A 228,599-nucleotide genomic window follows, 5' to 3' on the forward strand; every position below is an offset into this window, starting at 1 on the left:
CGGGGCCGCCCTCGTCGGTGTGGGCCGCGGTCAGCCCAGGTCGCCGGCAGCCGCCAGCTCCGCGAGCCGGACCAGCGTGCGCACCGCCGAACCCGTGCCGCCCTTCGGGGTGTAGCCGAACGGGGCCTGCTCGTTGAAGGCCGGTCCCGCGATGTCGAGGTGGGCCCAGGTGATGCCCTCGCCGACGAACTCCCTCAGGAACAGGCCGGCGACCAGGCCGCCGCCCATCCGCTCGCCCATGTTCGCGATGTCGGCCGTGGGGGAGTCCATGCCCTTGCGCAGGTGCTCCGGCAGCGGCATCGGCCAGGAGTCCTCGCCGACCTCCTCGGCCGCCTCGTGGACCGCGGTGCGGAACGCGTCGTCGTTCGCCATGATCCCGAAGGTGCGGCTGCCGAGCGCCAGCATCATCGCGCCGGTCAGGGTGGCGACGTCCACGATCGCGTCCGGGTTCTCCTCCGAGGCCGCCCACAGCGCGTCCGCGAGGACCAGCCGGCCCTCGGCGTCCGTGTTGAGGACCTCGACGGTCTTGCCGCTGTACATGCGCAGCACGTCACCGGGGCGGGTCGCGGAGCCCGACGGCATGTTCTCGGCGAGGGCGAGCCAGCCGGTGACGTTCACCTCGAGGCCGAGGCGGGCGGCGGCCACCACCGCGGCGAACACCGCCGCCGCGCCGGACATGTCGCACTTCATGGTCTCGTTGTGGCCTGCCGGCTTCAGCGAGATGCCGCCCGAGTCATAGGTGATGCCCTTGCCGACGAAGGCCAGGTGCTTGCTCGCCTTGGAGTGCGTGTACGACAGCTTCACCAGGCGCGGGGCGGAGGCGGAGCCCGCGCCGACACCGAGGATGCCGCCGTAGCCGCCCTTGGCCAGCGCCTTCTCGTCGAGCACCTGCACCTTGATGCCGTGCTCCTTGGCCGCGGTCTGCGCGAGGGCCGCGAAGGCCGCCGGGTTCAGGTCGTTCGGCGGGGTGTTGATCAAGTCGCGGGCGCGGTTGAGCTCCTCGGTGACCGCGACGGCGCGCTCCACGGCCGCCTTGAACGCCTTGTCGCGGGGCTTGCCGCCGAGCAGGGCGATCTCGGCGAGCGGGGCCTTGCCGTTCTTGGCGTTCCGGCCGTTCTTGCCGTTCTCCTTGTAGGTGTCGAAGGAGTACGCGCCGAGCAGCGCCCCCTCGCCGATGACGCCGGCGTCGGCGGCGTCCGTGATCGGCAGCGCGAAGGCGGCCTTCTTGGAGCCGACGAGCGCGCGGGCCGCGGATCCGGCGGCGCGGCGCAGCGCCTCGGCGGTGAACGCCTCGTCCTTGTCCGGCTCGGCACCGAGGCCCACCGCCACCACGACGGGGGCCTTGAAGCCGGAGGGCGCGGGCAGCTTCGTCACCTCGCCCTCGGCACCCGAGGCGCCCAGGGTCTGCAGGATGGCGGCGAGCCTGCCGTCGTACGCCTGGTCCACGGCCTCGGCGCCCGGTGCGACGACCGGGCCCTCAGCGCCCTTCGCGACACCGACCACGATCGCGTCGGCGCGCAGGCCGGCCGCGGCGGCGGTGCTGAGAGTGAGAGCAGTCACGGTGGTGAAATCTCGCTTCCGATTGAGTTTCAGGTGGCCGAACGGATGGGGTCGGCCGGCCCGGGAACCGACCCTAGGCCCTGCCCCGTATCCGGTTTTCACCTGGGCAGGGAAACATCCGGCACGAGCCTACGCGCGGTGGCCGGTTTCTGTGGTGCCCGGCGTCGGCGATCAGCACCGGGGACGGCCGCGACTCCCCGAAGTCCGCCCAGCGGAGCGTCCGGTACGACCTGAGGCGTGGCGGCGGCCCGCTTCAGCCCAGTGACAGCACGACGAGTGCCGCCGTCGCGGCGGTCTCGGCGAGCCCGCCGAAGACATCACCGGTGACCCCGCCGAAGCGGCGCACGCAGTGCCGCAGCAGCAGTTCGGCGACGGCGACCGCGACGACGACCGCGAGGGCCGTACGGGCCGGGTCGTAGGACCCGAGGAGCGCGCCCGAGGCCGCCGCGGTCACGGCGACGGCGCCGGCCACCGCCAGCGCACCGCCCGCCGGCACCACGCCCGCGACCGCCGCCCCGAGCCCCTCGGGCCGGGCGGCCGGTATGCCGTCGCGCGCGGCCAGGGTGAGGGCCAGCCGGGCCGCCGTCGCGGAGACGACCGCCGCGAGGACCCCCCTCTCCAAGGATTGGCCGTAGGCCTGCGCGAGCGCCGCCACCTGCGCCAGCAGCACGAGGACCAGCGTGATCACACCGAACGGCCCGATGTCGGACTGCTTCATGATCCGCAAGGCGTCCTCGGCGGGCTTGCCGCTTCCGAGCCCGTCGGCCGTGTCGGCCAGCCCGTCCAGATGCAGCCCCCGGGTGAGCACGGCGGGCACGGCCGCGGAACCGACGGCGGCGAGCAGGGCGCCCGCACCCAGCACGTCCAGCACGGCCCCGGCCGACCCGGCGATCCCCCCGACGACGACCCCGGCGAGGGGTGCGCACAACATGCCTCCGCGCGCGGCGTCCCGGTCCCACCGGGTGACCTTGACGGGAAGCACGGTGAGGGTGCCGAAGGCGAAACGGAGGCCATGCGCGGGCGGGATCCTGGACACGGCGGCAGCGTAGCTGGCCGAGCTGACCCCCCCGGGCCCTCACCCCCGGGTATCACGCAACCACGCCGTGTCCAGGGATCGTTGACGCAGCTCCGAAACCCCGCACACCAGCACCACCGCCCCGATCGCCGCGATGTGCTCCTTGCCCGCGAGGTTGTCCTTCACGACCAGCTCCACGACCATCGCCGCGATCACCACGCTCCCCGTGACGCGCGCGCCGTACCGCCAGCACAGGAACACGGCAAGCCCGATCACCGCCGCCGACGGCCCGGTGTCGACGACCTGCGCGTCCGTCGCGGGCAGCCCCAGCGGATGGTGTGCGCCCAGGCCGATGCCCACGCGCGCGTACAGGGTGCCGGCCAGCGTGGCCGCGTAGGCGATGACGAGGGTCCGCCACCAGCCCAGGCAGATCTCCGCGATCCCGAAGACGAACAGCACCTGCAGCAACGCCCCCCACACCGGCAGGTCGAGAGCCGGTACGAAGAGGGAGAGCGGGGTGCGCAACAGGGCCAGCCACAGCGGCTCCTCGGCCCGTACCGATCCGATGTTCTGTACGAACTGAAAGCCCCACGACTGGTTCTGCACGAACTGCAGGACCGACGTGAGGCACACGGCCGCGAGCGTCATCGGCAGCGCCCGCCAGGTACGCCGGACGAGCGCCAGATGCACGGTGACGTACGGCGGTCCCCACTCGGCGCGAACCAGGCGGGCGAGGGCGCTCATCCAGCGGTCCGTCCGGCGCGCGCCACGTCCCCGGCGCTCGTCATGCTCCCGGCGCTCGTCATTTCCCCCGTGCTCCTCACCTGTGTGACTGGAGGTGCTTGCGGTGCAGCCACTTCGGCAGTCCCGGTGCCGCGGGGCCTGGCGCCGGATTCCCTGCCCTGGAATCCGGCGCCAGGCCCCCCAGAAACCCCTCGGCCCGCGCCGACGCGATGCCGATGCGCAGCAGGTCCGCGCTCTTCTCGAAGAGCAGGAACCTGGGTTCCCAGATCGGCCGGTACTTCGCGTTGGCCCGGTACAGCGACTCGATCTGCCACCAGCGCGAGAAGAAGCTGAGCAGCGAACGCCACAGCCTGAGCACCGGTCCGGCGCCGAGCCGTGCACCACGTTCGAAGACGGAGCGGAACATCGCGAAGTTGAGCGAGACCTGCGTGACCTCGATCTCCCCGGCGCGGCGCAGCAGTTCGATGACCATGAACTCCATGAGGCCGTTGTCGGAGTCCCGGTCGCGCCGCATCAGGTCCAGCGACAGGCCGTGCGGTCCCCACGGCACGAAGGACAGCAGCGCCCGCAGCCGTTCCTCGCCGTCCCTGCACTCCAGCATCACGCACTGCCCGTCCTCCGGGTCGCCGAGCCTGCCCAGCGCCATGCTGAAGCCCCGTTCGGTGGCCCCGTCGCGCCAGTCGTCGGCCTTGCGCAGCAGGAACGCCATCTCGTCGGCCGGGATGTCCGCATGGCGCCGGACACGGACCGTGTACCCGGCGCGTCGGACCCGGTTGCAGGCCTGGCGGACGGTGCGCATGGCCCGCCCTTCGAGGGTGAACTCCCCGACGTCCACGATGGCTTCGTCGCCGAGTTCCAGGGCGTCCAGCCCGTGCCGCGCGTAGACGGTCCCGGCCTCCTCGCTCGCGCCCATCACGGCCGGGATCCAGCCGTGCGCGCGGGCCTCGGCGAGCCACGGCTCGATGGCGCCCGGCCAGGCCTCCGGGTCGCCGAGCGGGTCGCCGGAGGCGAGCGAGACGCCGCCGAGGACGCGGTAGGCGACGGCCGCCTTGCCGGTGGGCGACCAGATGACGCTCTTCTCGCGGCGCAGGGCGAAGTAGCCGAGGGAGTCGCGCTCGCCGTGCCGTTCGAGCAGCGCCCGCAGACGTTTCTCGTCGTCCTCGGTGATCGGGTCGACGGCGCGCCGGGAGCGGAAGGCGGCGTACAGGACGGCGAGGACGAGCAGCGTGCTGAACACGTTGATGGTGACGTTGACCCAGTTGGGGGTGGCGATCCCCGGGTAGTGGGAGTCGTCGACGGTGACCGAGACCAGGCGCAGGGTGCCGTAGCGCCAGCGCTCCGGGAAGGTCGAACGGTGGGCGTCCGGCGCGGTGTTGGTGACGGTGACCAGGACCGCGGCGAGCAGCGAGGAGAGGAGCAGACCACCGGCGGCGACGGCGGCGGCGAGCCGCGGGTTGGACCGGTCGCCCTTGGCGTAGAACTCGCGCCGCCCGACGAGCAGCGCGCCGACGAAGGCCGCGGTGAGGACCAGGGAGATCCAGTTCTGGGCGTACTGCCGGATCTCCGGGAAGGTCATGGCGAACGCGAACAGCAGCAGGAACGGGCCGCTGAGCGCCAGGTTGAGGATCCACGCGGCCCGCTTGCGGCGCCGCATGGTGACGGCGAGGAACATCGTGAACACGCCCGAGGCGAAGCCCGCGGTCAGCAGGTACGGCGTGAACAGGTTCTCCTGGTTGTGCCGTCGCACGTCCTGCCCGAAGGAGACCCAGACGGCGGAGAGGAAGTTGACGAACGTGACGGCGCGCAGGTACCAGACGGCGAACGCGGCGGCCCGCCGGGAGGCCCGCCCCCCGCCCCCCGGCCGAACCGAGCGTTCCCGTTCCACGCTAAATCGGGCATCTCCCATGAAGGGCGATGATATGGGGCACTTGGGGGTGTGCGGGGGAGCGGTTCAAGGCAGAAATCGGCCAGTTCACTCCTTGTCCTGGGCCTCCCCGGGCTTCTCCGGGAGCTCCGCCGCCAGCGCGGCGGCGGCCTGCACCAGGGGCAGCGCCAGCAGGGCCCCGGCTCCCTCACCGACCGTCACACCGTGGTCGAGCAGCGGTTCGAGGGCCATCCGGTCCAGAGCCTTGGCCTGCGCCGGCTCCCCGCTGTTCTGGCCCGCCAGCCACCAGTCCGGCGCGCGGAACGCGATCCGCTGCGCGACCAGCGCGCACGCCGCCGACACCACCCCGTCCAGGATCACCGGCGTCTTGCGCACCGCGCACTGGAGCAGGAAGCCGGTCATCGCGGCCAGATCGGCACCGCCCACCGCCGCCAGCAGCTGCAACTGGTCCCCGAGCACCGGCCGGGCCCGCCGCAGCGCGTCCCGGATCGCCGCACACTTGCGCATCCACGCCAGGTCGTCGATCGCCAGGCCCCCGCGCCCGGTCACCACGGAGGCGTCGGTCCCGCACAGCGCGGCGATCAGCACCGCCGCCGGCGTCGTCCCGCCGACGCTCACATCGCCGAGGACGACCAAGTCCGTCCCGGCGTCCGCCTCCTCGTCCGCCACCGCGACCCCCGCGCGGAACGCCGCCTCCGCCTCCTGAAGCGTCAGCGCGTCCTCCACGTCGATGCGTCCGCTGCCGCGCCGCACCCGGTGCCGTACGACGTCCTGCGGAAGCCCCTCGGGGTCGCAGTCCAGCGCCATGTCCACCACCCGCACGGGCACATCCAGCTGCCGGGCCAGGATCGACGCCGGGCTGGCGCCCTCCAGGACCGCCCGCACCAACTGGTCGGCGCCGCCCGCCGGCCGTGCCGACACGCCGAGCGAGGCGACCCCGTGGTCGCCCGCGAACAGCACCGCGCGCGGCCGCTCGATCGGCCGCACCGGCACGGCGGACTGCGCCGCCGCCAGCCACTCACCCAGGTCGTCCAGTCGCCCCAGCGTCCCGGGCGGCACGATCTGACGCTCCCGGCGCGCCTCCGCGTCGCGGCGCACCCCGCCGTCCGGGCGCTCGATCAGATCGGTGAAGTCGTCGAGATTAAGCGAGCTCATTCGCCGAACAGTACCGGCAGAGATCGAACGCCAGGGCGCCACCCGCGGTGAGAGCGTGCCGTGAAGACCGTCCCTTCGGCCGTCATCCGCGGAGCGTCAGCGCCTGCCCGGCCACCACCAGCAGCACATGCTCGCACTCCGCCGCGAACGCCGCGTTCAGACGGCCGAGTTCGTCGCGGTAGCGGCGGCCGGACGCGGTCGCCGGGACGATGCCGGAGCCCACCTCGTTGGAGACGGCGACGACCGTCCGCCGGGTCTCACGGACCGCCGCCGCCAGTTCCTCCACCCGGGCCCGCAGCGCCCGTTCGCCGCCGGTCGCCCACTCGGCGTCGTCCCACGCGTTCACCGCGTCCATCGCGTCCGTCAGCCACAGCGACAGACAGTCGATCAGCAGCGGCGGCCCGTCCTCCTTCAGGAGCGGTACGAGGTCGCAGGTCTCGGCGGTGCGCCAGGAGCCGGGCCGCCGCTCACGGTGCGCGGCCACCCGCGCCGCCCACTCCGTGTCCCCGCCCCGTGTCCCGCCCGTCGCCACGTACAGCACGTCGGGAAACGCCTCCAGGCGCCGCTCCGCCTCCACCGACTTGCCGGACCGCGCCCCGCCCAGCACGAGGGTGCGCCGCGGCACGTCCGGTACGTCCCCATGGGCTCCGACGGTCAGCACGGTGCCGTCCGGCACCGCCCGCGCACCCGCCGCCGCGAGCCGCCGCGCCGGCTCCGCGCCCGGCGGGACGTCATGGTCCAGATGGGCGGCGACGACATCCGTGGTCGCCCCGAGCGCCCCCACCGCCCGCAGTTTCGCCAGCGCGTCCGGCCGCCCCACGACATCGGCGACCACCATGTCGTACGGCTCCGCCGGCCCCACGAGCCCCGCGGGCGCCGCGCCCGGCGGCAGATACAGCAGCCGCATCCCGTCCGGGCCGGTCACCGCGTACCCCGTGCCCGGCGCGTCCATCGCGAGCGCCCGCACCCGGTGCCCGGTCAGCAGCGCCAACTCCCGTCCGTCCGGCACCCGCCCGGGCTGCGGCAGCCCCGCCGGGACCTCCACCGGGGGACCGTCGTGCGGATGCGTGAGCAGCACCTGCCGTACACCCGCCAGCGACCGCCCGGCACGCGCGGCCGCGAACGCCGCGCCCGGCGTCAGGTCGAGCAGCAGCGCCCCGTCCACGAGCAGGGAGGTCGCCGCCCGCGCCTCGGGCCCCAGCGCCCGCGCGCAGGCGGCGCAGGGACAGTCGGGACGGGGGAGTCCGAGCGGGGCACCGGTACCGAGCAGAGTGAGTTCCACGGACCCGATTTTCCCGGGTCGTCGCACGTCTTGCGCGTCCGGCTACCCTCGGATCACGAGCCGGACCAAGATCCGGCCCCTGGTTCGCAGGTGCTCACATCGTGGAGGCGTACATGGTGGCATGGACGTGGCGGTTCGAGACGGCCGACGGGACGGAGGTCCAGCCCGCGGTCGCGCCCGAGGAGTTCACCACGCAGGGGGACGCCGAGTCCTGGATCGGGGAGCACTGGAAGGAACTGCTCGCCGGAGGCGCCGACCAGGTGCGGCTGTTCGAGGACGGCACGGAGATCTACGGGCCCATGAGCCTGCACGCCGACGACTAGGGTCGTGCGTCTGGACCAGGCCAGGCTCCGCGAGCCCGGCCTGATCCAAACGAAAGGCCCTGGGCCTGGAGTTTCCCGGAACGCCGGCACCGGGCGGGGGCCGCTCAGCCCTCGCCCGTCCCGCACCGCCCTCACTGCTCGCCCAGGGTGACGTCCACCGTCTTCCGGCGGCCGTCCCGCAGGAACGTCACCGTCGTCCGCTGGCCCGGCTTGTCACCGGCGAGCGCCTCCGCGAGGGACGTCACCGTGGTGATGCGCGTGTCACCGAGCCCGGTGATGATGTCGCCGGCCCTGATCCCCGCCCTGTCGGCCGCGCCCCCGCTCTTGACGTCGACCACCGCGGCCCCGGCCGGCTGGTAGCTGTCGTTCACCACCGTGCGGGCCGAGATGTCGAGGGCCGCGCGTCCCGAGTCGGTGACGTGCCCGGTCCTGATGATCTGGTCGGCGACCGTCTTCACCAGGGACGCCGGGATCGCGAAGCCGATGCCGGGTGCCGCGCCGCCCCCGAGCTCCGGGTCGACCGCGGCGAGCGTGGGGATGCCGATGACCTGGCTGTCGAGGTTGACCAGCGCGCCCCCGCTGTTGCCCGGGTTGATCGCCGCCGAGGTCTGCACCATGTTCGCGATGGTGGCGCCGGTACCCCCGTCGCGGCCCTCGCTGACGGTCCGTCCGGTCGCCGACACGATCCCCTGCGTCACGCTCGAGGCGAGCCCGAGCGGTGAGCCCATGGCGAGCACGATCTGCCCCACCTCGACCTTGGCCGAGTCCCCGAAGGCGGCCGCCCTGAGCCCGCGCGGCACCCTCTCCAGCCGGATGACGGCGAGGTCCTGCTCCGGGTACGAGGAGACGAGCCGGGCGGTCAGGGGCCGCTCGCTGTTGGCGATGGTCACCTCGAACGCCCTGTCGCTTCCGATCACATGGGCGTTGGTGACGATGTGCCCCTTGCCGTCGTAGACCACGCCGGACCCCAGGGCGCTGCCCGTCCTGATCTGCACGACGGACGGCAGGACGTCCTTGACGACCCGCTGGTACTCGCTCTGCAGGTCGTCCGCCGCCGTGGCCGGGGCAGCCCGCGTGCTCGCCGGGTCCTCCGTCCGGGCCGAGGACCCGGAGCCGCCGGTGCAGCCGCCGAGCAGGAGCAGACAACAGACGAGGAGCGGGGCGCACAGCCGGTACGGGACACGGCGGGTACGGGAAGCGTCCATGTCCCGAGTGTCGTCAAGGGCCGACGGCCCTGCCCCCGGTGCTCACCCGAACGAGATCCTCCGGGCGGCTCTCAGCCGCGCACGCCGCACAGATGCAGCAACGCCGCCACCCCGCGGTACGGGTCCGTCCGTCCGGCCCGCTCCTCCACCGCCAGCAGCGTCTCGGGATCGGCGGGAACCGCCGCGTCGTCCGCCGCCGTGTCGGTGAAGACCCGCACCCCGTACCAGGCGCGCAGCGGTGCGCCGATCCCCGCCAGCGTCGCGGTCAACGCCTCCAGCCGGTCCGCGCGCACCTCCAGGCCGAGCCGGTTGGTGTAGGACACGGTGCCGAACGCGGCCAGCGCGGCCGCCCAGTCACCGGACAGGCCCGGCCGCATCGCCAGCGCGTCCCCGTTCCGCACCAGCAGGGAGAGCAGTCCACCGGGCGCCAGCATGCGGGCCATCCCCGCCAGCAGGGGGTCCGGCTCCTCGACGTACATCAGCACCCCGTGGCACAGCACCACGTCGAAGCTGCCGGGCAGGAAGTGCACACCCGTGTCCCGGCCGTCGCCCTCGATGATCCGCATCCGCTCCCGGATGCCCTCCGGCTCACCGGACAGGGCCTCGCGGGCGACGGCGATCATCTTCTCGTCGCGCTCGAGCCCGGTCACCTGGTGCCCCGCCCGGGCCAGGCGCAACGCCTGCGTCCCCTGGCCCATGCCCACGTCGAGCACCCGCAGCCGCTGCCCGACGGGGAACCGCCCGGCTATCTGCTCGTCCAGCTGCCGGGCCACCAGCTCCTGGCGTACGACATCACGCAGCCCGCCCAGCTTGCTCAGCCAGGCGTCCGCCGCACCCCCCGAGAAAGACGTCGTGCTCAGGGCCGCTCTCCGCGCTTGACCTGCGGCTTCGGCAGCCGAAGCCGACGCATCTGCAGGGAGCGCATCAGGGCGTAGGCGACCGCGCCCCGCTTGTTCTGGCCGGGGAAGCGCTCGGTGAGCCGCTTGCGCAGCCGGAACGCGGAGATGATGGAGTCGATCACGATCGCCACGATCACCACGAGCCACAGCAGCAGCGCGATCGACTGCAGCGCACCCACCCGCACCACGCTGAGCACGAGGATGACCACGGCCATGGGCAGGAAGAACTCCGCGACGTTGAGCCGGGAGTCGACGTGGTCGCGCGCGAACTTGCGGACCGGGCCCTTGTCCCGTGCCGGCAGGTACCGCTCGTCTCCGCCGGCCAGCGCCTGACGCTGCTTCTCCAGCGCGACGCGCCGCTCCTCGCGCTGCCGCTTGGCGGCATCCTTGCGCGACATCGAGGTGTTGGCGACGCTGCGCCGCTGGGACTGGGCCTCACTGCGCTTGGGCGTGGGCCTGCCCTTCGGGGCCTGCGGGTCACGGGGCTGCTTGGAGTCGGTCACCGGCGCCTTGTCGGCGATCGGGGCCTTCTCTTCCTTGGCACGGCTACGGAACACAAAACCCAAGGGTACGGGGTGCCCCCGCATGGACCCCAGCCCCGTGGGGAACGATCCGGCAACACCGCTCGTCTCCAGGGGGACAGAGCGGCCGTAAAAGGAAGACCGCCGACGTTCTTCCACAAGTTGGCTGAGGGAATCCCGGCGTCTCCCCGTACGTAAGCCCGGGGGACACCTACTCCCTACGCCGGAGCGGGACCGTACGCAGTCGTCCTTGGGGATGACCGCATCCGTTCCCGAACAGTGCGGTAATGGATGCAGGGCCCGTACTGTGGGTTCTGTCGCAGGACTGTGAGCCGGAGTCGGTCAGAAGGGGGCGCGCGAAGCCCATGAGCGGTGTCATGAAGCGTATGGGGATGATCTTCCGCGCGAAGGCGAACAAGGCCCTTGACCGGGCCGAGGACCCGCGCGAGACCCTCGATTACTCGTACCAGAAGCAGCTGGAGCTGCTGCAGAAGGTGCGCCGCGGCGTGGCGGACGTGGCCACCTCGCGCAAGCGCCTGGAGCTCCAGCTCAACCAGCTCCAGCAGCAGTCGTCGAAGCTGGAGGACCAGGGCCGCAAGGCGCTCGCGCTGGGCCGCGAGGACCTGGCCCGCGAGGCGCTGTCCCGGCGGGCGGCGCTCCAGCAGCAGGTGACGGACCTGGAGACCCAGCACCAGACCCTGCAGGGCGAGGAGGAGAAGCTCACGCTGGCGGCCCAGCGGCTGCAGGCGAAGGTGGACGCCTTCCGTACGAAGAAGGAGACCATCAAGGCGACGTACACGGCGGCCCAGGCACAGACCCGGATCGGCGAGGCGTTCTCCGGCATCTCCGAGGAGATGGGCGACGTCGGCCTCGCCATCCAGCGCGCCGAGGACAAGACGGCCCAGCTCCAGGCCCGCGCCGGCGCGATCGACGAGCTGCTGGCCTCCGGCGCCCTGGACGACCCCTCGGGCATGGCCAAGGACGACATCCAGGCCGAGCTGGACCGGCTCTCCGGCGGTACGGACGTGGAGCTGGAGCTGCAGCGCATGAAGGCGGAGCTGGCGGGAGGCTCGTCCGACCAGCGGCAGGCGCTCGAGGGCGGCACCGGGCAGGGCCAGGGCCAGTCCCAGCCGCAGGACACCCCACGCTTCGACAAGCAGTAGCCGGTCTCGCGCCCGAGGAGGCGACATGATCGTACGGATCATGGGTGAGGGGCAGGTACGCCTGGACGACGCCCACGTCACCGAGCTGAACAAGCTGGACGACGAGTTGCTCGCGGAGATGGAGCACGGCGACGAGGCCGGCTTCCGCCGCACCCTGACGGCACTGCTCGAGGAGGTCCGCCGCCTGGGCGCTCCGCTTCCGGACGACTCCTTGGAACCGTCGGAGCTGATCCTGCCGTCGCCGGAGGCGAGTCTGGAGGAGGTCAGGGAGATGCTGAACGGGGACGGGCTGATCCCGGGCTGACGGTTCTGTCCGGCCCCGGTCAGCGAAATCCAGCCCGTCCGGCCGAAGCAGCGGTCCAGGAGCCCCTGGCGGACGTGCTGGGCAGACCCGGCCTTGGTTCCGCCCGCCGCGGGCGCCCCGTACCGTGAAAGCCGTGAGCACCCTGGAACGCACCCGGTGCCAGATCCGCGCCCATCCCCTCGCTCTGGACGCCGTGCTGGCCCTCGGTGTCCTCGTCGTCATGCTGGCCACCTCCTTCGCCGACCCCCACGGCGAAGGTGCCACCTGGGGCGCCCACACCCCCGACGCCCTCAGCCTCGTCCTCATGGTGCTCGGCGCGGCAGCGCTGGTCCTCCGCAGGCGGCGCCCCATGGCCGTCCTCACCGTCACCGTCGCCCTGTCCCTCGTGGAGCTGGTCACCGCCGACCCGCGCGCCCCCGTCGCGATGTCCGCCGTGGTCGCCCTCTACACCGTCGCCTCCACCACCGACCGCCCCACCACCTGGCGCGTCGGCCTGCTGACCATGACCGTCCTCACCGCCGCCGCCATGCTCACCGGCCCCCTGCCGTGGTACGCCCAGGAGAACCTCGGCCTCTTCGCCTGGACCGGTATGGCCGCGGCCGCCGGCGACGCCGTGCGCAGCCGCCGCGCCTTCGTCCAGGCCATCAAGGAGCGCGCCGAACGTGCGGAGCGCACCCGCGAGGAGGAGGCCCGCCGCCGCGTCGCCGAGGAGCGGCTGCGCATCGCCCGCGACCTGCACGACGTCGTCGCCCACCACATCGCCCTGGTCAACGTGCAGGCCGGGGTCGCCGCCCACGTCATGGACAAGCGGCCCGACCAGGCCAAGGAAGCCCTCGCCCACGTCCGCGACGCCAGCCGCTCCGCACTCAACGAGCTCCGCGCCACCGTCGGCCTGCTCCGCCAGTCCGGCGACCCCGAGGCCCCCACAGAACCCGCCCCCGGCCTCGCCCGCCTCGACGAGCTCGCCGACACCTTCCGCAGCGCAGGGCTCCCCGTGGAGGTCGCCCGCGCCGACGACGGCACGGCCCTGCCCGCCGCCGTGGACCTGGCGGCGTACCGCGTCATCCAGGAGGCCCTCACCAATGTGCGCAAGCACGCGGGGCCCACCGCCAAGGCCGAGGTCAGCGTCGTCCGCGTAGGCCCGGACGTGGAGATCACCGTCCTCGACGACGGCCCCGGCGAGGACACCGCACCCGGCGACGACGACGGCCACGGCGGCCACGGCCTGCTCGGCATGCGGGAGCGCGTCACCGCCGTCGGCGGCTCCCTCACCACGGGTCCCCGCTACGGAGGCGGCTTCCGGGTCCATGCCATCCTGCCGGTCGAGAAGCCCACGACGACCGCAGCAGGGGAGACCGTGTGACCGCCGCCCAGGGAGCGCCCGTATGACCATCCGTGTCCTGCTCGCCGACGACCAGGCGCTGCTCCGAAGCGCCTTTCGCGTGCTCGTCGACTCCGAGCCGGACATGGAGGTGGTGGGCGAGGCGTCCGACGGCGCGGAGGCGGTACGGCTCGCCAAGGAGCGGGGCCCCGACGTCGTCCTCATGGACATCCGCATGCCCGGCACGGACGGCCTCGCCGCCACCCGCCTGATCAGCGCCGATCCTGCCCTCGCCCATGTCCGGGTGGTCATCCTGACGACCTTCGAGGTCGATGACTACGTCGTGCAGTCGCTGCGCGCCGGCGCGTCCGGCTTCCTCGGCAAGGGCTCCGAGCCCGAGGACCTGCTGAACGCCATCCGCGTCGCGCACGACGGCGAGGCACTGCTGTCGCCCGCCGCCACCAAGGGACTCATCGCCCGGTTCCTCGCCCAGGGCGACGACGACGGCCGCGACCCGGCCCACTCCGACCGGCTCGGCACCCTCACCGGCCGGGAGCGCGAGGTGCTCGTCCAGGTCGCCGGCGGTCACTCCAACGACGAGATCGCCGAGCGCCTGGAGGTCAGCCCACTGACGGTGAAGACACACGTCAACCGCGCCATGGCGAAGCTGGGCGCCCGCGACCGGGCACAACTGGTGGTCATCGCCTACGAGTCGGGACTGGTGCGTCCGCGGGTGGAGTGAGCGGCCTGCGGGCGATGCGCCCACCGGTACATCCACGGGTGGAGTGCCCTCCAACTCGCCGTACTGCGGCCGCAGTAGCGCTCCGGTCGGGAAATGGACCCTGGGCTGACAGATCGGTGTCGGCGGATGGCTGAGGGTGTAGGGGCGGGCGCTCATCCGCTCGCACACCTTCCGCTCAGCCACAGAGAGAGACGCCGACCCATGTCCTGGCTGTCACGCTTCAGCCTCGCGCAACGGGCTCTGATCGGTCTCGTGTCGATCGTCGCGCTCGTCTTCGGGGCGATCGCCATACCGCAGCTCAAGCAGCAACTCCTGCCCACCATCAACCTGCCCGTGGTCTCCGTCCTGGCCCCGTACCGGGGCGCGTCGCCCGACGTGGTCGAGAAGCAGGTCGTGGAGCCCCTCGAGAACACCCTGAAGGCCGTCTCCGGCATCAAGGGCGTCACCTCCACGGCGAGCGAGGGCAACGCCGTCATCACGGCGTCCTTCGACTACGGCAACGACACCAAGCAGCTCGTCGCCGATGTGCAGCAGGCCGTCAACCGGGCCCGCGCCCAGCTCCCGGAGTCGGTGGACCCGCAGGTCATCGCCGGTTCGACGGACGACCTGCCGGCCGTCGTCCTCGCCATCACCTCGGACAAGGACCAGCAGGCCCTGGCCGACCAGCTCGACCGGACGGTCGTACCCGCACTGAAGAACATCGGTGGTGTCGGCCAGGTCACCGTGGCGGGCGTACGCGACCTGCAGGTCACCGTCACACCCGACGACACGAAGCTCGCCCGGGCCGGGCTGACCACGGCCGCGCTCGGCCAGGCCCTGCAGGCGGGCGGTGCGACGGTGCCGGCGGGCTCCTTCGACGAGAACGGCAGCAACCGCACCGTCCAGGTCGGTGGCGCCTTGACCTCGCTGCGGCAGATCGAGGACCTGATGGTCCCGGGACAGCCCGGCAAGCAGCCCGTACGCCTCGGTGACGTGGCCACGGTCAGGCAACAGGAGGCCCAGGCCGACTCCATCACCCGTACGGACGGCAGGCCCAGCCTCGCCGTGAACGTCACCATGGACCACGACGGCAGCGCGGTCTCCATCTCGAACGCGGTCAAGGACAAGCTGCCCGACCTGCGCAGGCAACTCGGCTCCGGCGCGAAGATCACCGTGGTCAGCGACCAGGGACCGGCCGTGTCCAAGTCCATCCACGGGCTGACCACCGAGGGCGCGCTCGGCCTGCTCTTCGCGGTCCTCGTGATCCTGGTGTTCCTCACCTCGGTCCGCTCCACCCTGGTCACCGCGGTGTCGATCCCGCTCTCGGTGGTCCTCGCCCTGATCGTGCTGTGGTCGCGCGACCTGTCGCTGAACATGCTCACGCTCGGTGCGCTGACCATCGCGATCGGCCGGGTCGTCGACGACTCGATCGTGGTCCTGGAGAACATCAAGCGGCACCTCGGCTACGGCGAGGAACGCCGCACGGCCATCCTGAACGCGGTACGCGAGGTCGCGGGCGCGGTGACGTCCTCGACGCTCACGACGGTCGCGGTCTTCCTGCCGATCGGCCTGGTCGGCGGAATGGTGGGCGAGCTGTTCGGCCCGTTCTCGCTGACCGTGACGGCGGCCCTGCTGGCCTCGCTGCTGGTGTCGCTGACGGTCGTGCCGGTGCTGTCGTACTGGTTCCTGCACGCGCCGAAGAACCGGCCCGAGGACGCGGCCGAGGCGCGCCGCGCGGCGGAGGAGAAGGAGGCGCGGAGCCGACTGCAGCGCTTCTACGTCCCCGTGCTGCGGTTCGCGACCCGGCGCCGCCTCACCAGTGTGGCGATCGCGGTGGTCGTCCTGGTCGGCACGTTCGGCATGGCGCCACTGCTCAAGACGAACTTCTTCGACCAGGGCGACCAGGAGGTCCTCACCGTCAAGCAGAAGCTGAAGCCGGGCACGAGCCTGGCCGCGACGGACGCCTCGGCCAAGAAGGTCGAGAAGATGCTCGCCGGGGTGAAGGGCGTCAAGGACTACCAGGTCACCGTCGGCTCCTCCGGTTTCATGGCCGCGTTCGGCGGCGGCACCGACACCAACCAGGCGTCGTACTCCGTGATGCTGGACGGCACCGCGAAGTACGAGGACGTGCAAAGCCGCATCGAGGACGGTCTGGCAAAGCTCTCCGGGATCGGTACGACCACGGTGTCGGCCGGGGACGGCTTCGGCAACCAGAACCTGAGCGTGGTGGTGAAGGCGTCCGACGCGGACGTGCTGCACAGGGCGTCGGAGCAGGTCCGCGCCGAGGTCGCGAAGCTGAAGGACGTCACGGACGTGACCAGCGACCTCTCCGAGAGCGTGCCGCGCGTCTCGGTGAAGGCGAACGCGCGTGCGGCGGCGGCCGGTTTCAACGACCAGACGCTGGGGGCGGCGGTCACCGAGGCCGTGCAGGGCTCCACCACTGGCAAGGCGGTCCTGGACGACGCCGAGCGGGACATCGTGATCAGGGCTGCGAAGCCGGCGCAGACGCTGGATCAGCTGAAGAACCTGCGCCTCGGCCCGGTGAAGCTGGGCGACATCGCCACGGTGAAGCTGGTGGACGGCCCGGTGTCGATGACCCGGATCGACGGTCAGCGAGCGGCGACGATCACGGCGCGGCCGACCGGTGACAACACGGGCGCGGTCAGCTCGGCGCTCCAGTCGAAGATCAACGCCCTGAAGCTCCCGGCAGGCGCGACGGCGGAGATCGGCGGGGTCTCGCAGGACCAGAGCGACGCGTTCAAGAACCTGGGCCTCGCGATGCTGGCGGCGATCGCGATCGTCTTCATGCTCCTGGTGGCGACCTTCCGCTCGCTCGCCCAGCCGCTGATCCTGCTGGTCTCCATCCCGTTCGCGGCGACGGGCGCGATCGGCCTGCTGGTCGCCACCGGCACCCCGATGGGGGTTCCGGCGATGATCGGCATGCTGATGCTGATCGGCATCGTGGTGACGAACGCGATCGTGCTGATCGATCTGATCAACCAGTACCGGAAGCAGGGGTACGGCGTGGTCGAGGCGGTCGTCGAGGGTGGCCGCCACCGCCTGCGCCCGATCCTGATGACGGCCCTGGCGACGATCTTCGCCCTGCTCCCGATGGCGCTGGGCGTCACAGGGGAGGGCGGCTTCATCGCCCAGCCGCTGGCGGTGGTGGTGATCGGCGGCCTGGTCACGTCCACGCTGCTGACCCTGCTTCTGGTCCCGACCCTGTACGCGATGCTGGAACTCCGCAAGGAGCGACGGGCGAAGAAGCGCGCGGCGAAGCGGAGGCCGCCCGTTCAGGCGGAAGCCGACGCCGAGTCCGGCGAGCCGGAGCCCGCGCAGGTCTGACGGCCGTACGTACGACGAAGGGGCGCCCCGTGAGCCACGGGGCGCCCCTTCGCGCTTGGACCTCGGACCTTACGCCTTCAGCGAGTTGACGAAAGCGTCCCAGGCAGTGGCTGGGACGACGATGACCGGGCCGTGGGGGTTCTTGCTGTCGCGTACGGGGACGACGCAGGGGAAGTCCTCGGTGAGGTCGACGCATTCGCCCCCATTGGTGTTGCTGTAGCTGCTCCGGCGCCACCGGGCGGAGTTCAGCTCGGGGGTGTGTCGCATGGCTCGTAGTCCTGCATCGCGTCTCGGATCAACTCCGCCGAGGCCGCCGGTGAAAGGGCTCTGGCCCGGAGCACTTCGTAGCGCCGACGCCATTTCTTCGCCGAGTCCTGGTCCTCCTGCGCCGACCGCCGCAGGTCGCCGCTGAGAAAGCCTCTACCATCCGGTTGATCACTCGAACCGGGGAGGGGACATGGCCGAGGGCCGGGAAACGGACGCGGTTGCCGAGAGGCCGGTGGAGCTGGCCTACCGGCCGACCGTCGGCGAATTGGCGTCCGCGCTGCGCGCACGCGCGAGGAGCACCGGCGCGGGACGCTTCCAGCGCTTGGTGCTGGTCTGGACGGTGGCGGTCACGACCGTCGGCGCCCTGATATCGGCGGCCGGCTCCGGCCACCGGAACACACCGTGGCCGCTGTATGCGGGGGTGGTGGTCCTCGTCGCCTTCAGGACTGCGGTGCCGTGGTTGCAGGCGCGACGCTTCCACCGGCTCGCCGAACGGCAAGGGGACATCCGCGGGGCGGTCGACGACACCGGGATCCGGCTCACCACCGCGCACAGCTCGGCCAGCCACGACTGGCACCTCTACTCGCGCTATGTCGAGACGCCGGAGCTGTTCGTGCTTCTCAGCGCCGACAAGTCCGCCGTCGGCTTCGCCGTCCTGCCCAAGCGGGCCGTGGCGGACGCGGAGGAGGTGGACCGGCTGCGGGCGGTCCTCGACCGGCGGCTCGTGCGCGCGGACGACGCCGAGGCGCCCGGAACCCCGCGAAGCCGGGGCCGGGCCGTCGGCCGCGGGGTCGGCTCCGTCGGACTGTTGCTGCTGGGGCTGCTGCTGTTCTTCTTCGCCTTCGCTGCCGTCCAACGCGTCGCGCACCCGGACAGCTTTCCCGGGATCCAGAACAACACCGCCCCGATATCGGCCGTCATGCTCGGGCTGGGGACGCTTGCGGTCGCCGGGTCTTGGTGGCTCGTACGGCGGATGGCCGTCATGCGGATCGTGACCGCCGTGCTCGCCGTCCTTGTCCTGCTGGCCGGCGGCGCCGCCCTGTATCGCGTTGGGCCGATGCTCCACTGCTGGGGCTCGGACCGCATCGCCCGCCAGCCCGAGGGCGCCTACGTCTGCTACGACTTCTAGCGGTGGGCGAGAGCTCGTCGCTGCGGCCGCGTCCAGGAACGCGGCCACAACGGTGGAGGCGCCGCTCACGCTGAGCGGCGCCTCCACCCGCGTACAGACGAAACCGCTACGGCAGCGCCAGCATCCGCTCCAGCGCCAGCTTCGCGAACGCCTCCGTCTCCTTGTCCACCTCGATGCGGTTGACCAGGTTGCCCTCGGCCAGGGACTCAAGGGCCCACACCAGGTGCGGCAGGTCGATGCGGTTCATCGTGGAGCAGAAGCACACCGTGCGGTCGAGGAAGACGATCTCCTTGCCCTCCGGCGCGAAACGGTTCGCCAGGCGGCGGACCAGGTTCAGCTCCGTGCCGATGGCCCACTTGGAGCCCGCCGGGGCCGCTTCCAGCATCTTGATGATGTACTCGGTCGAACCCACGTGGTCCGCCGCCGCGACCACCTCGTGCCTGCACTCGGGGTGCACCAGCACGTTCACACCCGGGATCCGCTCCCGCACGTCGTTCACCGAGTCCAGGCTGAAGCGACCGTGCACCGAGCAGTGGCCGCGCCAGAGGATCATCTTCGCGGCGCGCAGCTCGTCGGCGGTCAGGCCGCCGTTCGGGCGGTGCGGGTTGTAGACGACGCAGTCCTCGAGGGACATGCCCATGTCGCGGACGGCGGTGTTGCGGCCCAGGTGCTGGTCCGGCAGGAACAGGACCTTCTCACCCTGCTGGAACGCCCACTCGAGCGCACGCCGGGCGTTCGACGACGTGCAGATCGTGCCGCCGTGCTTGCCCGTGAACGCCTTGATGTCCGCGGACGAGTTCATGTACGACACCGGTACGACCTGCTCGGCGATCCCCGCCTCGGTCAGCACGTCCCAGCACTCGGCGACCTGCTCGGCCGTCGCCATGTCGGCCATGGAGCAGCCGGCCGCGAGGTCGGGCAGGACCACCTTCTGGTGGTCGGACGTCAGGATGTCCGCCGACTCCGCCATGAAGTGCACACCGCAGAAGACGATGTACTCGGCCTCCGGCCGCGCCGCGGCGTCCCGGGCCAGCTTGAAGGAGTCGCCCGTGACGTCCGCGAACTGGATGACCTCGTCGCGCTGGTAGTGGTGCCCGAGCACGAACACCTTGTCGCCCAGCTTCTCCTTGGCCGTGCGGGCGCGCTCGACCAGGTCCGGGTCGGACGGGGAGGGAAGCTCGCCGGGACACTCGACGCCCCGTTCGCTCTTCGGGTCGGCCTCACGGCCGAGGAGCAGGAGGGCGAGGGGCGTCGGCTGTACGTCGAGCTCCTGGGTCTGGGCGGTGGTCACGGCACGCACCCTTTCTGTTCTGCGGCTCGCCGACCCTGGGAGGGGCCGGCGGGACATGCTGGACACGCCTTTTCGTCGAATTGACGCTATCTATCATAACCGCTTCATGTCACTTTGACGATGGCGATAGCGTCGATGTGACGTGAATCCCGGCCTCCCCCCGGGCCGTCCCTCCACAGGCCGGTATGCGTGTTCCGGCGTGTATGCGAGCATGAGGAAGAAGCGAGACGCGAAAAGACGGGCGCGGGCCCGGAATGAATCCGCGGCCACGCCGGTTGCACTCGTCGGCAAGCAGTCTCCGTACAACCCGGGAGAGATGTAGATGTCCGTACAGGACGAGACCACCACCGTCACCGACGGCATCATCCTGACCGACGCCGCCGCGGCCAAGGTCAAGGCCCTGCTCGACCAGGAAGGCCGTGACGACCTGGCGCTGCGCGTCGCGGTTCAGCCCGGCGGCTGCTCCGGCCTGCGCTACCAGCTCTTCTTCGACGAGCGCTCGCTCGACGGCGACGTGGAGAAGGACTTCGGCGGGGTGAAGGTCGTCACCGACCGCATGAGCGCCCCGTACCTGGGCGGCGCGACCATCGACTTCGTCGACACCATCGAGAAGCAGGGCTTCACCATCGACAACCCGAACGCTACGGGCTCCTGCGCCTGCGGCGACTCCTTCAGCTGAGCAGCGCCCACCAGCAGGCGTGTGAAGGCGGCGTCCCCCACCCCCCGGGGGCGCCGCCTTCGTCCGTCCGTGGAGCCTGCTACTGCGGTCCGTTCGTGGAGCCCGCTACTGCGGTCCGTTCGTGGAGCCTCCTACCGCGGTCCGTCCCTGGAGCCTCCTACCGCGCGAGGGGAGGCCCCGCGCCGTCGGCGGGCACCGTCCCCTCCGGGATCGGCGTGCCGTCCGAACCGACCACCTGGCGGCCGCCCAGCGGCGCCTTCAGATGCAGCGTCTCGTGGTAGATCTTGGCGATCATGATGCACATCTTGCCCCGCCAGGGCGTCTCGGTCACGGTCACCGTCACCTTGTCCGAGCCCTCGCTCACGGACGCCGCGTAGTCGGCGCACACCCCGCCCTCGTAGGCGATGGTGAGGTCCCGGCCGTCGGCGGTGTAGCCCATCACCTTCACGTCATGCTTCGTGGGCGCCGGGGACGGCGTGGCGCCCGGCGCGCTCGTGCCAGGGGACGGCGTCCGGCTCGGCTGCCCCGGCGGCTGCGGAGTGGTCAGATACTGCGGGTCGATCGCCGGATACGTCACCGTGAGGCCGTCCCCGTTTCGGTCCCCGCCTCCCGTCGGCCGTACCTCGAACAGCCATGACGGCACCAGCACCGCCTGGCCGTTCACGGAGTGCCGGGCCAGCCCGAACACCGCGCCGTCCACCGTCGCCGACGCCCGCTTCGGCGCAGCGGTGGACGCCCCGCACGGCTTCTCGTCCCGCTCCTGGACCGGTACGGGACTGGCGCAGCCGCCGATGCCCTTGCGGCCGTACGACGGCGCGCCGTTCATCAGCTCCAGCGTCCGCTTCGCGTCGAGCACGGGATACGCCGCTCCCTTGACCGGCGCCTTCAGGTTGCCGCTGCCGCCCACCACGCGGCCGTCGACGGCCACCTGGATACCGGTCGACCAACCGTGCGTGGGCAGCCCGCCGATCTTCGGATCGGCGTTCACCACCCGAAGGGAGCCGAGGACCTGGTGCGCGTCCAGCTTGGCGTCGTCCTGGCCGAGCGCCTTCAGCACCGGAGCGGCGGCCCGCTTCGCCACGGCCTCGCTCACCGCGGAGGAGGAGCCCTCGGCGGAGCCCGGTGCGGAGGGGCACACCTTCGTGCCCTGGCACAGGTTGTCGGACCCGGGCCCGTACCGGCTGAACGTCCACATCCCCGGCGCCTGCCCGGCCACCCGCAGCAGCGGCTGTGCCCCGTCCTTGCCGCCGCCCACCGTCCAGGAGTCGCCGGCCCGCTGCGGCGTGCCGCTCACGTCCAGCGCCTTGGCGAGCCGGGCCACCTCGTCCCGCGTCACCTCGCCCTTCGCCCAGTACACGGGCGCCGACCCGGGGCCGCCGGGGAGCTTGCCCGCCGCGCGGTACGTCGTGCCGTACGGGTTCGGCTCGCCCACCGCGATGCCCGGCGAGCCGACCCCGCCGCGGCCGTCGAGGGCCAGCGCCGGGGGAGCGCCGTCACCGCCCGGTGCGGAGGAGCCGCCCGCCCCGCCGGACAGGCTCGTGGCCAGATACGCCCCGCCGCCCCCCACCAGCAGGACCGCGGCCGCGACCGAGGCGACCACCACCGGGGAACGCCGTCGCGGCACGGTGCCGCCCCCCTCCTCGGGGACGTCCGCCGTCTCGCTCACGTCGTCGGGTCGCTCGGTGTTCACCGCATCGCTCCTTCGGCTCCACGCTGTCCCAGGAGACCCCGCCGTGCCGGAAAGCGGCACGAAAGGTCGTATCCCGTCTCCCTCTTACGGGGGACGGCGATGGGACGCGGCGGGGGAGCGCACGGTTCCCTCGCGGGTGCGCCGGTCGGCCGGACGAGGCCGGGCGCGGGATCAGTCCCCGTAGTCGGACATCGCGTCCAGGAGGCGGGCGGAAGCGGGCGGCACGCTGACCCCGTGGATCAGGGACGGTGGGACCGGCACCGGAGCGGCCTTCGCGGGTGCGGCCCAGTGCGGGACCATGCGGGCACAGTCGCCGCGCAGCGACGCCAGGTCTCCTTCCGGTTCCGTGCCGAACGGGGCGGTGCCGAGGACCTCGAGCTTCGTCATGCCCGCACCGTAGGCAGGCCCGAGCCCACCGGGAAAGATCTACCATCGGGTAGTTTTGCCTGCTTCAGAGGGCCCGGTGGACCGGGTAGCGTGAACTGTCCATCCCCTCCGCCCCAGGAGCGTGTCCTAGCCGTGCGTATCGCAGTCACCGGCTCCATCGCCACCGACCACCTCATGACCTTCCCCGGCCGCTTCGCCGACCAGTTCGTCGCGGACCAGCTGCACACGGTCTCCCTCTCCTTCCTGGTCGACCGCCTCGACGTACGCCGCGGCGGGGTGGGCGCGAACATCGCCTTCGGTATGGGGCAGCTCGGCACCGGGCCGATCCTGGTCGGCGCGGCCGGCTCCGACTTCGACGAGTACCGCGCCTGGCTGGACCGACACGGAGTGGACACGGACTCCGTGCGGATCTCGGAGACCCAGCACACCGCCCGCTTCGTGTGCACCACCGACGCCGACCACAACCAGATCGGCTCCTTCTACACCGGCGCGATGAGCGAGGCCCGGCTCATCGAGCTCAAGACGGTCGCCGACAGGGTGGGCGGCCTCGACCTGGTCCTCATCGGCGCCGACGACCCCGAGGCGATGCTGCGCCACACGGAGGAGTGCCGCTCCCGGTCCATCCCGTTCGCCGCGGACTTCTCGCAGCAGATCGCCCGAATGGACGGCGACGAGATCCGGATACTGCTGGACGGGGCGACCTACCTCTTCTCCAACGAGTACGAGAAGGGGCTCATCGAGACGAAGACGGGCTGGTCGGACGCCGAGATCCTGGGCCGGGTGGGCCACCGGGTGACCACGCTCGGCTCCCGCGGCGTGCGGATCGAGCGCGTCGGTGAGGACCCGATCGAGGTCGGCGTCCCCGAGGAGACGGCGAAGGTGGACCCGACCGGGGTCGGCGACGCCTTCCGGGCCGGGTTCCTCTCGGGGCTGGTGTGGGGGGTCACGCTGGAGCGGGCGGCCCAGGTGGGCTGCATGCTGGCGACCCTGGTCATCGAGACGCTCGGCACGCAGGAGTACCAGCTGCGGCGCGCGCACTTCATGGAACGCTTCACCAAGGCGTACGGGGACGAGGCCGCCGCGGAGGTCCAGGAACACCTGGCCTGAGGCCGCAGCGCGAAGCTAGGAGAGCCGGCGGACCACGTACGCCGAACCCCGTTCCGCCGGCTCCTCTCCCACGTACTCCTGTCCCCGCATCTCGCACCACGCCGGGATGTCGAGGCGCGCAGCCTCGTCGTCCGCCAGGACGCGGACCGTGCCGCCGACCGGGACGTCCCCGAAGACCTTCGCCAGCTCGATCACCGGGATCGGGCAGCGCTTGCCGAGGGCGTCGACGACCAGGGCGTCCTCCGGCCCGGCGGTCCGCGGGGAGGGCGCCCCCAGCTTCTCCCGGACCCCCGCGACCGCCTCCGGCAGCACCGCGAGGAACCGTTCGACGTCCTCCGCCGGCGTCCCCGGCGGCAGCGACACGCGCACGTTGCCCTCGCTCAGCACCCCCATCGCCCTGAGCACATGGCTCGGCGTCAGCGTGCTGCTCGTACAGGACGAGCCGGACGAGACGGAGAAGCCCGCGCGGTCCAGCTCGTGCAGCAGCGTCTCCCCGTCGACATAGAGACAGGAGAAGGTGACGATCCCCGGCAGCCGGCGCACCGGATCGCCCACCACCTCCACATCGGGGACCAGCTCCGGCACCCGCGCCCGGATCCGCTCCGTCAGCTCCCGCAGCCGCAGGGCCTCCTCGGCCGCCCGCGCCCGTACCGCCCGCAGCGACGCCGCGGCCGCCACGATCGCCGGGATGTTCTCGAACCCGGCCGCCCGCCCCGACTCCCGCTCGTCCGAGGGCCCTTGGGATGCGAACCGCACTCCCTTGCGCACCGCGAGAAGCCCGACACCCGATGGTCCGCCCCATTTGTGCGCACTGGCCGTCAGGACCGACCAGTCACCCTCCACCGGCCCCCAGCCCAGCGACTGCGCCGCGTCCACCAGCAACGGCACCCCGGCCGCCCGGCACACCTCGGCGACCCCGGCCACCGGCTGCACCGTGCCCACCTCGTGGTTGGCCGACTGCAGGCAGGCCAGCGCGGTCTCCGGACGCAACGCCTCCGCGTACTGCTCGGGGGTGACGGCGCCCGCGCGCGAGACCGGCACCTGCGTCACCGTCCCGCCCGACGCCTCCAACACCTCCGCCGAATGAAGCACCGAGGAGTGTTCGACCGCTGACACGATCAGGTGGCGTCCGACCCGGCGGCGGCCCGCCAGCACCCCCTCGATCCCCGCGTGCACCGCCCGTGTCCCGGAGGAGGTGAAGACCAGCTCGTCCGGACGGCAGCCCACCGCGTCGGCGGCCGTCTCCCGCGCCGCGTCCAACAGCAGTCGCGCCCGCCGTCCCTCGCGGTACAGCCGCGCGGGATCGGCCCACCCCTCATCGAGCGAGGCCAGCAGAGCCTGCCGGGCAACGGGATGAAGAGGAGCACCGGAAGCAGCGTCGAAGTAACCCACAGGGCAACGCTAAACGCCCTGGAGGGGCGCGGGGAACTGCGCGATCAACCGCATACACCCCCACTCGCCGCACAAGCCGTACCTCCGGGCTATTAGGCGCCCCGGCGCAACCCGCGGCGCGTACGGCACCCTCCCCGCGAACCGCCGGATGGCGTCGAGTAGGGTTTGGTCCGCATAAACATCCAAACCCCTGCCCGACGCAGGGCGGCGACCGACCAGCGAGAAGGCCGCAGCCAACCGCGCGGGCGAGACTCTCGGGAAGGCGCTACGTGAGTCCCAACGGCTCCGACCGCTCGCCGCGGCGCCCGATGCGGCGGAAGCTGCTGCAGGCACTGACCGCGGGCCTGGTCCTGGCGACCGCAACCGGTTGCACATACAAGGACTTCCCCCGCCTTGGTATGCCCACCCCGACCACGGAAGAGGCTCCGAGGATCCTCTCCCTGTGGCAGGGGTCCTGGGCGGCCGCGCTCGCCGTCGGCGTGCTGGTGTGGGGCTTGATCCTGTGGAGCGCGATGTTCCACCGTCGCAGCCGCACCAAGGTCGAGGTTCCCCAGCAGACCCGGTACAACATGCCGATCGAGGCGTTGTACACGGTCGTCCCGCTCATCATCGTCTCGGTGCTCTTCTACTTCACCGCCCGCGACGAGTCGAAGCTCCTCAGCCTCTCCAAGAAGCCCGACGTCACCGTGAACGTCATCGGCTACCAGTGGAGCTGGGGCTTCAACTACATCACCCCCGTGGACGGGGTGACGGGCGACGCGAAGACCGACAAGAACCTGGTCGCGATTCCGGACCGGTTCAAGAACGACTTCCCGGCGAACGCCGGCGGTGTCTACGACTTCGGCACGCCCGCCACGCGGAACCCGCAGACGGGCAACCCCGGTCCCACCCTGTGGCTCCCCAAGGGCAAGACCGTCCGCTTCATCCTCACCTCGCGTGACGTCATCCACTCCTTCTGGGTGCTGCCGTTCCTGATGAAGCAGGACGTCATCCCGGGCCACACCAACGCCTTCGAGGTGACCCCCAACGCGGAGGGCACCTTCCGCGGCAAGTGCGCCGAGCTCTGCGGCGTGGACCACTCCCGGATGCTGTTCAACGTGAAGGTCGTCTCGCCCGCAGCGTACGAGCAGCACCTCAAGGACCTCGCGAAGAAGGGGCAGACCGGTTACATTCCCGCCGGCATCGCGCAGACGAGCCACGAGAAGAACCGGGAGACGAACAACCTGTGAGCATCCTCAACGAACCCCAGGGTGCCGCGGCAGCTGAGTCGTACGAGAACGAGCTGCCGGTACGGCGCAGGCGACCCGGTAACGTCGTCGTCAAGTGGCTGACGACCACCGACCACAAGACGATCGGCACGCTGTATCTGACGACGTCGTTCGCGTTCTTCCTGATCGGCGGCGTGATGGCGCTGCTCATGCGCGCCGAGCTGGCCCGTCCGGGCCTGCAGATCATGTCGAACGAGCAGTTCAACCAGGCGTTCACGATGCACGGCACGATCATGCTGCTGATGTTCGCGACGCCGCTGTTCGCCGGCTTCGCGAACTGGATCATGCCGCTTCAGATCGGCGCGCCCGACGTGGCGTTCCCTCGGCTGAACATGTTCGCCTACTGGCTCTACCTGTTCGGCTCGCTCATCGCGGTCGGCGGCTTCCTCACCCCGCAGGGCGCGGCCGACTTCGGCTGGTTCGCCTACAGCCCGCTGTCGGACGCGGTCCGCTCGCCGGGCGTCGGCGCCGACATGTGGATCATGGGTCTGGCCTTCTCCGGCTTCGGCACGATCCTCGGCTCGGTCAACTTCATCACCACGATCATCTGCATGCGCGCCCCCGGCATGACGATGTTCCGCATGCCGATCTTCGTGTGGAACGTGCTGCTGACCGGTGTGCTCGTGCTGCTGGCCTTCCCGGTCCTGGCGGCCGCGCTGTTCGCCCTGGAGGCGGACCGCAAGTTCGGCGCCCATGTCTTCGACGCGGCCAACGGCGGCGCACTGCTGTGGCAACACCTCTTCTGGTTCTTCGGCCATCCAGAGGTGTACATCATCGCGCTACCGTTCTTCGGCATCATCTCCGAGGTCATCCCGGTCTTCAGCCGTAAGCCGATGTTCGGCTACATGGGCCTCATCGGCGCCACCATCGCCATCGCCGGTCTGTCCGTGACGGTGTGGGCGCACCACATGTACGTCACCGGTGGCGTGCTGCTTCCGTTCTTCTCCTTCATGACGTTCCTCATCGCCGTCCCGACCGGCGTGAAGTTCTTCAACTGGATCGGAACGATGTGGAAGGGCTCGCTGTCCTTCGAGACACCGATGCTCTGGGCGACCGGCTTCCTGATCACCTTCACCTTCGGTGGTCTGACCGGCGTCATCCTGGCCTCGCCGCCGATGGACTTCCACATCTCCGACTCGTACTTCGTGGTGGCGCACTTCCACTACGTGGTCTTCGGCACCGTCGTCTTCGCGATGTTCTCCGGCTTCCACTTCTGGTGGCCGAAGTTCACCGGCAAGATGCTCGACGAGCGCCTCGGCAAGATCACGTTCTGGACGCTGTTCATCGGCTTCCACGGCACGTTCCTGGTGCAGCACTGGCTGGGCGCCGAGGGCATGCCGCGTCGTTACGCGGACTACCTCGCCGCCGACGGCTTCACCGCCCTGAACACGATCTCGACGATCTCCTCGTTCCTGCTCGGCCTGTCGATCCTGCCGTTCCTCTACAACGTCTGGAAGACGGCCAAGTACGGCAAGCCGGTCGGCGTCGACGACCCGTGGGGCTACGGCCGCTCGCTGGAGTGGGCGACCTCCTGCCCGCCGCCGCGGCACAACTTCCTCACGCTGCCGCGGATCCGCTCCGAATCGCCCGCCTTCGACCTGCACCACCCGGAGATCGCCGCGCTCGAGCAGCTCGAGTACGCGGGTGCCGGCAGCAAGGGCGTCGCTGGTGGCAAGGAGGCCGGCAAGTGAAGATCCAGGGCAAGATGTTCCTGTGGCTGTCCGTCTTCATCCTCGTCATGGCCGTCATCTACGGCCTGTGGTCGAAGGAGCCGGCCGGCACCACCGCGCTCTTCCTGGCCTTCGGTCTGAGCGTGATGATCGGCTACTACCTGGCCTTCACGGCCCGGCGGGTCGATGCGGGAGCGCAGGACGACAAGGAGGCCGACGTCGCCGACGACGCCGGTGAGATCGGCTTCTTCAGCCCGCACAGCTGGCAGCCGCTCGCCCTCGGCATCGGTGGAGCGTTCGCCTTCCTGGCGATCGCGATCGGCTGGTGGCTGCTGTACTTCTCGGCCCCGCTGATCCTGGTCGGCCTGTGGGGCTGGGTCTTCGAGTACTACCGCGGCGAGAACCGCACCCAGTAACACGCGCCGAGCGCGACGGGAGCCCGGACACACCGCCTGGAGTGTCCGGGCTCCCTCTTTTGCCGCGTCTCACGTCCCCCACACGGATTGCCCGGCGCGCCATGCTTGACGGACGTTCCTAGCGTGAGGGCATGAGCCACACAGCGTTCTTGAGGAACGGCACGGTCGTCGGCTGCACCCTGCTGGTGATCGCCCTCGGTGCGGGTCTCGTCGCCTGCGGCGGGGACGGGGACCCGGCGGCGAAGCCGTACGACGCGGCGGACGACATCGCCTTCGACGCCCCGGTCGGCGACGGCAAGAAGGTCGACCCGGACAAACCACTGGAGATCACCGCCTCGGGTTCGGACGCGCGCATCACGGACGTCACCGCCACCGACTCCCGAGGACGTTACGTCGCCGGTGAGCTCTCCGCCGACGGCAGCCGCTGGCACAGCACTTCACCGCTGGCCGCGGGCACCCACTACACCGTGAAGGTCAGCACGGAGGACGAGGACGGCAACCCGGGCCGCAAGACCCTGGAGTTCGACACCGGCACCCCGAAGACCAGGAAGGTACTGAACGTCACCTTCGGCCCTGACTCCGGGACCTACGGCGTCGGCCAGCCCGTCACGGCCACCCTCAGCGAGCCCGTCAAGGACAGGGCGCAGCGGGCCCTCGTCGAGCGTGCCCTCAGGGTGGACTCGGTGCCCGCCGTGGAGGGCTCCTGGTACTGGGTGGACGACAAGACGCTGCACTACCGTCCCAAGGACTACTGGCCCGTCCACGCCACCATCACGGCCTACAGCAACCTCGCCGGGGTGAAGATCGCCGAACGCCTCTGGGGCGGTGACACCAAGCCCGTGAAGCTGACCACGGGGGACAGCGTCATCGCGGTCACGGACTCCGCGTCACACCGGCTGACGGTCTACAAGAACGGCCAGGCGATCAAGCAGATCCCCGTCACCACCGGCAAGCCCGGCTACGAGACCCGCAACGGCGTCAAGGTGATCCTGAACAAGAGCTACGTCGTACGGATGCGCGGAACCACCATCGGCATCTCGGCGGGCTCCAGCGACTCCTACGACCTGAACGTCTACTGGGCGGCCCGGGTCACCTGGAGCGGCGAGTACGTGCACGCCGCACCCTGGTCCGTGGGCTCCCAGGGGTACGCCAACGTCAGCCACGGATGCACGGGCATGAGCAACTCGTACGCCCAGTGGTTCTACAACACGGTCCGGCAGGGAGACATCGTCCAGGTCGTCAACTCGGGCGGCAAACAGATGGAACCGTTCGGCAACGGCTTCGGCGACTGGAATGTGGACTGGAAGAAGTGGCAGAAGGGCAGCGCCCTGAGCCCGGACACGTCCAACCCGGCGATGACGGCGCGGCTGAGCCCGGAGAGCGTCTGAGCGCCCCGCAAGGGGCGCGGGGCTGCGACGTGTGCGGCTCCGCCGCGATGGGGGTCCCCCTGTCCGAGCGAAGCCGAGAACTCGGGGGAGCGGGCAACCACAACGCGTCCCCGGTCGCCGTACGGGCCAGGAACCCGAGCTCAGGCGCTCGTAAGGGCCCTGCGCCGCAACAGCTCAGCCAAAGCAGAGGCGAACTCGACCGGCTCGACCGGCAGCGCCACAGCCGCATCCGCGCGGCTCCAGGTCGCAAGCCACGCGTCCTGAGGCCGAGCGATCAGCACCAGCACCGGCGGGCAATGGAAGATCTCGTCCTTGATCTGCCGGCACACGCCCATGCCGCCCATCGGCACGGCCTCGCCGTCCAGCACGCACACATCGATGCCGCCCTTGTCCAGCTCCCTGAGCACGGCCTCCGGCGTGGCGCACTCGACGAACTCCACCTCCGGAACGTCCGGAGCCGGCCTGCGGCCGGAGGCCAGCCGCACCTGGGCGCGGGTGTTGGAGTCGTCGCTGTAGACCAGCACCGTGGCGGTCGGCTGCATGCTTCCCTCCGGGACGTCGTCGTCGTACGGAACGGACCATCGGTGCGGATGCTACCCCCTGCGACACCGGGTAGACACCGGCGTGCACCCCCCTTCGGTGCGCCATCCGGGCACTACAGACGGGACGGACACTCCGAACGGCACCCCCCGGAGTGAGGGCGAGATAAGCGACCGACATAATGTCGGTCGTGGCGACAGCAACGACAGTAGAAACCGGGCACGCGCACCCGTCGGTCAACCGGCCGAACCTCACCAGCGTCGGAACCATCATCTGGCTGAGTTCCGAGCTGATGTTCTTCGCGGCCCTCTTCGCGATGTACTTCACCCTGCGATCGGTGACCGGGCCGGCTCACTGGAAGGAGATGGCGAGCCATCTCAACTTCCCGTTCTCGGCGACGAACACCACGATCCTGGTGCTCTCCTCCCTGACCTGCCAGCTCGGCGTGTTCGCCGCCGAGCGCGGGGACGTGAAGAAGCTCCGGGGCTGGTTCATCGTCACCTTCATCATGGGTGCGATCTTCGTCGGCGGTCAGATCTTCGAGTACACCGAGCTGGTCAAGAAGGACGGCCTCTCGCTGTCCTCGGACCCGTACGGCTCGGTGTTCTACCTGACCACCGGCTTCCACGGCCTGCACGTGACGGGTGGTCTCATCGCCTTCCTCCTGGTCCTCGGCCGCACCTACGCGGCGCGCAGGTTCACCCATGAGCAGGCGACCGCCGCCATCGTCGTGTCCTACTACTGGCACTTCGTCGATGTCGTCTGGATCGGCCTCTTCGCCACGATCTACATGATCCGGTAGTCGGCCGCCGCGCGGCGGACGGTCCCCCGACCGGGGGAGCCGATCGCCCCCGACGACCCGATCCACCTCCAGAAGCATCGACGCAGAAGATCCTGACACCGGGGTAATCCGTGAAAAAGCTCTCCGCACGACGACGCCATCCGCTGGCGGCTGTCGTCGTCCTACTCCTCGCGCTGGCGGCCACCGGGGGGCTGTACGCAGCGTTCGCGCCCGCGACCCAGGCGCAGGCCGATACGACCGCCCAGTCCCTCGCCATCGACGAGGGCAAGAAGCTCTACCAGGTGGGCTGCGCCAGCTGCCACGGCACCAACGGTCAGGGCAGTTCCGACGGTCCGAGCCTGGTGGGCGTGGGTGCCGCGGCCGTCGACTTCCAGGTCGGCACCGGGCGTATGCCCGCCGCCACCTCGCAGGGCGCCCAGGTGCCGCGGAAGAAGCCGATCTACAACCAGACCCAGATCGACCAGCTCGCGGCGTACATCTCGTCCCTCGGCGCCGGCCCGGCGATCCCGACGAAGAACGACTACAGCCCGGAAGGCGCCGACATCGCCAAGGGCGGTGAGCTCTTCCGTACGAACTGCGCGCAGTGCCACAACTTCACCGGTGAGGGCGGCGCGCTGACGCACGGCAAGTTCGCCCCGAGCCTCGAGGGTGTCGACCCCAAGCACATCTACGAGGCCATGCAGACCGGCCCGCAGAACATGCCGTCCTTCCCGGACACCACGCTGTCGCAGCAGAACAAGAAGGACATCATCGCGTACCTGAACGCGGTCAACGGCGACCAGACCGAGAACCCCGGCGGTCTCAAGCTGGGCGGTCTCGGCCCGGTCTCCGAGGGCCTGTTCGCCTGGATCTTCGGCCTCGGCGCGCTGATCGTCGTCGCCGTCTGGGTCGCCGCTCGGACCGCAAAGGCCAAGAAGTCATGAGTAGCCACGACATTCCAGAAGAGAACCTGCCCGCTGAGCAGGACACCGAGTCCGGTGCGGTAGCCGTCGCGGACGAGGAGAACCCGTTCGCCGACCCGGGGCTGCCGCCCCACGAGCACCGCATCCAGGACATCGACGAGCGGGCCGCCAAGCGCTCCGAGCGCACGGTCGCCCTGCTGTTCACCGTGTCGATGCTGGCCACCCTCGGCTTCATCGCCTCGTACGTCGGGATCCCGAACGACAAGTCGATCTACGTCTTCCCGATCGGGCACATCAGCGCGATGAACTTCGCGCTGGGCCTGACGCTCGGCGTGGCGCTGTTCACGATCGGCGCGGGCGCGGTCCACTGGGCCCGCACCCTGATGTCCGACGTGGAGATCGCCGACGAGCGTCACCCGGTCGAGGCGTCCCCCGAGGTCAAGGCCAAGGTCATGGCCGACTTCCGGCAGGGCGCCAAGGAGTCGGTGATCGGCCGCCGCAAGCTGATCCGCACCACGATGCTCGGCGCGCTGGCCATGTTCCCGCTCTCCGGCCTCTTCCTGCTGCGCGACCTGGGCCCGCTGCCCGGGACGAAGCTGCGCCACACCATGTGGTCCAAGGGCAAGCTCCTCGTCAACATGAACACGAACCAGCCGCTGCGTCCCTCGGACGTCCAGGTCGGTTCGCTCACCTTCGCCAAGCCCGAGGGCCTGGAGGAGACCAGCGAGGACTTCCAGGTGGAGATCGCCAAGGCGGCGCTGATGATCGTCCGGCTGCAGCCGGAGAACATCAAGGACAAGAAGGAACTCGAGTGGTCCCACGAGGGCATCGTGGCCTACTCGAAGATCTGCACCCACGTGGGTTGTCCGATCTCCCTGTACGAGCAGCAGACGCACCACGTCCTCTGCCCGTGCCACCAGTCCACCTTCGACCTCTCCGACGGTGCCCGGGTCATCTTCGGCCCGGCCGGTCACGCCCTGCCGCAGCTGCGCATCGGCGTCAACGCGGACGGTTACCTCGAAGCGCTCGGCGACTTCGAGGAGCCCGTCGGTCCTGCCTTCTGGGAGCGCGGATGAGCACTACATCGAGCAACGGGTCCGCGTCGCGCGGACGGGCACCGGCCGGCGAGCGCGTCGCCGACTGGGCCGACGGACGCCTGGGCATCTACACCCTGGCGAAGTCCAACATGCGGAAGATCTTCCCCGACCACTGGTCGTTCATGTTGGGCGAGGTCTGCCTCTACAGCTTCCTCATCATCATCCTCACGGGTGTCTACCTGACCCTGTTCTTCCACCCCTCGATGAACGAGGTGGTGTACCACGGCAGTTACGTGCCGCTTCAGGGTCAGCTGATGAGCGAGGCGTTCAACTCGACGCTGCACATCAGCTTCGACGTCCGCGGCGGTCTGCTGGTCCGTCAGATCCACCACTGGGCGGCGCTGATCTTCCTCGCCGGCATGTTCGTGCACATGATGCGCGTCTTCTTCACCGGCGCGTTCCGCAAGCCGCGTGAGATCAACTGGGTGTTCGGCTTCCTGCTGTTCGTCCTCGGCATGTTCACCGGCTTCACCGGTTACTCGCTCCCGGACGACCTGCTCTCCGGCACCGGTGTCCGCTTCATGGAGGGCGCGATCCTGTCCGTGCCGATCGTCGGCACGTACCTGTCGTTCTTCCTCTTCGGCGGCCAGTTCCCGGGCGGCGACTTCGTGGCCCGGTTCTACTCGATCCACATCCTGCTGCTGCCGGGCATCATGCTCGGCCTGGTGGTGGGCCACCTGATCCTGGTCGTCTACCACAAGCACACGCAGTTCGCGGGCCCCGGCAAGACGAACACCAACGTCGTCGGCATGCCGCTGATGCCGGTGTACATGGCCAAGGCCGGAGGCTTCTTCTTCCTGGTCTTCGGCGTCATCGCGGCCATCGCGGCGATCGCCACCATCAACCCGATCTGGGCCATCGGCCCCTACCGTCCGGACCAGGTGTCCACGGGCGCCCAGCCCGACTGGTACATGGGCTTCTCCGAGGGCCTGATCCGCACGATGCCGGGCTGGGAGATCAACTTCGCGGGCCACACGCTCGTCCTGGGCGTGTTCGTCCCGCTGGTGATCTTCCCGCTGGTCCTGGTCGCGATCGCGGTCTACCCGTTCATCGAGTCCTGGGTCACCGGCGACAAGCGCGAGCACCACATCCTGGACCGCCCGCGCAACGCTCCGACGCGCACCGCGTTCGGTGCCGCCTGGATCTCGTGGTACTTCGTACTGCTGGTCGGTGGTGGCAACGACCTGTGGGCCACCCACTTCCACCTGTCGATCAACGCGATCACCTGGTTCGTCCGCGTCGCCTTCTTCGTGGTGCCGGTCCTCGTGTTCATCGTCACCAAGCGGATCTGCCTCGGCCTGCAGCGCCGGGACCGCGACAAGGTGCTGCACGGCCGCGAGTCGGGCATCATCAAGCGGCTGCCGCACGGTGAGTTCATCGAGGTCCACGAGCCGCTCAGCCAGGAGCAGCTGCACACGCTCACGGCGCACGAGCAGTACAAGCCGGCCGAACTCGGCCCGACGGTCGACGAGAACGGCGTCGAGCGGAAGATCAAGGGCTCCGCGAAGCTGCGCGCCAAGCTCAGCAACGCGTACTACGGGGAGAACAACCAGATCCCCAAGCCCACGGTCGAGGAGTACAAGGAGATCACGAGCGGCCACGGCCACCACTGATCGCTGCACGCCACGCCACGGTGGAGGGCCCCGTCCGGTGTTCGGACGGGGCCCTTCGCCATGCTCCCGGCTGGATAGGGTGGACCTGTTCGAGACTCGCGTCCCGTAGTCCGGGACACCGACCCAGGAGCGGCTTATGAGCGCTGTGCACCCCGCTGGAGGCGACACCGCGGCGGGCCGTTCCTGGCCCCAGGTGCTGAACGGGCTCCTCGAGGGCCGCGACCAGAGCGCGGACGACACGGCCTGGGCGATGGACCGCATCATGCGCGGCGAGGCGACGGACGCGCAGATCGCCGGGTTCGTGGTGGCGCTGCGGGCCAAGGGCGAGACCGTCGAGGAGATCACCGGTGTGGTCCGGGCGATGTACGAGCACGCCAACGTGATCGAGGTGTCGGGCCGCACGGTCGACATCGTCGGCACGGGCGGCGACGGCGCGAAGACGGTGAACATCTCCACGATGTCGGCGCTGGTGGTGGCCGGCACGGGGGCCAAGGTCGTCAAGCACGGAAACCGCGCGGCCTCGTCGGCGTCGGGCTCGTCGGACGTCCTGGAGAAGCTGGGCGTCAACCTCGACCTCACGCCCCAGCGGGTGGCGCAGGTCGCGGAGGAGGCGGGCATCACCTTCTGTTTCGCGGTGAAGTTCCACCCCGCGCTGCGCCATGTCGCCGCCGCGCGCGGTCAGCTGGGTATCCGGACCGTCTTCAACGCCCTCGGCCCGCTGACCAACCCGGCGAAGGTGAAGGCCCAGGCGGTCGGCGTCGCAGACCCGCGACTGGCGCCGATGATCGCGGGGGTGCTCGCCGAGCGCGGCAACTCCTCCCTGGTGTTCCGCGGCGACGACGGCCTCGACGAGCTGACGACGACTGCCACGTCCCACGTCTGGATCGTCCGCGACGGCAAGGTCACCGAGGAGACCTTCGACCCGCGCGACGCCGGTATCGAACTGGTCCCGGTGGAGGCCCTGCGCGGCGGCGACCCGTCCCACAACGCCGAGGTCGCCCGCCGCCTCCTCGACGGGGAGACGGGCCCGGTACGGGACGCCGTCCTGCTGAACTCGGCAGCGGCCCTGGTGGCGCTGGAGCCGGGTGACGGCCCGCTGGCGGACCAGCTCCGCACCGGCATGGCCAAGGCCGCCGAGTCGATCGACTCGGGAGCGGCCAAGCGCGCCCTGGAGCGGTGGGTGGCCGCCAGCAACGCCTGACTCCTGGCAGGCCCGCGGAAAAGGCCAGGTCAGGCTGGCTGGAGTACAGTGAGACAAAGGCAGCTCCTCCCCCCGCGGGCCGCAAGGAGGCTGGGCATGATCCATTCAGCCGATATCCGCGAGTGGCGCAACCGGGACGTGATCGACGCCAAGGGCCGCAAGATCGGGTCCCTGGAGGCGGTGTACGTCGACACCACCACCGACACGCCCGCCATGGCCACCGTCCGCACCGGGATGGTGACCCGGCAGAGGCTCGTCTTCGTCCCCATCGACGAGGCGACGGTGGGACCCGGATACGTCCAGGTGGCCCACTCCAAGGGGCAGGTACGCAAGGCGCCGTCCATCGGCGTGGACGACGTGCTGCCGATCGAGCGGGAAGAAGAGATCTTCAAACACTACGACAGGGCCTATGAGCCCGGCGCCGACCGCGGACGCCGCCTCGCGCGCCGCTGATCCCCGGGCCGAAGGAAGTGGTCACCATGGCGGTCTTCCTGTTCCTGATCCTCGCGGCGGTCGCCCTCGGCATCATCGGCGCGGTCGCGAAGGGGCTGTTCTACCTCCTGATCATCGGCATAGTGGTGTTCCTGGCCAGTCTCGTCCTGTTCGGCATGCGCTGGGGGCGGCACTCGAAGCACCACCTGGTTCGGTGACGCACCGGGACGGGTCCGCCCGTCCCGGTATACGGACAGAAGTTGCGAGCAGCTGATCACTTGCCGTAACTTCCACATCAGGTCATGAGCGACAGTCATTCGGCCCCGGCCGACTGTCCGGCAACCCTCCGTCCGTGGCGGGGTGCCCCGGGTGAAGACCAGGTCGCAGGCAGCGAGGTCTGCGGCAAGCGCGGACCCCTCGTTCCTTCCAGGGGTCCTGGTCGTTCGAGGGAGCCTTCCGTGAGCAAGCGAATGCGCTAGGGCCGCAGAGCCCCGCCTCCGCACACCCTTTTCTCCTTTCACCTTCTCCGTGCCGTGGATACCGTTGCGCCCTTGCGCGCCTCCGGCACCGGTGAGTCTCGCCTGCCCTACGGGAGTACACCCATGTCCGTCTCCACCCTTGCCGCCGACCAGTCCGTCTGTGCCCCGCTGCCCGTTCTGGGCCGTGATGTCACCGTCCCGCTCGTCACCGGCGGCGACGTCACCTACGCCGCGCTCGACTACGCGGCCAGCGCCCCCGCGCTGCAGCGCGTCTGGGACGACGTGGCGGCGTACGCCCCTTACTACGGCAGCGTCCACCGCGGCGCCGGCTACCTCTCCCAGCTGTCCACCGACCTGTTCGAGAACGCCCGCCGCACGGTCGCCGACTTCCTCGACTGCCGCGACACCGACCAGGTGGTCTTCACCCGCTCCACCACCGACTCGCTCAACCTCCTCGCAGCCGCCCTCCCGGCCGACTGCCAGGTCTTCGTCTTCGAGACCGAGCACCACGCCTCCCTGCTGCCGTGGCGGGACGCCCGGGTCACCTACCTCGACGCCCCGAGCAGCCCCCGGCAGGCCGTCGAGACCCTGGAGCGCGCCCTCGCCGACCGCGAACCCCACGGCCCGGCCCTGGTCTGCGTCACCGGCGCCTCCAACGTCACCGGCGAGCTGTGGCCGGTGCGCGAGCTGGCGGCGGCAGCCCACGCGCACGGCGCCCGCATCGTCCTGGACGCCGCCCAGCTCGCCCCGCACCACCCGGTGTCCGTCAAGGACCTCGACGTGGACTGGGTCGCTTTCTCCGGCCACAAGCTCTACGCCCCCTTCGGCTCCGGCGTCCTGGCCGGCCGCGCCGACTGGCTGCGCCAGGCCGAGCCGTACCTCGCGGGCGGCGGCGCCAGCCGCAAGGTCACACGCAGGACGGACGGGGGAGTGGACGTGGAGTGGCACGACACGGCGGCCCGCCACGAGGCCGGCTCCCCGAACGTGATCGGCGCCTACGCCATCGCCTCCGCCTGCAAGGCCCTCACCGAGGCCGGCTTCGACACCCTGGTCGCCCGGGAGCAGCACCTGATCCGCAAGGTCAGGGAGGGCCTCGCCGACGTTCGCGAGGTCAGGGTCCTCTCCCTCTTCGGCGACGACTCCCCCCGCGTCGGCGTGATCTCCTTCGTCGTCGAGGGCTGGAACAGCTCCCACTTCGCCGCCGCTCTCTCCGCCGAGTACGGCATCGGCGTCCGCGACGGCCTGTTCTGCGCCCACCCGCTGATCCGCACCCTGCTCGGCAGCGACCCCCAGACCCAGGGCGAGTGCGGCGCCCCCGAGGCGGCGCCCGGAGAGAAGTCCCTCAACGCGATCCGGGTGAGCTTCGGCGCCGGCACCCCCGACGAGCATGTGGAGCGCTTCGTCAACGCGGTGAAGGAACTGGTGAGCGACGGCGCGCGGTGGCAGTACCGCACGGAGAACGGCCGCTGCGTCCCGGCGGTCTGAACTGGCAGGGCCGGTGAGGCGGTGTTCAGCGGATCGGGCGGATCAGGAGTCCAGCCCGATCGCGAACGCCGCCTCCAGGTCGTGCTGGGAGTACGTACGGAACGCCACGTGGGTGTCCGTCGCCTCCACCCCCGGGATCTTGCTGATCCGCCCGGGGATGACGTCCGCCAGTTCCTCGTGCTCCTTCACCCGCACCATGGCGATCAGGTCGTACGTCCCCGTGACGGAGAAGACCTCGCTGACGGAATCCAGCGAGGCGATGCTCTCCGCGATCTCGGGGATCCGGTCCACGCTGGTCTTGATGAGCACGATCGCGGTGATCACGGCTGCTGTTCTCCCTCGGGGGCCTCGGCTGGTGGCTTCACCCTACTCGTAGGCGTGTAGCGCACCCACGCGTAGAGGAACCCCAGCGAGAACCCCACCAGGTGGGCCAGGTAGGCCACCCCGGGCCCCTGCGCGGCCCGGCCCGCCGCCATCCACTGCAGGGACGCCCAGAACGGCAGCACCACCCAGGCCGGGAACCTCAGCGGCAGGAAGAACAGGAACGGGAAGAGACTGGTCACCCGCGCCTTGGGGAAGAGGAACAGGAACGCACCCAGGACCGCGGAGATCGCCCCGGACGCTCCGACCAGCGTCTGCGCCGACGCGGCGTTGGCCGCCGCGTACCCCAGCAGCGCCAGACAGCCGCAGCCCAGGTAGAACAGGGCGAACTCCACATGCCCCATCCGCTCCTCGGCCATGGCCCCGAAGACGTAGAGGAAGAGCATGTTGCCCAGCAGATGCACCCAGCTGCCGTGCACGAACAGCGCGGTCGCGGGCGTCAGCGCCGCCCGCGGGGCCCCGCTGAACAGCTCCGCCGGCACCACGCCCCAGCGGGCGAAGTAGGCCCGCTGAGCGGCGAGCAGCGCGTCCCCGGTCCCGTAGGCCGGACTCAGCCCCGCGGCCGGTCCGACGACGAAGAGCGCACAGCACAGGACGATCAGCCCGTACGTCACCGGCGCCGACTGTCCGCGCAGCGCTCCCACGGCCGACCTGGTCCAGGTGCTGATCATGGTACAGAGCATGGCGTAACCGGACCGATCCGCACAGAGTGCCTCGCCGCCGTGGAACGGGCGGGCGGCGGGTACTCGCCAGGCCGTAGGGTTACGAGCCACACGCTCCAGGGAAACTGGCGCATCACGGAGACTGGAAGAAGGAAGAGCACCCACGATGACGGTTCCCCTGCCGACGGAGACGACCCGCTGGCGCTGCACCCTCTGTGGCAACCTCACCCGTTTCGACGTGACCCGCTCGTCGAAGGTCGTCGAGTACGTGCACCTCGATCTGGCCGGGGAGCCGAAGGTCGAGGAGCGCGAGGTGGTCAGTGAGACCATCGAGTCGGTCCGTTGCCGCTGGTGCAACGCGGCCGACCAGGTGGAACTCGTGGACAGGCCGGGCGCCGGCTCCTGAGGGAGGCGGCCCCGCAGGGCGTATGGGGTGAAGGATGGCTGAGACCAAAGGCGGGGAGCCGGTCGACGGCACCGCTGAGGTGCTCGACCGTCCGCTGCCCGACGGCGTGCGCCGCCGGGTCGTGCAGATCGTGTCCGACGGTTTCGGCGGGCTGACCCTCGCCGAACTGCCCGCACAGCTGCGGCAGTACGCCCGGTTCACCCCGACCCGCCGGGCCAAGTTCGCCGGCAACGCCATGGCGGCGGCCGTGGAGACCGACGCGCTGTTCCGGCAGCGCATCGCCGAGAAGCTCAGAGAGGCCCAGCCGGAGCTCGCCGGCGCCCTGGACTCCGGCTCCCCGCCCCCGGCCGCGGACCCGCTCGACGTGGCGGCCGCGGCCTATGTGCTGCGCCCGGCGGGCTGGGTGAAGCTGGTGACCGCCGCCGGCGAGGAGGCCCAGCGCGTCGACGCCGAGCGCGCCGACGAGGAGAGCCGGGCCGAGCTGGAGCGGCTGCGCGCGGAGCTGGCGGCCGCGCGCGAGCACACCCGCACCGAGACCGAGCGGTTGCGGACGGAGCTGGACGCGGCCCGCAAGGAAGCCGACTCGCTTCACCGCAAACTGCGAGCCGCCCTCAGCGACGTCAGACGCGGCGAGGCCGCCCTGCGCAAGGCCCAGGGCGAGATCGAGGCGGTGCGCGCCGAAGGGCAGGTCCAGCTCTCCGCCGCCGAGAGCGAGACCCGGCGGCTCAAGGCGCGTCTGAGCGAGGCGGAGGCCACCGTGGAGGCCACTCGCAGGGCGGCGCGCGAGGGGCGCAGCGTCGAGGACATGCGGGTACGGCTGTTGCTCGACACCCTGCTCGACGCGGCCCAGGGGCTGCGCCGTGAACTGGCGCTGCCACCGGTCTCCGTGCGGCCGGCGGAGACCGTGGACGCGGTCGAACCGGGACGAATGACCCCGAAGGACATCGCCGCCCGTGCGCTGTCCGAGAACGATCCCGCGATCCTCGACCAGTTGCTCGCACTGCCCCAGGTGCACCTGGTCGTCGACGGTTACAACGTCACCAAGACCGGCTATCCGCAGATGCCGCTGGAGAAGCAGCGCCTGAGGCTCCTCGGCCAGCTCTCCCAACTCGCCGCGCAGACCGGCGCCGAGGTCACCTGTGTCTTCGACGGGGCGGAACTGGCCGCACCGGTGCTGCTCGCTCCGCCGCGCGGGGTGCGGGTGCTGTTCTCCAAACCGGGCGTCACGGCCGACGAGTTGATCCGCCAGCTGGTACGCGCCGAGCCGCCGGGCCGGCCCGTCATCGTCGTCTCCACGGACCGCGAGGTGGCCGACGGGGTCGCGCGGGCGGGAGCGCGCCCGGTCGCTTCGGCGGTGCTGCTGAAGCGTCTCTCGCGCGGCTGAAATCAGGCCTTAGATCACCTACGTCGCCAACCGCAACGTACAGGCTCAATGCCCGAATTGACGGAACCGTCACGCGACTTAGCGTCAGGGCTGCCTCACTTCCTGTGCGTCATGTGCAAAGAATGCCTTGCGTGACAGGATTTTTTGCTGTGAGGATTTGAATTCATCACGACGAGGTCACTAGGGTCTGGCCTCGAACCTCCGAGCGGGTGATCACTCAGAAGAAGGAGCCTGCTTCCAGTGGCGTCCCACCGTCGACCCAAGCAACCGAGCCGTGCACGTGTGACCGTGCTGACCACAGCGGCCGCCGCCGCTGTCGCGTTCAGCGCGAACGCCGCCAACGCGGCGCCCAGTGCCAAGCCGAGCGTGGACGAGGTCAAGTCCAAGGTCGACAAGCTCTACCAGGACGCGGAGAAGGCCACCGAGCAGTACAACGGGGCCAAGGAGAAGCAGGAGAAGCTCCAGCAGGAGATATCCACCCTCCAGGACAAGGTCGCCCGGGGCCAGGACGAGCTCAACAAGCTGCGCGACGGCATCGGCACCATGGCCAGCGCCCAGTACCGCACCGGCAGCATCGACCCCTCCCTCCAGCTCTTCCTCTCCTCGAACCCGGACGACTACCTCGACAAGGCGTCCACCCTCGACCAGTTGAGCAGCCAGCAGGTCGAGGCGCTGAAGAAGATCCAGGAGAAACAGCGCGAGCTGGCTCAGGAGCGTCAGGAAGCCACCGACAAGCTCAAGGACCTCGCCGCCACCCGCACCGAACTGGGCAAGAAGAAGCAGGAAGTCCAGGGCAAGCTGGCCGCGGCGCAGAAGCTCCTCAACAGCCTCACCGCCCAGCAGCGGGCCGCCCTCCAGGCCGACCAGGACCGCGCCAGCCGGGCCAGCGAGCGCACCGCGCTCAGTGTGTCCGTCGGCGTCGGCTCCGGCCGGGCCGGTGCCGCCTTCTCCGCCGCCCAGAGCCAGATCGGCAAGCCGTACGTCTACGGCGCCACGGGCCCCAACGCCTACGACTGCTCGGGTCTGACCTCCTGGGCGTACGCGCAGGCCGGCGTCTCCATCCCGCGTACCTCGCAGGAGCAGGCGAACATAGGCACCCGCATCTACTCGGTCAACGACCTCCAGGTCGGCGACCTGGTCTTCTTCTTCAACGACATCCACCATGTGGGTCTCTACGCGGGCAACGGCCAGATCCTGCACGCACCGCGCACCGGCACCGTCGTCCGCTACGAGTCGATGTCCACGATCGGCGGGCCGTTCATGTTCGGCGTCCGGGTCTGATTGCCGGTTCCCAACCGGCCCGGTTACCCAGTTCCTCGAACCGCACGACACCACACCGCCCGAACGAGCGAATTCCAGCGACTCCTGCTGACTCCACGCCCCGCCGATGACCTGCGTCAGCGGCGGGGCGTCGCTCTGTCGGCCGCTCGAGGTCTTTGGACCCCCGGTGATCACCCCGCTACTGTCTGCCGCGTTTCCCCCGCCGTCCGGCGGGGGGTTCGTCAGCGGAAGGAGAGCGACCGGTCGTGGGGTCCCATCGCCGCCTTGCACCGTCCGGCATGCGCCAGGGCGCCAGTGCCGCGGAGTCCAACCGAGCCCTGAAGAGGGCAGCCGCCGTACTGTCCGCCGCAGCGGCGGCCGCGGCGACACTGGGCGCCGTACCGGCGAACGCCGCGCCACGCGACACCCGGGCCACCGTGGACCGGCTGTACCGGGAGGCGGAGCAGGCCACCGAGGCCTACAACAAGGCCGGGGAACGCGCCGACGCGCTGCGCCGGGACGTCGGCCGGGCACAGGACAGCGTCGCCCGGCAGCAGGACCGCGTCAACAGCATGCGGGACGCGCTCGGTGCGCTCGCCGGGGTCCAGTACCGCTCCGGCGGACTCGCCTCCTCCCTCGCGCTGCTGCTGTCGGACGACCCCGGCGAGTACCTCGACAAGGCGGCCGTGCTGGACCGGATGGGCGCCCGCCAGGCCGGTCAGCTCAAGGAACTCCAGGCAGCGCTGCGCCGGTTGGCCCGGGAACGCGCGGTCGTGGCCGGTGAGCTCGCCCAGTTGGAGAAGAGCCGTGAGGCGGTCGCGCAGCACAAGAAGGCCGTGGAGCGGAAACTCGTCGCGGCACAGCGGCTGCTGAACTCCCTGCCGTCCGAGGAGCGCACCGCCTACCAGCGGGCCTCCCGCTCCGCCGGCGAGATGCCCGGCCTCGCCCCCGCCGCGGCGCCCGACTCCCGCGCGGCGGCGGCCGTCGCCGCTGCCCGCTCGGCGCTCGGCCGCCCGTATGTGTGGGGCGCCAACGGGCCGGGCGGCTTCGACTGTTCGGGCCTCATGCAGTGGGCGTACGCGCGGGCGGGCGTCGGACTGCCGCGCACCTCGCAGGAGCAGCGCTACGCCGGCCGCCAGGTGCCGCTGTCCCAGGCCCAGCCCGGAGACCTGGTCGTCTACCGCTCCGACGCCAGCCATGTGGCGATGTACGTCGGCAACGGCCAGGTCATCCACGCACCCCACCCGGGTGCGGCGGTGCGCTACGACCCGGTCGGCATGATGCCGATCGCCTCGGTCACCAGGCCCTGAAGGCACCGGTCCGCGGCCGAAACCGGCGCGCGAGCGGCGCACGGGCGCCGCGTACGATCGGACGGTGGCTGATCGTGGGCGTGCGTCGGGGATCGTGGCCTGCTGTGTCCTGCTGCTGGCGGGGCTCGTCGGCTGCGGCGGCGCCGTCCCCGCCGGGAACGGGACGGCCGCCGTGCGGCAGCTGCTCGACCGGCGGGCGACGGCTGTCCTGGACGGCGACCGCTCGGCGTTCCTCGCGACCCAGACCCGCACCGCAGGCGCCGCCGGGTTCGACAACCTGCGCGCCGTGCCGCTGGCCGCCTGGTCGTACCGGCTCACCGCCGTTCACCTGACCGGTGACCGCGCCACCGCCGACGCCGAACTGCGCTACCGCGTCAGGGGATACGACCGGGCGCCGGTCACCGCCGCCCGGTCACTGCGGCTGGCCCGCACCGGCGGACGCTGGTACGTCAGCTCCGACGAGCCCGCGCGGAAGGCCGCCCGGCAACTGTGGGACCAGGGGGCCGTCGAGGCGGTCCGCGGCGCGCACAGCCTCGTCCTCGGCGTCGGGCAACCCCGGCAGGCGCTGCGGGAGTACGCGCGCCTCGCGGACCGGGCGGTGCCCGCCGTCACCGAGGCGTGGGGGACCGGCTGGCCGGGCCGGGTCGTGGTGCTCGTACCGAAGTCGCTGGAGGGCATGGCGGCGCTGCTCGGCGCGCCGGCGTCCGGGTACCGGGGGATAGCCGCGGTCACCACCGGCGAGGTCGGCGGGAGCGGGGCGGCGCCCGCGGACCGGATCACCGTCAACCCGGACGCCTACGCCGTCCTCGGCGACCTCGGCAAACAGGTCGTCCTCACCCACGAGACCACTCATGTCGCCACCCGCCGCCACACCACGGCGGCCACACCCCTGTGGCTCTCCGAGGGGTACGCCGACTGGGTCGGCTACCGCCGCACCGGCCGGACCCCCGCCCAGGTGGCACCCGAACTCCAGCGCGCCGTCGGGCTCGGCACCGCCCCGACCACGCTGCCGCGGGACTCCGACTTCGCCTTCTCCGGGGACGCGGGCAAACTGGCGCAGGCCTACGAAAGCGGCTGGATGGCCTGCCGGATGATCGCCGACCGCTGGGGCGAGGCCCGGCTGAACGACTTCTACCGGGCGGTCGGCGACCACGGGAAGCGTGAGGGATCTCTCGAGACGGCCCTCACAAGGGTGCTCGGCACGACCCAGGAGAAGTTCACGCAGCAGTGGCGGGCGTATCTGAGGTCCCAACTCCACTGAGGCCGGGGTCGGTCCGGTCCGGCAGCGAGCAGGGGACGTCGCTCAGGAGCGCGTCAGCGTCTCCTGGGTGCGGGCGGTCTGAGGCGGCACGGTCGCGGTCGGGTGGGAGACCGTGGTGCGCCACAGGGCCCTGGCCGCGGTCAGCGCGGCGAGCAGCAGCAGGCCGTTGCGCGCGGCGAGGAGGGTGACGCCCAGCCGGTCGCTCGCCACCACGTTCGCGAAGTACACCGGGAACTCCAGGACCGTGGCGAGGCAGGCGGCCAGGACCAGCCCGGTGGGCAGGAGCATCCGGCTGCCGGGGAAGCACAGGCAGACGGCCGCGAGCCCGACCAGCCAGACCATGTACTGCGGGCTGATCACCCGGCTGGTGAGCGTGAACAGCAGCACCGCCACGAAGGCCGCGTCCGCGAGCGTGTGCGGCGGCAGGCGGCGCGCGCTCACCCGCCACAGCAGCAGCCAGCCGAACGCGATCACGGTCAGGAAGAGGGCCGCCGCGCTGACCCAGTCGACGTAGGGGCCGAGGAACTCCACCGAGCCGTAGTTGAGCATCACCCGGCCCTCCCAGCCGTGGTGCCGGACCACGTGGAACACCAGCGAGCCCAGCGATTCCACTTCGGTGCCGCGGTCGCGCTGGGCGGTCAGGAAGGAGAAGGCGCCGGGCGTCGCCACGGTGAACAGCAGGGCGAGAGCGCCCGCCGTCGCCACCGCCGAGACCCAGGCCCGGCGCCTGCCGGCGCCCACCAGCAGCAGCGCCGGCCACACCTTCAGCAGCGCGCCGAACGCCGCGAGCGCTCCCATCACCCGCGGGCGGCGCATCCCGGCCAGCAGCGCGGCGACCGCCACGGCCGTCACCATCAGGTCGTAGCGGGCGTACACCGTCGGGCCGAGCAGCGGAACCCCGACCACCCACACCCAGGCGCCGCGCACGGACTTGCCGCCCCTAAGGCCCGCGTACAGCAGAAGACCGAAACCCGCCAGGTCGGCGACGCAGGCGAGCACGAAGAACGCCTGCGTGTACTGCAGGAAGGGCAGCAGCGCGGGGGACAGGATCGCGAGCGCCGCGGCGGGCGGATACTGCCAGGTGACGTCGCCCTGGGGGAACCTGCCGGTGCGCAGGGTCTCGTACCAGCCCTGGTAGATCACCGAGACGTCGCTGGTGACGTCCGGTCCGGGGAAGACCCAGACCTTGAAGACGAAGAGCAGCAGGACGAGTCTGGTCAGCAACCAGGTGGCGAGCAGCAGCCAGATTGGAATGCGCCGTGCGCCCGCCATGTACACCTTCAGTTCCCTGTCCTCACGCGTCGGGTACCGCTGTGGCCGAGGGGCCATGATCTCGCGTCGAGCCGGGCGGGGGGCGCCAAACGCGGCCGTACGGCGCTGTGAGTACGGTCGCACAACCGGTTCGGTACTGTCGACGACGATGGACAAGACCCTCATCGTGACCAACGATTTTCCGCCGCGGCCCGGCGGTATCCAGGCGTTCCTGCACAACATGGCGCTCCGCCTGGACCCCGACCGGCTGGTGGTCTACGCCTCCACCTGGAAGCGCGGCCGGGAGGGCGCCGAGGCGACGGCCGCCTTCGACGCCGAGCAGCCCTTCACCGTCGTACGGGACCGGACGACGATGCTGCTGCCGACGCCGGCCGCGACCCGGCGGGCCGTGGGGCTGCTGCGGGAGCACGGCTGCACCTCGGTGTGGTTCGGGGCGGCGGCGCCGCTCGGCCTGATGGCCCCGGCGCTGCGGCGCGCCGGGGCTCGGCGGCTGGTCGCCACCACGCACGGCCACGAGGCGGGCTGGGCCCAACTGCCCGCCGCACGCACGCTGTTGCGTCGCATCGGTGAGTCCACGGACACGATCACCTACCTCGGCGAGTACACGCGCTCCCGCATCGCCACCGCGCTCACCCCTCAGGCGGCGGGGCGGATGGTGCAGCTGCCGCCGGGCGTCGACGAGAAGACCTTCCACCCCGGCTCGGGCGGCGACGAGGTCCGCGCCCGCCTGGGCCTCACGGACCGCCCGGTGGTGGTCTGCGTCTCCCGCCTGGTCCCGCGCAAGGGCCAGGACACCCTGATCCGGGCGCTGCCGCACATCCTCGCCAAGGAGCCGGAGACGGTCCTGCTGATCGTCGGGGGCGGGCCCTACGAGAGGGACCTGCGCAGGCTCGCCCAGGACACCGGGGTCGCCGACGCGGTCCTCTTCACCGGCGCCGTGCCCTGGTCCCAACTGCCCGCGCACTACGGGGCGGGCGACGTCTTTGCCATGCCGTGCCGCACCCGCAGGGGCGGCCTGGACGTGGAGGGCCTCGGCATCGTCTACCTGGAGGCCTCCGCGACGGGCCTGCCGGTGGTGGCCGGCGACTCGGGCGGCGCCCCGGACGCGGTCCTGGACGGCGAGACGGGATGGGTGGTGCGGGGCGGCTCGGAGGAGGAGACGGCGGACCGCATCACCACCCTCCTGGGAGACCCGGAGCTGCGACGCAGGATGGGGGAGCGGGGCAGGCGGTGGGTCGAGGAGCGGTGGCGCTGGGACTTGCTGGCGGAGAGGCTCCGGGAACTTCTGTAAGAGGGCTGGGCGCGCCCCTTCAGGGGCGCGGGGCTGTATCGATATGCGGCTCCGCCGCGTGGGCGCGATCAGCCACAATCCACCCGCAGTCGCCGGGCAGGAACACGGGGCACCCCGGATGGCGGCAAAAACCGACAAACCCCTAGCCGGAAGGCAAGCCTCCGCCGATGCTGCGCCCATGACACCAAACCTGACGCGTCGTCAGATACTGGGCTTCGCAGCCCTGCAGACGGCAGCCACCCTAGGGTTCACCCGCATCAACCTGAAGTCGGCCCAAGCCGCAGAGCCCGACGCCGTCGAATCCTCCCCGGCCATAGTCGTCGGCTCCGGTTACGGCGGCGCCGTAGCCGCCCTCCGCCTCGGCCAGGCCGGCATCCGCACCCTCGTCCTCGAGATGGGCCGCCTGTGGAACACCCCCGGCCCCGACGGCACGGTGTTCTGTTCCACCAGCGCCCCGGACCGCAGGTCCATGTGGTTCCGCACCCGCACCGAGGCCCCGCTCGACACCTTCCTCTGGCTGGACGTCGTCAACCGGGACATCAGCCCCTACCCCGGCGTCCTCGACCGTGTGCACTTCGACGCCATGTCCGTGTACGTGGGCCGCGGCGTCGGCGGCGGCTCCCTCGTCAACGGCGGCATGGCGGTCACACCCGTCCAGTCGTACTTCAGCGAGCAGTTCCCCACCGTCGACGCCGCCGAGATGTACGGCACCTACTTCCCGCGCGCCCGCGCCATGCTCGGGGTCAACACGATCGACCCCGCCTGGTTCGAGTCGACCGAGTGGTACCGGTTCGCCCGCACCTCCCGGAAGGCCGCCGCGAACGCCGGCCTGAGGACCACCTTCGTGCCCAACGTCTACGACTTCACCTACATGCGGCGCGAGGCGGACGGCACCGCCACCAGGTCCGCACTGGCCGGCGAGGTCATCTACGGCAACAACCACGGCAAACGCAGCCTCGACAGGACCTACCTCGCCTCCGCGCTCGGCACCGGCAATGTGACCATCAACACCCTGGAGCGGGTCAGGGAGATCCGAAGAGCCGCCGACGGCACCTTCGTACTGACCGCCGACCGGATCGACGTGACCGGCGCGGTCGTCGAGACCAAGCAGTACGGGTGCACGTACCTCTTCCTCGCGGCCGGCAGCATCGGCACCACCGAACTCCTGGTCCGCGCACGGGAGACGGGCACCCTGCCCGCGCTCGACGCGAGCGTCGGCACCGGCTGGGGCCCCAACGGCAACGTGATGCTCGGCCGCGCCAACCACGTCTGGGACACGGTCGGTGCCGACGAGTCCACCATCCCCGTGCTGGGCATCGACGACTGGGCCAACGCCGACAATCCCGTTTTCGCCGAGATTGCCCCGCTGCCGACGGGGCTTGAGCACTGGGTCAGCCTCTATCTGGCGATCACCAAGAACCCCCAGCGGGCCGCGTTCTCCTACGACCCCTCGACCGACGGCGTGAAACTCGGCTGGACCGCCGCGCAGAGCGCCGTCTCGGTGAGCATGGCCAAGAAGCTCTTCGACCGGATCAACACCGCCAACTCGACCATCTACCGGTACGACCTCTTCGGCTCCGGCAGCAAGGTCTTCGCCGACGACTTCACCTACCACCCGCTCGGCGGCTGCGTCCTCGGCAGGGCGACGGACGACCACGGCCGGGTGAAGGGCTGCTCCAGGCTGTACGTCACCGACGGCTCCCTGGTGCCCGGCAACCTCGGCGTGAACCCGTTCCTCACCATCACCGCGCTCGCGGAACGCACCATGGCGCGGGTCCTCGCCGAGGACACCGCGCCATGACGTGAGATGCGGGAGAGGGCCTGACTACTTCCGGTACAGGGCCTCGATCTCCTCCGCGTAGTCCCTCGCCACCACGTTCCGCTTGAGCTTCAGGGACGGCGTGAGGTGGCCCGACTCCTCGGTGAACTGGGAGGGGAGAATGCGGAACTTCCGCACCGATTCCGCCTTCGACACCGCGGCGTTGCCGTCGTCGACCGCGTCCTGGACCGCGGCGAGCAGATCCGGGTCGTCACACAGCGACGCCGCGGTGGAACCCGCCGGCTTGCCGTGCTCGGCCGCCCAGCGGCCCAGGAACTCCTCGTCGATCGTGATCAGCGCACCCACGAACGGACGCCCGTCGCCCACCACCATGCACTCCGCGACCAGCGCGTGCGCCCGGATACGGTCCTCGATCACGGCCGGGGCCACGTTCTTGCCGCCCGCGGTGACGATGATCTCCTTCTTGCGGCCGGTGATCCTGAGGTAGCCGTCCTCGTCGAGGGTGCCGATGTCACCGGTGTGGAACCAGCCGTCGGCCAGCGCCTCCGCGGTCGCGGCCTCGTTGTTCCAGTAGCCCTTGAACAGGTGCTCGCCGTGCAGCAGCACCTCGCCGTCGTCCGCGATACGGATCACGGAACCCGGCAGCGGCTGGCCGACCGTACCGATCTTCTGCCGGTCCCACGGGTTGAACGCCGTCGCCGCACAGGACTCGGTCAGGCCGTAGCCCTCCAGGACCGTGAAGCCGATGCCGCGGAAGAAGTGGCCGAGGCGCTCGCCCAACGGGGCGCCGCCCGAGATGGCGTACTCGCCGCGGCCGCCCAGCACCGCGCGCAGCTTGCTGTAGACGAGCTTGTCGAACGCCTTGTGCTTGATCTTCAGGCCGAGGGACGGACCGGACGGCGAGTCCAGCGCCTTGCTGTAGGCGATCGCCGCGTCCGCCGCCTTGTCGAAGATCTTCCCCTTGCCGTCCGCCTGCGCCTTGGCGCGCGCCGAGTTGTAGACCTTCTCGAACACGCGCGGCACGCCGAGGACCAGCGTCGGCCGGAACGCGGCCAGTTCGTCCGTGAGGTTCTTGATGTCCGGGACACAGCCCAGCTTGATCGGCGCCATCATCGGCGCGATCTGCACCAGACGCCCGAAGACGTGCGCGAGCGGCAGGAAGAGCAGCACCGAGCACTCGCCGGTACGGAACAGGGGGCGCAGCCGCTCCACGACGTTCCCGCACTCGGCGAAGAAGTTGCGGTGGGTCAGTACACAGCCCTTGGGGCGCCCGGTGGTGCCGCTGGTGTAGACGATCGTCGCCGGATCGTCGGCCTTGGCGAGGGAGCTGCGCTCCTCGACCGCCGTGTCGCTGACGTCCCGGCCGACACGGCCCAGCTCCTCCACGGCCCCGGCCTCGATCTGCCAGACGTGCTTGAGCGCGGGCAGCTTCTCGCGCACCGTGTCGACGGCCGCGGCGTGCGCGTCCTGCTCCACGATGCAGGCGGTCGCACCCGAGTCGCTGAGGATCCACTGCACCTGCTCCGGCGAGCTGGTCTCGTACACCGGCACGGTGACCCCGCCCGCGCTCCAGATCGCGAAGTCCAGCAGCGTCCATTCGTAGCGGGTCCGCGACATGAGGCCCACCCGGTCGCCCGGCTGCACTCCGGAGGCGATCAGGCCCTTCGCCGCGGCCTGCACCTCGGCGAGGAAGGCGGCGGCGGTGACGTCCTGCCAGGCGCCCGCCACCTTGCGGGCGATGACGGCGACGTCCGGATGTTGCGCGGCGTTTCTGCGGACGATGTCGGTCAGGTTTCCGTCCGCAGGGACCTCGTACAAAGCCGGAAGGCTGAACTCGCGCAAGACTGCTGCTCCTCACAGGGCGCCGACGCCACGACTCTGTGTGCTGCGACGGTGTGGTCCAAGGCTCGGTCAGGTGCTCAGGATTCCTCCGGGATTCACTGGTTGAAACCCTGAGCACGACTGGACTGCCCGGACGTTACCCGCCGGTATGGCTTCTCCGACAGGGGGTCCCGACGAGATGTTCCGTGCGTCACACGTGTTGGCGTTCCTCGGCGCACAGTAGTCGAACCCTTGACTTACCGGCCAGTAACCGCAGGTCCTGCCGCCACTGTTCACGTTTGCCCCACAGCCTTACGCTTGATCGTCATGGCACCCACATCGGGCGGTAACACCAGGACGCGTGTCCACGTGGTCAGCGACGTGCACGGCAACGTGCGCGACCTGGCCAAAGCCGGCGAGGGTGCGGACGCCCTGATCTGTCTGGGCGACCTGATCCTCTTCCTCGACTACGCCGACCACTCACGCGGGATATTCGCCGACCTGTTCGGCACGGAGAACGCCCACCGGCTGGTGGAACTGCGCACCGCCCGCCGCTACGAGGAGGCGCGCGCGTTCGGCGCCGGGCTGTGGGCCGGGGTGGGCATGGACCGCGCCGCCGCGATCGAGAAGGCGGTGCGCCGCCAGTACGCCGAGCTGTTCGCCGCGTTCCCCACCCCCACGTACGCCACCTACGGCAATGTCGACCTGCCGCCCCTGTGGCCGGAGTACGCGGGGGACGGCACCCGGGTGCTGGACGGCGAGCGCGTGGAGATCGGCGGCTGGACCTTCGGCTTCGTCGGCGGCGGCCTGCGCACCCCCATGCGCACCCCGTACGAGATCAGCGACGAGGAGTACGCGGCCAAGATCGAGGCGGTGGGGGAGGTGGACGTGCTGTGCACCCACATCCCGCCGGAGGTCCCCGAGCTGGTCTACGACACGGTGGCGCGCCGCTTCGAGCGCGGCAGCCGGGCCCTGCTCGACGCCATCCGCCGCACCCGGCCGCGGTACTCCCTGTTCGGACACGTCCACCAGCCGCTGATGCGCCGGATGCGGATCGGGGCGACGGAGTGCGTGAACGTGGGGCACTTCGCGGGGACCGGGAGGCCCTGGGTACTTCAGTGGTGAGCGGCCCGCGGGGCGGCGCCCGGGCTCTGGGACGGCCCCGCCGGCCCAAGCCCCGGTCGGGTGGTAGCGGCGCCGCGCGTGCGCGGTAGCCTTCACGCTGCACACACGTGCGCACGGCGCACCACCCTCCCTCACCGGACCGCATCTGGAGGAGCCACGGCGATGGCGGAACACACCAGCTCGAGCATCACGATCGAGGCGGCTCCGGCCGACGTCATGCGGGTGATCGCCGACTTCGCGCGCTACCCGGACTGGACGGGCGAGGTGAAGGAGGCGGAGGTCCTCTCCACCGACGAGCAGGGCCGCGCCGAGCAGGTGCGCCTCGTCATGGACGCCGGTGCCATCAAGGACGACCAGACGCTCGCGTACACCTGGACGGGCGACAGCGAGGTCTCCTGGACCCTCGTCAAGTCGCAGATGCTGCGCTCCCTGGACGGCTCGTACCTGCTCAAGCCGGCCGGTGCGGGCGCCACCGAGGTGACCTACCGGCTGACCGTCGACGTCAAGATCCCGATGCTCGGCATGATCAAGCGCAAGGCGGAGAAGGTCATCACCGACCGCGCGCTGGCCGGGCTGAAGAAGCGGGTGGAGTCGGGGGAGAAGTGACGGTCTTCGGGCCGCGGGCGAGGTGACGTGCGGCCGGGGGACAGGTGACGGCCACGGCACGCGCCGGGTGCTGTCGCGTCGCGGCGGTGCCTCTCCGTTACCGTTCACGGTCATGCGCACCATCCTGATCACCGGCCCGGGCGGCTCCGGCCGGACCACCGTCGCCGCGGCCACCGCGCTGAACGCCGCCCGCCGGGGCAGCCGCACCCTCGTGCTCAGCGCCGACCGCACCGACACCCTCGGTGCCGTGCTCGGCGTCCCCACCGGCGCCCGCCCCGTCGAGGCCGCACCCGGCCTCACCGCCTGGCGCCCGGACGCCGCCGCCCGCTTCCGCGACGGCCTCGTGGCCTTCCAGGAGCGCGCGGCCACCGCGCTCGACCTCCTCGGCGCCGCCCCGCTGGACGCGGAGGAGGTCACCCCCCTGCCCGGCGCCGAGGAACTCGCCCTGCTGCGCGCCCTGCGCGACGCCGCGCTCTCCGAGTCCTACGACCTCCTCGTCGTCGACCTGCCGCCCGTTCCGCAGGCGCTCGTCCTCCTCGCCCTACCCGAGGAGCTCCGCCGCTATCTGCGCCGGCTGCTCCCACCTGAGCGGCAGGCCGCGCGCGCCCTGCGCCCCGTCCTCGGCCGGCTCGCGGGTGTGCCGATGCCCGCCGAGTGGCTGTACGAGACCAGCGCCCGCTGGGACGTCGAACTGGCCGCCGTCGAGGCGGTCCTCGCCGACCGCGCCACCAGCGTGTGGCTGGTCGCCGAACCGGGCCCGGCCGCCGCCGACGCGGTCCGTGCCGCCGGCACCGGCCTGGCCCTGCGGACCCTGCGCCCCGAGACCCTGGTCGCCAACCGCGTCCTGCCCGACGGAGGCCACGACGCCTGGCTCGCGCAGCTCGCCGCCCAGCAGCGCAAGACCCTTCAGGAGTGGCAGGGCGCGTACGCCGTGCACGGCGTCCCGCACCTCGGCCACGACCCGCGCGGCGCCGACGACCTCGCCGCGCTCGCGCTCCCGGACGTCAATCCGGCGCCCTCCCCGGCCGAGTGGCCCGTCGAGGACCGGCTCGCCGAGGACGGAGTGCTCGTGTGGCACATTCCGCTGCCCGGCGCGATACGCGAGGAACTGGACCTCGTCCGGCGCGGCGACGAGATCGCGGTGACCGCGGGGCCGTTCCGCCGCATCGTTCCCCTTCCGTCGGCGCTGCGCCGCTGCACCGTGGCGGGGGCGGCGCTGCGTGAGGGCGAGCTGCGCATCCGCTTCGCACCGGACCCGGAGCTGTGGCCGCGCACCTCGTAGGGGCGGTGAGCGGCCCCGGCCTCCTCTGATGAAGCACGTACCCCCGTTCGGGTAACGTCGGTAGTACGAACCGCAGTCAGGAGTCCGCCATGAGCGAAGAGCGCCCCTACCCCGACGCCGCTCAGGAGGAGGCCGAGGAAGTGCGGGTGACCGACGCCGACGCCTGGGCGACAGCTTGCGCCGAGGACCTCGCCGCGGAGAAGGCCCGCCGCCGGGCCCGGTACGGCCCGCCGCCCGGCTCGGCCGCCGAGGAGCTGAAGAAGCTCGTCGACGCCGTCGCGGACAAGCTGTCCGGGCTGCAGGCGCCGCTGCTCGGCGCGGCGGCCTCGGGTACGGCCCAGCAGATGGTCCGCCAGGTCGTGGAGCAGGCCAAGGCGGCGGTGGAGCCGGTCATCGAGCGCAACCCCGACGTGTTCGACCACCTCGCGGCAGCCGGCTCGGAGCTGCTCGCGGCCTACCGCTCCGCGGTCGAGGCCCAGGAGCGGCGCTGGACCAACCGCACGACCGGCGACGTGGACCCCCGCCGACAGGACGGGGACGAGGGCCCCGGCGAGCACATCGACCTCGACTAGGCGGGCGGGGAGAGCCGTCGGAGGCCGGAGAGGCCGGGGTCGGGGAGGGCGCAGGGAGCCGTCCGACACCGACACCCTCACGGCCCCTCGGGTACGGTGGGCCGTAGCGGGGCTCGACCGAAACTGAGGGATTCATGGGACTCACCATCGGCGTCGACATCGGCGGCACGAAGATCGCGGCCGGTGTGGTCGACGAGGAAGGCAACATCCTCTCGACCCACAAGGTGCCGACTCCGGGCACGCCCGAGGCCATCGTGGACGCCATTGCCGCTGCCGTCGAGGGCGCCCGTGCCGGACACGAGATCGTCGGCGTGGGGATCGGTGCTGCCGGATACGTCAACCGTCAGCGCTCGACGGTCTACTTCGCGCCGAACATCGACTGGCGCCAGGAGCCGCTGAAGGAGAAGGTCGAGGCCCGCGTGGGCCTCCCGGTGGTCGTCGAGAACGACGCGAACGCGGCCGCGTGGGGCGAGTACAAGTTCGGCGCCGGCAAGGGCCACCGCAACGTCATCTGCATCACGCTCGGCACCGGCCTCGGTGGCGGCATCATCATCGGCAACAAGCTGCGCCGCGGGCACTTCGGCGTCGCCGCCGAGTTCGGCCACATCCGGATGGTCCCGGACGGGCTGCTGTGCGGTTGCGGCTCGCAGGGCTGCTGGGAGCAGTACGCGTCGGGCCGCGCGCTGGTCCGTTACGCCAAGCAGCGCGCGAACGCGACGCCCGAGAACGCGGAGGTGCTGCTGTCGCTGGGCGACGGCACCCCGGACGGCATCGAGGGCAAGCACATCTCGATGGCCGCGCGCCAGGGCGACCCGGTGGCGGTGGACTCCTACCGCGAACTGGCCCGCTGGGCCGGCGCGGGCCTCGCCGACCTGGCCTCGCTCTTCGACCCCTCGGCGTTCATCGTCGGCGGCGGCCTCTCCGACGAGGGCGAACTGGTCCTGGACCCGATCCGCAAGTCCTACAAGCGCTGGCTGGTGGGCGGCAACTGGCGCCCGGTCGCCGACGTGATCGCGGCCCAGCTGGGCAACAAGGCGGGCCTGGTGGGCGCGGCCGACCTGGCCCGCGAACCGGACCCGATCATGTGACGCCAGCCCGTTCCGCGTACGGCGGCGCCCGCCGCGCCCCCAGGGGCCCGGCGGGCGCCGCCGTTTCCGCGGGACCCGGCGGGGTGTCCCGGGGTGAAGGGCGGAGCCCCCTGGACGGGACGGGTAGGGGGAGGGGAGGCGAGCAACCCCTGCGGGGCCGCAGCCGGGCGCGGCGTATCTTGATCCGCATGGCGACCTCCGACCCGCTGCTCCCCGACTCCCGAACCGAAGCCGACGGATCCGCCGTCCTCCGGGTGCTGAGCTACAACATCCGGTCGATGCGCGACGACACGGACGCGCTCGCGCGCGTCATCCGCGCCTGCGCCCCCGACCTCGTGCTCGTCCAGGAGGCGCCCCGTTTCTTCCGGTGGCGCAAGAAGCTCGCCCGGCTCGCGGCGGCCTCCGGTCTCGTGATCCTCTCGGGCGGCGCCACCGCCGCCGGGCCGGCCCTGCTCTGCTCGCTGCGGGCCACCGTCGAGCGCACCGAGGACGTCCTGCTGCCCCTCACCCCCGGCCTGCACCGCCGCGGCTTCGCCACGGCGGTCGTGCGGTTCGGCGGCGCCCGGCTCGGCGTCATCGGCTGCCATCTGAGCCTGCAGGACGACGAGCGCTACGAACAGGGCGGCATGCTCCTCGACCGCCTCGCCGCGATGGGCGTCGAGCACGCGATCGCGGGCGGCGATCTCAACGAGACCCCCGACGGGCCCACCTTCAAGCGCCTCGCCGCCGACCTTCAGGACGCCTGGGTCACCGCTCCTTGGGGCGGCGAGCACACCTGGACCCGCTCCGGCCCCCCACGCCGTATCGACGCCGTCTTCGCCACCCGCGGCATCGAGGTCCTCGGCTGCGGGGTCCCCCTCGGCCACCCCGGCGTGAGGGAGCGGGACCTCACCGCGGCCACGGACCACCTTCCGGTGCTCGCCGCCCTCAGGGTCCCCGCCGCGTAGGGATCGGACCGCCTCGTCAGACCACTGCGCCGCGACCCGGTTCGTCGTCCCCGTCGTCGTCCGTCCTCATGCGGGCGACGAGGGTCGCGAAGCCGCCCAGGAAGCCGCCGACGCCGAGCGTGACGAGCCACCAGCTCATCTCCCAGCCCAGCACCACCGCCAGCAGAAGCAGCACCGGGCCACCGATCACCGCGAGCCACGCGAACTTCGCCGTCGTGTCCGCCGCGGGCAGCGGCGGCGGCTCCGGCGGCACGAAGTGGCCCTCGTCGTCCTCGTCGAAGTCGTCCTCGGACGGCTCCGGCGGCGCGTAGTCCCGAGGGCCGACCCCGGGGGCGAAGGACACCGAGCTGCCCAGCGGCTTCACCGGTCCGTCCTTCTTCTCGTCGTCCTTGAACGTGACGCTGTTCGGCTCCCAGTCGGGCAGCGCCAGGTCCTCGACCGGCTTGAACGGCTTCGAACCCGGCGGGTCCGCCGGCTCCTCGCCGTAGCCCGCGACGATCGCCGCCCACGCGGCCTCCTCGTCGAAGGGCACACCCCTCTCGTCCGGCTCGCGGTCCTCGCGGTCGGAGTCGTGCTCAGCCACCTGCGGCCGTCCCTTCCTTGCCGACACTGGGCGCGAGCCGGCCGATGAACGCGTGGCTCTCCTCGAAGATCCGGTCCGCGTCGTGGTCCAACGTCGCCACGTGGTAGCTCTGTTCCAGCAGGATCTCCCGCACGTCCGTGGAGGAGACCCGGCTCAGGATCCGGGCCGAGTCGGCCGGCGGCACCACGTGGTCCTGCGGGCTGTGCAGGAGCAGCAGCGGCTGGGTGACCTGCGGCAGCTCGCCGTCGACGACCCGGAAGAAGTTCCGCAACGAGTGCGCCGCGTGCAGCGGCACCCGGTCGTACCCGAGCTCCACGCTGCCCGGCTTGGCGATGTCGCTGGCGATCCCCTTCGTCGTCCGCACGAGGTGGCGGGCGACCGGCAGGGCGTACGCGGACAGGCCGTGCACCTTGTTCGCCGGGTTGACCACGATGACGCCGCTGACCGCGTCCCCGTGCTTGGCGGCCAGCCGGAGGGCCAGGGCACCCCCCATGGACAGGCCGGCCACGAACACCTGCGCGCAGCTCCGGAGCAGGGCGCGCAGCTCGCGGTCGACCTCCCCGTACCAGTCCTGCCAGCCGGTGAGCTGCATGTCCTCCCAGCGTGTGCCGTGCCCGGGCAGCAGCGGCAGCGAGACGGTGAGGCCGCGCTCGGCCAGATGCTCCGCCCAGGGGCGCAGCGACTGCGGGGAACCGGTGAAGCCGTGGCAGAGGAGGACGCCGATCTCCCCGCCCTGGTGGCGGTACGGCTCGGCTCCGGGGAGGACCGGCACGTCGGTCTCCTGTTCATGAAAAGGGGCTGGGCACGTCGATTGCAGGTACTTCACCGTACGCGACGGCACTGACACCGACCAGGGTCGTCGGATCCTTTGTCGGCGGGCCGCGTTAAGGTCTGATCTACAGACACAGGAGGCACTCGGTTGTTGTACGGCGCGATGAAGGTATCCATCGGGGGGCCGCTGAAGCTCGCCTTCAGGCCGTGGGTGGAAGGCCTGGAGAACGTTCCCGCCGAGGGCCCCGCGATCCTGGCGAGCAATCACCTGTCCTTCTCGGACTCGTTCTTCCTGCCCGCGGTGCTCGACCGCAAGGTGACCTTCATCGCGAAGGCCGAGTACTTCACCACGCCCGGTGTGAAGGGCCGGCTGACCGCCGCCTTCTTCAAGGGCGTCGGCCAGCTTCCCGTGGACCGCTCGGGAGCACGCGGCGCGGGCGAGGCCGCCATCAAGAGCGGCATCGAAGTGCTGGAGCGCGGCGAGCTGTTCGGCATCTACCCGGAGGGCACCCGCTCGCCCGACGGCCGTCTCTACCGGGGCAAGCCCGGCGGCCTCGCGCGCGTGGCGCTCGCGACCGGGGCGCCCGTCATCCCGGTCGCCATGATCGACACGGAGAAGATCCAGCCGCCGGGGAAGGTCGTCCCCAAGCTGATGCGGCCGGGGATCCGGATCGGCAGGCCGCTGGACTTCAGCCGCTACCAGGGCATGGAGCACGACCGGTTCGTGCTGCGCGCGGTCACCGACGAGGTCATGTACGAGATCATGAAGCTCTCAGGCCAGGAGTACGTCGACATCTACGCGACCGCCGCCAAGCGGCAGATCGCGGAGGCGGCCAAGGCGGAGAAGCAGGCACAGAAGGAAGCGCAGAAGGACGCGGGGAAGGGACCGGCGGGCTCGTAGGACACGGCCCGTACGGCTGGGGTGGCGGGGAACGGCCGAAGAAGAGGGGGGACATGGCCAAGCGCGAGCGTGTCATCAGGATGTCCGTCGAGCAGCCGCTGTGGCGTGCCCTGGCCGGATACCGGGTCCTGACGATGCTGTACGCGATCGGGTTCTTCGCGACCGCCTACGACACCTTCGCCCGGCCCTGGCCGGCGATCGCGTACTACGTCGTGCTGAGCGTGTGGACCCTGGCCACGCTCCCCCGGGTCGCGAACGCGGCGAGCTGTACCAGGTGGTTCCTGGCCGTCGACCTCGCGATCGCGCTCACCGGCATCCTCCTCACGCCCGTCGCCGACTCGCACGAGCGGATCGCCTCCGGCGGCCCGACCCTGCCCTCGATATGGACCGCCGGGTCGGTCCTGGCGTACGCGCTCAAGGGCGGCTGGCGCTGGGCGGCCTTCGCCTCGACACCGGTCGCCGTGGCGAACCTGATCGAGCGCGGCTCCCCGGCCCGGGACACCGTGCACAACGTGGTCCTCGTCTGGGTCGCCTCCATCGCGATCGGCTACGTCGTCGAGGTCGCCCGCGCCTCCGAGCGCACCCTCGCCCGCGCGCTGGAGATCGAGGCCGCGACCCGGGAGCGGGAGCGTCTGGCCCGGGACATCCACGACAGCGTGCTCCAGGTGCTCGCCATGGTGCAGCGGCGCGGCGCCGCGCTCGGCGGTGAGGCCGCCGAGCTCGGCCGGCTGGCCGGGGAGCAGGAGGTGGCGCTGCGCACCCTGGTCTCCGGGGGTCTGGTGCCGCCGTCGCGGGTGTCGGAGGACACGGCGCTCGGCGCGGTCGTCCGCGCGGTCGACGAACCGGACGCCGAGGAGGGCCCGGTCGATCTGCGCACCCTGCTCGCCCGGTACGCGGGCGCCCGGGTGACGCTGTCCGAACCGGGCTGCCCCGTGCCGCTCGCCCCGGCCGTGGCACGGGAGCTGGCCGCCGCCGTCGGTGCCGCCCTGGACAATGTCCACCGGCACGCGGGGGAGGGCGCCCGCGCCTGGATCCTGGTCGAGGACGAGCCGGAGGGGATCGCGGTGACCGTGCGGGACGACGGGCCGGGCATCCCGGAGGGGCGCCTCGCCCGGGCCGAGCAGGAGGGACGCCTCGGAGTGGCCCAGTCGATCCGCGGCCGTCTGCGCGACATCGGCGGCACGGCCGAGTGGATCTCGGTCCCGGGTCAGGGCACGGAAGTGGAACTGAAGCTACCGAAGGCCGTGGGGGACGGGCAGGACCTCAGGGACGTACGGGGGAAGGCGGAGCAGCGGTGACGGAGAGCGGCACGACGACGGACGAGCGGGGGCGGGGGCCGGTCAGGGTCATGGTGGTCGACGATCACCCCATGTGGCGGGACGCCGTCGCCCGTGACCTCGCCGAGTCCGGGTTCGAGGTCGTCGCCACCGCGGGGGACGGCGAGCAGGCCGTGCGCCGGGCCCGGGCCGCCTCGCCGGACGTGCTCGTCCTGGACCTCAACCTGCCGGCCAAGCCCGGCGTCCAGGTCTGCAAGGAACTCGTCGGCGCCAACCCGGCGCTGCGCGTGCTGGTGCTGTCGGCCAGCGGCGAGCACGCGGACGTGCTGGAGGCGGTGAAGTCGGGCGCGACCGGCTACCTGCTGAAGTCGGCGTCCACTCAGGAGCTCATCGACGCGGTGCGCCGCACGGCGGTCGGCGACCCGGTGTTCACCCCCGGCCTGGCGGGGCTCGTCCTCGGTGAGTACCGCCGCCTCGCCTCCGAACCGGCCCCCGCCGCCGGCGCCGACGAGCCGAAGGCACCGCGGCTGACCGACCGTGAGACCGAGGTGCTGCGTCTGGTCGCCAAGGGCCTGAGCTACAAGCAGATCGCCGAACGCCTGGTGATCTCGCACCGCACCGTGCAGAACCACGTCCAGAACACTCTGGGCAAGCTCCAGCTGCACAACCGGGTGGAGCTGGTGCGGTACGCGATCGAGCGCGGACTCGACGGCGAGTAGGCCGGAACGGACCCGCCCGGTCAACCTCTGGACGGATATCCCGCTTTCGAGTGGACTGACGGTGATCAACTGGCGGACAATTCACCGGAATTGACCTTCCCGCCCATGCCGAAGTGACCTGGGTCACTATTACCGTGACCCGCACCAGGCCAACCGCGGCGAAGGGACATTTCCATGCGGGTCGGAGTACTGACCGGAGGCGGCGACTGCCCCGGGCTCAACGCCGTCATCCGGGGCATCGTGCGCAAGGGCGTGCAGGAGTACGGCTACGACTTCGTCGGCTTCCGGGACGGCTGGCGGGGTCCCCTCGAAGGCGACACCGTACGGCTCGACATCCCCGCCGTGCGCGGCATCCTGCCCCGCGGCGGCACCATCCTCGGCTCCTCGCGCACCAACCCCCTCAAGCAGGAGAACGGCATCCGCCGCATCAAGGACAACCTCGCCAAGGAGGAGGTCGACGCGCTCGTCGCGATCGGCGGCGAGGACACCCTCGGGGTCGCGGCGCGCCTGTCCGACGAGTACGGCGTCCACGTCGTCGGCGTGCCCAAGACCATCGACAACGACCTTTCCGCCACGGACTACACCTTCGGCTTCGACACCGCCGTCAACATCGCGACGGAGGCGATCGACCGCCTGCACACCACGGCCGAGTCCCATATGCGGGTGCTGGTGGTGGAGGTGATGGGCCGTCACGCGGGCTGGATCGCCCTGCACTCCGGGCTCGCCGGCGGCGCCAACGCCATCCTCATCCCCGAGCAGCGCTTCGACGTCGACCAGGTGTGCGCCTGGGTGACGTCCCGGTTCAAGGCGTCGTACGCGCCGATCGTGGTCGTGGCCGAGGGAGCGATGCCGAAGGACGGCGACATGGTGCTCAAGGACGGGTCGCTGGACTCGTTCGGGCACGTCCGTCTCTCCGGCGTCGGTGAGTGGCTGGCGAAGGAGATCGAGAGGCGCACCGGCAAGGAGGCCCGGACGACCGTGCTCGGGCACGTCCAGCGCGGCGGCACGCCCAGCGCCTTCGACCGCTGGCTCGCCACCCGCTTCGGCCTGCACGCCATCGACTGCGTCCGCGACGGCGACTTCGGGAAGATGGTCGCCCTGCGCGGCACGGACATCGTCCGCGTCCCCCTGTCCGAGGCCACCGCCAAGCTGAAGACGGTCGACCTGGAGCTGTACCAGGAGGTCGGCGTCTTCTTCGGCTGACGCCGCCGCACCTCGAGGAACCCGGCCGGGGCGGTCCCACCCCGGCCGCGCCCTCCCCGCCCGCCACAGTGCCTATCGCCTCCCTACAGCGCCGGCCGCCGCTCCGCGAACGGCCTCGTGCCCGCGGCGGCCAGCCCGTCCAGCAGCTCCCGTACGACGCCGGCGCCGCCCACCGACAGCACCGACTCCGGGTGGAACTGCACCCCGGCGAACCCGGGCCCGCGCAGAGCGTGGACCTCCCCGGTCGCGCTGCGGCTGACCTCGACGCCGTGTGCCACCAGCTCGGCCGCCGCGTCGTCGTCGCAGCGCGCCACGAAGCTGTTGTAGAAGCCGACGGTCTCCCGCCGCCCGAACAGGTCGATCTCCGTCTGGGCGCCCTGGTACGGAACCTCCTTGCGGACGATCTCGAGGCCCAGCTCGGCCGCGATCAGCTCATGGCCCAGGCAGACGCCCAGCACCCCGTGCCGGTGGCCCCGGATGACCTGGGCCGTCAGCTCCCGCAGGAACCGCATCTTGGGATCGGCCAGGTCCGAGGGGTCGCCCGGCCCCGGCCCGAGCACCACGGGACCGGAGTGTGCGAGCACCGCCTCCCGCAGCCCCGGCTCGTCGTACCGCCGTACGGTCACCTCCAGACCCGTCGAGCGCAGGACGTGCCCGAGCATCGCGGTGAACGTGTCCTCGCCGTCCACCACGAACGCGTGACCTGTCAGCTCCGAGGAACGCTGCTGCATCCGCAGCCAGAACGGCGCGAGCTTCTCCCGCCGCGCGTCCAGCGCCGCCCGCACTCGCGGGTCCTCCGCCAGGTTCGGCCGTACGTGGTCCTCGCGCGGCCGCCCGGGCCGTACCCCCAGCGCCGCCAGCACCCCGGCCGCCTTGGCGTGGGTCTCCGCGACCTCGCTCGCCGGGTCGGATCCGCGCACGAGCGTGGCCCCGACGGGCACCCGCAGCCGTCCGTCGGCGGCGATGTCGGCGGTGCGGATCAGAATGGGGGAGTCGAGGGTCTGCGCGCCTCCGGCGTCCCGGCCGAGCAGCGCCAGCGCGCCCGCGTAGTAGCCCCGGCCCCCGACCTCGTGCCGCTCGATCACCCGGCAGGCGTTCTGCACCGGCGACCCGGTGACGGTCGCCGCGAACATCGTCTCCTTCAGCACCTCGCGCACGTCCAGCGTGGACTTCCCCCGCAGCTCGTACTCGGTGTGCGCGAGGTGGGCCATCTCCTTCAGGCGCGGCCCGACGACGACCCCGCCCATGTCGCCGACCGTGCACATCATCTTCAGTTCCTCGTCGACGACCATCGACAGCTCCTCGATCTCCTTGCCGTCGGCGAGGAAGCGGAGCAGGTCCTCGGGGGTGGGGCCGTCGGCGGGATAGCGGTAGGTGCCGCTGATCGGGTTCATCACGACGGTCCCCCCGGACATCCGCACATGCACCTCGGGGCTGGCCCCCACCAGGGTCCGGTCACCGGTGTGCACGACGAAGGTCCAGTACGCGCCGCGCTCCCCGACCAGCAGCCGCCGGAACAGCGCGAGCGCGTCGGCCCGCCCGAAGTCCGGGATCCGCCCCTGGTACGTCCGCCGGATCACGAAGTTGGCGCCCTCGCCCTGCCCGATCTCCTCCTCCAGTACCCGCCCGACGATCCCGGCATACTCCTCGTCGGCGACGTCGAAGCCGCCGTCCTCGACCCGGACGTCGTGCCGGGGCAGCTCCGCCAGCGCCTGGTCCAGGGGGATCTCGTACGACTCCTCGGGCGTGAGCGCCAGCAGCGGTGTGCCGTCGTCGCGGACGTCGAAGCCGCGCTCGCGGATCTGGCGGTAGGGGACGAGCGCGAGGGCCTCCCCGGGCAGGTCGGCCAGGCGCTCGAAACGGCCGACCGGGCCGGTCAGCACCTCGACGGTGTCGTGGTCGCGCCCCGGGGTGCGGCGGCGCAGCAGGGCGAACGGGCGGGGGTCGTCCAGCAGGTCGAGCAGGTTCATGGGCGGTGTCCTTCTCGGTGAGGTGAGAGGGAGCGGCCCGGTCGCGAAAACGCCGAAGGCCGCCCCTCGGGCGGCCTTCGCGAAGTCGTGCGTACGCGCAGTCAGTGGGCCGCCGGACGAGCGGTCCACCACCAGTTCTGGTTCTGGGTCGAGTGCGCGAACATGTCCCGCACCCTACACGACCCCCCGCCCGGGGCGGGACGGGCCGTCTCATCAGTCGAGCGCATCGATAAGCGGTGGACACGACCCCGTAATGTTTAGGGGGTGACCGTGAACGCTAAGACCAGCCCTGGCGCTGGCAACACCTGGCGAGACCTGCCCGCGGCGCAGCAGCCCGAGTACCCCGACCCCGAGGCTCTGCGCAAGGTGATCGCGGACCTCGCGTCGTATCCGCCGCTCGTCTTCGCGGGCGAGTGCGACCAGCTGCGCGCCCGGATGGGAGCCGTCGCCAGGGGCGAGGCGTTCCTGCTCCAGGGCGGCGACTGCGCCGAGGCCTTCGACGCGGTGTCCGCCGATCACATCCGCAACAAGCTCAAGACGCTGCTCCAGATGGGCGCCGTGCTCACGTACGCCGCCTCGGTGCCGGTGGTGAAGGTCGGCCGTATCGCCGGCCAGTACTCCAAGCCGCGCTCCAAGCCCACCGAGACCCGCGACGGGGTGACGCTGCCGGTGTACCGGGGCGACTCCGTCAACGGCTTCGAGTTCACCGAGGAGTCGCGGATCCCGGACCCGGAGCGCCTGAAGCGCATGTACCACGCCTCGGCGTCCACGCTGAACCTGGTGCGTGCCTTCACCACCGGCGGCTACGCCGACCTGCGCCAGGTGCACGCCTGGAACCAGGACTTCGTGAAGTCCTCGCCCTCCGGTCAGCGCTACGAGCAGCTGGCGCGCGAGATCGACAACGCGCTGAACTTCATGCACGCCTGCGGGGCCGACCCGGAGGAGTTCAAGACCGTCGAGTTCTACTCCTCGCACGAGGCGCTGCTGCTCGACTACGAGTCGGCGCTCACCCGCACCGACTCCCGCACCGGGCAGCTGTACGACGTCTCGGCGCACATGGTGTGGATCGGTGAGCGCACCAGGCAGATGGACGGCGCGCACATCGAGTTCGCCTCGAAGATCCGCAACCCGATCGGCATCAAGCTCGGCCCGACGACGACGGCCGAGGAGGCGCTGCGGTACATCGACCGCCTCGACCCGGACCGTGAGCCCGGCCGGCTGACCTTCATCGTCCGCATGGGCGCGGACAAGATCCGCGACCGGCTCCCCGAGCTGGTGGAGAAGGTCACGGCGTCCGGCGCGGTGGTGGCCTGGGTGACCGACCCGATGCACGGCAACACCTTCGAGGCGGCCTCCGGGCACAAGACCCGCCGCTTCGACGACGTGCTCGACGAGGTCAAGGGCTTCTTCGAGGTCCACAAGGGGCTCGGTACGCACCCGGGTGGCATCCACGTGGAGCTGACCGGCGACGATGTCACCGAGTGCGTGGGCGGCGGCGACGAGATCTTCGTCGACGACCTGCACCAGCGCTACGAGACGGCGTGCGACCCGCGGCTCAACCGCAGCCAGTCGCTGGACCTGGCCTTCCTCGTCGCGGAGATGTACCGGGACCAGTAGCCTGCGGGCGCTGACCGACACGAGTGGGGCGCGGATCACACGATCCGCGCCCCACCCTGCTGTTGCGCCTCCGACAGGGCAGGTAAGGTTAGGTTTGCCTTATCGATCTCGGCGGGAGGTGTACCGCGTGTATGTCTGCAGTTGCTTCGGCATCACCGAGCAGCAGGTGAGGCAGCATGCGGAGGGCGGCGCCTGCACTCCGCGGCAGATCGCCTCCGCCTGCAAGGCGGGCACGGACTGCGGTTCCTGCGTGCGCAGGATCCAGGCGCTCCTGGGACGCGGCGGGTGCCCCCGGCCCGAGATCGCCGAACCGGTGCTTTCCCGTCTGGAGGAAGCCGCCTAGCGCCGCCGGCCTGATCCAGACGAAAAGCCCTCGCTAGCTCTCCGGCTGTTCGATGACCTGCGAGATGTACAGTGCGTCGCCCAGCTTCTCCAGCAGGTCCAGCTGGGTGTCCAGGTAGTCGATGTGGTGCTCCTCGTCCGCCAGGATCGACTCGAAGATGTTCGCGGAGGTGATGTCGCCCTTCTCCCGCATCACCCTGATCCCCCGCCTGAGCCGGTCGATCGCCTCCACCTCGATCTGCCGGTCCGCCTCGAACATCTCCCTGACGGTCTGCCCCACCCGCACATGGAAGAGCCGCTGGTAGTTCGGCAGGCCCTCGAGGAAGAGGATGCGGTCGGTGAGCACCTCCGCGTGCTTCATCTCGTCGAACGACTCCCGCCGCGTGTACCTGGCGAGCTTGTACCACCCGAGGTTCTCCTGCATCTTCGCGTGCAGGAAGTACTGGTTGATCGCGGTCAGCTCACCGGTGAGCTGCTCGTTGAGGAATTCGACGACCTCTGGATCGCCCTGCATGGCGGGATCCTTCCGGGCGGGGGACGGGCGGGATGCGCCGCATCATGGCACTGGCACCGAAGAGCGTCCAGTAAGTTCACACTTAGTGTGAGATGCCCGAATTGAACCCGGGCTGGTCATGTGCACCCTCCGCGGTCTGTCAGGATGGAGTCATGGGTCATCCGGTGGAGCGCGAATCTGGAGAAACGGCACGGTCACAGCTTCCGCCGGGACAGCGACTGCAGCGGGGCTGGCCGGTCACGCACTACGGTCCCGTGCCCAAGTTCCGCCCCGAGCGCTGGGAGTTCCGGGTCTTCGGCGCCACCGCGGACGGCGGGAAGCACTGCTGGAACCACGAGGAGTTCACGTCACTGCCGTACGCGACCGTCGTGGCCGATCTGCACTGCGTGACGAAGTTCAGCATGGTCGGCGCCGAATGGGGCGGCATCCCGGCGCGTACGATCCTGGAGATGGCCCCGCCCGCGCCCACGGTCACCCACGTCATGGTGTGGGCGGAGTACGGGTTCAGCTCCAATCTGCGCCTGTCCGACTTCGCCTCCGACAGCACGATCTTCGCCACGCACAAGGACGGCGAGCTGCTCACCGCGGAACACGGCTTCCCGCTGCGCCTGATCGTGCCGCACCTGTACGCCTGGAAGGGTCCCAAGTGGGTCCGCGGCGTCGAGTACATGACCACCGACCGGCGCGGCTTCTGGGAGGAGCGCGGGTACCACAACATAGGTGACCCGTGGAAGGAGCAGCGCTACTCCTACCAGGAGGAGCCCGGGGACGGCCCGGAACTCTGAGGTCCAGGGCCGCTACGGGTCAGCTGTGCTACCGGTCAGCTGTGCTGCGGATCGGCTGTGCTGCGGATCGGCTGTGCTACGGATCAGCCGTCGCGCAGCTTCTTCAGCCGTTCCACGTCCGCCGCGTGCCCTTCCTTGCGGCCGGGCGTCTCGATGATCAGCGGCACGCCATCGGTGGCCGGGTGCGTCATCAGCGCGCGGAACGGGGCCTCGCCGATGTGGCCGGCGCCTATGTTCGCGTGACGGTCCCGGTGGGCGCCGACCGCCTCCTGGGAGTCGTTCGCGTGGATCAGCTTCAGCCGGCCCTCGCCGACGGTGTCCACCAGCAGGTCCAGCGTCCGATGCGCCCCCTCCGGCCCGGTCAGGTCGTGCCCGGCCGCGAAGACGTGGCAGGTATCCAGGCAGACACCGAGCTTGGGGTGGGCGTCCAGGGCCTCGAAGTACGGCCCGAAATCCCAGGTGCGCGAGCACAGTGAAGCGCCCTGGCCCGCGGTCGACTCCAGCAGCAGCCACGGGTCGTCGTCGTGCGTCAGCTCGTCCAGCAGCGGCAGCATGCGCTCCCGTACCTGCTTCAGCGCCACCGATCGGTCCCGGCCGCCGGTAGCGCTGCCGGTGTGCACGACCACGCCCCGCGCCCCGATCCGACGGCCCCGCCGCAGCGAGTGCCTCAGCGACTCAACAGACCTGTCCACGGTCGCCTCGGTGTGCGAGCCGAAGTTGATCAGGTACGGAGCGTGGACGTACACCGGGATCGACTCGGCGGCGCACACGGCCCGGAACTCCTCGTCCTGACGCGGACTGCCGGCGGGAGTCGCCCAGCCGCGCGGGTTGGCCACGAAGACCTGTACCGTCTCGGCCCCGATGTCACGGGCGTAGGCCAGCCCGACGGAGTTCAGCCCACCGGCCACCGGGACGTGACTGCCGATCGGGTTGCGGGAGGGACCGAAGGTGCCGCGGGCGCCACGGGACTGCTCAGTGCTCACGCCCCAAGGGTGTCATGTCGTCCCGGGCGCCCGGTCTTCGGCCGGCGGGCGGCTAGCGGATCTTGATCGTGATCGTCGACCCCTTCGGCGCCTTGTCCCCGCCCTTGACCGACTGGCTCTTGACCGTGTCCCCGAACAGGCCCAGCAGACCCCGGTCCTCCTCGACCTGGAAACCCGCCGTCTCGAGCGCCTTCTTGGCGTCGTCGACGTTCTGTCCCGTCACGTCCGGCACCTGGACCATCTCGGGGCCCTTGGAGAGCGTCAGCGTCACGGTGTCGCCCTGACCGGCCTGCCGCCCCGCGTCCGGCGACTGCTGGGCGACCTTTCCGGCGTCGTACTCCGAGGTGACCTGCGTGTCCGCGATCCTCACCCGCAGGCCCGCGTCCTGGAGCTGTGACGTGGCGTCGTCGATGGAGGCGCCCCTGACGTCGGGCACGTCCACCGGGCTGCCCTTGCTGACGGTGAGCGCGATCGCCGAACCGCCGTGCCGCTCGGTCCCCGCACCCGGGTCCGTGCCGATCACGGAGCCCTTGGGCACGTCCGCGCTGAACGCCTGGGTGACCATGCCCGGCACCAGGCCGTCCTTCTTCAGCCGGGCCTGCGCCTGGTCCAGCGGGTAGCCCTTCAGATCGGGCACCTGCACCGTCTCGGGACCGTCCGAGAGGGTCAGCGTCACCGCGTCGTGGGAGCGGATCCGCGCGCCCACCGCCGGATCGGTACTGATCACCGTGCCGCGCTTCACCGTGTCGCTGTAGGCGTGTCTGACCTGCCTGACCTCGAGACCGGCCGCCTTCAGCCGGGCCCGGGCGTCGGCCTCCGTCTTCGCCAGGAGCGGCGGGACCTTGGTGAACTGGCCCGAGTTGATGTACCAGACCCCCGTGCCGACACCGAACACCACCAGCACGGCGACGATCAGCGCGAGCAGCCCCCGCCGGGGCCGCGGCGAGCGCCGAGGCGGCTCGGGCGGCGGGGTCTGAAGCCGGCTCGTCCGGTTGAGGACGGCCTCACGGTCCTCGCCCACGGGGTGGGCCGGCAGCAGGCGGGGGATCACGCTCGTGCGGTCCTCGGCGTTGTCGTGATCCGCGGCGATGGCCCCCGGCGGCACGGCGTCCAGCTGCTCGTCGGTCAGCGCGCCACGGGCCTGAAGCACCTGACCCAGCAGAGCCACCGCGTCCGCCGGGCGCAGCTCCGGGTTGCGCGCGGTCGCCGACGCGACCAGGTCGTCGAGTTCGACGGACAGCCCGGGCACGGCAGCCGAGGGCGGGGGAACGTCCTCGTTCAGGTGCCGGTAGAGCACCTGGGCGGGCGAGTCGCCGTGGTGCGGCTTGGCGCCGGTCAGCATCTCGTGGAGGACGACCCCGCACGCGTACACGTCGACCCGCGGGTCGGCCGCGCCGTGCTCGATCTGCTCCGGGGCAAGGTAGGAGACGGTGCCGAGGACGGCGCCCGTGGTGTTGGTGACGGTGTCGACGGACCGGACGAGACCGAAATCGGCCACCTTGACCCGGCCGTCGTCGCCTATGAGGACGTTCTCCGGCTTCATGTCCCGGTGCACGAACCCGGCGCGGTGCGCGGCCCCCAGGGCGGCCAGCACCGGCTCCAGGATGTCCAGGGCCGCGCGGGGCTGCAGCGCCCCGCGCTCGCGCAGCACGTCGCGCAGGGTGCAGCCGGCGACGTACTCCATGGCGAGGTAGACGTACGACCCGTCGGCACCCTGATCGAAAGCCTGAACGACGTTCGGATGATCGAGACGGGCGACCGACTTCGCCTCGCGTATGAAGCGCTCGACGAACGAGCCGTCCGCCGCGAGCGTCGGGTGCATCACCTTCAGCGCGAGCACACGGTCCAGGCGGGTGTCCAGGGCCCGGTAGACCGTGGCCATCCCGCCGACCGCGATCCGTGCGTCGACGCGATAGCGGCCGTCGAGCACCTGCCCGACGAGAGGGTCCTGAAGGGTCGTATCCACGCTGGTGAGTCTACGAGGGCGCACTGTCACCCACCGTCCGCTGCGGGGATACCGGGGCCCTACTGCAGCCGACCTGTGACGCGGCCTCCTCCGGTCCGCTCAGAAGGCCGGCAGCTCCGGGTCCAGCCGCGCGACGCCCTCCATCGGCGACGACGCCTCCGCGAAGTGCCGGCGCGGGATACGGCCCGCCCGGCGGGCGAGCCGGCCGGCCTCCACCGCGTGCCGCATGGCCTCCGCCATCAGGACCGGCTCCTGCGCCCGGGTCACCGCCGAGGCGAGCATCACACCCGCGCACCCCAGCTCCATCGCCAGCGCCACGTCCGACGCCGTGCCCGCGCCCGCGTCCAGGATGACCGGCACGCGCGCGTGCTCCACGATCAGCTGGAAGTTGTGGGGGTTGCGGATGCCGAGCCCGGATCCGATCGGGGAGCCGAGCGGCATGATCGCGGCGCAGCCGACGTCCTCCAGCTTGCGGGCGAGAACGGGGTCGTCGTTCGTGTACGGCAGCACGGTGAAGCCGTCGTCCACCAGCGTCTCGGCCGCCTCCAGCAGTTCGACCGGGTCCGGCAGCAGGGTCCGCTCGTCGGCGATGACCTCCAGCTTGACCAGATCCGTGCCGAGGGCCTCGCGCGCGAGGCGGGCGGTGAGCACGGCCTCGCCCGCGGTGAAGCAGCCCGCGGTGTTCGGCAGCACCCGGATGCCCAGCTTGTCGAGCACGGACAGGACCGAGCCGTGCACCGAGGCGTCGACGCGCCGCATCGCGACCGTCGTCAGCTCCGTGCCGGACGCCACCAGCGCCCGCTCCAGCACATCCAGGCTCGGGGCACCCCCCGTGCCCATGATCAGCCGGGACGAGTAGGTGGTCCCACCGAGGACGAAGGGATCGTCAGCCATGGGTCAGCCTCCTTGGACGGCGGTGAGGACCTCGACGCGGTCTCCCTCGCTGAGGGACGTCGACGCCCACTGCGCGCGCGGGACGACGGTTTCGTTGACGGCGGCGGCCACGCCCGAGGGGGCGGCGGTCAGGCTCCGCACCACCGCGTCGAGCGCGACACCGGGGGTGACCTCGCGGGTCTCCCCGTTGACCGAGATGTTCATACGGGCTGCTCCGTGAGTGCGGCGGCGGTGAAACGCCGGGGCGTGAAGGGGCGGGCCTCCTCGGGAAGCTCACCGGTGGTCAGCACGTGCGCCATGACGTCACCGGTGACCGGGGTGAGCAGGACACCGTTGCGGTAGTGGCCGGTGGCCAGCAGCAGGCCGTCCAGCCCGGTGGGGCCGAGCAGCGGCGCGTTGTCCGGCGAGCCCGGGCGCAGACCCGCCCGCGTCTCGGTGAGCGGCAGCTCGGTGATCCCGGGCACCAGCTCGTGCGCGTCCCGCAGCAGCTCGTACACCCCGCCCGCGGTGACCGTGGTGTCCCAGCCAAGCTCCTCGCTGGTCGCGCCGACCACCAGCTCGCCGTTCTCACGCGGCACGAGGTAGATCGCGCCACCGCGGACGACGGCGCGCACCGTACGGCTCAGGAACGGCGCGTACCGCGCGGGCACGGTCAGCCGCAGCACCTGACCCTTCACGGGGCGTACGGGCGGCAGGACGTCGTCCGGGACGCCCGCGAGCCGCCCGCTGAGGCTGCCCGCGGCGAGGACGACCTGCCCGGCGGCGAGCTCGGTGCCGTCGGCGGTCCGTACCCCGCAGGCCCGCTCCCGCACCACCGTGAGCCGCTCGGCCCACACCCGGTGGAAGACCACCCCGGCGCGTTCACAGGCCGTCACCAGGGCCGCGGCGAGGCGGCGGGGGTCGATCTGGTGGTCGCCGTCGACCCTGAGCCCCCCGCGCACGCCCGGCGCGAGCATCGGCTCCAGACGGCGGCACTCCCGCCCGCTCAGCCACTCCGACTCCAGCCCCGAGCGCTGCTGCAGGGCGTGCAGTTCGCGCAGCTCGGCGCGGTCGTCGGCGTCGAGCGCCACGGCGAGCGTGCCGCAGCGGCGGTAGCCCAGGTCCCGGCCGGTGGCCTCGGTCAGTTCTGCGGCGAAGTCCGGGTAGCGGCGCGCGGAGGCGAGATTCAGGGCGAGCAGCGTCTGCTCGCCGTGGTGCAGCTCGGTGACGGCGGCCAGCATCCCGGCGGCCACCTGCGCGGCTCCGCCGCCCGGCTCCGGATCCACCACGGCGGTGGCGAACCCCCGCTGCGCCGCCCGCCAGGCGGTCACCAGACCGATGATCCCGCCCCCGATGACGAGGACGTCCGACACGGTCGACGGATCGCTCGATGTCGACGGTTCGTCCGGTGTACGCGACATGGGCGTCCAGCCCCTCCCTTCGCCGGCATGACCCGGATCAGGTTCGTACGGTCGGAGGCCGTCCCAGCCTCCCTCTCAGCCCGGTGCGCCCGGGCTCCCGCGAGTGCTTACGGTGGCAACCCTAGCCCGTGCCGTTCGGCTCGGTAAGACAGCCTCCCGCCCGGCCCGGGGGCTGTGCAGGACGTCACTCAGCACGCCCCCTGACTGACAATTCGTCAGTTGTCTATGGTGATCAGGTGAGCGAGCAGACGCAGGCACGGGGTGGTACGGCGCGGCGCGTCGTCGTCGTGGGCGCGGGCATGGCCGGGGTGCAGACCGCGGTCGCCCTGCGGGAACAGGGCTTCACCGGCGGCGTGACGCTGATCGGCGCGGAGCCGCACCAGCCGTACGACAGGCCGCCGCTGTCCAAGGCCGTGCTGCTCGGCAAGGCCGAGGGCTCCGCCTTCGACGTCGACTTCGAGGCGCTGGACATTGGGCTCGAACTGGGTCGCGAAGCGACCGGCCTGCGCCCCGGGGACCACGAGCTGGACACCGAGCGGGGCCCCGTCCCGTACGACGTCCTGGTCATCGCGACCGGGGCGGAGCCGATCCGGCTGCCGGGCGCGGAGGGCGTCCCCGGGGTGCATCTGCTGCGCACCCTGGACGACGCCGAGCGGCTGCGGCCGGTGCTCGCCCGTCAGCACGACATCGTGGTCGTCGGCGCCGGCTGGATCGGCGCCGAGTTCGCCACCGCCGCGCGCGAGGCGGGCTGCGCGGTGACCGTGGTGGAGGCCGCGGACCGGCCGCTCGCGGGGGCGCTGCCCGCGGAGGTGGCGGTGCCGATGACGGCCTGGTACGCGGACAGCGGTGCCGAGCTGCGCACACAAGCGCGCGTGGACCGCATCGAGCCGGGCGCGGTCGTGCTGGACGACGGCTCCCGGGTGCCGGCCGGGGCGGTGGTGGTGGGCATCGGAGCCCGGCCCGCCACCGCCTGGCTCGCCGGGTCCGGGATCGAGCTGGGCGTGCACGGCGAGGTGCTGGCCGACGACCATCTGCGCACCTCGGTGCCGGACGTGTACGCGGTCGGTGACTGCGCGTCCTTCCCGTCGGGCCGCTACGAGGAGCGCCTGCTCGTCCACCACTGGGACAACGCCCTCCAGGGTCCGCGCACGGTGGCCGCGAACATCATCGGCCAGACACCGGTGGCGTACGACCCGGTGCCGTATTTCTGGTCGGAGCAGTTCGGCCGGTTCGTCCAGTACGTGGGCCACCACGCGTCCGCCGACACGACGGTGTGGCGCGGCGATCCCGAGGGCGCGGCCTGGACGGTCTGCTGGCTGCGCGAGGGCCGCCTGGTGGCCCTGCTGGCCGTGGGCCGCCCCCGGGACCTGGCGCAGGGCCGCCGCCTGATCGAGTCGGGCACCCCCATGGACCCCGCACTGCTGTCGGACCCGTCCCGCCCGCTCAAGGAGGCCACGGCGTAGGGCGCAACCACCCTCTCCGCCTAACCCCGCCGGAGGCGCTCCGCTTCCGACTGTCAGTGCGGGATGGCACGCTTGATCCCGTGACCGAGATTGACGCAAAGATCGATGCTCTCGTCCCCGCCTGGCTCACCCTGCCCGACATCGCCGAAGCCCTCGGCGTGGAGGTGACCCGCGTGCGGCAGCTGGTCAAGGAGGGCCAGCTCATCGCCGTCCGCCGAGGCGAGAACAAGGCGCTGCACGTCCCCGCCGCCTTCATCGACGGGGACAAGGTGGTCAAGGGCCTGTCAGGCACCCTGACCCTGCTGCGGGACGACGGCTTCACGGTCGAAGAGATGATCGAGTGGCTCTTCACCCCCGACCCGACTCTGCCCGGCACCCCCGCGCAGGCTCTCAGCGAGAATCGCGGCACGGAGGTGAAGCGCCGCGCACAGGCGCTCGCCGTCTGATCGATCCGGCCTGATCGGACCGGACCCGACCGGAGCTGACCCGATCGGACCTGTTCCGGTCCGATCAGGCCGACACACAAGAAAAACCGTCCGAGGTACGGGCCGCGGGCCAGGGACACGCCCCGCCCCGGCCGACCGCGCCCCGCCGCGGCCCGTACGCCACCGACAACGGGGGGAACACCACCGTGCCCGACACCACCCGCACCGCCCGGCTCGCCGACGCCCGCGTCTATCTGTGCACGGACGCACGCAAGCGCCAGGGCGACCTCGCCGAGTTCCTCGACGCGGTCCTCGCCGGCGGCGTCGACATCGTGCAGCTGCGCGAGAAGGGCATGGAGGCCGCCGAGGAGCTGGAGCACCTCCAGGTCTTCGCCGAGGCCTGTGCCCGCCACGGCAAGCTCCTCGCGGTGAACGACCGCGCGGACGTCGCCCACGCCGCCCGCTCCGACGTCCTGCACCTCGGCCAGGGCGACCTCCCCGTCCCCGCGGCCCGCGCCGTCCTCGGCGACGACATCCTCATAGGCCGCTCCACCCACTCCGAGGCGGAGGCCGAGGCCGCCGCCGTCCAGGAGGGTGTGGACTACTTCTGCACCGGCCCCTGCTGGCCCACCCCCACCAAACCCGGCCGCCCCGCCCCGGGCCTCGGCCTGGTCCGTCACACCGCCGCGCTCGGCACCGGCCGCCCCTGGTTCGCCATCGGCGGCATCGACCTCGGCAACCTGGATCAGGTCCTCGAGGCCGGCGCCCGCCGCGTGGTGGTCGTCCGCGCGATCACGGAGGCGGACGACCCGGGCGCGGCGGCGGCCGAGTTCGCCAAGCGGCTGCGCGCCGCGTAGGAGCGCCCGGAGGCCGGTACTGCCCCGCGGTGTCCGATGGGTGGACAACAAGTCGACAATTCGGGCAAATCCCAGGCGTCCGGTTGGGGGACCGCCGAGCCCTGGCTAACCTGCGACTATGGCCCTCGGAACCGCATCCACGAGGACAGATCGCGCACGGACCGTGCGCGACATCCTCGCCACCGGCAAGACGACGTACTCCTTCGAGTTCTCGGCGCCGAAGACCCCCAAGGGCCAGCGGAACCTGTGGAGCGCGCTCCGAAGGGTCGAGGCGGTCGCCCCCGACTTCGTCTCCGTCACGTACGGCGCCGGCGGTTCCACCCGTGCGGGCACGGTCAAGGAGACCGAGCAGATCGTCGCCGACACGACGCTCACCCCGGTCGCCCACCTCACCGCGGTCAACCACTCCGTCGCCGAGCTGCGCAACATCATCGGCCAGTACGCCGACGCCGGGATCCGCAACATGCTCGCGGTGCGCGGCGACCCGCCCGGCGACCCCATGGGCGAGTGGGTGCCGCACCCCAGGGGCGTGACCTACGCGGCCGAACTCGTCCGGCTCATCAAGGAGTCGGGCGACTTCTGCGTGGGCGTCGCCGCCTTCCCGGAGATGCACCCGCGCTCCAGCGACTGGGACACCGACGTCGCACGCTTCGTCGACAAGTGCCGGGCCGGCGCCGACTACGCGATCACGCAGATGTTCTTCCAGCCGGAGTCGTACCTGCGCCTGCGCGACCGGGTCGTCGCGGCCGGCTGCGACACCCCCGTCATCCCCGAGGTCATGCCCGTGACCAGCGTGCGGATGCTGGAGCGGCTGCCCCAGCTCAGCAACGCCGCCCTCCCCGACGGTCTGAAAGAGCGGATCCTCGCGGCGAAGGACGATCCGGCGGCGGTACGCTCGATCGGCATCGACTTCGCCACGGAGTTCTGCGCGAGGCTGCTGGCCGAGGGGGTCCCCGGACTGCACTTCATTACACTCAACAACTCCACGGCGACGCTGGAGATCTACGAGAACCTGGGCCTGCACCACCCGCAGCGGGCCTAGACCGCCGCACCCGTATACGACACACTGCGTAGCGGCCACTGGGAGAGGGGCGTACATGGGCTGGACGGTCCTCTACATCGCGTTCGGCATCGTCGCGCTGTGGCTGCTCGGTGAGGTGCTGCTGCAGTACAAGGCACGCCTGCGCTGGCGGCTGCTCGCGTTCGCCGGATTCCTCGGCGTCGTGTTCGGCGTGCTCATCCAATCCGTCGTGGTCATCGGCCTGGGCGCCGCCGCCTTCGCGGTCGGGCAGACCTACGTCACCCTGTCGTTCCGCCGCGGGTTCGCGGCCGGCTGGGCCGTCGGCAACCGCCCGCGCGAGGGCGCGGGCACCGGAAGCAAGCGCCGCCGGGCAGAGAAGGCCCGTCAGGAGGAGGCGGCGGAGGACACCGACGTCGAGCCGACGGCCGCGACGACGACGATGCCCGCCGGAACGTACCGCCAGGACGACGCGTACGACGACCACGACGACGTCTTCTCCCGCCCGGGGACCACCCCGCCCGCGCAGACCGCGGCCGAGGCCACCGCCGTGTACGAGCCGCAGCCCCTGCCCGAGGACACCGGGTCCTACGGTGTCTACACGGATGCCACCTACACCCCCGTCGACCAGCCCCAGGAGCAGCAGGCCTACGCCTACGACGGCTACTCCGGATACGGCCAGCAGCAGCACTACGGCTACGAGGGCGGCCAGCAGCAGTACGGCGGATACTCCGACCCGTACCAGGGCACGGGGACCTACGGCGGCGGCTCGTACGACACCACGTACGGCGGCCAGCAGCAGTACGGACAGCAGGCCTACGGCCAGGACCAGTACGCCACCGGCACCTACGGCGAGACCCCGCCCGGCGGTGTCTGGGTGCCCCAGCAGCGCACCACTGATGACGCGCTCGGCGGTGAACTCCCGCCCGAGCAGCCGTACCCCTACCAGGACAACGGCACCGCGCACGGCAACGGCTACGACGAGCGCTACCGCTTCTAGAGCCGCTCGCTGCGCCTACCGGGAGCCCTGGAAGTCCGGTCCCTCCACGATGAGCCCGGCCACCAGGGCGCCCGACATGCCGGCGTGGGGGAGCCCCCCGCCGGGGTGGGACCAGCCACCGACCCGGTAAAGACCGGGCAGCCGAGTGGTGTTCGCCGGGTGCAGGAAACGCCCCCGGCCTGCGGCGAGCGCGGGCGCGGGCACGGCCCCGGAGGGGGCACCCGTCTCCTCCTCGACATGTCCGGGTGCGCGCACCTCGTGCCACAGCAGCCGCTCCCGCAGACCGGGTATCGCCTGCTCGGCGGCTTCGAGCAGCAGATCCGTGTACCGCCTCACCGTGCCCTCGTCCTCCCAGGGGGCCTCCGAGGACACCACGGCGGACGCCACCACCGATTCGTGCTCGCTGTCGGGCGTGAGTGCGGGGTCGTCGGGGCGCAGAACGGTCACCGTGGGCGGCGGGGGCACGTCGCCGCCCGGTGAGGCCAGGAAGTCCCACTCCGCCTCGGGGGCCGCCGGATGGACCACCGTGCGGTGCACGGCGCCGGGCTCCCGGCCGCCGCGCAGGGCGAGCAGCAGGGTGAACCGGGAGGGTGGGGCCGCGCCGGGGTCGGCCCGTACGTCACCCTCGTCGTTCAGCGGGCGGTCCGTCAGGGCCCGCAGCCGCGCAGGGTGGACGTCCGCCAGAACATGGTCGGCGTCGGCCACCGTCCTGTCCGCCAGCTCCACCCCCGCGGCCCGGCCGTCCCTCTCCACGATCCGGGTGACCTCGGCGCCGAAGACGAACTCCACCCGCCGCTTGCGGCACCGCTCGTACACCGCGCGCGCCAACTCCCGCATGCCGCCGCGCACATACCAGGTGCCGAAGGCGTGCTCCATGTACGGCAGCACGGCCGCGCTCGCCGGAGCGGTCCAGGGGGAGAGGCCGTGCGCGAGCGCGTGACTCAGCAGTAGGGCCTCAAGCCTGTCGTCGCGCAGCTCCCAGGAGGCGATCTCGGTCAGCGTCCCGGCCCGCCGCGTGCGCAGCAGCCGCTTGTGCGGCACCGCCGGATACGGCTCCTTCTCCGCCAGCACCTGCCAGTTGGGCCACAGCGGCTCCTCGAGGAGCGGCCGGCGCGTGCGGTCCCAGGCCTCGCGCGCCCGCACCAGGAAGTCGCCCCAGCGCTCGCCCGCGCCCGCACCCAGCGCCGCGTCCAGCGCGGACACCACACCCGCGCGCGAGGCGTTGGGCAACGCCACCTCGGTGCCGTCCGCGAAGACGTGCCGTGACGAGGGGTCCACCTGGACCAGATCGACGCAGTCCTCCAGCGGCTCCTTGCCGGTCTTGACGAACAGATCGCGGTACACGGCGGGCAGCGTCAGCACTCCCGGGCCCGTGTCGAAGCGGAACCCGTCCCGCTCGAACCGGCGCACCGCACCGCCGTACGTGTCCGTACGCTCGTACACCACCACCCGGTGGCCCGCGACGGCCAGCCGGGCGGCGGCCGCCATCGCGCCCATCCCGGCGCCGATCACCGCAATCCGTGCCATGCCTGCGACCTTATCGGCCGCCGCCGACAATCCGGCCGCGGGCCTGTGACCGGCGCTTTCCGCCACATTCGCGCCCTGGGGCTGAGCGCTCAGGTCTGAGTATCCGTACCTAGCCGGAGAGATGAGTATCTGCGCGGATGGGGTCCGACCCGCGCGGACGAGACAGTGGAGGCACGGAAAGGGGCACGGCTCCGGCACCGCCGACACGGGGCGGCGGAACGGTGCCCGCCCTCGACCGCTCCTTCCGCCGCCACTCCTGCGGCGGAAGCGAGGCAGGGGGAGACCCGGGGGGAGGACCGAACGGGGGTCACGGGGGCACGACGGAGCGCCGGTTCGATGCGGCCCGCCAAGGGCGCGGCCACACGGACCGGCGCTTTCGTCCGCCGGGCGCCACCGGCCGTCCAGGCGCCCTACCAGTCGTCGACGCGCCCTACCGGCCGCCGCTCACGCGCCCCTGGATCAGCCGCGACAGCGCCGCGTGGACGTCGTCCAGGGAGCGCTCCGGCTGGAACGACTGCCAGTCCAGCGCCGCCACCAGCACCATGCCGACCAGCGCCGCCGCCGTCAGCGGGACGTCGATCTCGTCGCTGAACTCGCCGCTCTCCACACCCGCGCGCAGCACGTCCTCGATGGCCGCGACGACCTGCTGCCGGACCACCATGAGCGTGGACTGCCAGGCCCGGTTGGTGCGCCACAGCTCGGCCACATACAGCTGGGTGAAGGACGGGTAGCGGGCGATGAAGGCCAGCCCGGCGCGGATCATGGCGTCCAGGGCGTCCACCTTGGTACCGCCCGCCAGGTCGCTCTGCTCGGCCGCGTCCCTGAGGGAGGCGGTGAGCAGCCCCACACCGTGCCGCAGCAACTCCTCGAAGAGGACCGACTTGCTCGCGAAGTTGTAGTAGACCGTGCCCTTCGCGACCCCGGCCCGCTCGGCGATCTCGTCGACGGTGGTAGCGGAGAAACCCTGCTCCGCGATCAGGGTGACGGCCGCCTCGTAGAGCTTCTGCCGGGTCGCCTCACGGCGGCTCGAGCCGCCGGACGTAGCGGCGCTGCTGCGTTCCATGGCCCTGATTCTCACAGGAACGGCCCGGTGGGATGGCCCGGACCTCACAGGTTCAGCTCCGGGTGCAGCCGGTCGAGCGTCCACACCTGCCTGCGCCGGGCCGACAGGGCGGTCAGCGCGAGGCCGCCCGCAGTGAACGCCGCGAGCACGGCGCACGACTGCCACACCGGACCGAGGCCGCCGCCCGTGATGAGCCTGCGCAGCGCTTCGACGACGTAACTCATCGGCAGGAAGGGGTGGATCGCGTTGAAGAAGCCCGGAGAGGTCTGCACGGGGTAGGTACCGCCCGCGGACGTCAGCTGGAGCATCAGCAGGGCGAGGACGAGGATCCGGCCCGCCGCCCCGAAGCGCGCGTTCAGCCACTGGACGAGCGCCGCGAAGCACGCCGCCACCAGGAACAGGAACCCGATCGTCCCCGCCGCCCGCGCCATCTGAAGGCCGATCGCCCAGTGCAGCACGGCCATCAGGGCGGCCGTCTGCAGCACGCCCACGGCGGCCACCGGCAGCCAGCCCGCCAGCGCGATCCGCCAGGCGGAGGCGCCCGCCGCGAGCGCGCGCCGGTTCATCGGCGGGATCAGCATGTACGCCACCATCGCGCCCACCCACAGGGACAACGGGATGAAGTACGGGGCGAAACCGGTGCCGTAGTTGGGCGCGTGATGCAGGTCCCGGGAGGCCAGCTGCACCGGGTCCGCCATGACCTGGGTGCGCCGGTCGCGGTCCTGCTTGTCGTAGTCGGGGATCTTCCCCGCGCCGTCGTGCAGTCCGCCGGCGAGCTTTCCGGAGCCGTCGGCGAGCTTGTACATGCCGCCGTTCAGGTCGATCGCGCCGCTCTCCAGCTTGCCGATGCCCGAGTCCAGGTCGGCCGCCCCGGCCCGGGCGGTGCCCAGGCCGGTGTGCAGGGTCCGGGCGCCCTTGGCGACTTCGGCGGCGCCCTTGTTGAGCGCGTCCACCTTGGAGACCGCGTCGTCGAGATCGTCGGACAGGTGCGGTGCCGCCTCGGCCAGCGCCCGGGCCTGCCGCTGCAGGGTCTTCAGGTCCTGCCGCATGGCGGTCATGTCGCCGTGGTAGTCCCGCACCACGGTGTTCACGTCCTTGGTGAGCCGCGCCGCGTCCGCTGCGGCGTCCTTCGCCTTCTTCAGGTCCGTGCAGGCGGGGTCGGGCAGGACCTGGCTCACACAGCGCCTCTCGTACACCGCGTCCAGCGTCTCGGACGCTTCACGCGTGCCCTTCTCGGCGGCGGGGGCCGTGGTGACGAAGGCGTCGAGGTGGTCGCTGATGACGCCCGCCGAGTCGGCCACCAGGGTCGCGGTGTCGGCGATCTGCCGTCCGTCCTTCTTCAGGAAGGGCCGCACCTGGTCGGCCGAGCCGTGCACCCGGTCGGCGAGCGCCCGGGTGCCGTCCGCGACCTGCTGGGCGCCGTCCTGGAGGGCGCCCGCCCCCAGGTCGAGCCTGGTGAGGCCGCTCGACAGCTTTCCGCTGCCGCTCTTGGCCTCCTTCAAGCCGTCGGCCAGGTCCTCGGAGCCCTTCTCCGCCTTGCCGATCCCGCCCGTGAGCTGGTCGGCGCCGTCGGCGGCTTTCACGGTGGCCCCGTGGATGTCCGAGAACGAGATGAAGATCCGGTCGAGGAACGACCGCGACGTCTTGGTGGAGGCCGCCGCGCGCACCTCGGCGAACACCGTCTTGGAGATCTGACCGACGATGTAGTTGTTGGCGTCGTTCGTCCGCACCTGAAGGACGCCCGTCTCGGGGGAACTTCCGGAGCTGGAGGCGATCTTGGCGCTGAAGTCGGACGGCATGGTCAGCGACAGGTAGTAGGTGCCGTCCTCGACGCCCTTCCTGGCTTCGGCGGCGCTGACCCGGTGCCACTCGAAGGTGTCGCTCTTGAGCAGCCCCTTGACGAGGTCGTCGCCCGCGGCGAGCCTGCGGCCGGCGACGGTCGTGCCCCTGTCGTCGTCGACGAGCGCCACGGGGATGCGGTCCAGCCGCCCGTAGGGGTCCCAGAACGACCACAGGTACAGGGCGCCGTACAGCAGCGGCAGCAGCAGGAGCGCGACCAGCGCCGCACGCGGCAGCTTTCCCCTGCCGAACCGCCTGAGCTCAAGCGCGGCCAGTTTCGGCGAGCGCATCCGCCGTCTCCTTGTCGTCGTCGCCGTCTTCGGTCGGCTCGTCGGGGGTGGTCTCCTCGCGCGCGTGCCGCGCGCCGGGTGCCGTCGACACCACGACGGCGTCCTCGGGGGCCTCGGTGCACACCGCGAGGACGGTCGTCCCTTCCTCGGTCAGCGACCTCAACAGGTCCCAGGCTTCGGCTTGTTCGGCGGGGGACAGCTTCAGGTCGGCGTCGTCGACGGCGAGCAGGCGGGGCCGGCCGATCAGGGCGAGTGCCACGGACAGCCGCAGGGCCTCCAGTCGCTCCAGGTCGCGTACGGCGGTCCGGCGGCCCTTGGGCAGTTGTTCCGGGTCGAGTCCGGCGGCGGCGAGGGCGGTGTCGATCCGCCGTGCCGCCTCGGCCGCCCTCCCGCAAGCTCTCGACTTCGCTCGAGCAGGGGGCGCCCCCATGCTCCTGGGCCGCAGCAGCGCCCGCAGGGAGTCCCTGAACCTGCTTTCCAGCAGGGCACGTTCGCGCAGGTGCTCGCCGACGGTCAGGGCCGGGTCGAGGTCGGTGACACCGGGCACGTGCGCGAGCGCGCTGATCCGGCGCACGGCGGACATCTCCTTGGGCAGCCGGTGCCCGCCGACCGTGGCCCGTCCCTCGCTCGGCCTCATCCGCCCGGTGAGCGCGAGCAGCAGACAGGTGCGGCCGGAGCCCGAGGGGCCCTCGACGGCGATGAGTGAGCCGGGCTCCGCCTCGAGGCCGACGCCCCGGAAGGCCCAGCCGCGCGGTCCCTTCAGACCGAAGCCGGCGGCACTGACGGCGACCCCGGCCGCCGTCTCTTGCATGTCCATGTCCCCCCTCGTTCCCCTGGGCCGGGCACCCAGTCCCGGGGTCCCGTCACAGGACCCCGGGTTTTTGAACTGACTGGTCAGTGCAAAAACTACTCCGAACCTATGAGCGAAGCAAAAGAGCAGGTCAGAACGGATTGTCAGTGCCATACCCCACGATGGGCACATACGGCAGCCCGTATCAGGGCGTGCCGTCACACAGACGACAGGAGGTTCGTCATGGCCAGTCACCACGCAGCCGCCGCACGCCGGCGCCGCGCCACCGGCCCTGCCCCCTCACTGACCGGCCCGGCGAGCGACGTGCACCCCGTGCTGCGCCGGGCCACGGCCCCGCCCGCCGCCCTCGACCTGCTGGCCCAGGCCCGCGCCGCACTGGAGGAGGCCACCCTCCTCGAAACGCCGAACGAGCGGTACGCGACGGCCCATCTGGCGGCTCTGCGCACCGCCGCCGCCGTGCTCGCCGCGCGCGGGCGCCCGGAGCCGACCGCACGACGCCGCGCGAAGATCCGCAGCGCCTGGGAAGTGCTCCCCGAGATCGCGCCCGAACTCACCGAGTGGAGCGCGCTGTTCGCCTCCGGCGCCGCTCGTCGCGCCCGCGCCGAGGCCGGCATCCGGGGTGCGGCCGGCACCCGGGACGCGGACGACCTGATACGGGACGTGGCGATGTTCCTGCGCCTGGTCGAGCGGATGCTGGTGCTCCAGCCGGTGCTTCCGCAGCCGCGACAGGATGCGGAGCGGGAGATGCCGGACGCGGGGTGAGGATCCGCGCGGGATGAGGGGTCCGGGGCGGGGGCCGGAGGCAATAGGGTGGAGACGCCTGAAGTCTTTCGCCCTGGTAACGGGGGCCGGAAGGCCGTCCGATCGCTCCGCCGAACACCAGGCGGCGCCGCGCCGAGGAGTCAACTGCCGTGTCGGACCCCACTCGCCCCCGCGCGTCTCTCCGTACCGCCGTGGTCTGGGAGGTCCTCAAGGACGCCCTCGACCGCCGGGTCAAGGCCACGGGGCGGGACGTGCTGGACGTCCTCGACACCGGTGGCGGCAGCGGCAACTTCGCCGTACCCGTCGCCCGACTCGGCCACCGCGTCACCGTCGTCGACCCCAGCCCGAACGCGCTGTTCGCGCTGGAGCGCCGGGCCGCCGAGGCCGGTGTCGCCGACCGGGTGCAGGGCGTGCAGGGCGACGCGCACGGCCTGTTCGACGTGGTCGAGCGCGGCGGCTACGACGTGGTGCTGTGCCACGGCGTCCTGGAGTACGTCGACGACCCCGCCGAGGGCGTTCGCAACGCCGTCGCGGCCCTGCGCCCCGACGGTGTCCTCAGCCTGCTCGCCGCGGGCCTCGGCGGTGCCGTGCTCGCTCGGGCCCTCGCCGGGCACTTCAAGGAGGCCAGGCAGGCGCTTCAGGACCCGAACGGCCGCTGGGGCGAGGGCGACCCCGTACCGCACCGTTTCACCACCGAGCAGCTCACCGCGCTCGTCGAGGACGCGGGCCTGAGCGTGGGCGCGGTGCACGGCGTGCGGGTCTTCGCGGACCTGGTGCCCGGGGTGCTGGTGGACACCGAGCCGGGCGCGCTGGAGGCGCTGCTCAAGCTGGAGGCCGCGGCGGCCGAGTCCCCGGCGTACCACTCCGTGGCTACACAGCTGCATGTGCTGGGCGAGACCAAGGGGGCCGCCGAGTCCTGAGCGGCCTGTCGTGGCGCCCCGCTGATCAGCGGCTTGGCAGCGGATGGAGTACGCCACAGGCCACCCGATCGGGTGGTCCGCGCCGTATGATCGAGGGAGACCGACCGGCATGACGGGTCGGCCGCTGGGGAATGAAGATCTCAGTGAGCCGGGACGGGCGTGGCGGATTCCGGTTGGCCAATTGGCGTAGAGGGGCGGGTTTCAAGGGGGCGATTCCCTGCCTATCCTGAAGGGGACCCCCGGTCGCCCCGGCGACTGCACGATGAGGAGGACTCCGTGCCGCTCTCGGAGCACGAGCAGCGCATGCTCGAGCAGATGGAGCGAGCGCTGTACGCCGAAGATCCCAAGTTCGCGTCGGCGCTTGAGGGAAGCGGGCTGCGTACGTACACCCGGCGGCGGGTCTACCAGGCGGTCGCGGGCTTCCTCGTGGGTATCGCGCTCCTCATGGCCGGAATGGTCGCGAAGCAGATCTGGATCAGCGTGGTGGGATTCCTCGTCATGCTGGGCTGTGCGGTGCTCGTGGTGACCGGATGGCGCAAGGTTCCCAAGCCGGGTGAACAGGGGGCGCCGGGCATCCGCCGGCAGGTGCGCCAGCGACGCTCCATGATGGACCGCATCGAACAACGCTGGCAGCGCCGACGGGACGAACAAGGCCAGTAGCCGCAGACGTGACGCAACAGGGGCGACCGGAAGGTCGCCCCTGTTGCTGTACCCGTCCCCGTCCCTGGCCGGTCGCGCAGCCCGTGCCGCCCGCCCCCCCGCACGGGCGGGACGACGGGCGGGGCAGGGCTTGTCGGCGGCGAGCCGGTAGCGCCCGCAGGCGTGAGACGTCGGCCGGGCCGGGGCGCGCGCAGCGCGCAGTGTCCGGTGCCGCCCGCCCCGTCGCCAGGGGCGGGCGGCACCCCGCGTCAGCCCCCTCGCTGGTCCGACGGGCGGCGTGTCAGGGCCGTCCAGCGGGTCGCCCAGCGCGTCCTCAGGTCGGCCCAGCGGTCCGCCGCCGCCCATACCGCGCGCATCGCCGAGGGCGGGGCCACTATCGCGCGGAGGCGGGTGCGGCGGCCGGCCGTGGCGCGCAGGGACGCTCGCAGCTTGCGCACGTCGTCCACCAGGCCCGACTCGGAGCGCGGCTCCGGTGCGTACAGCACCTGCTCCACCGCGCCCGCCACCCGGTGGACGGCCCCCGCCGTCTCGGGGTCCAGCCGGCCGAGCCGCACGATCCGCTCAGCCGCCTTCCGCGGGGTCAGCGCGTCGTCCGGCGCGATCCCGTAGTCCCACGCCGTGTCCGTGAGCTCACGCCAGACGGCCAGGGTGTGGCCCACGGCCACCTCGGTCGCCCGCCCCGGGGCGGTCTCACCGGCCGGCACCGTCATCCCCATCTCGTCCGCATACCGCTCACCGCCGCGATCCCCGCGGCGGACGCGGGCCAGCGGCAGCGCGGACGGAGCGTGCTGCGCGGACGCCAGCCGCACCGACCGGCTCCTGAGCCGCCACAGCATCGGCGTCAGCGGCACCGCCCCCAGCACCACACCCAGCAGCGCCCAGAACAGCACCCGGTACCACGGCGGCCCGTCGTCCCCGGAGCCCGCAGCGACCTGCGCGGACTGGCTCGGGCACCCCTCGAGCTTCCGCAGGGTCGCCGAGCAGCTCTCGCTCGCCGACGGCGCGGTGGACTGCGCCGCCGACGACGACAGCGACGGCCGCGGCACCACCGGAATCTCCCCGCTCGGCGTGTTCGACTGCGTGTACGACGGGGTCGAGCCCCGGTTCGGGGTCGGCTCGAAACGGGTCCAGCCCACCCCCTCGAAGTACAGCTCCGGCCACGCGTGCGCGTCCCGCAGCCCCACCGACAGTGAACCGTCCGCCTGCGGCGACCCCGAGGTGAAGCCGACCGCGACCCGCGCCGGTATCCCCAGCGTCCGCGCCATCGCGGCCATCGCGAAGGAGAAGTGCACGCAGAAGCCCTGCTTGTCCTTCAGGAACCGGGCGATCGCGTTCGGTCCGGTGCCGACCTGCACCTGCGTGTTGTAGGTGAAGCCGCCGTCGACCGCGAAGTAGTCCTGGAGCTTGACCGCCTCCTCGTAGTGGTTCGACGACCCGGCCGTCACCCGGCGGGCCGTCTGCGCCACCACGGCGGGCAACGAGGACGGCACCTTCGTGAACTCGCGCTTCAGCGACGCCGGCGGCTCGGGCGCCTCGGCCAGCTGCTCCGCCGTCGGCTGCACGACCAGACTCTTGACGTCGTACTGCACGCCTCGCGTGTTCTGCCCGTGGTCGCCGACGAGCGTGCGGCCCACCGGCTCGTACCGCCAGCTGCCCTTGATCTTCACGCTCGTCGCCGGGTACGGCATCGGCAGCCAGTCCTGTGCGTACCAGTCCGCCGCCGAGATCCGCGTCTCGATCTCGGTCCGCCGCACGCTGCCCGCGAGTCCGGTCGGCGTCGGGAAGGAGTCCGGCACGGAGGTGATGTGCCGCTGCGCGGGCTTCCAGGTGGTGCCGTCGAAATCGTCCAGGGCGACGATCCTCAGGTACATGTCCTGGGTGTCGTCCGTGTTGGTGCGGTACGCCATGACCTGGCGGTCCTGGTCCACGTTCAGGCTGTCGCGCAGCGACACCAGCGGGTTGACCGCGGAGATCGTGTTGCCGTCGCCGAGCCCCGCGCCCACCCCGGCCCCGGTGCCGTCCAGCAGCCCGCCCCGCAGCGAGGGCAGGGCCAGCGGCACCACCAGGGCGATGCCGAGCGCGACGGCGCCGATGCGGCGCCCGGTGCGCACCGGAGCCACCGCGCCCCCGGAGTCCCCGCCCCCCGCGCGCGGGGCGCCTGTGAAGACCCGCCCCCACTGGGACAGCCGGTCCCGGCCCTCGGCCAGCAGCAGCATCAGATAGCCGCCCGCGGCCACCAGGAACCACACCCAGTCGGCTCCGCCGTGCGACAGGGCCGTCGCCACCGCGTACAGCGCGAGCAGTGGCAGTCCGGCCGGGGCCGCCGCGCGGAACGTCACCGCCAGCGCGTCCACCAGGAGCCCGATCAGCAGCACCCCGCCGACCATCATCAGCCGGATCCCGGGCGTCAGCGGCGCCGGGCTCGTGTACCGGCCGACGTCGTCCCTGCCCGACTGCAGCAGCTCGCCGAAGTGGTGGAAGGCTTCGGGGCCGGGCACGAACCCGGCGAGGGCCTGCTGCCGGGCGAAGACCAGCGTGAGCAGCAGCAGGGCCACCACCACCTGGCAGGCGAGGGTCAGCGGACGCGCCAGCGGCACCCGCCGGGTCGCCGCGCCCACCCCGGTCACCACCGCCACCAGCACCGCCGCCTGGAACAGCCAGGTCGCCGGACTCACCAGCGGCAGCAGGGCGCCGGACGTCATCAGCGTCGCCGCCGCGGCACAGAGCGCCAGACGCGCCCGCCCGCTCATGACCGTCCCTCCGTGCCGCTCAGGGCGCCCACGTCCGTGCGCTGCCGGTCCGCCTCGCGCCACAGCTCCGTCAGGGACACGCCCCGGGGCACGGGCACGGCGGTCCAGCCCGCCTCGCGCAGCAGCCGCAACCGCTCCCCGCTCCGGTCCCCCGGGCCCGGCACATCGGTCGGTTCGTGCCCCCAGGTGTCACTGTCCAGCACGAACGCGAGCGCGCCGCCGCTGCGCCCGCTCATCTTGGCGGCCATCGCGGTCTGCTCCTCGTCGAGATCGCCGAAGAACGCCACCAGCAGCCCCTCGTTCCCCCCGCGCAGCACGTCGTAGGCACGCGACAGACCCGCGCCGTCCGAGTGGTCGATCACGGCGAGTGTGTCCATCATCAGTCCGGCCGCGTCCGCGGACTCCTGGCTCGCGCCCGCGAACCCGTCCGCGCCCTCACCGGGCACCGAACTGCCCGTGTCCGTCAACAGCCGCACGGAGAAGCCCCGTTCGAGCATGTGCACCAGCGCGGACGCCGCGCCCGTCACCGCCCACTCGAAGGCCGAGTCCGGGCCCGCGCCCTGGAAGGCGATCGCCCGGGTGTCGAGCAGCACCGTGCACCGGGCCCGCTGCGGCTGCTCCTCCCGGCGCACCATCAGCTCGCCGTAGCGCGCGGTGGAGCGCCAGTGCACCCGGCGCAGGTCGTCGCCGTACCGGTACCCGCGCGGAATCACGTCGTCCTCGCCGGCCAGCGCCAGCGAGCGCTGCCGCCCGTCGCCGTACCCCTGCGCCTCGCCCGCGAACCTGACCGGCGGCAGCGGCTCCACGCGCGGGATGACCGTCAGGGTGTCGTACGTCGAGAAGGAGCGGGTCAGCTCGCACATCCCGAAGGGGTCGGTGAGCCGCAGCTGGAGCGGGCCCAGCGGATACCGGCCGCGCAGGTCCGAGCGCACGCGGTAGGACACCTCGCGGCGGCCGCCCGCCTCCACCCGGTCCAGGACGAACCTGGGGCGCGGCCCGAGGACGTAGGGCACCCGGTCCTGGAGCATCAGCAGCCCGGTGGGCAGCCGTGAGACGTTGTCCATCCGCAGATGGACCCGCGCCTCGGACCCCGCGGGCACCCGCGAGGGGGACAGACGACGGCTGCCCGCGACCCGGTAACGCGTGCGGTACAGCACGGAGGCGCACGCCAGGGGCAGTACCGCGAGCAGGATGCCCACCCGCAGCAGCTCGCCCTGGCCGAGGACGTAGGCGCAGATCGCGGCGGCCACACCCGCGGCCAGGAAGGACCGGCCGCGCGTGGTCAGCCCCGCGAGCGCGGTGCGCAGCCCGCCCCCGTCCTCCTCGCCGGTGCGCGCCGTCCCCCCGTGGGTCATCAGAGCCTCCGGGGCGGCTGCTGGCCGAAGCCGCGACCGGTGGTGAAGCCGGACTGCTGCTGGGGCCCGGCGGGCACGGGGGTGCTCTGCAGGATCTCCTGCACGACCTGCTCCGCCGTACGGCGGTTGAGCTGGGCCTGGGCGGTGGGCAGCAGCCGGTGGGCGAGGACCGCCACGGCGAGCGCCTGCACGTCGTCCGGCAGCGCGTACTCCCGGCCGGCCAGGGCGGCAGAGGCCTTCGCCGCGCGCAGCAGATGCAGCGTGGCGCGCGGCGAGGCGCCGAGTCTGAGGTCGGGGTGCGTGCGGGTGGCGGCGACCAGGTCCACCGCGTAGCGCCGGACCGTCTCGGCGACGTGGACACCGCGGACGGCCTCCACCAGCTTCACGATCTCGTGCGCGTGCGCCACCGGCTGGAGGTCGTCCAGCGGGTTGACGCCGCCGTGGATGTCCAGCATCTGCAGTTCGGCCTCGGGGCTGGGGTAGCCGATGGAGACACGGGCCATGAAGCGGTCGCGCTGGGCCTCGGGCAGCGGATAGGTGCCCTCCATCTCCACCGGGTTCTGGGTGGCGACCACCATGAAGGGGCTGGGCAGTTCGTACGTCTGGCCGTCGATGGTGACCTGCCGCTCCTCCATCGACTCCAGGAGCGCGGACTGGGTCTTGGGCGAGGCGCGGTTGATCTCGTCGCCGATCACGATCTGGGCGAAGATGGCGCCCGGCTTGAACTCGAAGTCCCGGCGCTGCTGGTCCCAGATGGACACGCCCGTGATGTCCGAGGGCAGCAGGTCGGGCGTGAACTGGATGCGCCGCACCGAGCAGTCGATGGACCGGGCCAGTGCCTTGGCGAGCATGGTCTTGCCCACGCCGGGGACGTCCTCGATCAGAAGATGCCCCTCGGCGAGCAGCACGGTCAGCGAAAGCCGTACGACCTCGGGCTTGCCCTCGATCACGCCTTCCACCGATCTGCGGACGCGCTCCACAGTGGCGGTCAGATCAGTGAGGCTCGCTCGATCGTCATAGGTCGTCACCCGGCCCTCCTCGGCCCGTTCTTTCTCCGGGCCGACGCTCTGCTGTGCGGACCGGCCCACCCCGAAACACGAACACCACGCGTGAGAAGCTCCGCGTGACGCCACAACCCGCAATCTTGCCGCCGTTACCGATTCGTGTCACTCGCCTGTGGATAACTGGCCGCGATATGTCGGCCTTACGGGCTTTTTGGCGCACCAGGGCCGGGATCCTTGTCCGAATCGACTTTTCCCGATGGCCTGCTGACGGCGGGTGGAGAACGGGGCGGGGGCCCGGAACGTGCCGTTATGCCGGATCGATCTCCCGCAGCCGGCCCGTCTTCACGTCGAACACGAAACCGCGCACGTCGTCCGTGTGCACCAGGAACGGCGAGGTGCGCACGCGCTGCATCGACTGCCGCACGTCCTGGTCGACGTCGCGGAACGCCTCGACCGCCCAGGAAGGCCGCTGGCCGACCTCCATCTCCAGCTCGTGCCGGAACTCCTCGGTCAGCGACTCCAGGCCGCAGCCCGTGTGGTGGATGAGCACGATGCTGCGGGTGCCGAGCGCCCGCTGGCTGATGGTGAGGGAGCGGATCACGTCGTCGGTGACCACGCCGCCCGCGTTGCGGATGGTGTGACAGTCGCCCAGCTTCAGGCCGAGCGCGGCATGCAGGTCGAGGCGTGCGTCCATGCAGGCCACGACGGCGACGCCGAGCACGGGACGGGCGTCCATCCCGGGATCGGTGAACGCCGTGGCGTAGCGCTGGTTGGCCTCGACGAGGCGATCGGTGACGGGGCCTGCTATGGCGCCTTCGGGACCGGCGGGTACGGATGCGGAAGTCGTCATACCCATGACGTTACTGGTCATCGGCGATCTCGGCCCCTTGTGGGCAGGGACAAAAAACGCCACTGCGGCGTGTTGTGAGCCAACCCACACCCGATGGGAAACTTCCATCGGATGGGTGAATCCTTTCGAATCCTCCCGCCGTGGCGGGCCGGTGGCGCCACACGCAGGCCCGTTGATTGACCGCGAGACAGGGTGGACTAAAGTGACGCGAAGCGGGAGGCGAGACGCTCTCCCCGCCACTGTTCACCCCGGAGGAGTCGGCGGACGCCGACGACTCCCCGCGTGCGCGGCGCGTACGTACGGCTCGGCCTCCTCCCGCTCCCGGTCGGCTGACGCTTCCGGCGCCGGCAGGCCGCCTTGTGAGCGGGCGGGGACCTGGCGGTGCGATGCGGGCCGCGCCGGATCTGAGAGGCCCCCTTGTCCCAGAGTCGACACGTGCCCGTCATGCTCCGGCAGTGCCTGGACATGCTGGCCCCGGCCCTCGCCGAGCCGGGGGCCGTCGTCGTCGACTGCACCCTCGGGCTCGGCGGCCACAGCGAGGCGCTGCTGACGCGGTTCCCCGCGGCCCGGCTCATCGGGCTGGACCGGGACAAGGAGGCGCTGCGCCTGTCCGGGGAGCGCCTCGCCCCCTTCGGCGACCGCGCCACGCTGGTGCACGCGGTCTACGACGAACTGCCCGACGTGCTCGCCCGGCTGGGCCTCCCGCGCGTCCAGGGCGTGCTCTTCGACCTCGGCGTCTCCTCCATGCAGCTCGACGAGGCCGAGCGCGGTTTCGCCTACGCCCAGGACGCCCCGCTCGACATGCGCATGGACCAGACGACGGGCATCAGCGCCGCCGAGGTCCTCAACACCTACCCGGCCGGCGACCTGGTGCGGATCCTGCGGACGTACGGCGAGGAGAAGCAGGCCAAGCGGATCGTGTCCGCGATCGTGCGCGAGCGCGAGAAGGAGCCGTTCAGCAACAGCGCGCGGCTCGTGGAGCTGATCCGCGACGCGCTCCCGCAGGCGGCCAAGCGGACCGGCGGCAACCCGGCCAAGCGCACCTTCCAGGCGCTGCGCATCGAGGTCAACGGCGAGCTCTCCGTCCTGGAACGGGCGATCCCCGCGGCCGTCAAGGCACTGTCCGTCGGCGGCCGGATCGCCGTCCTCTCCTACCACTCGCTCGAGGACCGTCTGGTCAAGCAGGTGTTCGCGGCGGGTGCGGCGAGCACCGCGCCGCCCGGGCTGCCGGTCGTCCCCGAGCGCTACCAGCCCCGGCTCAAGCTCCTCACCCGCGGTGCCGAACTTCCCACCGAGGAAGAGATCGCCGAGAACCGCCGGGCGGCTCCGGCACGTCTGCGTGGTGCCGAGCGCGTCCGTGAGGACGTCGAGTGAGCCAGGGCACCGAGTGAGCCGTACGACAACCGAGTGAGGCGCACGAAAGGGGTGGGCGAGTGAGCAGGAGACGCGAGGAGGGTGTGGAAGCGCGGCGGGAGGGCGTGTGAGCGGCAAACCCGAACTCAGGGGCCGGGCAGCCCGGCTAGCCCGGCTGATCCCCGCCGGCGGCAGCCGGGCCGCCCGTACACCCTTCGTGCTGCTCGTCGTCCTGCTGCTCGGCGGCGGCCTCATCGCGCTCCTCATGCTGAACTCCGCGCTCAGCGAGGGCGCGTTCAAGCTCGACGACCTGCAACGGCAGACCAAGAGCCTCACCGACGAGGAACAGGCCCTCCAACGGGACGTGGACGCCTACTCCGCGCCCGACGCGCTCCAGCGCCGGGCCCGCGAACTCGGCATGGTCCCCGGCGGCGACCCCGCCTTCCTGAACCCCGACGGCACCGTCAAGGGCGTCCCCAGGCCCTCCGGTCAGCAGGCCCCGGCGAGCACCGCCGCCGCCGTGCGCCCGCCCGAGGCGCTCAGCACCGCCCCCAGCCCGGCGGCACCGCCGTCACCGTCCCCTTCCACGCATCCGGCGGCCGCCCGCACGGCCGCGTCCCCGACCCCGGCCGCCCGCACGGCCGCGTCCCCGACCCCGCCCGCAGCTCCCTCCCCGACCCCCGGCAGGTGACGGAAGTGTCCGACAGGGAACCGCCGCGCCGTCGCGTGCCCGGCCCCGCCCGGCCCGTGCGTCCCGACGCCCGGCGCCGCCCGGCCCCCGGCGCCCGTCCGGCACGCCGCCCGGCCCCGGGCCGCCGCCCCGCCCCGCGCACCATCCGGCTCGGCAGCCCCCGCCCCCGGCTGCGCCTGATCGGCCTCGCGCTCACCCTGGTGATGTCCGCCTTCGTCGTACGGCTGCTCCAGGTGCAGGCCGTGGACGCGAGCACGTACACCGCCAAGGCCGACCAGAACCGCTACGTCGGCCGTACCCTGGCCGCCGTCCGCGGCGAGATCACCGACCGCAACGGCGTCGAGCTGGCGAGCAGCGTGGACGCGTACGACATCACGGCCGACCCGACGCTCTTCACGCCGAAGGTCACCAAGGTCGCGGACGCCCCCGAGCAGGCCGCCGCTCTGCTCGCCCCGATCATCGGCCAGGACACCGCCGAGATCGCCAGGAAGCTCAGGACTCCGGACACCCAGTACGTGCTGCTCGCCCACCGCCAGACCCCTCAGGTGTGGAACCAGATCAAGGATCTGAGGAACACCCTCGCGGCCAAGGCGAGGACGGACCCGAACACGGCCAACGTCCTCGCCGGAGTCCTCGCCGAGCCCACCAACAAGCGCGTCTACCCCAACGGCGACCTCGCCGCCGGGGTACTCGGCTGGGTCAGCGCCGAGGGCAAGGGCGCCGGAGGCATCGAGCAACAGCTGAACCAGGAGCTGGCAGGCAAGGACGGCAAGATCCGCTACGCCCAGTCCGGCGGTCGTCTGGTGCCGACCGCGGGCTCCGCCGAGACACCCGCCGTGGCCGGTTCGGACGTCGAGCTGACCATCGACCGGGACATCCAGTGGGCCGCCCAGAGCGCCATCACCGACCAGGTGAAGAAGTCCAAGGCCGATCGCGGGTACGTCGTGGTGCAGGACACCCGGACCGGTCAGATCCTGGCCCTCGCCAACTCGCCCGGCTTCGACCCCAACGACCTCGCGCACGCCAACTCGGCCGCCCTCGGCAACGCCGCCCTGCAGGACGCGTACGAGCCCGGCTCCACCGCCAAGGTCATGACCATGGCGGCCGTGCTGCAGGAGAACGCCGCGACCCCCCTGACCCACGTCACCGTGCCCAACCGGCTGCACCGCGGCGACCGGCTCTTCGCGGACGACGTCGACCACACGACCTGGTACCTGACCCTCAACGGCGTCCTCGCCAAGTCCAGCAACATCGGCACCATCCTGGCGGCCGGCCAGCTCGGCAGAACGCAGGCGCAGGCCAACGAGGTCCTGTACTCCTACCTGCGCAAATTCGGCATCGGCCGCCCCACCGGACTCGACTTCCCGGGTGAGACCGCGGGCATCCTCGCGCCGCCCGGCAAGTGGTCGACCTCCCAGCAGTACACGATTCCTTTCGGCCAGGGCGTGTCGATCAACGCGGTGCAGGCCGCGTCCGTCTACTCGACCATCGCCAACGGCGGCGTGCGCGTCGAGCCCACCCTGGTGCGCGGTACGAAGGGCCCGGACGGCCGCTTCACCCCGGCCCCCCAGCCCGAGAAGACCAGGGTCGTCAGCGACAAGACGGCGAAGACGCTGGCCCAGATGCTGGAGGCCGTCGTGGACGACGGGCAGGGAACCGGCAACAAGGCGCGCATCCCCGGCTACCGCGTCGCGGGCAAGACGGGTACGGCCAACCGTGTGGATCCGGCCACCGGCAGGTACCGCGGCTACACGTCCTCCTTTGCCGGGTTCGCCCCTGCGGACAACCCGCGCATCACCGTCTACTGCGCGATCCAGAACGCCACGAAGGGCAGCTACTTCGGCGGCGACATCTGCGGCCCCGTCTTCAAGCAGGTGATGGAGTTCGCCCTGAAGACCCTGCAAGTCCCGCCGACCGGAACCGCCCCGGCGAACCTGCCCATCACGTTCACGCCATGATCAGCTCCACGAAGCACTACGGGAAAGACCGACCAGGAACCAGCTCGTGACAACGAACACCCCCGACCCCGGGAACCACACCCTGCCCTCGCCCTCGCCCTCGCGCCTCCCACCACCGCCCTCGTCGGACCGTGCTTCGCGCGGGCTCCCCTTTCGCCCCCCGGGGGGTGCGCCCGGTACGCTCACCGCCGTGCCACACGCTGATCAGTCCCCCACCACTCAGAAGGGCGCTTCCGTGACGTATCCGGGACCGCCCAGGCCGCAGCACGTCTCCGCCACACCCCTCGCGGAGCTCGCCGGCCAGCTGGGTGTCACCGCCCCGGAGGGCGCCGCCGAGGTCACGGGCATCACCCACGACTCACGCGCCGTCCGCCCCGGCGACCTGTACGCCGCCCTGCCCGGCGCCCGGGCGCACGGCGCCGACTTCGTCACCCAGGCCGCCGGACTCGGCGCGGTCGCCGTGCTGACCGACCCGACGGGCGCCGAGCGTGCCGCCGTGACCGGCCTGCCGGTCCTGGTGGTCGACGACCCCCGCGCACGGATGGGGGAGCTGGCGGCCACGATCTACGGCCACCCCGGCCGTGACCTGCTCCAGATCGGCATCACCGGCACCTCCGGCAAGACCACCACCGCCTACCTCGTCGAGGGCGGCCTGAAGACGGTCCGCTCCACGAACGAGGGGGGCCGGCGCGACGCGCCGTCGGCTGAGGGCGATGGTGGGCGACGGGTCGGGCTCATCGGCACGGTCGAGATGCGCGTCGGCGAGACCCGCATCAAGTCCGAGCGCACCACCCCCGAGGCCACCGACCTGCAGGCCCTGTTCGCGGTCATGCGCGAGCGGGGGGTCGAGGCCGTCGCCATGGAGGTATCCAGCCACGCGCTGGTACTCGGTCGCGTCGACGGCTGCGTGTTCGACGTCGCCGTCTTCACCAACCTCAGCCCGGAACACATGGAGTTCCACTCCGACATGGAGGACTACTACCGGGCGAAGGCGCAGCTGTTCACCCAGAAACGCAGCAGGCTGGGCGTGGTCAACGTCGACGACGAGTACGGCCGCAGGCTCGCCAAGGAGGCCGGCGTCCCGGTCGTCACCTACTCCGCCGAGGGTCACCCCGACGCCGACTGGCGCGCAGAGGACGTCCACATCGGCCCGCTGGACTCCACGTTCACCGTGATCGGCCCCAAGGAGCAGCGGATCGCCGCCCGGTCTCCGCTGCCGGGCCCGTTCAACGTGGCGAACACCCTCGCAGCGATCGTCGCCCTCGCCGAGGCCGGGCTCGACCCGCAGACCGCCGCCGACGGCGTCGCCGCCGTGCCGGGCGTCCCCGGGCGACTGGAGCGCGTGGACGCCGGCCAGCCCTACCTCGCGGTCGTGGACTACGCCCACAAGACCGACGCCGTCGAATCGGTGCTGCGCGCCCTGCGCAAGGTCACCGAAGGCAGGCTGCACGTCGTCATCGGCTGCGGCGGCGACCGTGACACCACCAAGCGCGCCCCCATGGGCGCCGCCGCGGCCCGGCTCGCCGACACCGCCGTACTGACCTCCGACAACCCGCGCTCCGAGGACCCCCTCGCGATCCTCGCCACCATGCTCCAGGGCGCCGCGTCCGTGCCCGCGCACGAGCGCGGCGAGGTCCAGGTCTTCGAGGACCGGGCCGCCGCCATCGAAGCGGCCGTCGCCCGCGCGCGGCCCGGGGACACCGTGCTCGTCGCGGGCAAGGGCCACGAACAGGGCCAGGACATCGCCGGAGTGGTCCGTCCCTTCGACGACCGCCAGGTGCTTCGCGAAGCTATCCAGAAGACCCAGGGATGAACTTGTGATCGCCCTCTCCCTCGCCGAGATCGCAGAAGTCGTCGGCGGGCAGACGCATGACATACCGGACCCGTCCGTCCAGGTCACCGGGCCGGTCGTCCGGGACTCCCGCGAGGTGGGGCCCGGTTGCCTCTTCGTCGCCTTCGTCGGCGAACGCGTGGACGGCCACGACTTCGCGCGGGCGGCCGTCGAGGCGGGTGCCGCCGCCGTTCTGGCGTCGCGCCCCGTCGGCGTGCCCGCGATCGTCGTGGAGGACGTCCAGGCCGCCCTCGGCGCCCTCGCGCGTCACGTCGTCTCACGGCTGGGGGCGACCCTCGTGGCCCTCACCGGCTCCGCCGGCAAGACCAGCACCAAGGACCTCATCGCCCAGGTGCTGCAGCGCAAGGCGCCGACCGTGTTCACACCCGGCTCGCTCAACAACGAGATCGGGCTGCCGCTGACCGCCCTCAGCGCCACCGAGGACACCAGGTTCCTCGTCCTGGAGATGGGCGCCCGCGGCATCGGCCACATCCGATACCTCACCGAGCTGACCCCGCCGAAGGTCGGTGTCGTGCTCAACGTCGGCTCCGCCCACATCGGCGAGTTCGGCGGCCGCGAACAGATCGCACAGGCGAAGGGCGAACTCGTCGAGAGCCTGCCCTCCTCGGACGCCGGCGGCATCGCGGTCCTCAACGCCGACGACCCGTACGTGCGTGCCATGACCTCCCGTACGAAGGCGAAGGTGATCCTTTTCGGAGAGTCCGACGAAGCGGACGTACGCGCCGAGAACGTGAGACTCACGGACAGCGGACAGCCCGCCTTCAGGCTTCACACACCCTCCGGTGCATCCGATGTGACCATGCGCCTGTACGGTGAGCACCACGTGTCGAACGCGCTCGCCGCGGCCGCCGTCGCCCATGAGCTGGGCATGTCCGCAGAAGAGATCGCCGTCGCGCTCTCCGAGGCGGGCTCCCTCTCCCGCTGGCGGATGGAGGTCACCGAGCGCCCTGACGGCGTGACCATCGTCAACGACGCCTACAACGCCAACCCCGAGTCCATGAAGGCCGCCCTGCGCGCGCTGGCCGCCATGGGCCGGGGACGGCGGACCTGGGCGGTGCTCGGCAAGATGGCCGAGCTCGGGGACGAGGCGCTCGCCGAGCACGACGCGGTCGGACGGCTCGCCGTCCGGCTCAACGTCAGCAAGCTCGTCGCGGTCGGGGACAGGGAAGCGTCCTGGCTGCAACTGGGCGCATATAACGAGGGTTCGTGGGGTGAGGAGTCGGTGCACGTGTCCGACGCACAGGCGGCGATCGACCTGTTGCGCAGCGAGTTGCGCCCGGGAGACGTCGTACTCGTGAAGGCGTCCCGGTCGGTCGGGCTCGAGAGCGTGGCGCAGGCGCTGCTCGAGACCGGTGCCGAGGGTGAGGTTGCCGCCCGATGATGAAGCAGATCCTGTTCGCAGGAGTCATTGGCCTCTTCCTGACGCTGGTCGGCACGCCGCTGCTGATCAAGCTGCTGGCCCGCAAGGGCTACGGGCAGTACATCCGCGACGACGGACCGCGCGAGCACGCCAGCAAGCGCGGTACGCCGACCATGGGCGGTATCGCCTTCATCCTGTCGACGATCGCCGCGTACTTCCTGTCCAAGGTGATCACCGGCTACTCGCCCAACTACTCCGGGCTGCTGGTGCTCGCGCTGATGGCGGGCATGGGCCTGGTCGGCTTCCTCGACGACTACATCAAGATCGTCAAGCGTCGGTCGCTCGGTCTGCGCGCCAAGGCCAAGATGGCCGGACAGCTGATCGTCGGCATCGCCTTCGCGGTGCTGGCGCTGCAGTTCGCCGACAGCCACGGCAACACCCCGGCCTCCACCAAGCTGTCCTTCGTGCAGGACTTCGGCTGGACCATCGGCCCGGTGCTGTTCGTCATCTGGGCGCTGTTCATGATCCTCGCGATGTCGAACGGCGTGAACCTCACCGACGGTCTCGACGGCCTGGCCACCGGCGCCTCCGTGCTCGTGTTCGGCGCGTACACGTTCATCGGCGTCTGGCAGTTCCAGGAGTCCTGCGCCAACGCCATGACGCTGACCAACCCGTCGGCCTGCTACCAGGTGCGCGACCCCCTCGACCTCGCCATCGTCGCCTCGGCGCTGATGGGCTCCTGCCTGGGCTTCCTGTGGTGGAACACCTCACCGGCCAAGATCTTCATGGGCGACACCGGGTCGCTCGCGCTGGGCGGCGCGCTCGCCGGCCTCGCCATCTGCTCCCGCACCGAGCTGCTGCTCGCGCTGCTGGGCGGTCTGTTCGTCCTGATCACCATGTCCGTCGTGATCCAGGTGGGCTCCTTCCGCCTCACCGGCAAGCGGGTCTTCCGGATGGCGCCGCTCCAGCACCACTTCGAGCTCAAGGGCTGGTCAGAGGTCCTGGTGGTGGTCAGGTTCTGGATCATCCAGGGTATTTGCGTGGTCGTCGGACTGGGCATCTTCTATGCAGGATGGGCAGCGGAAAAGTGACCGACTGGCAGGGCAAGCACGTCACCGTCGCCGGGCTCGGCGTCTCGGGCGTCCCGGCGGCCAAGGTGCTGCACGGGCTCGGCGCGGTCGTGACCGTCGTCAACGACGGCGACGACGAGCGGGCCCGGGTGCAGGCCGCAGAGCTGGAGGCGCTCGGGATCACCGTGCGCCTCGGTGATGGCGCGACCCTGCCCGAGGGCACCGAGCTGATCGTCACCGCGCCCGGCTGGAAGCCGGACAAGCCGCTGTTCGCCGCGGCCACGAAGGCGGGGGTGCCGGTCTGGGGCGACGTCGAGCTCGCCTGGCAGCTGCGCGGCCCCGACGCCGCGCCCTGGCTCGCGGTCACCGGCACCAACGGCAAGACCACGACCGTGCAGATGCTCGCCTCCATCCTGGAGGCGGCGGGCCTGCGCACGGCCGCCGTCGGCAACATCGGGGTCTCGCTGCTCGACGTCGTCCTCGGCGAGGAGAAGTACGACGTCCTGGCGGTGGAATTGTCGAGCTATCAGCTCCACTGGGCCCCGTCGCTGCGCGCCCACTCCGCCGCCGTACTGAACCTGGCGCCCGATCACCTCGACTGGCACGGCTCGATGGAGGCCTACGCCAAGGACAAGGGCCGTATCTACGAGGGCAATCGGGTCGCCTGCGTCTACAACGTCGCCGACAAGGCCACCGAGGACCTGGTGCGCGACGCGGACGTCGAGGAGGGTTGCCGGGCCGTCGGCTTCACGCTGGGCACACCCGCGCCGTCCCAACTCGGCGTCGTCGACGGCATTCTGGTGGACCGCGCCTTCGTCGAGGACCGGCAGAAGAACGCGCAGGAGCTGGCGGAGGTCTCCGACGTCAACCCGCCCGCCCCGCACAACATCGCCAACGCCCTTGCGGCGGCGGCCCTCGCGCGCGCCTTCGGGGTGCCGGCCGGGGCCGTACGGGACGGACTGCGCGCCTTCCGGCCGGACGCGCACCGCATCGCGCACGTGGCGGACGTGGACGGCGTCGCGTACGTCGACGACTCCAAGGCCACCAACACGCATGCCGCTGGGGCCTCGTTGGCGGCCTATGAGTCGATCGTGTGGATCGCGGGCGGGCTCGCCAAGGGAGCGACCTTCGACGAACTGGTCGCGGGCGCGGCCAAGCGGCTTCGGGGTGTGGTGCTCATCGGTGCGGACCGGGCGCTGATCCGTGAAGCCTTCGCGCGACACGCGCCGGAAGTACCGGTGGTGGACCTCGAACGGACCGACACTGGGGCGATGCGGGCGGCTGTGGCCGAGGCGCGGAAGCTGGCGCATACGGGTGACACCGTGTTGCTGGCCCCTGCTTGTGCCTCGATGGACATGTTCGCCAACTACAACAAGCGTGGGGATGCGTTCGCGGAGGCCGTTCGCGAACTCGGTGAGGGCGCGGGCGCCTGACGCCGGGTCTCGGCCACCGCCGGTGGCCTGGGGACCCTTGGAGGGACGCGTGAGTGGAATGTGGCTGGTGATTCGACGGCGGCGGCCCGCCGGTGTCACAGCGACGATGAGGTGACCGGTGGCAGCCAGTAGCCGTACCGCGCCGCGCGCGCCCAAGCGCCCCCCCACCGCCCCGCCGCCGCGCGACAACGCACTCACCCGGCTCGTCGCGCGGGCCCGGCGGGCGTGGGACAGGCCGCTCACCGCGTACTACCTGATCCTCGGCAGCAGTCTGCTGATCACGGTGCTGGGTCTGGTCATGGTCTACTCGGCCTCCCAGATCACCGCGCTGCAGATGTCGCTGCCCGGGTCGTACTTCTTCCGCAAGCAGTTCCTCGCGGCCGCGATCGGGGCCCTGCTGATGCTCGTCGCCTCACGGATGCCCGTGAAGCTGCACCGGGCGCTGGCGTACCCCATCCTGGCCGGTGCCCTCTTCCTGCTCGTCCTGGTACAGGTGCCGGGGGTGGGCATGGCGGTCAACGGGAACCAGAACTGGATCTCGCTGGGCGGCTCCTTCCAGATCCAGCCCAGCGAGTTCGGCAAGCTCGCGCTCGTGCTGTGGGGCGCCGACCTGATCGCGCGCAAGCAGGACAAGCGGCTGCTCACGCAGTGGAAGCACATGCTGGTGCCGCTCGTTCCGATGGCGTTCCTGCTGCTCGGGCTGATCATGCTGGGCGGCGACATGGGTACGACGATCATCCTGACCGCGATCCTGTTCGGACTGCTGTGGCTGGCCGGGGCGCCCACGCGGCTGTTCGCCGGCGTGCTGGGCGTCGCCGTGGTGCTCGGCGCCCTCGCCATCGAGAGCAGCCCGCACCGCCTGAACCGCCTGGCCTGCATCGGCGCGACCGACCTGGGTCCGAACGACATCTGCTGGCAGGGCGTGCACGGCCTCTATGCCCTCGCCTCCGGCGGAATTTTCGGTTCCGGGCTCGGTGCAAGTGTGGAGAAATGGGGGCAACTCCCCGAGGCGCACACTGACTTCATCTTCGCCGTCACCGGTGAGGAACTCGGCCTCGCGGGCACGCTGTCGGTACTGGCCCTCTTCGCGGCTCTAGGCTATGCGGGTATCCGCGTGGCCGGACGCACGGAGGATCCCTTCGTGAGGTATGCCGCGGGAGGCGTGACCACCTGGATCATGGCCCAGGCCGTGATCAACATGGGTGCGGTGCTCGGCCTGCTGCCGATCGCCGGCGTCCCGCTCCCGCTGTTCTCCTACGGGGGATCCGCCCTGCTGCCGACCATGTTCGCCATCGGGCTGCTGATCGCCTTCGCGCGCGACGAGCCCGCTGCGCGGGCGGCGCTTGCGATGCGGCAACCCCGCTTTGGTAGAAAGCGGGCGGGAGGCACCAGGATGGATCGGGGGCCTCGGAGATGGAACACGATGCGACGGCGTGCCTCGGCGGCGCGTTCGTCCGGAGAGCGGTGAATTTCGGTGCATGTCGTACTCGCCGGTGGGGGGACCGCCGGCCACATCGAGCCCGCGCTCGCCCTCGCGGACGCCCTGCGCAGGCAGGATCCGACCGTGGGGATCACGGCCCTGGGCACGGAGCGCGGGCTGGAGACCAGGCTCGTCCCCGAGCGGGGCTATGAACTCGCGCTGATCCCCGCCGTCCCCCTGCCGCGCAAGCCGACCCCCGAGCTGATCACGGTCCCCGGGCGGCTGCGGGGCACGATCAAGGCTGCGGAGCAGATCATCGAGCGCACCAAGGCGGACGCCGTCGTCGGCTTCGGCGGCTATGTCGCGCTGCCCGGTTATCTGGCCGCCAAGCGACTCGGCGTGCCGATCATCATCCACGAGGCCAACGCACGCCCCGGCCTCGCCAACAAGATCGGCTCGCGGTACGCCGCCCAGGTCGCCGTCTCCACGCCGGACAGCAAGCTGCGCGGCGCCCGCTACATCGGCATCCCGCTGCGCCGCTCGATCGCCACCCTGGACCGCGCCGCCGTACGGCCCGAGGCCCGCGCCGCGTTCGGTCTCGACCCGAACCTGCCGACGCTGCTGGTCTCCGGCGGCTCCCAGGGCGCCCGCCGGCTCAACGAGGTCGTCCAGCAGGTCGCCCCGTACCTCCAGCAGTCCGGCATCCAGATCCTGCACGCGGTCGGCCCGAAGAACGAACTGCCGCAGGTGCACCAGATGCCGGGGATGCCGCCCTACATCCCGGTAAGTTATCTGGACCGGATGGACCTCGCGTACGCGGCGGCCGACATGATGCTCTGCCGCGCGGGCGCGATGACCGTCGCCGAACTCTCCGCCGTCGGGCTGCCGGCCGCGTACGTTCCGCTGCCCATCGGCAACGGCGAACAGCGGCTGAACGCCCAGCCGGTGGTCAAGGCCGGCGGCGGACTGCTGGTCGACGACGCGGAACTCACGCCCGAGTGGGTCCAGCAGAACGTCCTGCCGGTGCTCGCCGACCCGCACCGGCTGTACCAGATGTCCCGTGCCGCCAGCGAGTTCGGCCGCCGTGACGCCGACGAGCTGCTGGTCGGCATGGTGTACGAGGCGATCGCTTCGCGCCACCAGTGACAGCTTGAGGGAAGGCAGGAACCGTGGCCGGACCGACGACCGCCGAGCGCGGCGAGCGGAAGCAGGTTCGGCCCGGCTCGCCCCGGCCGCCCCGTCCCGGGCGGCTGCGCACCCTTCGTATGCTCATCATCCTATCGCTGGCGGCGGTGTTGGCGGCCGGCGGCTCGCTCTGGCTGCTGTACGGCTCCCCGTGGCTGCGCGTGGAGCACGTGTCCGTTTCCGGAACCGGGGTGCTGACCACGGCGCAGGTGCGCGAGGCGGCCGGAGCAAGGATCGGAACGCCGCTGATTTCCGTCGACACCGAGGCGATCGAGGCGCGTGTGCGCCGGAAACTGCCTCGAATTGACACGATTGACGCCGTCCGCTCCTGGCCCCACGGAATCGGGCTGAAAGTGACTGAACGTACTCCCGTTCTGGTCATCAAAAACGGCGGAAAGTTCGTAGAAGTGGACAGGGAGGGTGTACGGTTCGCCACGGTTTCGCAGGCCCCGAACGGCATCCCGGCTCTGGAATTGACCGTGTCCAAGTCGGCCGGCTGGCGCCGGTTCGGCACCGACCGGATGGTCCGCGAGGCCGCCCGCGTGGCCCGGGACGTACCGGCCGGCGTCAAGCGGGACATCCGGACCGTCAGAGTCCGTTCCTATGACGCCATCTCGCTGGAGTTGAGTGGCGGGCGGACCGTGCTGTGGGGCAGCAGCGAGGGGGGCCGCGCGAAGGCCGCCGCGCTCACCGCGCTGATGAAAGCCGCGTCCGGCGCGCGGCACTTCGATGTCAGCGTCCCCACCGCCCCCGCGTCATCGGGGAGTTGACGCACATCCGCGCAGGCCAGCACCCTGGTTGGGCACTGCTACGGCTGATCACATAGGGTGAAAAGAAAAGCGGGAGGTTCGGCGTGTTCGTTGAACGGGCGCCACTTGTCGACTTAGTGTCCTGTTCGGAAGAGTCCAAGGAACAGACACACTGGTAACCCTAAACTTCAGGGTTAGGGTTCGGGTCGGCGTTCGGACCGTCCCATTCGGCATCCGCCGTCGGGCCGCGGGTCACCCGCGGGGCGACGGCAACGTAATTCGAGGCGAGAGGCCTTCGACGTGGCAGCACCGCAGAACTACCTCGCAGTCATCAAGGTCATCGGTGTCGGCGGCGGTGGTGTCAATGCCATCAACCGGATGATCGAGGTCGGTCTCAAGGGCGTCGAGTTCATCGCCATCAACACCGATGCGCAAGCTCTGTTGATGAGCGACGCCGACGTCAAGCTGGACGTCGGCCGGGAACTCACGCGCGGACTCGGCGCCGGGGCCAACCCGGAGGTCGGCCGCAAGGCCGCCGAGGACCACCGCGAGGAGATCGAGGAGGTCCTCAAGGGGGCCGACATGGTCTTCGTGACGGCCGGTGAAGGCGGCGGCACCGGCACCGGCGGCGCGCCCGTCGTGGCCAACATCGCGCGCTCGCTCGGCGCACTCACCATCGGCGTGGTCACGCGCCCGTTCACCTTCGAGGGACGGCGCCGCGCGAACCAGGCGGAGGACGGCATCGCGGCCCTCCGCGAAGAGGTCGACACCCTCATCGTCATCCCGAACGACCGGCTGCTGTCCATCTCGGACCGCCAGGTCTCGGTCCTCGACGCCTTCAAGTCGGCCGACCAGGTCCTGCTCTCCGGTGTCCAGGGCATCACCGACCTCATCACCACGCCCGGCCTGATCAACCTCGACTTCGCCGACGTCAAGTCCGTGATGTCCGAGGCCGGTTCCGCCCTCATGGGCATCGGCTCGGCCCGCGGCGACGACCGCGCGGTGGCCGCGGCCGAGATGGCGATCTCCTCGCCGCTCCTCGAGGCGTCCATCGACGGCGCCCGGGGTGTGCTGCTGTCCATCTCCGGCGGCTCCGACCTCGGCCTGTTCGAGATCAACGAGGCCGCCCAGCTGGTGAGCGAGGCCGCCCACCCCGAGGCCAACATCATCTTCGGTGCGGTGATCGACGACGCCCTCGGCGACGAGGTCCGGGTCACCGTGATCGCCGCCGGCTTCGACGGCGGCCAGCCCCCGGCCAAGCGGGAGAACGTCCTCGGCTCGTCCTCGCTCAAGCGCGACGAGCCGGTCCGCCCCGCCGAGAGCCGCCCGTCCTTCGGCTCGCTCGGCAGCGTCACGCCGAAGGAGGCTCCGGAGCCCGCCCCGGAGCCGGTTGCCGACCTCCCGGTGCCCCCGCCGTCGGTGCCGCCGTCGCGGACCTACTCGGACAGCGCGGCCGAGGAGCTGGACGTTCCGGACTTCCTCAAGTGATAGGACAGCGCGACACCCTGAGCGGCGCGCACTTCGCCTTCACCGACCGGTGGGGCGGGGTGAGCGCCGCTCCGTACGAGGAGCTCAACCTCGGCGGCGCGGTCGGCGACGACCCCGAGGCCGTACGCACCAACCGGGAGCTGGCCGCGAAGTCGCTCGGCCTCGATCCGGCCCGGGTGGTGTGGATGAACCAGGTGCACGGTGCCGAAGTGGCCGTGGTGGACGCCCCCTGGGGTGAAAATCCGGTACCCGAGGTGGACGCGATCGTCACCGCCCGGCGCGGTCTCGCCCTCGCGGTGCTCACCGCCGACTGCACCCCCGTCCTGCTCGCCGACCCGACCGCAGGCATCGTGGCCGCCGCCCACGCCGGCCGGCCCGGCATGGTCGCCGGAGTCGTCCCCGCCGCCGTCCGCGCGATGATGGAACTGGGCGCCGACCCGTCCAGGATCGTCGCCCGTACGGGACCCGCGGTCTGCGGCCGGTGCTACGAGGTGCCGGAGGCGATGCGCGCCGAGGTGTCCGCCGTCGAACCGGTGGCGCACGCCGAGACGAGCTGGGGCACTCCCGCGGTCGACGTGACCGCCGGCGTGCACGCGCAGCTCGACCGGCTCGGGGTGCGCGACCGGGCGCAGTCGCCGGTGTGCACGCTGGAGTCGCACGATCACTTCTCGTACCGCCGTGACCGTACGACCGGGCGGCTCGCGGGTTATGTCTGGCTGGACTGATGGGGCATGACGGACCGTAAGGATCACATCGCCACGAACCTCGCGAAGGTGGAGGATCGGATCGCCGCCGCGTGCGCGGCCGCCGGGCGCAAGCGCGAGGAGGTGACCCTGATCGTGGTCACCAAGACCTATCCCGCCTCCGATGTGCGGATTCTGTCGGAACTCGGTGTGCGGCACGTCGCCGAGAACCGCGATCAGGACGCGGCACCGAAGGCGGCGGCTTGCTCGGATCTGCCGCTTTCATGGCATTTTGTCGGTCAGTTGCAGACCAACAAGGTGCGATCCGTGGTCGGTTACGCGGATCTTGTGCAGTCCGTCGATCGTTCCAAGCTGGTGACGGCACTGTCCAAGGAGGCCGTACGGGCCGGGCGCGAGGTGGGCTGTCTCATCCAGGTCGCGCTCGACGCGGGGGCGAGCGGCCGAGGGGAACGCGGAGGTGTGGCGCCCGAAGGAATCGAAGAGTTGGGCGACCTCGTCGCGAACGCGCCGGGGCTGCGGCTGGACGGCCTGATGACGGTCGCCCCGCTCACCGGCGAGTACGCGGGGCGTCAACGGGCGGCGTTCGAGCGGCTCATGGATTTGTCGACCGACCTGCGCAGGGCCCATCCGGCTGCCACCATGGTCTCGGCAGGAATGAGTGCGGACCTCGAGGAGGCCGTTGCGGCCGGGGCGACACATGTGCGCGTCGGCACTGCGGTACTCGGAGTCCGCCCCAGGCTCGGGTAACGTCGCCAAGAAGTCGGACCACAGCAGAAAATATGGTCATTACCGCTGATAGGCGGGCGTAACGACCTCGTGGATCGCGGGCACTTGGCAGTCGTCAGCCGATCCACCACAGAGCGGAGGACTCAGAGCATGGCCGGCGCGATGCGCAAGATGGCGGTCTACCTCGGCCTCGTGGAGGACGATGGGTACGACGGCCGGGGTTTCGACCCCGATGACGACTTCGAGCCCGAGCTCGATCCGGAGCCGGAGCGGGACCGCAGGCGGCACGAACCGACTCACCAGGCGCACCAGGCACTTCATCCCCAAAGGGACGAATCGGTACGCGTGGTGCAGCCGCCGGCGCCACGCGATCCCGTGTCCCCTTCCGCTTCGCTACCCGCGGAATCCGGGCGTCCGGCCCGCATCGCGCCCGTGGCATCCATCACACAAGAACGCCAGAGCCTGGAGAAGAACGCGCCGGTGATCATGCCCAAGGTCGTGTCCGAACGAGAGCCGTACCGGATCACCACGCTTCACCCCCGGACCTACAACGAGGCCCGTACCATCGGGGAACACTTCCGTGAGGGCACTCCTGTGATCATGAATCTGACTGAGATGGATGACACAGATGCGAAGCGACTTGTCGACTTTGCGGCCGGTTTGGTGTTTGGTCTTCACGGCAGCATCGAGCGGGTGACGCAGAAGGTGTTCCTGTTGTCGCCTGCTAACGTCGATGTCACGGCGGAGGACAAGGCCCGCATCGCAGAGGGCGGGTTCTTCAACCAGAGCTGAGACGCACGACCGGAAAGACGGCACGGGAGCAGGGGAGAGGGAAGCGCGGACCATGGGCGTGTTCCTACAGGTTGTCTACATCGCGCTGATGTGCTTCCTCGTCGTGCTGATTTTCCGGTTGGTCATGGACTACGTCTTCCAGTTCGCCCGCTCATGGCAACCCGGCAAGGCGATGGTGGTCGTTCTGGAGGCCACCTACACTGTCACCGATCCACCGCTGAAGCTTCTGCGGCGGTTCATCCCGCCGCTGCGTCTCGGGGGCGTGGCGCTCGACCTGTCCTTCTTCGTACTGATGATCATCGTCTACATCCTTATCTCGATCGTGGGCAGCTTCGCGAGGTGAATGTGGACGATACGGTCTTGCCGACTGCCGATGACTACGTTGAGGTGAAGACATGCCGCTGACCCCCGAGGACGTTCGGAACAAGCAGTTCACGACCGTCCGCCTCCGAGAAGGCTATGACGAGGACGAGGTCGATGCCTTCCTCGACGAGGTCGAAGCCGAACTGACCCGCCTGCTCCGGGAGAACGAGGACCTGCGCGCCAAGCTGGCCGCCGCCACTCGTGCCGCCGCGCAGAACCAGCAGAACATGCGCAAGCCCCCGGAGGGCCAGGACCAGCAGCACCAGCAGCACCAGCAGCAGGGCATGCGCGGTCCCGGGGCGCCCGTTCCCGCCGGGATATCGGGCCCGCCGCAGCAGCAGATGGGCGGCCCCATGGGTGGCCCGCCCCAGCTGCCGAGCGGTGCCCCGCAGCTGCCGGCCGGCCCCGGCGGCGGTCAGGGTGGTCCCCAGGGACCGGGTCCGATGGGCCAGGGTCCGATGGGTCAGGGGCCGATGGGTGGCCAGCCCCCGATGCAGCAGCAGATGGGTGGCCCCATGGGCGGTCCGATGGGCGGCCCCATGGGTGGTCCGGGCATGCCCGGCCAGGGTCCCGGTGGCGACAGCGCCGCGCGTGTTCTCTCGCTGGCCCAGCAGACCGCCGACCAGGCGATCGCCGAGGCCCGCGCCGAGGCCAACAAGATCGTCGGTGAGGCCCGCAGCCGCGCCGAGGGTCTGGAGCGCGACGCCCGTGCCAAGGCGGACGCCCTGGAGCGGGACGCGCAGGAGAAGCACCGCGTCGCGATGGGCTCCCTGGAGTCCGCTCGCGCCACGCTGGAGCGCAAGGTCGAGGACCTGCGGGGCTTCGAGCGCGAGTACCGCACCCGCCTGAAGTCGTACCTGGAGTCGCAGCTGCGTCAGCTGGAGACCCAGGCCGACGACTCGCTGGCCCCGCCGCGCACCCCGGCCACGGCCTCCCTGCCGTCGCCGTCGGCGCCGTCGATGGCCCCGGCCGGTGCGAGCGCCCCGTCGTACGGCGGCAACCAGACGATGGGTGGTGGCCCGGCTCCCTCTGCTCCGTCCTACGGCGGCCAGCAGCAGATGTCCCCGGCGATGACCCAGCCGATGGCGCCGGTCCGCCCGCAGGGCCCGTCGCCGATGGGCCAGGCGCCCTCGCCGATGCGCGGGTTCCTCATCGACGAGGACGACAACTGAGGGTCGTGAAGACGCCGTAGGCGTCGGCAGCGTTCAGGGCGGGGCCCCGGATCTCGATCCGGGGCCCCGCCCTTTCGTGTGGCATCTCTTTCGTGCGAAGTCCCTGGCGCCCGTGTTCGGACCGGAGAGCGCCTGTGCGTATGGACACAACGCCGAAGGCCCGGGCCCACCAAGATTCTTGGCGGACCCGGGCCTTGGTGTGGGCCTTACGCCTTGCGCAGGCGGAAGGTCAGGGACAGACCCTCGTCGGTGAACGGCTCACCGTAGGTCTCGTCCGCCTCGCCCTGGGCGAAGTCCGTGGCGAGGACTTCCTCGGCGATCAACCCCGAGTGCTCGGTCAGGGCCGCGATGACCGCCGGGTCCGTCGCGGTCCAGCGCAGCGCGATGCGGTCGGCGACGTCCAGGCCGCTGTTCTTGCGGGCCTCCTGGATCAGCCGGATCGCGTCACGGGCGAGGCCCGCCTGCCGCAGCTCCTCGGTGATCTCCAGGTCGAGGGCGACCGTCGCGCCCGAGTCGGACGCCACCGACCAGCCCTCGCGCGGGGTCTCCGTGATGATCACTTCGTCCGGGGCGAGGATGACGGTCTCGCCGTCGACCTCCACTGACGCCGTGCCCGCGCGCAGCGCCAGGGACAGCGCCGCCGCGTCGGCGTTCGCGATGGCCTTGGCCACGTCCTGGACACGCTTGCCGAAACGCTTGCCGAGCGCCCGGAAGTTCGCCTTCGCCGTGGTGTCGACCAGGGAGCCGCCGACATCGGAGAGGGACGCCAGGGACGAGACGTTCAGCTCCTCCGTGATCTGCGCGTGCAGCTCCTTGTCCAGGGACTCGAAGCCGGCCGCCGCGACGAGCGCACGCGACAGCGGCTGGCGCGTCTTGACGCCCGACTCCGCGCGCGTGGCACGGCCCAGCTCCACGAGACGGCGCACCAGGACCATCTGCTGCGACAGCTCCGGGTCGATCGCCGACAGATCCGCCTCCGGCCAGGACGCCAGGTGCACCGACTCCGGGGCGCCCGGGGTCACCGGCACGATCAGGTCCTGCCACACCCGCTCGGTGATGAACGGGGTGATCGGCGCCATCAGCTTCGTCACCGTCTCCAGGACCTCGTGCAGCGTGCGCAGCGCGGCCTTGTCGCCCTGCCAGAAGCGGCGGCGGGAGCGGCGGACGTACCAGTTGGAGAGGTCGTCGACGAACGCGGACAGCAGCTTGCCGGCGCGCTGGGTGTCGTACGCATCGAGCGCCTGCGTCACCTGGTCGGTGAGCGCGTGCAGCTCCGAGAGCAGCCAGCGGTCAAGGACCGGGCGGTCGGCCGGGGCCGGGTCGGCCTCGCTCGGCGCCCAGTTCGAGGTGCGGGCGTACAGGGCCTGGAAGGCGACCGTGTTCCAGTAGGTGAGGAGCGTCTTGCGGACGACCTCCTGGATCGTGCCGTGGCCCACGCGGCGCGCCGCCCACGGGGAGCCGCCGGCCGCCATGAACCAGCGCACCGCGTCCGCGCCGTGCTGGTCCATGAGCGGGATGGGCTGCAGGGTGTTGCCCAGGTGCTTGGACATCTTGCGGCCGTCCTCCGCGAGGATGTGGCCCAGGCAGACGACGTTCTCGTACGACGACTTGTCGAACACCAGGGTGCCGACCGCCATCAGCGTGTAGAACCAGCCGCGGGTCTGGTCGATGGCCTCGGAGATGAACTGCGCCGGGTAGCGGGACTCGAACAGCTCCTTGTTCTTGTACGGGTAGCCCCACTGCGCGAACGGCATCGAGCCCGAGTCGTACCAGGCGTCGATGACCTCGGGCACGCGCGTGGCCGTCTTCCCGCAGCCGTCCAGCGGACAGGCGAAGGTGACCTCGTCGATGAACGGGCGGTGCGGGTCCAGCTCCGACTGGTCGGCACCCGTCAGCGAGGTCAGCTCGGCGCGGGAGCCGACGCAGGTGAGGTGACCGTCCTCGCAGTGCCAGATCGGCAGCGGGGTGCCCCAGTAGCGGTTGCGGGACAGCGCCCAGTCGATGTTGTTGTTCAGCCAGTCGCCGTACCGGCCGTTCTTGACGGTCTCCGGGAACCAGTTGGTCTTCTCGTTCTCCTCGAGGAGGCGGTCCTTGATCGCCGTGGTGCGGATGTACCAGGACGGCTGCGCGTAGTAGAGGAGCGCGGTGTGGCAGCGCCAGCAGTGCGGATAGCTGTGCTCGTACGGGATGTGCTTGAAGAGGAGACCGCGCTGCTGCAGGTCCTCGGTGAGCCGTTCGTCCGCCTTCTTGAAGAAGACGCCGCCGACCAGCGGGACGTCCTCCTCGAAGGTGCCGTCGGGGCGCACCGGGTTGACCACGGGCAGGCCGTACGCGCGGCACACCTTGAGGTCGTCCTCACCGAAGGCGGGGGACTGGTGGACCAGACCCGTACCGTCCTCGGTCGTGACGTACTCGGCGTTCACCACGTAGTGGGCCGGGGCGGGGAACTCGACCAGCTCGAAGGGTCGTTGGTACGTCCAGCGCTCCATCTCCGCGCCGGTGAAGGTCTGGCCCGTGGTCTCCCAGCCCTCGCCGAGCGCCTTGCCGACGAGCGGCTCGGCGACGACGAGCTTCTCCGCGCCGTTCGTCGCGACGACGTAGGTGACCTCGGGGTGGGCGGCGACCGCGGTGTTGGAGACCAGCGTCCAGGGGGTCGTCGTCCACACCAGGAGAGCGGCCTCGCCGGCCAGCGGACCGGAGGTGAGCGGGAAACGGACATAGACCGACGGGTCCACGACCGTCTCGTAGCCCTGCGCCAGCTCGTGGTCCGACAGGCCCGTGCCGCAGCGCGGGCACCAGGGGGCGACGCGGTGGTCCTGGACCAGGAGCCCCTTGTCGAAGATCTGCTTGAGCGACCACCAGACGGATTCGATGTAGGCCGGGTCCATCGTGCGGTAGGCACCGTCGAGGTCCGTCCAGTAACCCATGCGGGTCGTCAGCTCGGCGAAGGCGTCGGTGTGGCGGGTCACGGACTCGCGGCACTTGGCGTTGAACTCGGCGATGCCGTACGCCTCGATGTCCTTCTTGCCGCTGAAGCCGAGCTCCTTCTCGACCTCCAGCTCCACCGGGAGGCCGTGGCAGTCCCAGCCGGCCTTGCGGGCCACGTGGTAGCCGCGCATGGTGCGGAAGCGGGGGAAGACGTCCTTGAAGACGCGCGCCTCGATGTGGTGGGCGCCCGGCATGCCGTTGGCGGTGGGCGGACCCTCGTAGAACACCCATTCGGGGCGGCCCTCGGACTGCTCCAGGCTCTTGGCAAAGATCTTCTGCTCGCGCCAGAAGTCGAGCACCGCGTGCTCGAGCGCGGGCAGGTCGACCTGGGCGGGCACCTGGCGGTACTGCGTCATCGATCTTCCTCCGGCGGACGTGCTGCTTCCGTCGGAGGGACGAGAGCCGGGAATTCCGAGAATTCTCCGTACGCCGTGTGCGGCGCGCTCCCGCGGTACCACCCTCCTTGGCTCCCCGGTGCGCCGTACGCGCCGGTGAGCCCCCTCATTGGGGTCGCGAAGCCGGTTCTACTGACCCCTGCGCTCTCGCTGGGGCGTTCTTCCGGCGGCTCCGGGGTGATCTTCACGTCGCGCTCGCCCCCGGGCTCACACCGTCCCCGGGTCGCTCTGGGCTGCCTACGCCGCTACTCGTCCCCATCCACGCTTTTCGCTCCGCCCAGTGTACGGCGCCGCACGGACAGCGGCCGACCGTATTTCCCGCTCCGGCGGCCGGGGGCGCGACGGGCCCGCGGGTGACCCGAATGGCGAGACGCCGGCCTGCCGGATTCGGGGAGCGGGGGCCCGGCGGATTACCGGGCGGAGAGCTGGGCACAACGGATGCAGGCTCGCCGCAGGGCACGCGCGTGGCGGGCGATTCGCGGGCGTGCCCCGTTGCCGCGGGACAGAAGTCGATTTATCGTCCCAGAACGATTTGCGCGCAAGATCACAATATGTGAAGGGGCCGCGGCCATGGTGGTGAAGAAGACCGCCGTACAGCAGTCGGCGTCCGGCAGAACCACGGGTGCGGCTGCCTCCGGCGGTGTGGCGGCCAGGAACGTGGACGGAAAGAAGACCACCCATACGGCGGGGGCGAGGCGGAGGGTGGGGACGGCCGGCCGGCTCGGCCAGGCCCCGACAGGGGCCGGGGCCGGGAAAGGTGCGCACAGCGCCGGGGTGACGGGGGCGCAGGGAAGGAGCACGGCGGCGCCCAAGGGCGCTGGAGCGGGAACCGCCGCCCCCGGTGGGGAGACCGACCTCGTGAGCGCCTCGGAGGGGCCGGGCGCGATGAGGGCGGCGGTTGCCAGGACGGGCGAGCGGACCCGTGGGGGCACGGCCTCCGGCAAGGCGCCGGCCGGGCAGGCCGGCGCCCGCCGGAAGGAGTCGAAGGCGGCACCCTCGAAGAAGGCGGCCAGGAAGGAAGGCGACCCCGAGCGGCCGGCGGCTGAGAAGGCGGCGCCGGGCAAGGCGACGGCGACCGGCACCGCCGCCGGGAAGACGGCGGCGAAGAAGAGCGCCGCCGCGAAGAAGACGGTGGCGAAGAAGGCCGCCACGAAGAAGACCGCAGGGAAAAGGGCGGTGGTGAAGGAGGCCGTCGGGAAGAAGACGGTGACGAAGAAGACCACCACCCGGACGGCACCGGCCAGGAAGACCGCCGCCAAGAAGGCGGCGGCCGAGAAGGCGACGGCGGCCCAGAAGGCGGCGGCCGAGAAGGCCGTACCGAAGAAGGCGGCGGCCAAGAAGTCCGTCACCGAGAAGTCCGTCACCAAGAAGGCGGCGGCCAAGAAAACGGCAACCAAGGGTGTCGCTGCCAGGAAGGCGGCAGCACCCGGCACTGTTCCCGAGAAGGCGGCGGCGAAGAAGGCGGCGCCCGGCAAGGAGGCTCCGGTGACCAGCACCGTCGCGAAGAAGGCGGCAGCCAAGAAGGCCGCTGCCAAGAAGGCGGCGGCCGAGAAGGCCGTCACTCCCAAGACGGCGGCCAAGAAGGCCGCCACCCCCAGGACGGCGGCCGGGAAGGCCGCCGCCGAGAAGGCGGCCCCCTCCGAAGCCGCTGCCGACAAGAGCGCCGCGAAGGACGGCACGACGAAAAGCACCCCCACGAAGAGTGCGGCCAAGAAGAGCACGGCCAAGAAGGCGGGCGAGGTCCAGGCCGCGAAGCAGACGGGAGCCACGACGGTGGTTGCGAAGAAGACTCCTGGGACGGCCACGGCGGACACGGGCCCCACCGCGGTCCCCAAAGCGAGGATCGCCGCGGCCGAGCCCGGGGAACTGGCGGTGCGCCCCGGAGAGGACCCGTGGACCCCCGAGGAGGTGGCCGAGGCACGCGCCGAGCTGGAGTCCGAGGCCATTCGGCTGCGCGGCGAGATCGACGCCTCCGAACAGGCGCTGGTCGGCCTGATGCGCGACTCCGGGGACGGCGCGGGCGACGACCAGGCGGACACCGGCACCAAGAACATCACCCGTGAGCACGAGATGGCGCTCGCCCACAACGCCCGGGAGATGCTCGAACAGACGGAACACGCCCTGGAACGCCTCGACTCCGGCACCTACGGCCTGTGCGAGAGCTGCGGCAACCCCATCGGAAAAGCCCGTATGCAGGCCTTTCCGCGTGCCACCCTGTGCGTGGAATGCAAGCAGAAGCGGGAACGCCGCCCGTGAGCCCCGCCTGAACACGTGATCCGGCGCGGTGGTGTCGTAGTCTCGTCCAGTCAGGGCACCTAGGTTGAGGGATTCACGTGGCAGAGGCGGAGCGCATCATCGGTACGCCGGACATCCCAGACGCGACCGGGCCGGAGCAGTCCGACGGGCGGGCCCCGGCCGAGGGTGCCGGAACCCAGGAGCCGGGTTCCGGCGCCGCCGAGCGCCCCAGGGGCAGGCGCCGGATCGCGGTCCTGTTCGCGGTCGCCGCCTTCGCGTACGCCCTGGACCTGGTCAGCAAGCTGATCGTGGTCGCGAAGCTGGAGCACCACGAGCCGATCGAGATCATCGGGGACTGGCTGAAGTTCGAGGCGATCCGCAACCCGGGTGCGGCCTTCGGCTTCGGTGAGGCCTTCACGGTGATCTTCACGGTGATCGCGGCGGCGGTGATCGTGGTGATCGCCCGGCTCGCCCGCAAGCTCTACAGCCTGCCCTGGGCGATCGCCCTCGGCCTGCTGCTCGGCGGCGCGCTCGGCAACCTCACCGACCGGATCTTCCGCTCGCCGGGCGTGTTCGAGGGCGCGGTCGTCGACTTCATCGCGCCCAAGCACTTCGCCGTCTTCAACCTGGCCGACTCGGCGATCGTCTGCGGCGGCATCCTCATCGTGCTGCTGTCCTTCCGCGGGCTCGACCCGGACGGCACCGTCCACAAGGACTGAGATGGCGGGGCTGTGGACAGGGGCCGAGGCCGCTGTCCACAGGCTCCTCTCGGGGCCGGGGCACCCGTCCGGCATACTCGACGGGTGAGCACCCTTCCCGAGATCCGTACCCTGCCCGTGCCCGACGGCCTGGAGGGCGAGCGCGTCGACGCCGCCATCTCCCGCATGTTCGGCTTCTCCCGCACCAAAGCCGCGGAGCTGGCCGCGGCGGGCAAGGTGCAGGTCGACGGCGCGGTGGTCGGCAAGTCGGAGCGGGTGCGCGGCGGCGCCTGGCTCGAGGTCCAGATGCCGCAGGCGCCCGCGCCGGTGCAGGTGGTCGCCGAGCCGGTCGAGGGCATGGAGATCGTGCACGACGACGAGGACGTGGTCGTGATCGTCAAGCCGATCGGCGTCGCCGCGCACCCCAGCCCCGGCTGGACCGGACCGACCGTGATCGGCGGCCTGGCGGCGGCCGGCTACCGGATCTCCACCTCCGGCGCCGCCGAGCGCCAGGGCATCGTCCACCGCCTCGACGTGGGCACGTCCGGCCTGATGGTGGTGGCCAAGTCGGAGCGCGCCTACACGTCGCTCAAACGCCAGTTCAAGGAGCGCACGGTCGACAAGCGCTACCACACGCTCGTCCAGGGCCACCCCGACCCGACCAGCGGCACCATCGACGCGCCCATCGGCCGCCACCCCACCCATGACTACAAGTGGGCGGTGACAGCCGACGGCAAGCCCTCGGTCACGCACTACGACCTGCTTGAGGCGTTCCGCTCGGCTTCCCTGCTCGACGTCAAGCTGGAGACGGGGCGTACCCACCAGATCCGCGTCCACATGGCCGCCCACCGGCACCCGTGCGTCGGCGACCTGACGTATGGCGCGGACCCGACGCTCGCCAAGCGGCTCGGCCTGACCCGCCAGTGGCTGCACGCCGTGCGCCTCGGCTTCGAGCACCCGGGGGACGGGCAGTGGGCGGAGTTCGAGAGCGCCTACCCCGCCGACCTGCAGAAGGCGCTGGACAAGGTGCGCGAGGAGAGCTGGGCATGAGCGCCGGGAACGCCGGGTACGTCGTGCGGATCGCCGACGACCCCGCCGACCGTGAGGCGTGCTTCGAGGTCCGCAAGGAGGTCTTCGTCGCCGAGCAGGGCGTGCCCGAGGACATCGAGTACGACGCCTACGACGCCGGTGCCGTGCACGTCCTGGCCGTACGGGAGGACGGCGTCCCGCTCGGTGCGGGCCGGCTGCTGTACGGGGAGGCGGCCGCCGCCAAGAACGGCGGCGACACGTCGGTGGGCTCGCTCGGACGGCTCGCGGTGACACGGGAGGCACGCGGGCTGGGTGTCGGCGCGGCGCTGGTCCGGGCCATCGAGGACGCGGCACGCGCGCGTGGTCTGACGGCGGTGGAACTGCATGCGCAGACCCAGGCGCTGGGCTTCTACGAGCGGCTGGGGTACACGGCGTACGGGCCGGAGTTCCCCGACGCGGGGATACCGCACCGATCGATGCGGCGCTCACTGTAGTGAAGTGGGAAAGACGGGTGAGAAGGGTGGCATGGCAGGCTTGAGACCTGCTGTGTGACGTCGAACTTCCCGGAGCGCTCACCGTGGACCAACTGGCCCTGTTCCTGCTGCTGTTGCTCGGGGCCGTGGTGAGCGTCCCGGTCGGGGACCGGCTCCGGCTGCCGGCGCCGGTGCTGATGACCCTGCTCGGGATCGTGCTCGCCCTGCTCGACTTCGTGCCCAACGTCAACATCCCGCCCGGGCTGATCCTGCCCGCGCTGCTGCCGCCGCTGCTGTACGCGGCGGTGCGCCGGACCTCGTGGCGGCAGTTCACCGCCAACAAGCGGCCCATCTTCCTGCTGGCCGTCGCGCTGGTGTTCGTCACCACCGTGTGCGTTGCCGCGGTCGCCCACGAGGTCGTGCCGGGGCTGCCGGTCGCCGCGGCGGTGGCGCTCGGCGCCCTGGTCGCGCCGCCCGACCCGGTCGCGGCGACCGCCGTGGCGGGACAACTCGGGCTGCCCCGCCGTCTGGTGTCGATCCTGGAGGGCGAGGGCCTGTTCAACGACGTCACGGCGATCGTGCTGTACCACGTCGCGATCGCCGCCGCCGTCAGCGGAACGTTCTCGCTGCCGCACGCCCTGCTCGAACTGGCGCTCTCCGCGGTCGTCGCCCTCGCCGTCGGGCTCGCCCTCGGCTGGGCCGCCAACAAGCTGCTCGACCTGCTCGGCGACGCCACCCTGCAGATCGGCCTGACCCTCCTCGTGCCGTACGCCTCGTACGTGCTGGCCGAGGAGCTGCACGGCTCCGGCGTGCTGTCCGTGCTGATCACCGCGCTGTTCCTGGCCGAGTACGCCGCCGATCCGGACGACGTGATGATGAGGCTCGCCGGGCACACGTTCTGGGACGTGGTGGACACCCTGGTCACCGGGATCGCCTTCGGGCTCATCGGGCTGGAACTGCACCACGCGATCCGGACCGCGTCCGGGCGGTGGGGAGAGATGCTCGGCTGGGCCGCCGCGATCGTGGCCGTCGTGGTGTTCGTCCGCCTCGCTTGGCTGCTGCCCGCCACCTGGCTGACCAAGCGGCTGCACGCCAAGCGGGACTACGACGAGGAGATCCCGGTGTCCTGGCGGGAGACCGTCGTCATGTGGTGGTCGGGGATGCGGGGCGTGGCGTCGGTGGCGCTGGCCCTGGCCATTCCGCTGACCATGGACGACGGATCGCCCTTCCCCGGCCGCGACGAGATCGTCTTCATCGCCTTCGGGGTGATCATCGCCACGCTCGTGCTCCAGGGGCTCACGCTGCCGTGGCTGGTGCGGAGGCTGAACGTGCGGGCCGACACGGAGCGCGAAAAGGAGTTCGAGCACGCGCTGGCGGTCCGGGCGGCCAAGGCGGCGAAGCGCAGGCTGAAGGAGATCGAGCAGGTCGAGGAGCTGCCGGACGAACTGTCCGAGCAACTGTTGCGGCGGGCCTTCGACATCGGCGCCCGCATCAGCCCCGACCTCGGGGACGAGGAGCGGCGCGAGGCGCACGAGCAGCGGGCCCGGCGCGTCAAGCGGGTGCGCAGGATCCACGGGGAGATGCTGAGCGCGGCACGCCACGAGGTGCTGGCGGCACGCAGCGAACCGGGTGCCGACCCGGAGATCGTCGACCGGGTGCTGCGTCACCTGGACGTCCGCAGTCTGCGCTGACATCCGCCGCCGGGCCGCCCCGCGACCCGCCCGGAAGCGCAATCGCCTCACCGGAAGCCGCTTTTGTACGATCGGATCATGACGCGCAACGTGGTGATCAGTGGCGGTGGCACGGGGATCGGCCTTGCGGCGGCGCGGGCCTTCGCGGCGGACGGGGACCGGGTGCTGCTGCTCGGACGCCGGGCAGAGGTGCTGGAGAAGGCCGACGTGCCCGGGGCGCTCACCTACGCGGCCGACCTGAGCGACCCGCACGCCGTGCGCGGGGCGGCCCGGTTCGTGGCCGACGAGCTGGGCACCGTGGACGTCCTCGTCAACAGCGCGGGCGGCAGCGGCCTCCTGGAACCCAAGGCCGACATCGAAGATCCGCTCGAAACCGTCGCGCACACCTGGACCGTCAACTTCCGGCTGAACGTGCTGACCGCGGCCCTGCTCACCGAGGCACTGCGGGACCGGCTCGCCTCCCCCGGCGGCCGGGTGCTGTTCCTCAGCTCCATCGCCGCCTACCGCGGCTCCGGCAGCGGTGCCTACGCCGCCGCCAAGGCCGCCCTGCACCCGTACGCCTTCGATCTGGCCCGGGAGCTCGGGCCGCGCGGCATCACGGTGAACGTGGTCGCGCCCGGCTATGTCGAGGACACCGAGTTCTTCGGCGAAGCGATGGACCCGGCTCGGCGCGAGCGGCTCATCGCGGAGACCTCCATCGGCCGTGCCGCCACGCCCGGCGACGTGGCCGCCACCCTGCACTGGCTGGCGTCCCCCGGCGCCCGTCACATCACCGCGCAGGTGATCCAGGTCAACGGCGGTGCGGAACGCGGCCGCTGACCCGGGAGGGGATCAGCCCCGGCCCACCCGCTGCTGGTCGTACGCCTTGTGGAACTGTCCGTCGTGCGAGGAGCGACCGTCCCAGCCGGGCGGAGGCACCGCGCCCGCCGTGTTGACCCGCGGCAGCGCGTAGGGATGCTCCTCGGCCAGCCAGCGGATGAGCTCCTCGCGCACCGTGACCCGGGCCGTCCATATGTCGTCCGCGTCCTTCGCGGTCACCAGCGCCCGCACCTGCATGGTGTTGGGCGTCGAGTCGGTGACCTGGAGGCCGTAGGCGCGGCCGTCCCACGCCGGGCAGTGGCGCAGGATGTCGCGCAGCTTGTCGCGCATCGCGTCCACGGGCGCGGTGTGGTCGACGTGGAAGTAGACGATGCCGGTCATCTGGGCGCTGCCGCGCGACCAGTTCTCGAAGGGCTTGGAGGTGAAGTACGACACCGGCATGGTGATCCGCCGCTCGTCCCAGGTGCGCACGGTCAGGAACGTCAGGGTGATCTCCTCGACCGTGCCCCACTCGCCGTCCACGACCACCGTGTCGCCGAGCCGCACCATGTCGCCGAACGCGATCTGCAGCCCGGCGAAGAGGTTGGACAGCGTGGACTGCGCGGCGACACCGGCGACGATGCCGAGGATGCCGGCCGAGGCCAGCAGCGAGGCGCCGGCCGTGCGCATCGCCGGGAACGTCAGCAGCATCGCGCTGGCCGCCACCACCCCGACGGTCGCATACACCACCCGCATGATCAGCGTGACCTGGGTGCGCACGCGCCGGACCCGGGCCGGGTCGTGGTGGGCGCGGGCGTAGCGGCTGTACGTCGTCTCGACCACGGCCCCCGCGATACGGATCACCAGCCAGGCCGCGGAACCGATCAGCACCAGGGTGAGCGTCCGGCCGATGCCGACCTGATGCGCCTGGAGCACTTTCGCCTGGTCGTAGGAGCCTCTCAGCAGGGCCGCGCACAGCACCAGCTGGTAGGGGATGCGGCCGCGGCGCAGCAGACCCCACAGGGGCGTCTCGGGGTGTCCGGCGTTCGCCTTGCGCAGCAGGACGTCCGTGCCCCACCCGATGAGCAGGGTGAGTCCGACCGTGCCGCCGACGACGATCACCGGGCGCAGTACGTTCTCCATCCTTGGAACGTAACCAGTGGGACCCGACGTGAACCTGTGGCCAAGAACACCCGCTGCCGCGCAGCGCACGGCGTTGTCCGTCCCGGCTGGCACCATGGGCTCATGAACATCATGCTCTTCCACTCGACGTACGGGCTGCGGCCGGCCGTGCGGGCCGCAGCCGACCGGCTCCGCGCCGCCGGGCACGAGGTGTGGACCCCCGACCTGTTCGACGGCCGTACCTTCGAGACGGTCGAGGAGGGCATGGCCTTCAAGGACGAGATCGGGAAGGAAGAGCTGCTCAAGCGGGCCGTCCTGGCCGCCGCGCCCTACTCGGAGCGAGAGCTCGTGTACTCGGGGTTCTCGCTCGGCGCGTCCATCGCCCAGACCCTGGCGCTCGGCGACCACAAGGCGCGCGGACTCCTGCTGCTGCACGGCACCTCGGACATCGCGCCGAGCGCCTCGGTGGACGCCCTTCCGGTCCAGCTGCACGTCGCGGAGCCGGACCCGTTCGAGACGGACGACTGGCTCAGCGCCTGGTACTTGCAGATGGGCAGAGCGGGCGCGGACGTGGAGATCTACCGGTACGCGGGCGCGGGGCACCTGTACACGGACCCGGACCTGCCGGACTACGACGAGGAGGCGGCCGAGGCCACCTGGCGGGTGGCGCTCGGCTTCCTCGACAGCCTGTAGCGGGTGCGCGGCGGCCTACACCGGGTCGTACGTCCGCTCGACCTTCTGTGTGCCGCTGCGCGTGCGGTACGACCGCTCCCAGGACGAGGTGGCGCTCGCGTTCGTACGGTCCGACAGGACGTAGTAGTCCATCTGCGCGCGCTCGGCGGTGATGTCCAGCACGCCGTAGCCGTGGCGGTCGGTGTCCACCCAGTGGACGTGCCGGTTGGCCGCACGGATGACCGGTGCGGCCACCGCCGAGACGGTGCCCTCGGGGACCTTGACGATGTCGTCGAGGTTGTCGGAGGTGACCGAGGTGACCACGAACTCGGTGGCGGCGGAGGCGGACAGCGGGTAGGTGCCCGCGTCGACGGGGACGTCGTTGGCCCACGCCATGTGGATGTCGCCGGTCAGGAACACGGTGTTCCGGATGGCGTTGGCCCGCAGATGCGCGAGCAGTTCACGACGGTCGTCGGTGTAGCCGTCCCACTGGTCGGTGTTGACGGCGAGGCCCTCCTGCGGCAGCCCCAGCAGCTTGGCCAGCGGCTTGAGCAGGTCCGCGGAGAGCGAGCCGATGACGAACGGCGCGATCATCACCGAGTTGCCGACCAGCCGCCAGGTGGTGTCGGACGCCTTCAAGCCCGCCTTGAGCCAGTCGAGTTGGGCGCGGCCCGTGATCGTGCGGTCCGGGTCGTCGACGGAACCGCTGCCCGTGGACGCCTGCTGCGAGCGGAAGGAGCGCAGGTCCAGCAGGGAGAGGTCGGCCAGCTTGCCGAAGCGCAGCCGGCGGTAGGTCGTGCCCTCGACGGCAGGGCGGACCGGCATCCACTCGAAGTACGCCTGCTTCGCCGCGGCCTTCCGCGCCGTCCAGGTGCCCTCGGCGCCCTCGGTGTGGTTGACGGCGCCGCCCGACCAGGCGTTGTCGGCGAACTCGTGGTCGTCCCAGATGGCGATGACCGGTGCCTTGGCGTGCAGGGCCTGCAGGTCGGGATCCGTCTTGTACTTCGCGTGCCGGATCCGGTAGTCGGCGAGCGTGAGGATCTCGTTCGCCGGGGCGTGCGGGCGCACGACCGTGCCGCGGGCCGCGTACTCGCCGGTCTTGTACTCGTAGACGTAGTCGCCCAGGTGCAGCCACGCGTCCAGGTCGCTCCGGGCGGCGAGATGCCGGTAGGCCGCGAAGTAGCCGGCCTCCCAGTTGGCGCAGGAGACCACACCGAAGCGCAAGCCTGACACGGCGGCGTCGGCGGCGGGCGCCGTGCGGGTGCGGGCGACGGGGGAGTCGGTGGCGCCCGCGGAGAAGCGGAACCAGTAGTCGGTGGCCGGCTCCAGCCCCCGGACGTCGGCCTTGACGGTGTGGTCCGAGGCGGCGGTCGCGGTGACGGATCCCTTGGCGACGATCGCCGTGAACGCCTTGTCCTTGGCGAGCACCCAGCTCACCTCGGTGTCGGGCCCGAGCCCGGATCCGGGCGTCCCCTCCGCGGTGGGTGTCACCCGGGTCCACAGCAGGACGCCGTCGGGCAGTGGGTCACCGGAGGCCACGCCGTGCAGGAAGGCCGGTGTGTCGGCGGCGGCCCGGGCGGGAAGGGCGGCGGCGAGCGGGGCGCCCAGAACGGCCGTCGCCGCCGCGGCCTTGACGACCGTACGGCGGCGGGGGGAAAGGGAGTTGGCGCTCTCGAATGATCTGTGTCGACTGGTCACGGCCGAGCAGACTACTGACCGGTACGCGCAAAGGGCGGGCGAACACGTAAAGTTCGCCCGCCCTTTGTCCGCCTGACCGCTCAGGCCCGCCCGGGGGACCGGTCAGGACTTGAGCGCGTTGTCGATCGCCGTGTTGAACTCGGCCACCGTCATCGGCGCGTTCTTGCCGTCGGACCCGGTGAGCGTCTTGCCGTCCATCTTCAGGGTCGGCGTGCCCTGCACCCCGCTCTTGTTGAAGACGTCGGACATGTCCAGCGCCCACTTGTCGTAGGTGCCGTCCTTCACGGCCTTCTGGAACGCCGCGTTGTCCTTCAGAGCGGGGACGGTGTTCGCGACCTTGATCAGGTAGCTGTCGTCCTTGAACTTGTCCTCGGTCTCCTCCGGGTGCCACTTCGCCGAGTACAGCGCGGTCTTGTACTCGAGGAACGCCTCGGGGCTGACGTTCAGCGCGGCGCCCATGGCGCTCAGGGCGTTCTTGGAGCCCTCGCCCTGGGTGTTGGTGTCGATGAACGAGGCACCGACGTACTGGATCTTGAACTTGCCCTCGTCGAGGTCCTGCTTGACGGTCGAGCCGACCATCTGCTCGAACTGCGCGCAGATCGGGCAGCGCGGGTCCTCGTACATGACCAGGGTCTTCTTGGCGTTGCTCTTGCCGATCACGACGGTGGTGCCGTTCGTGCCGGAGGTGTTGGCCGGCGCGACGAGCTTCTCGCTCTTCGCGGCCTCCCAGTGGCTGGGCTTGTTGTTCTGCACGACGGCGTAGCCGACGCCGCCGGCGACGGCCAGCACGGCGACGACCGAACCGGCGACGATCAGCTGCCGCTTGACCTTGTCGCGCTTTGCCTGCCGCTCGCGCTCGATGCGCAGCCGCTCACGGGCCGCCGTCTTCGCCGCCTGGCTGTTCCGCTTGCTCATGGGTGATCTCCTCGGGGACGCGCATCGTCGTGCGCGGGGTACGCGGGGTGAGAGTGGGGACTGGAGTGCTCGGGGTGTCGCTCAGACCAGGGCGACCGAGCACGGCGGTCCACGCCGTCCCAGGGAGTGCACGAAGAGGCGGGTGCGCAGGGCGGTGATCCGGGGCGCCGGGCGCGGCACCCGGCGGGCCGGAGCGAGCCGTACCGTCACCGCGGCGACCGCGAGCAGCAGCGGCCGGAACGTGGTCGCGGCCACCGCGCCGAGCAGCTGGGCCAGCGCCCGCTCGCCGCGGCGCAGCCAGGCGGCGGCCAGCAGCCCCACGCTCACATGGGCGGCGAGCAGCAGCCAGGCGGTCTCCGGGTCGGCGTGCGCCAGGAGCGCCGCGATCCGGTCGCTGCCGGTGCCGGTGACCCGGCTGAGGGGGGTGCCCACGCTGCCGCCGCTGCACAGCAGGTCCAGGCCCACCGAGCGCAGCGGGCCGGTGACCGGGCCGCCCGCCCTGCCGTAGCAGGCGTGCTGACCGGTGGTGAACACCGTGTCCGCGGTCAGCTCCAGCGGGACCAGCAGGGCGGCGATCTTCCCGAAGCGGCGCTCACGGCCCGCCAGCGCGTACGCGACGACGAAGACGGCGGCGGCTATGGCGGCCACCGTCCCCATCGGCAGGGGGACCTCGGACAGCAGCACGTGCGACGCGGTGCTGAGTGTCACGACCAGTGCCGTGAACAGCGCCGCGCGTACGGCTCTGAGGTGGGTCCCGGATATGTCCATAGCAGAGGAGAGTGTGTCACGTGCTCCCGTAAGGGAACACTAAAGGACTCCCGTATCCGGCCCTTCCGTCACAGACCTGGAATCCGGCCGTTGCGGAACAGGTCCACGAAGATCTGGTGGTCCGCACGCGCGCGTGCCCCGTAGGTGTGGGCGAAGTCCACCAGCAGTTCCCCGAAGCCGTCCTCGTCGGCGGCGATCGCCGCGTCGATGGCCCGCTCGGTGGAGAAGGGCACCAGGGACTCGCCGGACTGGTCGTCCGCCGCCGCGTGCATGGCGGCCGTGGCGCGGCCCAGGTCGGCGACGACCGAGGCGATCTCCTCCGGGTCGTCGATGTCGCCCCAGTCCAGGTCGACCGCGTACGGCGACACCTCGGCGACCAGCTGGCCCGCGCCGTCCAGCTCGGTCCAGCCCAGCCACGGGTCGGCGTGCGCCTGAAGCGCGCGCTGGGAGATCACCGTGCGGTGGCCCTCGTGCTGGAAGTACTCGCGGATCACGGGGTCCGTGATGTGCCGGGAGACGGCCGGGGTCTGGGCCTGCTTGATGTAGATCACGACGTCGTTCTCCAGGGCGTCGCTGTGGCCCTCGAGGAGGATGTTGTACGAGGGCAGGCCGGCCGACCCGATGCCGATGCCGCGCCGCCCGACGACGTCCTTGACCCGGTAGGAGTCCGGGCGGGCCAGGGACGTCTCCGGCAGCGTCTCCAGGTAGCCGTCGAAGGCCGCGAGCACCTTGTAGCGGGTGGCGGCGTCCAGCTCGATGGAGCCGCCGCCCGGCGCGAAGCGGCGCTCGAAGTCGCGGATCTCGGTCATCGAGTCCAGCAGCCCGAAGCGGGTGAGCGAGCGGGCGTCGCGCAGCGCGTCCAGCAGCGGGCCCTGGGCGGTGTCCAGGGTGAAGGGCGGCACCTCGTCGCTCTTGGCGCCGGTGGACAGGGCGTGGACGCGCTCACGGTAGGCCGCGGCGTAGATGCGGACCAGCTCGGTGATCTGGTCGTCGCTGAGCGCCTTCGCGTACCCGATCAGCGCCATGGAGGCGGCGAAGCGCTTCAGGTCCCAGGTGAAGGGGCCGACGTACGCCTCGTCGAAGTCGTTCACGTTGAAGATCAGGCGGCCCGTGGAGTCCATGTAGGTGCCGAAGTTCTCGGCGTGCAGGTCGCCGTGGATCCACACCCGCGAGGTGCGGTCGTCCAGGTACGGGCCGCCGCGCCTGTCCGCGTCCAGGTCGTGGTAGAAGAGGCACGCCGTGCCCCGGTAGAACGCGAACGCGGAGGCCGCCATCTTGCGGAACTTCACGCGGAACGCGGCCGGGTCGGCGGCGAGCAGCTCGCCGAAGGCGGTGTCGAATACGGCGAGGATCTCCTCACCGCGTTGCTCGGCGCTGAGCTGCGGAACCGACATCGCTGGGTGCCTCCTGATACGGGTGGTGCGTGACGTCTGGGGGTGATCTTCGCAGGTGTTCCCTCACGCCAACGTCCGGCGGTGTGGGGGAGTGCCCACGTTTTCTCCGCATGAAGGTACGCGCCGGACGCCTCCGGGTGTCAGTGCCGAGGCATAGACTTCGACGCTGTCCCCCAGACTGTCCGAAGCCGCGGGGCTGCTGTCGACGTAAGTTCTCCTTGGAGGCCACAACCGTGTCAAAGCCGCCGTTCACGCACCTGCACGTCCACACCCAGTACTCGCTGCTGGACGGTGCCGCGCGGCTGAAGGACATGTTCAACGCGTGCAACGAGATGGGCATGACCCACATCGCCATGTCCGACCACGGCAACCTGCACGGGGCGTACGACTTCTTCCACTCCGCGAAGAAGGCCGGGATCACCCCGATCATCGGGATCGAGGCGTATGTCGCCCCGGAGTCCCGGCGCAACAAGCGCAAGATCCAGTGGGGCCAGCCGCACCAGAAGAGGGACGACGTCTCGGGTTCGGGCGGTTACACCCACAAGACGATGTGGGCGGTGAACAGCACCGGTCTGCACAACCTCTTCCGGCTCTCCTCCGACGCCTACGCCGAGGGCTGGCTGCAGAAGTGGCCCCGCATGGACAAGGAGACCATCGCCCAGTGGTCCGAGGGGATCGTCGCCTCCACCGGATGCCCCTCCGGCGAGGTGCAGACCCGACTGCGCCTCGGCCACTTCGACGAGGCCCTGAAGGCGGCCGCCGAGTACCAGGACATCTTCGGGAAGGACAAGTACTTCCTGGAGCTGATGGACCACGGCATCGAGATCGAGCGCCGGGTCCGTGACGGCCTGCTCGACATCGGCCGGAAGCTCGGCATCCCGCCGCTGGTCACCAACGACTCGCACTACACGTACGCGCACGAGGCGTCCGCCCACGACGCCCTGCTGTGCATCCAGACCGGCAAGAACCTCTCCGACCCGGACCGCTTCAAGTTCGACGGCACGGGCTACTACCTGAAGTCCACGGAGGAGATGTACGCCATCGACTCCTCGGACGCCTGGCAGGAGGGCTGTGAGAACACCCGGCTGATCGCGGAGATGGTCGACACCGAGGGCATGTTCGTCAAGCGCGACCTCATGCCCAAGTTCGACATCCCCGAGGGGTACACCGAGGTCACCTGGTTCCAGGAGGAGGTCCGCCGCGGCATGGAGCGCCGCTTCCCGGGCGGCATCCCCGAGGACCGCATGAAGCAGGCCGAGTACGAGATGGACGTCATCATCCAGATGGGGTTCCCGGGCTACTTCCTCGTGGTCGCCGACTTCATCATGTGGGCCAAGAAGAACGGCATCGCGGTGGGCCCCGGCCGTGGCTCGGCCGCAGGCTCGATCGTCGCCTACGCCCTCGGCATCACCGACCTCGACCCGATCCCGCACGGCCTGATCTTCGAGCGGTTCCTCAACCCCGAGCGCATCTCGATGCCCGACGTCGACATCGACTTCGACGAGCGTCGGCGCGTCGAGGTGATCCGGTACGTGACGGAGAAGTACGGCGCCGACAAGGTCGCCATGATCGGCACCTACGGCACCATCAAGGCCAAGAACGCGATCAAGGACTCCGCGCGCGTCCTCGGCTACCCGTACGCGATGGGCGACCGCATCACCAAGGCCATGCCCGCCGACGTCCTCGGCAAGGGCATCCCGTTGTCCGGCATCACCGACCCGAGCCACCCCCGCTACTCGGAGGCGGGCGAGGTCCGGTCGATGTACGAGAACGAGCCCGACGTGAAGAAGGTCATCGACACCGCGCGCGGCGTGGAGGGCCTGGTGCGGCAGATGGGCGTGCACGCGGCCGGCGTGATCATGTCCAGCGAGACCATCACCGAGCACGTCCCGGTCTGGGTGAGGCACACCGACGGCGTGACCATCACCCAGTGGGACTACCCGAGCTGTGAGTCGCTCGGCCTGCTGAAGATGGACTTCCTGGGCCTGCGCAACCTCACGATCATGGACGACGCCGTCAAGATGGTGAAGGCGAACAAGGGGATCGACATCGATCTCCTCAGCCTCCCGCTCGACGACCCCAAGACCTTCGAGCTGCTCCAGCGCGGCGACACCCTCGGCGTCTTCCAGTTCGACGGCGGCCCCATGCGCTCGCTGCTGCGGCTGATGAAGCCCGACAACTTCGAAGACATCTCCGCCGTGTCGGCCCTGTACCGGCCGGGCCCGATGGGCATGAACTCCCACACGAACTACGCGCTGCGCAAGAACGGGCAGCAGGAGATCACGCCGATCCACCCCGAGCTGGAGGAGCCGCTCAAGGAGGTCCTGGACGTCACCTACGGCCTGATCGTCTACCAGGAGCAGGTGCAGAAGGCCGCCCAGATCATCGCCGGCTACTCGCTCGGCGAGGCCGACATCCTCCGCCGCGTGATGGGCAAGAAGAAGCCGGAGGAGCTGGAGAAGAACTTCGTCATCTTCCAGTCGGGCGCCCGCAAGAACGGCTACAGCGACGAGGCGATCCAGGCGCTGTGGGACGTGCTGGTCCCGTTCGCCGGCTACGCGTTCAACAAGGCCCACTCGGCCGCGTACGGCCTGGTCTCGTACTGGACCGCGTATCTGAAGGCCAACCACCCCGCCGAGTACATGGCCGCGCTCCTCACCTCGGTGAAGGACGACAAGGACAAGTCGGCCGTCTACCTGAACGAGTGCCGTCGCATGGGCATCCGGGTGCTTCCGCCGAACGTCAACGAGTCCGAGTCGAACTTCGCCGCGCAGGGCGACGACGTGATCCTCTTCGGCCTCTCCGCCGTGCGCAACGTCGGTTCGAACGTCGTCGAGTCGATCATCCGCTGCCGCAAGGCCAAGGGGAAGTACGCGTCCTTCCCGGACTACCTGGACAAGGTCGAGGCGGTCGTCTGCAACAAGCGGACGACGGAATCGCTCATCAAGGCCGGCGCCTTCGACTCCCTCGGTCACACCCGCAAGGGCCTGATGGCGCAGTACGAACCGATGATCGACAACGTGGTCGCGGTCAAGCGCAAGGAGGCCGAGGGACAGTTCGACCTCTTCGGCGGCATGGAGGAGGAGAGCAGCGAGCCCGGCTTCGGTCTCGACGTCACCTTCACCGACGAGGAGTGGGACAAGACCTATCTGCTCGCGCAGGAGCGGGAGATGCTCGGTCTGTACGTCTCCGACCACCCGCTCTTCGGCCTGGAGCACGTGCTGTCCGACAAGGCCGACGCGGGCATCGCCCAGCTCACCGGCGGCGAGCACGCGGACGGCGCGGTCGTCACCATCGGCGGCATCATCTCCGGTCTGCAGCGCAAGATGACCAAGCAGGGCAACGCGTGGGCGATCGCCACGGTCGAGGACCTCGCGGGCTCCATCGAGTGCATGTTCTTCCCGGCGACCTACCAACTGGTGTCCACCCAACTCGTCGAGGACGCCGTGGTGTTCGTCAAGGGCCGCCTCGACAAGCGGGAGGACGTGCCCCGGCTGGTCGCGATGGAACTGATGGTTCCGGACCTGTCCAACGCGGGCACCAACGCCCCCGTGGTCCTCACCATCCCGGCCACGCGGGTCACCCCGCCGATGGTGAGCCGCCTCGGCGAGATCCTCAGCCAGCACAAGGGCGACAGCGAGGTGCGGATCAAGCTCCAGGGGCCGCGCAAGACGACGGTCCTGCGCCTGGACCGCCATCGGGTCAAGCCGGACCCCGCCCTCTACGGCGACCTGAAGGTCCTTCTCGGCCCCTCCTGCCTGGCGGGCTGATCGCCCGGAGTGGCTCAGAGACAAGGGGCGCACCCGAGAACGGGTGCGCCCCTTTTTTCTGCGTCGGCCCTCGCGCGCGGGCCTCGGCATCAGCCCTCGTGCAGGCGTCAGTTGTGGCCGAAGTTCTTCTGCTTCTTACGGGTAACATCCGCCGGGCTGCCCGGGGTCTGCGCCATCGGAGACGTGTGCGCCTCCGCCGAGGGCCGCTGGGAGTGCTCCTGCGCCTGCTCGGCCTTCGGGGAGCGGCTCTGCGGGCCGGCCTGCTTGCGGTTCTTGTTCTTGGCCATGGTGATGCCTCCTGTGGGGACTAGGGGCCAGGGCCGGGACCAGATTCACATAGCCTGACATCAACCGCATGTCGGACAATTACCCTGTGTGACACAGTCCTTCGCCACCCGGTCCCCGGATACGCCACGCCGAAGATCGAGTTCCGGCCGTTAACCTCTCCGCCGTCGGGCAGACTCGAAGCAAGCCCGAAGCAAACCTCCCGGAAAGAGGGTGGATCGCGTGGACCGCTGCATCGTCCTGGTGGACGCCGGGTATCTGCTCGGGGCTGCCGCCAGCCTCCTCGCCGGGGAACCCTCGAGGTCCCGGATCACCGTCGACCACGCCGCCCTCATCCAGGGACTGCGGGAGCGCGCCGAGGCCGACACCGGGAGGCCACTGCTGCGCATCTACTGGTTCGACGGCGCTCCCGACCGCGTACCGCAGCCGGAGCACCGCCGGCTGCGCGTGATGCCCCGGGTGACCGTACGCCTCGGTGCGCTGACCCGCAGCGACGGGCGGTGGGCGCAGAAGGGCGTCGACGCAGCGATGCACGCCGAGCTGACCGAGCTGGCCCGCAACCGCGCGTGCTCGGACGTCGTGCTCGTCACCGGCGACGGGGACCTGCTGCCGGGCATGATGGCCGCCAAGGAGCACGGGGTCGCCGTGCACCTGTGGGCCGTGCAGGCCGCGGACGGCGACTACAACCAGTCCGAGGACCTGGTCGCCGAGGCCGACGAGCGGCGCGTGCTCGACCGGGCGTGGATCACCCAGGCCGTGCGGCCCAAGGAACTGGGCGGGGTGTGCGCGCCGCCGCCCGCGCCCCGGCCGGAGATCGCCGCGATCCTGTCGGCGCCGCTGCCCGAGTCGGCCCTCACCGCTGCCGCGGAGCGGCCCGCCGCCGAACCGGAACACGTCCCGGCGACCGCGTCCCAGAACGGCGCCCAGGAACGGGTGCCGGTCACCAAGGGCGTGCCGACCCCCAAGGACCTCGCGGCGTTGCGGGCGCCGCAGACCGCGCAGCAGCCCGCCGGTGCGACGCTGCGCTGGTCGTCCGACAAGGGCTGGGTGGACCGGCCCGTCGCGGCCGAGTCGCCGGAGGCCGCCTCGCTGCCGACGCTGGCGCAGCTGACGACCGCGGAGCAGCGGTGGGCCGACCGGGAGGAGGACATCACGACGGTCGGCGGCGACCCCTACGAGGTGGGGCAGGTCTTCGCCCGTCGGTGGATCTCGCGCCTTGTCGACCCCTCCCACCTGCAGAAGCTGTCGAGCATGTACCCGCGGGTGCCGCACCGCATCGACGGTGAGCTGCTGCGGTACGCGGCCCGCTTCGGCCTGCTCGCCCACAAGGACGACCAGATCGACGAACACGACCGGTACGCGATCCGCGCGGGCTTCTGGCGGGAGATCGACCAGCGCACGCCGGCGGAGGCCCCCGCCGGCGAATGAGACGGAAGCGCCCGCCGGCGAGCGACACACCGTTTCGGCCGCGGTCTCGGCGGGCCCCGGGAACCGCTCGGCGGGCGGTACCCCTTACCCTCGTCCTTTGTGAGCAAGCGCAGCGCAACGGCACCACGGCACAGTGACGACGTCGTGTGCGCCGTGCGCGGGCTGACCAAAACCTATCCGGCGCTACGGGGCCGGCGCGGCGCGCCCGGGACGCCCGCGGTGCGGGCCACCGAAGACGTAGGGCTGGACATCCGGCGCGGGGAGATCTTCGGACTGCTCGGACCGAACGGCGCCGGCAAGTCCACCCTCGTGCGCCAGTTGACCGGACTGATGCGGCCCGACAGCGGCAGCGTGGAGATCCTCGGGCACGACATCGTGCGCCACCCCGAGCGGGCCGCCCGCATCCTCGCCTACCTCGGCCAGGAGTCCACCGCCCTCGACGAGCTGACCGTCTCGCTCGCCGCCGAGACCACCGGACGGCTGCGCGGGCTCGACCTGCGGCAGGCCCGCGAGGAGCGGGACGCCGTCCTCGACGAACTCGGGCTCGCACAGATCGCCTCCAGGCCGCTGAAGAAGCTCTCCGGCGGCCAGCGCCGGCTCGCCTGCTTCGCCGCCGCGCTGATGGGCGAGCGACCGCTGCTGGTGCTCGACGAGCCGACCACCGGCATGGACCCGGTCGCCCGCCGCGCCGTGTGGGCCGCCGTGGACCGGCGGCGGGCCGAGCGAGGGACGACCGTCCTGCTGGTCACCCACAACGTCATCGAGGCGGAGACCGTCCTCGACCGGGTCGCCGTCCTCGACCGGGGCCGGATCATCGCCTGCGACACCCCGGCCGGGCTCAAGGAACGCGTCGCCGGGGAGGTCCGCGTCGAGCTCGTGTGGCGGGAGCGGGCGCCCCTGGAGGTGCCCGAGGTCGCCGCGCTGCGCACCCGCGCCGTGGAGTCGGGGCGCCGCTGGTCGCTGCGGATGGCCCCCGAGGAGGCGCGTGCGGCCGTCGCCACCGTCACCGGGGGCGCCGCCTTCGCGGCACTCGACGACTTCACACTGGCCACGCCCAGCCTGGAGGACGTCTACCTGACGCTCGGCGGCAGCAGTCAGGGGCTGGTGAAGGCATGAGCGCGATGGCCGTCGTGTCCGTATGGAGCTCCGGGGGAAGCTCCGCGGGGACCTTGGGGAAAACGAAGAGGAGCAGCGCGAGGTGAGTGTCGTACCCGCCGGGGTTCTGCCCGGCGCCCGGGCGACGGACGACGGTGCCGTGGACGGCGCCGCCCTCGGGCCGCGGGCGCGGCTGTGGCCGTCGATGGCCGCCGTGTACCGGGCCCAGCTGTCCAGGGCGCGGGTCGCACGGATCCCGTTGCTGTTCGTTGCGACGTTCCAGTCGATCGGCATCATGATCATGATGCGCGGGGTGGTGAGCGGCGGCGGGAGCGACGCGTGGTCCGTGGTCGCCGGATCGTCCGTGCTCGTGGTCGCGTACGTCGGCCTGAACCTGCTCGCCCAGTACTTCGGCCAGCTGCGCGGCAGCGGCGGGCTCGACCACTACGCCACGCTGCCGGTGCCGGCCGCGGCGGTGGTGCTGGGCGCCGCGGCGGCGTATGCGTCCTTCACCGTGCCCGGGACCCTGGTGACCGCCGTCTTCGGGTGCGTGCTGTTCGGACTGCCGCTCGCTCACCTGTGGGTTCTCGCGGCGGTGATCCCGCTGGCCGGCGCCGCGCTGTCCGGGCTCGGCGCCGCGCTGGGCCTGCTCGCGCCGCGGCCCGAACTGGCCACGCTCCTCGGGCAGTTGGGCATGTCGGCGGCGCTTTTGCTGGGCGTGCTGCCGGCCCACCGGATGCCGGAGGCCATCCAGGTCGCGCGCGACCTGCTGCCGTCGACGTACGGGGTGGAGGCGTTTGCGCGGACCTTCGGCGGGCATCCGGACTGGGCGTTCGTCCTCGGCGACCTGGGCGTGTGCGCCGCCGTAGGGGTGGCCTCGCTGGCCATGGCGACCTGGGCGTACCGCCGGGCGGCCGTCCGGTGACGCGGCCGACAGACTCGCCTGGCAGGATGTGAAGGTGACCGCTCCGTTGACTCCGCCTCCGCATGAACAGTCCCCGCGCTCTTCGCACGAGGCGTGGCACCCCGTGTCCGAGCCTGTGGGGTTCGGGCCGGCACCGCACGGTGCCACGGCCGTCCACGGGGCGGACGGGCCGGGTATGAGGACCGAGGTGCGCGAGGCGGCCGTGATCACGGTGGGCGTCGCGCTCGCCGGGGCGCTGCTCGGCGTGCTGTGGTGGTGGCTGGCGCCGCATGTGCCGCTGGTGGGGGACAAGGTCGACAACAGCTGGGTCGTCTACCTGAAGGACACCGAGGGGGAACAGGCGATCGGGGTGGACGGGACGTTCACACTGCTCGCGGCCGGCTTCGGTGTGCTCAGTGCGCTGGTCGTCTTCCTGGTGCGCAAGCGGGGCGGGGTACCGCTGGTCGTGGCGCTCTGTGTGGGCGGACTGCTGGGATCGCTGCTCGCGTGGCGGTTGGGGGTCTGGCTGGGCCCCCAGCACAACGTCATCGCGCACGCCAAGGCCGTAGGCAAGGGAGTGACGTTCTCCGCCCCGCTGAAGCTCGGGGCCAAGGGGGCGCTACTGGCCTGGTCGGTGGCGGCGCTGGTGGTGCACCTGGGGCTGACGGCGCTGTTCGCTCCGCGGGACCCGGATCCGTACGGGGCGGCTGCGCCGTAGGCGTAGCCCGGCGCGCAAAGCGCTCGTGCGCCGGACGGGCTCAAGAGGCTCGCCCGGCGCTGTTGTGACGGGTGGTGGTCACGCCGGCCGGTGGCCGTGGTTGGCGTGGCCCTTCTTCATGCGCCATTTGCGCTTGCGTGTCCTCTTCGACATGTTTCCGTACTAGCCGAGGACGGGCCGTCCGTCGAGTGGTCAGGCACGGCCGATCGGTGCCAGCGTCGCTCCCGTGAGCTTGGCCAGGTCCTCGGGGGACAGCTCCACCTCCAGGCCCCGGCGGCCGGCGGACACGCAGATCGTGGTGTGCGAGGACGCCGACTCGTCCAGCACCGTGCGGAGCTTCTTGCGCTGGCCGAGAGGCGAGATGCCGCCGCGTACGTAGCCCGTCGTACGCTCCGCGAGCACCGGGTCCGCCATTGCCGCCCGCTTGCCGCCCACCGCCGTGGCCAGCGCCTTCAGGTCCAGCGAACCGGCCACCGGGACCACCCCGACGACGAGCGCCCCGTCCACGTCGGCCACCAGCGTCTTGAACACCCGGTCGGGGGAGACACCCATCGCCTCGGCCGCCTCCTCGCCGTAGGACGGGTGGGAGGGGTCGTGGTCGTAGGCGTGGACCGTGAACTCCACTCCGGCCGCCGCCAGGGCCACCGTCGCCGGCGTTCCGCCTGCCCGTCGCCCAGCACCAGCCCTGTTCGAATGCGCTTCGCGCTCCTCTTTTTCCTGCTGCTGCTTCTTCGACTTCTTCGCCATCCGGCCGTTCCCGTCCCGTTCCCGCAGAGCGTTCGTGCGTCAGTTCATACTCGTCGGCGTCCGTGTCAGCTCGGTCGCCGGCAACGACGGCAGGTTACGGATGATGGCCGTCTCCGAGCGAAGCAGTTTCAGCTCGTCGCGCAGGCGGGAGGCGGTGTCGGGCGCCTGCAGCAGCCGCTGCTTCGTCGGCGTGTCCAGCATCACCGCGGCCGCCACCAGGTACGACACCACGGCCGGTTCGTCCGGCAGGTCGGCACCCGCCGACAGGGACCTCTCCCGCGCGCCCGCCAGCCGCTTCTGGTACTGCCGGAAAGCCCGCAGCACCCCCTCGGCCAGCGCGCCCGCCTCGTCGCCCTGTTCCTCCGGCAGCTCCTCCAGCTCGGCCGTCAGATACGGGCCGGAGGTGTCCACCGAGAGCACACGGACGCGGGTCGTGCCCGTCGCCAGCACCTCGAACGAGCCGTCGGCCCGCTCCCGGATCGTCGCCGCGTCCGCGATACAGCCCACCGCGTGGAACGCCTTGGCCGGGTCGGTCCCGAAGCCGGCGGCGGGCCCGCGCTCGGGCAGCGCCGTGGGATCCGGCATGCCCGGAGCGCTCGGCGCCACCTCGTGGCCGTCGCGGATGGCGACGACGGCGAACCGGCGAGGTTCGTCCTCGGGGATCTTCAACAGGTCGCGCATCAGGGCGCGGTAGCGCTCCTCGAAGATGTTCAGCGGGAGCACGAGCCCCGGGAACAGCACCGAGTTCAGCGGGAAGAGCGGGAGCCGGACGGTGGTCACGACCCGAAAGCCTAATGGTCGCAGCGGGGCCTGTGGCCGGTGTGGTCGTTCAGGTGCCCGATCAGCTGCCTGCCGGGGGCAGGGATGAGCGGCAGAAGCCGCTCGGGCGTGTGCGGCGGAACCGGCGACGCCACCGCCCGTCGTACCGCCTCCCGCACCTGAAGGAACCGGCCCAGCGGGTCGTCGCAGATCCGGTCCCAGGGGAACGACGTGGCGTAGGGGCCGATCATGCGCGACTGTGTGAGAGCGTCCTGCCAGCGTTCCAGCCGGACCAGGACGAAGACGAGGAGATTGCGGATCTCCGCGGGCCACGGGTCGGCGGCCGCGAACCGCGACGACAGCGCGATCGCCCGGTCGGCCGCCGCGTCCAGCCGTCCCCGGGTCACGACCACTCCGTCGCCCTCCGTCAGGTACTTGAACGCGGCTCGCACGGGCAGCGCCTGCACCAGGGAGTCCGGCGGGGCGTCCTGCGCGGCGGTCTCGGCGAAGTCGAAGCACTCCCAGTGCGAGTCGCCGGGCCTGTGCGGAGTCCTTCCCCACTGGGCGCTGCACGCGGCCGACAGGTACTGCAGGGCGGCGACATGGCAGCCGTAGTGGTGCGGGGAGCGGCGTACGGCCTCGGCCCACAGCCGCTCGTACTCGGTGTGGCCGGCGTGCGCTCCGCGCGCGTGGTCGAGCGCCACCCGCCACGGCACCGGGTCGCGGGGATCGCCCTCGGTCGCCGGGGTGACCGAGGGACCGACCTTGCGCAGGAGTTCGACGCGGGCGGGCGACTCCCAGCAGCGGGCCACCGCGAGTTGGGCGCTGACCAAAGTGGCGTCCGGATCCCGTGGGGCGGCGCCGAGCCAGTCCGTCAGCCATTCGTCCCGCGAGCGGGCGAAGGCGCCGAGTCGTGTCACGTACCGGTCGCGGTCCTCCCACTCGGCGGCCCGACGTGTGGTCGCGAGCAGTTCGGCCGCCGGACCGTACTCGCCGCGGCCCGCCGCGACCAGGGCGGGCGCCAGGCGGTCGTCGGGCGCGTCGAGAAGCACCTCGTCGTCGTCGGGCAACCCGTCGGCGAGGCGGGCAGAGGCGCGAGCCACCCGTGGTGCACGGATGAAGGGGCGGAGCATTGCCATGGTGCCGACCATTGAAAAGCCGCAGGTAGGGGACGCGCCAGCACGAATGCGTAACCCGTGTTTGGTTGTACGGGCGAAGTTCAAGAACGAGTAAAAAGTAACCGTTTGGTCGCTGATGGGCCTCTATGCGCAGGCCCCTTCGGTCACACAGGATCAACTGCGTCGCAGGAGCCTTGTGGCCCCGGCCGCGACCGTCGTGGCCAGTATCCAGCCGAGCAGGATCACCGCCGCCGACAGCCACTGCCAGGCCCCTTCCAGCCGCCACTGGCCCGCCTGGCCCAGATCGATGACCGGCAGCAGCAGGTCCAGGGCGAACAGGGAGGGGTTCCACGCCGGATGCCCGTCCTTGTTGACCGGCGGATGGCTCGCGTGCGAGAACGCGATCGACGCCGCCGCCCACAGCACCGCCATCCACACCGCGGCGCGGCCGGGCCGGTACCCGTAGGCGACCGTCCAGTCCTGTACGTACCCCCACAGCTTGGCCGCGAGCGGCAGTGTCTCGCGGCGGCGCCGCTGCTTGGCGAGCAGGACCTCGCGCGCGTCCTCGTCCTCGCCGGAGTTGCGCAGCACGGCCGCGAGCCGTTCGTACGGCTCCGGGTTGTACTCGGCGGTCGCCGCCGCCACCCACTCCAGACGCCGGGCGAGCGGGAAGGCGTCCTGCGGCACGAGGTTCTCGTAGGCGAAACCGCCCATGTGGAGATCGCCGAGGCCGGGCCAGCTCGTCCACCGGTCCACCAGGTTCACGACGCGGGCGCCCGAGAGGATCACCTTGCCCCGCTCGGGCCGGTCGCCCAGGAAGCGCAGCTCGGGCGTCTGGACCCGGCGCAGCGACACCTCCTGGTCGTCGTCGAGGACGAAGTGGGCCCGGTCCAGGTCGACCGCGTCCCCGAACCGCCCGTCGTCCAGCCGGATCCCGCCCCGGCACTCGAAGCGCTGCACCCGGGTGCCCCGCGCCGGGGTGGTGCCACTGCTCTGCAGCGGATTGCCGACGCCCGCCGGAGTCAGGTACAGGGTGCGCTCGACCGTCAGCTGCGGGGCGTTCAGGGCCAGCCGGGTGTACGGGTTGGTCAGCCGGGCGCCGCGCAGGCTCAGCGACACGCCGACCTTGGCGCTGCGCAGGCTCAGCTCCCCGTACGACTCCAGCATCTCGGCCTGCAGGTCCTGGCCGACGGTCAGCCCGTCCGCGGTGATGGAGCGGCCGCGCCGGTCCCGGTGGACGACGGCCTGGTTGAGCATCAGGTCGGTGCCGATGTGCGCGTCCGTGAGCCGCACCCCGCCCTGGAACCGGCAGCGCGCCAGATGCAGGTCGCCCTCCGTGTGCACGCGCGCCGCCTCCAGACGCGGCACCGAGCAGTCCACGAGCCGCACGGTCGTGAAACGGGCCTCCGGCAGCAGGACCTCGTTCTCGAACCGGCAGCCGTTTAGCTCGACGTACGGCACGACCGTGCCGCCCGCGAGATCCAGGGTGTCCGTGATCCGGATGCCGGTCAGCTTCAGCGACGAGACCCGTCCCGCGAGCGCGGGCGGGCCGTCCAGGAGCAGCCAGGCCACGATCCGGGCCCGCACGCTGCGCTCTGGCCCCCAGGGCCGGGCACCGTGCGGATCGTCCACGGCCGGGTCCCCGTCGCGCAGGTCGTACTCGCTGCCGTTGCGGAACGCCTGCCACATTCCGGCCTCCGTGGCGGTCAGTCCGTCCGGCACGTCCACGACACGGATGCCGGCACCCTCGGTCACGGCTCTTCCTTCCTCCCCAGCTACTCGCGGGTTTCGTACGACCGTTCATGCCCGCTGTGTGACGGCCCGAACGCCGAAGGTGAAGGGGATCTTCCGCCCGCTGCCACCACCCATCGAATCCGGCCACCCCTCCCGGCAGCCCTCACCGAACGCTCCGTCCCGGCTGCGACACGCCGTGTCGCCCACCGATCCGTCCCCGCCCGCCCGCGGTCGACCGGCCCGCCACCGAGCCGTCCGCCCGCCCACGCTCTGTATCAGCCATTGATACGGCCGTCCGGCCCGTCGGCGCCGTCTGCGAGAATTGGGCCTGTGATCTCCCGAATCGATCTGCGCGGCGACGCCCTCCCGGAGGGCCCCGCCCTGCGCGACCTGCTGCCCCGAGCCGACTTCGACGTATCGGCCGCACTGGAGAAGGTGCGTCCGATCTGCGAAGCCGTGCATCATCGTGGCGACGCGGCGCTGATCGACTTCGCCGAGAAGTTCGACGGAGTGCGCCTCGCGTCGGTCCGGGTCCCGGCCCAGGCACTGAAGGAGGCGCTGGAGCAGCTCGACCCGGCCGTGCGCGCGGCCCTGGAGGAGTCCATCCGCCGCGCCCGTCTCGTCCACCGCGAGCAGCGCCGGAGCACGCACACGACGCAGGTGGTGCCCGGCGGCACGGTGACCGAGAAGTGGGTGCCGGTGGACCGCGTGGGTCTGTACGCGCCCGGCGGCCGGTCCGTCTACCCGTCGTCCGTGATCATGAACGTGGTCCCGGCCCAGGAGGCCGGTGTCGGGTCGATCGCCCTCGCCTCCCCGGCCCAGGCCGAGTTCGACGGCCTGCCGCACCCGACGATCCTCGCCGCCTGCGCCCTGCTGGGCGTCGACGAGGTGTACGCGGCAGGCGGCGCCACCGCCGTCGCGATGTTCGCGTACGGCACCGAGTCCTGCCCGCCCGCGAACATGGTCACCGGCCCCGGCAACATCTGGGTCGCCGCCGCCAAGCGCTACTTCACCGGCAGGATCGGCATCGACACCGAGGCCGGCCCCACCGAGATCGCGATCCTCGCGGACTCCACCGCCGACCCGGTGCACGTGGCCTCCGACCTGATCAGCCAGGCCGAGCACGACCCGCTGGCGGCCGCCGTCCTCGTCACCGACTCCGTCGAACTCGCGGACGCCGTGGAGAAGGAGCTCGAGCCGCAGGTCGCCGCCACCCGGCACATCGAGGACCGGATCCGCCCGGCACTGGCCGGCAAACAGTCCGCCGTCGTGCTGGTCGACGGAATCGACGAGGGCCTGCGCGTCGTCGACGCGTACGGCGCCGAGCACCTGGAGATCCAGACCGCCGACGCCGCCGCGGTCGCGGACCGCGTCAGGAACGCGGGCGCGATCTTCGTCGGCCCCTGGGCGCCGGTCTCCCTCGGCGACTACGCGGCCGGCTCCAACCACGTGCTGCCGACCGGAGGCTGCGCCTGCCACTCCTCCGGTCTGTCCGTCCAGTCCTTCCTGCGCGGCATCCACATCGTCGACTACACGCGGGACGCGCTGGCCGAGGTCGCGCACCACGTGGTGACGCTGGCGGACGCCGAGGACCTGCCCGCGCACGGCGCGGCGATCAAGGCGAGGTTCGGTTGGAAGGTGCCTGAGAGCAAGTGAGCTTCGGAATCGACGATCTTCCCGTCCGGGACGAGCTGCGCGGCAAGACCCCCTACGGCGCCCCCCAGCTCGACGTGCCCGTACGGCTGAACACGAACGAGAACCCGTACCCGCTGCCCGAGCCGCTGGTCGAACGGATCACCGAGCGCGTACGCGAGGCCGCCCGCGGCCTGAACCGCTACCCGGACCGGGACGCGGTCGAACTGCGCACAAAGCTGGCGGAGTACCTGACGAAGACCGGCAAGTACCGCGTCGGCCTCGAGAACGTGTGGGCGGCCAACGGCTCCAACGAGGTCATCCAGCAGCTGCTGCAGACCTTCGGCGGCCCCGGCCGCACCGCGATCGGTTTCGAGCCGTCGTACTCGATGCACGCGCTCATCGCGCGCGGCACGGGCACCGGCTGGATCTCGGGCCCGCGCAACGAGGACTTCACGATCGACCTCGCCGCCGCCGGGAAGGCGATCGCCGAGCACCGGCCGGACGTCGTCTTCATCACGACCCCGAACAACCCCACGGGCAACGCGGTGCCGCCCGAGACGGTCCTCGACCTGTACCAGGCCGCGCAGGCGGCCAAGCCCTCCATGGTGATCGTCGACGAGGCGTACATCGAGTTCAGCCACGGCTCCTCGCTGCTGCCGCTGCTCGAAGGTCGGCCGAATCTCGTCGTCTCGCGCACCATGTCGAAGGCGTTCGGCGCCGCCGGCCTGCGCCTCGGCTACCTCGCCGCGCACCCGGCGGTCGTGGACGCCGTCCAGCTCGTCCGGCTGCCGTACCACCTCTCGGCGATCACCCAGGCGACCGCCCTGGCCGCCCTGGAGCACACCGGCACGCTGCTGAAGTACGTCGAGCAGCTCAAGTCGGAGCGGGACCGGCTGGTCGCCGAACTGCGCGCGATCGGCTACGACGTCACCGAGTCCGACGCCAACTTCGTGCAGTTCGGGCGGTTCCCCGACGCGCACGAGGCCTGGCGGAAGATCCTGGAGCGGGGCGTCCTGGTCCGGGACAACGGCGTACCGGGGTGGCTGAGGGTCACCGCCGGGACCCCGGAGGAGAACGACGCGTTCCTCGACGCGGTCCGCGAGTTGCAGTGTCTTGTGGGGGACACCCCCACGCCCCCGAAGGAGTACAGCGCATGAGCCGCGTAGGGCGCGTGGAGCGCACCACCAAGGAGACCTCGGTCCTCGTCGAGATCGACCTCGACGGCACCGGCAGGACCGACATCGCCACCGGCGTCGGCTTCTACGACCACATGCTCGACCAGCTCGGCCGGCACGGTCTGTTCGACCTGACCGTGAAGACCGACGGCGATCTGCACATCGACTCGCACCACACCATCGAGGACACCGCCCTGGCGCTCGGCGCCGCCTTCAAGCAGGCGCTCGGCGACAAGGTGGGGATCTACCGCTTCGGCAACTGCACGGTCCCGCTCGACGAGTCCCTCGCCCAGGTCACCGTCGACCTGTCCGGCCGCCCGTACCTCGTGCACACCGAGCCCGAGAACATGGCGCCGATGATCGGCGAGTACGACACCACGATGACCCGGCACATCCTGGAGTCCTTCGTCGCCCAGGCCCAGATAGCGCTGCACGTGCACGTGCCCTACGGGCGCAACGCCCACCACATCGTGGAGTGCCAGTTCAAGGCGCTGGCCCGGGCCCTGCGCTACGCCAGCGAGCGCGACCCGCGCGCGGCCGGCATCCTCCCGTCCACGAAGGGCGCGCTGTAGACCATGAACGGCACCTCGACCGTACTGATCGTCGTCGGCCTGTTCCTCGTCGGCGGGATCATCTCCTTCGTCAAGCAGAAGATGCCCAGGAGCCTGATCGTGCTGCTGTCGATCGGCGCGGCACTGTGCCTGGTCGCGGGCGTCATGCGTCTGGAGGTGTGGAATTGAGCACCCCGAGCACTCCCCAGAACACGTCGAGCACGTCGAAGACGTCCAAGAAGGTCGTCGTCTTCGACTACGGCTTCGGCAACGTCCGCTCCGCCGAGCGCGCCCTCGCCCGCACGGGCGCCGACGTGGAGATCACCCGCGACTTCGACCGCGCCATGAACGCCGACGGCCTGCTGGTGCCGGGCGTCGGCGCCTTCGCCGCCTGCATGCAGGGGCTGAAGGAGGCACGCGGCGACTGGATCATCGACCGCCGCCTGGCCGGCGGGCGCCCCGTGATGGGCATCTGCGTCGGCATGCAGATCCTGTTCGGCCTCGGCATCGAGCACGGCGTCGAGACCGAGGGCCTCGCCGAGTGGCCCGGCCGGGTCGAGCAGCTCCAGGCGGACGTCGTGCCGCACATGGGCTGGAACACCGTCGAGGCACCGGCCGACTCCGAGCTGTTCGCCGGGCTGGACGCGGACGCGCGGTTCTACTTCGTGCACTCCTACGCCGTCCACGACTGGCAGCTTCAGACGCACAACCCGGCGATGAGCGCCCCCAAGGTGACCTGGTCGACGCACGGCAAGCCGTTCGTGGCGGCCGTGGAGAACGGCTCCCTGTGGGCCACTCAGTTCCACCCCGAGAAGTCCGGCGACGCCGGCGCGCAGCTGCTCACCAACTGGATCGGAACCCTGTAGAGACATGGCCAAGCTCGAACTCCTTCCCGCCGTCGACGTCCGCGACGGCCAGGCCGTCCGCCTCGTGCACGGCGAGTCCGGCACGGAGACCTCCTACGGCTCCCCGCTGGAGGCCGCCCTCGCCTGGCAGCGGGCGGGCGCCGAGTGGCTGCACCTGGTCGACCTGGACGCCGCGTTCGGCACCGGCGACAACCGCGCGCTGATCGCCGAGGTGACGAAGGCGATGGACATCAAGGTGGAGCTGTCCGGAGGCATCCGCGACGACGACACCCTGGCCGCCGCCCTGGCCACCGGCTGCACGCGCGTCAACCTCGGCACGGCCGCCCTGGAGACCCCCGAGTGGGTCGCCAAGGTCATCGCCGAGCACGGCGACAAGATCGCGGTGGGCCTGGACGTGCGCGGCACCACGCTGCGCGGCCGCGGCTGGACCCGCGACGGCGGCGACCTCTACGAGACGCTGGAGCGCCTCAACAAGGAGGGCTGCGCGCGGTACGTCGTCACCGACATCGCCAAGGACGGCACGCTGCAGGGCCCGAACCTCCAGCTGCTGCGCAACGTCTGCGCGGCGACGGACCGCCCCGTGGTCGCCTCCGGCGGTGTGTCGTCGCTGGACGACCTGCGGGCGATCGCCGGCCTGGTCCCTGCGGGGGTTGAGGGGGCGATCGTCGGGAAGGCCCTGTACGCGAAGGCGTTCACCCTGGAAGAGGCCTTGGAGGCTGTGTCGTCATGACGTCGGAAGCCGTACGGCGCGTGCAGAGCGGAAGTTCCTGGGAAGAGTCCTTCGGTTTCTCGCGGGCCGTCGCGGCGGGCGACCGCGTTCTGGTGGGCGGCACGACGTCCTTCAAGGGCAGCGTTCTCTACGGGGAGGGCGACCCGTACGAGCAGGCGAAGGTGGCGTTCGCCAGCGCGCTGGAGGCGATCGCCGAGTTCGGTCTCGGGCCTGAGTCGGTGATCCGGACCCGGATGTTCCTGACGCATCAGCGGGACGTCGACGAGGTGGGCCGTGCCCACAAGGAGCTGTTCGACCGGGTGCGCCCGGTGACGACCCTGCTGGTGGTGCAGGGGTTCGTCGACCCGCGCATCCTGGTCGAAGTGGAACTGGAAGCTTTCAGAGGCTAGAAGCAGCAAAAGGAGCCGTGGATTCATGACCCTGGCGGTCCGAGTCATCCCCTGCCTGGACGTGGACAACGGCCGGGTCGTCAAGGGCGTCAACTTCCAGAACCTGCGCGACGCGGGCGACCCCGTCGAGATGGCGAAGGTGTACGACGCCGAGGGCGCCGACGAGCTGACGTTCCTGGACATCACCGCATCCTCGGGCAATCGGGAGACGACGTACGACGTGGTGCGCCGCACCGCCGAACAGGTGTTCATCCCGCTGACGGTCGGCGGCGGCGTGCGGACCGCGGTGGACGTGGACAGGCTGCTGCGGGCGGGCGCAGACAAGGTGGGCGTCAACACGGCCGCGATCGCCCGCCCGGATCTGATCCGGGAGATCGCGGAACGCTTCGGCCGCCAGGTCCTCGTGCTCTCGGTGGACGCACGCCGAACCCCTTCCCGCGATGGCTCGTCCGGCTCCTTCGAGGTGACGACCCACGGCGGCCGCCGCGGCACCGGCATCGACGCGATCGAGTGGGCGCACCGGGCGGCGGAGCTGGGCGCCGGGGAGATCCTGCTCAACTCGATGGACGCGGACGGCACGAAGGACGGCTACGACCTGGAGATGATCGCGGCGGTCCGCAAGCACGTCACGGTCCCGGTCATCGCCTCCGGCGGCGCGGGCGCACTGGCCCACTTCCCGCCGGCCGTCGCGGCGGGCGCGGACGCGGTGCTGGCGGCATCGGTGTTCCACTTCGGCGACCTGCGGATCGGCGAGGTGAAGCAGACGCTGCGGGAAGCGGGGCATCCCGTGAGGTGACGCTGCACTGGGCCTCGGGCCCCGGTCGCCTCCGGGTGGCCGGGGCTCTTTCACGAGCAGATACGAAAGGAAAGTTGCGCAAATAATATTGTGCAATTTTCCTTTCGTATCTATGGTGGCGGGCATGGCACGCGAGAAGGAACGCCGGATCGACGACATGGGCACGCTGAAGGCGCTCGCGCACCCTTTGCGGATGAAGCTCTTCCGGGCGCTGTACCTCGAGCGCGTGGCCACCGCCTCACGGCTCGCCGAGCTGGTCGACGAGGCCGTGTCGCTGGTCAGCTACCACCTGCGCAAGCTCGCCGAGCACGGGTTGATCGAAGAAGCCGAGCCGCAGAGCGAGGACGGACGCGAACGCTGGTGGCGGCCCGCGTCGGACGGAGTCAGCATCCACCAAGAGGATTTCAGGGACGCTCCGGAGAAGGTCGCCGCGCACTCCGCGGCCTCCCGGCTCTTCTACGAGCAGCGCGGCGAGCTCTACCTCCGCCACCTCGACGAACGACCCCACTGGGGCCCCGAGTGGAACAGCGCCGCCATCGACTCCGAGTACCTGCCGCGCATGACGGCCGCCGAACTGGCCGACCTCTCCCGCGAAGTGGATGCGCTGATCAGAAAGCACAACGAGCGGGCGCGCGCCCGCGCGGCAGCCGGCGAGACCGAAGGTCGCGAGAACGTGGCGCTGTACGTGTACGGATTTCCCTTCCGTCCCTGAGAGAGGCCACCGCCTTGACCACCGTGCCCGCGCCCTCCGCCGGGCCGCTCGCCGCCGAGCGACCCGCCCACCGCGATGGCAACGTCCTGCGCTGGCTCGCCGCCTACACGTCGTCCATGGTCGGCGACACCGTCTACTACATCGCTCTGTCGTGGGCGGCTGTCCAGGAAGGGACCCCGTCGCAGGCCGGGGTCGTCATGGCGGTGAGCGCGCTGCCCAGGGCCCTGCTGATGCTGGGCGGGGGAGTGGTCGCCGACCGTTTCGGGCCCCGGAACGTCGTCATCGGCAGCGACGCCGTGCGCTGCGCGGCCGTCCTCGCGGTGGCCGGCCTGCTGTTCGTCACCACCCCGGGCCTGTGGCCGCTCGCCCTGCTGGCCTTGGTTTTCGGCACCGTCGACGCGGTGTTCATGCCCGCAGTGGGCGCTCTTCCGGCCCGCTTGACCGAGCGGAGGCAGCTTGCGCGGGTGCACGGCATGCGAGGTCTTGCCAACCGATTGGCGTATGTCGCGGGCGCCCCGCTCGGTGGCCTGGGGGTGGCGGTCGGCGGCGAGGCGGCCGCGTTCGGGCTCGCCGGGCTGCTGATCGCCGTGTCGGTGCCGTTGCTGGTCTCCGTACGAATACGGGAGCTGCCACCGGACGACGCCCCCGGCGCCGACGACACGACTGCCTGGCGCGACCTTCGCGCGGGTCTGCGTCACATCCTTCGCCACCAAGTCCTCGGCCCGCTCGTGCTGGCCATCGCCCTCGGCGACCTCGGCTTCGTCGGACCGCTCAACGTGGGCCTGACCCTGCTGGCCGACGAGCGCGGCTGGGGCGCCTCCGGCCTGGGCTGGGTGGCGGCCGGTTTCGGGACCGGCGCCGCAGTCGCCTCGCTGCTGCTGGCCGTGCGGGGGCGGCTGCCCCACGCGGGACATGTGACCGCGTACGCGGCCTTCGCGGGATCCGTGGCGATCGGTGCCCTCGCCTACGTGCCGGGTGTCGTGGCGGCTGCGGGGGTGGCCCTGCTCATCGGCCTCCTCGCCGGACTCAGCGGCGCCATGTGCGGCGCCCTGCTGCAGACCCAGGCCGACCCGGCCTACCTGGGCCGCGTCACCGCCGTCTCCAGCCTGGTCAGCCTCGGCCTCGCCCCGCTCAGCATGCCACTGTCCGCCGCCGCCATCGGCGCCTGGGGCACCGGCCCGGTGTTCGTCGTCAGCGCGGCGGTCTGCGGGTCGGCCGGGGCCGTCTTCCTGGGCTCGCGCGACCTGCGCCAGGCCGAACTTCCCCGGTGAGCCCCCCGCTCAGATCCCCAGCTGCTTCGTCTCCCGCACCTGGGTGATCGCCTCCTTCTCGCCCTCCAGCTCGACGTCCGCCACCTGCTGCCGGCCCAGCGCGAACATCAGCAGTTCCGAGGGCTCGCCGGTGACCGTCACCACCGGGGTGCCCCGGTGGGCGACCGCCGTCTGGCCGTTCGGGCGGCGCAGGACCAGGCCCGTCGGGGCGCCACGGCCGGTCAGGCGGGCCGTGCGCTCCAGGCGGGACCACAGGGCGTCCTGGAAGACCGGGTCCAGCTCACGCGGCGTCCAGTCGGGCTGCGCCCTGCGCACGTCCTCCGTGTGGACGTAGAACTCCACCGTGTTGGCCGCCTCGTCGATCTGCTTCAGGGAGAAGGGCGAGAAGCGCGGCGGGCCGGTACGGATCAGCTGGATCAGCTCCTCGTACGGCTTCGCGGTGTACTCCTCCATCACCTTCTCCAGGCGCGGCGCGAGCTGCTTGATCAGGCTGCCCCCGGCCGCGTCCGGGCGGCGTTCGCGCACCACCACGTGAGCGGCGAGGTCCCGGGTCTTCCAGCCCTCGCACAGCGTGGGCGCGTCGGGGCCCGTGGCCTCCAACAGGTCCGCGAGGAGGAGTCGTTCACGCTTGGCATGGGTCGACATGGAGTCAGCGTACGACCGGGGGACCGGTCCGCCCAGCGGACGGTGGCCGGGCATGTCGGTGCGGCGCGGCACAATGGTCCGCATGACCAGCACGCCTTCGCCCAGCAGGCCCAGCGGCCTGGACCCCGAGATCGCAGCGCGCCTCAAGCGCAGCGCCGACGGGCTGCTCCCCGCCATCGCCCAGCAGTACGACACCGGTGAGGTGCTCATGCTCGGCTGGATGGACGACGAGGCGCTGCACCGCACCCTCACCACAGGCCGCTGCACCTACTGGTCGCGCAGCCGCCAGGAGTACTGGGTCAAGGGCGACACCTCGGGCCATGTGCAGCACGTGAAGTCGGTCGCGCTCGACTGCGACGCCGACACCGTGCTGGTCAAGGTCGACCAGGTGGGCGCCGCCTGCCACACCGGCGACCGCACCTGCTTCGACGCCGACGTGCTGCTCAAGGACGCCGCCTCCTCCCCGGCGTCCGCGGATCAGTAAGGTCGGCCGCCATGGACCTCGAGACGTTCCGCAAGCTGGCCACCGACCGCCGCGTCATCCCGGTCACGCGCAAGCTCCTCGCCGACGGCGACACCCCGGTCGCGCTCTACCGCAAACTCGCCGCCGAGCGCCCCGGCACCTTCCTGCTGGAGTCCGCGGAGAACGGCCGGTCCTGGTCGCGCTACTCCTTCGTCGGCGTCCGCTCGGCCGGAACCCTGACCGAGCGCGACGGCCGGGCCCACTGGCTCGGCACCGCGCCCGTCGGCGTCCCCACGGACGGCGACCCGCTGGCCGCCCTGAGGGCCACCATCGAGGTCCTGCACACACCCCGCGACCTCGCCCACGACCTGGGCCTGCCGCCTTTCACCGGCGGCATGGTCGGCTATCTGGGGTACGACATCGTGCGCCGCCTGGAGAAGATCGGCCCCGGCGAGCGCGACGACCTGAAGCTGCCCGAGCTGACCATGCTCCTGACCAGCGACCTCGCGGTCATGGACCACTGGGAGGGCTCGGTCCTGCTGATCGCCAACGCGATCAACCACAACGACCTCGACACGGGCGTCGACGAGGCCTACGCGGATGCGGTGGCCCGCCTCGACGCCATGGAGGCCGACCTGTCCCGCGCGGTCGCCCAGCCCCCGGCCGTCCTGCCGCCCTCCGAACTGCCCGAGTACACCGCCCGGTGGGGCGGCGAGGACTTCCGGGACGCGGTCGAGGACATCAAGGAGCGCATCCGCGCGGGCGAGGCCTTCCAGGTCGTCCCCTCGCAGCGCTTCGAGACGCCGTGCACCGCGAGCGCGCTGGACGTCTACCGGGTGCTCAGGGCCACCAACCCCTCGCCGTACATGTACCTGTTCCGGTTCCCCTGCGGAGACGGAGACGCGTTCGATGTCGTCGGCTCGTCCCCGGAGGCCCTGGTGAAGGTCGAGGACGGCCGGGCCATGGTCCACCCCATCGCAGGCACCCGGCACCGCGGCGCGACCCCGCAGGAGGACCAGGCCCTCGCCGACGAGCTGCTCGCCGACCCCAAGGAGCGCGCCGAGCACCTGATGCTCGTCGACCTGGGCCGCAACGACCTCGGCCGGGTGTGCGAACCCGGCTCGGTGGAGGTCGTCGACTTCATGTCGATCGAGCGGTACTCCCACGTGATGCACATCGTCTCGACGGTCACCGGACGGGTCGCGGCCGGGCGCACGGCCTTCGACGTGCTGACCGCCTGCTTCCCGGCGGGCACCCTCTCCGGCGCGCCCAAGCCGCGCGCGATGCAGATCATCGACGAACTCGAGCCGTCCCGGCGCGGGCTGTACGGCGGCTGCGTCGGCTACCTCGACTTCGCGGGCGACTCCGACACCGCCATCGCCATCCGTACGGCCCTGCTGCGCGACGGCACGGCGTACGTGCAGGCCGGAGCCGGCATCGTCGCCGACTCCGACCCGGTGGCGGAGGACGACGAGTGCCGCAACAAGGCGGCCGCCGTCCTCCGCGCGGTGCACACGGCCAACAGGCTCACGTCACCGTGAGGGTCAGCCCGTGAAGGCCGCCGTGCCGTTCGGGACACCGAGGCCCGAGGGCCCGTCGTACCCGGTGGCGCCGGTGCACAGGTACGAGCCGGAGCAGCTGCCGTTGGAGCCGCTGGTGACGTCGTACAGCGCCGACGGGTGGGCGTAGGGGAAGGACGCCGGAGAGGAGCCGGAGGACGGGGCGCCCGCCAGCGCGTACGTCGCCGCGATCAGCGGCGAGGAGGCGCTGGTGCCGCCGAACACCATCCAGCCGGTGGCCGAGCGGTAGCTGTCGTAGACCGCGACGCCGGTGTTCGGGTCGGCGACCGCCGAGACGTCGGCGACGGTGCGCTTCGCGCACCCGCCGTCGCTCTGCCAGGCCGGCTTGGCGTCGTACGCCGAGCAGCCGGAGCCCGCCCCGCTCCACACCGTGTCGGTCCAGCCGCGGGAGTTGGACGCGGTGCTCAGCGACGTACCGCCCACCGCCGTCACGTACTTGGAGGCGGCCGGGTACTCGACGCCGTAGCCGTTGTCACCGGAGGAGACCGTGATGGCGACGCCAGGGTGGTTGAAGTACGAGGAGTCGTACGTCGCGTCGCTGGAGGACTCGCCGCCGCCGTAGCTGTTGCTGACGAACTTCGCGCCCAGCCTGACCGCGGTGTTCACGGCCGTGCCGAGGTTCGTCATGCTGGCCGAGCTCGCCTCCACCAGGAGGATCTTGCAGTTGGGGCAGGCCGCGCTGACCATGTCGAGGTCGAGGGAGATCTCCTCCGCCCAGCCGGAGTCGCCGCGCGGATAACTCGTGCCGCCGTTCTGGTCGACCTTCTTGAAGCAGCCGTTCGCCGTGGTGCAGGCGGACAGGCCGTACTGGGAGCGGTAGACGGCGAGATCGGCCTCCGCGTTCGGGTCGTCGTACGCGTCGACGATCGCCACCGTCTGACCCGAACCGCCGGTCGACGAGGGCAGTTTGTAGGCCGCCTGGAGCGAGGCGGGGCCGTAGCCGGCGGGGGTGGCCGCGGCCGTCAGGTCGCTCTCCGCGTGTGCGGACCTGGGGGTGCCCGCGGTGACCTTGAGAGCGTTGCAGGCCATGACGTTCTTCTGCGTCGGGGCCGCGCACGAGCGCGCGACGGTGACGCCGTGCGCCGTGGATGTCGTGGACGCGGCCTGGCCGACGGGAGCGGCCAGGGCGAGGGCGGCGGTGGCCAGGGTGGCCACGGCGCCGGCGGAAACGGTTGTGCGCAACGTACGTCCTCCATGAGTGGGTGAACCGGAGAGACATGTGGGGGGTGCGCCGTACAGCCGCCGACGTGGGTGCGCGCGACGGCCGCGCAGAACCTATGAATGTCCTGGGCACGTCAACAAGAAGACTGTTGAAGCTGTGACTTCCTTTTGCCTTGGATGGGGAGCACATGGCCCGCCGCTGGGAGAATCCAGGGAGAACGGTGGGGCGGCCATGGGTTGACGGACCCCGGGTGACGGTTCTGCCGGGGTTCAGGCGATAGTGGAGTACGTGACTGCCGTACCTCACCCCCGTTCCGAGGCCGCCGCACCCCACCGGCCCGCTCGGCGCAGCCTCGCCGTCGCCCTGCTGTGCGGGGCGGCCGGCGCTGCCGTTGCGCTGCTCTCCACCCGGCAGAGGTGGTCGGCGGGGACCGTGGCGGTGGCCGGCGGCGACTACTCGCTCACCGCCAAGGGCAGCGACGTCACGGGCGTCCCCGCCGCCCTCGCCATAGTGGGCCTCGCCGCACTCGTCGCCGTCTTCGCCGTCCGCAGCACCGGGCGCCTCCTCGTCTCCCTGCTGCTCGCGCTCTCCGGCGCCGGCACCATCGCCGCCGCGCTGCTGGGCGCCTCCGACAGCTCGGCGCTCGACGACAAGGCGGCACAGGCGGCCGGTGACACCTCCGCGACCGCGACCGCGCTCACGCACTCCGCCTGGCCGTACGTCGCGGCCGCCGGCGGCGCGCTCCTCCTCCTCGCCGGGCTGCTCGCCCTGCGCTACGGGCGGCTGTGGCCCGCGATGTCCGGCCGCTACGAGCGCGACGGCACTCCCCGTGCGCGCCGGACGAAGCCCGTCGACCCCGACCGTCCCGAGGACCTGTGGAAGGCCCTCGACCGGGGCGAGGACCCCACCGGCGCCTGAGGAGCCCCGAATCGGGCAGCACGACCCCGCGCTCACCTCATACGCGCGGGTACGGGACAATGAGCGCCGAGCTTCGACTCACCCACGCACATAGAGCCAACAAGGAGCAAGTCATGGCGGGCAGCAGCCACGGTCACACCCCGGCCGCCTGGACCGGTGTCATCATCGCCTTCATCGGTTTCTGCGTCTCGGGCGCCTTCACCGTGATGGCCCAGCCGGTCGGCTTCTGGGCGGGCATCGCGATCTGCGTCCTCGGTGGCGTCGTCGGCGGCATCATGCGCCAGATGGGTCTCGGCCAGCCGAAGACGCAGGCGCACTCGGCGCACCAGCCCGCGGAGGCGACGGAGCGCTGACGCTTCCTCCGGCTGCGGACGACGGGCGGCCCCGCACGGCGCGTACGGGAGCCGCCTTTCGCGTACCCGCGCACCCGCGGCGGCGGGCGGGCACAATGCCTGGGTGAACGCCGAATCCCCCAGCACGACCCCGCACCGCGGCGGCACCGGCAGCGCAGCCGCGGTCCGCCGCATCGCGGTACCCGCCGGGGTGCTCGCGGCCGTCGCCGGGGCCTTCTCCTACGTCGGAGCGGTGGACCCGAACCGGCCCGGCCACTACCCGGTCTGTCCGCTGCTGCGCTTCACCGGCGTGTACTGTCCCGGCTGCGGCGGACTGCGCAGCGCGCACGCCTTCGTGCACGGGGACGTCCTGACGGCGCTGCACGACAACGCTCTCGCCGTCGTCGGCTTTCTGGTCTTCGCCGTGGTGTGGACCGTGTGGGCGGTGCGCACGGTACGGGGACGAGCGATGCGGATCGATCTCACGCCGGTGCAGCTGTGGACCCTGGGCGCCGTTCTGCTGGCCTTCACCGTTGTCCGGAACCTGCCGTTCGGCGGCTGGCTGCACCCGTGATCGATCCGTGAATGTCCAGGTAGTGGGACCGGCGTCCACCGGATGTGAGCCTTGGGCCATGCTCCGGATACCATCGCAGTGACCATCGGTTTCGCCCGCCGAGGCGGCCCCGGTGGACCGAGGCCCGACCCGGTGGGGCCTCACCCCATCGTCAACCGTCAGGAAGGGGGCCGCTCGCGTGAGTGTGCTCGACGAGATCATCGACGGAGTCCGTGCCGACCTCGCGGAGCGGCAGGCACGCGTCAGCCTCGACGAGCTCAAGGAGCGCGCGGCGAAGGCTCCCGCGGCCAAGGACGGTGTGGCCGCGCTGCGCGGTGACGGGGTCAAGGTGATCTGCGAGGTCAAGCGGTCCAGCCCGTCCAAGGGCGCGCTCGCCGCGATCGCCGACCCGGCGGGGCTCGCCGCGGACTACGAGGCGGGCGGCGCGGCCGTCATCTCCGTCCTGACCGAGCAGCGCCGCTTCGGCGGCTCGCTGGCCGACCTGGAGGCCGTCCGGGCCCGGGTCGACATCCCGGTGCTGCGCAAGGACTTCATCGTCACCTCCTACCAGCTGTGGGAGGCCCGGGCGTACGGCGCCGACCTCGCGCTGCTGATCGTCGCCGCCCTCGACCAGCCGGCCCTGGAGTCGCTGATCGAACGCGCGGTCTCCATCGGGCTCACCCCGCTCGTCGAGGTGCACGACGAGGACGAGGTCGAGCGGGCGGTGGACGCCGGAGCGAAGGTCATCGGCGTCAACGCGCGCAACCTCAAGACCCTCGAGGTGGACCGCACCACGTTCGAGCGGGTCGCCCCCGAGATCCCCGGCTCGATCGTCAAGGTCGCCGAGTCCGGGGTCCGCGGACCGCACGACCTGATCGCGTACGCCAACGAGGGCGCCGACGCCGTGCTCGTCGGGGAGTCCCTGGTGACCGGGCGCGACCCGAAGACGGCCGTCGCCGACCTGGTGGCGGCGGGCGCACATCCGGCATTGCGCCATGGGCGGGACTGACGTCCCGGTAAAGTGAGCGCCGATGACTGTTCCGACCACCGTGACGACCAGGGACCCGTACGCCCGCCTGGCCCGCGGATGCCGCCCCCGCGGCTGCCGCGCGCCGGCACGCCGGGTCCACGGGCGCCGCGTGCGGTATGTCATCGGTGACGAGCCGGGGCAGGTCAACGGCATGCGATGGCAGCGCCCCGAAAGGGGTGCGGGGCAGTGCCCGAACACGCGGCTCGGCCGCGTCGGCGCGATCAGCCACAGGCGGCCCGAGGCCGACTGATCTGCCCCGCCCCACGGCGATTGGTATCCACAACTCACCGTGAGGTTTCCGCATGCCCAGCGAGTTCTTCATCCCCGACCCGGAAGGCCGGGTCCCCAGCGCCGAGGGCTACTTCGGCGCGTTCGGCGGCAAGTTCATCCCGGAGGCCCTCGTCGCCGCCGTGGACGAGGTGGCCGTCGAGTACGAGAAGGCCAAGGCCGACCCCGAGTTCGCCCGCGAACTCGACGACCTGCTCGTGAACTACACCGGCCGGCCCAGCGCCCTCACCGAGGTGCCGCGGTTCGCCCAGCACGCCGGCGGGGCCCGGGTGTTCCTCAAGCGCGAGGACCTCAACCACACCGGCTCCCACAAGATCAACAACGTCCTCGGGCAGGCCCTCCTGACCAGGAGGATGGGCAAGACGCGGGTCATCGCGGAGACCGGCGCCGGCCAGCACGGCGTCGCCACCGCCACCGCCTGCGCCCTGTTCGGGCTCGAGTGCACCATCTACATGGGCGAGATCGACACCCAGCGGCAGGCCCTCAACGTCGCCCGCATGCGCATGCTCGGCGCCGAGGTCATCGCCGTGAAGTCCGGCTCCCGCACCCTCAAGGACGCCATCAACGAGGCGTTCCGCGACTGGGTCGCCAACGTCGACCACACCCACTACCTCTTCGGCACCGTCGCCGGCCCCCACCCCTTCCCGGCCATGGTGCGCGACTTCCACCGCGTGATCGGCGTGGAGGCACGGCGGCAGCTCCTCGAGCGCGCCGGGCGCCTGCCGGACGCCGCCATCGCCTGCGTGGGCGGCGGTTCGAACGCCATCGGCCTCTTCCACGCCTTCATCCCCGACGAAGGCGTGCGTCTCATCGGCTGCGAGCCCGCCGGACACGGGGTGGAGACCGGCGAGCACGCCGCCACCCTCACCGCCGGCGAGCCCGGCATCCTGCACGGCTCCCGGTCCTATGTCCTGCAGGACGACGAGGGCCAGATCACCGAGCCCTACTCGATCTCCGCGGGCCTCGACTACCCGGGCATCGGCCCCGAGCACTCCTACCTCAAGGACAGCGGCCGCGGCGAGTACCGGGCCGTCACCGACGACGCCGCCATGCAGGCCCTGCGCCTGCTGTCCCGCACCGAGGGCATCATCCCCGCCATCGAGAGCGCCCACGCCCTCGCCGGTGCCCTGGAGGTCGGCAGGGAGCTCGGTGAGGACGGGCTGATCGTCGTCAACCTGTCGGGTCGCGGTGACAAGGACATGGACACCGCCGCCCGCTACTTCGGCCTGTACGACACCGACGCGTCCGTCGCCGCGGACGCCGACACCGACGCTGCGGAGATCGAGGGGGACGCCCAGTGAGCGGCAACATCCAACTGCTGTCGGACACCCTCGCCGCCGCCAAGGCGGAGGGCCGGTCCGCGCTCATCGCCTATCTGCCGGCCGGCTTCCCGACGGTCGACGGCGGCATCGCAGCGATCAAGGCGGCTCTGGAGGGCGGCGCCGACGTCGTCGAGGTGGGCCTGCCGCACAGCGACCCCGTCCTCGACGGCCCCGTCATCCAGACCGCCGATGACATCGCGCTGCGCGGCGGCGTGAAGATCGCCGACGTGATGCGCACGGTCCGCGAGGCCTTCGAGGCCACCGGCAAACCCATCCTGGTGATGACGTACTGGAACCCGATCGACCGCTACGGCGTGGAACGCTTCACCGCCGAGCTGGCCGAGGCGGGTGGCGCGGGGTGCATCCTGCCGGACCTGCCCGTGCAGGAGTCGGCCCTGTGGCGGGAGCACGCCGAGAAGCACGGACTGGCCACGGTCTTCGTGGTCGCGCCCAGCAGCAAGGACGCACGGCTCGCCGAGATCACCGCGGCGGGCTCCGGCTTCGTCTACGCGGCCTCACTCATGGGCGTCACCGGCACCCGCGAGACGGTCGGCGCGCAGGCCCAGGGCCTGGTCCGGCGCACCCGCGCCACCACCGACCTGCCGGTCTGCGTCGGCCTCGGCGTCTCCGACGCGACGCAGGCCGCCGAGGTGGCCGGCTTCGCGGACGGCGTGATCGTCGGCTCGGCGTTCGTGAAGCGGATGCTGGACGCGCCCGACGAGGCGGCGGCCCTCGAGGCGGTACGCACGCTGGCGGGCGAGCTGGCGGAGGGCGTCCGCGGCAACGTGTGAGCTGAGGGCGGCAAACCGCTCACTCGAACGAGTGGACCTGAGGCCGGGGAGGCGCGCTGCGCCTCCCCGGTTCGTTCTGCCCGATGTGAGCGAGAAGAACCGTGAAGGAAAGCGCAACGCCCGCGAGCGGCTGGCGGTCGAGCGACAGAAGCAGAAGGCCGCGGACAAGCGCCGCCGCGCCCTGATCGTGGGCGCCTCGGTCGTCTGTGTCCTGGCGCTGGCGACGGTGGTGGGCGTCCTGGCGGCGAACGCCGGCAAGAGCGGCAAGAGCGGCGCCTCAGGCCCCGCCATCGCACCCTCCGGGGCGACGGGCAAGGGCGCCCTCGCGATCCCCGTCGGCAAGGACTCCGCCAAGTCGACCCTCACGGTGTGGGAGGACTTCCGCTGCCCGGCCTGCCGGGCCTTCGAGACCGCCTACCGCCCGACGATCCACCAGCTGGTCGACGCCGGGCAGCTCAAAGTCGAGTACCACCTGGTCACGCTCATCGACGGGAACCTGGGCGGCAGCGGCTCCCGCTCCGCGGCCAACGCGGCGGCGTGCGCCCAGGACGCCGGAAAGTTCTCGAGCTACCACGATGTGCTGTACGACAACCAGCCCAAGGAAACGCAGGACACGTACGGGGACAACGCCAAGCTGATCGAGCTGTCCGGCAAGGTCGGCGGCCTCGACAGCCCGGCCTTCCAGAAGTGCGTCAAGGACGGTACGCACAACAGCTGGGTGGTCAAGTCGAACGCCGCGTTCCAGAGCGCCCGCTTCTCCGGCACGCCGACGGTGCTCCTCGGCGGAAAGAACCTCTTCGACGACCGCACGATGACACCGGCCAAGCTGAAGCAGATGGTGGAGGCCGCAGGCAAGTCCTGAGACCGTGGGCCCCGCGATGCCCCCGGCGCCCGATAGGCCGGGGGAGTCGTACGTTATGGACCCGTAGCCGGGTGGGTTGCCACGCTGCGTGTCCGGCAGGGTAGCGTCGTTCCTGCCATGGAACTTGCCTACATCCCCAGCCCCTCGCGCGGAGTGCTGTACCTCGGCCCCATTCCGCTGCGCGGCTACGCGTTCTGCATCATCATCGGTGTCTTCGTAGCCGTGTGGCTCGGCAACAAGCGCTGGATCGCCCGAGGCGGCCGGGCGGGCACGGTGGCCGACATCGCGGTCTGGGCCGTGCCGTTCGGCCTGGTCGGCGGGCGGCTCTACCACGTGATCACGGACTACGAGCTGTACTTCAGCGAGGGCCGTGACTGGGTGGACGCCTTCAAGGTCTGGCAGGGCGGGCTCGGTATCTGGGGCGCGATCGCGCTCGGAGCGGTCGGCGCCTGGATCGGCTGCCGCCGCCGGGGCATCACGCTTCCCTCGTACGCCGACGCCGTCGCGCCCGGCATCGCCTTCGCGCAGGCGATCGGACGCTGGGGCAACTGGTTCAACCAGGAGCTGTACGGACGGCCGACGGACGTGCCGTGGGCGCTGCACATCACGTCGTCGACGGACGGACGGGTGCCGGGGTACTACCACCCGACGTTCCTGTACGAGTCGCTGTGGTGCATCGGGGTCGGGTTCCTGGTGATCTGGGCGGACCGCCGCTTCAAGCTGGGGCACGGGCGGGCGTTCGCCTTGTACGTGGCCGCGTACTGCGTGGGCCGCGGCTGGATCGAGTACATGCGGGTCGACGACGCGCACCACATCCTGGGCCTCAGGCTGAACGACTGGACCGCGATGCTGGTGTTCCTGCTGGCCGTGACCTACATCGTGGTGTCGTCGCGGGTCAGGCCGGGCCGTGAGGCAGTGGTCGAACCGGGTGCTTCCGGCAGCGAGGCCGAGGGGGACGCCGACTCCGGGGAGCCGGAGAAGAAGGGCGAGCCCGAACCGGAGGACGAGAAGCCGACGGTTCCCAAGGCCACGGAGCAGGCGGAGACCAAGGGGAACACGGAGACGTCGCAGGACGAGGCCGAGTCGGCCCAGAAGGGCTGAGGGACGTTCCCGCGTTGCCGGGGGCGCCGTATCGCTGGATACGGCGCCCCCGGCGCATGTCCGGTCCTCAACGCCTCCGGCGGGCCAGCGACAGGGTTCTGTACGCCTCTCTCACCACCGCCGTGTCGATGAAGCGGCCGTCGGGGAGAGCCTGGGCGCCCTGGTCCAGGGCGGCGGCCTTGAGGGTTTCCTCCGCTCGCGTGATCTCCTCCGGGGTCGGTGCGTAGGCGCGTTCGATGACCGGAAGCTGACGGGGATGGATCGCCGCCCGGCCCAGGAAGCCAAGACGGCGGCCGTTCGCGCAGGACGCCGCCAGGCCCTCCATGTCCCGTGTGTCCGGGTAGATCGACTGGGTCGGCGGCGGCAGCGCGGCGGCCCGGGCCGCCACCACCACCCGCGCCCGCGACCAGTCGAGCCCCGCGTCCTCCCGTACGCCCAGGTCGGCGCGGAGGTCCGACTCGCCCAGCGCGATGCCCCGCAAGGCCGGATGCGCCGACGCGATCGCGAACGCGCGCTCCACCCCCAGGGCCGTCTCCAGAAGGGCGTGGAGGGGGACGACCGTGCCGTCCGCCCGTACGGCACGTCGCGCGACACGGAGGACGTCCGAGGGCGACGTCACCTTCGGCAGGCGCAGCCCCGCCAGACCCACGAGCGCCGTGAGCGCCGTGAGGTCCGCCTCGCCCCAGGGGCTGTCCAGCGCGTTCACCCGGACATGGACCGGCACCGGCGGGCGCTGCGCGAGCCGTTCCGCCGTCGCCGCCCGCGCGTACGCCTTGCGGTCCGGGGAGACCGCGTCCTCCAGGTCGACCAGCACCACGTCCGCCCCGGAGGTGAGCGCCTTGCCCACCACCTCCGGGCGGTCCCCGGGCGCGTACAGCAGGGTGAGAGGGGTCATAGCGCACCCTCCGCCTCGAGCGCGGCGATCTCGGGGGCCGTCAGGCCCAGCTCGGTCAGGACCGCCCGTGTGTCCGCCCCGTGCGGACGGCCGGCCCAGCGGATCGCGCCGGGCGTGGCGGACAGGCGGAACAGGACGTTCTGCATCCGTAGGCGGCCCAGCTCCGGGTCGTCCGGGATCGTGGTGATCGTGCCCAGCGCCGCGTACTGCGGGTCGGTCATCACCTCCCGCACGTCCTGCACCGGCGCCACCGCGGCCTCCGCGTCCTCGAACGCCTTCAGCACCTCCGCACGCGTACGGTCGGCGATCCAGCCGCCGACGGCCTCGTCGAGCACGTCCGCGTGCCGGGCCCGCTCCTCGCCCGTCGCGAACCACGGCTCCTCGGTCAGCTCAGGGCGGCCCACCAGGCGCATCACCCGCTCGGCGACGGACGTGGCGGAGGCCGAGACGGCGACCCAGCCGCCGTCCGCGGTGCGGTAGGTGTTGCGCGGGGCGTTGTTCTGGGAACGGTTGCCGGTGCGCCCCTGGACGTGGCCGAGCTGGTCGTACCAGATCGGCTGGGGGCCGAGGACGGTGAGGATCGGTTCGATGATCGCCATGTCCACCACCTGGCCCGTCCCGGTGCGCTCGCGGGCCGCCAGGGCCGTCATCACCGCGTACGCCGTCGCCAGGGCCGCGATCGAGTCGGCCAGCCCGAACGGCGGGAGCGTCGGCGGCCCGTCCGGCTCCCCGGTGATAGCCGCGAACCCGCTCATCGCCTCCGCGAGCGTGCCGAAGCCGGGGCGGTGCGCGTACGGGCCGAACTGGCCGAACGCGGTCACCCGGGCGAGGACGAGACGGGAGTTCACGGCGGACAGCTCGTCCCAGCCCAGGGCCCATTTCTCAAGGGTGCCGGGGCGGAAGTTCTCCACGATCACGTCGGCGGTCGCGGCGAGCCGCAGCAGTGTCGTACGGCCACCCGGCTTGGACAGGTCGAGCGTCATCGTGCGCTTGTTGCGGCCGAGCAGTTTCCACCACAGCCCTACGCCGTGCTTGGTCGGGCCGTGGCCGCGGGAGGGGTCGGGACGGGCCGGGTGCTCGACCTTGATGACCTCGGCGCCGAAGTCACCGAGCAGAGTGGCGGCGAGGGGACCGGCGAAGAGGGTCGCGAGGTCGAGGACGCGGAGGCCGGCGAGGGGAGCGGTCATGAGCGGTGGGCCTCCCGGTGGGTGAGGTGGGCAAGGGCGTCGAAGCCGACGCCGTTGAAGTCGCCGACGGACGTGGCGAGCCGGTTCTTGAGGGGGGTGGTCCAGCGGTCGGGGAGCGCGGTGGGGTGCCCGGCCAGCAGTCCGGCGATGCTGCCGGCCGTCGCGCCGTTCGAATCGGTGTCCCACCCCCCGGACACCGCACGGCAGATGGAGCCCGTGAAGTCGCCGTCGGCGTGGGTGAGGGCGGCGGCGATCAGGGCGGTGTTGGGGATGGCGTGCACCCAGTGGTAGCCGCGGTGGGCGGCGTGCAGTTCGTCGACCACCGCGCCGAAGTCCGACGTGGATTCGGCCAGCCGGATCGCGTCGCGGACCGCGCGGGCGAGGCGGGAGGCGGGCGGGACGACCATGAGGCCGGTGCGCAGGCAGTGGTGGACGTCGTGGGCGCCGGTGGCCGCCTCGGCGATGGCGGCCGCGGTGAACATCGCTGCGTAGACGCCGTTCCCGGTGTGGGTGAGGGTGGCGTCGCGGTGGGCCTGTTCGGCCGCGGCGGCCGGGTCACCGGGGTTGCTCCAGCCGTGCACGTCGGCACGGATGAGGGCGCCGATCCATTCGCGGAAGGGGTTGCGATGGCGGGCGGTGCGTGGGGGCTCGATGCCGGAGAGGAGGTTGCGGTAGGCGACGCGTTCGGCGGTGAAGGTGCGGGCGGCGGGGAGTTCGTCGAGCCAGAGCCGGGCGACGTCGGCGGTGGTGAAGTGCTTGCCGTGGCGCCCGAGCAACACAAGGTTCAGCAGGGGGTAGTTGAGGTCGTCGTCCTCGGGCATGCCGTCGATGTTCTCGGCGAGGGAGTTCTTTGCGGAGCGGCGGTTCCACGGGTACCGCCCGGCCAGGTCCGCGGGTAGCCCGCGAGCTGTGAACCAGGTGGTCAGCGGCCAGTTGCCGGTGGCTTCGGCGAGTTGGCGGATGCCATCGAGGGGGAGCTTCTCCACCGGTTTGCCGAGGAGGCAGCCGGCGGCTCGTCCCAGCCAGGCGGCTTCGAGGTGTGCCTCGGTGGGGGTGGCTCGGGGACGGGTTTCGCTTTCCCCCGCAGGCTGCGAGGCACGACTGCCGGCGGTTTGAGAAGGCCAGTCCCGGCACAGCGCCCTGATCCGGGCCAGCTCGGTCGGCTCGTGTTCCGCCAAGCGGCTCGGCAGGTCGTCCAGTTCGTCCAGCAAGTCCTTCGCCAGCAGGCGCAGGTACGGGGACGCCGGTACCGGTGACGCGCCGGCGGTCAGGGGCGCCGGTGGGCCGCCCGCCGCCCTCCACCTCGCTGCGATCGCCGACGGTTCCCGGCCGTCCTGTTCCGCCTGGCGGAGTTCATGGCCGAGGAGGTCCTCCGGCTGGACCCAGGTCAGTCGGAGCACCTCAGCCTCCCAGCGCGGCGAAGGCCGCCTCGTGGGACCGGCGGCGGCGCACATCGCGGGCGAAGACCTCCCGGGTGACCTCCGTGAGGGTCCGGGCCGGGGCGTGCAGATCGAGGCGGCTCGCCTCCGCGACCGCCTTCTCCCAGTCGGACGGGACCGGTGAGCCCAGCGCGCCCGTGATCGCGCCCGCCATCGTGGCGATGGAGTCGCAGTCCCGGCCGTAGTTCACCGAACCGAGCACCGCGTGACGGTGGTCCCCGCGCGCCACGACCACCATGCCGAGCGCCACCGGGAGTTCCTCGATCGCGTGCAGCCGGGACGGGCGGCGGGCGCCCAGGGACGGGGTGCGGTAGTCGGGGCCGACCGTGTCGTACGGCGCCACCGCCTCCCGCAGCGGCCGTAGGGCGGACTCGTAGTCGGAGTAGCGGGAGGCCGTGTCGCAGACCGTCTCGATCGCGGCGCGCGTCCCGTCCTTCGCCAGCGACAGGCACGCCGCCACGACCGAGTCCGGTGTCGCGCCCGGCGCGCAGGCCGCCGCCACCGCCGCCGCGAGCACCCCGGCCGCCTCCCTGCCGTACGACGACTGGTGCGCGCCCGCCACATCCAGGGCCTCGGCGTACGCGCCGTCGGGGTTCGCCGCGTTGACCAGGCCGACCGGCGCCATGTACATCGCGGCACCGCAGTTGACGATGTTGCCGACGCCCGCCTCCCGCGGGTCCGCATGGGCGTGGTGAAGCCGTGTCACGAGCCATTTCTCGGCCAGGAAGACGCGGTGCAGCGGGAGTGCCTCCGCCTCCAGCTCAGGGATCCAGCGCGGGTTCGTCATCAGGTCGGGGACCAGGTGCTCGGCGATCGCGTAGGCGTCGAGGTGGTCGCGGACGGCCGCGTACACCCGTACCAGGGCGTGCGTCATCAACGTGTCGTCGGTGACGTGGCCGTCCCCCTTGTGGTACGGGGCGATGGGGCGGGCCGTGCGCCAGGCGTCGCCGTGCCAGGGTCCGACGATCCCGTGCACCCGGCCGCCGTGCCGTTCGACGATCTGCTCGGGGGAGTGGCCCTCGACGGGACCGCCGAGGGCGTCGCCGACGGCTGCGCCGACCAGGGCACCGGTGATGCGTTCGTCCAGAGGGACCGACTCGTCAGGAGTGGGCGTCATGCCCGAATCATCCACCGGCAGCGGCCAGTTCCGTCGTCTCCAGGAGTTCGGCGAGGTGTACGAGGTCCGTGCCGCTCAGATGGGGCAGTGCACAGCCCGCGAGGGTGCGGCATGCGTCGCGCCAGGAGGACGGGATCGCCGCGCCACCGCCGAGGGCTCCCGTGAGTGCGCCCGCGAGGGCCGGGGCGGAGTCGGCCACCCGCGACAGGCAGGCGGCGGCGGGCACCGCCTCCGCGATGCGCCCGTGGGCCGCCGCAGCGAGGGCCAGGGCGACCGGGACGGTCTCCGCGGCCGCGACGCCGTAGCTGTAGACATGGTCGACGATCTGGTGTTCCAGCAGGGGCACGACGCGGAAGGCACCCTCGCCGTCGTGGGCCAGCTTCAGCGCGTGCCGGGCGTTGCGGCCGATCTCGGTGGACTCGGGGAGCTCGGCCAGCGCGGCCCTCACGCAGTTGTCGAGCGGTTCCCCGGACAGGGCGAGCGAGAGGGCCGCGGCCATGGCGCGGGCGCCGTGCACCCCGTCGCCGTCCTGGGTGTAGCGGGCGTCGAACTCGGCGAGTCCGGCGGCGAGTTCGGGCGAGCCCGGGTGGGCCACGGCGAGCACACAGGCCCGTACGCAGGCCGCGTCGTCGAAGTAGTGCGGGTTGTCGTGACCGGTGGCGGGCGGGCGCAGCCCGGTGGCGAGGTTGCCGAGGCCCGCGCGGACGGAGATGCGGGCCCGCAGGGGCATGACGGCCGACTCCGCTTCGGGGGTGCGGCCGGCCGGGGCGGCGACCTCGGCGGCGAGGGCGTTCCAGGACCGGTCGAGAGCGGCTCGTAGTGCGCGCTGCCGGTCGAGACCGCCGAGCGCGTCGGCGTCCTCGGCGCGCAGCAGGACCCCGGCCGTGAACGCCGCCCACTCGGCGTCGTCCGACGGTCCGAGCCGCAGCGGCTGCGGCGCCTGGTTGAGGGCGATCGGCACCGGCAGGGTGGTGGTCGCGTTCTCCTCGGCGAAGTTGTCCAGCTCCCGGGTCAGCCGCCGGGTCCACTCCGGCAGCCGTGCGGCCCGGTGCCGGGCGGCGGGCCACCCGGCGGCATCCCCGACGGCGAGCCCGATCAGCAGCCCCTCCACCCGCCGAGGCCCGCTCACGGCTCCCCCTGCGTCCGGTCGTGCGGCACCGCACCGAGTGGCGTACCCACGTCACGCCGTACGGCTCCTCGGACGTCACCCCGTACGGCTTCCTGGCCGTCACGCCCCACGGCTCCGCCACCCCGTACGCCCGGCCCCGTCTCCGGGACCCCTGTGCGCCCGGCCCCGCGGATCCGCGGGGCCCTCCCCTCTCGGACGCCCCCGGCCCCCTCCCCTCGGACGACCCCCGCGGCCCACTTCCCCCCGTCCCCCGGCGTCAGCAGATCGGCGACGTCCAGCACGTGGTGCCCCTCCACCGACGGCAGGCAGCGTCCCCGTGCCGGGCCGATCACGGCCGCCCACCCCCGGGGGATCGCCGCGATCCCGCGGGTCGCGCCCGCCAGTGCGCCTGCGACCGCCGCCGTGGTGTCGGCGTCGCGGCCCATGTTGACCGCGGCGAGCACCGACTCCCGGAAGTCGCCGCCTGCCGCCACGTACGCGCCGAACGCCAGGGCGACCGCCTCGGGCGCGAGATCCGTCCAGGGGTATCCGTCGATCACCACCGCGGAGCGGACCGCGCGGGCGCCCCGGTGGGCCACGGCGACCGCGCGCCGCAGCGAGCGGGCGGTCCACGAGTCCTCGGGGACGGCCGCGAGGGCCGAAGCCACCACGGCGCTCGTCGACGCTCCGGTCATCGCCGCCGCGACACCGGCCGCGACCGCCCGGCCGCCGTGGATGCCCTCGCCCTCATGGCTCACCGAGCCGTCGATCGCCACCAGCCGCGCCGCCTCCGCCGGGCGGCCCGCCGCGAACACCCCGAAGGGCGCCGCTCTCATGGCGAGCCCGTCGCTCCAGGCGTGCCGGTGCTGCGCGGAGACGGGGGCGGCAAGGCCCCGGCGCAGGTTCTCCAGCGTCCCGCGCTCGCTGAAGCCCGCCCCCCGGAACGGCCCCTCGTCCCGGTCCGCGATCCACTCGTGCCAGGCCGCCTCCACATGTGCCACGGTGAGCGCCGAGCCGTGCCGGGCCAGCAGCAGCCCCGAGAAGATGGCGTACTCGGTGTCGTCCGTGCCGCACGGGTGCTCGGTGACGAACCCGGTGATACGGCCCCAGCGGGCCCGGATCTCGGACGGCTCCAGGTTCTCGGCGGGCGCCCCCAGCGCGTCCCCGACGGCGAGGCCGAGCAACGCGCCCCGCGCCCGTTCCCGGGGACCGGCGGCGTCCTCGGGCGCCTGTACGGGGGGACTGCAGCCGATGGCCATACGGTGCCTCTCCTCTCGGGGCGCCCCCTGTGCGGATCTGTCCCCCCGAAACCGCGGCGCAGAGCCTTGCGGGCCTCAGCATCACCCGTCCGGCATCTGAGCGCTAGACAGCACGAATGAGCGCAAGACGGCAAAGATGCAGGTTAGCCCAGCCTTTCCTTGCTGGCGGGGCGGAAATTCAAGGCGTAGATTCTGTGTTGTCGAAAGATAGAACGTGTCCAAACCTAGCTTTGCCTAAGCTTCCTGGGGAACTTCATGGCCATCATCGAGACCGAAGCGACGCTGCACGAGGCGCACCGGGACAACCACACCCACCGGGATGTCAACGGGGGCTGGCTGCGTCCGGCCGTGTTCGGCGCGATGGACGGGCTGGTGTCCAACTTGGCCCTGATGACGGGTGTCGCGGGCGGATCCGTCAGCCAGCAGACGATCATCATCACGGGCCTCGCGGGTCTGGCCGCCGGGGCCTTCTCCATGGCCGCAGGCGAGTACACCTCCGTCGCCTCGCAGCGTGAGCTGGTCGAGGCCGAGCTCGATGTCGAGCGGCGGGAGCTGAGGAAGCACCCGGAGGACGAGGAGGAGGAGCTGGCGGCGCTGTACGAGGCGCGCGGCGTCGAGCCCGCACTGGCCCGCGAGGTCGCCAAGCAGCTGTCCCGCGACCCAGAGCAGGCCCTGGAAATACACGCCCGCGAGGAGCTCGGCATCGACCCGGGCGACCTGCCTTCCCCGCTTGTGGCCGCCGTCTCCAGCTTCGGGTCCTTCGCGCTCGGCGCCCTGCTGCCCCTCCTGCCCTATCTGCTCGGTGCCCACGCCCTGTGGCCCGCCGTGCTTCTCGCGCTCCTCGGGCTCTTCGCGTGCGGCGCCGTCGTGGCCAAGGTGACCGCGCGCAGCTGGTGGTACAGCGGCTTCAGGCAGCTCGCCCTCGGTGGTGCCGCGGCGGGTGTGACGTACGTCCTGGGCACTTTGTTCGGTACGGCCGTACGATAAGCGCAGGCTAGTTATGCGAGGGACCGCATAAATAGTTGTTACTCGACGGTTTCGCGTGCTTAACCAGCGGGCATGAGCCGTACGCGCCGCGGGCAATGAGGCCTGCTCCGCACCCCTCGCGGTGGGCGATGTTGCCTTCCGTGCCCGGGTCGACGGACACTGATCTGTCCGCTTGTGCCCCCTCCACTCCGTCGCCGTGCGTGGAACCCGCGCCACGCCCCGGCGATGTCCGCATGTTGGAACGGTCTATCCCGGTTCCCGAGAACCGCTCCATCATGTAACCTGCACGAAATTTTGACTCTTCGCAGAGGGCCAACGTCGTCCCTCGGCACCTGCATATGCCACATGACGACGACGGGAGAGCCGATGCGTACGCCGCGCCAGCCGTCCCAGCACTCCGCGAATGGCCAGAACTGGTCCTTCATGGATGCTCGCCCTGCTGCGCAGGGTATGTACGACCCCCGCAACGAGCACGACGCCTGTGGCGTCGGCTTCGTGGCCACCCTCACCGGCGAGGCGAGCCATGCGCTGGTCGAGCAGGCGCTCACGGTTCTGCGCAACCTGGAACACCGCGGTGCCACCGGCTCCGAGCCCGACTCGGGTGACGGCGCCGGCATCCTTTCCCAGGTCCCCGACGCCTTCTTCCGCGAGGTGGCCGGATTTGAACTGCCCGAGGCGGGCGCCTACGCCGTCGGTATCGCCTTCCTGCCCGAGGACGGCACCGCCGGGGCCGCCTCGGCGATCGAGGCGATCGCCGCCGAGGAGGGCCTGACCGTCCTGGGCTGGCGCGAGGTCCCGGTCGCTCCTGAGCTGCTCGGTGCCACCGCCCGCTCGACGATGCCGGCCTTCCGCCAGCTGTTCGTGACGGACGGCGTGAGCAAGGGCATCGACCTCGACCGCAAGGCGTTCGTGCTGCGCAAGCGCGCCGAGCGCGAGGCCGGCGTGTACTTCCCGTCACTGTCCGCGCGCACGATCGTGTACAAGGGCATGCTGACCACCGGCCAGCTCGAGCCCTTCTTCCCGGACCTGTCCGACCGCCGCTTCGCCACGGCCATCGCGCTCGTCCACTCGCGGTTCTCCACGAACACCTTCCCGAGCTGGCCGCTCGCCCACCCGTACCGCTTCGTCGCGCACAACGGCGAGATCAACACGGTCAAGGGCAACCGCAACTGGATGGTCGCCCGCGAGTCGCAGCTGATCTCCGACCTGTTCGGTGAGCAGGACAAGCTGGAGCGGATCTTCCCGATCTGCACCCCGGACGCGTCCGACTCGGCCTCCTTCGACGAGGTGCTCGAGCTGCTCCACCTCGGGGGCCGCTCCCTGCCGCACTCCGTGCTGATGATGATCCCGGAGGCGTGGGAGAACCACGACTCCATGGACCCGGCCCGGCGCGCCTTCTACCAGTACCACTCCACGATGATGGAGCCCTGGGACGGCCCGGCCTGCGTCACCTTCACCGACGGCACCCAGGTCGGCGCCGTGCTCGACCGCAACGGTCTGCGTCCCGGCCGCTACTGGGTGACCGACGACGGTCTCGTCGTGCTCGGCTCCGAGGTCGGCGTCCTCGACATCGACCCCGCCAAGGTCGTCCGCAAGGGCCGCCTGCAGCCCGGCCGCATGTTCCTCGTCGACACCGCCGAGCACCGCATCATCGAGGACGACGAGATCAAGGCGACCCTCGCCGCCGAGCAGCCCTACGCCGAGTGGCTGGAGGCCGGCGAGATCGAGCTGGGCGATCTGCCCGAGCGCGAGCACATCGTGCACACCCACGCCTCGGTCACCCGCCGCCAGCAGACCTTCGGCTACACCGAGGAGGAGCTGCGCGTCATCCTCGCCCCGATGGCCAAGACCGGCGCCGAGCCGATCGGCTCCATGGGCACCGACTCGCCGATCGCCGCGCTGTCCGAGCGTCCGCGCCTGCTCTTCGACTACTTCACCCAGCTGTTCGCGCAGGTCACCAACCCGCCGCTGGACGCGATCCGCGAGGAGCTGGTCACCTCGCTGCGTTCCTCGCTGGGCCCGCAGGGCAACCTGCTGGAGCCGACCGCGGCCTCCTGTCGCTCCGTCGTGCTGCCCTTCCCGGTGATCGACAACGACGAGCTGGCCAAGCTCATCCACATCAACGCCGACGGCGACATGCCCGGCTTCAAGGCCGCCACGCTGTCCGGCCTGTACCGGGTGCACGGCGGCGGTGACGCCCTCGCCGCGCGCCTCGAGGAGATCTGCGCCGAGGCCGACGCCGCCATCGAGAACGGCGCCCGCCTGATCGTCCTGTCGGACCGCCACTCGGACGCCGAGCACGCGCCGATCCCGTCGCTGCTGCTCACCGCGGCCGTCCACCACCACCTCATCCGCACCAAGCAGCGCACCCAGGTGGGCCTGCTGGTCGAGGCCGGCGACGTCCGCGAGGTCCACCACGTCGCCCTGCTCATCGGCTACGGCGCCGCCGCCGTCAACCCGTACCTGGCGATGGAGTCCGTCGAGGACCTCGTCCGCGCAGGCACGTTCCTGCCGGGTGTCGAGCCCGAGAAGGCCATCCGCAACCTGATCTACGCCCTCGGCAAGGGCGTCCTGAAGGTCATGTCCAAGATGGGCATCTCGACGGTCGCCTCCTACCGCGGCGCCCAGGTCTTCGAGGCCGTCGGCCTGGACGAGGCCTTCGTCGAGAAGTACTTCAACGGCACCGCCACCAAGATCGGCGGCGTCGGCATCGACGTCATCGCCAAGGAGGTCGCCGCCCGCCACGCCAAGGCCTACCCGGCCTCCGGCATCGCTCCGGCGCACCGCGCGCTGGAGATCGGCGGCGAGTACCAGTGGCGTCGTGAGGGCGAGCCGCACCTGTTCGACCCGGAGACGGTCTTCCGCCTCCAGCACTCCACGCGCACCGGACGCTTCGACGTCTTCAAGAAGTACACGGCCCGCGTGAACGAGCAGTCCGAGCGCCTGATGACGCTGCGCGGCCTGTTCGGCTTCAAGTCGGACCGGAAGCCGATCCCGATCGAGGAGGTCGAGCCGGTCTCGTCGATCGTCAAGCGGTTCTCCACGGGCGCCATGTCGTACGGCTCCATCTCCCAGGAGGCGCACGAGACCCTCGCCATCGCCATGAACCAGCTGGGCGGCAAGTCCAACACCGGTGAGGGCGGCGAGGACCCGGAGCGCCTGTACGACCCGGCGCGCCGCTCGGCGATCAAGCAGGTGGCCTCCGGCCGCTTCGGCGTGACCTCCGAGTACCTGGTCAACGCGGACGACATCCAGATCAAGATGGCCCAGGGCGCCAAGCCCGGTGAGGGCGGCCAGCTGCCCGGCCACAAGGTGTACCCGTGGGTGGCCAAGACCCGGCACTCGACGCCGGGCGTGGGGCTCATCTCCCCGCCGCCGCACCACGACATCTACTCCATCGAGGACCTGGCGCAGCTGATCCACGACCTGAAGAACGCCAACCCGCAGGCCCGCGTCCACGTGAAGCTGGTCTCCGAGGTCGGCGTCGGCACGGTCGCGGCCGGTGTGTCCAAGGCGCACGCGGACGTGGTCCTCATCTCCGGCCACGACGGCGGCACGGGCGCCTCCCCGCTCACCTCGCTGAAGCACGCCGGCGGTCCCTGGGAGCTCGGCCTCGCCGAGACCCAGCAGACCCTGCTGCTCAACGGTCTGCGCGACCGCATCGTCGTGCAGACCGACGGCCAGCTGAAGACCGGCCGTGACGTGGTCATCGCCGCGCTGCTCGGCGCCGAGGAGTTCGGTTTCGCGACCGCTCCGCTCGTCGTCTCCGGCTGCGTCATGATGCGCGTCTGCCACCTGGACACCTGCCCGGTCGGCATCGCCACGCAGAACCCGGTCCTGCGCGAGCGGTTCTCCGGCAAGGCCGAGTTCGTCGTGAACTTCTTCCAGTTCATCGCGGAGGAGGTCCGCGAGCTGCTCGCCGAGCTGGGCTTCCGCTCCATCGAGGAGGCCGTCGGCCACGCCGAGGTCCTGGACGTCACCCGCGCGGTGAACCACTGGAAGGCGCAGGGCCTGGACCTGGAGCCGCTGTTCCACGTGCCCGAGCTGCCCGAGGGCGCGGTGCGCCGCCAGGTGATCGCGCAGGACCACGGTCTGGAGAAGGCGCTCGACAACGAGCTGATCAAGCTCGCCGCCGACGCCCTGAACGCGGACTCCCAGGCCGACGCCCAGCCGGTGCGCGCCCAGGTCGCGATCCGCAACATCAACCGCACGGTCGGCACCATGCTCGGCCACGAGGTGACGAAGAAGTTCGGCGGCGCGGGCCTGCCCGACGACACGATCGACATCACCTTCACGGGCTCCGCGGGCCAGTCCTTCGGCGCCTTCGTGCCGCGCGGTGTCACCCTGCGCCTGGAGGGCGACGCCAACGACTACGTCGGCAAGGGCCTGTCCGGTGGCCGGATCGTCGTCCGGCCGGACCGCGCCGCCGACCACCTCGCCGAGTACAGCGTGATCGCGGGCAACACCCTCGCCTACGGCGCGACCAGCGGCGAGATGTTCCTGCGGGGCAAGGTCGGCGAGCGGTTCTGCGTCCGCAACTCCGGCGCGCTGGTCGTCGCGGAGGGCGTGGGCGACCACGGCTGCGAGTACATGACCGGCGGCCACGCGGTGGTCCTCGGCGAGACGGGCCGCAACTTCGCGGCCGGTATGTCGGGCGGTGTCGCGTACGTCATCGACCTGGACCGCGACAACGTCAACGCCGGCAACCTGGCCGCCGTCGAGGCCCCGGACGACGCCGACAAGCAGTGGCTGCACGACGTGGTGCGCCGCCACCAGGAGGAGACCGGCTCGACCGTGGCCGAGAAGCTCCTCGCCGAGTGGGACACGGCCGTGACCCGCTTCAGCAAGATCATCCCCAGCACGTACAAGGCAGTGCTCGCCGCCAAGGACGCCGCCGAGCGAGCCGGTCTGACCGAGACCGAGACCCACGAGAAGATGATGGAGGCGGCGACCAATGGCTGATCCCAAGGGCTTCCTGAACCACGGCCGCGAGGTCGCCAAGTCCCGCCCCGTCGAGGAGCGCGTCAGGGACTGGAACGAGGTCTACGTCCCCGGCTCCCTGCTGCCGATCATCAGCAAGCAGGCCAGCCGGTGCATGGACTGCGGCATCCCGTTCTGCCACAACGGCTGTCCGCTCGGGAACCTGATCCCCGAGTGGAACGACTACGCCTACCGCGAGGACTGGACGGCCGCCTCCGAGCGGCTGCACGCCACGAACAACTTCCCGGAGTTCACCGGCCGCCTGTGCCCCGCTCCGTGCGAGTCGGCGTGCGTGCTCGGCATCAACCAGCCGCCGGTCACCATCAAGAACGTCGAGGTCTCGATCATCGACAAGGCGTGGGACAGCGGCGACGTCAAGCCGCAGGCCCCCGAGCGCCTGTCGGGCAAGACGGTCGCGGTGATCGGATCCGGCCCCGCCGGTCTCGCCGCCGCCCAGCAGCTGACCCGGGCCGGCCACACGGTGGCCGTGTACGAGCGCGCGGACCGCATCGGCGGTCTGCTCCGCTACGGCATCCCCGAGTTCAAGATGGAGAAGCGGCACATCAACCGCCGTATCGAGCAGATGCGCGCGGAGGGCACCCGCTTCCGTACGGGCATCGAGATCGGCCGTGACCTGAAGGCGTCCGACCTGCGCAAGCGGTACGACGCGATCGTGATCGCCGCGGGCGCCACCACCGCTCGCGACCTCCCGGTGCCCGGCCGTGAGCTCAAGGGCATCTACCAGGCGATGGAGTACCTGCCCCTGGCCAACAAGGTCCAGGAGGGCGACTACGTCACCGCCCCGATCTCGGCCGAGGGCAAGCACGTCGTCGTGATCGGCGGAGGCGACACGGGCGCGGACTGCGTGGGCACCGCCCACCGCCAGGGCGCGGCCTCCGTCACGCAGCTGGAGATCATGCCCCGCCCGAACGACGAGCGGCACCCCACGAACCAGCCGTGGCCGACCTTCCCGATCCTCTACAAGGTCACCTCGGCCCACGAGGAGGGCGGCGAGCGGATCTACTCCGCCTCGACGACCCACTTCGAGGGCGACGAGGACGGCAACGTGCAGTGGCTGCACCTGGCCGAGGTCGAGTTCGTGGACGGCAAGCTGACGCAGAAGCCGGGCACCGAACGGAAGATCCCCGCCCAGCTGGTCACCCTCGCCATGGGCTTCACCGGCACCGACCAGCAGAACGGCCTGGTCGAGCAGCTCGGCCTGGCGCTGGACGAGCGCGGCAACATCGCGCGCGACGCCGACTTCCAGACGAACGTGCCGGGCGTGTTCGTGGCCGGTGACGCGGGCCGCGGCCAGTCGCTGATCGTCTGGGCGATCGCCGAGGGCCGCTCGGCCGCCCGCGGCGTCGACCGCTACCTCACCGGCGCCAGCGACCTGCCGGCCCCGATCCGGCCGACGGACCGCGCACTGACGGTCTGACGCAGGGATCGACCAACAGACGTCCCGTACAAAGGCGTACGGAACACAGACGGCGCCTGCCACCTTGTCCCCGACCGGACGACCTGGCAGGCGCCGTCGCATGTCCGCTGCTCGGCCGGTCAGTCGGGTGACCCTGCCAGGGCCCAACCAGAAGACTTCGTGGCGTAACCTCGGCGTTCCCGCACCGCACCGAAGAGGGAGCTCCATGGCCGCGATCAGCCTCACCAAGGTGGAGCAGACCGCCCCCGCGCTGGTCGGCCTGTACAAGACCGCCGGGGTATCGCTGCGCAAGCACGGCCTCGACGGGCAGCGGGCCGCCGTCTACCTCGTGGTCGACCACTCCGGGTCCATGCGGCCCTACTACAAGGACGGCAGCGTGCAGGCGCTCGCCGAACGTGTGCTGGGGCTCTCCGCGCATCTCGACGACGACGGAAGCGTGCCGGTCGTCTTCTTCTCCACCGATGTCGACGCCGTCTCCGACATCTCCCTGGCCGACCACCGGGGCCGTATCGACCGGATCGTCTCCGGGCTCGGGCACATGGGCAGAACCGGCTACCACGTGGCGATGGACGCCGTCATCGACCACTACCTCGACAGCGGCACCCGGGAGCCGGCCCTCGTCGTCTTCCAGACCGACGGCGGGCCCACCGACAAGCTCGCCGCGGAACGGTATCTGTGCAGGGCCGCCAAGCTGCCCATGTTCTGGCAGTTCATCGGGTTCGGAGACCCGGACAGCAAGCAGTTCGACTTCCTGCGCAGGCTCGACGAGCTGGCGGTGCCCGGGAAGCGGGTCGTCGACAACGCCGGGTTCTTCCACGCCGGTACGGACCCGCGGACTGTCCCCGACGCCGAGCTGTACGACCGTCTGGTGGGAGAGTTCCCGCAGTGGCTCGCGGCGGCGCGGGCGCTCGGCATCGTGACGTGAGCGTGCTCATGTGCCGGGGTCGACACCACTGAGGACGGTGGCCCGGCACTGCGCGGGCCCACCCCACGCCGTGCGCAGCGCACGCGCCTTGGTCAGCCACAGGGACAGGTCGTACTCGGCGGTGTAGCCGATCGCCCCGTGCAGTTGGAGCGCGGTCCGGGCGCTCGCGTACGCAGCCTCGCAGGCCGCGACCTTGGCGGCGGCCACGTCCGCCGGCGTCATGGACAGGGCCGCTCCGAAGAGCAACGGACGCGCGAACTCCAGGGCGATCTTCGCGTCGGCCAGACGGTGTTTGACGGCCTGGAAGGAGCCTGTGGGGACACCGAACTGGACGCGTTGCCCGACATGGGCGACGGTCCTGTCGAGGAGGGCCAGCCCCACGCCGAGCGCCTGGGCCGCGGTGGCGAGGCGGGCCCAGAGGACGGCGTCCGGGGGGACGGCGGGGGAGAGCAGTTCCCCACCGGGGAGCGGGGTGGCAAGGCGCCGGGCAGGGTCCAGGGACGGGCGTATGTCCCGGGCGCCCGGTGCCCGCCATACCTGGCCGTCCCTGAGAGCGAGGACGAGGTCCGCGGTGTCCGCGTCCAGGGCGTACGGTGCGCCCACCGTGGCCATCGCCTCGCCCGACGCCAGCTGGGGCAGGAGCCGCCCGGCGGGCTCGGGCCGTCCGGACAGGAGCGCCGCCGCGAGCACCGTCTCCACCAGCGGGCCCGGCACCGCGTGCCGCCCCAACTCCACGAAGGCCACGGTCAGTTCCACGGGAAGCGGCCCCACCCCTTCGTACGCCTCCGGGACCGCCAGTGCGAAGACGCCCGCCTGCGCGATCCGGGACCACAGCGCCCGGCCCGCCATCGGGTCGCCGGCGCCCCAGGCCCGTACGACCGAGGGGGTGTCGGCAGCGGTCAGCAGCGCGTGCAACGAGCCCGCGAACGCGCGCTGTTCATCGGTGAGCAGGAAACGCATCAGCCATGGCCTTTCGGGAGCGGGCGCATCAGCGGCGGCCCTTCGGCAGGCCGAGCAGGCGTTCGGCGATGATGTCGCGCTGGATCTCGTTCGTGCCGGCGTAGATGGGCCCCGCGAGGGAGAAGACGTACCCCTCCGCCCAGCCGGTGTCCGCCAGCTCGCCTTCTCCGCCCAGCAGATCCAGAGCCGTCTCGTGCAGCGCGATGTCGTGCTCCGACCAGAACACCTTGTTCATGCTGGACTCGGGACCCAGCGGCTCGCCGTGAAGGAGGCGGGACGCGCCCGCGTATGTGAAGAGCTGGTAGGCGCGGGCGCCGATCACCGCGTCGGCCACCCGGTCCTGTGCCCGCACCGGGCATCCGCGCTCCCGCCACAGCTCCACCAGCCGGTCGGCGGCGGCCAGGTAGCGGCCGGGGGAGCGGAGGGTGAGCCCGCGTTCGTTGCCGGCTGCCGACATCGCGATCCGCCAGCCCTCGCCCGGCTCGCCGATCACGTCCTCGTCGGGCACGAACACCTCGTCCAGGAACAGCTCGGCGAACGCCGGTTTCCCGTCGAGGCGGTCGATCGGTCGGACCGTCACTCCGGGCGCGCGCAGGTCGAACATCAGATAGGTCAGCCCCTGGTGCTTCGGTGCCTCCGGTTCGCTGCGGAACAACCCGAACGCCCGATCCGCGAAGGCCGCCCGCGACGACCAGGTCTTCTGCCCGCTCAAACGCCAGCCGCCGTCCGTGCGCACCGCTCTTGACCGCAGGGAGGCCAGGTCCGAACCGGCCTCCGGCTCCGACCACGCCTGCGCCCAGACCACCTCCCCGCGCCCCATCGGCGGCAGCACCCGGGCCCGCTGCTCCTCGGTGCCGTGGTCGAACAGGGTGGGCGCCAGCAGATGGATCCCGTTCTGGCTCACCCGGCCCGGTGCGCCGGCCGCGTAGTACTCCTCCTCGAAGATCAGCCACCGCACCAGCCCCTCGCCCCGCCCCCCGTACGCGGTCGGCCAGGACACCACCGACCAGCGGTGCGCGGCCAGTTCCGCCTCCCACATCCGGTGCGCCGCGAAGCCCTCCTCGGTCTCCAGCGAGGGCAGCGGAGCCGCGGGCACATGGGTCGCGAGCCAGGCCCGCGCCTCGGCGCGGAAGGCCTCGTCCGCGGGGGAGTGGGTCAGGTCCACGAGCTCCGTCCTTCCGCCGTTCCTCGCCAATCTTCCCTAACAAGTGTTTGGTAGGTTAGCGTGGCCTCATGACAGGCGTCGAGAGTCCGGCGTACGTACCCGGCCACGGGCTGCTGCGGGGGCGCACCGCGGTGATCACCGCGGCGGCCGGTGCGGGGATCGGCGGCGCGACCGCGCGCCGGTTCCTGGAGGAGGGCGCGCGTGTCCTGATCAGCGACGCGCACGTGCGCCGCCTCAAGCGGTGCGAGGCGGAGCTGGCCGGGGAGTTCGAGGGCTCGGTGACCGCGCTGCCGTGCGACGTGACCGACGAGACCCAGGTCCGGGCCCTCTTCGACACCGCCGTCCGGACCCATGGCCGACTCGACGTCGTCGTCAACAACGCCGGCCTGGGCGGCACCGCCGCGCTCGTCGACATGACCGACGAGCAGTGGTCGCGCGTGCTGGACGTGACACTGAGCGGCACCTTCCGGTGCCTGCGCGCCGCCCTGCGCGCGATGAAGGAGGCCGGCGGTGGCGTGATCGTCAACAACGCCTCGGTGCTCGGCTGGCGCGCCCAGGCCGGACAGGCCCACTACGCCGCCGCGAAGGCGGGCGTGATGGCCCTGACCCGGTGCGCGGCCATGGAGGCGGCCCCTTACGGCGTGCGGGTCAACGCGGTCGCGCCGAGCCTCGCCCTGCATCCGCACCTGGTGAAGGTCACGACCCCCGAACTCCTTCAGGAGCTGACCGCGGGAGAGGCGTTCGGGCGGCACGCCGAGCCGTGGGAGGTGGCCAACGTGATCGTCTTCCTGGCGTCCGGCTACTCCTCGTACATGACCGGCGAGGTCGTCGCCGTCAGCAGCCGGCATCCCTAGGCCCGGCGATGGACCCGCGCGCCCGGGATCACAATGGATCCGTGCCGACCAAGCCGACCAACAAGAAGCCACAGGTGACCGCCGCGCCCGCCCGCCGCCGCGAACTCCTCGACACCGCCGCCGAGGTCTTCGCCGAGCAGGGCTACAACGCCACCACCGTACGCACGATCGCCGACCACGCCGGAATGCTCGCGGGCAGCCTCTACTACCACTTCGACTCCAAGGAGTCGATGCTGGAGGAGATCCTGCGCACCTTCCTGGACGAGCTGTGGGACGGCTACGACACCGTCCTGGACGCCGGCCTCGGCCCGCGGGAGACGCTGGAGGCACTGGTCACCGAGTCCTTCCGGGAGATCGACCGGCACCGCGCGGCCGTCGCGATCTACCAGAAGGAGTCCAAGCAGCTGGCGGTGCAGGAACGGTTCGCGTTCCTCGCCGAGTCGCAACGCAAGTTCGAGAAGGCGTGGCTGTCCACCCTGGAACGGGGCGTCGCCGAGCGGGTCTTCCGGGCCGATCTGGACGTCCGGCTCACCTACCGGTTCGTGCGCGACACCGTGTGGGTCGCCGCCTCCTGGTACCGGCCCGGTGGACAGCACAGCCCGGAGGAGATCGCCCGCCAGTACCTGTCGATGGTGCTCGACGGGATCGCCGTACGCGAGGAACAGCAGGAGCACAGAAGCACGTGAGCAGCCGTATGTGAACCGTCGTCCTGCACGAGGGAGTCCACCATGGCCGAGGCCTACATCGTCGAAGCGGTCCGTACGCCCGTCGGGCGGCGCCGGGGCGGGCTCAGCGCGGTCCATCCGGCCGACCTGGGCGCACACGTTCTGAAAGCCCTCATGGAGCGCTCGGGCGTGGACCCGTCCGCCGTGGACGACGTCGTCCTCGGCTGTCTGGACACCGTCGGGCCGCAGGCCGGGGACGTCGCGCGCACCTGCTGGCTGGCCGCCGGACTGCCGCAGGAGGTGCCCGGCGTGACCGTCGACCGGCAGTGCGGCTCCTCCCAGCAGGCCGTGCACTTCGCGGCACAGGCCGTCATGTCCGGCACCCAGGACCTGGTGGTCGCGGGCGGGGTGCAGAACATGTCGCAGATCCCGATCGCCTTCGCCTCCCGTCAGGCCGCCGAACCGCTCGGCATGACCGAGGGGCCGTTCGCGGGCAGCGAGGGCTGGCGAGCCCGCTACGGCGACCAGCCCGTCAACCAGTTCGTCGGCGCCGAGATGATCGCCGCCAAGTGGGGCATCACCCGGCGCGACCAGGAGGAGTACGCCCTCCGCTCGCACCGGCGGGCGGTGCGCGCCATCGACGAGGGCCGCTTCGAGAAGGAGACCGTCGCCTACGGGGACGTCACGGTCGACGAAGGCCCGCGCCGGGACACCTCCCTGGAGAAGATGGCCGAGCTGAAGCCGGTCCTGGAGGGCGGCACCGTCACCGCCGCCTGCTCCTCGCAGGTCTCCGACGGCGCGGCGGCCCTGCTGCTGGCCTCGGAGCGGGCCGTACGGGAACACCGGCTGACCCCGCGCGCCCGGGTCCACCACCTCTCGGTGCGCGGCGAGGACCCGATCCGCATGCTGACGGCCCCCATTCCGGCGACCGCGCACGCCCTCAAGAGGACCGGGCTCACGATCGACGACATCGACCTCGTCGAGATCAACGAGGCGTTCGCCCCGGTCGTCCTCGCCTGGCTGAAGGAGACCGGCGCCGACCCGGAGAAGGTCAACGTCAACGGCGGCGCCATCGCCCTCGGCCACCCCTTGGGTGCCACCGGAGCCAAGCTGATGACCACCCTCCTGAACGAGCTCGAGCGCACCGGCGGCCGCTTGGGTCTGCAGACGATGTGCGAAGGCGGCGGCCAGGCCAACGTGACGATCATCGAACGGCTCTGAACCCTTCCAAGGACCCGAGCACCCCCTCCGCCTCCGTCATGATCCGCCCCACCAGCTCCGCACACGACGGCAGGTCGTCGATCACCCCGGCGACCTGCCCGGACGCCATCACCCCGAGATCCGTCCGCCCCTGAACCATCGCGGTCCTGAGCAGCATCGGCGTGTTCGCCGCCAGCAGTACCTGGCTCCAGCTCAGCTCCTTGCCGTGCTTCAGGGCGAGGCCGTCGCGGATCATCCGCGGCCACGTCAGACCCGACAGCCTCCTGAACGCCGACGCCCTGCGCACCGCCCGCAGCAGCGCCCGCGCCCGGCCCACGCGCTCCAGCGAGTCCACGAACGGCGTGCGCAGCATGCGGTGCGGCAGCCCGTCCACCGCCGTCGTCACCGTCACATCCCGCACCGACGCCGCCAGATAGCGCGCCTTCACCGCCTCGGGCACCGTCGAGTCCGACGTCAGCAGGAACCGCGTGCCCATCGCGATGCCCGCCGCCCCGTACGCCAGCGCCGCGACCAGCCCGCGCCCGTCATGGAAGCCGCCCGCCGCCACCACCGGGATGTCGACCGCGTCCACCACCTGCGGCAGCAGTACCGTCGTCGCCACCTCACCCGTGTGTCCGCCGCCCTCGCCGCCCTGCACGATCACCGCGTCCGCACCCCAGGAGGCCACCTTCTCGGCATGCCGCCGCGCTCCCACGGACGGGATCACGACGACCCCCGCCGCCTTCAGCTCGGCGAACAGCTCGGCCGACGGCGCCAGCGCGAACGACGCCACCCGCACGCCCTCCTCAACGAGCATCCGCACCCGATCGCCGGCGTCCTGAGCGTCCGCCCGCAGATTCACGCCGAACGGCGCGTCCGTCCGTGCCCTGACCTCCCGTATCGCCTCCCGCAGCTGGTCGAGCGTCATGGTCGCGGAGCCCAGGATCCCGAGTGCGCCCGCGCCCGCCGCGGCGGAGACCAGACGGGGCCCGGCCACCCAGCCCATGCCCGTCTGCACCACCGGATGCCGGACCCCGACGAGCCGGGTGAGGGCGGTGTCCATCAGAGCCCACCGCCCTCACCGACCCGGTCGGGCACCTCCCGCTCCCGGGTCCCGTCCGGATCGATCACCTCACGGATCAACCGCAGCTCCTCAGTCGTCGGTTCACGGGTGTAGGGAACGTCGTCGGGGACCGTCGGCTCGAAGCCCGTCGCCTGCCGCACCTCCGCCACCGTCACCCCCGGATGCAGTGAGGCCAGCCGCATCGACCGGTCAGGGGTGTCGAAGTCGAACACACCGAGGTCGGACACGACGCGCGCGATGTGGTGGAAGCGGGCGGTGACCGGGTGACGGGCCGCCCGGTCGTACCCCACCCCGCACACCATGTCGACCCGCTCGACGAACACCCGCCGTGAATGCCGCGGTATCCAGTAACTGGTCGGATGGTTGAGGGTGTTGACCGGCGCTCCGCGCACCCCGAGCAACTGCCGCCGGGGTTCTGCCCACTCCCCGATGCACGAGATGTTCTGGTTGCCGAAACGGTCGATCTGGCCGGCGCCCATCATCACGTGCCGCCGACCGCCGGTCACCAGCTCCAGATGCTGCCGGTACGGCAACCAGCCCTCCACCGTGCCGTCGGCGTCCACCAGCATCGCCTCGCCGTCGGTGAGCAGCAGGTCCGGGGCGAAGGTCCGCCGCGCCAGCCGCGCCCCGATCGACGGGATGGGGCCCATGGGGCTCGCGAGGATCTCCCCGGCGCCGCGCCAGGCCTCGGCGCACGCGATCACGCAGTACTCCGCGCGGCTCGCTCCGCTCATGACCGCTCCTCGTGCCAGGCCCGGACGGCCGACTGGTAGGCGTGTTCGTCCCCGGTGAGGAACCGCCCGGCGAACCGGGCCCACTCGGTGGTGGCGTAGTGCCTCTGGAACGCCTCGTCCCGGTCGTGGTCGGGTGCGCAGGACGTGAAGTGCGCGCCGTTCGGAGCCTGGACCACCCCCGTCACGGCGTGCCGCTTGATCAGCAGGGTCTGCGGTGCGGCCTCCTTCGTCAGCTCAGCGGTGTCCACGATCCGCTCGCACGAGACGTACGCAGCGTCGGCCGCCTCGCAGAACAGGTCGTCGAAGTACGGGTCCGGGCCCAGGTACTGGCCGTTGCCCAGGCGGTCGGCACGGTTGACGTGCACCAGGGCGGCGTCCATCCGCAGCGCGGGCATCGCCACGAACTCCTCGCGCGGGCCGGGCGAGGCGGTCCCGCCGTCGCCGGTGAAGGGCCACCCGTCCCCGTACGGCGACGTCACCGTCCGCAGGCCGGGGTTGACCCGCAGCACGTCCGAGCCGACGCCCGCCCGCACCGGCAGGAACGGCAGCCGGTTCGCCGCCGCGCGCAGCCCCCACATGAACATCGCCTCGTCGACCTCCACCAGCTCCAGCGCACCGCTCTCCCGGGCCGCCCGGAAGTGCGGTTCGAGCGGGATCGAGTCGAGGGTCGTGAACGCGGCGACCAGCCTCCGGATCCGCCCCGCCGCCGCGAGCATGCCGACGTCCGGACCGCCGTAGGACACGACCGTCAGATCGGTGATCCCGGAGCGGAGCAGCGCCCGCACCAGGGCCATCGGCTTACGGCGCGAGCCCCAGCCCCCGATGCCGAGGGTCATGCCGCTCTCCAGCCGGGAGACGACCTCCTCGGCGGTCATCGTCTTGTCCCCCACCTATCCGCCCTCCTTCCCGAAGGTGTCCCGGACCCGGCCGGCCACCCCGCTGAGGTTCGCCTCGAACGTGAAGCCCTGCTCGAAGCGGTAGCTTCGGCGCACGTCGACCGGGTCGATGCCGTTGAGCGCGGCCTTGGCCAGCCGGAGCAGCTCACCGTCCTTGGCGGCGATCTCACCGGCCAGCTCCAGCGCCGCCGCCCTGAGGCCGTCCCGCGGCACGACCCGCCACACCGAGCCGTGCGCATGCAACTCGCCCGCCGTCACCGTGCGCGCGGTGTAGTACAGGGCACGCATCAGATGCGGTGGAACCAGCCGCGCCAGATGCGTGGCCGCACCCAGGGCGCCCCGGTCCAGCTCGGGCAGCCCGAAGACGGCGTCCTCGCTCGCCACGATCGCGTCGGCGTTGCCGACGAGCCCTATCCCGCCGCCCAGGCAGAACCCCTGCACGGCGGCGACGACCGGCACCTCGCACTCGTACACCGCCGCGAACGCCTCGAAGCACCCCCGGTTGGCCCCGATCAGCGCGCCGCTGCCCCCGGCCTGTATCTCCTTGATGTCCACACCCGCGTTGAAACCGCGCCCCCGCGCGGCCAGCACGACACAGTGGACCTCCCGGTCGCGGCCCGCCGACCGCACGGCGTCGGCCAGGGCGAACCACCCGGCCACCGGCAGCGCATTCACCGGCGGGAAGTCGACCGTGACGACGGCGACCCCTTTTCCCGGGCACGAGGTGGAGACACCCATGGGCACATCAGCTACCTTTCCACCAAACGTTTGTTAGGTGCGATTCGAAGCTAGCAGCCGCCGCGAGCCGGTGGGAGGGCCTGTGGAAAACCTGCGCGGCCGTACGGCCGTCGTCACCGGCGGCACCCGAGGCGTGGGGGCCGGCATCGCCCGGGCGTTCGTCGCGGCCGGCGCCCAGGTCGTCGTCTGCGCCCGCCGGCCACCCGAAGCAGCCCTGCCCGGCACCGAGTTCGTCCCGCTCGACGTGCGCCACCCGGACGCCGTACGCGACTTCTTCACCGCACTTCCCCGCGTCGACGTGCTGGTCAACAACGCGGGTGGCACCCCCTACCGGCTCCTCGCCGACGCCGGGCCCGAACGGCACGCCCGGGTCGTCGAACTCAACCTCGTCGCACCCCTGACCGTGTCCCTTGCGGCGTACGAGCACCTCCGGTACGCCCGGGGAGCGGTCGTGATGATCGGCAGTGTGAGCGGCGGCCGCCCCTCGCCGGGCAGCGCGGCCTACGGGGCGGCCAAGGCGGGGCTGGAGAGTCTCGCCCGCTCCATGGCCGTGGAGTGGGCGCCCGAGGTGCGGGTCAACACGCTCGTCGTCGGGATGGTCCGCACCGAACTGTCCTGCCTCCACTACGGCGACGAGGACGGCATCGCGGCCGTCTCCCGCACCGTCCCGCTCGGCCGTCTCGCCGAGCCGTCCGACATCGGCGAGGCCGCCGTCTTCCTCGCCTCGGACGCCGCCGCGTACATCACCGGCGCGAGCCTCCTCGTCCACGGGGGAGGGGAGCGCCCGGCGTTCCTCGACGCGGCGACCGCCAACAAGGGCGGCAAGGGCGGCAAGGGCGCTCCGGAAACAGGAACAGGGGACATGCCGTGACCGGTATCGCCGACGGCCGTGTAGTGATCGTCACCGGCGCGGGCCGCGGTCTCGGACGCGCCCACGCCTTCGCGTTCGCCGCCGAGGGCGCGAGGGTCGTAGTCAACGACCTCGGAGTCGGCCTCGACGGCACACCCGGCGCCGAGAGTCCGGCCGGGCGGGTCGTCGAGGAGATCCGCGCGGCCGGTGGCGAAGCGGTCGCGCACGGCGGTGACATCGCGACGAGCGCAGGGGCCGCGTCCCTGGTGGCGGCCGCCCTGGACACGTACGGGCGACTGGACACCCTCGTCAACAACGCAGGTTTCCTGCGCGACCGGATGCTGGTCAATCTCGACGAGGACGAATGGGACGCGGTCGTGCGCGTCCACCTCAAGGGGCACTTCCTGCCGCTGAAACACGCGGTGGCGCACTGGCGTGCCGAGGCGAAGGCAGGGCGCACCCCCTGTGCCCGGGTCGTCAACACCAGCAGCGGCGCCGGGCTGCTGGGCTCGGTGGGGCAGGGGAACTACAGCGCGGCCAAGGCCGGCATCGTCGCCCTGACGCTGGTCGCGGCGGCGGAACTGGGACGCTACGGAGTGCAGGTCAACGCCATCGCGCCCGCCGCGCGTACCCGGATGACCGAGCGGGCGTTCGCCGGGACGATGGCGGCACCCGCCGCCGGCTTCGACGCGATGGCCCCGGAGAACGTCTCGCCCCTGGTGGTGTGGCTGGGATCCGCCGTGAGTGCCGGCGTCACCGGCCGGGTCTTCGAGGCGGAGGGCGGCCGGATCAGCGTCATGGAGGGCTGGGGGCGGGGCCCGACGGTGGACAAGGGCGCGCGGTGGAGTCCAGCTGAGGCTGGGCAGACGGCGCTGAAACTCCTGGCAGAGGCCGAGGCGCCGGGGGCCGTGTACGGGGTCGGAGCCGTGGCCGACTGAAGCCCGGAACCAGCGGCCGGAGGCCGGGCAGCGGCGGGCAGCCGAGTGCCAGGGGCCGGGAGTGGGCAGCCGCGGGGCGGCAGCCGAGTGCCGACGGCCGGCAGCCTTTGGGCGGCAGCCGAGTGGCGGCAGCCGAGTGCCGGCCGCCGAGTGACGGTGGCCGGGAGCCGACGGCGAGGGTTCCGTGCGTCCTATTCGGACAGGCGGGCCACGAACTTGCTCTGCCGCTCGGACATCACTGCCAGGAACCGGATCACGGTCTCCAGTTCCTGCGCGCTGAACTCCTCGCGCTCGTGCCCTCGACGAAGGAGAGGTCGGCCGGGCGCCCGGACGTCTTCGGCAGCCTGGTCCTGGCCGGGGGCCTGGTGGCGATCGTGCTGCCGCTCGTTCAGGGGCGCGTCAACGGCTGGCCGCTGTGGGGCTGGGTCTGCCTCGCCGCCGGCGTCGCCGCGGTCGTCGGACTCGGCGTCCTCGAGGCCGAACGGCGCGGTGGGGACACGGTGCCGCTGCTGCCGGTGCGGGCGTTCCGGCTGCCGGCGTTCTCCGTCGGTTTCCTCGTCCAGCTCCTCTTCTCCGCGGGCATGCAGGGCTTCTTCCTGATCTTCGCGATCTGGCTGCAGGGCGGCGAGGGCTACACCCCGATGCAGGCGGGTGTGGTGACGGTGGCGTTCTCGGCCGGCAGCTTCCTGACCGCGCCGATGGCGGACGGGCTGGCGGTGCGCTTCGGGCGGCTGGTGCTGGCGGCGGGCGCGGTGCTCATGGCCGGCGGGTTCGGGTCGGTGTGGGCGGCGGCGCACGGGGCGCCCGCCACGCACGCCGGAGCGTGGCCGCTGGTGCCGGGCCTGGTGCTCGCCGGCGCCGGGCTGGGCCTGCTGGTCGTACCCCTCGTCAACGTCGTGCTGTCCGCCGTCCCCGGCGATCTCGCGGGCGCCGCGTCCGGCATCTTCTCCACGGCCCAGCAGTTCGGCGGGGCGCTCGGGGCGGCCGTGATCGGCACCGTGTTCTTCGAGCAGATCTCGCACGGTCCGACGCGGGCGCTGACCGGAGCGATGCCGTGGGTGACGGGCGTGTTCGTGCTGTGCGCGGGGCTGTGCACGGCACTGCCCCGGCGGGCGGTGGCCGCGCCCGAGGAGTGAGCGCCGCAGGAGCTATGGGGGCGTGGGCCAGGAGGCCCGCGCCCCCGCTTGCACGCCTCACCCGGTGAGGGCGGCGGGCCCCGTCTGCAACAGGTCCACGATCAGGCGGTGTCCCGTCTGCTGGTCGTTCCCCGCCGCCGGCCGGCCGTCGCGCACCAGGGCGACCTCGACGGTCACCGTGCCCGGCTCCTGCTCCCAGCGGCGCGTGACGTACTCGTTCCCCGGGCCGTATGCCGCCTCCAGGCCCGCCCGGAGCTCGGCCGCGACGTCCAGTGCCAGCCATCGCCGCGCCTCGGCGAGCGCTTCCCGCCGTGCCCGGGCGCCATGGTCCAGCAGGGCCCTCACGCAGGCGGGGGAGCCGCGGCGGGCGGCGGCCACCAGCGGAGGTTCCCCGGCGGGGCCGGGCAGGTCCGGGTTCGCACCGGCCGCGAGCAGCTGCCGGACGACCTCGGCGTGGCCCCGTTGAACCGCCCATGTCAGCGCCCGGAACCCGTACCCCTCCTCCAGATCCGGATCCGCGCCGGCCGCCAGCAACGCCCGTACGACCTCCGTGTGGCCCCCGCAGGCGGCGCCGCACAGGGGAGCGTCGGCGCCCGCGCTGAGACGGTCGGGGTCGGCGCCGGCCGCCAGCAGCAGCCGTGCGACGCCCGGCGCGTCGCTGACCGCGGCCAGATACAGGGCCGTCTGGCCCTCCTCATCCGTCGACTCGGGGCTCGTACCCGTGCGCAGCAGCCGGAGGACCGCGTCCTCGTCGCCTGCGTACACCGCCGCGAACAGCCCCGGCGGCTCGTGCGTGTCCATGACTCGACCTTCGCTCCGAGAGGGCCGTGGGTGCAAAGACATATGAGGTGTTCTGTGCCACCTCTGCTCTGCCTCCGAGCCGCCTCACAGGCGGCACCGGGCGACGGCCGCGCTCATGTGTCGCGCTCCCGTCGCTCCGGGAGACCGTCGCGCTCATGCGCCGCGTTCCGGGTCGCTCCGGGCGGCTGCCGCGCTCATGTGCCGCGTTCCGGGTCGCTCCGGGCGACGGCCGCGCTCATGCGCCGCGTTCCGGGTCGCTCCGGGAGAGACGGCCGCACCTCAGGTGTCGCACTCCAGTACGGTGCGGCACAGCCCGCAGCGCGCCCGCACCCGCCCCCGTACCGGCACCCGGATCCGCTGGTGGCAGGTCGGGCACGGGAAGCAGACGCGCAGCGGGCCACGGCCGGCCGGGGTGAAGGAGTACGGGACGCCCGGGTGCGGGCCGACGGCCAGATGGTCCTGGGCCGAGCGGCGGTCCCTGGCGTAGCGGCGGCGGCCCGCCCAGCCGGCCGCCGTCAGCGGCGGCTGCTGCTCGTCGCGGCGGGCCTGCACCATGCCCTTCGTGTACGCCCTGTACGCCTGCGGGCTGGTGAACCAGACCGCGGGGTCCTCCCCGAACAGCAGCGCCCGCTTGGCGAGCACGTAGCCGAACTCCTCCGGGGTGAGATAGCCGAGCTTCTGCGACGACACCCCGTCCTCGCGGAAGGCGTCCAGCAGCAGCCAGCCCGCGCCCAGATACGTCGCCGCCGTGTCGGTGAGGATCTCGTTGTCACGCGTGCCGGGGAAGGACAGGCCGAGGCGGTGCAGATAGACGTGCATCACCTCGTGCGCGAGGGCCGCGCCGATGTCCCGGCGATGGGTGCGGAACCGGTCGTTGAGCTCCACGAAGTACTCGGGACCCGCGGCCAGTTCGACGTTCGCCGCGTGCGTCATCTCACGGAAGCTGACGATCATCCGGGCGTCCGGCAGCCTGTAGTGCCGCACCAGCTCGCGCGCCACCCGCTGCGCCCCCAGGTGCAGGTCGTCCTGGTCGCAGAAGGCCACGTCGACAGGGAGCACGCTGGTCGCGAAGGTGCGGATGGTGTCGTACGAGAGCCGCTTGTACAGGGCGGTGATGGCCGCCCGCACCGTGTCCAGATGTGGATAGCCGTGCTCGACCGGTCCGCCGTTCGCCACGTCCGCACCCCCTGGAGACGCCGGCTGTGCTTCCACTGTAGGCGGGCTCGCGGTCGGTGGCGGAGCGTACGCGTGGCGCCGCGCCACCGGGGTGGTGCGCCCTGGGCGGGCGGTCGTACGGGGGCGCGCGGAGAGGAACGATCCGCACTTCGGACGCCGCTGATCGAGGAACGGCGCGCCCCGTAGGGTGGTCGCCCATGACCACCCGCCACAGCACCACCGGAGACGTCGACCCGGCCGTGCGCGCCGAACTGGCCCGGCTGCGCGACAGCATCGACAACATCGACGCCGCCGTCGTCCACATGCTCGCCGAGCGCTTCAAGTGCACCCAGCAGGTCGGCCACCTCAAGGCCGCGCACCAGCTGCCGCCCGCGGATCCGGCCCGGGAGGCCGCTCAGATCGCCCGTCTGCGCCGGCTGGCGGAGAGCGCGAAACTCGATCCCGCGTTCGCGGAGAAGCTGCTCAACTTCATCATCGCGGAGGTCATCCGCCACCACGAGAGCATCGCCGAGGACGCCACGTCGGCGGCGGACGTCCTCGCGGAGTGACATCGTCGGCCGGCACGTCTCCCGCGGCGCGCCTCCCACGCCGCGCCACGCCGCACCTCCCGCACCTCGCCGCACATGCCGCGCCAGAGCGTGCCGGGGGCCCGGCCGGCCGGAAGGGCCGCCGACTGCCGAACAGTGCGGACCGGAGCGGGACCGCCGCGGGGACGCCCGGCAGACAGCCGACCACCCTGGCGGCCACCGCGTACCGGCCGCCGCACACGCGCTCGATCGATCGAACGCCCGTCGCACGCGCGTACGCCTTCCCAATCGACCGAAAGGCTCTTTGTCCGGTCAAAGGTGCGCGCGGTAAGACGGTTCCGGCATAAGCTGGTTGTCCAAGCGAGGGGACCTCGGGCCATGCCGTCTGATGCCAGGATTCTCATCGTCGACGACCATGTGGACACGCTCTACGCGCTGGAAAGCGCCCTCGCCCCACTGGGCTACCGCGTGACCCGCGCGACCAACGGCGACGCCGCACTCAAGGAAGTGCTGCGCGGGCAGGTCGGCCTCCTGCTCCTCGACGTGCGCATGCCCAGGGTCAGCGGACTCGACGTCGTGCGCTACATGCGGCGGGTCGAGCAGACCCAGCACATCCCCGTCATCCTGCTCACCGGCTTCGGCATCGACGCCGAACTCACCTCCGCCGCCTTCGCGCTCGGAGTCGCCGACCTCGTGACCAAGCCCGTCGACCCCTGGACCCTGCGCACCAAGGTCCGCTACCTCTACAACGCCCACCAGCGCTCCCGGACGCTGGAGCAGGAGGTCCGCGCCCTTCGCGCCCGGCTCAAGGACGGCACCGCGTCCCCGGCACGCGCCCTGCCGCACCCGGAGCCCCGCCTTCCGGGCCAGCGCGACGACCACGCCACCGAGCCGCCCCGCGCACCCACCAGCGCACGCGACGACGGACGGACATAGGGCGTGTACCGGACCGCCCCTGTGCCCGCTCGGCGGCATCGGGCAGCATGTCCCCCATGTCCGTACTCACGCGCGACGAAGCGCAGACCCGTGCCCGGCTCCTCGACGTCCACCGCTATGCGATCTCCCTCGACCTGACCGGCGGCGACGAGACCTTCGACTCCCGTACCGTCATCGGCTTCACCGCCCGCACGGCCGGGGACACCTTCGTCGAACTCAAGCCCGCCGAGCTGCGCTCCTCGACCCTGGACGGACAGCCCCTCGATCCCACCACCCTCGTCGAGAACCGGCTGCCGCTGAAGGACCTCACCGCCGGCGAGCACGAACTGCGCATCGAGGCCGTCATGCGCTACTCCCGCACCGGCGAGGGCATGCACCGCTTCACCGACCCCACCGACGGCGAGACATACGTCTACACCCAGCTGTTCCTGGACGACGTCCAGCGCGTCTTCGCCGCCTTCGACCAGCCCGACCTCAAGGCCGTCTTCGACCTCACCGTCAAGGCACCCGAGGGCTGGAACGTCCTCGCCAACGGCATCACCACCCACGAGGGCGACGGACTGTGGTGCGCCGCCACCACCCCCCTCATCTCCACCTACCTGGTCGCCGTCGCCGCAGGACCCTGGCACTCCGTCACCACCGAGCACCGCGGGCTGCCCTTCGGCATCCACTGCCGCCGCTCCCTCGCCCCCCACCTCGACGCCGACGCGGACGAACTGTTCGAGATCACCCGCCAGTGCTTCGACCGCTACCACGAGAAGTTCGAGGAGCCCTACCCCTTCGACTCCTACGACCAGGCGTTCGTCCCCGAGTTCAACGCCGGAGCCATGGAGAACCCCGGCCTCGTCACCTTCCGCGACGAGTTCGTCTACCGCTCCGCCGTCACCGACACCCAGCGCCAGACGCGCGCCATGGTCATCGCCCACGAGATGGCCCACATGTGGTTCGGCGACCTCGTCACCCTGCGCTGGTGGGACGACATCTGGCTCAACGAGTCCTTCGCCGAGTACATGGGCTACCAGACCCTCACCGAAGCCACCCGCTTCACCGACACCTGGACCGACTTCGGCGTCGCCCGCAAGGCCTGGGGCTACGACGCCGACCAGCGGCCCTCCACCCACCCCGTCGCCCCCGAAGCGGTCGACGACACCGCCTCCGCGCTCCTCAACTTCGACGGCATCTCCTACGCCAAGGGCGCCTCCGCGCTGCGGCAGCTGGTGGCCTGGCTCGGCGAGAAGGATTTCCTCGCCGGCATCAACACCCACTTCGCCCGCCACCGCTTCGCAAACGCCGCCCTCGCCGACTTCATCGACTCACTCGCCAGCGCCACCGACCGCGACGTGCACGCCTGGGCCGACGCGTGGCTGCGCACCACCGGCGTCGACACCCTCACCCCGCACCTCACCCAGGCCGACGACGGCACCTACGCGCTCACCGTCGACCACGACGGCAGCCGCCCGCACCGCATCAGCGTCGGCCTCTACGACCACCACATCGCCGACGACGGCGCCCTCGCCCTGCGCGAACGCCTCGACCTCGACATTCCGCAGGCAGCGCCCCAGCCCCTCGGCAAGCGCCCCGACCTGCTCCTGCTCAACGACGGCGACCTCACCTACGCCAAGGTCCGCTTCGACCCCGAGTCCTTCGAAACCGTCCAAGAAGCACTCGCCGGACTGCCCCAGCCGCTCAGCCGCGCCGTCGTGTGGAACGCCCTGCGCGACGCCGTCCGCGACGGCCGGCTGCCCGCCAACACCTACCTGGAGACCGCCCGCACCCACCTCCCGCACGAGACCGACCTGGCCATCGTCGACGGCGTCCTCGCGTTCGCCTCCGGCCACATCGCCGACTGCTACCTGCCCTCCCAGCTCTCGACTCCGCTCGAGCAGGGAGGTACCCCCATCGCCCGCCCCGCCGCCCTCGCCACCCTCACCGGACTGTGCCGCGACCTCATCCGCCGCACCGAGGACGGCGACAACCCCGGGCTGCGCCTGATCGCGGTGCGCCACTTCATCGACGCCGCCGCCCACCCCGACACCATCGCCGCCTGGCTCGCCGACGGAACCGTGCCCGGCGGACCCGAACTCGACCCCGAACTGCGCTGGCGCATCCTCGGCCGCCTCGCCGTCCTCGGCGCCGTCGACGAGGCCACGATCGCCGACGAACTCGCCCGCGACCCCAGCGCCACCGGCCAGGAAGGCGCCGCCCGCTGCCGCGCCGCCCTGCCCGACGAGGAGGCCAAGCGGCGCGCCTGGGAGGCGATGTTCACCACCGACGACCTGTCCAACTACCTGTTCACCGCCACGGCCCAGGGCTTCTGGCAGCCCGAGCAGGCCGACCTCGTCGAGGAGTACGTCGACCGCTACTGGACCGACTCGCCCGCCGTCGCCGCCCGCCGCGGCCCCGCCATCGCCACCGCCGCCGGCCGCTGGGCGTTCCCCCGCCACGCCGTGAACGAGGACACTCTCCGCCGCGGCGAACAATGCCTGCGCGAAGCGGACCCCACCCCGGCCCTGCGCCGCAGGCTCGTCGACGAACTCGACGACCTGGCCCGGGCACTGCGCATCCGCGAGGCGTAAGGGGGCCGGCCTCCCCACCGACCGGCGCCCGGCTCACCACCGGGCGCCGACCGCGCGCCATGCGCGCCGCCCCCGCCACCCTTTCCGTTCCTCTCCTCACCGGGGCAGTGCCTGCTTTCAGGTCTGATCGTTGTCCTCTTCGGGCGTGTCGAACCCCCTTGCCGCCAGGCTTGACTACCCTTGCCGCGCGCCCCGGGAGGACATCCCATGAGCTTGCCGCCCCTCGCCTCAGGACCCGACGGACCGAGCGCCCTGCGGCCGTTGCTCGCCACCGTCCTCGACGCCCTGCAGGAGGGCGCACGAGCGCGCGGCGGCCCCCTGCCCGCCGGCGGCCCCACCGCGGTCGCCGCCCGGGTACGCGACGCCGTCGGCGACGTCCTGCCGGACAAGGGCGACCCGGACGCCGTACGAACCCTGGTGCGCACCCTCGCCGAGGGCGCCGCCGACCCCGCCGACCCCCTGTGCGCCGCCCACCTGCACTGTCCGCCCCTGGCCGTCGCCACCGCCGCCGACCTCGCCGCCTCGTCCCTCAACCCCTCCCTCGACTCCTGGGACCAAGCCCCCGCAGCCTCCGAACTCGAAGCGCTCGTCACCCACGCACTCGCCCAAGAGGTCTACGCCGACACAGACGCCCCCGGGGCGAAAACCGCCGCCGCCCTCGTCACCACCGGCGGCACCGAAGCCAACCAGCTCGCCCTCCTCCTCGCCCGCGAAGCCCACGGCACCGTCCGCCTCGTCTGCGGCGCCAACGCCCACCACTCCCTCACCCGCGCCGCCTGGCTCCTCGCACTGCCGCAACCCGTCGTCCTGCCCACACCGCGCGGCACCCTCGACCCCGCCGCCCTCCACGCCACCCTCACCGACCCGACCGGCCCCCACGGACCCGTTCTCGTAGCCGCCACCGCAGGCACCACCGACGCCGGCCTCATCGACCCCCTGCCCGCCCTCGCCGACCTGTGCGCCACCCACGGCGCCCGCCTCCACATCGACGCCGCCTACGGAGGCGGACTCCTCTTCAGCGACCGCCACCGCGCCCTCCTCACCGGCCTGGAGCGCGCCCACACCGTCACCCTCGACCTGCACAAACTCGGCTGGCAGCCGGTCGCCGCAGGCATCCTCGCCGTCCGCGACCCGCACGACCTGCGCGCCCTGCACCACCGCGCCGACTACCTCAACGCCGACGACGACACCGAAGCCGGCCTGCCCGACCTCCTCGGACGCTCCCTGCGCACCACCCGGCGCCCCGACATCCTCAAGATCGCCGTCACCCTCAAGACACTCGGCCGCACCGGACTCGGCACCCTCGTCGACGAAGTCTGCGCCCGCGCACACGAGTTCGCCGACCTCCTGGCCGCCCACCCCGCCTTCGAGCTGCACGCCCCGCCCACCATCAGCACCGTCCTGTTCCGGCCCACCGGAGCGTCCGACGACACCGTCGCCGCCGTCCGCCGCACCCTCCTGAACGACGGCCGCGCCGTCCTGGGCCGCGCCCGCCTCGACGGCCGCCTGTGGCTCAAAGCCACCCTCCTCAACCCCCACACCCGGCCCGGCGACCTGGCCGCACTCCTTAACCTGGTGGAAGGAAGCACGCCCCGATGACCACCCCGACCCACCACGAACCCGACGCACCCCGCGACCTCGTCGGCATCGGCATCGGCCCGTTCAACCTCTCCCTCGCCGCCCTCGCCCACCCGCTCGCCGAACTCGACACCGCCTTCTACGAACAACGCCCCGGCTTCGACTGGCACCCCGGCCTCCTCATCGACGGCGCCACCCTCCAAGTCCCCTTCCTCGCCGACCTGGTGACCCTCGCCGACCCCACCAGCCGCTGGTCCTTCCTCAACTACCTCAAGACCCGCGACCGCCTCTTCCCCTTCTACTTCGCCGAACGCTTCCACATCCAGCGCGCCGAATACGACGCCTACTGCCGCTGGGTCGCCGGCAACCTCCCCGGACTCCACTTCGGCCACCAGATCGACGCCGTCCGCTGGAACCCCGACACGGACGTCTTCGAAGTCGACTACACCCAACTCGACGCGACCGGCGCGGCCCAAGCCCTCGGCCGCACCCACGCCCGCAACATCGTCCTCGGCGTCGGCACCGAACCCCACGTGCCCGAACCCCTCGAACCCCTCGTCAAAGCCCCCGGCCCACCCGTCATCCACGCCGCCGACTACCTCCAGCACCGCGACACGATCCTCGCCGCCGACCACATCACCGTCATCGGCTCCGGCCAGTCAGGCGCCGAAGTCTTCCTCGACCTGCTGCGCCACCGCCCCGCCGGCCGCGAGAGGATCCACTGGATCGGCCGCACCGAAGCCTTCGCCCCCATGGAGTACTCCAAGCTCGGCCTGGAACACTTCACCCCCGACTACACCCGCTACTTCCACGCCCTCTCCGAACCCGTACGCGACCGCCTCGTCTCCGCCCAATGGCAGCTGCACAAGGGCATCGACGCCGGCACCATCGCCGCCATCCACGACGAGCTCTACCGCCGCACCCTGCACGGCGGCTGGCCCGACACCGTCCTCACCCCCGCAGTCCGCGTCCGCACCGCCGGCCGCGTCGGCACCACCCGAATCGAACTCCACCTGGAACACGTCCAGCAGGACACCCGCTCCCGCCTCACCACCGACGCCGTCGTCCTCGCCACCGGCTACCGCGAACGCCCCCTCGGCCGCCTCCTCGCCGGACTCGACCCCTACCTCCACCGCGACTCCAGCGGCCGCCCCCGCATCGACGACCACTTCCGCATGATCCTCGACCCCACCGTCACCGGACACGTCTACGTCCAGAACGCCGAACTCCACACCCACGGCGTCGGCAGCCCCGACCTCGGCCTCGCCGCCTGGCGCAGCGCCACCATCCTCAACTCCCTCACCGGCAAAGAGCCCTACCCCTTGCCCCGCCGAACGGCCTTCACCACCTTCGGGCTCCAGCAACCCGACCGGATCCCGCCCAGCCGACGGCCCCAGATCCTCACCCCGCTCGTCGACGAACGGTAGAAGACCGACGAACGGTAGAAGACCGACCAGCGGGCGGCGCCGGCACGAAGCCCCGCGCCGGCGCCGCCCACCTGCCCTCCTCAAGCCTCACAGGCACTAAAAGACGGGCGTGCCGTCCCGCGTCAGCCGCCAGTCCACCGACGCGAAGTCCTTCGGATCCAAGATCCCCTTCGCCGTCACCCACTCCGCGATCCGGGTCCGGATCTCCGTCGACTCCGACCACAGCTCCCTGGCCGACGCCACATACGGGAAGGCACCGCCACCGTTCGCGCGGTAGTTGTTCACCGCCAGCACGAACTGCTGCCCGTCGTCCAACGCGGCACCGCCGAAGGACAGATTCCTGATCCGCGAACCAGCCGGCTGCGCGATGTCGATGTCATACGCCAGACCCGAGACGTAGTCGTAGTTGTAGTCCGGCCGGCCCCCCGCGTTCGTCAACTTCTCCACATCGACCGGCGCGTCCGCCGCCGTCCGCACGAAGTACTCCGCCGAGTACTCCAGGTACGCCCGGATCTGCGCACCCGTCATCAGCTTCGCCACCAGCGTGTTGTCATACACGTACAGACTCGACAGATCCCGGATCGTCACATCCCCCGCCGGGATCTCGGACGTCCGCGAGAACGGCGACGCCTGCGCGATCACCGGCAGCGACGCGAACTCCGTGCCCGCCAGCGCCGCCCTGACGACGTCCTCCTGCACCTTGGTGATCAGATCGATGATCGGCGCGTCCTTGTACCGCGCCTCCACCGTCGTCAGCGTCTGCGTCGCCTTGCCGACCACCTGATTGACATACGTCACCACGGCGGCATGCGCGTCCGACAACAGCTTGGTGATCTCCGGATCGTCGGCGACCGCGTTGGAGTTGCGCAGCGACGCCGACACCGATTCCACCTCCCACCGACCCTTGTCGAACACCAAGTCGATGTCGAACAGCGTGAGACGCTCGGCATAGCACAACGGCTCGGACAGAACGACCGTCTTCCCCGTCCGCTCATCGGCGACCTTCAGCTCCGGGATCTCCACATGCGCGTGCCCCACCAGAATCGCGTCGATCCCCGGCACCTGACGCGCCACATTCGCGGCCGCGTTCTCCACGTACGGCACCTGGTCACCGTACGACGACGTGCCCGACGCACCCGAGTGCGCCGACACCACGACCACATCCGCACCCATCGACCGCAGCCTCGGCACCCACTTCGCCGCCTGCTCCTCCAGACCCGGAAACGTCAGCCTGCCCTGCACATACGCCTTGTCCCAGATCGCGATACCCGGATTCGTCAGACCCAGCACGGCAACCTTCACCGGCGGAGCGCCCGGCACACGGAACGTCTTCATGAAGTACGGCGGGAAAGCCGGCCGCTGAGTCTTCGCGTCCAGGGCGTTCGCACCCAGCAGCGGGAAGTCGCACTGCGCCTCGAACTTGCGCAAGGTCTCGATGCCGTAGTTGAACTCGTGGTTCCCCAGCGCCACCGCGTCGTACCCGATCGCGTTCATCGCCCGCGCCATCGGATGCACCGGGCCGCCCTCGGCGGTGATCGGATCCACCTTCGCGTAGTAGTACGTAAGCGGTGTGCCCTGGATCGTGTCGCCCGCGTCCAGCAGCAGCGTGTTGCAGCGGCCCTTCTCCTCGCGCACCTGATTCACCAGCGTCGAGATCCGGGCCAGGCCCTGCGCGTTGCCCGCCTTGTCCGCGTACTCCGCGTCCTTGAAGTAGTCCCAGTTGAAGACGTGACCGTGCAGATCCGTCGTCCCCATCACGGTCAGCGCATACCGCTTCCGGCCCCTCCCCGCCGGCGCGGCCTCGGCCGCCGGAGCCGCCGCGGCACCCGCCAGCGCCACCCCCGCCCCGGTCGCAGCGGATCTCCTCAGAAACTTCCGGCGGTTCAACGGCATCTCTCGGACTCCTCGCGAAAAGGTCAACGACGCGCGTAGATTGTGACCCGAGCATGACCAACGGCAACAGTCCCCGCAGGTTTCGATCTGATGACCTCGGCGGCATGCGGGGCAGCCCCGGCGGTCCCGCCCCCTCGACCCGAGGTCCCGGTGCCGGTGAATATGCCGCTGCAATTTCTCTCGGATGCTCATCGGAGCGGGATGCCGCACAATTCAACACTTGGCAACAAGGCTTCACTCAAAGGTTGTTGAGTAGTCACGCGCGACCAATTCTCTACCGGCCGGTAAGTCATAGGCTCACACCATGCGCCGAGCAAAGATCGTCTGCACTCTGGGCCCCGCCACCGACTCGTACGACCAGATCAAGGCACTGGTCGAAGCCGGAATGGACGTCGCCCGATTCAACCTCAGCCACGGCACCTACGCCGAACACGAGGAGCGCTACCAACGCGTACGAAAGGCCGCCGACGAAACCGGCCGCAGCGTCGGAATCCTCGCCGACCTTCAGGGCCCGAAGATCCGACTCGGCCGCTTCACCGAAGGCCCCGTACTCCTTGAACGCGGAGACACCTTCACCATCACCGTCGAAGAAGGCGTCGAGGGAGACCGCCAGACCTGCGGAACCACCTACGCCGGCCTCGCCACCGACGTCACCCCCGGCGAACGCATCCTCGTCGACGACGGCAAGGTCTGCCTCCAGGTCACGTCTGTCGACGGCCCCCGAGTCCACACCACGGTCCTGGAAGGCGGTGTCATCTCCGACCACAAGGGGTTGAACCTGCCGGGCGTTGCCGTGTCCGTCCCCGCACTCTCCAAAAAAGACGAGGACGACCTCCACTGGGCCCTGCGCACCGGCTTCGACGTCATCGCACTCTCATTCGTGCGCAGCGGCCGGGACATCAAGGACGCCCACCGCATCATGGACGAAGAAAACCGCCGCCTCCCCGTCATCGCCAAGGTCGAAAAACCCCAGGCGGTCGAGAACATCGACGACATCGTCGCCGCCTTCGACGGCATCATGGTCGCCCGCGGCGACCTCGGCGTCGAAATGCCACTCGAACAGGTCCCGATCGTCCAAAAACGCGCCATCAAGCTCGCCAAGCGGAACGCGAAACCGGTCATTGTCGCCACCCAGATGCTCGACTCCATGATCGAGAACTCCCGCCCGACCAGGGCGGAGGCGAGCGACGTCGCGAACGCCGTCATCGACGGCACGGACGCCGTCATGCTCTCCGGCGAGACCAGCGTCGGCAACTACCCCATCGAAACGGTCAGGACCATGGCCCGCATCGTCGAGGCCGCCGAGGAGGACCTCCTCGCCAAGGGCCTGCCGCCCCTGACCGACAGCAACAAGCCCCGCACCCAGGGCGGCGCCGTCGCCCGCGCGGCAGCGGAGATCGGCGACTTCCTCGGCGCGAAATTCCTCGTCGCCTTCACCCAGTCCGGCGACACCGCCCGCCGCCTCTCCCGCTACCGCTCCCCGATCCCGCTCCTCGCCTTCACCCCCGAACCGGCCACACGCTCGCAGCTCAACCTCACCTGGGGCGTGGAGACGTTCCTGGGTCCGCACGTGGACTCCACGGACGCGATGGTCGACCAGGTCGACGAACTGCTGCTGAAGTACGGCCGCTGCCAGAAGGGCGACGTGGTGGTGATCACGGCGGGCTCGCCGCCCGGTGTGTCGGGCTCGACGAACATGGTCCGGGTGCACCACATCGGCGAGGACGACAGCCCGAAGTAGGCGGTCAGTACTTGGGGCCTACGTGGGCGTCCATTAGGGCGACGGAGGCTTTGCGGGCGATGGAGATGTTGAACGGATCGCTGCCGCGGGCAAGGGTGGTCCACTCGACGCCCACCTTGCCGAGGGCGTCCGTGAAGAGCTTCCGGATGTCGTCCGACTTGTTGGAGAAGAAGTACCGAGGGTATTCATAGCGCTTGCGCTCACCGGCGACCATGCGGGTCGTCCAGTTGGTGATGCGGCAGCCGTCGGAGTGGATGAGGCCGCGGATGAACTCCCAGGGGTGGGCGTCGACGATCTCCTGCTGCCAGGACTCCAGAGCGATCTTTCGGTTGTGCTTCTTGCCGGGCCCGTGCTGAGGGAACATGCACGTCCAATGTCTGGAGTAGGACTTCACCTCGATGCAGCCGGTTTTGACGTGTCGCCCGATGCTGGGTGCGGGCATCACCCTGCGCATGGCGTCTTCCGCAGCCACGATCAGGCCGGTCTGCGTGGAGTTGCAGAAGATCGACAGGTGATGCTGCTTGTACTTGGAGACGATGTGGCCGTCACCGAGATAGAGACCGAGCAGGTACGAATAGGCGGCTAAATCAAAGTCGCGGCCTGTGCAGCGAGGGCAATCCGTCGGCTGCCTGTACACCTCACCGCGTGCCTTGCGGTCTTCGCAGCGCCACCAGCCGATGGTTCCCCGCGGGATGTTCAGCTGCTCTGCGACGACCCGGTTGGGAACGCCTTGGCGCATCAGTGCGACAGCATGTGCGCGAATCGAAGGACTGTGCTGCTCCATGTGGCCACTCTGCGTTAGCAACCGTGACTGCGCGCACCAAAAAAGCGGAGAACCACGCGAACGTGATCCTCCGCTTACTCGGGGTGCCGGGTGCGGGATTCGAACCCGCAAGCCCTCACAGGCAGAGGTGTTTGAGACCTCCGTGTATACCGTTCCACCAACCCGGCGCGGCACATCCGAGAGTGTACCGGGTCATCATCGTTTGGCGCCGCTAGGTAGGCTGCATTAGCAGCACTACCTGCCCAGCCCGTAACTAGGAGCCCGAGTGACCGCCCCCGAGTCGCCCCAGCCCGTTGCCGACGACGACAAGTCGCACGTGCCTCCGCTGACGACCCGTGTCGTCATCGCCGAGGACGAGGCGCTCATCCGGCTCGACCTCAAAGAGATGCTCGAGGAGGAGGGCTACACCGTCGTCGGTGAGGCCGGCGATGGTGAGCAGGCCGTCGAGCTGGCCCGTGAGCACAAGCCCGACCTGGTGATTCTCGATGTGAAGATGCCGAAGCTCGACGGCATCTCCGCGGCGGAGAAGATCGCCGAGGAGCGTATCGCCCCGGTGCTGATGCTGACGGCGTTCTCGCAGCGTGATCTCGTGGAGCGGGCGCGGGACGCGGGTGCGATGGCGTATCTGGTGAAGCCGTTCAGCAAGAGTGATGTCGTTCCGGCCATCGAGATGGCTGTCTCGCGGTTCACGGAGTTGAAGGAGCTGGAGAAGGAGGTCGCGGACCTCTCGCAGCGCCTGGAGACCCGGAAGCTGGTGGATCGGGCGAAGTCGATCCTCCAGACGGAGTACGGGCTGACGGAGCCGGCTGCGTTCCGGTGGATTCAGAAGACGTCGATGGATCGTCGTATGTCCATGCAGCAGGTCGCGGAGGCTGTCATTCAGGATGCGGAGGAGAAGAAGGCCGCCAAGGGCTGAGATCCCCGTCGGTACAGCGGTGAGGCCCGCATCCCGTTGCCACGGGGTGCGGGCCTCACCGTATGCCCGGAAACGCGCGCTCAGTCCTCGCCGAGGTACGCCTTGCGCACCGACTCGTCGTGCAGCAAGTCCTGGCCCGTCCCCGAGAGGACGATGTTGCCGACCTCCATGACGTGCCCCTGGTCGGCCAGGGACAGTGCCGCCTGGGCGTTCTGCTCGACGAGCAGGATGGTCGTGCCCTGGGACTTCAGCTCGGCGATCGTCGCCATGATCTTCTGCATCATGATCGGCGAGAGGCCCATGGAGGGTTCGTCGAGCATGAGCAGCTTCGGCTGGGACATGAGCGCGCGGCCCATGGCGAGCATCTGCTGTTCGCCGCCGGAGAGGGTGCCCGCGGCCTGCTTGCGCCGCTCACCCAGGATGGGGAAGAGGTCGTAGGCCCGTTGGATGTCCTTTTCGATGCCCGGCTTGTCGTTGCGCAGGAACGCTCCGAGGCGGAGGTTGTCCTCGATGGTCATGCGGGGGAAGATGTGCCGGCCCTCGGGTGAGTGGGCGAGGCCCAGGGAGACCACCTGGTGGGCGGGGATCTTCTTCAGCGATTTGCCGTTGAATTTGATCTGTCCGCCGACGGGCTTCAGCAGGCCCGAGAGGGTGCGCAGGGTGGTGGTCTTGCCGGCGCCGTTGGTGCCGATGAGGGTGACGACCTGGCCGGCGTCGACCTTGAAGGAGATGCCCTTGACGGCTTCGATCTTGCCGTAGGCGACTCGGAGGTCTTCGACTTCGAGCAGTGCGGTCATCGGTCGTTCTCCTTGCCGGGCGCGGCGTCCGTCGTGGTCTCGGCCGCTGCTTCGGCGGCTTCGACTTCGGCGATCTCTTCCTCGCCGGGGGCGTTTTCGAAGGGCTCGCCGAGGTAGGCGGCGATGACGCGTTCGTCTCCCTGGACGGTGGCGCTGTCGCCTTCGATGAGTTTTTCGCCCTGGACGAGGACGGCGACGCGGTCGCAGAGGTTGAAGATGAACCGCATGTCGTGCTCGATGACGAGGATGGCGATGCCTTTGTCGCGGATGGCGAAGACCAGTTCCTCGGTGGCGCGGGTTTCCTGCGGGTTCATGCCGGCGGTCGGTTCGTCCAGCAGGAGCAGGCCGGGCTCGCTCGCCAGCGCTCGTGCGATTTCCAGCTTGCGCTGTTCGCCGTAGGGGAGGTTGCGGGCGAGGTGTTCGGCCTTGTCTGCGAGGCCGACGAACTCGAGGAGTTCCATGGCGCGATCGCGGGAGGCTGCCTCGGCCTTGTGGAAGCCGGGGCCGCGCAGGACGGCGGACCAGAAGCCTTCCTTGGTGCGGGTGTGGCCTCCCACGAGCACGTTCTCCAGGACCGTCATGTTGGCGAACAGGCGGATGTTCTGGAACGTGCGGGCGATGCCTGCGGCGGTGACCTTGAAGGACTTGGGCGGCAGGACGTTGCCCTTGTAACGGACTTCGCCTTCGGTGGGGACGTACAGGCCGGTCAGGCAGTTGAAGAAGGTGGTTTTGCCGGCGCCGTTGGGGCCGATGAGGCCGACGATCTCGCCGCTGTTCACGGTCAGGTCGACGCTTCGTACGGCGGTGAGTCCGCCGAAGCGCATGGTGACGCCGCGTGCGTCGAGTACGACCTTGCCGGGGGCGGTGGCGCCCGGGGTGGCGTCCTGGGTGGTGGTGTCGGTGGTCATGGTGGTCAGGCCCCTGTCGTGCTGAGGACTGTGGGCGCTTCCGCCTCTTCGTGGAATTCCAGTTGGCGGCGCCGGTTCGGGATGAGGCCCTCCGGACGGAAGCGCATCAGCAGGATGAGTGCGAGACCGAAGGCGAAGAGCTGGTAGTCGCCGAGGAACTGGAGCTTGTTGGGGATGAGGAAGAGCAGTGCGGCGCCGATGAGGGGGCCGCTGATGGTGCCCATGCCGCCGAGGACGACGGCGGCGAGCAGGAAGGCGGAGTTGGGTGGGATGGGGCCGGCGAAGAGGTACTGCTCGGGTGTGACGGTGTAGGTGACGTGGGCCTGGACGGTGCCGGCGAGGCCGGCGAGGGAGGCGCCGACGGCGAAGGCGATCAGCTTGACCCGGAAGCCGTTGATGCCCATGGCGAGGGCGGCGGTCTCGTCCTCGCGGATGGCGACCCAGGCCCGGCCGATGCGGGAGTTGCCGCTGCGCCGGAAGACGAGCACGACGACGGCGGTGATGATCAGCATCAGGAAGAAGTAATTGGCGAAGCGGCCGATGCTGAACCCGGCGATGTCGTGCTGGGCGCCGAAGTCGAAGCCGAGGATGTCGAGGTTCGGGATGGAGGCGATGCCGTTGGAGCCGTTGGTGAGGTCGGGTCCGGAGGTGCCGTCGAGGTTGTTGGCCGTGATGCGGAAGATCTCACCGAAGCCGAGGGTGACGATGGCGAGGTAGTCGCCGCGCAGGCGCAGGGTGGGGGCGCCGATGAGGACGCCGAACACGAGGGAGGCGGCGGCGCCGATGAGGACGGCGGCCCAGAAGGGGAAGTGGACGTGGAAGGGCGAGTTGGGGGAGCCGGATACCAGGGCCGCGGCGTAGGCGCCGACGCCGAGGAAGGCGACGTAACCGAGGTCGAGGAGGCCGGCGAGGCCGACGACGATGTTCAGGCCGAGGGCGACGGTGGCGAAGATGAGGATGTAGACGCCGAGGGTCGCGTACTGGTCGTTGGTCTGGGTGAAGGGGAACAGCGCTGCCGCGACGAACGCCCCGCAGGTGGTGATGTTCTGGTGACGGGCGGTGAGCTGGGAGGCCTGGCTGATCAGGCCGGCTTTGTTGAGGGCGGCGAAGCCGAGGCCGGCGGTGAGCAGGAAGCCGATGAAGAGTTCGTCGTACTCGGTGCCGATGCCGTAGGTGAAGACGGTCAGCCCCAGGGCCAGGATCCCGACGATGATCAGGATCTCGGCGTAGGAGGGCAGCTTGCCGAGGGGACGCGGGGTGCCGGAGGTGAAGGCGGCCTTGACCGTTGCCCATTGGTGGCTGGCCCGGTGCTTGAAGTGTTCCCAGGACGTGTCGTCGGGGTCGATGGGGTCGGGCTCGGGCCGCTGGAAGGGCAGGGCCAGGGCGCCGATCAGGGCGGCCAGGCTGGTGACGGCCACGAGGTAGCCGCCGGGCTCCAGGTTGACGAGTCCGCCGAGTTCGACGCTGATCGCCAGAACCGTGTACCAGGCGGTGGCGAAGGTGGTCAGGGCGGCGAACTTCAGGGCCGCGTCGGCGCCGGCGGGGACGAGCCAGCCCAGGCCCTTGATGCCGTAGGAGGCGAGGGCGAACAGGGTGGTGAGGGCGCCGCCGATGAGGACGAGGATCTGCAGTCCGCCGGGGTAGCCGTTGATGGTGAGGTTGCCGGGGAAGGCGTCGGTCCACGTCCAGGAGAGGAAGGTGGAGACGATGGTGAGGGCGCCGCCGACGGTGGCGACGGCGCGGCCGATGCGCGGTGGGATGCCGATGAGTCCGGAGGGGGCACCGGTGGCGGGGGCGCTCGGGGTGTCGGGTGCGGTGGTCTGTGTGGTCATCGGTGTCACGCCCTGTCCGCGACGCGCTCGCCGAGCAGGCCCTGTGGCCTGAACAGCAGCACGAGAATGAGGAGTACGAACGCCCAGACGTCTGCCCAGGACTGGCTGCCGAACTTCTCCATGCCGGGGAGGTCGGCGATGTAGGCGGTGGCCAGGGTCTCGGCGACACCGAGGACGACGCCGCCGATCATGGCTCCGTAGATGTTGCCGATGCCACCGAGGACGGCCGCGGTGAAGGCCTTGAGGCCGAGGATGAAGCCCATGCGGAAGTCGATTTGGCCGTACTTGAGGCCGTAGGCGACGCCGCCGATGGCGGCGAAGGCGGCGCCGAGGGCGAAGGCGACCACGATGATGCGGTCGGTGTCGACGCCCATGAGCTTGGCGGTGTCGGGGTCCTGGGCGGTGGCCTGCATGCCGCGTCCGGTGCGGGTCCTCATGACGAAGTAGGCGAGGACGGCCATGCTGATGGGGGCCGCGATGATGAGGAAGACGTCACCGGTCTGAATGGTGACACTGCCGAGGTGGAAGGGGCCCCCGTTGATCTGCGGGAAGGTGCGGGCGGATTTGGCCTCGGGGTACCAGGCCCAGACGGCCTGCTGGAGGGCGAGGGAGAGGCCGATGGCCGTGATGAGAGGGGCCAGGCGGGGGGCGTTGCGCAGAGGCCGGTAGGCGAACCGCTCCGCTCCCACGGCCACGAGGACGGCGACCAGGACGGCGCCGATGAGCATCAGTGGCAGGGCGACCCACATGGAGGTGCCGTCGGGCAGGATGTACGCATAGACCGTGAGGGCGCCGAACGCCCCGGTCATGAAGATCTCGCCGTGGGCGAAGTTGATGAGCTGGACGATGCCATAGACCATCGTGTAGCCGATGGCGACCAGCCCGTACATGGATCCTAGTAGCAGGCCGTTGACCAGCTGCTGCGGCAGTTCGTTCACCGCATGTCCTCCGAGACGTTCGGAAAAGTTCGACGGATGTGTCCGGATGCGAGTCCGCGCGGGGCGCCAGTGGAACAGCGCCCCGCGCGGCTCGTGAGGATGGTGCGGGCGTGGTCAGCCGGTGAAGGTACCGGACTTGACGGCCGTGAAGGCACCGTTCTTGACGGCGTACACGGTGAGCTGCTTGTTGGTGGCGTCACCGAACTCGTCGAAGGAGACCTTGCCGGTCACACCGTCGAAGGAGACGTTCTGCATGGCGGCGGTGACCTTGGCGCGGGCGTCGGAGGGCAGCTTGCCGCCGTTGTCCTCGATGACCTTCTTCACGGCCTCGATGATCGCCCAGGCGGAGTCGTAGGAGTAGCCGCCGTAGGCGGAGTACTCGTCCTTGTAGCCGGCGGCCTTGTAGTCGGCGACGAACTGCTTGGCGGAGGGGAGGGATTCGACGGGGGCGCCGACCGAGGTGGCGAGGTCGCCGGTGGCCTCGGGGCCGGCCAGCTTGCCGTAGGTGGCGTCGTTGATGCCGTCGCCGCCGACGAGCGGGATCTTGGCACCTGCGGCCTTGATCTGCTTGCTGAGCGGGCCCGCCTGCGGGTACTCGCCGCCGTAGTAGACGACGTCCGCCCCCGAGTTCTTCACCTTGGTGGCGACCGCGGAGAAGTCCGTGGTGTCAGGGTTGATGTGCTCCGTGCCGACGACCGTGCCGCCGAGCTTCTTGAATTCCTCGGTGAAGGTGCCGGCGAGGCCCGCGCCGTAGGTCTTCTTGTCGTCGATGACGAAGACCTTCTTCTTCTTGGCGTCGTTGTAGACGTACTGGGCGGCGAACGGGCCCTGGATGGCGTCCGTGGTCGCGGTGCGGAAGTACGACTTGTAGGGGCGCACCTTCTTGGTCTGCCAGTCCGCGCCCTGGGTGAGGGCCGGGCCGGTGTTGGCCGGGGAGACCTCGACGAGCTTGGCGTCGTCGAAGACCTTCTGCATCGACTCGGCGACGGAGGAGTTCAGCGGGCCGACGACGCCGAGGACGTTGCTGTCGGCGACGAGCTTGGTGGCGTTCTGCTGGCCCTGGGACGGCTGCTTCTGGTCGTCGAGGGCTTCGATCTTGAAGGTGATGCCCTTGACGTAGTTCTGCTTGTTGGCGTTCTTGACAGCGAGGTCGGCCGAGTTCTTGATACCAAGGCCCATGGCGGACAGGTCGCCGGTCAGCGGGGCGTCGACTCCGATGGTGACGGTGGTACCGCCGTTGCCGGACGAGCCCTTGTCGCCGCTGTCGCGCGAGCCGCAGGCGGTGAGGGTGAGTGCTCCCGCCGCCAGCGCGGCGGTGATGGCGATGAGCGAACGTTGACGCACGATCAGTCCTTTCCCTGGCACGGCCCTCCCCCCTGGAAGCGGCCGAGTCGAGCGCTGGGCCGAACTGACATTCAGACCGCGCGGTGACTGGCCGTGACTCTAAGCGGGTGTGGGGGAAGTAAAGGAGAGGTTGAACGAGGCTGTGACGCTCTTGTTATGACACCGGGTAATGGAGAGCGGTACTGGGTGGGCGGAAGAGCGGAATTCGGACTGATTCGCCCAGTCCGCATAGTGAGAACTAGCAGGACGTGCCGGGATGCGTTCAGGTGTCTCAATCGTTTTGGTCATTACCTGGAACGGTTGCTGCAGGCGACTTGCAGGGCTTGGGAGAGGTCGTGCGCATACCGTGGCCCGGGTATGTAACTGTGAGCCTCTATTGCGTGCGTATTACGCAGAGTTACGTCCAGGAAAGGGAGTCCGGCGTTCTCCGGCGCTTTCGCGCAATCCGTCACATGCATGGTGATGGTGATCTTGCGAATGGATCCTGCCGCCGTCCGGAAAGGGACGGCGGGCTCGGAGGTCAGTGACAGGCCGGCGTAGGGCTGGGCCATCCGAGTCACGGTGACCGGCGGGCCGGACTGCACGCGCAGTGCGACCTCGAAACTGAAGCTTCCGGCGGGTGCCCCCCGGGGTGTGGCCTCGGTGTGCAGGTAGGTGATGTCGACCACCTGGGAGGGGTACGGCGGGGCCGGCGCCGGTGGCTTGTGGGGTCTGGTCGCATAGAGATAGCCGCCGCCCGCGAGAAGGACGGCGGCTGTCGCGGCCGTGAGGACCGCACGGCGGTGCCGGTCGGGTAGTCGGGCCAGAGGCCCACGGCGGACACCGGGCACGCCGTCCGTATCCACGTCCCCCGCGTGCGTGCCCTCGCCCGGCTCGAGGGGGCCTACGCCGCTCAACCCCACGGGCCCTTGCTCGGGCCGCCGGTGCGGTACCAGGCGGCGCAACCCTCGCGGGCCCGACGGTCGATCAGATCGCCGGCGGCTTCGGCGCCTTGAAGTCTCTTCTCGGCCCGCGCGGCGTCCACGACCGTCCGGAGGATCTCGTACTGACCGTTGGAGAGCCCCATCGACTGGTAGTCCCCATAGGTGTGGGTGTCCAGCACCTTGCGCGACCAGTAGGCGACGACCCGCGTGCACAGCTCCTCGTCAGACGTGGCCCGTGGTGACGTCGAGGGGGAGGCGGACCGTGCCGCGCCCGTGGCGTCGTCACGGCCGGCGGCGCCGCAGCCGGTGGCCACCGCGCTTGTCAGCAGCGCCAGTCCGAGCCAGACCCCGTACGCGGTCAGCCCCGGCCGGGGAACTCCTCCCGTTCTCATGCCATGACGCTAAGCCGCCGGGTGCCCGAGGGCAACGGCGGTGCGGGCCATGGACGTTCGCGGCTCAGTCCGCCGTGCGCAGGTGCGCCTCGTCGCCCGGCTGCACATCGCGCAGCAGGCAGGTGAGGCGGGCGGTGCACACGCGCTTGCCGTTCTCCTCACTGATGACGATCTCGTACGTCGCCGTGGAGCGCCCCCGGTGGACGGGGGTGGCCACGCCGGTGACCAGGCCCGAGCGCACCCCGCGGTGGTGGGTGCAGTTCAGGTCGACACCGACGGCGATCTTGGAGCTGCCGCCGTGCAGCATGGCGCCGACCGAGCCGAGGGTCTCGGCGAGGACGGCGGAGGCGCCGCCGTGGAGCAGTCCGTACGGCTGGGTGTTGCCCTCCACCGGCATGGTGCCGACGACGCGCTCTGCGGACGCCTCGACGATCTGGACGCCCATCCGCGTGCCGAGGTGCCCGGCGGAGAAGAGGGCGGGCAGGTCGACGCCGAGCGCGGCGTACTCGTCGACGACTTCCTGGGGAAACTTCACGGTGTGCTGCTCGCCCATGGGGCACGGCTCCGTTCGTGATGATCGGTCACTCGACTGTGACTGAGCAAACGCTCAGTCGGTCGCCGATTGTTCCAGGCGGACCACCACGGACTTGCTCGCGGGGGTGTTGCTCGTGTCGGCGGTGGCGTCCAGCGGGACCAGCACGTTGGTCTCCGGGTAGTAGGCGGCCGCGCAGCCCCGCGCCGTGGGGTAGTGCACGACGCGGAAGCCGGGGGCGCGCCGCTCGACGCCGTCCTTCCACTCGCTGACCAGGTCGACGTACGAGCCGTCCGCCACGCCGAGTGCACGGGCGTCCTCGGGGTGGACCAGGACGACGCGGCGGCCGTTCCTGATCCCCCGGTAGCGGTCGTCGAGGCCGTAGATCGTGGTGTTGTACTGGTCGTGGGAGCGCAGGGTCTGCAGCAGGAGCCGGCCCTCGGGCAGCTCCGGGTACTCGACGGGGGCCGCCGTGAAGTTGGCCTTGCCGGTGGCGGTGGGGAAGCGGCGCTCGTCGCGGGGGGCGTGGGGGAGCGCGAATCCGCCCGGACGGGCCACGCGCGCGTTGAAGTCCTCGAAGCCGGGGATCACGCGTGCGATGCGGTCGCGGATGGTCGCGTAGTCCTTCTCGAACTCCTCCCACGGCACCTTGCTGCCGTCGCCGAGCACCCGGCGGGCCATACGGCACACGATGGCCGGCTCGGAGAGCAGGTGCGGGCTCGCGGGCTCCAGACGGCCGCGGGAGGCGTGCACCATGCCCATGGAGTCCTCGACGGTGACGAACTGCTCGCCGCTGCCCTGAAGGTCGCGCTCGGTACGGCCGAGGGTGGGCAGGATCAGGGCGCGCGCGCCGGTGACCGCGTGCGAGCGGTTCAGCTTCGTCGACACGTGCACGGTCAGGCGCGCGCGCCGCATGGCGGCTTCCGTCACCTCGGTGTCGGGGGAGGCGGACACGAAGTTGCCGCCCATCGCGAAGAAGACCTTGGCCTCGCCGTCCCGCAGGGCGCGGATGGCCCGGACGACGTCATATCCGTGCTCGCGCGGCGGCGCGAACCCGAACTCCTTCTCCAGGGCGTCGAGAAAGGCGGGCGCGGGCCGTTCGAAGATGCCCATCGTGCGGTCGCCCTGCACGTTCGAGTGACCGCGCACCGGGCACACGCCCGCACCGGGGCGGCCGATGTTGCCGCGCAGCAGCAGGAAGTTGACCACCTCGCGGATGGTGGGCACCGCGTGCTTGTGCTGGGTCAGGCCCATCGCCCAGCAGACGATGGTGCGCTGCGAGGCGAGGACCATCCGCAGGGTCTTCTCGATCTCCTCGCGCGTGAGTCCGGTCGCGGTGAGCGTCTCGTCCCAGTCGGCGGCGCGGGCGGCCTTCGCGAACTCCTCGAAGCCGTGGGTGTGGTCGCGGACGAACTCCTGGTCGACCGCGCCCTCCGTGTCGAGGATCAGCTTGTTCAGGAGGCGGAAGAGGGCCTGGTCGCCGCCGATGCGGATCTGCAGGAACAGGTCGGTGAGCGCGGCGCCGGCGGTGAGGCCCTTCGGCGTCTGCGGGTTCTTGAACCGCTCCAGGCCCGCCTCGGGCAGAGGGTTGACGCTGATGATCCGCGCGCCGTTCGCCTTGGCCTTCTCCAGGGCGGAAAGCATGCGCGGATGGTTCGTGCCGGGGTTCTGCCCGGCGACGATGATCAGGTCCGCCTTGTACAGGTCCTCGAGCAGGACGCTGCCCTTGCCGATGCCGATCGTCTCGGAGAGCGCCGAGCCGGACGACTCGTGGCACATGTTCGAGCAGTCGGGCAGGTTGTTGGTGCCCAGCTCGCGGGCGAACAGCTGGTACAGGAACGCGGCCTCGTTGTTGGTGCGGCCGGAGGTGTAGAAGACGGCCTGGTCGGGGGAGTCGAGGCCGGCGATCTCCTCGGCGATGATGTCGAAGGCACGCTCCCAGGTGACCGGCTCGTAGTGGTCCGCGCCCTCCGGCAGGTACATGGGGTGCGTCAGCCGCCCCTGCTGGCCCAGCCAGTAGCCGCTGCGGCCGGCGAGGTCGGTCACCGGGTGCGCGGCGAAGAACTCGGGGGTGACCCGGCGCAGGGTGGCCTCTTCTGCCACCGCCTTCGCGCCGTTCTCACAGAACTCCGCCTTGTGCCGGTGGTCCGGCTCGGGCCAGGCGCAGCCAGGGCAGTCGAAGCCGTCCTTCTGGTTGACGCGCAGGAGGGTCAGCGCGGTGCGGCGCACCCCCATCTGCTGCTGGGCGATCCGCAGGGTGTGCCCGATCGCCGGCAGCCCCGCCGCGGAGTGCTTCGGCTCGGCGACCTGCGGTGCGTCCTGAACCGGATCGCCCATGGGCGGCTTGCTGGCCATCGCGGCCCTCCCCTTCGCGTACACCTGTGACCTGTGACCTGTGTCTCCGCATCCTCGCACGCGTGACCGACATCGGGGATGGTCGGGTTTGGGGACTGCGGCAACGGCTGCGGACGGCGGCCCGCGAGCCGGTCACCCTGTGCCAGTGGTGCGTCGCAACGGTGGGTAACGGCAGCGGTGCCCTGCGGCGGCGTCGAACCGACCAGGACCGGGGTCCCGGGCAACCGGCCAGAACCGGAGTCCCGGACAACCGACCAGAACCGCACTGCGGCAACCGGTCAGGACCGGCCCCGGATCCCTGGCGAGCGACCAGGGCACCGTGCTCCCGCTCGCACCGCACCCCATGGCCATCGGCTCCCGAGCCCACGTGTCCGGCCGGGTTCCCCGGCCGCTCATCGGCCGCGGGCCCGGGCGGCCGGGGCCGAGTGTCAGTGGGGCGTGGCAGGATCGGGGGCGTGGCAGAGACAGCATCGAAGCAGACCGAGAAGACCACCGGCGGCGACCGTCCCCGGCTGATGCTCATGGACGGGCACTCCCTGGCCTATCGCGCGTTCTTCGCGCTGCCCGCGGAGAATTTCACCACCGCGACCGGCCAGCCGACGAACGCGATCTACGGTTTCGCGTCGATGCTGGCCAACACGCTGCGCGACGAGGCGCCCACGCACTTCGCGGTGGCGTTCGACGTCTCCCGCAAGACCTGGCGCTCGGAGGAGTTCACCGAGTACAAGGCGAACCGTTCGAAGACCCCGGACGAGTTCAAGGGCCAGGTGGAGCTGATCTGCGAGCTGCTGGACGCCATGCACGCCGCCCGCTTCGCGGTCGAGGGGTACGAGGCGGACGACGTGATCGCCACCCTCGCCACCCAGGCCGAGGCGGCGGGCTTCGAGGTGCTGATCGTCACCGGCGACCGCGACTCCTTCCAGCTGGTCAGCGAGCACACGACGGTGCTCTACCCGACCAAGGGCGTCTCGGAGCTGACCCGGTTCACCCCGGAGAAGGTGTTCGAGAAGTACGGGCTGACGCCCGCGCAGTACCCGGACTTCGCCGCCCTGCGCGGCGACCCGTCGGACAACCTGCCGGGCATTCCGGGCGTGGGTGAGAAGACGGCGGCGAAGTGGATCAACCAGTTCGGTTCGTTCGCGGAGCTGGTGGAGCGCGTCGACGAGGTCAAGGGCAAGGCCGGGCAGAACCTGCGCGACCACCTGGAGTCGGTGAAGCTGAACCGCCGGCTGACCGAGCTGGAGCGGCAGGTGGAGCTGCCGAAGGCGGTCGCCGACCTCAGGCGTGCCGCGTACGACCGCAAGGCCGTCGCCATGGTTCTGGACACCCTGGAGATCAGGAACCCCTCGCTGCGCGAGCGGCTCTTCGCCGTCGACCCGGGCGCCGAGGAGGCCGAAGTGCACCCGGTCGTGGCGGACGGCGTCGAGCTGGACGGGGCGGTGCTGGGCGCGGGCGAGCTGAAGCCGTGGCTGGCCGAGCACGGCACGCGGGTCCTCGGTGTCGCCACGGTCGACTCGTGGGCGCTGGGCACGGGCGCGGTGGCCGAGATCGCGCTCGCCGCGGCCGACGGCGCGGCGGCCTGGTTCGATCCGGCGGAGCTGGACGAGGCCGACGAGAGGGCGTTCGCGGAGTGGCTCGCCGACCCGGCCAGGCCGAAGGTCCTGCACAACGCCAAGGGCGCGATGCGGGTCCTTCCCGAGCACGGCTGGTCCCTGCAGGGCGTGACCATGGACACGGCGCTCGCCGCGTACCTGGTCAAGCCGGGCCGTCGCTCCTTCGCGCTGGACGCGCTCTCACTGGAGTACCTGGGCCGTGAGCTGGCGCCCGCGGCCACGGCGGACGGGCAGCTGGCCTTCGGCACGGACGAGGGCGCCGAGGCCGAGGCGCTGATGATCCAGGCCCGGGCGATCCTGGACCTCGGCCAGGCCTTCGAGGAGAAGCTGCGGGAGGTCGGTGCGGCGGATCTGCTGCGCGACATGGAACTGCCCACCTCCGCGCTGCTGGCCCGGATGGAGCGGCACGGCATCGCCGCGGACCGTGCGCATCTGGAGACCATGGAGCAGATGTTCGCGGGCGCCGTCCAGCAGGCGGTGAAAGAGGCGTACGCGGCGGTGGGGCACGAGTTCAACCTTGGCTCGCCCAAGCAGCTCCAGGAGGTCCTTTTCGGTGAGTTGGGCCTGCCGAAGACGAAGAAGACGAAGACGGGCTACACGACGGACGCGGACGCGCTGGCGTGGCTGGCGACCCAGACGGACAACGAACTGCCGGTGATCATGCTGCGCCACCGGGAGCAGGCGAAGCTGCGGGTGACGGTCGAGGGCCTGATCAAGACGATCGCGACGGACGGCCGCATCCACACCACGTTCAACCAGACGGTCGCCGCGACGGGCCGTCTGTCGTCGACGGACCCGAACCTGCAGAACATCCCGGTGCGCACGGACGAGGGCAGGGCGATCCGCCGGGGCTTCGTGGTCGGTGAGGGTTTCGAATCCCTGATGACCGCGGACTACAGCCAGATCGAACTGCGCGTGATGGCCCACCTGTCCGAGGACGAGGGGCTGATCGAGGCCTTCACCTCCGGGGAGGACCTGCACACCACGGTCGCCTCCCAGGTCTTCGGGGTCGGCCGTGACGCGGTCGACGCGGAGATGCGGCGCAAGATCAAGGCGATGTCGTACGGCCTGGCGTACGGGCTGTCGGCGTTCGGCCTGTCCCAGCAGCTGAACATCGAGGCGGCCGAGGCGCGGGCGTTGATGGACACGTACTTCGAGCGGTTCGGCGGGGTGCGGGACTATCTGCGCCGTGTGGTGGACGAGGCGAGGGCGACGGGCTACACCGAGACGCTCTTCGGCCGGCGCCGCTATCTGCCCGACCTGAACAGCGACAACCGCCAGCGCCGGGAGATGGCCGAACGCATGGCGCTGAACGCGCCGATCCAGGGCACGGCGGCGGACATCGTCAAGATCGCGATGCTGAACGTGGACCGGGTGCTGCGTGAGGCGGACCTGAAGTCCCGGATGCTCCTCCAGGTCCACGACGAAATCGTGCTGGAGATCGCCCCGGGCGAACGGCAGCAGACGGAGGAGCTGGTCCGCCGGGAAATGGCGGCAGCGGTACGGCTGCGGGCACCACTGGACGTCTCGGTGGGCTACGGGACGGACTGGGAGTCGGCGGCGCACTAGGCCTCTCGTTCGGACATGCCTGGCTCGCCGCGCCGGACACGGTCTGGCGGGCGCCGGGCGACCTCGGCCGGTGACCGGTCGGCCACCGCCCGGAAGGGCCGGTCGAGCGGCCCGCTGCGAGGCCGGCCGACCGCCCCGGCGCGCCCGGGGTTGCCCCGGCACCGGGTCGTACGGTGGCCCGCCCGGGGCCGGTCGGAGCGGGGACTGAGGGCGCAGCTGCCGGCTTCCAGGCAACCGCGTCCCCGTAGCCCGTTCCCGGCCGCCTGTCCCGCGAGGGGCTCAGCGCGACGCCGGTCGGGCCGGTTCCCGGTCGGTGTCCTGGCCGTCCCTGGCGGTGCGCCGCAGGGCCCTGACGCCGGTCACGTACAGCGCCATCCCCACCGCGAGGCCCGTGCCCGCGCCGAAGCACGCCGGCGGGATCACCTCCCACGGTTTGGCATGGGTTCCCCAGTAGGCCCACCACCGTGACGCCCGCTGCACCGCCCCCGCCGCCGCGCAGCCGCCGATCACCGCCGCCGCCAGCCACCGGTCCGCCCACGACAGCACCGGCAGCGCCGACACCGTCGACGAACCGGCCGACGCCCGCCGCAACGCGACCGCCAGGAACACGGCGAGCACGACTGCCGCCACGACAGAACTCCCGTACTGCAGATACGTGTACCGCGGCGTACCGGCCATCGGCCGCGTCAGCCCGGGCAACAGCCGTACCCCCCACCGGCCGATATGCGTGAACGCGTCCCACACGACATGCGTCAGCGCACCCAGCACCGCGGAGACGTACCACCGGGCCGTGAGTGTGAACGAGACCTTGCGCAGCGGCGTACCGCAGCGCACCAGCGCCGCCACCCGCCCCTGCGCCGTCGGCGGCAGCAGCGCCACCAACGGCTCCCGCAGTACCAGCCACACCCCCACCAGCGCCCACGCGATGAGCACATCGACGGTGAACACCCCTGTGAAGGAGTGCGTGACCGTACCGAACTCCATGCCCCCGGACACCACGCTCGCCGCGAAGTAGGTCATGTCGGGCGCGAACGACCCCGCGACAAGGACGGCGGGTACCAGCCGCCCGCGTCCGGACCCGTCCCCGCGCACGGCCGGCAGGACGGCCGCGGCATGGCTGAGGGTGAACGGCACGACGCCTCCCGCCGCAGATGTTGACCGAGCACAACCACCCGGCGATCACGAACGTCCAGTATGAGGGACTCATGAGAAAGGTGAGGCGACCCGCTCTGCTTTTGCGTCCAGCCCAAGCAGACATGACCAACTGGTGAAAACCGGGCACCAACCGGTGTCGACGCGACTCAAGTTGTCGTAGGGTCACTTGGTCACCGCGCACGGGTGCGTGGTCGAACACACGGACACAACAGAGCGGCACACACGAGGTCGTCAACGGGAGGGGTTCACTCAATGGCGGCGCGTTTCGGCAGGAGGCTGCGCAAGGGGGCGGCAACCACCGCTGTGGCCGCGGCAGCGGTCGCGGCTCTGGCGGCATCCCAGGCTCCGGGGGTCACCACCGACGACCAGGGCAGACAGGCCACCGGCGCGCAGTCCACGCCCGAGACGACCGGCAATGTGAGTGGCGATGACACCGCCACCGGCAACGGCGGCTACTACACCGACCTGCCCCCGCTCAACAGCCCCACCGAGTCGCCCGGCCCGAGCGCGACGCCCACCACGGGCCCTTCCGGCGCGGGGCAGTCCGGCATCCCCGCCACCGTCCTCGACGCCTACAAGAAGGCCGCGGCGGAACTCCAGAGCTCCAAGCCCGGCTGCAATCTGCCGTGGCAACTCCTCGCCGCCATCGGCCAGGTGGAGTCCGGCCAGGCCGAGGGCGGCCGGGTCGACGCGGACGGCACCACGTACACGAAGATCCTCGGCCCGGTCCTGAACGGCAACGGCTTCGCCGACATCAAGGACACCGACAACGGCGCCTACGACGGCGACAGCACCCATGACCGTGCGGTCGGTCCCATGCAGTTCATCCCGTCCACCTGGGCGTGGGCGGGCCGCGACGGCAACGGTGACGGCGTCAAGGACCCCAACAACATCTACGACGCCGCTCTGGCCACCGCGCACTACCTGTGCCGCGCGGACCGTGACCTGTCGGTGCAGGCCGACATGAACGCCGCGATCCTCAGCTACAACAACTCGCAGGACTACCTGAACACCGTTCTGTCCTGGTACGAGTACTACCGCAAGGGCACCCACTCGATCCCGGACGGCACCGGCACCCTGCCCTCGCACCGCAGCGACCAGAGCTCCGGCGCGAGCCCCGACCCGAAGCCGGGGAAGTCGAACAAGCCCGGCACCTCCAAGCCGGCCGGCGGCACCACCACCAGCCCCACCCCCACCCCGCCGTCGCCGAGCAAGCCCACCACCCCGAAGCCGACGCCGCCCGCTCCCACCCCCACGGACACGGTGGACCACCTGGCCGACAGCGGCACCGGGCAGCTCTCCGCGAAGACGGGCGACACCTTCGACCGGAAGGTCGTGGTGAAGGCCGTCACGAAGGCCGGGAAGGCCGTGCCGAAGGTCCGCGTGCGGTTCACGGTCATCGGCGACACGGACGCCACCTTCACCGGCGGGGAGACCGTCGCGACCGTCGTCACCGACAGCTCCGGCAAGGCCACCGCGCCCGCGCTCGTCGCCGGCCAGAAGACCGGCGGTTTCACGGTCCGCGCCCTGGTCGTCGGCCGCATGGTCACCGGTCTCGACTACTCGGCCACCGTCGTCGAACGCCAGGCCGACACCATCGTCCGTACCAGCGACACCGTGCTGACCTGCACGCCGGGCGGTGAGTTCGCGGACCAGGTCGAGGTGAAGGCCACGTACAAGGGCGCCGTCGCGGACGGTGTCGCGGCCACGGCGACCCTCGTCAAGTCGGCCGACGACCCGGCCGAGAACGACAAGGGCCCCTACTTCAAGGACGCGAGCGGCAAGACCCTTCGCACCCTCACGGGCCTCAAGACCGACGCCGACGGCCTGCTGAAGCTGCCGAAGCTGTACGCCGACGACACGACCGGCACATTCCTGCTCCGCATCACCACCGCGGGCGGGGCCACCCTGACGGTCGAGCTGAAGGTCGCGGCGGCCGACTCGTCCCCGAGTCCCAGCCCGAGTCCCAGCCCCAGTCCCAGCACGAGCTCATAAGGCCGGCCGGGAACGTACGGCGGCGGCGCCCCTCCACCACGGAGGGGCGCCGCCGCCTTTTCGTGCGCCCTGTTCTCATCTCACGCCCCCGTTGCTACGGTGCCGGACCTGACGTACCGTCAGTTTACGTGTGCCGGCTGCCGTCCCGAGGAGGCCCGTATGCGCGCCCTCGTCGCCGCCGCGATCGGCCTGACCGCAGCGTTCGTCCTGGTGTTCGGCTTGACGGCTCTGGGTTCGCCGTCCGGCACGACGTCCCCGAAGCCACTGCTGACGACGGTCCCCAGCCATCCGTGACGCGCGCAAAGGGAGGGCGTGAGATGCGCCGCAAGGCCGGCCTGGTCCTGCTCGCCTTCGCCGTGTTCTTCACGGCGCTGTCCCCACTGCTGCGCTGGTACGCCTTCCCGCGCCTGGCCGAGGTCCCCGCGAACCAGTACCAGACCATGGTCCTCGAAGCGAGGAACGCCACCCTCCTCGACTACGGCACCATGACGTCCCGTACGGTCCCCGAGGTCATCGTCGTGCAGACCCTCAGGGGGAACGTGGAGGCCGCTGAGAAGATCGAGAAGACCGCGGGCCGGGACGTGGTCGTCTGGGACGGCCTGTCGTATGTGCAGGGACCCGACGGCGCCATGGTGTCCCGCATCCCGGAGCGGTACATCTTCGACGCCCACAGCCAGGAACCCGTCCACGCCACCGGCGAGATGGTCGACGGCGACCCCGTCCACCGTGACGGCATCGAGTTCAAATGGCCGTTCCTGACCCGGAAGCGGGACTACGAGTACTTCGACGCGCAAGCCCGCGTCACCCGCCCCATCCACTACGAGGGCACGCAGAACTTCCGAGGCGTCAAGGTCTACTACTTCGAACAGACGATCCCGTGGACCAAGGTTCCCTTCCCCAAGGTCATGCCCGTCAAGGGCATCACCCCCGAGTCGGTCGCGAAGACCGGCACGACCCGCTGGTACACCACGGTCCGCAGGTTCTGGGTCGAACCCCTGACCGGCGCACCCGTCTACGGCGAGGAGATCCACAAGGAGGAACTGCGCGGCGGCACGCTCCTCGGGGGCCGTGACAGGGTCACGGTCTTCGCGGGGCACGTGAAGATGCGCGAGGACTACATCGCCTCGACGGTCGCCCTGGTCAGGCACAACCGCCTGCTGATCCTGCTGCTGACGTCCTTGCTGCCCTGGGGCTTCCTGGTCCTCGGCGCCGCCCTGCTGTCGCTGTCCCTCTACCTGGAGGCGCGCGGCCGCCGCCCGGACGACCCGGAGTCCACCGCAGTCATGGAGTCCGAGCCGGTCAGCGCCTGAGCCGCGCGTTCGTGTGCCGGGTCGGCTCCGCCGTGGCCGGGTCCTCCGGCCAGGGGTGCTTGGGGTACCGGCCGCGCAGCTCCGCCCGCACGGCCCTGTAGCCGTCCCGCCAGAAGGAGGCGAGGTCGGCGGTGACGGCCGCGGGCCGCCCGGCTGGGGAGAGCAGATGCACGACGACGGGCACACCGGCGATCTCGGGCGAGACCTGCAGCCCGAACATCTCCTGGAGCTTCACGGCGAGGACGGGCCGCTCGGGGTCGGCGTAGTCGATCCGGAGCTCGGACCCGCTCGGGACGGTGATCCGCTCGGGGGCGAGTTCGTCGAGCCGGGCGGCCTCCCCGGTGGACCAGGGCAGCAGCCGGGCCAGGGCCTGCCCCGCGTCGATCCGGGCGAGGTCGGCCCGCCGCCGGGCACGGCTCAGCTCGGGCTCCAGCCACTCGTCCACGCGCGCGTGGAGCGCGTCATCACCCACGTCCGGCCACGGCTCGCCCAGGTGCAGTCGGAGAAAGGCGAGGCGCTGCCGCAGCACACAGGCCTGAGGGGACCATCGCAGCAGATCGAAGCCCTCCTGCCGCAGCCCTTCCAGCAGAGCCCGGCGTACGAGGACCGGTGCCGGGTCCCGCAGCGGCCGCGCCGCGAGCTCGACGGCCCCGAGCCGCTCGACGCTCCGGGCGACGACGTCCCCGTCGGCCCAGTGCACCTCCTCGGCCGTGGAGTACAGGGCCCCGGCGGCTCGCCGCGCCACGTCCTCGTCGACCACTGCGGCCAGCCTCACGCGCGCGTGCCCCGCACCGACGGGCCGGTCCGCCACGGCCACCGCCAGCCACGGGGCGCCGCGCAACCCGGACCCCTCCCTCAGCTCGGCGCGGGTGCCGTTCACCATGAGGCAGGAGCCGCCGTCGGCCCGGGCGAGCCGCTCCGGGAAGGCGAGCGCGGCGACGAGTCCCACCACATGGTCGTCGCCCGCCTCCGCCCCGCCGCCGTGTCTGGCGCCCGCCTCCGCCCCGCCGGCAGGGGCGTCGCCCGCCGCGGCCCGCAGCCGGCGCACCTCCTCCCGCCAGCGTGCCGCGTATGCGTCGCCTCCGCGCCGGGCCGCCCGCCACACCGCCGCCAGGTCGTCGCCGTACTCCCGCGGCGGCTCCTCACTCAGCAGGGACACCGCCTCCGCGGCCCGCTCCGCGCCGACCCGCGGGGCCGCGTCCAGCAGCGCCCGCGCCAGCCGTGGATGCAGTCCCAGCCGGGACATCCGTACGCCCCGCTGCGTGACCCGTCCCGCCGCGTCCACCGCGCCGATCGCCGTCAGCACCGACCGCGCCGCCGCCATCGCCCCGGGCGGCGGTGCGTCGAGGAGTGCCAGCCCGGACGCGTCCGGGTCACCCCAGCACGCCGCCTGCAGGGCGAACGCCGTCAGATCGGCCAGCCGGATCTCCGGCGCCGGGAAACGCGGCAGCCGCGCGTCCTCCGCCTCGGACCAGCAGCGGTACACCCGGCCCGGCGCCTCACGCCCTGCCCGGCCCGCCCGCTGCCGACCCGCCGCCTGCGAGGCCCGTACCGTCGTCAGCGCGCTCAGCCCCCGCGCATGGTCGACCCGCGGCTCGCGCGCGAGACCGGAGTCGACGACCACCCGCACGCCCGGCACGGTCAGGGACGACTCCGCCACGGCCGTCGCCAGCACCACACGCCGTACCGAGCCCGGCGACAGCACGGCCTCCTGGACGGCCGCAGGCGCCCGCCCGTGCACCTGGAGCACCTCGGTGCCGCCCAGATCCCCCAGATGACCCGCGACACGCGCCATCTCCCCGACACCGGGCAGGAAGCACAGCACGTCCCCCTCGCACTCGGCCAGCGCCCGCCGCACCACCGACGCCACATGCGAGAGCAGCGCCGGATCCACCCGCGTCCCGTGCGGCGGCCGCACGGGACGCGCGGGAGGTGCCCACACCACCTCGACGGGGTACGACACGCCCTCCGCCTCGACGACCGGCGCGCCGCCCAGCAGCCGTGCCCAGCCCTCGGCGTCCGTCGTCGCGGAGGCAGCCACCAACTCCAGTTCCGGCCGCAGCGTCTGACGCACATCGAGCAGGAAGGCGGCGACGGTGTCGGCGTCCAGGTGCCGCTCGTGGACTTCGTCGAGCACGACCACGTCGACGCCCGCCAGCTCCTGGTCCCGCTGCAGCCGCTGCAACAGCACACCGGTGGTGACGACCTCCACGCGCGCGTGCCGCCCGACCACCCGCTCCCCGCGCACGCTGTAGCCGACGTTCTCACCGGTCTTCTCGCCCAGCAGCCACGCCATCCGCCGGGCCGCCGCCCGCGCCGCGATCCGCCGCGGCTCGGCCACCACCACCCGCCGAGCGGGACCGCCGCCCAGCAGTCCCGCCAGCGCGAGCGGCACCAGCGTCGTCTTTCCGGTGCCCGGCGGCGCGCAGAGCACCGCCGTACCGTGCTCGCCCAGAGCGGCCCCGAGAGCGGGGACGGCGGAACGGACGGGCAGGCGTTCGAGAGCGTCGCGGCGGATCACCGCACCAGTGTTCCAGGCGGCCGCGTCAGGGAAGAAAGACGTGGTGGCAGCGCAGGCAGAACAGCTGCCTGCGCCATTCGGCCCGCTGCCGCGCCGCCTGCGCGACGTTGCGGCGCAGGTACACCAGCCACAGGCCCCCGCCGGCCAGCCCGACGAACCCCAGCCACACCTCCGAGACCAGCAGGGCACAGCCCACGGTCAGGAGCCCGAACGGCGCCGCCCAGCGCTCCTCGTCCAGTGCGGGCCGCGCGAGGTGGGGTGCCCCGGCGCGCGCCTCGGGCGACAGCGTCCTCCAGTGCGTGCGGAGCCGGGTGGTCCTGTCCCCTCGCCGGCAGACCGGGCAGACGTGCATGCGCGTACCCCCACCGCCTGGCACCGCGGAGCGCGGCCTCGCGGGTGATATGTCGACTCATCGTTTGTGCCCTGCCGGTATGGCCGGCATACGCGCGCGGCCGCCACGCCCGCAGATTGGCCGGAACCGCTCCCTCGGTACCTCAGTCCCGTTCGCACACGAAGATCGCCGTCCCAGGGATCAGCCCGCCCCGCAGCGGCGACCACCCGCCCCATTCGGACGTGTTCCAGGCCGGCCACTCCGGCTCGACCAGGTCGACGAGCCGGAAGCCGGACTTGACGATGTCCCGCACCCGGTCGCCGAGCGTGCGGTGGTGCTCGACGTACACCGCCCGGCCCTCCTCGTCCTGCTCCACGTACGGCGTGCGGTCGAAGTAGGAGGCCGAGATCGCGAGACCCTCCGGCCCCGGCTCGTCCGGGAACGCCCAGCGGATCGGGTGGGTCACCGAGAACACGAAACGGCCGCCGGGGCGCAGCACCCGGTGCACCTCGCGCAGCACCAGCCGCGGGTCGGCCACGAAGGGCAGCGCCCCGTACGCCGAGCACGCCAGGTCGAAGGAGGCGTCCCGGAAGGGCAGGACGCAGGCGTCCGCCTGCACCAGGGGGAAGCCGGCGCCGATGCGCAGGGCGTGCTGGAGCTGGCGGTGGGACAGGTCGAGGGCCACCGGGCGGGCGCCGTGCCCGGCGAGCCAGCGGGAGCACTGCGCCGCGCCGGCACCGATCTCCAGGACGTCCTTGCCCTTCAGGTCCTCGGGCGGGCCGAGCAGTTCGGCCTCGACCTCGTCCAGGCCCTCGGGCCCCCAGACGAAGCGGTCGTCGCCGAGGAACGTGCCGTGTTCGATCTGGTACTCGTCCGCGTTCCGGTCCCACCAGCCCCGGTTGGCCCGGGAACTCTCCGTGACGCCCGCCGCGCGTCGGGTGGCTTCGGGTTCGAACTGTTCGGGCTCTTGGATGATCGGCTCCCTCGTCGTACTCTTCCGTCCAGCCTGACGCGGCGGTGTCACGGAAAAGGGTCCTCTGGCCTGCACGGCCTCGTGGCATCGGCCGGTGCCGCCCGTGTCGCAGGGTGACTTGTGCCGGAAATGCGGCGATCCGCCCCGGGTGTGCGCCTTCGCGCATTGACCCTGTCCGGCTGCCCCCGTATGCTACAAGTTGCGCTGCGGGCCTGCGCACCTCAGACGTAGCAGGCTGCGCTCGCATCTGTTGTATGTCCCCTCGGTTGTCGAGGCGCCGTCACCAGTTGGCTGGTGGGGCGCTTCCTTGGCTGTCCGGCTTCTGCAGAGCGAAACGGGCTCCAGCGTGAGCAGTACCTACGACTTCAATGTCCGTACCGGAGCCCTTTTCCACATGACGAGCAGCACCGAGACCACCGCCACCACCCCGCAGGTAGCGGTCAACGACATCGGTAACGAGGAAGCGTTCCTCGCAGCGATCGACGAGACGATCAAGTACTTCAACGACGGCGACATCGTCGACGGCGTCATCGTGAAGGTCGACCGGGACGAGGTCCTGCTCGACATCGGTTACAAGACCGAAGGTGTCATCCCGAGCCGCGAGCTCTCGATCAAGCACGACGTCGACCCGAACGAGGTCGTTGCCGTGGGCGACGAGATCGAGGCTCTGGTCCTCCAGAAGGAGGACAAGGAAGGCCGCCTGATCCTCTCGAAGAAGCGCGCCCAGTACGAGCGTGCCTGGGGCACCATCGAGAAGATCAAGGAAGAGGACGGCATCGTCACCGGTACCGTCATCGAGGTCGTCAAGGGTGGTCTCATCCTCGACATCGGCCTCCGCGGCTTCCTGCCGGCCTCCCTGGTCGAGATGCGTCGCGTCCGCGACCTGCAGCCGTACGTCGGCAAGGAGCTCGAGGCCAAGATCATCGAGCTGGACAAGAACCGCAACAACGTGGTCCTGTCCCGTCGCGCCTGGCTCGAGCAGACCCAGTCCGAGGTCCGCCAGACCTTCCTCACGACCCTGCAGAAGGGTCAGGTCCGGTCCGGTGTCGTCTCCTCGATCGTCAACTTCGGTGCCTTCGTGGACCTGGGTGGCGTCGACGGTCTGGTCCACGTCTCCGAGCTGTCCTGGAAGCACATCGACCACCCGTCCGAGGTCGTCGAGGTCGGCCAGGAGGTCACCGTCGAGGTTCTCGACGTCGACATGGACCGCGAGCGCGTCTCCCTGTCGCTGAAGGCGACCCAGGAAGACCCGTGGCAGCAGTTCGCCCGGACCCACCAGATCGGTCAGGTCGTCCCGGGTAAGGTCACCAAGCTGGTTCCGTTCGGTGCGTTCGTCCGTGTGGACGAGGGCATCGAGGGTCTGGTCCACATCTCCGAGCTGGCCGAGCGCCACGTGGAGATCCCGGAGCAGGTCGTCCAGGTCAACGACGAGATCTTCGTCAAGGTCATCGACATCGACCTCGAGCGCCGCCGCATCAGCCTCTCGCTGAAGCAGGCCAACGAGTCCTTCGGTGCCGACCCGGCCTCGGTCGAGTTCGACCCGACCCTGTACGGCATGGCCGCGTCCTACGACGACCAGGGCAACTACATCTACCCCGAGGGCTTCGACCCCGAGACCAACGACTGGCTCGAGGGCTACGAGAAGCAGCGCGAGGAGTGGGAGCGCCAGTACGCCGAGGCGCAGGCCCGCTTCGAGCAGCACCAGCAGCAGGTCATCAAGTCCCGCGAGGCGGACGCCGCTGCCGCTGCCGAGGGTGGCGAGGCCGCCGCTCCGGCCGCGACCGGCGGTTCGTACTCCTCCGAGGGCGGCGACAACTCCGGCGCCCTGGCGTCGGACGAGGCGCTGGCGGCCCTGCGCGAGAAGCTGGCGGGCGGCCAGAGCTGAACGCTTGCCGCTAGGCTTTAGCCGATGACTGAGGGTCCGCCCCCCTTGTGGGGGCGGGCCCTCAGTCGCGTTCGGGGCCAGGACGCCGCCCCTCCCGGAGGCCGCCCGGCCCGACTGCCCGCCCCCCCACGCGCGCGTGCTCCCCGCATGGGCATCGGCAGGCATCGGACGGACGGCCGGTCAAAACCGTGGAGTTGGGGCCCGGACCGGGAATGACCGTGTCCCGGACCGCGTTGTCCCGTACGAACACGAGGAGGAGCGGTCTACAGTGCTTGATCCGCAGGGTTTGTACGCATGGGAGCCGAAGGGCCTCGCCGTCGTCGACATGGCGCTCGCCCAGGAATCGGCCGGACTGGTCATGCTCTACCACTTCGACGGATACATCGACGCGGGAGAGACCGGTGACCTGATCGTCGACCGGCTCCTCGACGCACTGCCCCAGCAGGTCGTGGCCCGCTTCGACCACGACCGGCTCGTGGACTACCGCGCCCGCCGTCCCCTGCTCACCTTCCGGCGCGACCGCTGGACCGACTACGAGGTCCCCAAGATCGAGGTGCGCCTGCTCCAGGACGCCACCGGAGCGCCGTTCCTGCTGCTGACGGGGCCCGAGCCGGACGTGGAGTGGGAGCGGTTCGCCGCGGCCGTGGGGCAGATCGTGGAGCGGCTCGGCGTCCGTCTGTCCGTGAACTTCCACGGCATCCCCATGGGCGTTCCGCACACCCGGCCGGTGGGCCTGACCCCGCACGGCAACCGCACCGACCTGGTACCCGGCCACCGCAGCCCCTTCGAGGAGGCGCAGGTACCGGGCAGTGCCGAGTCCCTGATCGAGTACCGGCTTGCTGAGGCCGGGCACGACGTTCTGGGCGTCGCAGCGCACGTCCCCCACTACATCGCCCGCTCCCCGTATCCGGACGCCGCGCTCACCGTCCTGGAGGCCATCACGGCCGCCACCGGACTCGTCCTGCCGGGCGTCGCGCACTCCCTGCGCAACGACGCGCACCGCACGCAGACGGAGATCGAGCGGCAGATCCGGGAGGGTGACGAGGACCTGGTGCGGCTCGTCCAGGGGCTCGAGCACCAGTACGACGCCTCAGCGGGCGCCGAGACACGCGGCAACATGCTCGCCGAGCCCATCGAGATCCCGTCCGCGGACGAGATCGGACAGGAATTCGAGCGCTTCCTGGCGGAGCGCGAGGGGGACGGCTGAGCCCGGGGCGGACAGTTCGACCCACGGCCTGCCATCGGTACCGTCAGTGGCAGGCCGTAAGCTTCCCGGCATGCTGAAGGTGGGCCTGACCGGCGGTATCGGCGCCGGCAAGAGCGAGGTGTCGCGGCTGCTCGTGGAGTGCGGGGCCGTACTGATCGACGCCGACCGCATCGCGCGCGAGGTCGTCGCTCCGGGCACGCCCGGGCTCGCGGCGGTCGTCGCGGCGTTCGGCGAGGACGTCCTCACCGCGGACGGCAGCCTGGACCGCCCCCGGCTGGGCTCCATCGTGTTCGCCGACCCGGACAAGCTGGCGGTTCTGAACTCGATCGTGCACCCCTTGGTGGGCACCCGCTCCCGCGAACTGGAGACCGCCGCTCCCGACGACGCCGTGGTCGTCCACGACGTCCCCCTCCTCGCCGAGAACGGGCTGGCCCCGCTCTACGACGTCGTGATCGTCGTCGATGCGAGCCCCGCCACCCAGCTCGACCGGTTGGTCCGCCTGCGCGGTATGACCGAGGAGGACGCACGCGCTCGCATGGCCGCCCAGGCACCACGCGAGAAGCGCCTGGAAGTCGCGGACATCGTGATCGACAACGATGTGCCCCTGGAGCGGCTGAAGCAGTGCGTAAGGGACGTATGGGAGGAACTCGTTCGCAGAGCGCACCGTTCACAGGAATAGCGTCCGCACGCGGGGGCGTTGAACCGGTGCAGTAAGGGAAGGACTCTGCCGTGCCCGAGACCAGCGATTCCACCGGACCCACTCCGGAAACGCATGTCATCGACTTCCGCGCCGCGGAGCAACTCCTCGCCGCACGGGACCCGCGGGGTGCGGTCAAACTGCTCGACGGCGTGATCGCCGCCCATCCCGAGAACACCGCCGCCCGGCTGCTTCGCGCGCGTGCCTTCTTCGCCTCCGCGCAACTACGACCGGCCGAACTGGAGTTCAGCATCGTGCTGGAACGCGAGCCGGACAACGCGTACGCGCACTTCGCACTTGCCCGCACCTACGAGCGCCAAGCCCGGCACGACGAGGCGAAACGGCACTTCCGGCTGGCCGCCGCGCTGGACCCGAACCCGCAGTACCTGAAGGCGGCACGCTTCGACTCCTAGGGCCCGCCTTCCGGATCAGCTCGGCATCGCGGGAGGCGGCACACGCGTTTGTGCCGCACCGCCAACCGGATCCCCTCAGTGGCTACCGGCCGCGGCGTTCCGGCGGCGGGTACGGCGGGACGTCACGGCCCGGCTGCCAGTGCGGGCCCTGACGGATGTGCCGCACGATCATGGCCATGTCCGCGGCCACGACCAGCCACAGCGCACCGCACGCGGCAGCCCAGCCCGGCCGGCCGAGGAGCGCGAACACGACCGTGCCGAAGGTCGCCCACACCAGGCCCCACAGGCTCAGCCAGAAGCGGGCCCGCAGCGCACTGCGCGCCGTCGTCGGTTCACTGCCCGTACGCATCGCCCTCACTGCTCCTCAAGGCACCAGTACCCTTCGTGGTGCACGTTCACCATGGGACGGTGACCGGATCCGGGGTCCGCGAACAGCAGCGGGCCGGGTCCGTGCGGGGAGGCGACGGTGCTGCTGGAGACGCTGCGGGCGGACGCGCGGCTCGCCGAGTGGCTGAGGGACCTGGACAGCGACGGTGACACACGCGTCCGGGCCGCCCTGCCCGACGCGGACGAGTTGCCCGACGTCCTGCTCGACCTGTCCGTGCCCCATGAGGACATCAACGAACTCGTCGCCCAGCGCGCCCGGCTCGGCCAGGACCCGGAGGCGACGACGCTGCTGGAGCGGTGCGTCGCCCGCCTGGTACGGGACATGGGGGAGATCGGCAAGGCCTGGGAGCCGCCGCAGTTCCCCGCGTCGGCGGGGCCGCTCGGGCGCCTCTTCCCCGTCTACGTCTTCGTCGCGGCGCTGCCGTACGTGCGGGCGCACCACCGTGAGCGCGGCATCCCGGAAGAGGTGTCCAGGCGCACGCTCGCCGACCTCGGCCGGCACATGGCGGTGCACCGCCGACGCCGTGGCACGGGCGGGTTGCTGTTCCCCTGGTGGATCGCGCTCCACTTCCATGGGGAGCTGTTCCAACTGGGACGGCTGCAGTTCCAGCGGGCGCGGCTGGGGGAGCGCACGGGGCGGGCCGTCGCGGCGACGGCCCGCGCGCACGGCCCCGGCGACCTCTGCCTGAGCCTGCACATACCCGACTTCAGCGGCCCGCTGTCGCCGTCCGCCTGCGAGCGGTCCCTGACGCTGGCACGGGCCTTCTTCGCCCGGCACTACCCCGACGAGCGCCACGAGATCGCCGTGTGTCACTCCTGGCTGCTCGATCCCCAGCTCAAGCGGTACCTTCCGGCGGACTCCAACATCATCCGCTTCCAGAACCGGTTCGAACTCGCCTACCAGGACGCGACACCGGACGACGGGCTACCGGTCGGTTTCGTCTTCGGCGACCCGGAGCTGCCGATCGGAGAGCTGCCCCGGCGGAGCAGCGTGGAGCGGGCGGTGGGGGATCATCTGCGGGCGGGCGGGCACTGGTACGGGGGCCACGGCTGGCTCACGCTGTGACGCCGTTCGACCCTCGAACGTTTCACCCCATCGTGTGACCGCGAGCCGGGAACGGGGCACTCGCGGCGGCCCGTTGTCCGGGCATGAAGCAGAAGATGCGGACCGGTTACGGGGGCACGGGCCCCGGCGTGATCACACCCGACGGCTGCGCGGTCCAGCTCTACTCACGATTACCGCCCGGGGACGAGCCGGACATCGTCGCGGCGGCCGTGCCGGCCGGCGCGCACATCCTGGAACTGGGCAGCGGGGCGGGGAGGATGACCCATCCGCTGCTGGAGCGTGGTTTCACCGTCACCGCGGTGGACGAGTCACCGGAGATGCTCGAGCGGGTGCGCGGCGCACGCACCATATGCAGCCCGATCGAGGCCCTGGACCTGGGTGAGACGTTCGACGTGGTGCTGCTCGCGTCGTTCCTCGTGCACGCCGGGGACGTCGAGGTGCGCAGACGACTGCTGCGGACCTGTGCCCGGCACGTGGCCGACGGCGGATGCGTGCTGATCCAGAGGGAGGGCGAGGACTACCACACGAACCTGCCACGTGAACGGGTCGACCCGAGCGGCTTCACGGTACGGATCGTGTCCGCGGAGCCGGTGGGGGACGGGGTGGACTCGGTGCGCGCGCAGTACGAATTCCCGGACGCCACCTGGACCCAGACGTTCCTCTCCCGACCCCTGAGCAGAGAGCAGTTCGAGGAGGCGCTGGCGGAGGCGGGACTGCGCGTGGACGGATATCTGACGGACGACCGGATATGGGTGAGGGCGGTGCGGGCGGGGTAGCTCAACTCCCACCCTTGGTCCGGTTCCGGCCGCCGGGCCGGCCCTGTGTGCCAAGACCGGCCGCGAAGCCGCCGCCCGGGGCCGCAGCCAGGCCGCGGAGGCGCTCCATCTCGCGGCGGTCGCGCTTGGTGGGCCGGCCCGTGCCGCGGTCGCGGACACCTGCCGGGGCGATCGCCTCGCGGGGCGGCGGGGGCGGGCTGTTGTCGACGTAGCACTGCGCGGCCACCGGGGCGCCGACGCGCTTGCGGATCAGACGCTTCACGACGACCACCCGCTCCCGGCCCTCGTTCCTGAGACGCACCTCGTCGCCGATGCGCACGTTGTACGCGGGCTTCACGCGCTCGCCGTTCACCCGCACGTGTCCGCCCCGGCAGGCGGCGGCGCCGATGGAGCGGGTCTTGACGAGCCGTACGGACCAGATCCAGCTGTCGATGCGGACGCTCTCGCCGTTCCCCGGGCCGGCCGCCTCGGCGGCCGCCACCGCTGCGGCGGTCTTCGGGTCCACGACGGTCGGTTCGGCGTCCGCCGCCTCCGGGGAGGGCTGCGCGTCGGTGGCTCGGACATCCGCGTCCGTCCCGGAGTCCCGCCGGTCCGCCTCGTCACCGCGGCGTGCCCCGGATTCCCGGTCTGCCGCAGCCGCGCGGGTCCCCTCGGCCCCGCCCGTCCTCTCGTGGTCCGCACCTTCAGAAGCCATGCTCCCGACCTTAGCTCGCCGAGCCCGGTGGACCGGGCGCCATTTTCCGCGGTGAGAGCCGGGCAGAGCCGGGTGCCGCTCCGGGGCGCCCCCGCCCGGCCCTACCGTGGAGGCATGGACAGCAGCAGCCTCGCCCGGCTGGACGAGCGGATCACGGGATGCCGTGCCTGCCCGCGCCTGGTCGCATGGCGCGAGGAGGTGGCCGCCACCAAGCGGGCCGCTTTCGCCGACTGGACGTACTGGGGTCGGCCGGTGCCGGGCTTCGGGCCGCCGGACGCCCGGCTGCTCGTCATCGGACTCGCCCCCGCGGCCCACGGCGGAAACCGGACCGGACGGATGTTCACCGGAGACCGGTCCGGGGACGTGCTGTACGCGGCGCTGCACGAGGTGGGTCTGGCGTCGCAGCCCACGTCGGTGTCCGCCGACGACGGCCTGGAGCTGTACGGCGTGCGCATCACCGCGCCCGTGCACTGTGCCCCGCCCGCCAACAAGCCGACGCCCGAGGAACG

At 71.3% G+C, this 228,599-nt stretch carries 207 protein-coding genes, 1 tRNA gene and 2 riboswitches (1 of these 210 cut by a window edge); of the genes, 126 read left to right on the forward strand and 82 right to left on the reverse strand.

Annotation, left to right across the window (positions count from 1 at the left end; genetic code table 11):
- Positions 1-30: 30 nt before the first annotated feature.
- From ACFYZE_RS02425 to ACFYZE_RS02450, 6 genes are all read right to left on the reverse strand, one after another.
- On the reverse strand, positions 31-1,560 hold the full coding sequence (locus tag ACFYZE_RS02425; RefSeq protein WP_388987304.1) for a leucyl aminopeptidase: 1,530 nt from the start codon (positions 1,558-1,560) through the stop codon (positions 31-33).
- 253 nt (positions 1,561-1,813) lie between these two features.
- The gene (locus tag ACFYZE_RS02430; protein ID WP_388987307.1) at positions 1,814-2,596 is read right to left on the reverse strand and encodes an adenosylcobinamide-GDP ribazoletransferase; all 783 of its coding nucleotides are present in this window, start codon (positions 2,594-2,596) and stop codon (positions 1,814-1,816) included.
- Between the two features lie 39 nt (positions 2,597-2,635).
- Positions 2,636-3,319, reverse strand: a complete 684-nt coding sequence (locus ACFYZE_RS02435; RefSeq protein ID WP_388987310.1) for a hypothetical protein — start codon at positions 3,317-3,319, stop codon at positions 2,636-2,638.
- A 76-nt stretch (positions 3,320-3,395) separates the two neighbouring features.
- Entirely contained in the window at positions 3,396-5,225 is a 1,830-nt protein-coding gene (locus ACFYZE_RS02440; protein ID WP_388987313.1) for a phosphatidylglycerol lysyltransferase domain-containing protein, read from the reverse strand.
- 66 nt (positions 5,226-5,291) lie between these two features.
- Positions 5,292-6,359, reverse strand: coding sequence for a nicotinate-nucleotide--dimethylbenzimidazole phosphoribosyltransferase (cobT, locus tag ACFYZE_RS02445; RefSeq protein WP_388987316.1), 1,068 nt, complete (start codon positions 6,357-6,359; stop codon positions 5,292-5,294).
- Positions 6,360-6,441: 82 nt separating this feature from the next.
- Entirely contained in the window at positions 6,442-7,641 is a 1,200-nt protein-coding gene (locus tag ACFYZE_RS02450; RefSeq protein ID WP_388987319.1) for a bifunctional adenosylcobinamide kinase/adenosylcobinamide-phosphate guanylyltransferase, read from the reverse strand.
- Positions 7,642-7,754: 113 nt separating this feature from the next.
- Here ACFYZE_RS02450 and ACFYZE_RS02455 point away from each other — a divergent pair, with 113 nt between their 5' ends.
- Positions 7,755-7,964, forward strand: coding sequence for a hypothetical protein (locus tag ACFYZE_RS02455; RefSeq protein WP_388987322.1), 210 nt, complete (start codon positions 7,755-7,757; stop codon positions 7,962-7,964).
- A gap of 131 nt (positions 7,965-8,095) precedes the next feature.
- Here the strand turns inward: ACFYZE_RS02455 and ACFYZE_RS02460 are convergent, their stop codons facing one another.
- The 3 genes from ACFYZE_RS02460 to ACFYZE_RS02470 form a co-directional block, all read right to left on the reverse strand.
- Entirely contained in the window at positions 8,096-9,169 is a 1,074-nt protein-coding gene (locus ACFYZE_RS02460; protein ID WP_388987324.1) for a S1C family serine protease, read from the reverse strand.
- A 71-nt stretch (positions 9,170-9,240) separates the two neighbouring features.
- A complete protein-coding gene (locus tag ACFYZE_RS02465) occupies positions 9,241-9,942 on the reverse strand; it encodes a class I SAM-dependent methyltransferase (protein ID WP_388987327.1) in 702 nt (233 codons plus the stop codon).
- An 83-nt stretch (positions 9,943-10,025) separates the two neighbouring features.
- Complete coding sequence (locus ACFYZE_RS02470; RefSeq protein ID WP_388987331.1) at positions 10,026-10,655, reverse strand: DUF3043 domain-containing protein; 630 nt, start codon at positions 10,653-10,655, stop codon at positions 10,026-10,028.
- Between the two features lie 299 nt (positions 10,656-10,954).
- Between ACFYZE_RS02470 and ACFYZE_RS02475 the strand changes: the two genes are divergently transcribed.
- The 5 genes from ACFYZE_RS02475 (at position 10,955) to ACFYZE_RS02495 (ending at position 17,443) form a co-directional block, all read left to right on the forward strand.
- Positions 10,955-11,752 carry a PspA/IM30 family protein gene (locus ACFYZE_RS02475; protein WP_388987334.1) on the forward strand — a complete coding sequence of 266 codons (798 nt, stop codon included), beginning with the start codon at positions 10,955-10,957 and terminating at the stop codon, positions 11,750-11,752.
- A 25-nt stretch (positions 11,753-11,777) separates the two neighbouring features.
- On the forward strand, positions 11,778-12,056 hold the full coding sequence (locus tag ACFYZE_RS02480) for a hypothetical protein (RefSeq protein WP_388987337.1): 279 nt from the start codon (positions 11,778-11,780) through the stop codon (positions 12,054-12,056).
- A 133-nt stretch (positions 12,057-12,189) separates the two neighbouring features.
- Positions 12,190-13,419 (forward strand): sensor histidine kinase, encoded by a 1,230-nt coding sequence (locus ACFYZE_RS02485; protein ID WP_388987340.1) that lies wholly within the window; start codon positions 12,190-12,192, stop codon positions 13,417-13,419.
- A gap of 22 nt (positions 13,420-13,441) precedes the next feature.
- Positions 13,442-14,119, forward strand: coding sequence for a response regulator (locus ACFYZE_RS02490; RefSeq protein WP_388987343.1), 678 nt, complete (start codon positions 13,442-13,444; stop codon positions 14,117-14,119).
- Positions 14,120-14,320: 201 nt separating this feature from the next.
- Positions 14,321-17,443, forward strand: coding sequence for an efflux RND transporter permease subunit (locus tag ACFYZE_RS02495; protein WP_388987346.1), 3,123 nt, complete (start codon positions 14,321-14,323; stop codon positions 17,441-17,443).
- Positions 17,444-17,512: 69 nt separating this feature from the next.
- Here ACFYZE_RS02495 and ACFYZE_RS02500 read toward each other — a convergent pair whose 3' ends face one another.
- Positions 17,513-17,710 (reverse strand): DUF397 domain-containing protein, encoded by a 198-nt coding sequence (locus tag ACFYZE_RS02500; protein WP_388987349.1) that lies wholly within the window; start codon positions 17,708-17,710, stop codon positions 17,513-17,515.
- Between the two features lie 190 nt (positions 17,711-17,900).
- Between ACFYZE_RS02500 and ACFYZE_RS02505 the strand changes: the two genes are divergently transcribed.
- A complete protein-coding gene (locus ACFYZE_RS02505) occupies positions 17,901-18,839 on the forward strand; it encodes a YcxB family protein (protein WP_388987352.1) in 939 nt (312 codons plus the stop codon).
- A 106-nt stretch (positions 18,840-18,945) separates the two neighbouring features.
- Here ACFYZE_RS02505 and nadA read toward each other — a convergent pair whose 3' ends face one another.
- Entirely contained in the window at positions 18,946-20,130 is a 1,185-nt protein-coding gene (gene nadA / locus ACFYZE_RS02510) for a quinolinate synthase NadA (protein WP_388987355.1), read from the reverse strand.
- Between the two features lie 322 nt (positions 20,131-20,452).
- Here nadA and ACFYZE_RS02515 point away from each other — a divergent pair, with 322 nt between their 5' ends.
- Entirely contained in the window at positions 20,453-20,809 is a 357-nt protein-coding gene (locus ACFYZE_RS02515; protein WP_055491910.1) for an iron-sulfur cluster assembly accessory protein, read from the forward strand.
- A 157-nt stretch (positions 20,810-20,966) separates the two neighbouring features.
- Here ACFYZE_RS02515 and ACFYZE_RS02520 read toward each other — a convergent pair whose 3' ends face one another.
- Both ACFYZE_RS02520 and ACFYZE_RS02525 read right to left on the reverse strand, forming a co-directional pair.
- Positions 20,967-22,499 carry a hypothetical protein gene (locus ACFYZE_RS02520; protein ID WP_388987358.1) on the reverse strand — a complete coding sequence of 511 codons (1,533 nt, stop codon included), beginning with the start codon at positions 22,497-22,499 and terminating at the stop codon, positions 20,967-20,969.
- A gap of 171 nt (positions 22,500-22,670) precedes the next feature.
- Positions 22,671-22,886, reverse strand: a complete 216-nt coding sequence (locus tag ACFYZE_RS02525) for a hypothetical protein (RefSeq protein WP_388987361.1) — start codon at positions 22,884-22,886, stop codon at positions 22,671-22,673.
- Positions 22,887-23,018: 132 nt separating this feature from the next.
- Between ACFYZE_RS02525 and ACFYZE_RS02530 the strand changes: the two genes are divergently transcribed.
- Complete coding sequence (locus tag ACFYZE_RS02530) at positions 23,019-23,993, forward strand: carbohydrate kinase family protein (RefSeq protein WP_388987364.1); 975 nt, start codon at positions 23,019-23,021, stop codon at positions 23,991-23,993.
- Between the two features lie 15 nt (positions 23,994-24,008).
- On the opposite strand, the gene ACFYZE_RS02535 is transcribed toward ACFYZE_RS02530, so the two are convergent.
- Positions 24,009-25,385: a cysteine desulfurase/sulfurtransferase TusA family protein gene (locus ACFYZE_RS02535; protein ID WP_388987367.1), complete on the reverse strand. Its 1,377-nt coding sequence runs from the start codon at positions 25,383-25,385 to the stop codon at positions 24,009-24,011.
- 269 nt (positions 25,386-25,654) lie between these two features.
- On the opposite strand from ACFYZE_RS02535, the gene coxB reads away from it, so the two are divergent.
- The 4 genes from coxB to ACFYZE_RS02555 all read left to right on the forward strand — a co-directional run bounded on the left by coxB (position 25,655) and on the right by ACFYZE_RS02555 (position 30,127).
- Positions 25,655-26,614: a cytochrome c oxidase subunit II gene (gene coxB / locus ACFYZE_RS02540; RefSeq protein WP_388987370.1), complete on the forward strand. Its 960-nt coding sequence runs from the start codon at positions 25,655-25,657 to the stop codon at positions 26,612-26,614.
- A complete protein-coding gene (gene ctaD / locus ACFYZE_RS02545) occupies positions 26,611-28,344 on the forward strand; it encodes a cytochrome c oxidase subunit I (RefSeq protein WP_388987373.1) in 1,734 nt (577 codons plus the stop codon). Before coxB ends, ctaD begins: the two co-directional genes overlap by 4 nt.
- Positions 28,341-28,739, forward strand: coding sequence for a cytochrome c oxidase subunit 4 (locus ACFYZE_RS02550; RefSeq protein WP_388987376.1), 399 nt, complete (start codon positions 28,341-28,343; stop codon positions 28,737-28,739). The genes ctaD and ACFYZE_RS02550 overlap by 4 nt, the downstream gene beginning before the upstream one ends.
- A gap of 131 nt (positions 28,740-28,870) precedes the next feature.
- On the forward strand, positions 28,871-30,127 hold the full coding sequence (locus tag ACFYZE_RS02555) for an Ig-like domain-containing protein (protein WP_388987379.1): 1,257 nt from the start codon (positions 28,871-28,873) through the stop codon (positions 30,125-30,127).
- Between the two features lie 140 nt (positions 30,128-30,267).
- Here ACFYZE_RS02555 and ACFYZE_RS02560 read toward each other — a convergent pair whose 3' ends face one another.
- Entirely contained in the window at positions 30,268-30,669 is a 402-nt protein-coding gene (locus ACFYZE_RS02560; RefSeq protein WP_388987382.1) for a hypothetical protein, read from the reverse strand.
- A gap of 179 nt (positions 30,670-30,848) precedes the next feature.
- On the opposite strand from ACFYZE_RS02560, the gene ACFYZE_RS02565 reads away from it, so the two are divergent.
- The 8 genes from ACFYZE_RS02565 to ACFYZE_RS02600 all read left to right on the forward strand — a co-directional run bounded on the left by ACFYZE_RS02565 (position 30,849) and on the right by ACFYZE_RS02600 (position 38,678).
- Positions 30,849-31,469, forward strand: a complete 621-nt coding sequence (locus tag ACFYZE_RS02565) for a heme-copper oxidase subunit III (protein ID WP_103843096.1) — start codon at positions 30,849-30,851, stop codon at positions 31,467-31,469.
- A gap of 110 nt (positions 31,470-31,579) precedes the next feature.
- Positions 31,580-32,392: a c-type cytochrome gene (locus tag ACFYZE_RS02570; RefSeq protein WP_388987385.1), complete on the forward strand. Its 813-nt coding sequence runs from the start codon at positions 31,580-31,582 to the stop codon at positions 32,390-32,392.
- Positions 32,389-33,447 (forward strand): Rieske 2Fe-2S domain-containing protein, encoded by a 1,059-nt coding sequence (locus ACFYZE_RS02575; protein WP_388987387.1) that lies wholly within the window; start codon positions 32,389-32,391, stop codon positions 33,445-33,447. Before ACFYZE_RS02570 ends, ACFYZE_RS02575 begins: the two co-directional genes overlap by 4 nt.
- Positions 33,444-35,081, forward strand: coding sequence for a cytochrome bc complex cytochrome b subunit (locus tag ACFYZE_RS02580; protein ID WP_388987390.1), 1,638 nt, complete (start codon positions 33,444-33,446; stop codon positions 35,079-35,081). Before ACFYZE_RS02575 ends, ACFYZE_RS02580 begins: the two co-directional genes overlap by 4 nt.
- Before the next feature lie 136 nt (positions 35,082-35,217).
- Complete coding sequence (gene trpD, locus ACFYZE_RS02585) at positions 35,218-36,282, forward strand: anthranilate phosphoribosyltransferase (protein WP_388987393.1); 1,065 nt, start codon at positions 35,218-35,220, stop codon at positions 36,280-36,282.
- 96 nt (positions 36,283-36,378) lie between these two features.
- A complete protein-coding gene (locus ACFYZE_RS02590) occupies positions 36,379-36,735 on the forward strand; it encodes a PRC-barrel domain-containing protein (RefSeq protein ID WP_388987396.1) in 357 nt (118 codons plus the stop codon).
- A gap of 26 nt (positions 36,736-36,761) precedes the next feature.
- Complete coding sequence (locus ACFYZE_RS02595) at positions 36,762-36,932, forward strand: hypothetical protein (RefSeq protein WP_388987398.1); 171 nt, start codon at positions 36,762-36,764, stop codon at positions 36,930-36,932.
- A gap of 80 nt (positions 36,933-37,012) precedes the next feature.
- A riboswitch (SAM riboswitch) is annotated at positions 37,013-37,129 on the forward strand.
- Between the two features lie 187 nt (positions 37,130-37,316).
- A complete protein-coding gene (locus ACFYZE_RS02600; RefSeq protein WP_388987401.1) occupies positions 37,317-38,678 on the forward strand; it encodes an aminotransferase class V-fold PLP-dependent enzyme in 1,362 nt (453 codons plus the stop codon).
- A gap of 42 nt (positions 38,679-38,720) precedes the next feature.
- Here ACFYZE_RS02600 and ACFYZE_RS02605 read toward each other — a convergent pair whose 3' ends face one another.
- Positions 38,721-39,002, reverse strand: coding sequence for an Lrp/AsnC family transcriptional regulator (locus ACFYZE_RS02605; RefSeq protein ID WP_388987404.1), 282 nt, complete (start codon positions 39,000-39,002; stop codon positions 38,721-38,723).
- Positions 38,999-39,730 carry a rhomboid family intramembrane serine protease gene (locus ACFYZE_RS02610; RefSeq protein WP_388987407.1) on the reverse strand — a complete coding sequence of 244 codons (732 nt, stop codon included), beginning with the start codon at positions 39,728-39,730 and terminating at the stop codon, positions 38,999-39,001. The genes ACFYZE_RS02605 and ACFYZE_RS02610 overlap by 4 nt, the downstream gene beginning before the upstream one ends.
- A gap of 157 nt (positions 39,731-39,887) precedes the next feature.
- Here ACFYZE_RS02610 and ACFYZE_RS02615 point away from each other — a divergent pair, with 157 nt between their 5' ends.
- The 5 genes from ACFYZE_RS02615 (at position 39,888) to ACFYZE_RS02635 (ending at position 45,342) form a co-directional block, all read left to right on the forward strand.
- Entirely contained in the window at positions 39,888-40,127 is a 240-nt protein-coding gene (locus tag ACFYZE_RS02615) for a hypothetical protein (protein WP_388987409.1), read from the forward strand.
- A gap of 34 nt (positions 40,128-40,161) precedes the next feature.
- Positions 40,162-41,511, forward strand: coding sequence for an NYN domain-containing protein (locus tag ACFYZE_RS02620; protein WP_388987412.1), 1,350 nt, complete (start codon positions 40,162-40,164; stop codon positions 41,509-41,511).
- Between the two features lie 240 nt (positions 41,512-41,751).
- Positions 41,752-42,792 (forward strand): NlpC/P60 family protein, encoded by a 1,041-nt coding sequence (locus tag ACFYZE_RS02625; protein WP_388987415.1) that lies wholly within the window; start codon positions 41,752-41,754, stop codon positions 42,790-42,792.
- A 245-nt stretch (positions 42,793-43,037) separates the two neighbouring features.
- Entirely contained in the window at positions 43,038-44,081 is a 1,044-nt protein-coding gene (locus tag ACFYZE_RS02630; RefSeq protein ID WP_388987418.1) for an NlpC/P60 family protein, read from the forward strand.
- A 64-nt stretch (positions 44,082-44,145) separates the two neighbouring features.
- The gene (locus ACFYZE_RS02635) at positions 44,146-45,342 is read left to right on the forward strand and encodes a hypothetical protein (protein WP_388987420.1); all 1,197 of its coding nucleotides are present in this window, start codon (positions 44,146-44,148) and stop codon (positions 45,340-45,342) included.
- Between the two features lie 42 nt (positions 45,343-45,384).
- Here the strand turns inward: ACFYZE_RS02635 and ACFYZE_RS02640 are convergent, their stop codons facing one another.
- Positions 45,385-46,614: a glycosyltransferase 87 family protein gene (locus tag ACFYZE_RS02640; protein WP_388987423.1), complete on the reverse strand. Its 1,230-nt coding sequence runs from the start codon at positions 46,612-46,614 to the stop codon at positions 45,385-45,387.
- Positions 46,615-46,762: 148 nt separating this feature from the next.
- Here ACFYZE_RS02640 and ACFYZE_RS02645 point away from each other — a divergent pair, with 148 nt between their 5' ends.
- Together ACFYZE_RS02645 and ACFYZE_RS02650 are read left to right on the forward strand one after the other, a co-directional pair.
- Positions 46,763-47,905: a glycosyltransferase family 4 protein gene (locus ACFYZE_RS02645; protein WP_388987425.1), complete on the forward strand. Its 1,143-nt coding sequence runs from the start codon at positions 46,763-46,765 to the stop codon at positions 47,903-47,905.
- A gap of 178 nt (positions 47,906-48,083) precedes the next feature.
- A complete protein-coding gene (locus ACFYZE_RS02650; RefSeq protein WP_388987428.1) occupies positions 48,084-49,706 on the forward strand; it encodes a GMC oxidoreductase in 1,623 nt (540 codons plus the stop codon).
- A 24-nt stretch (positions 49,707-49,730) separates the two neighbouring features.
- Here the strand turns inward: ACFYZE_RS02650 and ACFYZE_RS02655 are convergent, their stop codons facing one another.
- A complete protein-coding gene (locus ACFYZE_RS02655) occupies positions 49,731-51,527 on the reverse strand; it encodes an AMP-dependent synthetase/ligase (protein ID WP_388987431.1) in 1,797 nt (598 codons plus the stop codon).
- 306 nt (positions 51,528-51,833) lie between these two features.
- Between ACFYZE_RS02655 and ACFYZE_RS02660 the strand changes: the two genes are divergently transcribed.
- The 6 genes from ACFYZE_RS02660 (at position 51,834) to ACFYZE_RS02685 (ending at position 57,126) form a co-directional block, all read left to right on the forward strand.
- On the forward strand, positions 51,834-52,631 hold the full coding sequence (locus ACFYZE_RS02660; protein ID WP_388987434.1) for a metallophosphoesterase: 798 nt from the start codon (positions 51,834-51,836) through the stop codon (positions 52,629-52,631).
- Between the two features lie 162 nt (positions 52,632-52,793).
- The gene (locus ACFYZE_RS02665) at positions 52,794-53,237 is read left to right on the forward strand and encodes an SRPBCC family protein (RefSeq protein ID WP_200416974.1); all 444 of its coding nucleotides are present in this window, start codon (positions 52,794-52,796) and stop codon (positions 53,235-53,237) included.
- A 112-nt stretch (positions 53,238-53,349) separates the two neighbouring features.
- The gene (locus ACFYZE_RS02670) at positions 53,350-54,519 is read left to right on the forward strand and encodes an ArsA family ATPase (RefSeq protein ID WP_388987437.1); all 1,170 of its coding nucleotides are present in this window, start codon (positions 53,350-53,352) and stop codon (positions 54,517-54,519) included.
- A gap of 89 nt (positions 54,520-54,608) precedes the next feature.
- Entirely contained in the window at positions 54,609-55,091 is a 483-nt protein-coding gene (locus ACFYZE_RS02675; RefSeq protein WP_388987439.1) for a DUF5304 domain-containing protein, read from the forward strand.
- Between the two features lie 134 nt (positions 55,092-55,225).
- On the forward strand, positions 55,226-56,179 hold the full coding sequence (locus tag ACFYZE_RS02680) for an ROK family glucokinase (RefSeq protein WP_388987442.1): 954 nt from the start codon (positions 55,226-55,228) through the stop codon (positions 56,177-56,179).
- Between the two features lie 188 nt (positions 56,180-56,367).
- Positions 56,368-57,126 (forward strand): endonuclease/exonuclease/phosphatase family protein, encoded by a 759-nt coding sequence (locus tag ACFYZE_RS02685; protein ID WP_388987445.1) that lies wholly within the window; start codon positions 56,368-56,370, stop codon positions 57,124-57,126.
- Positions 57,127-57,142: 16 nt separating this feature from the next.
- Here the strand turns inward: ACFYZE_RS02685 and ACFYZE_RS02690 are convergent, their stop codons facing one another.
- On the reverse strand, positions 57,143-57,709 hold the full coding sequence (locus tag ACFYZE_RS02690) for a hypothetical protein (protein WP_388987448.1): 567 nt from the start codon (positions 57,707-57,709) through the stop codon (positions 57,143-57,145).
- Entirely contained in the window at positions 57,702-58,481 is a 780-nt protein-coding gene (locus ACFYZE_RS02695; protein ID WP_388987451.1) for an alpha/beta hydrolase, read from the reverse strand. Before ACFYZE_RS02695 ends, ACFYZE_RS02690 begins: the two co-directional genes overlap by 8 nt.
- Before the next feature lie 162 nt (positions 58,482-58,643).
- Here ACFYZE_RS02695 and ACFYZE_RS02700 point away from each other — a divergent pair, with 162 nt between their 5' ends.
- The 4 genes from ACFYZE_RS02700 (at position 58,644) to ACFYZE_RS02715 (ending at position 62,580) form a co-directional block, all read left to right on the forward strand.
- Positions 58,644-59,381: a lysophospholipid acyltransferase family protein gene (locus ACFYZE_RS02700; protein ID WP_388987454.1), complete on the forward strand. Its 738-nt coding sequence runs from the start codon at positions 58,644-58,646 to the stop codon at positions 59,379-59,381.
- Between the two features lie 53 nt (positions 59,382-59,434).
- Positions 59,435-60,679: a MacS family sensor histidine kinase gene (macS, locus tag ACFYZE_RS02705; RefSeq protein WP_388987456.1), complete on the forward strand. Its 1,245-nt coding sequence runs from the start codon at positions 59,435-59,437 to the stop codon at positions 60,677-60,679.
- 50 nt (positions 60,680-60,729) lie between these two features.
- Positions 60,730-61,377, forward strand: coding sequence for a response regulator transcription factor (locus ACFYZE_RS02710; RefSeq protein WP_263234738.1), 648 nt, complete (start codon positions 60,730-60,732; stop codon positions 61,375-61,377).
- A 174-nt stretch (positions 61,378-61,551) separates the two neighbouring features.
- Positions 61,552-62,580, forward strand: a complete 1,029-nt coding sequence (locus ACFYZE_RS02715; protein ID WP_388987458.1) for a 6-phosphofructokinase — start codon at positions 61,552-61,554, stop codon at positions 62,578-62,580.
- 83 nt (positions 62,581-62,663) lie between these two features.
- Here the strand turns inward: ACFYZE_RS02715 and ACFYZE_RS02720 are convergent, their stop codons facing one another.
- Entirely contained in the window at positions 62,664-64,550 is a 1,887-nt protein-coding gene (locus ACFYZE_RS02720; RefSeq protein WP_388987460.1) for an anthranilate synthase family protein, read from the reverse strand.
- Between the two features lie 101 nt (positions 64,551-64,651).
- Positions 64,652-64,777: a trp operon leader peptide gene (locus tag ACFYZE_RS02725; protein WP_388987463.1), complete on the reverse strand. Its 126-nt coding sequence runs from the start codon at positions 64,775-64,777 to the stop codon at positions 64,652-64,654.
- A gap of 37 nt (positions 64,778-64,814) precedes the next feature.
- On the opposite strand from ACFYZE_RS02725, the gene ACFYZE_RS02730 reads away from it, so the two are divergent.
- A complete protein-coding gene (locus ACFYZE_RS02730; protein ID WP_388987466.1) occupies positions 64,815-66,167 on the forward strand; it encodes a class II 3-deoxy-7-phosphoheptulonate synthase in 1,353 nt (450 codons plus the stop codon).
- Positions 66,168-66,285: 118 nt separating this feature from the next.
- Entirely contained in the window at positions 66,286-66,510 is a 225-nt protein-coding gene (locus ACFYZE_RS02735; RefSeq protein WP_388987930.1) for a bacterioferritin-associated ferredoxin, read from the forward strand.
- Positions 66,511-66,543: 33 nt separating this feature from the next.
- On the opposite strand, the gene bfr is transcribed toward ACFYZE_RS02735, so the two are convergent.
- On the reverse strand, positions 66,544-67,023 hold the full coding sequence (gene bfr / locus ACFYZE_RS02740; protein WP_388987469.1) for a bacterioferritin: 480 nt from the start codon (positions 67,021-67,023) through the stop codon (positions 66,544-66,546).
- Between the two features lie 152 nt (positions 67,024-67,175).
- Between bfr and ACFYZE_RS02745 the strand changes: the two genes are divergently transcribed.
- The gene (locus ACFYZE_RS02745; protein ID WP_388987472.1) at positions 67,176-67,808 is read left to right on the forward strand and encodes a sulfite oxidase-like oxidoreductase; all 633 of its coding nucleotides are present in this window, start codon (positions 67,176-67,178) and stop codon (positions 67,806-67,808) included.
- An 83-nt stretch (positions 67,809-67,891) separates the two neighbouring features.
- Here the strand turns inward: ACFYZE_RS02745 and ACFYZE_RS02750 are convergent, their stop codons facing one another.
- From ACFYZE_RS02750 to thiO, 5 genes are all read right to left on the reverse strand, one after another.
- Entirely contained in the window at positions 67,892-68,791 is a 900-nt protein-coding gene (locus ACFYZE_RS02750; protein ID WP_388987475.1) for a deoxyribonuclease IV, read from the reverse strand.
- A 52-nt stretch (positions 68,792-68,843) separates the two neighbouring features.
- Entirely contained in the window at positions 68,844-70,757 is a 1,914-nt protein-coding gene (pknB, locus tag ACFYZE_RS02755) for a Stk1 family PASTA domain-containing Ser/Thr kinase (protein ID WP_388987478.1), read from the reverse strand.
- 99 nt (positions 70,758-70,856) lie between these two features.
- Positions 70,857-71,651, reverse strand: coding sequence for a thiazole synthase (locus ACFYZE_RS02760; protein WP_388987481.1), 795 nt, complete (start codon positions 71,649-71,651; stop codon positions 70,857-70,859).
- A gap of 3 nt (positions 71,652-71,654) precedes the next feature.
- Positions 71,655-71,855, reverse strand: a complete 201-nt coding sequence (thiS, locus tag ACFYZE_RS02765) for a sulfur carrier protein ThiS (protein ID WP_388987484.1) — start codon at positions 71,853-71,855, stop codon at positions 71,655-71,657.
- Entirely contained in the window at positions 71,852-73,051 is a 1,200-nt protein-coding gene (gene thiO / locus ACFYZE_RS02770) for a glycine oxidase ThiO (RefSeq protein ID WP_388987487.1), read from the reverse strand. Before thiO ends, thiS begins: the two co-directional genes overlap by 4 nt.
- A riboswitch (TPP riboswitch) is annotated at positions 73,049-73,162 on the reverse strand. (Overlaps the previous gene by 3 nt.)
- Before the next feature lie 125 nt (positions 73,163-73,287).
- Between thiO and ACFYZE_RS02775 the strand changes: the two genes are divergently transcribed.
- The 5 genes from ACFYZE_RS02775 to ACFYZE_RS02795 all read left to right on the forward strand — a co-directional run bounded on the left by ACFYZE_RS02775 (position 73,288) and on the right by ACFYZE_RS02795 (position 77,814).
- On the forward strand, positions 73,288-74,514 hold the full coding sequence (locus tag ACFYZE_RS02775; protein ID WP_388987490.1) for an NAD(P)/FAD-dependent oxidoreductase: 1,227 nt from the start codon (positions 73,288-73,290) through the stop codon (positions 74,512-74,514).
- Between the two features lie 80 nt (positions 74,515-74,594).
- Entirely contained in the window at positions 74,595-74,960 is a 366-nt protein-coding gene (locus tag ACFYZE_RS02780; protein ID WP_200416954.1) for an Rv2175c family DNA-binding protein, read from the forward strand.
- 185 nt (positions 74,961-75,145) lie between these two features.
- Positions 75,146-75,796, forward strand: a complete 651-nt coding sequence (gene thiE / locus ACFYZE_RS02785) for a thiamine phosphate synthase (protein WP_388987494.1) — start codon at positions 75,146-75,148, stop codon at positions 75,794-75,796.
- 118 nt (positions 75,797-75,914) lie between these two features.
- A complete protein-coding gene (metF, locus tag ACFYZE_RS02790; RefSeq protein WP_388987497.1) occupies positions 75,915-76,838 on the forward strand; it encodes a methylenetetrahydrofolate reductase [NAD(P)H] in 924 nt (307 codons plus the stop codon).
- A 55-nt stretch (positions 76,839-76,893) separates the two neighbouring features.
- Positions 76,894-77,814, forward strand: coding sequence for a hypothetical protein (locus ACFYZE_RS02795; RefSeq protein ID WP_388987500.1), 921 nt, complete (start codon positions 76,894-76,896; stop codon positions 77,812-77,814).
- 15 nt (positions 77,815-77,829) lie between these two features.
- Here ACFYZE_RS02795 and ACFYZE_RS02800 read toward each other — a convergent pair whose 3' ends face one another.
- The 4 genes from ACFYZE_RS02800 to ACFYZE_RS02815 all read right to left on the reverse strand — a co-directional run bounded on the left by ACFYZE_RS02800 (position 77,830) and on the right by ACFYZE_RS02815 (position 83,344).
- Positions 77,830-79,341, reverse strand: a complete 1,512-nt coding sequence (locus tag ACFYZE_RS02800; protein WP_388987503.1) for a phytoene desaturase family protein — start codon at positions 79,339-79,341, stop codon at positions 77,830-77,832.
- Between the two features lie 430 nt (positions 79,342-79,771).
- On the reverse strand, positions 79,772-80,404 hold the full coding sequence (locus ACFYZE_RS02805; RefSeq protein WP_388987505.1) for a TetR/AcrR family transcriptional regulator: 633 nt from the start codon (positions 80,402-80,404) through the stop codon (positions 79,772-79,774).
- A gap of 44 nt (positions 80,405-80,448) precedes the next feature.
- On the reverse strand, positions 80,449-82,533 hold the full coding sequence (locus tag ACFYZE_RS02810) for a YhgE/Pip family protein (RefSeq protein ID WP_388987508.1): 2,085 nt from the start codon (positions 82,531-82,533) through the stop codon (positions 80,449-80,451).
- Positions 82,505-83,344, reverse strand: coding sequence for an ATP-binding cassette domain-containing protein (locus tag ACFYZE_RS02815; protein ID WP_388987933.1), 840 nt, complete (start codon positions 83,342-83,344; stop codon positions 82,505-82,507). Before ACFYZE_RS02815 ends, ACFYZE_RS02810 begins: the two co-directional genes overlap by 29 nt.
- A gap of 222 nt (positions 83,345-83,566) precedes the next feature.
- On the opposite strand from ACFYZE_RS02815, the gene ACFYZE_RS02820 reads away from it, so the two are divergent.
- The 3 genes from ACFYZE_RS02820 (at position 83,567) to ACFYZE_RS02830 (ending at position 85,686) form a co-directional block, all read left to right on the forward strand.
- Positions 83,567-84,106: an SAV_6107 family HEPN domain-containing protein gene (locus ACFYZE_RS02820; RefSeq protein ID WP_388987511.1), complete on the forward strand. Its 540-nt coding sequence runs from the start codon at positions 83,567-83,569 to the stop codon at positions 84,104-84,106.
- A gap of 149 nt (positions 84,107-84,255) precedes the next feature.
- Positions 84,256-85,026 (forward strand): methyltransferase, encoded by a 771-nt coding sequence (locus ACFYZE_RS02825; RefSeq protein ID WP_388987514.1) that lies wholly within the window; start codon positions 84,256-84,258, stop codon positions 85,024-85,026.
- 276 nt (positions 85,027-85,302) lie between these two features.
- Positions 85,303-85,686: a DUF3040 domain-containing protein gene (locus ACFYZE_RS02830; RefSeq protein ID WP_103839859.1), complete on the forward strand. Its 384-nt coding sequence runs from the start codon at positions 85,303-85,305 to the stop codon at positions 85,684-85,686.
- A gap of 248 nt (positions 85,687-85,934) precedes the next feature.
- Here ACFYZE_RS02830 and ACFYZE_RS02835 read toward each other — a convergent pair whose 3' ends face one another.
- The 4 genes from ACFYZE_RS02835 to ACFYZE_RS02850 all read right to left on the reverse strand — a co-directional run bounded on the left by ACFYZE_RS02835 (position 85,935) and on the right by ACFYZE_RS02850 (position 91,645).
- A complete protein-coding gene (locus ACFYZE_RS02835) occupies positions 85,935-88,436 on the reverse strand; it encodes a DUF3488 and DUF4129 domain-containing transglutaminase family protein (protein WP_388987516.1) in 2,502 nt (833 codons plus the stop codon).
- Positions 88,433-89,791, reverse strand: coding sequence for a DUF58 domain-containing protein (locus ACFYZE_RS02840; protein WP_388987519.1), 1,359 nt, complete (start codon positions 89,789-89,791; stop codon positions 88,433-88,435). Before ACFYZE_RS02840 ends, ACFYZE_RS02835 begins: the two co-directional genes overlap by 4 nt.
- The gene (locus ACFYZE_RS02845; protein WP_388987521.1) at positions 89,791-90,819 is read right to left on the reverse strand and encodes an AAA family ATPase; all 1,029 of its coding nucleotides are present in this window, start codon (positions 90,817-90,819) and stop codon (positions 89,791-89,793) included. Before ACFYZE_RS02845 ends, ACFYZE_RS02840 begins: the two co-directional genes overlap by 1 nt.
- Positions 90,820-91,102: 283 nt before the next feature.
- Positions 91,103-91,645, reverse strand: coding sequence for a beta-class carbonic anhydrase (locus tag ACFYZE_RS02850; RefSeq protein WP_388987524.1), 543 nt, complete (start codon positions 91,643-91,645; stop codon positions 91,103-91,105).
- A gap of 417 nt (positions 91,646-92,062) precedes the next feature.
- Here ACFYZE_RS02850 and rsmH point away from each other — a divergent pair, with 417 nt between their 5' ends.
- The 16 genes from rsmH to ACFYZE_RS02930 all read left to right on the forward strand — a co-directional run bounded on the left by rsmH (position 92,063) and on the right by ACFYZE_RS02930 (position 109,961).
- Positions 92,063-93,019: a 16S rRNA (cytosine(1402)-N(4))-methyltransferase RsmH gene (gene rsmH, locus ACFYZE_RS02855; protein ID WP_388987526.1), complete on the forward strand. Its 957-nt coding sequence runs from the start codon at positions 92,063-92,065 to the stop codon at positions 93,017-93,019.
- Positions 93,020-93,125: 106 nt separating this feature from the next.
- Positions 93,126-93,689 (forward strand): septum formation initiator family protein, encoded by a 564-nt coding sequence (locus tag ACFYZE_RS02860; RefSeq protein WP_388987528.1) that lies wholly within the window; start codon positions 93,126-93,128, stop codon positions 93,687-93,689.
- A gap of 5 nt (positions 93,690-93,694) precedes the next feature.
- Positions 93,695-95,647: a peptidoglycan D,D-transpeptidase FtsI family protein gene (locus ACFYZE_RS02865; protein ID WP_388987531.1), complete on the forward strand. Its 1,953-nt coding sequence runs from the start codon at positions 93,695-93,697 to the stop codon at positions 95,645-95,647.
- Positions 95,648-95,882: 235 nt separating this feature from the next.
- A complete protein-coding gene (locus tag ACFYZE_RS02870) occupies positions 95,883-97,460 on the forward strand; it encodes a UDP-N-acetylmuramoyl-L-alanyl-D-glutamate--2,6-diaminopimelate ligase (RefSeq protein ID WP_388987936.1) in 1,578 nt (525 codons plus the stop codon).
- Between the two features lie 4 nt (positions 97,461-97,464).
- A complete protein-coding gene (gene murF / locus ACFYZE_RS02875; RefSeq protein WP_388987534.1) occupies positions 97,465-98,880 on the forward strand; it encodes a UDP-N-acetylmuramoyl-tripeptide--D-alanyl-D-alanine ligase in 1,416 nt (471 codons plus the stop codon).
- A complete protein-coding gene (mraY, locus tag ACFYZE_RS02880; RefSeq protein WP_388987537.1) occupies positions 98,877-99,950 on the forward strand; it encodes a phospho-N-acetylmuramoyl-pentapeptide-transferase in 1,074 nt (357 codons plus the stop codon). Before murF ends, mraY begins: the two co-directional genes overlap by 4 nt.
- On the forward strand, positions 99,932-101,362 hold the full coding sequence (murD, locus tag ACFYZE_RS02885) for a UDP-N-acetylmuramoyl-L-alanine--D-glutamate ligase (protein ID WP_388987540.1): 1,431 nt from the start codon (positions 99,932-99,934) through the stop codon (positions 101,360-101,362). The genes mraY and murD overlap by 19 nt, the downstream gene beginning before the upstream one ends.
- A gap of 118 nt (positions 101,363-101,480) precedes the next feature.
- Positions 101,481-102,830, forward strand: coding sequence for a putative lipid II flippase FtsW (gene ftsW / locus ACFYZE_RS02890; RefSeq protein WP_388987543.1), 1,350 nt, complete (start codon positions 101,481-101,483; stop codon positions 102,828-102,830).
- A 6-nt stretch (positions 102,831-102,836) separates the two neighbouring features.
- Positions 102,837-103,928, forward strand: a complete 1,092-nt coding sequence (gene murG, locus ACFYZE_RS02895; protein ID WP_388987546.1) for an undecaprenyldiphospho-muramoylpentapeptide beta-N-acetylglucosaminyltransferase — start codon at positions 102,837-102,839, stop codon at positions 103,926-103,928.
- A 23-nt stretch (positions 103,929-103,951) separates the two neighbouring features.
- Positions 103,952-104,737: a cell division protein FtsQ/DivIB gene (locus ACFYZE_RS02900; protein WP_388987549.1), complete on the forward strand. Its 786-nt coding sequence runs from the start codon at positions 103,952-103,954 to the stop codon at positions 104,735-104,737.
- A 279-nt stretch (positions 104,738-105,016) separates the two neighbouring features.
- A complete protein-coding gene (gene ftsZ, locus ACFYZE_RS02905; protein ID WP_388987552.1) occupies positions 105,017-106,204 on the forward strand; it encodes a cell division protein FtsZ in 1,188 nt (395 codons plus the stop codon).
- Entirely contained in the window at positions 106,201-106,929 is a 729-nt protein-coding gene (pgeF, locus tag ACFYZE_RS02910) for a peptidoglycan editing factor PgeF (protein WP_388987555.1), read from the forward strand. The genes ftsZ and pgeF overlap by 4 nt, the downstream gene beginning before the upstream one ends.
- 6 nt (positions 106,930-106,935) lie before the next feature.
- Complete coding sequence (locus tag ACFYZE_RS02915; protein ID WP_388987558.1) at positions 106,936-107,655, forward strand: YggS family pyridoxal phosphate-dependent enzyme; 720 nt, start codon at positions 106,936-106,938, stop codon at positions 107,653-107,655.
- Between the two features lie 129 nt (positions 107,656-107,784).
- The gene (sepF, locus tag ACFYZE_RS02920; protein ID WP_388987561.1) at positions 107,785-108,426 is read left to right on the forward strand and encodes a cell division protein SepF; all 642 of its coding nucleotides are present in this window, start codon (positions 107,785-107,787) and stop codon (positions 108,424-108,426) included.
- Between the two features lie 52 nt (positions 108,427-108,478).
- Complete coding sequence (locus tag ACFYZE_RS02925; protein ID WP_103839876.1) at positions 108,479-108,769, forward strand: YggT family protein; 291 nt, start codon at positions 108,479-108,481, stop codon at positions 108,767-108,769.
- A gap of 52 nt (positions 108,770-108,821) precedes the next feature.
- A complete protein-coding gene (locus tag ACFYZE_RS02930; protein ID WP_388987564.1) occupies positions 108,822-109,961 on the forward strand; it encodes a DivIVA domain-containing protein in 1,140 nt (379 codons plus the stop codon).
- Between the two features lie 206 nt (positions 109,962-110,167).
- Here ACFYZE_RS02930 and ileS read toward each other — a convergent pair whose 3' ends face one another.
- Positions 110,168-113,305, reverse strand: coding sequence for an isoleucine--tRNA ligase (gene ileS / locus ACFYZE_RS02935; RefSeq protein ID WP_388987567.1), 3,138 nt, complete (start codon positions 113,303-113,305; stop codon positions 110,168-110,170).
- 609 nt (positions 113,306-113,914) lie between these two features.
- On the opposite strand from ileS, the gene ACFYZE_RS02940 reads away from it, so the two are divergent.
- From ACFYZE_RS02940 to ACFYZE_RS02965, 6 genes are all read left to right on the forward strand, one after another.
- The gene (locus tag ACFYZE_RS02940; protein ID WP_388987570.1) at positions 113,915-115,600 is read left to right on the forward strand and encodes a TraR/DksA family transcriptional regulator; all 1,686 of its coding nucleotides are present in this window, start codon (positions 113,915-113,917) and stop codon (positions 115,598-115,600) included.
- Between the two features lie 77 nt (positions 115,601-115,677).
- A complete protein-coding gene (gene lspA / locus ACFYZE_RS02945; RefSeq protein WP_388987573.1) occupies positions 115,678-116,298 on the forward strand; it encodes a signal peptidase II in 621 nt (206 codons plus the stop codon).
- 84 nt (positions 116,299-116,382) lie between these two features.
- Complete coding sequence (locus ACFYZE_RS02950) at positions 116,383-117,327, forward strand: RluA family pseudouridine synthase (protein ID WP_388987575.1); 945 nt, start codon at positions 116,383-116,385, stop codon at positions 117,325-117,327.
- Positions 117,324-117,800, forward strand: a complete 477-nt coding sequence (locus ACFYZE_RS02955) for a GNAT family N-acetyltransferase (RefSeq protein WP_388987578.1) — start codon at positions 117,324-117,326, stop codon at positions 117,798-117,800. The genes ACFYZE_RS02950 and ACFYZE_RS02955 overlap by 4 nt, the downstream gene beginning before the upstream one ends.
- Positions 117,801-117,883: 83 nt before the next feature.
- Complete coding sequence (locus ACFYZE_RS02960) at positions 117,884-119,470, forward strand: Na+/H+ antiporter (protein WP_388987581.1); 1,587 nt, start codon at positions 117,884-117,886, stop codon at positions 119,468-119,470.
- A 78-nt stretch (positions 119,471-119,548) separates the two neighbouring features.
- A complete protein-coding gene (locus tag ACFYZE_RS02965) occupies positions 119,549-120,289 on the forward strand; it encodes an SDR family NAD(P)-dependent oxidoreductase (protein ID WP_388987584.1) in 741 nt (246 codons plus the stop codon).
- Positions 120,290-120,301: 12 nt separating this feature from the next.
- On the opposite strand, the gene ACFYZE_RS02970 is transcribed toward ACFYZE_RS02965, so the two are convergent.
- Complete coding sequence (locus ACFYZE_RS02970) at positions 120,302-121,411, reverse strand: mechanosensitive ion channel family protein (protein ID WP_388987587.1); 1,110 nt, start codon at positions 121,409-121,411, stop codon at positions 120,302-120,304.
- A 102-nt stretch (positions 121,412-121,513) separates the two neighbouring features.
- Between ACFYZE_RS02970 and ACFYZE_RS02975 the strand changes: the two genes are divergently transcribed.
- Entirely contained in the window at positions 121,514-122,083 is a 570-nt protein-coding gene (locus ACFYZE_RS02975; protein ID WP_388987590.1) for a dienelactone hydrolase family protein, read from the forward strand.
- 15 nt (positions 122,084-122,098) lie between these two features.
- Here the strand turns inward: ACFYZE_RS02975 and ACFYZE_RS02980 are convergent, their stop codons facing one another.
- The 4 genes from ACFYZE_RS02980 to ACFYZE_RS02995 all read right to left on the reverse strand — a co-directional run bounded on the left by ACFYZE_RS02980 (position 122,099) and on the right by ACFYZE_RS02995 (position 126,837).
- A complete protein-coding gene (locus ACFYZE_RS02980) occupies positions 122,099-123,760 on the reverse strand; it encodes an alkaline phosphatase D family protein (protein ID WP_388987592.1) in 1,662 nt (553 codons plus the stop codon).
- A gap of 102 nt (positions 123,761-123,862) precedes the next feature.
- Complete coding sequence (locus tag ACFYZE_RS02985) at positions 123,863-124,675, reverse strand: DsbA family protein (RefSeq protein WP_388987595.1); 813 nt, start codon at positions 124,673-124,675, stop codon at positions 123,863-123,865.
- An 81-nt stretch (positions 124,676-124,756) separates the two neighbouring features.
- Positions 124,757-125,443, reverse strand: a complete 687-nt coding sequence (locus ACFYZE_RS02990) for a hypothetical protein (RefSeq protein WP_388987598.1) — start codon at positions 125,441-125,443, stop codon at positions 124,757-124,759.
- A gap of 68 nt (positions 125,444-125,511) precedes the next feature.
- Positions 125,512-126,837, reverse strand: coding sequence for a DUF2252 domain-containing protein (locus ACFYZE_RS02995; RefSeq protein ID WP_388987601.1), 1,326 nt, complete (start codon positions 126,835-126,837; stop codon positions 125,512-125,514).
- Between the two features lie 233 nt (positions 126,838-127,070).
- Here ACFYZE_RS02995 and dnaE point away from each other — a divergent pair, with 233 nt between their 5' ends.
- The gene (dnaE, locus tag ACFYZE_RS03000; protein ID WP_388987604.1) at positions 127,071-130,607 is read left to right on the forward strand and encodes a DNA polymerase III subunit alpha; all 3,537 of its coding nucleotides are present in this window, start codon (positions 127,071-127,073) and stop codon (positions 130,605-130,607) included.
- A 107-nt stretch (positions 130,608-130,714) separates the two neighbouring features.
- On the opposite strand, the gene ACFYZE_RS03005 is transcribed toward dnaE, so the two are convergent.
- Positions 130,715-130,894, reverse strand: a complete 180-nt coding sequence (locus ACFYZE_RS03005) for a hypothetical protein (protein ID WP_388987607.1) — start codon at positions 130,892-130,894, stop codon at positions 130,715-130,717.
- Between the two features lie 220 nt (positions 130,895-131,114).
- On the opposite strand from ACFYZE_RS03005, the gene ACFYZE_RS03010 reads away from it, so the two are divergent.
- From ACFYZE_RS03010 to ACFYZE_RS03025, 4 genes are all read left to right on the forward strand, one after another.
- Positions 131,115-132,320, forward strand: a complete 1,206-nt coding sequence (locus ACFYZE_RS03010; protein WP_388987610.1) for an NYN domain-containing protein — start codon at positions 131,115-131,117, stop codon at positions 132,318-132,320.
- A gap of 144 nt (positions 132,321-132,464) precedes the next feature.
- The gene (locus ACFYZE_RS03015; RefSeq protein ID WP_388987938.1) at positions 132,465-133,436 is read left to right on the forward strand and encodes an ABC transporter ATP-binding protein; all 972 of its coding nucleotides are present in this window, start codon (positions 132,465-132,467) and stop codon (positions 133,434-133,436) included.
- A gap of 82 nt (positions 133,437-133,518) precedes the next feature.
- Positions 133,519-134,340, forward strand: coding sequence for an ABC transporter permease (locus tag ACFYZE_RS03020; protein ID WP_388987613.1), 822 nt, complete (start codon positions 133,519-133,521; stop codon positions 134,338-134,340).
- A 34-nt stretch (positions 134,341-134,374) separates the two neighbouring features.
- Positions 134,375-135,037 (forward strand): AAA family ATPase, encoded by a 663-nt coding sequence (locus tag ACFYZE_RS03025; protein ID WP_388987616.1) that lies wholly within the window; start codon positions 134,375-134,377, stop codon positions 135,035-135,037.
- Between the two features lie 192 nt (positions 135,038-135,229).
- Here the strand turns inward: ACFYZE_RS03025 and ybaK are convergent, their stop codons facing one another.
- The 4 genes from ybaK to ACFYZE_RS03045 all read right to left on the reverse strand — a co-directional run bounded on the left by ybaK (position 135,230) and on the right by ACFYZE_RS03045 (position 139,416).
- The gene (gene ybaK, locus ACFYZE_RS03030) at positions 135,230-135,784 is read right to left on the reverse strand and encodes a Cys-tRNA(Pro) deacylase (protein ID WP_388987619.1); all 555 of its coding nucleotides are present in this window, start codon (positions 135,782-135,784) and stop codon (positions 135,230-135,232) included.
- 39 nt (positions 135,785-135,823) lie between these two features.
- Entirely contained in the window at positions 135,824-136,564 is a 741-nt protein-coding gene (locus ACFYZE_RS03035; protein ID WP_388987622.1) for an LON peptidase substrate-binding domain-containing protein, read from the reverse strand.
- Between the two features lie 11 nt (positions 136,565-136,575).
- Positions 136,576-137,682: a hypothetical protein gene (locus ACFYZE_RS03040; protein ID WP_388987625.1), complete on the reverse strand. Its 1,107-nt coding sequence runs from the start codon at positions 137,680-137,682 to the stop codon at positions 136,576-136,578.
- A gap of 153 nt (positions 137,683-137,835) precedes the next feature.
- Entirely contained in the window at positions 137,836-139,416 is a 1,581-nt protein-coding gene (locus tag ACFYZE_RS03045) for an oxidoreductase (protein WP_388987628.1), read from the reverse strand.
- 309 nt (positions 139,417-139,725) lie between these two features.
- Between ACFYZE_RS03045 and hisD the strand changes: the two genes are divergently transcribed.
- From hisD to ACFYZE_RS03095, 10 genes are all read left to right on the forward strand, one after another.
- Positions 139,726-141,051 carry a histidinol dehydrogenase gene (hisD, locus tag ACFYZE_RS03050; protein WP_388987631.1) on the forward strand — a complete coding sequence of 442 codons (1,326 nt, stop codon included), beginning with the start codon at positions 139,726-139,728 and terminating at the stop codon, positions 141,049-141,051.
- Positions 141,048-142,187 carry a histidinol-phosphate transaminase gene (locus tag ACFYZE_RS03055; protein ID WP_388987634.1) on the forward strand — a complete coding sequence of 380 codons (1,140 nt, stop codon included), beginning with the start codon at positions 141,048-141,050 and terminating at the stop codon, positions 142,185-142,187. Before hisD ends, ACFYZE_RS03055 begins: the two co-directional genes overlap by 4 nt.
- Complete coding sequence (gene hisB / locus ACFYZE_RS03060; protein ID WP_030783530.1) at positions 142,184-142,777, forward strand: imidazoleglycerol-phosphate dehydratase HisB; 594 nt, start codon at positions 142,184-142,186, stop codon at positions 142,775-142,777. Before ACFYZE_RS03055 ends, hisB begins: the two co-directional genes overlap by 4 nt.
- A 3-nt stretch (positions 142,778-142,780) precedes the next feature.
- A complete protein-coding gene (locus tag ACFYZE_RS03065; RefSeq protein WP_388987637.1) occupies positions 142,781-142,945 on the forward strand; it encodes a hypothetical protein in 165 nt (54 codons plus the stop codon).
- On the forward strand, positions 142,942-143,622 hold the full coding sequence (hisH, locus tag ACFYZE_RS03070) for an imidazole glycerol phosphate synthase subunit HisH (RefSeq protein WP_388987639.1): 681 nt from the start codon (positions 142,942-142,944) through the stop codon (positions 143,620-143,622). Before ACFYZE_RS03065 ends, hisH begins: the two co-directional genes overlap by 4 nt.
- 4 nt (positions 143,623-143,626) lie before the next feature.
- Positions 143,627-144,352: a bifunctional 1-(5-phosphoribosyl)-5-((5-phosphoribosylamino)methylideneamino)imidazole-4-carboxamide isomerase/phosphoribosylanthranilate isomerase PriA gene (gene priA / locus ACFYZE_RS03075; protein ID WP_388987642.1), complete on the forward strand. Its 726-nt coding sequence runs from the start codon at positions 143,627-143,629 to the stop codon at positions 144,350-144,352.
- Entirely contained in the window at positions 144,349-144,741 is a 393-nt protein-coding gene (locus ACFYZE_RS03080) for a RidA family protein (RefSeq protein ID WP_388987644.1), read from the forward strand. Before priA ends, ACFYZE_RS03080 begins: the two co-directional genes overlap by 4 nt.
- 25 nt (positions 144,742-144,766) lie before the next feature.
- Positions 144,767-145,537: an imidazole glycerol phosphate synthase subunit HisF gene (gene hisF, locus ACFYZE_RS03085; RefSeq protein WP_388987647.1), complete on the forward strand. Its 771-nt coding sequence runs from the start codon at positions 144,767-144,769 to the stop codon at positions 145,535-145,537.
- 124 nt (positions 145,538-145,661) lie between these two features.
- Positions 145,662-146,249: an ArsR/SmtB family transcription factor gene (locus tag ACFYZE_RS03090; RefSeq protein WP_388987650.1), complete on the forward strand. Its 588-nt coding sequence runs from the start codon at positions 145,662-145,664 to the stop codon at positions 146,247-146,249.
- Positions 146,250-146,263: 14 nt separating this feature from the next.
- A complete protein-coding gene (locus ACFYZE_RS03095) occupies positions 146,264-147,520 on the forward strand; it encodes an MFS transporter (RefSeq protein ID WP_388987653.1) in 1,257 nt (418 codons plus the stop codon).
- Between the two features lie 9 nt (positions 147,521-147,529).
- On the opposite strand, the gene ACFYZE_RS03100 is transcribed toward ACFYZE_RS03095, so the two are convergent.
- The gene (locus ACFYZE_RS03100) at positions 147,530-148,165 is read right to left on the reverse strand and encodes a TIGR03085 family metal-binding protein (protein WP_388987656.1); all 636 of its coding nucleotides are present in this window, start codon (positions 148,163-148,165) and stop codon (positions 147,530-147,532) included.
- A gap of 82 nt (positions 148,166-148,247) precedes the next feature.
- Here ACFYZE_RS03100 and hisI point away from each other — a divergent pair, with 82 nt between their 5' ends.
- Together hisI and ACFYZE_RS03110 are read left to right on the forward strand one after the other, a co-directional pair.
- Positions 148,248-148,649: a phosphoribosyl-AMP cyclohydrolase gene (gene hisI / locus ACFYZE_RS03105; protein ID WP_200416896.1), complete on the forward strand. Its 402-nt coding sequence runs from the start codon at positions 148,248-148,250 to the stop codon at positions 148,647-148,649.
- A gap of 11 nt (positions 148,650-148,660) precedes the next feature.
- Complete coding sequence (locus ACFYZE_RS03110; RefSeq protein ID WP_388987660.1) at positions 148,661-150,169, forward strand: anthranilate synthase component I; 1,509 nt, start codon at positions 148,661-148,663, stop codon at positions 150,167-150,169.
- 3 nt (positions 150,170-150,172) lie between these two features.
- Here ACFYZE_RS03110 and ACFYZE_RS03115 read toward each other — a convergent pair whose 3' ends face one another.
- Positions 150,173-151,390 carry a peptidase S8 gene (locus tag ACFYZE_RS03115; RefSeq protein WP_388987663.1) on the reverse strand — a complete coding sequence of 406 codons (1,218 nt, stop codon included), beginning with the start codon at positions 151,388-151,390 and terminating at the stop codon, positions 150,173-150,175.
- Between the two features lie 259 nt (positions 151,391-151,649).
- Here ACFYZE_RS03115 and ACFYZE_RS03120 point away from each other — a divergent pair, with 259 nt between their 5' ends.
- From ACFYZE_RS03120 to lgt, 9 genes are all read left to right on the forward strand, one after another.
- The gene (locus ACFYZE_RS03120; protein WP_388987666.1) at positions 151,650-152,288 is read left to right on the forward strand and encodes a TIGR02234 family membrane protein; all 639 of its coding nucleotides are present in this window, start codon (positions 151,650-151,652) and stop codon (positions 152,286-152,288) included.
- A gap of 113 nt (positions 152,289-152,401) precedes the next feature.
- On the forward strand, positions 152,402-152,641 hold the full coding sequence (locus tag ACFYZE_RS03125; RefSeq protein WP_103839907.1) for an HGxxPAAW family protein: 240 nt from the start codon (positions 152,402-152,404) through the stop codon (positions 152,639-152,641).
- Between the two features lie 103 nt (positions 152,642-152,744).
- Complete coding sequence (locus ACFYZE_RS03130) at positions 152,745-153,194, forward strand: DUF2752 domain-containing protein (RefSeq protein ID WP_388987670.1); 450 nt, start codon at positions 152,745-152,747, stop codon at positions 153,192-153,194.
- A 178-nt stretch (positions 153,195-153,372) separates the two neighbouring features.
- Positions 153,373-154,182, forward strand: a complete 810-nt coding sequence (gene trpC / locus ACFYZE_RS03135) for an indole-3-glycerol phosphate synthase TrpC (protein WP_388987673.1) — start codon at positions 153,373-153,375, stop codon at positions 154,180-154,182.
- A gap of 22 nt (positions 154,183-154,204) precedes the next feature.
- Positions 154,205-154,453, forward strand: coding sequence for a tryptophan biosynthesis modulator TrpM (gene trpM, locus ACFYZE_RS03140; protein WP_388987676.1), 249 nt, complete (start codon positions 154,205-154,207; stop codon positions 154,451-154,453).
- A 52-nt stretch (positions 154,454-154,505) separates the two neighbouring features.
- Positions 154,506-155,792 (forward strand): tryptophan synthase subunit beta, encoded by a 1,287-nt coding sequence (gene trpB / locus ACFYZE_RS03145; protein ID WP_388987679.1) that lies wholly within the window; start codon positions 154,506-154,508, stop codon positions 155,790-155,792.
- Positions 155,789-156,604, forward strand: a complete 816-nt coding sequence (gene trpA, locus ACFYZE_RS03150; RefSeq protein WP_388987682.1) for a tryptophan synthase subunit alpha — start codon at positions 155,789-155,791, stop codon at positions 156,602-156,604. The genes trpB and trpA overlap by 4 nt, the downstream gene beginning before the upstream one ends.
- A gap of 85 nt (positions 156,605-156,689) precedes the next feature.
- Positions 156,690-157,466, forward strand: coding sequence for a DsbA family protein (locus ACFYZE_RS03155; protein WP_388987685.1), 777 nt, complete (start codon positions 156,690-156,692; stop codon positions 157,464-157,466).
- A 117-nt stretch (positions 157,467-157,583) separates the two neighbouring features.
- Positions 157,584-158,567 carry a prolipoprotein diacylglyceryl transferase gene (gene lgt, locus ACFYZE_RS03160; protein ID WP_388987688.1) on the forward strand — a complete coding sequence of 328 codons (984 nt, stop codon included), beginning with the start codon at positions 157,584-157,586 and terminating at the stop codon, positions 158,565-158,567.
- Between the two features lie 67 nt (positions 158,568-158,634).
- Here lgt and ACFYZE_RS03165 read toward each other — a convergent pair whose 3' ends face one another.
- From ACFYZE_RS03165 to ACFYZE_RS03190, 6 genes are read right to left on the reverse strand one after another with little or no spacing between them, the layout of a single operon-like run.
- Positions 158,635-159,462, reverse strand: a complete 828-nt coding sequence (locus ACFYZE_RS03165; RefSeq protein WP_388987691.1) for an HpcH/HpaI aldolase/citrate lyase family protein — start codon at positions 159,460-159,462, stop codon at positions 158,635-158,637.
- Positions 159,459-160,649 (reverse strand): CaiB/BaiF CoA transferase family protein, encoded by a 1,191-nt coding sequence (locus ACFYZE_RS03170; protein ID WP_388987694.1) that lies wholly within the window; start codon positions 160,647-160,649, stop codon positions 159,459-159,461. The genes ACFYZE_RS03165 and ACFYZE_RS03170 overlap by 4 nt, the downstream gene beginning before the upstream one ends.
- Complete coding sequence (locus ACFYZE_RS03175; protein WP_388987697.1) at positions 160,646-162,049, reverse strand: ADP-ribosylglycohydrolase family protein; 1,404 nt, start codon at positions 162,047-162,049, stop codon at positions 160,646-160,648. The genes ACFYZE_RS03170 and ACFYZE_RS03175 overlap by 4 nt, the downstream gene beginning before the upstream one ends.
- Before the next feature lies 1 nt (position 162,050).
- A complete protein-coding gene (locus ACFYZE_RS03180; RefSeq protein ID WP_388987700.1) occupies positions 162,051-163,205 on the reverse strand; it encodes an ADP-ribosylglycohydrolase family protein in 1,155 nt (384 codons plus the stop codon).
- Positions 163,206-163,212: 7 nt separating this feature from the next.
- Positions 163,213-164,334, reverse strand: coding sequence for an ADP-ribosylglycohydrolase family protein (locus tag ACFYZE_RS03185; protein ID WP_388987704.1), 1,122 nt, complete (start codon positions 164,332-164,334; stop codon positions 163,213-163,215).
- A complete protein-coding gene (locus ACFYZE_RS03190) occupies positions 164,331-165,572 on the reverse strand; it encodes an ADP-ribosylglycohydrolase family protein (RefSeq protein WP_388987707.1) in 1,242 nt (413 codons plus the stop codon). The genes ACFYZE_RS03185 and ACFYZE_RS03190 overlap by 4 nt, the downstream gene beginning before the upstream one ends.
- 255 nt (positions 165,573-165,827) lie before the next feature.
- On the opposite strand from ACFYZE_RS03190, the gene ACFYZE_RS03195 reads away from it, so the two are divergent.
- From ACFYZE_RS03195 to ACFYZE_RS03210, 4 genes are all read left to right on the forward strand, one after another.
- Positions 165,828-166,559 carry a VIT1/CCC1 transporter family protein gene (locus tag ACFYZE_RS03195; RefSeq protein ID WP_200416879.1) on the forward strand — a complete coding sequence of 244 codons (732 nt, stop codon included), beginning with the start codon at positions 165,828-165,830 and terminating at the stop codon, positions 166,557-166,559.
- Between the two features lie 366 nt (positions 166,560-166,925).
- On the forward strand, positions 166,926-171,521 hold the full coding sequence (gltB, locus tag ACFYZE_RS03200; protein ID WP_388987941.1) for a glutamate synthase large subunit: 4,596 nt from the start codon (positions 166,926-166,928) through the stop codon (positions 171,519-171,521).
- A complete protein-coding gene (locus tag ACFYZE_RS03205) occupies positions 171,514-172,977 on the forward strand; it encodes a glutamate synthase subunit beta (RefSeq protein WP_388987710.1) in 1,464 nt (487 codons plus the stop codon). The genes gltB and ACFYZE_RS03205 overlap by 8 nt, the downstream gene beginning before the upstream one ends.
- 205 nt (positions 172,978-173,182) lie before the next feature.
- Positions 173,183-173,902 (forward strand): vWA domain-containing protein, encoded by a 720-nt coding sequence (locus tag ACFYZE_RS03210; protein WP_388987713.1) that lies wholly within the window; start codon positions 173,183-173,185, stop codon positions 173,900-173,902.
- 6 nt (positions 173,903-173,908) lie between these two features.
- Here the strand turns inward: ACFYZE_RS03210 and ACFYZE_RS03215 are convergent, their stop codons facing one another.
- A complete protein-coding gene (locus ACFYZE_RS03215) occupies positions 173,909-174,862 on the reverse strand; it encodes an acyl-CoA dehydrogenase family protein (RefSeq protein WP_388987716.1) in 954 nt (317 codons plus the stop codon).
- A gap of 28 nt (positions 174,863-174,890) precedes the next feature.
- Positions 174,891-176,027 (reverse strand): acyl-CoA dehydrogenase family protein, encoded by a 1,137-nt coding sequence (locus tag ACFYZE_RS03220; RefSeq protein WP_388987719.1) that lies wholly within the window; start codon positions 176,025-176,027, stop codon positions 174,891-174,893.
- A gap of 68 nt (positions 176,028-176,095) precedes the next feature.
- Between ACFYZE_RS03220 and ACFYZE_RS03225 the strand changes: the two genes are divergently transcribed.
- Genes ACFYZE_RS03225 through ACFYZE_RS03235 form a run of 3 tightly spaced genes read left to right on the forward strand, consistent with a single transcriptional unit; the run spans position 176,096 to position 178,767 of the window.
- Positions 176,096-176,881, forward strand: coding sequence for an SDR family oxidoreductase (locus tag ACFYZE_RS03225; RefSeq protein ID WP_388987722.1), 786 nt, complete (start codon positions 176,096-176,098; stop codon positions 176,879-176,881).
- Positions 176,882-176,889: 8 nt separating this feature from the next.
- Positions 176,890-177,567 carry a TetR/AcrR family transcriptional regulator gene (locus ACFYZE_RS03230; RefSeq protein ID WP_388987725.1) on the forward strand — a complete coding sequence of 226 codons (678 nt, stop codon included), beginning with the start codon at positions 176,890-176,892 and terminating at the stop codon, positions 177,565-177,567.
- A 42-nt stretch (positions 177,568-177,609) separates the two neighbouring features.
- Complete coding sequence (locus ACFYZE_RS03235) at positions 177,610-178,767, forward strand: acetyl-CoA C-acetyltransferase (protein WP_388987728.1); 1,158 nt, start codon at positions 177,610-177,612, stop codon at positions 178,765-178,767.
- Here the strand turns inward: ACFYZE_RS03235 and ACFYZE_RS03240 are convergent.
- The 4 genes from ACFYZE_RS03240 to ACFYZE_RS03255 are packed head-to-tail and all read right to left on the reverse strand — an operon-like array spanning position 178,751 to position 182,198.
- Positions 178,751-179,809 (reverse strand): NAD(P)H-dependent flavin oxidoreductase, encoded by a 1,059-nt coding sequence (locus ACFYZE_RS03240; RefSeq protein ID WP_388987731.1) that lies wholly within the window; start codon positions 179,807-179,809, stop codon positions 178,751-178,753. The two genes, ACFYZE_RS03235 and ACFYZE_RS03240, sit on opposite strands and share 17 nt — an antisense overlap.
- Positions 179,809-180,564, reverse strand: a complete 756-nt coding sequence (locus ACFYZE_RS03245; RefSeq protein ID WP_388987734.1) for a CoA-transferase subunit beta — start codon at positions 180,562-180,564, stop codon at positions 179,809-179,811. The genes ACFYZE_RS03240 and ACFYZE_RS03245 overlap by 1 nt, the downstream gene beginning before the upstream one ends.
- Positions 180,561-181,454 (reverse strand): CoA transferase subunit A, encoded by an 894-nt coding sequence (locus tag ACFYZE_RS03250; RefSeq protein ID WP_388987737.1) that lies wholly within the window; start codon positions 181,452-181,454, stop codon positions 180,561-180,563. The genes ACFYZE_RS03245 and ACFYZE_RS03250 overlap by 4 nt, the downstream gene beginning before the upstream one ends.
- Positions 181,455-182,198, reverse strand: coding sequence for an enoyl-CoA hydratase family protein (locus ACFYZE_RS03255; RefSeq protein WP_388987740.1), 744 nt, complete (start codon positions 182,196-182,198; stop codon positions 181,455-181,457).
- Between the two features lie 91 nt (positions 182,199-182,289).
- On the opposite strand from ACFYZE_RS03255, the gene ACFYZE_RS03260 reads away from it, so the two are divergent.
- The 3 genes from ACFYZE_RS03260 (at position 182,290) to ACFYZE_RS03270 (ending at position 185,122) form a co-directional block, all read left to right on the forward strand.
- On the forward strand, positions 182,290-183,069 hold the full coding sequence (locus tag ACFYZE_RS03260; RefSeq protein WP_388987944.1) for an SDR family oxidoreductase: 780 nt from the start codon (positions 182,290-182,292) through the stop codon (positions 183,067-183,069).
- Positions 183,066-183,986 (forward strand): SDR family oxidoreductase, encoded by a 921-nt coding sequence (locus ACFYZE_RS03265; protein WP_388987743.1) that lies wholly within the window; start codon positions 183,066-183,068, stop codon positions 183,984-183,986. The genes ACFYZE_RS03260 and ACFYZE_RS03265 overlap by 4 nt, the downstream gene beginning before the upstream one ends.
- Before the next feature lie 293 nt (positions 183,987-184,279).
- On the forward strand, positions 184,280-185,122 hold the full coding sequence (locus ACFYZE_RS03270; RefSeq protein WP_388987746.1) for an MFS transporter: 843 nt from the start codon (positions 184,280-184,282) through the stop codon (positions 185,120-185,122).
- A gap of 57 nt (positions 185,123-185,179) precedes the next feature.
- Here the strand turns inward: ACFYZE_RS03270 and ACFYZE_RS03275 are convergent, their stop codons facing one another.
- Positions 185,180-185,923: an ankyrin repeat domain-containing protein gene (locus ACFYZE_RS03275; protein WP_388987750.1), complete on the reverse strand. Its 744-nt coding sequence runs from the start codon at positions 185,921-185,923 to the stop codon at positions 185,180-185,182.
- A 279-nt stretch (positions 185,924-186,202) separates the two neighbouring features.
- On the reverse strand, positions 186,203-187,099 hold the full coding sequence (locus ACFYZE_RS03280) for a hypothetical protein (RefSeq protein ID WP_388987753.1): 897 nt from the start codon (positions 187,097-187,099) through the stop codon (positions 186,203-186,205).
- Positions 187,100-187,296: 197 nt separating this feature from the next.
- Between ACFYZE_RS03280 and ACFYZE_RS03285 the strand changes: the two genes are divergently transcribed.
- The 5 genes from ACFYZE_RS03285 (at position 187,297) to ACFYZE_RS03305 (ending at position 194,143) form a co-directional block, all read left to right on the forward strand.
- A complete protein-coding gene (locus ACFYZE_RS03285; RefSeq protein ID WP_388987756.1) occupies positions 187,297-187,647 on the forward strand; it encodes a chorismate mutase in 351 nt (116 codons plus the stop codon).
- A 357-nt stretch (positions 187,648-188,004) separates the two neighbouring features.
- A complete protein-coding gene (locus ACFYZE_RS03290) occupies positions 188,005-188,562 on the forward strand; it encodes a two-component system response regulator (protein ID WP_388987760.1) in 558 nt (185 codons plus the stop codon).
- Between the two features lie 56 nt (positions 188,563-188,618).
- Entirely contained in the window at positions 188,619-191,138 is a 2,520-nt protein-coding gene (pepN, locus tag ACFYZE_RS03295) for an aminopeptidase N (protein ID WP_388987762.1), read from the forward strand.
- A 207-nt stretch (positions 191,139-191,345) separates the two neighbouring features.
- A complete protein-coding gene (locus ACFYZE_RS03300; protein ID WP_388987765.1) occupies positions 191,346-192,737 on the forward strand; it encodes a pyridoxal phosphate-dependent decarboxylase family protein in 1,392 nt (463 codons plus the stop codon).
- The gene (locus ACFYZE_RS03305; protein ID WP_388987768.1) at positions 192,734-194,143 is read left to right on the forward strand and encodes a lysine N(6)-hydroxylase/L-ornithine N(5)-oxygenase family protein; all 1,410 of its coding nucleotides are present in this window, start codon (positions 192,734-192,736) and stop codon (positions 194,141-194,143) included. The genes ACFYZE_RS03300 and ACFYZE_RS03305 overlap by 4 nt, the downstream gene beginning before the upstream one ends.
- A 96-nt stretch (positions 194,144-194,239) precedes the next feature.
- On the opposite strand, the gene ACFYZE_RS03310 is transcribed toward ACFYZE_RS03305, so the two are convergent.
- A complete protein-coding gene (locus ACFYZE_RS03310) occupies positions 194,240-196,036 on the reverse strand; it encodes a bifunctional metallophosphatase/5'-nucleotidase (protein ID WP_388987771.1) in 1,797 nt (598 codons plus the stop codon).
- 304 nt (positions 196,037-196,340) lie between these two features.
- Here ACFYZE_RS03310 and pyk point away from each other — a divergent pair, with 304 nt between their 5' ends.
- The gene (gene pyk, locus ACFYZE_RS03315) at positions 196,341-197,777 is read left to right on the forward strand and encodes a pyruvate kinase (protein ID WP_388987774.1); all 1,437 of its coding nucleotides are present in this window, start codon (positions 196,341-196,343) and stop codon (positions 197,775-197,777) included.
- A 4-nt stretch (positions 197,778-197,781) separates the two neighbouring features.
- Here the strand turns inward: pyk and ACFYZE_RS03320 are convergent, their stop codons facing one another.
- Both ACFYZE_RS03320 and ACFYZE_RS03325 read right to left on the reverse strand, forming a co-directional pair.
- Positions 197,782-198,561, reverse strand: a complete 780-nt coding sequence (locus tag ACFYZE_RS03320) for a helix-turn-helix domain-containing protein (protein ID WP_388987777.1) — start codon at positions 198,559-198,561, stop codon at positions 197,782-197,784.
- 84 nt (positions 198,562-198,645) lie between these two features.
- Positions 198,646-198,728: transfer RNA gene (locus ACFYZE_RS03325), tRNA-Leu, on the reverse strand.
- 98 nt (positions 198,729-198,826) lie between these two features.
- Here ACFYZE_RS03325 and ACFYZE_RS03330 point away from each other — a divergent pair.
- Positions 198,827-199,477 carry an ANTAR domain-containing response regulator gene (locus tag ACFYZE_RS03330; RefSeq protein WP_388987780.1) on the forward strand — a complete coding sequence of 217 codons (651 nt, stop codon included), beginning with the start codon at positions 198,827-198,829 and terminating at the stop codon, positions 199,475-199,477.
- Positions 199,478-199,557: 80 nt separating this feature from the next.
- Here the strand turns inward: ACFYZE_RS03330 and ACFYZE_RS03335 are convergent, their stop codons facing one another.
- The 9 genes from ACFYZE_RS03335 to ACFYZE_RS03375 form a co-directional block, all read right to left on the reverse strand.
- Entirely contained in the window at positions 199,558-200,274 is a 717-nt protein-coding gene (locus ACFYZE_RS03335; RefSeq protein WP_388987783.1) for an ABC transporter ATP-binding protein, read from the reverse strand.
- Complete coding sequence (locus ACFYZE_RS03340) at positions 200,271-201,182, reverse strand: ABC transporter ATP-binding protein (protein ID WP_388987786.1); 912 nt, start codon at positions 201,180-201,182, stop codon at positions 200,271-200,273. The genes ACFYZE_RS03335 and ACFYZE_RS03340 overlap by 4 nt, the downstream gene beginning before the upstream one ends.
- Before the next feature lie 5 nt (positions 201,183-201,187).
- Positions 201,188-203,014 (reverse strand): branched-chain amino acid ABC transporter permease, encoded by a 1,827-nt coding sequence (locus ACFYZE_RS03345; protein ID WP_388987789.1) that lies wholly within the window; start codon positions 203,012-203,014, stop codon positions 201,188-201,190.
- 5 nt (positions 203,015-203,019) lie between these two features.
- Complete coding sequence (locus ACFYZE_RS03350) at positions 203,020-203,952, reverse strand: branched-chain amino acid ABC transporter permease (protein ID WP_388987792.1); 933 nt, start codon at positions 203,950-203,952, stop codon at positions 203,020-203,022.
- A gap of 114 nt (positions 203,953-204,066) precedes the next feature.
- Positions 204,067-205,296, reverse strand: coding sequence for a branched-chain amino acid ABC transporter substrate-binding protein (locus ACFYZE_RS03355; RefSeq protein WP_388987795.1), 1,230 nt, complete (start codon positions 205,294-205,296; stop codon positions 204,067-204,069).
- A 287-nt stretch (positions 205,297-205,583) separates the two neighbouring features.
- Complete coding sequence (locus tag ACFYZE_RS03360; protein ID WP_388987798.1) at positions 205,584-206,192, reverse strand: Tat pathway signal sequence domain protein; 609 nt, start codon at positions 206,190-206,192, stop codon at positions 205,584-205,586.
- Positions 206,189-206,611 (reverse strand): hypothetical protein, encoded by a 423-nt coding sequence (locus ACFYZE_RS03365; RefSeq protein WP_388987801.1) that lies wholly within the window; start codon positions 206,609-206,611, stop codon positions 206,189-206,191. The genes ACFYZE_RS03360 and ACFYZE_RS03365 overlap by 4 nt, the downstream gene beginning before the upstream one ends.
- A gap of 64 nt (positions 206,612-206,675) precedes the next feature.
- Positions 206,676-207,164 carry a hotdog fold thioesterase gene (locus ACFYZE_RS03370; RefSeq protein ID WP_388987804.1) on the reverse strand — a complete coding sequence of 163 codons (489 nt, stop codon included), beginning with the start codon at positions 207,162-207,164 and terminating at the stop codon, positions 206,676-206,678.
- Between the two features lie 54 nt (positions 207,165-207,218).
- Positions 207,219-209,498, reverse strand: a complete 2,280-nt coding sequence (locus ACFYZE_RS03375; protein WP_388987807.1) for an FdhF/YdeP family oxidoreductase — start codon at positions 209,496-209,498, stop codon at positions 207,219-207,221.
- A 455-nt stretch (positions 209,499-209,953) separates the two neighbouring features.
- Here ACFYZE_RS03375 and polA point away from each other — a divergent pair, with 455 nt between their 5' ends.
- Positions 209,954-212,680 carry a DNA polymerase I gene (gene polA / locus ACFYZE_RS03380; protein ID WP_388987810.1) on the forward strand — a complete coding sequence of 909 codons (2,727 nt, stop codon included), beginning with the start codon at positions 209,954-209,956 and terminating at the stop codon, positions 212,678-212,680.
- 279 nt (positions 212,681-212,959) lie between these two features.
- Here polA and ACFYZE_RS03385 read toward each other — a convergent pair whose 3' ends face one another.
- Positions 212,960-213,814, reverse strand: a complete 855-nt coding sequence (locus tag ACFYZE_RS03385; protein ID WP_388987813.1) for a DUF4184 family protein — start codon at positions 213,812-213,814, stop codon at positions 212,960-212,962.
- Between the two features lie 273 nt (positions 213,815-214,087).
- Here ACFYZE_RS03385 and ACFYZE_RS03390 point away from each other — a divergent pair, with 273 nt between their 5' ends.
- The 3 genes from ACFYZE_RS03390 (at position 214,088) to ACFYZE_RS03400 (ending at position 217,140) form a co-directional block, all read left to right on the forward strand.
- Entirely contained in the window at positions 214,088-215,830 is a 1,743-nt protein-coding gene (locus tag ACFYZE_RS03390) for a lytic transglycosylase domain-containing protein (RefSeq protein WP_388987816.1), read from the forward strand.
- 159 nt (positions 215,831-215,989) lie between these two features.
- On the forward strand, positions 215,990-216,124 hold the full coding sequence (locus tag ACFYZE_RS03395) for an SPW_0924 family protein (RefSeq protein ID WP_388987819.1): 135 nt from the start codon (positions 215,990-215,992) through the stop codon (positions 216,122-216,124).
- A gap of 23 nt (positions 216,125-216,147) precedes the next feature.
- Complete coding sequence (locus ACFYZE_RS03400; protein WP_388987822.1) at positions 216,148-217,140, forward strand: DUF3068 domain-containing protein; 993 nt, start codon at positions 216,148-216,150, stop codon at positions 217,138-217,140.
- Here ACFYZE_RS03400 and hrpB read toward each other — a convergent pair.
- From hrpB to ACFYZE_RS03415, 3 genes are all read right to left on the reverse strand, one after another.
- Positions 217,130-219,661, reverse strand: coding sequence for an ATP-dependent helicase HrpB (gene hrpB / locus ACFYZE_RS03405; protein ID WP_388987825.1), 2,532 nt, complete (start codon positions 219,659-219,661; stop codon positions 217,130-217,132). The genes ACFYZE_RS03400 and hrpB overlap by 11 nt on opposite strands.
- 25 nt (positions 219,662-219,686) lie before the next feature.
- On the reverse strand, positions 219,687-220,013 hold the full coding sequence (locus tag ACFYZE_RS03410) for a hypothetical protein (RefSeq protein ID WP_388987828.1): 327 nt from the start codon (positions 220,011-220,013) through the stop codon (positions 219,687-219,689).
- 142 nt (positions 220,014-220,155) lie between these two features.
- Complete coding sequence (locus ACFYZE_RS03415; protein ID WP_388987831.1) at positions 220,156-221,016, reverse strand: class I SAM-dependent methyltransferase; 861 nt, start codon at positions 221,014-221,016, stop codon at positions 220,156-220,158.
- A gap of 343 nt (positions 221,017-221,359) precedes the next feature.
- On the opposite strand from ACFYZE_RS03415, the gene rpsA reads away from it, so the two are divergent.
- The 4 genes from rpsA to ACFYZE_RS03435 all read left to right on the forward strand — a co-directional run bounded on the left by rpsA (position 221,360) and on the right by ACFYZE_RS03435 (position 225,167).
- The gene (gene rpsA / locus ACFYZE_RS03420) at positions 221,360-222,850 is read left to right on the forward strand and encodes a 30S ribosomal protein S1 (protein ID WP_388987834.1); all 1,491 of its coding nucleotides are present in this window, start codon (positions 221,360-221,362) and stop codon (positions 222,848-222,850) included.
- Between the two features lie 268 nt (positions 222,851-223,118).
- Entirely contained in the window at positions 223,119-224,057 is a 939-nt protein-coding gene (locus tag ACFYZE_RS03425) for a PAC2 family protein (protein ID WP_388987837.1), read from the forward strand.
- A gap of 70 nt (positions 224,058-224,127) precedes the next feature.
- The gene (coaE, locus tag ACFYZE_RS03430; RefSeq protein WP_388987840.1) at positions 224,128-224,736 is read left to right on the forward strand and encodes a dephospho-CoA kinase; all 609 of its coding nucleotides are present in this window, start codon (positions 224,128-224,130) and stop codon (positions 224,734-224,736) included.
- Positions 224,737-224,786: 50 nt separating this feature from the next.
- Positions 224,787-225,167 (forward strand): tetratricopeptide repeat protein, encoded by a 381-nt coding sequence (locus ACFYZE_RS03435; RefSeq protein WP_388987843.1) that lies wholly within the window; start codon positions 224,787-224,789, stop codon positions 225,165-225,167.
- A gap of 82 nt (positions 225,168-225,249) precedes the next feature.
- Here the strand turns inward: ACFYZE_RS03435 and ACFYZE_RS03440 are convergent, their stop codons facing one another.
- Positions 225,250-225,516 carry a DUF6343 family protein gene (locus tag ACFYZE_RS03440; RefSeq protein WP_388987846.1) on the reverse strand — a complete coding sequence of 89 codons (267 nt, stop codon included), beginning with the start codon at positions 225,514-225,516 and terminating at the stop codon, positions 225,250-225,252.
- A gap of 117 nt (positions 225,517-225,633) precedes the next feature.
- Between ACFYZE_RS03440 and ACFYZE_RS03445 the strand changes: the two genes are divergently transcribed.
- Positions 225,634-226,620, forward strand: a complete 987-nt coding sequence (locus ACFYZE_RS03445) for an acyltransferase domain-containing protein (RefSeq protein ID WP_388987850.1) — start codon at positions 225,634-225,636, stop codon at positions 226,618-226,620.
- Between the two features lie 83 nt (positions 226,621-226,703).
- A complete protein-coding gene (locus tag ACFYZE_RS03450) occupies positions 226,704-227,396 on the forward strand; it encodes a class I SAM-dependent methyltransferase (RefSeq protein ID WP_388987852.1) in 693 nt (230 codons plus the stop codon).
- Position 227,397: 1 nt separating this feature from the next.
- On the opposite strand, the gene ACFYZE_RS03455 is transcribed toward ACFYZE_RS03450, so the two are convergent.
- Positions 227,398-228,090, reverse strand: a complete 693-nt coding sequence (locus tag ACFYZE_RS03455; RefSeq protein ID WP_388987855.1) for an RNA-binding S4 domain-containing protein — start codon at positions 228,088-228,090, stop codon at positions 227,398-227,400.
- A gap of 114 nt (positions 228,091-228,204) precedes the next feature.
- On the opposite strand from ACFYZE_RS03455, the gene ACFYZE_RS03460 reads away from it, so the two are divergent.
- On the forward strand, positions 228,205-228,599 hold the 5' portion of the coding sequence (locus ACFYZE_RS03460) for a uracil-DNA glycosylase (protein WP_388987858.1). It continues 307 nt past the right edge of the window; the window shows 395 of its 702 coding nt (coding positions 1-395); its start codon is at positions 228,205-228,207; its stop codon lies off the right edge, out of view.

The organism is Streptomyces sp. NPDC001796 (genome assembly GCF_042892355.1).
Taxonomy (GTDB): domain Bacteria; phylum Actinomycetota; class Actinomycetes; order Streptomycetales; family Streptomycetaceae; genus Streptomyces.

What these genes read in the sequence shown, in the direction of transcription:
- ACFYZE_RS02435 (WP_388987310.1), bottom strand. Translation starts at nt 3,319, where the DNA reads ATGAGCGCCCTCGCCCGCCTGGTTCGCGCCGAGTGGGGACCGCCGTAC.
- ACFYZE_RS02440 (WP_388987313.1), bottom strand. Translation starts at nt 5,225, where the DNA reads ATGGGAGATGCCCGATTTAGCGTGGAACGGGAACGCTCGGTTCGGCCG.
- cobT (WP_388987316.1), bottom strand. Translation starts at nt 6,359, where the DNA reads ATGAGCTCGCTTAATCTCGACGACTTCACCGATCTGATCGAGCGCCCG.
- ACFYZE_RS02455 (WP_388987322.1), top strand. Translation starts at nt 7,755, where the DNA reads ATGGTGGCATGGACGTGGCGGTTCGAGACGGCCGACGGGACGGAGGTC.
- ACFYZE_RS02460 (WP_388987324.1), bottom strand. Translation starts at nt 9,169, where the DNA reads ATGGACGCTTCCCGTACCCGCCGTGTCCCGTACCGGCTGTGCGCCCCG.
- ACFYZE_RS02470 (WP_388987331.1), bottom strand. Translation starts at nt 10,655, where the DNA reads ATGCGGGGGCACCCCGTACCCTTGGGTTTTGTGTTCCGTAGCCGTGCC.
- ACFYZE_RS02475 (WP_388987334.1), top strand. Translation starts at nt 10,955, where the DNA reads ATGAGCGGTGTCATGAAGCGTATGGGGATGATCTTCCGCGCGAAGGCG.
- ACFYZE_RS02480 (WP_388987337.1), top strand. Translation starts at nt 11,778, where the DNA reads ATGATCGTACGGATCATGGGTGAGGGGCAGGTACGCCTGGACGACGCC.
- ACFYZE_RS02490 (WP_388987343.1), top strand. Translation starts at nt 13,442, where the DNA reads ATGACCATCCGTGTCCTGCTCGCCGACGACCAGGCGCTGCTCCGAAGC.
- ACFYZE_RS02495 (WP_388987346.1), top strand. Translation starts at nt 14,321, where the DNA reads ATGTCCTGGCTGTCACGCTTCAGCCTCGCGCAACGGGCTCTGATCGGT.
- ACFYZE_RS02500 (WP_388987349.1), bottom strand. Translation starts at nt 17,710, where the DNA reads ATGCGACACACCCCCGAGCTGAACTCCGCCCGGTGGCGCCGGAGCAGC.
- ACFYZE_RS02505 (WP_388987352.1), top strand. Translation starts at nt 17,901, where the DNA reads ATGGCCGAGGGCCGGGAAACGGACGCGGTTGCCGAGAGGCCGGTGGAG.
- ACFYZE_RS02515 (WP_055491910.1), top strand. Translation starts at nt 20,453, where the DNA reads ATGTCCGTACAGGACGAGACCACCACCGTCACCGACGGCATCATCCTG.
- ACFYZE_RS02525 (WP_388987361.1), bottom strand. Translation starts at nt 22,886, where the DNA reads ATGACGAAGCTCGAGGTCCTCGGCACCGCCCCGTTCGGCACGGAACCG.
- ACFYZE_RS02555 (WP_388987379.1), top strand. Translation starts at nt 28,871, where the DNA reads ATGAGCCACACAGCGTTCTTGAGGAACGGCACGGTCGTCGGCTGCACC.
- ACFYZE_RS02560 (WP_388987382.1), bottom strand. Translation starts at nt 30,669, where the DNA reads ATGCAGCCGACCGCCACGGTGCTGGTCTACAGCGACGACTCCAACACC.
- ACFYZE_RS02565 (WP_103843096.1), top strand. Translation starts at nt 30,849, where the DNA reads ATGTCGGTCGTGGCGACAGCAACGACAGTAGAAACCGGGCACGCGCAC.
- ACFYZE_RS02575 (WP_388987387.1), top strand. Translation starts at nt 32,389, where the DNA reads ATGAGTAGCCACGACATTCCAGAAGAGAACCTGCCCGCTGAGCAGGAC.
- ACFYZE_RS02580 (WP_388987390.1), top strand. Translation starts at nt 33,444, where the DNA reads ATGAGCACTACATCGAGCAACGGGTCCGCGTCGCGCGGACGGGCACCG.
- trpD (WP_388987393.1), top strand. Translation starts at nt 35,218, where the DNA reads ATGAGCGCTGTGCACCCCGCTGGAGGCGACACCGCGGCGGGCCGTTCC.
- ACFYZE_RS02590 (WP_388987396.1), top strand. Translation starts at nt 36,379, where the DNA reads ATGATCCATTCAGCCGATATCCGCGAGTGGCGCAACCGGGACGTGATC.
- ACFYZE_RS02595 (WP_388987398.1), top strand. Translation starts at nt 36,762, where the DNA reads ATGGCGGTCTTCCTGTTCCTGATCCTCGCGGCGGTCGCCCTCGGCATC.
- ACFYZE_RS02600 (WP_388987401.1), top strand. Translation starts at nt 37,317, where the DNA reads ATGTCCGTCTCCACCCTTGCCGCCGACCAGTCCGTCTGTGCCCCGCTG.
- ACFYZE_RS02610 (WP_388987407.1), bottom strand. Translation starts at nt 39,730, where the DNA reads ATGATCAGCACCTGGACCAGGTCGGCCGTGGGAGCGCTGCGCGGACAG.
- ACFYZE_RS02615 (WP_388987409.1), top strand. Translation starts at nt 39,888, where the DNA reads ATGACGGTTCCCCTGCCGACGGAGACGACCCGCTGGCGCTGCACCCTC.
- ACFYZE_RS02620 (WP_388987412.1), top strand. Translation starts at nt 40,162, where the DNA reads ATGGCTGAGACCAAAGGCGGGGAGCCGGTCGACGGCACCGCTGAGGTG.
- ACFYZE_RS02640 (WP_388987423.1), bottom strand. Translation starts at nt 46,614, where the DNA reads ATGGCGGGCGCACGGCGCATTCCAATCTGGCTGCTGCTCGCCACCTGG.
- ACFYZE_RS02645 (WP_388987425.1), top strand. Translation starts at nt 46,763, where the DNA reads ATGGACAAGACCCTCATCGTGACCAACGATTTTCCGCCGCGGCCCGGC.
- ACFYZE_RS02650 (WP_388987428.1), top strand. Translation starts at nt 48,084, where the DNA reads ATGACACCAAACCTGACGCGTCGTCAGATACTGGGCTTCGCAGCCCTG.
- ACFYZE_RS02660 (WP_388987434.1), top strand. Translation starts at nt 51,834, where the DNA reads ATGGCACCCACATCGGGCGGTAACACCAGGACGCGTGTCCACGTGGTC.
- ACFYZE_RS02665 (WP_200416974.1), top strand. Translation starts at nt 52,794, where the DNA reads ATGGCGGAACACACCAGCTCGAGCATCACGATCGAGGCGGCTCCGGCC.
- ACFYZE_RS02670 (WP_388987437.1), top strand. Translation starts at nt 53,350, where the DNA reads ATGCGCACCATCCTGATCACCGGCCCGGGCGGCTCCGGCCGGACCACC.
- ACFYZE_RS02675 (WP_388987439.1), top strand. Translation starts at nt 54,609, where the DNA reads ATGAGCGAAGAGCGCCCCTACCCCGACGCCGCTCAGGAGGAGGCCGAG.
- ACFYZE_RS02680 (WP_388987442.1), top strand. Translation starts at nt 55,226, where the DNA reads ATGGGACTCACCATCGGCGTCGACATCGGCGGCACGAAGATCGCGGCC.
- ACFYZE_RS02685 (WP_388987445.1), top strand. Translation starts at nt 56,368, where the DNA reads ATGGCGACCTCCGACCCGCTGCTCCCCGACTCCCGAACCGAAGCCGAC.
- ACFYZE_RS02700 (WP_388987454.1), top strand. Translation starts at nt 58,644, where the DNA reads ATGAAGGTATCCATCGGGGGGCCGCTGAAGCTCGCCTTCAGGCCGTGG.
- macS (WP_388987456.1), top strand. Translation starts at nt 59,435, where the DNA reads ATGGCCAAGCGCGAGCGTGTCATCAGGATGTCCGTCGAGCAGCCGCTG.
- ACFYZE_RS02710 (WP_263234738.1), top strand. Translation starts at nt 60,730, where the DNA reads ATGGTGGTCGACGATCACCCCATGTGGCGGGACGCCGTCGCCCGTGAC.
- ACFYZE_RS02715 (WP_388987458.1), top strand. Translation starts at nt 61,552, where the DNA reads ATGCGGGTCGGAGTACTGACCGGAGGCGGCGACTGCCCCGGGCTCAAC.
- ACFYZE_RS02720 (WP_388987460.1), bottom strand. Translation starts at nt 64,550, where the DNA reads ATGAACCTGCTCGACCTGCTGGACGACCCCCGCCCGTTCGCCCTGCTG.
- ACFYZE_RS02725 (WP_388987463.1), bottom strand. Translation starts at nt 64,777, where the DNA reads ATGCGCTCGACTGATGAGACGGCCCGTCCCGCCCCGGGCGGGGGGTCG.
- bfr (WP_388987469.1), bottom strand. Translation starts at nt 67,023, where the DNA reads ATGCAGGGCGATCCAGAGGTCGTCGAATTCCTCAACGAGCAGCTCACC.
- ACFYZE_RS02745 (WP_388987472.1), top strand. Translation starts at nt 67,176, where the DNA reads ATGGGTCATCCGGTGGAGCGCGAATCTGGAGAAACGGCACGGTCACAG.
- ACFYZE_RS02760 (WP_388987481.1), bottom strand. Translation starts at nt 71,651, where the DNA reads ATGGCTGACGATCCCTTCGTCCTCGGTGGGACCACCTACTCGTCCCGG.
- thiS (WP_388987484.1), bottom strand. Translation starts at nt 71,855, where the DNA reads ATGAACATCTCGGTCAACGGGGAGACCCGCGAGGTCACCCCCGGTGTC.
- thiO (WP_388987487.1), bottom strand. Translation starts at nt 73,051, where the DNA reads ATGTCGCGTACACCGGACGAACCGTCGACATCGAGCGATCCGTCGACC.
- metF (WP_388987497.1), top strand. Translation starts at nt 75,915, where the DNA reads ATGGCCCTCGGAACCGCATCCACGAGGACAGATCGCGCACGGACCGTG.
- ACFYZE_RS02795 (WP_388987500.1), top strand. Translation starts at nt 76,894, where the DNA reads ATGGGCTGGACGGTCCTCTACATCGCGTTCGGCATCGTCGCGCTGTGG.
- ACFYZE_RS02800 (WP_388987503.1), bottom strand. Translation starts at nt 79,341, where the DNA reads ATGGCACGGATTGCGGTGATCGGCGCCGGGATGGGCGCGATGGCGGCC.
- ACFYZE_RS02805 (WP_388987505.1), bottom strand. Translation starts at nt 80,404, where the DNA reads ATGGAACGCAGCAGCGCCGCTACGTCCGGCGGCTCGAGCCGCCGTGAG.
- ACFYZE_RS02810 (WP_388987508.1), bottom strand. Translation starts at nt 82,533, where the DNA reads ATGCGCTCGCCGAAACTGGCCGCGCTTGAGCTCAGGCGGTTCGGCAGG.
- ACFYZE_RS02815 (WP_388987933.1), bottom strand. Translation starts at nt 83,344, where the DNA reads ATGCAAGAGACGGCGGCCGGGGTCGCCGTCAGTGCCGCCGGCTTCGGT.
- ACFYZE_RS02820 (WP_388987511.1), top strand. Translation starts at nt 83,567, where the DNA reads ATGGCCAGTCACCACGCAGCCGCCGCACGCCGGCGCCGCGCCACCGGC.
- ACFYZE_RS02835 (WP_388987516.1), bottom strand. Translation starts at nt 88,436, where the DNA reads ATGAGCGGGCGGGCGCGTCTGGCGCTCTGTGCCGCGGCGGCGACGCTG.
- ACFYZE_RS02840 (WP_388987519.1), bottom strand. Translation starts at nt 89,791, where the DNA reads ATGACCCACGGGGGGACGGCGCGCACCGGCGAGGAGGACGGGGGCGGG.
- ACFYZE_RS02850 (WP_388987524.1), bottom strand. Translation starts at nt 91,645, where the DNA reads ATGACGACTTCCGCATCCGTACCCGCCGGTCCCGAAGGCGCCATAGCA.
- mraY (WP_388987537.1), top strand. Translation starts at nt 98,877, where the DNA reads ATGATGAAGCAGATCCTGTTCGCAGGAGTCATTGGCCTCTTCCTGACG.
- murD (WP_388987540.1), top strand. Translation starts at nt 99,932, where the DNA reads ATGGGCAGCGGAAAAGTGACCGACTGGCAGGGCAAGCACGTCACCGTC.
- ACFYZE_RS02915 (WP_388987558.1), top strand. Translation starts at nt 106,936, where the DNA reads ATGACGGACCGTAAGGATCACATCGCCACGAACCTCGCGAAGGTGGAG.
- sepF (WP_388987561.1), top strand. Translation starts at nt 107,785, where the DNA reads ATGGCCGGCGCGATGCGCAAGATGGCGGTCTACCTCGGCCTCGTGGAG.
- ACFYZE_RS02925 (WP_103839876.1), top strand. Translation starts at nt 108,479, where the DNA reads ATGGGCGTGTTCCTACAGGTTGTCTACATCGCGCTGATGTGCTTCCTC.
- ACFYZE_RS02930 (WP_388987564.1), top strand. Translation starts at nt 108,822, where the DNA reads ATGCCGCTGACCCCCGAGGACGTTCGGAACAAGCAGTTCACGACCGTC.
- ileS (WP_388987567.1), bottom strand. Translation starts at nt 113,305, where the DNA reads ATGACGCAGTACCGCCAGGTGCCCGCCCAGGTCGACCTGCCCGCGCTC.
- ACFYZE_RS02940 (WP_388987570.1), top strand. Translation starts at nt 113,915, where the DNA reads ATGGTGGTGAAGAAGACCGCCGTACAGCAGTCGGCGTCCGGCAGAACC.
- ACFYZE_RS02955 (WP_388987578.1), top strand. Translation starts at nt 117,324, where the DNA reads ATGAGCGCCGGGAACGCCGGGTACGTCGTGCGGATCGCCGACGACCCC.
- ACFYZE_RS02965 (WP_388987584.1), top strand. Translation starts at nt 119,549, where the DNA reads ATGACGCGCAACGTGGTGATCAGTGGCGGTGGCACGGGGATCGGCCTT.
- ACFYZE_RS02970 (WP_388987587.1), bottom strand. Translation starts at nt 121,411, where the DNA reads ATGGAGAACGTACTGCGCCCGGTGATCGTCGTCGGCGGCACGGTCGGA.
- ACFYZE_RS02975 (WP_388987590.1), top strand. Translation starts at nt 121,514, where the DNA reads ATGAACATCATGCTCTTCCACTCGACGTACGGGCTGCGGCCGGCCGTG.
- ACFYZE_RS02985 (WP_388987595.1), bottom strand. Translation starts at nt 124,675, where the DNA reads ATGAGCAAGCGGAACAGCCAGGCGGCGAAGACGGCGGCCCGTGAGCGG.
- ACFYZE_RS02990 (WP_388987598.1), bottom strand. Translation starts at nt 125,443, where the DNA reads ATGGACATATCCGGGACCCACCTCAGAGCCGTACGCGCGGCGCTGTTC.
- ACFYZE_RS02995 (WP_388987601.1), bottom strand. Translation starts at nt 126,837, where the DNA reads ATGTCGGTTCCGCAGCTCAGCGCCGAGCAACGCGGTGAGGAGATCCTC.
- ACFYZE_RS03005 (WP_388987607.1), bottom strand. Translation starts at nt 130,894, where the DNA reads ATGGCCAAGAACAAGAACCGCAAGCAGGCCGGCCCGCAGAGCCGCTCC.
- ybaK (WP_388987619.1), bottom strand. Translation starts at nt 135,784, where the DNA reads ATGGCGAAGAAGTCGAAGAAGCAGCAGCAGGAAAAAGAGGAGCGCGAA.
- ACFYZE_RS03040 (WP_388987625.1), bottom strand. Translation starts at nt 137,682, where the DNA reads ATGGCAATGCTCCGCCCCTTCATCCGTGCACCACGGGTGGCTCGCGCC.
- hisB (WP_030783530.1), top strand. Translation starts at nt 142,184, where the DNA reads ATGAGCCGCGTAGGGCGCGTGGAGCGCACCACCAAGGAGACCTCGGTC.
- ACFYZE_RS03065 (WP_388987637.1), top strand. Translation starts at nt 142,781, where the DNA reads ATGAACGGCACCTCGACCGTACTGATCGTCGTCGGCCTGTTCCTCGTC.
- priA (WP_388987642.1), top strand. Translation starts at nt 143,627, where the DNA reads ATGGCCAAGCTCGAACTCCTTCCCGCCGTCGACGTCCGCGACGGCCAG.
- ACFYZE_RS03080 (WP_388987644.1), top strand. Translation starts at nt 144,349, where the DNA reads ATGACGTCGGAAGCCGTACGGCGCGTGCAGAGCGGAAGTTCCTGGGAA.
- hisF (WP_388987647.1), top strand. Translation starts at nt 144,767, where the DNA reads ATGACCCTGGCGGTCCGAGTCATCCCCTGCCTGGACGTGGACAACGGC.
- ACFYZE_RS03090 (WP_388987650.1), top strand. Translation starts at nt 145,662, where the DNA reads ATGGCACGCGAGAAGGAACGCCGGATCGACGACATGGGCACGCTGAAG.
- ACFYZE_RS03100 (WP_388987656.1), bottom strand. Translation starts at nt 148,165, where the DNA reads ATGTCGACCCATGCCAAGCGTGAACGACTCCTCCTCGCGGACCTGTTG.
- hisI (WP_200416896.1), top strand. Translation starts at nt 148,248, where the DNA reads ATGACCAGCACGCCTTCGCCCAGCAGGCCCAGCGGCCTGGACCCCGAG.
- ACFYZE_RS03110 (WP_388987660.1), top strand. Translation starts at nt 148,661, where the DNA reads ATGGACCTCGAGACGTTCCGCAAGCTGGCCACCGACCGCCGCGTCATC.
- ACFYZE_RS03125 (WP_103839907.1), top strand. Translation starts at nt 152,402, where the DNA reads ATGGCGGGCAGCAGCCACGGTCACACCCCGGCCGCCTGGACCGGTGTC.
- trpM (WP_388987676.1), top strand. Translation starts at nt 154,205, where the DNA reads ATGACTGTTCCGACCACCGTGACGACCAGGGACCCGTACGCCCGCCTG.
- trpB (WP_388987679.1), top strand. Translation starts at nt 154,506, where the DNA reads ATGCCCAGCGAGTTCTTCATCCCCGACCCGGAAGGCCGGGTCCCCAGC.
- lgt (WP_388987688.1), top strand. Translation starts at nt 157,584, where the DNA reads ATGGAACTTGCCTACATCCCCAGCCCCTCGCGCGGAGTGCTGTACCTC.
- ACFYZE_RS03165 (WP_388987691.1), bottom strand. Translation starts at nt 159,462, where the DNA reads ATGACCCCTCTCACCCTGCTGTACGCGCCCGGGGACCGCCCGGAGGTG.
- ACFYZE_RS03170 (WP_388987694.1), bottom strand. Translation starts at nt 160,649, where the DNA reads ATGACCGCTCCCCTCGCCGGCCTCCGCGTCCTCGACCTCGCGACCCTC.
- ACFYZE_RS03180 (WP_388987700.1), bottom strand. Translation starts at nt 163,205, where the DNA reads ATGACGCCCACTCCTGACGAGTCGGTCCCTCTGGACGAACGCATCACC.
- ACFYZE_RS03190 (WP_388987707.1), bottom strand. Translation starts at nt 165,572, where the DNA reads ATGGCCATCGGCTGCAGTCCCCCCGTACAGGCGCCCGAGGACGCCGCC.
- ACFYZE_RS03195 (WP_200416879.1), top strand. Translation starts at nt 165,828, where the DNA reads ATGGCCATCATCGAGACCGAAGCGACGCTGCACGAGGCGCACCGGGAC.
- gltB (WP_388987941.1), top strand. Translation starts at nt 166,926, where the DNA reads ATGCGTACGCCGCGCCAGCCGTCCCAGCACTCCGCGAATGGCCAGAAC.
- ACFYZE_RS03205 (WP_388987710.1), top strand. Translation starts at nt 171,514, where the DNA reads ATGGCTGATCCCAAGGGCTTCCTGAACCACGGCCGCGAGGTCGCCAAG.
- ACFYZE_RS03210 (WP_388987713.1), top strand. Translation starts at nt 173,183, where the DNA reads ATGGCCGCGATCAGCCTCACCAAGGTGGAGCAGACCGCCCCCGCGCTG.
- ACFYZE_RS03215 (WP_388987716.1), bottom strand. Translation starts at nt 174,862, where the DNA reads ATGCGTTTCCTGCTCACCGATGAACAGCGCGCGTTCGCGGGCTCGTTG.
- ACFYZE_RS03225 (WP_388987722.1), top strand. Translation starts at nt 176,096, where the DNA reads ATGACAGGCGTCGAGAGTCCGGCGTACGTACCCGGCCACGGGCTGCTG.
- ACFYZE_RS03230 (WP_388987725.1), top strand. Translation starts at nt 176,890, where the DNA reads ATGGACCCGCGCGCCCGGGATCACAATGGATCCGTGCCGACCAAGCCG.
- ACFYZE_RS03235 (WP_388987728.1), top strand. Translation starts at nt 177,610, where the DNA reads ATGGCCGAGGCCTACATCGTCGAAGCGGTCCGTACGCCCGTCGGGCGG.
- ACFYZE_RS03240 (WP_388987731.1), bottom strand. Translation starts at nt 179,809, where the DNA reads ATGGACACCGCCCTCACCCGGCTCGTCGGGGTCCGGCATCCGGTGGTG.
- ACFYZE_RS03245 (WP_388987734.1), bottom strand. Translation starts at nt 180,564, where the DNA reads ATGAGCGGAGCGAGCCGCGCGGAGTACTGCGTGATCGCGTGCGCCGAG.
- ACFYZE_RS03255 (WP_388987740.1), bottom strand. Translation starts at nt 182,198, where the DNA reads ATGGGTGTCTCCACCTCGTGCCCGGGAAAAGGGGTCGCCGTCGTCACG.
- ACFYZE_RS03275 (WP_388987750.1), bottom strand. Translation starts at nt 185,923, where the DNA reads ATGGACACGCACGAGCCGCCGGGGCTGTTCGCGGCGGTGTACGCAGGC.
- ACFYZE_RS03285 (WP_388987756.1), top strand. Translation starts at nt 187,297, where the DNA reads ATGACCACCCGCCACAGCACCACCGGAGACGTCGACCCGGCCGTGCGC.
- ACFYZE_RS03290 (WP_388987760.1), top strand. Translation starts at nt 188,005, where the DNA reads ATGCCGTCTGATGCCAGGATTCTCATCGTCGACGACCATGTGGACACG.
- pepN (WP_388987762.1), top strand. Translation starts at nt 188,619, where the DNA reads ATGTCCGTACTCACGCGCGACGAAGCGCAGACCCGTGCCCGGCTCCTC.
- ACFYZE_RS03300 (WP_388987765.1), top strand. Translation starts at nt 191,346, where the DNA reads ATGAGCTTGCCGCCCCTCGCCTCAGGACCCGACGGACCGAGCGCCCTG.
- ACFYZE_RS03305 (WP_388987768.1), top strand. Translation starts at nt 192,734, where the DNA reads ATGACCACCCCGACCCACCACGAACCCGACGCACCCCGCGACCTCGTC.
- ACFYZE_RS03310 (WP_388987771.1), bottom strand. Translation starts at nt 196,036, where the DNA reads ATGCCGTTGAACCGCCGGAAGTTTCTGAGGAGATCCGCTGCGACCGGG.
- pyk (WP_388987774.1), top strand. Translation starts at nt 196,341, where the DNA reads ATGCGCCGAGCAAAGATCGTCTGCACTCTGGGCCCCGCCACCGACTCG.
- ACFYZE_RS03320 (WP_388987777.1), bottom strand. Translation starts at nt 198,561, where the DNA reads ATGGAGCAGCACAGTCCTTCGATTCGCGCACATGCTGTCGCACTGATG.
- ACFYZE_RS03335 (WP_388987783.1), bottom strand. Translation starts at nt 200,274, where the DNA reads ATGACCGCACTGCTCGAAGTCGAAGACCTCCGAGTCGCCTACGGCAAG.
- ACFYZE_RS03340 (WP_388987786.1), bottom strand. Translation starts at nt 201,182, where the DNA reads ATGACCACCGACACCACCACCCAGGACGCCACCCCGGGCGCCACCGCC.
- ACFYZE_RS03345 (WP_388987789.1), bottom strand. Translation starts at nt 203,014, where the DNA reads ATGACCACACAGACCACCGCACCCGACACCCCGAGCGCCCCCGCCACC.
- ACFYZE_RS03365 (WP_388987801.1), bottom strand. Translation starts at nt 206,611, where the DNA reads ATGAGAACGGGAGGAGTTCCCCGGCCGGGGCTGACCGCGTACGGGGTC.
- ACFYZE_RS03370 (WP_388987804.1), bottom strand. Translation starts at nt 207,164, where the DNA reads ATGGGCGAGCAGCACACCGTGAAGTTTCCCCAGGAAGTCGTCGACGAG.
- ACFYZE_RS03375 (WP_388987807.1), bottom strand. Translation starts at nt 209,498, where the DNA reads ATGGCCAGCAAGCCGCCCATGGGCGATCCGGTTCAGGACGCACCGCAG.
- ACFYZE_RS03390 (WP_388987816.1), top strand. Translation starts at nt 214,088, where the DNA reads ATGGCGGCGCGTTTCGGCAGGAGGCTGCGCAAGGGGGCGGCAACCACC.
- ACFYZE_RS03395 (WP_388987819.1), top strand. Translation starts at nt 215,990, where the DNA reads ATGCGCGCCCTCGTCGCCGCCGCGATCGGCCTGACCGCAGCGTTCGTC.
- ACFYZE_RS03400 (WP_388987822.1), top strand. Translation starts at nt 216,148, where the DNA reads ATGCGCCGCAAGGCCGGCCTGGTCCTGCTCGCCTTCGCCGTGTTCTTC.
- ACFYZE_RS03410 (WP_388987828.1), bottom strand. Translation starts at nt 220,013, where the DNA reads ATGCACGTCTGCCCGGTCTGCCGGCGAGGGGACAGGACCACCCGGCTC.
- rpsA (WP_388987834.1), top strand. Translation starts at nt 221,360, where the DNA reads ATGACGAGCAGCACCGAGACCACCGCCACCACCCCGCAGGTAGCGGTC.
- coaE (WP_388987840.1), top strand. Translation starts at nt 224,128, where the DNA reads ATGCTGAAGGTGGGCCTGACCGGCGGTATCGGCGCCGGCAAGAGCGAG.
- ACFYZE_RS03440 (WP_388987846.1), bottom strand. Translation starts at nt 225,516, where the DNA reads ATGCGTACGGGCAGTGAACCGACGACGGCGCGCAGTGCGCTGCGGGCC.
- ACFYZE_RS03450 (WP_388987852.1), top strand. Translation starts at nt 226,704, where the DNA reads ATGAAGCAGAAGATGCGGACCGGTTACGGGGGCACGGGCCCCGGCGTG.
- ACFYZE_RS03455 (WP_388987855.1), bottom strand. Translation starts at nt 228,090, where the DNA reads ATGGCTTCTGAAGGTGCGGACCACGAGAGGACGGGCGGGGCCGAGGGG.